This is a genomic window from Erwinia sp. V90_4 (assembly GCF_029967685.1).
GTDB lineage: Bacteria > Pseudomonadota > Gammaproteobacteria > Enterobacterales > Enterobacteriaceae > Erwinia > Erwinia aphidicola.
Genome location: NZ_JASCAQ010000042.1, coordinates 57,672 through 278,704, shown reverse-complemented (window position 1 = coordinate 278,704; position 221,033 = coordinate 57,672). Strand labels below are relative to the sequence as shown.

At 56.3% G+C, this 221,033-nt stretch carries 202 protein-coding genes, 1 other RNA gene and 1 pseudogene (1 of these 204 only partly in view); 72 read left to right on the top strand and 132 right to left on the bottom strand.

All coding sequences use genetic code 11. The features are described from left to right. Window positions 1-234 precede the first annotated feature (234 nt). Window positions 235-579: a FlxA-like family protein gene (locus tag QLG07_RS09925; protein ID WP_282469134.1), complete on the top strand. Its 345-nt coding sequence runs from the start codon at window positions 235-237 to the stop codon at window positions 577-579. On the opposite strand, the gene QLG07_RS09920 is transcribed toward QLG07_RS09925, so the two are convergent. Further along, window positions 576-1,496, bottom strand: a complete 921-nt coding sequence (locus QLG07_RS09920) for a LysR family transcriptional regulator (protein ID WP_048915277.1) — start codon at window positions 1,494-1,496, stop codon at window positions 576-578. The two genes, QLG07_RS09925 and QLG07_RS09920, sit on opposite strands and share 4 nt — an antisense overlap. A 93-nt stretch (window positions 1,497-1,589) precedes the next feature. Here QLG07_RS09920 and QLG07_RS09915 point away from each other — a divergent pair, with 93 nt between their 5' ends. Further along, window positions 1,590-2,612 carry a bile acid:sodium symporter family protein gene (locus tag QLG07_RS09915; protein ID WP_282469133.1) on the top strand — a complete coding sequence of 341 codons (1,023 nt, stop codon included), beginning with the start codon at window positions 1,590-1,592 and terminating at the stop codon, window positions 2,610-2,612. A 50-nt stretch (window positions 2,613-2,662) separates the two neighbouring features. On the opposite strand, the gene QLG07_RS09910 is transcribed toward QLG07_RS09915, so the two are convergent. From QLG07_RS09910 to zipA, 4 genes are all read right to left on the bottom strand, one after another. Then, window positions 2,663-4,132: a PhoPQ-activated protein PqaA family protein gene (locus QLG07_RS09910; RefSeq protein ID WP_282469132.1), complete on the bottom strand. Its 1,470-nt coding sequence runs from the start codon at window positions 4,130-4,132 to the stop codon at window positions 2,663-2,665. 107 nt (window positions 4,133-4,239) lie between these two features. Then, entirely contained in the window at window positions 4,240-4,452 is a 213-nt protein-coding gene (locus QLG07_RS09905; RefSeq protein ID WP_048915272.1) for a DUF3820 family protein, read from the bottom strand. A gap of 1 nt (window position 4,453) precedes the next feature. After that, a complete protein-coding gene (gene ligA, locus QLG07_RS09900) occupies window positions 4,454-6,466 on the bottom strand; it encodes an NAD-dependent DNA ligase LigA (protein WP_282469131.1) in 2,013 nt (670 codons plus the stop codon). Between the two features lie 70 nt (window positions 6,467-6,536). Further along, entirely contained in the window at window positions 6,537-7,496 is a 960-nt protein-coding gene (gene zipA / locus QLG07_RS09895; protein WP_133623119.1) for a cell division protein ZipA, read from the bottom strand. 220 nt (window positions 7,497-7,716) lie between these two features. Here zipA and cysZ point away from each other — a divergent pair, with 220 nt between their 5' ends. From cysZ to crr, 6 genes are all read left to right on the top strand, one after another. Continuing rightward, window positions 7,717-8,478: a sulfate transporter CysZ gene (gene cysZ / locus QLG07_RS09890; RefSeq protein ID WP_048915269.1), complete on the top strand. Its 762-nt coding sequence runs from the start codon at window positions 7,717-7,719 to the stop codon at window positions 8,476-8,478. A 297-nt stretch (window positions 8,479-8,775) separates the two neighbouring features. After that, the gene (gene cysK / locus QLG07_RS09885; RefSeq protein ID WP_048915268.1) at window positions 8,776-9,747 is read left to right on the top strand and encodes a cysteine synthase A; all 972 of its coding nucleotides are present in this window, start codon (window positions 8,776-8,778) and stop codon (window positions 9,745-9,747) included. A gap of 16 nt (window positions 9,748-9,763) precedes the next feature. Further along, on the top strand, window positions 9,764-10,009 hold the full coding sequence (locus QLG07_RS09880; protein WP_180276710.1) for a hypothetical protein: 246 nt from the start codon (window positions 9,764-9,766) through the stop codon (window positions 10,007-10,009). A gap of 129 nt (window positions 10,010-10,138) precedes the next feature. After that, window positions 10,139-10,396: a phosphocarrier protein Hpr gene (gene ptsH / locus QLG07_RS09875; protein WP_048915267.1), complete on the top strand. Its 258-nt coding sequence runs from the start codon at window positions 10,139-10,141 to the stop codon at window positions 10,394-10,396. A 213-nt stretch (window positions 10,397-10,609) separates the two neighbouring features. Next, window positions 10,610-12,337 (top strand): phosphoenolpyruvate-protein phosphotransferase PtsI, encoded by a 1,728-nt coding sequence (ptsI, locus tag QLG07_RS09870; protein WP_048915266.1) that lies wholly within the window; start codon window positions 10,610-10,612, stop codon window positions 12,335-12,337. 42 nt (window positions 12,338-12,379) lie between these two features. Further along, window positions 12,380-12,883 carry a PTS glucose transporter subunit IIA gene (gene crr / locus QLG07_RS09865; protein ID WP_012440843.1) on the top strand — a complete coding sequence of 168 codons (504 nt, stop codon included), beginning with the start codon at window positions 12,380-12,382 and terminating at the stop codon, window positions 12,881-12,883. A 71-nt stretch (window positions 12,884-12,954) separates the two neighbouring features. Here crr and QLG07_RS09860 read toward each other — a convergent pair whose 3' ends face one another. The 12 genes from QLG07_RS09860 to QLG07_RS09805 all read right to left on the bottom strand — a co-directional run bounded on the left by QLG07_RS09860 (window position 12,955) and on the right by QLG07_RS09805 (window position 23,430). After that, entirely contained in the window at window positions 12,955-13,650 is a 696-nt protein-coding gene (locus QLG07_RS09860) for a GntR family transcriptional regulator (RefSeq protein ID WP_282469130.1), read from the bottom strand. A gap of 20 nt (window positions 13,651-13,670) precedes the next feature. Then, a complete protein-coding gene (locus tag QLG07_RS09855; protein ID WP_282469129.1) occupies window positions 13,671-15,023 on the bottom strand; it encodes an ATP-binding protein in 1,353 nt (450 codons plus the stop codon). Continuing rightward, complete coding sequence (locus QLG07_RS09850; RefSeq protein ID WP_048915263.1) at window positions 15,020-15,700, bottom strand: response regulator transcription factor; 681 nt, start codon at window positions 15,698-15,700, stop codon at window positions 15,020-15,022. The genes QLG07_RS09855 and QLG07_RS09850 overlap by 4 nt, the downstream gene beginning before the upstream one ends. A 162-nt stretch (window positions 15,701-15,862) precedes the next feature. Then, complete coding sequence (gene cysM / locus QLG07_RS09845) at window positions 15,863-16,741, bottom strand: cysteine synthase CysM (protein ID WP_048915262.1); 879 nt, start codon at window positions 16,739-16,741, stop codon at window positions 15,863-15,865. A 76-nt stretch (window positions 16,742-16,817) separates the two neighbouring features. After that, entirely contained in the window at window positions 16,818-17,906 is a 1,089-nt protein-coding gene (gene cysA / locus QLG07_RS09840) for a sulfate/thiosulfate ABC transporter ATP-binding protein CysA (RefSeq protein WP_099753439.1), read from the bottom strand. After that, window positions 17,896-18,771, bottom strand: a complete 876-nt coding sequence (gene cysW, locus QLG07_RS09835) for a sulfate/thiosulfate ABC transporter permease CysW (RefSeq protein ID WP_048915260.1) — start codon at window positions 18,769-18,771, stop codon at window positions 17,896-17,898. Before cysW ends, cysA begins: the two co-directional genes overlap by 11 nt. Further along, window positions 18,771-19,604, bottom strand: coding sequence for a sulfate/thiosulfate ABC transporter permease CysT (gene cysT / locus QLG07_RS09830; RefSeq protein ID WP_048915259.1), 834 nt, complete (start codon window positions 19,602-19,604; stop codon window positions 18,771-18,773). The genes cysW and cysT overlap by 1 nt, the downstream gene beginning before the upstream one ends. Before the next feature lie 2 nt (window positions 19,605-19,606). Further along, entirely contained in the window at window positions 19,607-20,620 is a 1,014-nt protein-coding gene (locus QLG07_RS09825) for a sulfate ABC transporter substrate-binding protein (RefSeq protein ID WP_099753438.1), read from the bottom strand. Window positions 20,621-20,845: 225 nt separating this feature from the next. Next, entirely contained in the window at window positions 20,846-21,739 is an 894-nt protein-coding gene (locus tag QLG07_RS09820) for a Dyp-type peroxidase (protein ID WP_282469128.1), read from the bottom strand. Window positions 21,740-21,855: 116 nt separating this feature from the next. Then, the gene (locus tag QLG07_RS09815; RefSeq protein ID WP_282469127.1) at window positions 21,856-22,479 is read right to left on the bottom strand and encodes an RpoE-regulated lipoprotein; all 624 of its coding nucleotides are present in this window, start codon (window positions 22,477-22,479) and stop codon (window positions 21,856-21,858) included. 69 nt (window positions 22,480-22,548) lie between these two features. Continuing rightward, complete coding sequence (locus QLG07_RS09810) at window positions 22,549-22,995, bottom strand: DUF2919 domain-containing protein (RefSeq protein WP_099753437.1); 447 nt, start codon at window positions 22,993-22,995, stop codon at window positions 22,549-22,551. A 9-nt stretch (window positions 22,996-23,004) separates the two neighbouring features. Beyond that, window positions 23,005-23,430, bottom strand: coding sequence for a GNAT family acetyltransferase (locus QLG07_RS09805; protein WP_048915254.1), 426 nt, complete (start codon window positions 23,428-23,430; stop codon window positions 23,005-23,007). 207 nt (window positions 23,431-23,637) lie between these two features. Here QLG07_RS09805 and amiA point away from each other — a divergent pair, with 207 nt between their 5' ends. Both amiA and hemF read left to right on the top strand, forming a co-directional pair. Beyond that, window positions 23,638-24,516: an N-acetylmuramoyl-L-alanine amidase AmiA gene (gene amiA / locus QLG07_RS09800; protein ID WP_133623111.1), complete on the top strand. Its 879-nt coding sequence runs from the start codon at window positions 23,638-23,640 to the stop codon at window positions 24,514-24,516. A 47-nt stretch (window positions 24,517-24,563) separates the two neighbouring features. After that, window positions 24,564-25,472 (top strand): oxygen-dependent coproporphyrinogen oxidase, encoded by a 909-nt coding sequence (gene hemF / locus QLG07_RS09795; RefSeq protein WP_282469126.1) that lies wholly within the window; start codon window positions 24,564-24,566, stop codon window positions 25,470-25,472. Between the two features lie 38 nt (window positions 25,473-25,510). Here the strand turns inward: hemF and maeB are convergent, their stop codons facing one another. The 7 genes from maeB to QLG07_RS09760 all read right to left on the bottom strand — a co-directional run bounded on the left by maeB (window position 25,511) and on the right by QLG07_RS09760 (window position 33,929). Next, window positions 25,511-27,790 (bottom strand): NADP-dependent oxaloacetate-decarboxylating malate dehydrogenase, encoded by a 2,280-nt coding sequence (gene maeB, locus QLG07_RS09790; protein WP_099753434.1) that lies wholly within the window; start codon window positions 27,788-27,790, stop codon window positions 25,511-25,513. A gap of 174 nt (window positions 27,791-27,964) precedes the next feature. Next, on the bottom strand, window positions 27,965-28,927 hold the full coding sequence (locus QLG07_RS09785; RefSeq protein ID WP_048915250.1) for a sugar-binding transcriptional regulator: 963 nt from the start codon (window positions 28,925-28,927) through the stop codon (window positions 27,965-27,967). Window positions 28,928-29,043: 116 nt separating this feature from the next. Next, window positions 29,044-29,688, bottom strand: a complete 645-nt coding sequence (gene dhaL, locus QLG07_RS09780) for a dihydroxyacetone kinase subunit DhaL (RefSeq protein WP_282469125.1) — start codon at window positions 29,686-29,688, stop codon at window positions 29,044-29,046. Window positions 29,689-29,692: 4 nt separating this feature from the next. Next, the gene (locus QLG07_RS09775; protein ID WP_048915248.1) at window positions 29,693-30,694 is read right to left on the bottom strand and encodes a dihydroxyacetone kinase subunit DhaK; all 1,002 of its coding nucleotides are present in this window, start codon (window positions 30,692-30,694) and stop codon (window positions 29,693-29,695) included. A 34-nt stretch (window positions 30,695-30,728) separates the two neighbouring features. After that, window positions 30,729-31,472, bottom strand: a complete 744-nt coding sequence (locus QLG07_RS09770; RefSeq protein WP_282469124.1) for an SDR family oxidoreductase — start codon at window positions 31,470-31,472, stop codon at window positions 30,729-30,731. Beyond that, window positions 31,472-32,746, bottom strand: a complete 1,275-nt coding sequence (locus tag QLG07_RS09765; RefSeq protein ID WP_187498295.1) for an MFS transporter — start codon at window positions 32,744-32,746, stop codon at window positions 31,472-31,474. Before QLG07_RS09765 ends, QLG07_RS09770 begins: the two co-directional genes overlap by 1 nt. Before the next feature lie 70 nt (window positions 32,747-32,816). Then, the gene (locus tag QLG07_RS09760; protein WP_099753429.1) at window positions 32,817-33,929 is read right to left on the bottom strand and encodes an alcohol dehydrogenase catalytic domain-containing protein; all 1,113 of its coding nucleotides are present in this window, start codon (window positions 33,927-33,929) and stop codon (window positions 32,817-32,819) included. A gap of 312 nt (window positions 33,930-34,241) precedes the next feature. Between QLG07_RS09760 and rpiB the strand changes: the two genes are divergently transcribed. The 3 genes from rpiB to tkt all read left to right on the top strand — a co-directional run bounded on the left by rpiB (window position 34,242) and on the right by tkt (window position 37,950). Next, window positions 34,242-34,700, top strand: coding sequence for a ribose 5-phosphate isomerase B (rpiB, locus tag QLG07_RS09755; RefSeq protein ID WP_282469140.1), 459 nt, complete (start codon window positions 34,242-34,244; stop codon window positions 34,698-34,700). A 235-nt stretch (window positions 34,701-34,935) separates the two neighbouring features. Then, complete coding sequence (gene tal, locus QLG07_RS09750; RefSeq protein WP_048915243.1) at window positions 34,936-35,886, top strand: transaldolase; 951 nt, start codon at window positions 34,936-34,938, stop codon at window positions 35,884-35,886. Between the two features lie 63 nt (window positions 35,887-35,949). Then, window positions 35,950-37,950 (top strand): transketolase, encoded by a 2,001-nt coding sequence (gene tkt / locus QLG07_RS09745; protein ID WP_253536867.1) that lies wholly within the window; start codon window positions 35,950-35,952, stop codon window positions 37,948-37,950. A 241-nt stretch (window positions 37,951-38,191) separates the two neighbouring features. Here the strand turns inward: tkt and QLG07_RS09740 are convergent, their stop codons facing one another. From QLG07_RS09740 to ansP, 6 genes are all read right to left on the bottom strand, one after another. Continuing rightward, complete coding sequence (locus QLG07_RS09740; RefSeq protein ID WP_282469123.1) at window positions 38,192-38,470, bottom strand: hypothetical protein; 279 nt, start codon at window positions 38,468-38,470, stop codon at window positions 38,192-38,194. Further along, window positions 38,467-39,627 (bottom strand): S-type pyocin domain-containing protein, encoded by a 1,161-nt coding sequence (locus tag QLG07_RS09735; protein ID WP_282469122.1) that lies wholly within the window; start codon window positions 39,625-39,627, stop codon window positions 38,467-38,469. The genes QLG07_RS09740 and QLG07_RS09735 overlap by 4 nt, the downstream gene beginning before the upstream one ends. Before the next feature lie 74 nt (window positions 39,628-39,701). Continuing rightward, window positions 39,702-40,025: a hypothetical protein gene (locus QLG07_RS09730; RefSeq protein ID WP_282469121.1), complete on the bottom strand. Its 324-nt coding sequence runs from the start codon at window positions 40,023-40,025 to the stop codon at window positions 39,702-39,704. A gap of 211 nt (window positions 40,026-40,236) precedes the next feature. Continuing rightward, entirely contained in the window at window positions 40,237-41,328 is a 1,092-nt protein-coding gene (locus tag QLG07_RS09725; RefSeq protein WP_048915241.1) for a DUF1176 domain-containing protein, read from the bottom strand. Between the two features lie 126 nt (window positions 41,329-41,454). Continuing rightward, window positions 41,455-42,036, bottom strand: coding sequence for a GDP-mannose pyrophosphatase NudK (nudK, locus tag QLG07_RS09720; protein ID WP_282469120.1), 582 nt, complete (start codon window positions 42,034-42,036; stop codon window positions 41,455-41,457). Window positions 42,037-42,166: 130 nt separating this feature from the next. Next, the gene (gene ansP / locus QLG07_RS09715; protein WP_133623100.1) at window positions 42,167-43,615 is read right to left on the bottom strand and encodes an L-asparagine permease; all 1,449 of its coding nucleotides are present in this window, start codon (window positions 43,613-43,615) and stop codon (window positions 42,167-42,169) included. 641 nt (window positions 43,616-44,256) lie between these two features. Here ansP and QLG07_RS09710 point away from each other — a divergent pair. Continuing rightward, window positions 44,257-44,892, top strand: coding sequence for a LuxR C-terminal-related transcriptional regulator (locus QLG07_RS09710; RefSeq protein ID WP_282469119.1), 636 nt, complete (start codon window positions 44,257-44,259; stop codon window positions 44,890-44,892). A gap of 214 nt (window positions 44,893-45,106) precedes the next feature. Then, window positions 45,107-48,220, top strand: a complete 3,114-nt coding sequence (gene acrD / locus QLG07_RS09705; RefSeq protein ID WP_282469118.1) for a multidrug efflux RND transporter permease AcrD — start codon at window positions 45,107-45,109, stop codon at window positions 48,218-48,220. A gap of 123 nt (window positions 48,221-48,343) precedes the next feature. On the opposite strand, the gene ypfM is transcribed toward acrD, so the two are convergent. Beyond that, the gene (gene ypfM / locus QLG07_RS09700; protein WP_118665656.1) at window positions 48,344-48,403 is read right to left on the bottom strand and encodes a protein YpfM; all 60 of its coding nucleotides are present in this window, start codon (window positions 48,401-48,403) and stop codon (window positions 48,344-48,346) included. Between the two features lie 247 nt (window positions 48,404-48,650). Then, on the bottom strand, window positions 48,651-48,845 hold the full coding sequence (locus QLG07_RS09695) for a hypothetical protein (RefSeq protein WP_048915236.1): 195 nt from the start codon (window positions 48,843-48,845) through the stop codon (window positions 48,651-48,653). A gap of 197 nt (window positions 48,846-49,042) precedes the next feature. Here QLG07_RS09695 and treZ point away from each other — a divergent pair, with 197 nt between their 5' ends. From treZ to QLG07_RS09655, 8 genes are all read left to right on the top strand, one after another. Continuing rightward, the gene (treZ, locus tag QLG07_RS09690) at window positions 49,043-50,830 is read left to right on the top strand and encodes a malto-oligosyltrehalose trehalohydrolase (protein ID WP_282469117.1); all 1,788 of its coding nucleotides are present in this window, start codon (window positions 49,043-49,045) and stop codon (window positions 50,828-50,830) included. Then, window positions 50,827-53,352 carry a malto-oligosyltrehalose synthase gene (gene treY / locus QLG07_RS09685; RefSeq protein ID WP_282469116.1) on the top strand — a complete coding sequence of 842 codons (2,526 nt, stop codon included), beginning with the start codon at window positions 50,827-50,829 and terminating at the stop codon, window positions 53,350-53,352. Before treZ ends, treY begins: the two co-directional genes overlap by 4 nt. A 50-nt stretch (window positions 53,353-53,402) precedes the next feature. Then, complete coding sequence (gene glgX / locus QLG07_RS09680) at window positions 53,403-55,478, top strand: glycogen debranching protein GlgX (protein ID WP_282469115.1); 2,076 nt, start codon at window positions 53,403-53,405, stop codon at window positions 55,476-55,478. Window positions 55,479-55,604: 126 nt separating this feature from the next. Beyond that, window positions 55,605-55,988 (top strand): ArsC family reductase, encoded by a 384-nt coding sequence (locus QLG07_RS09675; RefSeq protein ID WP_282469114.1) that lies wholly within the window; start codon window positions 55,605-55,607, stop codon window positions 55,986-55,988. A gap of 2 nt (window positions 55,989-55,990) precedes the next feature. Next, window positions 55,991-57,118, top strand: a complete 1,128-nt coding sequence (gene dapE / locus QLG07_RS09670; RefSeq protein WP_048915231.1) for a succinyl-diaminopimelate desuccinylase — start codon at window positions 55,991-55,993, stop codon at window positions 57,116-57,118. A gap of 18 nt (window positions 57,119-57,136) precedes the next feature. After that, window positions 57,137-57,325 (top strand): YpfN family protein, encoded by a 189-nt coding sequence (locus QLG07_RS09665; RefSeq protein WP_048915230.1) that lies wholly within the window; start codon window positions 57,137-57,139, stop codon window positions 57,323-57,325. A gap of 130 nt (window positions 57,326-57,455) precedes the next feature. Continuing rightward, window positions 57,456-57,755 (top strand): BrnT family toxin, encoded by a 300-nt coding sequence (locus QLG07_RS09660; RefSeq protein WP_048915229.1) that lies wholly within the window; start codon window positions 57,456-57,458, stop codon window positions 57,753-57,755. Next, window positions 57,749-58,003: a BrnA antitoxin family protein gene (locus tag QLG07_RS09655; protein ID WP_048915228.1), complete on the top strand. Its 255-nt coding sequence runs from the start codon at window positions 57,749-57,751 to the stop codon at window positions 58,001-58,003. Before QLG07_RS09660 ends, QLG07_RS09655 begins: the two co-directional genes overlap by 7 nt. A 33-nt stretch (window positions 58,004-58,036) precedes the next feature. On the opposite strand, the gene QLG07_RS09650 is transcribed toward QLG07_RS09655, so the two are convergent. The 6 genes from QLG07_RS09650 to dapA all read right to left on the bottom strand — a co-directional run bounded on the left by QLG07_RS09650 (window position 58,037) and on the right by dapA (window position 64,137). Then, on the bottom strand, window positions 58,037-58,342 hold the full coding sequence (locus QLG07_RS09650; protein WP_282469113.1) for a hypothetical protein: 306 nt from the start codon (window positions 58,340-58,342) through the stop codon (window positions 58,037-58,039). Next, complete coding sequence (locus QLG07_RS09645; protein WP_282469112.1) at window positions 58,326-60,329, bottom strand: GNAT family N-acetyltransferase; 2,004 nt, start codon at window positions 60,327-60,329, stop codon at window positions 58,326-58,328. Before QLG07_RS09645 ends, QLG07_RS09650 begins: the two co-directional genes overlap by 17 nt. A 6-nt stretch (window positions 60,330-60,335) precedes the next feature. Further along, on the bottom strand, window positions 60,336-61,196 hold the full coding sequence (locus QLG07_RS09640) for a neutral zinc metallopeptidase (protein ID WP_048915226.1): 861 nt from the start codon (window positions 61,194-61,196) through the stop codon (window positions 60,336-60,338). 143 nt (window positions 61,197-61,339) lie between these two features. Next, window positions 61,340-62,053, bottom strand: a complete 714-nt coding sequence (purC, locus tag QLG07_RS09635) for a phosphoribosylaminoimidazolesuccinocarboxamide synthase (RefSeq protein ID WP_048915225.1) — start codon at window positions 62,051-62,053, stop codon at window positions 61,340-61,342. Window positions 62,054-62,214: 161 nt separating this feature from the next. Next, window positions 62,215-63,243, bottom strand: a complete 1,029-nt coding sequence (bamC, locus tag QLG07_RS09630) for an outer membrane protein assembly factor BamC (protein ID WP_282469111.1) — start codon at window positions 63,241-63,243, stop codon at window positions 62,215-62,217. A 15-nt stretch (window positions 63,244-63,258) separates the two neighbouring features. Beyond that, window positions 63,259-64,137: a 4-hydroxy-tetrahydrodipicolinate synthase gene (dapA, locus tag QLG07_RS09625; protein ID WP_048915223.1), complete on the bottom strand. Its 879-nt coding sequence runs from the start codon at window positions 64,135-64,137 to the stop codon at window positions 63,259-63,261. A 143-nt stretch (window positions 64,138-64,280) separates the two neighbouring features. Between dapA and QLG07_RS09620 the strand changes: the two genes are divergently transcribed. Together QLG07_RS09620 and bcp are read left to right on the top strand one after the other, a co-directional pair. Further along, window positions 64,281-64,832 carry a glycine cleavage system transcriptional repressor gene (locus QLG07_RS09620; protein ID WP_048915222.1) on the top strand — a complete coding sequence of 184 codons (552 nt, stop codon included), beginning with the start codon at window positions 64,281-64,283 and terminating at the stop codon, window positions 64,830-64,832. A 68-nt stretch (window positions 64,833-64,900) separates the two neighbouring features. Beyond that, entirely contained in the window at window positions 64,901-65,368 is a 468-nt protein-coding gene (gene bcp / locus QLG07_RS09615) for a thioredoxin-dependent thiol peroxidase (protein WP_048915221.1), read from the top strand. 69 nt (window positions 65,369-65,437) lie between these two features. On the opposite strand, the gene QLG07_RS09610 is transcribed toward bcp, so the two are convergent. From QLG07_RS09610 to QLG07_RS09600, 3 genes are all read right to left on the bottom strand, one after another. Continuing rightward, window positions 65,438-66,496, bottom strand: a complete 1,059-nt coding sequence (locus QLG07_RS09610; RefSeq protein WP_048915220.1) for an AI-2E family transporter — start codon at window positions 66,494-66,496, stop codon at window positions 65,438-65,440. An 89-nt stretch (window positions 66,497-66,585) separates the two neighbouring features. Continuing rightward, window positions 66,586-68,196, bottom strand: coding sequence for a sensor domain-containing diguanylate cyclase (locus QLG07_RS09605; protein WP_282469110.1), 1,611 nt, complete (start codon window positions 68,194-68,196; stop codon window positions 66,586-66,588). Between the two features lie 343 nt (window positions 68,197-68,539). Continuing rightward, the gene (locus QLG07_RS09600; RefSeq protein WP_048915218.1) at window positions 68,540-69,142 is read right to left on the bottom strand and encodes a DsrE family protein; all 603 of its coding nucleotides are present in this window, start codon (window positions 69,140-69,142) and stop codon (window positions 68,540-68,542) included. Window positions 69,143-69,847: 705 nt separating this feature from the next. On the opposite strand from QLG07_RS09600, the gene QLG07_RS09595 reads away from it, so the two are divergent. Together QLG07_RS09595 and arsC are read left to right on the top strand one after the other, a co-directional pair. Beyond that, a complete protein-coding gene (locus QLG07_RS09595) occupies window positions 69,848-71,311 on the top strand; it encodes a M48 family metallopeptidase (RefSeq protein ID WP_099754797.1) in 1,464 nt (487 codons plus the stop codon). Between the two features lie 11 nt (window positions 71,312-71,322). After that, a complete protein-coding gene (gene arsC, locus QLG07_RS09590; RefSeq protein WP_187498040.1) occupies window positions 71,323-71,691 on the top strand; it encodes an arsenate reductase (glutaredoxin) in 369 nt (122 codons plus the stop codon). Here the strand turns inward: arsC and hda are convergent. Further along, entirely contained in the window at window positions 71,681-72,388 is a 708-nt protein-coding gene (hda, locus tag QLG07_RS09585; protein WP_048915215.1) for a DnaA inactivator Hda, read from the bottom strand. The genes arsC and hda overlap by 11 nt on opposite strands. Window positions 72,389-72,587: 199 nt before the next feature. On the opposite strand from hda, the gene QLG07_RS09580 reads away from it, so the two are divergent. After that, window positions 72,588-73,649, top strand: coding sequence for an HAD family hydrolase (locus QLG07_RS09580; RefSeq protein WP_282469109.1), 1,062 nt, complete (start codon window positions 72,588-72,590; stop codon window positions 73,647-73,649). A gap of 43 nt (window positions 73,650-73,692) precedes the next feature. On the opposite strand, the gene uraA is transcribed toward QLG07_RS09580, so the two are convergent. Together uraA and upp are read right to left on the bottom strand one after the other, a co-directional pair. After that, on the bottom strand, window positions 73,693-74,982 hold the full coding sequence (gene uraA, locus QLG07_RS09575; protein WP_282469108.1) for a uracil permease: 1,290 nt from the start codon (window positions 74,980-74,982) through the stop codon (window positions 73,693-73,695). Between the two features lie 326 nt (window positions 74,983-75,308). After that, a complete protein-coding gene (upp, locus tag QLG07_RS09570; protein ID WP_048915212.1) occupies window positions 75,309-75,935 on the bottom strand; it encodes a uracil phosphoribosyltransferase in 627 nt (208 codons plus the stop codon). A gap of 243 nt (window positions 75,936-76,178) precedes the next feature. On the opposite strand from upp, the gene purM reads away from it, so the two are divergent. Together purM and purN are read left to right on the top strand one after the other, a co-directional pair. Beyond that, a complete protein-coding gene (gene purM / locus QLG07_RS09565; RefSeq protein ID WP_048915211.1) occupies window positions 76,179-77,219 on the top strand; it encodes a phosphoribosylformylglycinamidine cyclo-ligase in 1,041 nt (346 codons plus the stop codon). Next, complete coding sequence (gene purN / locus QLG07_RS09560; protein ID WP_048915210.1) at window positions 77,216-77,854, top strand: phosphoribosylglycinamide formyltransferase; 639 nt, start codon at window positions 77,216-77,218, stop codon at window positions 77,852-77,854. The genes purM and purN overlap by 4 nt, the downstream gene beginning before the upstream one ends. 27 nt (window positions 77,855-77,881) lie before the next feature. Here the strand turns inward: purN and pstB are convergent, their stop codons facing one another. The 3 genes from pstB to QLG07_RS09545 are packed head-to-tail and all read right to left on the bottom strand — an operon-like array spanning window position 77,882 to window position 82,477. Beyond that, window positions 77,882-78,661, bottom strand: coding sequence for a phosphate ABC transporter ATP-binding protein PstB (gene pstB, locus QLG07_RS09555; RefSeq protein WP_099754794.1), 780 nt, complete (start codon window positions 78,659-78,661; stop codon window positions 77,882-77,884). Between the two features lie 13 nt (window positions 78,662-78,674). Next, on the bottom strand, window positions 78,675-80,324 hold the full coding sequence (gene pstA, locus QLG07_RS09550) for a phosphate ABC transporter permease PstA (protein ID WP_048915208.1): 1,650 nt from the start codon (window positions 80,322-80,324) through the stop codon (window positions 78,675-78,677). After that, the gene (locus QLG07_RS09545; RefSeq protein ID WP_282469107.1) at window positions 80,321-82,477 is read right to left on the bottom strand and encodes an ABC transporter permease subunit; all 2,157 of its coding nucleotides are present in this window, start codon (window positions 82,475-82,477) and stop codon (window positions 80,321-80,323) included. Before QLG07_RS09545 ends, pstA begins: the two co-directional genes overlap by 4 nt. A gap of 143 nt (window positions 82,478-82,620) precedes the next feature. Between QLG07_RS09545 and ppk1 the strand changes: the two genes are divergently transcribed. From ppk1 to tehB, 3 genes are all read left to right on the top strand, one after another. After that, entirely contained in the window at window positions 82,621-84,681 is a 2,061-nt protein-coding gene (gene ppk1 / locus QLG07_RS09540) for a polyphosphate kinase 1 (protein WP_048915206.1), read from the top strand. Window positions 84,682-84,686: 5 nt separating this feature from the next. Beyond that, window positions 84,687-86,213 (top strand): exopolyphosphatase, encoded by a 1,527-nt coding sequence (gene ppx / locus QLG07_RS09535; protein ID WP_048915205.1) that lies wholly within the window; start codon window positions 84,687-84,689, stop codon window positions 86,211-86,213. Window positions 86,214-86,341: 128 nt separating this feature from the next. Continuing rightward, window positions 86,342-86,947: a tellurite resistance methyltransferase TehB gene (gene tehB, locus QLG07_RS09530; RefSeq protein ID WP_048915204.1), complete on the top strand. Its 606-nt coding sequence runs from the start codon at window positions 86,342-86,344 to the stop codon at window positions 86,945-86,947. Here the strand turns inward: tehB and QLG07_RS09525 are convergent, their stop codons facing one another. Further along, window positions 86,948-89,176 (bottom strand): EAL domain-containing protein, encoded by a 2,229-nt coding sequence (locus tag QLG07_RS09525; protein ID WP_191149765.1) that lies wholly within the window; start codon window positions 89,174-89,176, stop codon window positions 86,948-86,950. It lies immediately after the preceding gene. 309 nt (window positions 89,177-89,485) lie between these two features. Between QLG07_RS09525 and QLG07_RS09520 the strand changes: the two genes are divergently transcribed. The 4 genes from QLG07_RS09520 (at window position 89,486) to denD (ending at window position 93,813) form a co-directional block, all read left to right on the top strand. Further along, on the top strand, window positions 89,486-89,668 hold the full coding sequence (locus tag QLG07_RS09520; protein WP_048915202.1) for a YfgG family protein: 183 nt from the start codon (window positions 89,486-89,488) through the stop codon (window positions 89,666-89,668). Between the two features lie 179 nt (window positions 89,669-89,847). Further along, window positions 89,848-91,284 (top strand): magnesium transporter, encoded by a 1,437-nt coding sequence (gene mgtE, locus QLG07_RS09515; protein WP_133623081.1) that lies wholly within the window; start codon window positions 89,848-89,850, stop codon window positions 91,282-91,284. Between the two features lie 217 nt (window positions 91,285-91,501). Next, on the top strand, window positions 91,502-92,821 hold the full coding sequence (locus QLG07_RS09510; RefSeq protein WP_282469106.1) for an MFS transporter: 1,320 nt from the start codon (window positions 91,502-91,504) through the stop codon (window positions 92,819-92,821). Window positions 92,822-92,838: 17 nt separating this feature from the next. Further along, the gene (gene denD / locus QLG07_RS09505; RefSeq protein ID WP_282469105.1) at window positions 92,839-93,813 is read left to right on the top strand and encodes a D-erythronate dehydrogenase; all 975 of its coding nucleotides are present in this window, start codon (window positions 92,839-92,841) and stop codon (window positions 93,811-93,813) included. 66 nt (window positions 93,814-93,879) lie between these two features. Here denD and QLG07_RS09500 read toward each other — a convergent pair whose 3' ends face one another. The 5 genes from QLG07_RS09500 to QLG07_RS09480 form a co-directional block, all read right to left on the bottom strand. Then, on the bottom strand, window positions 93,880-94,656 hold the full coding sequence (locus tag QLG07_RS09500; RefSeq protein ID WP_282469139.1) for a DUF3750 domain-containing protein: 777 nt from the start codon (window positions 94,654-94,656) through the stop codon (window positions 93,880-93,882). A 156-nt stretch (window positions 94,657-94,812) separates the two neighbouring features. After that, window positions 94,813-96,285 carry an aspartate aminotransferase family protein gene (locus QLG07_RS09495; protein ID WP_282469104.1) on the bottom strand — a complete coding sequence of 491 codons (1,473 nt, stop codon included), beginning with the start codon at window positions 96,283-96,285 and terminating at the stop codon, window positions 94,813-94,815. Between the two features lie 13 nt (window positions 96,286-96,298). Continuing rightward, window positions 96,299-97,681 carry a diaminobutyrate--2-oxoglutarate transaminase gene (locus tag QLG07_RS09490; protein ID WP_062820909.1) on the bottom strand — a complete coding sequence of 461 codons (1,383 nt, stop codon included), beginning with the start codon at window positions 97,679-97,681 and terminating at the stop codon, window positions 96,299-96,301. Window positions 97,682-98,138: 457 nt separating this feature from the next. Further along, window positions 98,139-98,633: a cold shock domain-containing protein gene (locus tag QLG07_RS09485; protein WP_099754922.1), complete on the bottom strand. Its 495-nt coding sequence runs from the start codon at window positions 98,631-98,633 to the stop codon at window positions 98,139-98,141. Window positions 98,634-98,797: 164 nt separating this feature from the next. Beyond that, a complete protein-coding gene (locus tag QLG07_RS09480) occupies window positions 98,798-99,043 on the bottom strand; it encodes a YmjA family protein (protein ID WP_048915193.1) in 246 nt (81 codons plus the stop codon). A gap of 157 nt (window positions 99,044-99,200) precedes the next feature. Between QLG07_RS09480 and QLG07_RS09475 the strand changes: the two genes are divergently transcribed. Then, window positions 99,201-99,899, top strand: a complete 699-nt coding sequence (locus QLG07_RS09475) for an RluA family pseudouridine synthase (protein WP_282469103.1) — start codon at window positions 99,201-99,203, stop codon at window positions 99,897-99,899. 13 nt (window positions 99,900-99,912) lie between these two features. Here the strand turns inward: QLG07_RS09475 and QLG07_RS09470 are convergent, their stop codons facing one another. Continuing rightward, the gene (locus tag QLG07_RS09470) at window positions 99,913-100,452 is read right to left on the bottom strand and encodes a DUF2058 domain-containing protein (RefSeq protein ID WP_133623076.1); all 540 of its coding nucleotides are present in this window, start codon (window positions 100,450-100,452) and stop codon (window positions 99,913-99,915) included. Between the two features lie 389 nt (window positions 100,453-100,841). Between QLG07_RS09470 and QLG07_RS09465 the strand changes: the two genes are divergently transcribed. Both QLG07_RS09465 and QLG07_RS09460 read left to right on the top strand, forming a co-directional pair. Beyond that, window positions 100,842-102,137, top strand: a complete 1,296-nt coding sequence (locus QLG07_RS09465) for an MFS transporter (protein ID WP_048915190.1) — start codon at window positions 100,842-100,844, stop codon at window positions 102,135-102,137. Between the two features lie 15 nt (window positions 102,138-102,152). Then, window positions 102,153-102,959, top strand: coding sequence for a substrate-binding domain-containing protein (locus tag QLG07_RS09460; protein WP_282469102.1), 807 nt, complete (start codon window positions 102,153-102,155; stop codon window positions 102,957-102,959). Here the strand turns inward: QLG07_RS09460 and QLG07_RS09455 are convergent. From QLG07_RS09455 to guaB, 3 genes are all read right to left on the bottom strand, one after another. Beyond that, a complete protein-coding gene (locus tag QLG07_RS09455) occupies window positions 102,916-103,833 on the bottom strand; it encodes a LysR family transcriptional regulator (RefSeq protein ID WP_282469101.1) in 918 nt (305 codons plus the stop codon). The two genes, QLG07_RS09460 and QLG07_RS09455, sit on opposite strands and share 44 nt — an antisense overlap. Window positions 103,834-104,033: 200 nt before the next feature. Continuing rightward, entirely contained in the window at window positions 104,034-105,614 is a 1,581-nt protein-coding gene (gene guaA, locus QLG07_RS09450; RefSeq protein WP_048915187.1) for a glutamine-hydrolyzing GMP synthase, read from the bottom strand. Window positions 105,615-105,698: 84 nt separating this feature from the next. Next, window positions 105,699-107,165, bottom strand: a complete 1,467-nt coding sequence (guaB, locus tag QLG07_RS09445) for an IMP dehydrogenase (protein ID WP_048915186.1) — start codon at window positions 107,163-107,165, stop codon at window positions 105,699-105,701. 170 nt (window positions 107,166-107,335) lie between these two features. Here guaB and xseA point away from each other — a divergent pair, with 170 nt between their 5' ends. The 3 genes from xseA (at window position 107,336) to QLG07_RS09430 (ending at window position 110,145) form a co-directional block, all read left to right on the top strand. Continuing rightward, a complete protein-coding gene (xseA, locus tag QLG07_RS09440) occupies window positions 107,336-108,706 on the top strand; it encodes an exodeoxyribonuclease VII large subunit (RefSeq protein WP_282469100.1) in 1,371 nt (456 codons plus the stop codon). 99 nt (window positions 108,707-108,805) lie between these two features. Then, window positions 108,806-109,822: a M4 family metallopeptidase gene (locus QLG07_RS09435; RefSeq protein WP_048915184.1), complete on the top strand. Its 1,017-nt coding sequence runs from the start codon at window positions 108,806-108,808 to the stop codon at window positions 109,820-109,822. Beyond that, the gene (locus QLG07_RS09430; RefSeq protein ID WP_048915183.1) at window positions 109,819-110,145 is read left to right on the top strand and encodes a protealysin inhibitor emfourin; all 327 of its coding nucleotides are present in this window, start codon (window positions 109,819-109,821) and stop codon (window positions 110,143-110,145) included. Before QLG07_RS09435 ends, QLG07_RS09430 begins: the two co-directional genes overlap by 4 nt. Window positions 110,146-110,216: 71 nt before the next feature. Here QLG07_RS09430 and QLG07_RS09425 read toward each other — a convergent pair whose 3' ends face one another. The 13 genes from QLG07_RS09425 to QLG07_RS09365 all read right to left on the bottom strand — a co-directional run bounded on the left by QLG07_RS09425 (window position 110,217) and on the right by QLG07_RS09365 (window position 131,392). Then, on the bottom strand, window positions 110,217-112,652 hold the full coding sequence (locus QLG07_RS09425; protein ID WP_282469099.1) for a glucose/quinate/shikimate family membrane-bound PQQ-dependent dehydrogenase: 2,436 nt from the start codon (window positions 112,650-112,652) through the stop codon (window positions 110,217-110,219). 258 nt (window positions 112,653-112,910) lie between these two features. Next, complete coding sequence (locus tag QLG07_RS09420; protein ID WP_282469098.1) at window positions 112,911-113,135, bottom strand: zinc ribbon domain-containing protein; 225 nt, start codon at window positions 113,133-113,135, stop codon at window positions 112,911-112,913. A gap of 105 nt (window positions 113,136-113,240) precedes the next feature. Continuing rightward, a complete protein-coding gene (gene der / locus QLG07_RS09415; protein WP_282469097.1) occupies window positions 113,241-114,740 on the bottom strand; it encodes a ribosome biogenesis GTPase Der in 1,500 nt (499 codons plus the stop codon). Between the two features lie 182 nt (window positions 114,741-114,922). After that, entirely contained in the window at window positions 114,923-116,104 is a 1,182-nt protein-coding gene (gene bamB / locus QLG07_RS09410; protein ID WP_048915179.1) for an outer membrane protein assembly factor BamB, read from the bottom strand. A gap of 41 nt (window positions 116,105-116,145) precedes the next feature. After that, entirely contained in the window at window positions 116,146-116,766 is a 621-nt protein-coding gene (locus QLG07_RS09405; protein ID WP_133623065.1) for a YfgM family protein, read from the bottom strand. 34 nt (window positions 116,767-116,800) lie between these two features. Then, window positions 116,801-118,078: a histidine--tRNA ligase gene (hisS, locus tag QLG07_RS09400; RefSeq protein WP_282469096.1), complete on the bottom strand. Its 1,278-nt coding sequence runs from the start codon at window positions 118,076-118,078 to the stop codon at window positions 116,801-116,803. Window positions 118,079-118,141: 63 nt separating this feature from the next. After that, window positions 118,142-119,263 (bottom strand): flavodoxin-dependent (E)-4-hydroxy-3-methylbut-2-enyl-diphosphate synthase, encoded by a 1,122-nt coding sequence (gene ispG, locus QLG07_RS09395; protein ID WP_048915176.1) that lies wholly within the window; start codon window positions 119,261-119,263, stop codon window positions 118,142-118,144. Between the two features lie 40 nt (window positions 119,264-119,303). Next, window positions 119,304-120,317, bottom strand: a complete 1,014-nt coding sequence (gene rodZ / locus QLG07_RS09390; RefSeq protein ID WP_099753530.1) for a cytoskeleton protein RodZ — start codon at window positions 120,315-120,317, stop codon at window positions 119,304-119,306. Then, window positions 120,307-121,038 (bottom strand): type IV pilus biogenesis/stability protein PilW, encoded by a 732-nt coding sequence (pilW, locus tag QLG07_RS09385; RefSeq protein WP_099753529.1) that lies wholly within the window; start codon window positions 121,036-121,038, stop codon window positions 120,307-120,309. Before pilW ends, rodZ begins: the two co-directional genes overlap by 11 nt. An 87-nt stretch (window positions 121,039-121,125) precedes the next feature. Then, a complete protein-coding gene (locus QLG07_RS09380) occupies window positions 121,126-122,295 on the bottom strand; it encodes a bifunctional tRNA (adenosine(37)-C2)-methyltransferase TrmG/ribosomal RNA large subunit methyltransferase RlmN (RefSeq protein ID WP_048915173.1) in 1,170 nt (389 codons plus the stop codon). A 172-nt stretch (window positions 122,296-122,467) separates the two neighbouring features. Continuing rightward, a complete protein-coding gene (gene ndk, locus QLG07_RS09375) occupies window positions 122,468-122,899 on the bottom strand; it encodes a nucleoside-diphosphate kinase (protein ID WP_048915172.1) in 432 nt (143 codons plus the stop codon). A gap of 220 nt (window positions 122,900-123,119) precedes the next feature. Next, window positions 123,120-125,435 (bottom strand): penicillin-binding protein 1C, encoded by a 2,316-nt coding sequence (gene pbpC / locus QLG07_RS09370; protein WP_282469095.1) that lies wholly within the window; start codon window positions 125,433-125,435, stop codon window positions 123,120-123,122. Then, complete coding sequence (locus QLG07_RS09365; protein ID WP_282469094.1) at window positions 125,432-131,392, bottom strand: alpha-2-macroglobulin; 5,961 nt, start codon at window positions 131,390-131,392, stop codon at window positions 125,432-125,434. The genes pbpC and QLG07_RS09365 overlap by 4 nt, the downstream gene beginning before the upstream one ends. A 184-nt stretch (window positions 131,393-131,576) precedes the next feature. Here QLG07_RS09365 and sseA point away from each other — a divergent pair, with 184 nt between their 5' ends. Further along, window positions 131,577-132,431 (top strand): 3-mercaptopyruvate sulfurtransferase, encoded by an 855-nt coding sequence (sseA, locus tag QLG07_RS09360; RefSeq protein ID WP_230049415.1) that lies wholly within the window; start codon window positions 131,577-131,579, stop codon window positions 132,429-132,431. Between the two features lie 92 nt (window positions 132,432-132,523). On the opposite strand, the gene sseB is transcribed toward sseA, so the two are convergent. The 5 genes from sseB to trmJ all read right to left on the bottom strand — a co-directional run bounded on the left by sseB (window position 132,524) and on the right by trmJ (window position 137,635). Continuing rightward, window positions 132,524-133,303 carry an enhanced serine sensitivity protein SseB gene (gene sseB / locus QLG07_RS09355; protein ID WP_282469093.1) on the bottom strand — a complete coding sequence of 260 codons (780 nt, stop codon included), beginning with the start codon at window positions 133,301-133,303 and terminating at the stop codon, window positions 132,524-132,526. A gap of 108 nt (window positions 133,304-133,411) precedes the next feature. Continuing rightward, window positions 133,412-134,701, bottom strand: a complete 1,290-nt coding sequence (pepB, locus tag QLG07_RS09350; RefSeq protein WP_282469092.1) for an aminopeptidase PepB — start codon at window positions 134,699-134,701, stop codon at window positions 133,412-133,414. Between the two features lie 205 nt (window positions 134,702-134,906). After that, window positions 134,907-136,106, bottom strand: a complete 1,200-nt coding sequence (locus tag QLG07_RS09345) for an IscS subfamily cysteine desulfurase (protein WP_048915167.1) — start codon at window positions 136,104-136,106, stop codon at window positions 134,907-134,909. Between the two features lie 137 nt (window positions 136,107-136,243). Further along, entirely contained in the window at window positions 136,244-136,741 is a 498-nt protein-coding gene (gene iscR / locus QLG07_RS09340; protein WP_048915166.1) for a Fe-S cluster assembly transcriptional regulator IscR, read from the bottom strand. A 168-nt stretch (window positions 136,742-136,909) separates the two neighbouring features. After that, window positions 136,910-137,635, bottom strand: a complete 726-nt coding sequence (gene trmJ, locus QLG07_RS09335) for a tRNA (cytosine(32)/uridine(32)-2'-O)-methyltransferase TrmJ (protein ID WP_133625027.1) — start codon at window positions 137,633-137,635, stop codon at window positions 136,910-136,912. A 152-nt stretch (window positions 137,636-137,787) separates the two neighbouring features. Here trmJ and suhB point away from each other — a divergent pair, with 152 nt between their 5' ends. Beyond that, complete coding sequence (suhB, locus tag QLG07_RS09330) at window positions 137,788-138,591, top strand: inositol-1-monophosphatase (protein WP_048915164.1); 804 nt, start codon at window positions 137,788-137,790, stop codon at window positions 138,589-138,591. Window positions 138,592-138,719: 128 nt separating this feature from the next. Here suhB and QLG07_RS09325 read toward each other — a convergent pair whose 3' ends face one another. Together QLG07_RS09325 and QLG07_RS09320 are read right to left on the bottom strand one after the other, a co-directional pair. Continuing rightward, window positions 138,720-139,724, bottom strand: coding sequence for a nickel/cobalt transporter (locus QLG07_RS09325; RefSeq protein WP_282469091.1), 1,005 nt, complete (start codon window positions 139,722-139,724; stop codon window positions 138,720-138,722). Continuing rightward, window positions 139,715-140,359, bottom strand: a complete 645-nt coding sequence (locus tag QLG07_RS09320; RefSeq protein WP_282469090.1) for a DUF1007 family protein — start codon at window positions 140,357-140,359, stop codon at window positions 139,715-139,717. Before QLG07_RS09320 ends, QLG07_RS09325 begins: the two co-directional genes overlap by 10 nt. 135 nt (window positions 140,360-140,494) lie before the next feature. On the opposite strand from QLG07_RS09320, the gene csiE reads away from it, so the two are divergent. Next, a complete protein-coding gene (gene csiE / locus QLG07_RS09315; RefSeq protein WP_282469089.1) occupies window positions 140,495-141,760 on the top strand; it encodes a stationary phase inducible protein CsiE in 1,266 nt (421 codons plus the stop codon). Here csiE and QLG07_RS09310 read toward each other — a convergent pair whose 3' ends face one another. Together QLG07_RS09310 and glyA are read right to left on the bottom strand one after the other, a co-directional pair. Then, a complete protein-coding gene (locus tag QLG07_RS09310; RefSeq protein WP_048915162.1) occupies window positions 141,761-142,897 on the bottom strand; it encodes a 3-phenylpropionate MFS transporter in 1,137 nt (378 codons plus the stop codon). It abuts the gene before it with no gap. A gap of 110 nt (window positions 142,898-143,007) precedes the next feature. After that, complete coding sequence (gene glyA, locus QLG07_RS09305; protein WP_282469088.1) at window positions 143,008-144,261, bottom strand: serine hydroxymethyltransferase; 1,254 nt, start codon at window positions 144,259-144,261, stop codon at window positions 143,008-143,010. 314 nt (window positions 144,262-144,575) lie between these two features. Between glyA and hmpA the strand changes: the two genes are divergently transcribed. After that, complete coding sequence (gene hmpA, locus QLG07_RS09300; protein WP_282469087.1) at window positions 144,576-145,760, top strand: NO-inducible flavohemoprotein; 1,185 nt, start codon at window positions 144,576-144,578, stop codon at window positions 145,758-145,760. A 53-nt stretch (window positions 145,761-145,813) separates the two neighbouring features. On the opposite strand, the gene QLG07_RS09295 is transcribed toward hmpA, so the two are convergent. From QLG07_RS09295 to purL, 7 genes are all read right to left on the bottom strand, one after another. After that, entirely contained in the window at window positions 145,814-146,980 is a 1,167-nt protein-coding gene (locus tag QLG07_RS09295; RefSeq protein WP_282469086.1) for a cytochrome c, read from the bottom strand. Next, on the bottom strand, window positions 146,977-148,887 hold the full coding sequence (locus QLG07_RS09290; protein ID WP_282469085.1) for an NAD(P)-binding protein: 1,911 nt from the start codon (window positions 148,885-148,887) through the stop codon (window positions 146,977-146,979). The genes QLG07_RS09295 and QLG07_RS09290 overlap by 4 nt, the downstream gene beginning before the upstream one ends. Before the next feature lie 176 nt (window positions 148,888-149,063). Continuing rightward, on the bottom strand, window positions 149,064-149,402 hold the full coding sequence (gene glnB, locus QLG07_RS09285) for a nitrogen regulatory protein P-II (protein WP_048915157.1): 339 nt from the start codon (window positions 149,400-149,402) through the stop codon (window positions 149,064-149,066). Window positions 149,403-149,533: 131 nt separating this feature from the next. Next, window positions 149,534-150,868, bottom strand: a complete 1,335-nt coding sequence (gene glrR / locus QLG07_RS09280) for a two-component system response regulator GlrR (RefSeq protein ID WP_048915156.1) — start codon at window positions 150,866-150,868, stop codon at window positions 149,534-149,536. Beyond that, on the bottom strand, window positions 150,865-151,608 hold the full coding sequence (qseG, locus tag QLG07_RS09275) for a two-component system QseEF-associated lipoprotein QseG (protein WP_282469084.1): 744 nt from the start codon (window positions 151,606-151,608) through the stop codon (window positions 150,865-150,867). The genes glrR and qseG overlap by 4 nt, the downstream gene beginning before the upstream one ends. Beyond that, window positions 151,608-153,038: a HAMP domain-containing sensor histidine kinase gene (locus tag QLG07_RS09270; RefSeq protein ID WP_282469083.1), complete on the bottom strand. Its 1,431-nt coding sequence runs from the start codon at window positions 153,036-153,038 to the stop codon at window positions 151,608-151,610. The genes qseG and QLG07_RS09270 overlap by 1 nt, the downstream gene beginning before the upstream one ends. Window positions 153,039-153,623: 585 nt before the next feature. Next, the gene (gene purL, locus QLG07_RS09265) at window positions 153,624-157,508 is read right to left on the bottom strand and encodes a phosphoribosylformylglycinamidine synthase (protein WP_282469082.1); all 3,885 of its coding nucleotides are present in this window, start codon (window positions 157,506-157,508) and stop codon (window positions 153,624-153,626) included. Between the two features lie 269 nt (window positions 157,509-157,777). Here purL and mltF point away from each other — a divergent pair, with 269 nt between their 5' ends. Beyond that, complete coding sequence (gene mltF, locus QLG07_RS09260; protein WP_282469081.1) at window positions 157,778-159,235, top strand: membrane-bound lytic murein transglycosylase MltF; 1,458 nt, start codon at window positions 157,778-157,780, stop codon at window positions 159,233-159,235. Window positions 159,236-159,260: 25 nt separating this feature from the next. Here mltF and tadA read toward each other — a convergent pair whose 3' ends face one another. Genes tadA through murQ form a run of 4 tightly spaced genes read right to left on the bottom strand, consistent with a single transcriptional unit; the run spans window position 159,261 to window position 162,689 of the window. Beyond that, complete coding sequence (gene tadA, locus QLG07_RS09255) at window positions 159,261-159,755, bottom strand: tRNA adenosine(34) deaminase TadA (protein ID WP_048915151.1); 495 nt, start codon at window positions 159,753-159,755, stop codon at window positions 159,261-159,263. Between the two features lie 42 nt (window positions 159,756-159,797). Then, window positions 159,798-160,436, bottom strand: coding sequence for a phosphatidylglycerophosphatase C (gene yfhb / locus QLG07_RS09250; protein WP_048915150.1), 639 nt, complete (start codon window positions 160,434-160,436; stop codon window positions 159,798-159,800). A 3-nt stretch (window positions 160,437-160,439) separates the two neighbouring features. After that, the gene (locus tag QLG07_RS09245) at window positions 160,440-161,792 is read right to left on the bottom strand and encodes a PTS transporter subunit EIIC (protein ID WP_282469080.1); all 1,353 of its coding nucleotides are present in this window, start codon (window positions 161,790-161,792) and stop codon (window positions 160,440-160,442) included. 3 nt (window positions 161,793-161,795) lie between these two features. Continuing rightward, window positions 161,796-162,689 (bottom strand): N-acetylmuramic acid 6-phosphate etherase, encoded by an 894-nt coding sequence (gene murQ / locus QLG07_RS09240; RefSeq protein WP_062818115.1) that lies wholly within the window; start codon window positions 162,687-162,689, stop codon window positions 161,796-161,798. Between the two features lie 187 nt (window positions 162,690-162,876). Between murQ and QLG07_RS09235 the strand changes: the two genes are divergently transcribed. From QLG07_RS09235 to QLG07_RS09215, 5 genes are all read left to right on the top strand, one after another. After that, entirely contained in the window at window positions 162,877-163,716 is an 840-nt protein-coding gene (locus QLG07_RS09235; RefSeq protein WP_048915141.1) for a MurR/RpiR family transcriptional regulator, read from the top strand. A 148-nt stretch (window positions 163,717-163,864) separates the two neighbouring features. Beyond that, window positions 163,865-164,224 carry a GtrA family protein gene (locus tag QLG07_RS09230; RefSeq protein ID WP_282469079.1) on the top strand — a complete coding sequence of 120 codons (360 nt, stop codon included), beginning with the start codon at window positions 163,865-163,867 and terminating at the stop codon, window positions 164,222-164,224. Continuing rightward, a complete protein-coding gene (locus QLG07_RS09225) occupies window positions 164,221-165,126 on the top strand; it encodes a glycosyltransferase family 2 protein (RefSeq protein WP_282469078.1) in 906 nt (301 codons plus the stop codon). The genes QLG07_RS09230 and QLG07_RS09225 overlap by 4 nt, the downstream gene beginning before the upstream one ends. An 11-nt stretch (window positions 165,127-165,137) precedes the next feature. After that, window positions 165,138-166,586 carry a glucosyltransferase domain-containing protein gene (locus QLG07_RS09220; RefSeq protein WP_282469077.1) on the top strand — a complete coding sequence of 483 codons (1,449 nt, stop codon included), beginning with the start codon at window positions 165,138-165,140 and terminating at the stop codon, window positions 166,584-166,586. A gap of 113 nt (window positions 166,587-166,699) precedes the next feature. Then, window positions 166,700-166,954: a YfhL family 4Fe-4S dicluster ferredoxin gene (locus tag QLG07_RS09215; RefSeq protein WP_282469076.1), complete on the top strand. Its 255-nt coding sequence runs from the start codon at window positions 166,700-166,702 to the stop codon at window positions 166,952-166,954. Here the strand turns inward: QLG07_RS09215 and acpS are convergent. The 11 genes from acpS to rpoE form a co-directional block, all read right to left on the bottom strand. Then, window positions 166,951-167,331, bottom strand: a complete 381-nt coding sequence (acpS, locus tag QLG07_RS09210; protein WP_048915139.1) for a holo-ACP synthase — start codon at window positions 167,329-167,331, stop codon at window positions 166,951-166,953. The two genes, QLG07_RS09215 and acpS, sit on opposite strands and share 4 nt — an antisense overlap. Next, entirely contained in the window at window positions 167,331-168,062 is a 732-nt protein-coding gene (pdxJ, locus tag QLG07_RS09205; RefSeq protein WP_048915138.1) for a pyridoxine 5'-phosphate synthase, read from the bottom strand. The genes acpS and pdxJ overlap by 1 nt, the downstream gene beginning before the upstream one ends. 74 nt (window positions 168,063-168,136) lie before the next feature. Continuing rightward, window positions 168,137-168,874, bottom strand: a complete 738-nt coding sequence (recO, locus tag QLG07_RS09200) for a DNA repair protein RecO (RefSeq protein WP_230049430.1) — start codon at window positions 168,872-168,874, stop codon at window positions 168,137-168,139. Window positions 168,875-168,879: 5 nt separating this feature from the next. Continuing rightward, on the bottom strand, window positions 168,880-169,785 hold the full coding sequence (gene era / locus QLG07_RS09195; RefSeq protein ID WP_048915136.1) for a GTPase Era: 906 nt from the start codon (window positions 169,783-169,785) through the stop codon (window positions 168,880-168,882). Further along, window positions 169,782-170,462 (bottom strand): ribonuclease III, encoded by a 681-nt coding sequence (rnc, locus tag QLG07_RS09190; protein ID WP_048915135.1) that lies wholly within the window; start codon window positions 170,460-170,462, stop codon window positions 169,782-169,784. The genes era and rnc overlap by 4 nt, the downstream gene beginning before the upstream one ends. Window positions 170,463-170,601: 139 nt before the next feature. Next, window positions 170,602-171,558 carry a signal peptidase I gene (gene lepB / locus QLG07_RS09185; protein WP_048915134.1) on the bottom strand — a complete coding sequence of 319 codons (957 nt, stop codon included), beginning with the start codon at window positions 171,556-171,558 and terminating at the stop codon, window positions 170,602-170,604. 29 nt (window positions 171,559-171,587) lie between these two features. Further along, window positions 171,588-173,387 (bottom strand): translation elongation factor 4, encoded by a 1,800-nt coding sequence (gene lepA / locus QLG07_RS09180; RefSeq protein WP_048915133.1) that lies wholly within the window; start codon window positions 173,385-173,387, stop codon window positions 171,588-171,590. Between the two features lie 237 nt (window positions 173,388-173,624). Then, the gene (gene rseC, locus QLG07_RS09175) at window positions 173,625-174,089 is read right to left on the bottom strand and encodes a SoxR-reducing system protein RseC (RefSeq protein WP_048915069.1); all 465 of its coding nucleotides are present in this window, start codon (window positions 174,087-174,089) and stop codon (window positions 173,625-173,627) included. Continuing rightward, on the bottom strand, window positions 174,086-175,042 hold the full coding sequence (rseB, locus tag QLG07_RS09170) for a sigma-E factor regulatory protein RseB (RefSeq protein ID WP_048915068.1): 957 nt from the start codon (window positions 175,040-175,042) through the stop codon (window positions 174,086-174,088). Before rseB ends, rseC begins: the two co-directional genes overlap by 4 nt. Continuing rightward, window positions 175,042-175,695, bottom strand: a complete 654-nt coding sequence (rseA, locus tag QLG07_RS09165) for an anti-sigma-E factor RseA (RefSeq protein ID WP_099753517.1) — start codon at window positions 175,693-175,695, stop codon at window positions 175,042-175,044. Before rseA ends, rseB begins: the two co-directional genes overlap by 1 nt. Window positions 175,696-175,725: 30 nt before the next feature. Continuing rightward, window positions 175,726-176,301, bottom strand: coding sequence for an RNA polymerase sigma factor RpoE (gene rpoE / locus QLG07_RS09160; protein ID WP_048915066.1), 576 nt, complete (start codon window positions 176,299-176,301; stop codon window positions 175,726-175,728). A 472-nt stretch (window positions 176,302-176,773) separates the two neighbouring features. Here rpoE and nadB point away from each other — a divergent pair, with 472 nt between their 5' ends. Next, complete coding sequence (gene nadB / locus QLG07_RS09155; protein WP_282469075.1) at window positions 176,774-178,387, top strand: L-aspartate oxidase; 1,614 nt, start codon at window positions 176,774-176,776, stop codon at window positions 178,385-178,387. Here the strand turns inward: nadB and QLG07_RS09150 are convergent, their stop codons facing one another. Continuing rightward, complete coding sequence (locus QLG07_RS09150; protein WP_282469074.1) at window positions 178,388-179,125, bottom strand: tRNA1(Val) (adenine(37)-N6)-methyltransferase; 738 nt, start codon at window positions 179,123-179,125, stop codon at window positions 178,388-178,390. It abuts the gene before it with no gap. Between the two features lie 132 nt (window positions 179,126-179,257). On the opposite strand from QLG07_RS09150, the gene srmB reads away from it, so the two are divergent. Then, complete coding sequence (gene srmB / locus QLG07_RS09145; RefSeq protein ID WP_048915063.1) at window positions 179,258-180,586, top strand: ATP-dependent RNA helicase SrmB; 1,329 nt, start codon at window positions 179,258-179,260, stop codon at window positions 180,584-180,586. A 229-nt stretch (window positions 180,587-180,815) separates the two neighbouring features. Here the strand turns inward: srmB and grcA are convergent, their stop codons facing one another. Continuing rightward, a complete protein-coding gene (gene grcA, locus QLG07_RS09140; protein WP_048915062.1) occupies window positions 180,816-181,199 on the bottom strand; it encodes an autonomous glycyl radical cofactor GrcA in 384 nt (127 codons plus the stop codon). A gap of 287 nt (window positions 181,200-181,486) precedes the next feature. Between grcA and ung the strand changes: the two genes are divergently transcribed. Together ung and QLG07_RS09130 are read left to right on the top strand one after the other, a co-directional pair. Further along, the gene (ung, locus tag QLG07_RS09135) at window positions 181,487-182,170 is read left to right on the top strand and encodes a uracil-DNA glycosylase (RefSeq protein WP_282469073.1); all 684 of its coding nucleotides are present in this window, start codon (window positions 181,487-181,489) and stop codon (window positions 182,168-182,170) included. Window positions 182,171-182,361: 191 nt separating this feature from the next. Further along, window positions 182,362-183,927 (top strand): methyl-accepting chemotaxis protein, encoded by a 1,566-nt coding sequence (locus QLG07_RS09130; protein WP_282469072.1) that lies wholly within the window; start codon window positions 182,362-182,364, stop codon window positions 183,925-183,927. 80 nt (window positions 183,928-184,007) lie between these two features. Here QLG07_RS09130 and grpE read toward each other — a convergent pair whose 3' ends face one another. Beyond that, complete coding sequence (gene grpE / locus QLG07_RS09125; RefSeq protein ID WP_282469071.1) at window positions 184,008-184,589, bottom strand: nucleotide exchange factor GrpE; 582 nt, start codon at window positions 184,587-184,589, stop codon at window positions 184,008-184,010. Window positions 184,590-184,712: 123 nt separating this feature from the next. Between grpE and nadK the strand changes: the two genes are divergently transcribed. From nadK to bamE, 3 genes are all read left to right on the top strand, one after another. After that, entirely contained in the window at window positions 184,713-185,591 is an 879-nt protein-coding gene (gene nadK, locus QLG07_RS09120) for an NAD(+) kinase (RefSeq protein ID WP_048915058.1), read from the top strand. Between the two features lie 88 nt (window positions 185,592-185,679). Further along, a complete protein-coding gene (recN, locus tag QLG07_RS09115; protein WP_282469070.1) occupies window positions 185,680-187,341 on the top strand; it encodes a DNA repair protein RecN in 1,662 nt (553 codons plus the stop codon). 190 nt (window positions 187,342-187,531) lie between these two features. After that, the gene (bamE, locus tag QLG07_RS09110; RefSeq protein ID WP_048915057.1) at window positions 187,532-187,879 is read left to right on the top strand and encodes an outer membrane protein assembly factor BamE; all 348 of its coding nucleotides are present in this window, start codon (window positions 187,532-187,534) and stop codon (window positions 187,877-187,879) included. A 68-nt stretch (window positions 187,880-187,947) separates the two neighbouring features. On the opposite strand, the gene QLG07_RS09105 is transcribed toward bamE, so the two are convergent. Both QLG07_RS09105 and QLG07_RS09100 read right to left on the bottom strand, forming a co-directional pair. Further along, window positions 187,948-188,235, bottom strand: coding sequence for an RnfH family protein (locus QLG07_RS09105; RefSeq protein WP_099753938.1), 288 nt, complete (start codon window positions 188,233-188,235; stop codon window positions 187,948-187,950). Next, a complete protein-coding gene (locus QLG07_RS09100; RefSeq protein WP_048915054.1) occupies window positions 188,228-188,662 on the bottom strand; it encodes a type II toxin-antitoxin system RatA family toxin in 435 nt (144 codons plus the stop codon). The genes QLG07_RS09105 and QLG07_RS09100 overlap by 8 nt, the downstream gene beginning before the upstream one ends. Before the next feature lie 160 nt (window positions 188,663-188,822). Here QLG07_RS09100 and smpB point away from each other — a divergent pair, with 160 nt between their 5' ends. The 6 genes and pseudogenes from smpB (at window position 188,823) to QLG07_RS09070 (ending at window position 195,211) form a co-directional block, all read left to right on the top strand. Beyond that, window positions 188,823-189,305: an SsrA-binding protein SmpB gene (smpB, locus tag QLG07_RS09095; protein ID WP_048915053.1), complete on the top strand. Its 483-nt coding sequence runs from the start codon at window positions 188,823-188,825 to the stop codon at window positions 189,303-189,305. A gap of 49 nt (window positions 189,306-189,354) precedes the next feature. After that, window positions 189,355-189,717: a transfer-messenger RNA gene (gene ssrA, locus QLG07_RS09090) on the top strand. Window positions 189,718-189,908: 191 nt separating this feature from the next. Then, window positions 189,909-191,150 (top strand): annotated as a pseudogene (locus QLG07_RS09085) (integrase domain-containing protein). Between the two features lie 388 nt (window positions 191,151-191,538). Beyond that, a complete protein-coding gene (locus tag QLG07_RS09080; RefSeq protein ID WP_282469069.1) occupies window positions 191,539-192,744 on the top strand; it encodes an ABC-three component system protein in 1,206 nt (401 codons plus the stop codon). After that, window positions 192,741-193,247, top strand: coding sequence for an ABC-three component system middle component 4 (locus QLG07_RS09075; RefSeq protein ID WP_282469068.1), 507 nt, complete (start codon window positions 192,741-192,743; stop codon window positions 193,245-193,247). Before QLG07_RS09080 ends, QLG07_RS09075 begins: the two co-directional genes overlap by 4 nt. Then, window positions 193,244-195,211: an AAA family ATPase gene (locus QLG07_RS09070; RefSeq protein ID WP_282469067.1), complete on the top strand. Its 1,968-nt coding sequence runs from the start codon at window positions 193,244-193,246 to the stop codon at window positions 195,209-195,211. Before QLG07_RS09075 ends, QLG07_RS09070 begins: the two co-directional genes overlap by 4 nt. A 158-nt stretch (window positions 195,212-195,369) precedes the next feature. Here the strand turns inward: QLG07_RS09070 and QLG07_RS09065 are convergent, their stop codons facing one another. Further along, on the bottom strand, window positions 195,370-195,963 hold the full coding sequence (locus QLG07_RS09065; RefSeq protein ID WP_282469066.1) for a hypothetical protein: 594 nt from the start codon (window positions 195,961-195,963) through the stop codon (window positions 195,370-195,372). 229 nt (window positions 195,964-196,192) lie between these two features. Here QLG07_RS09065 and QLG07_RS09060 point away from each other — a divergent pair, with 229 nt between their 5' ends. The 3 genes from QLG07_RS09060 (at window position 196,193) to QLG07_RS09050 (ending at window position 197,981) form a co-directional block, all read left to right on the top strand. Beyond that, entirely contained in the window at window positions 196,193-196,456 is a 264-nt protein-coding gene (locus QLG07_RS09060; RefSeq protein ID WP_282469065.1) for a hypothetical protein, read from the top strand. Between the two features lie 714 nt (window positions 196,457-197,170). Beyond that, window positions 197,171-197,563 (top strand): polymorphic toxin type 44 domain-containing protein, encoded by a 393-nt coding sequence (locus QLG07_RS09055; RefSeq protein ID WP_282469064.1) that lies wholly within the window; start codon window positions 197,171-197,173, stop codon window positions 197,561-197,563. Next, on the top strand, window positions 197,541-197,981 hold the full coding sequence (locus QLG07_RS09050; protein WP_282469063.1) for a hypothetical protein: 441 nt from the start codon (window positions 197,541-197,543) through the stop codon (window positions 197,979-197,981). The genes QLG07_RS09055 and QLG07_RS09050 overlap by 23 nt, the downstream gene beginning before the upstream one ends. A 19-nt stretch (window positions 197,982-198,000) precedes the next feature. On the opposite strand, the gene QLG07_RS09045 is transcribed toward QLG07_RS09050, so the two are convergent. From QLG07_RS09045 to flgB, 22 genes are all read right to left on the bottom strand, one after another. Beyond that, window positions 198,001-198,333 (bottom strand): type II toxin-antitoxin system PemK/MazF family toxin, encoded by a 333-nt coding sequence (locus tag QLG07_RS09045; RefSeq protein WP_282469062.1) that lies wholly within the window; start codon window positions 198,331-198,333, stop codon window positions 198,001-198,003. Continuing rightward, window positions 198,333-198,590, bottom strand: coding sequence for an antitoxin (locus QLG07_RS09040; RefSeq protein ID WP_099755275.1), 258 nt, complete (start codon window positions 198,588-198,590; stop codon window positions 198,333-198,335). The genes QLG07_RS09045 and QLG07_RS09040 overlap by 1 nt, the downstream gene beginning before the upstream one ends. A 137-nt stretch (window positions 198,591-198,727) precedes the next feature. Further along, window positions 198,728-198,925 (bottom strand): hypothetical protein, encoded by a 198-nt coding sequence (locus tag QLG07_RS09035; protein WP_282469061.1) that lies wholly within the window; start codon window positions 198,923-198,925, stop codon window positions 198,728-198,730. 1,238 nt (window positions 198,926-200,163) lie between these two features. Continuing rightward, window positions 200,164-200,667 carry a chemotaxis protein CheW gene (locus QLG07_RS09030; RefSeq protein ID WP_099754293.1) on the bottom strand — a complete coding sequence of 168 codons (504 nt, stop codon included), beginning with the start codon at window positions 200,665-200,667 and terminating at the stop codon, window positions 200,164-200,166. Continuing rightward, entirely contained in the window at window positions 200,667-202,634 is a 1,968-nt protein-coding gene (gene cheA / locus QLG07_RS09025; RefSeq protein WP_282469060.1) for a chemotaxis protein CheA, read from the bottom strand. Before cheA ends, QLG07_RS09030 begins: the two co-directional genes overlap by 1 nt. Next, window positions 202,621-203,529, bottom strand: a complete 909-nt coding sequence (motB, locus tag QLG07_RS09020) for a flagellar motor protein MotB (protein ID WP_282469059.1) — start codon at window positions 203,527-203,529, stop codon at window positions 202,621-202,623. The genes cheA and motB overlap by 14 nt, the downstream gene beginning before the upstream one ends. Further along, on the bottom strand, window positions 203,526-204,422 hold the full coding sequence (motA, locus tag QLG07_RS09015) for a flagellar motor stator protein MotA (protein WP_282469058.1): 897 nt from the start codon (window positions 204,420-204,422) through the stop codon (window positions 203,526-203,528). The genes motB and motA overlap by 4 nt, the downstream gene beginning before the upstream one ends. Window positions 204,423-204,506: 84 nt before the next feature. Next, entirely contained in the window at window positions 204,507-205,085 is a 579-nt protein-coding gene (flhC, locus tag QLG07_RS09010) for a flagellar transcriptional regulator FlhC (protein ID WP_099754297.1), read from the bottom strand. Then, window positions 205,075-205,437 carry a flagellar transcriptional regulator FlhD gene (gene flhD, locus QLG07_RS09005; protein WP_099754298.1) on the bottom strand — a complete coding sequence of 121 codons (363 nt, stop codon included), beginning with the start codon at window positions 205,435-205,437 and terminating at the stop codon, window positions 205,075-205,077. The genes flhC and flhD overlap by 11 nt, the downstream gene beginning before the upstream one ends. A gap of 413 nt (window positions 205,438-205,850) precedes the next feature. Then, window positions 205,851-206,579 carry an RNA polymerase sigma factor FliA gene (gene fliA / locus QLG07_RS09000; RefSeq protein ID WP_282469057.1) on the bottom strand — a complete coding sequence of 243 codons (729 nt, stop codon included), beginning with the start codon at window positions 206,577-206,579 and terminating at the stop codon, window positions 205,851-205,853. Between the two features lie 170 nt (window positions 206,580-206,749). Next, window positions 206,750-208,390: a methyl-accepting chemotaxis protein gene (locus QLG07_RS08995; RefSeq protein ID WP_282469138.1), complete on the bottom strand. Its 1,641-nt coding sequence runs from the start codon at window positions 208,388-208,390 to the stop codon at window positions 206,750-206,752. Window positions 208,391-208,466: 76 nt separating this feature from the next. After that, window positions 208,467-209,375: a flagellar hook-associated protein FlgL gene (gene flgL / locus QLG07_RS08990; protein WP_282469056.1), complete on the bottom strand. Its 909-nt coding sequence runs from the start codon at window positions 209,373-209,375 to the stop codon at window positions 208,467-208,469. Window positions 209,376-209,400: 25 nt separating this feature from the next. After that, a complete protein-coding gene (gene flgK / locus QLG07_RS08985) occupies window positions 209,401-211,035 on the bottom strand; it encodes a flagellar hook-associated protein FlgK (protein WP_282469055.1) in 1,635 nt (544 codons plus the stop codon). 113 nt (window positions 211,036-211,148) lie between these two features. Next, the gene (gene flgJ, locus QLG07_RS08980; RefSeq protein WP_282469054.1) at window positions 211,149-212,096 is read right to left on the bottom strand and encodes a flagellar assembly peptidoglycan hydrolase FlgJ; all 948 of its coding nucleotides are present in this window, start codon (window positions 212,094-212,096) and stop codon (window positions 211,149-211,151) included. Then, window positions 212,096-213,217 (bottom strand): flagellar basal body P-ring protein FlgI, encoded by a 1,122-nt coding sequence (locus QLG07_RS08975; protein ID WP_099754304.1) that lies wholly within the window; start codon window positions 213,215-213,217, stop codon window positions 212,096-212,098. Before QLG07_RS08975 ends, flgJ begins: the two co-directional genes overlap by 1 nt. 1 nt (window position 213,218) lies before the next feature. Beyond that, window positions 213,219-213,932, bottom strand: a complete 714-nt coding sequence (locus QLG07_RS08970; protein WP_282469053.1) for a flagellar basal body L-ring protein FlgH — start codon at window positions 213,930-213,932, stop codon at window positions 213,219-213,221. A gap of 63 nt (window positions 213,933-213,995) precedes the next feature. Continuing rightward, complete coding sequence (gene flgG, locus QLG07_RS08965) at window positions 213,996-214,778, bottom strand: flagellar basal-body rod protein FlgG (protein ID WP_099754306.1); 783 nt, start codon at window positions 214,776-214,778, stop codon at window positions 213,996-213,998. 21 nt (window positions 214,779-214,799) lie between these two features. Continuing rightward, entirely contained in the window at window positions 214,800-215,537 is a 738-nt protein-coding gene (locus QLG07_RS08960) for a flagellar basal body rod protein FlgF (RefSeq protein ID WP_133622960.1), read from the bottom strand. A 12-nt stretch (window positions 215,538-215,549) separates the two neighbouring features. Beyond that, entirely contained in the window at window positions 215,550-216,761 is a 1,212-nt protein-coding gene (gene flgE, locus QLG07_RS08955) for a flagellar hook protein FlgE (RefSeq protein ID WP_282469052.1), read from the bottom strand. Window positions 216,762-216,790: 29 nt separating this feature from the next. Beyond that, a complete protein-coding gene (locus QLG07_RS08950; protein WP_282469051.1) occupies window positions 216,791-217,468 on the bottom strand; it encodes a flagellar hook capping FlgD N-terminal domain-containing protein in 678 nt (225 codons plus the stop codon). A 10-nt stretch (window positions 217,469-217,478) separates the two neighbouring features. Further along, window positions 217,479-217,883 (bottom strand): flagellar basal body rod protein FlgC, encoded by a 405-nt coding sequence (gene flgC, locus QLG07_RS08945; protein WP_282469050.1) that lies wholly within the window; start codon window positions 217,881-217,883, stop codon window positions 217,479-217,481. A 14-nt stretch (window positions 217,884-217,897) separates the two neighbouring features. After that, entirely contained in the window at window positions 217,898-218,305 is a 408-nt protein-coding gene (gene flgB, locus QLG07_RS08940; RefSeq protein WP_187497756.1) for a flagellar basal body rod protein FlgB, read from the bottom strand. Window positions 218,306-218,568: 263 nt separating this feature from the next. Between flgB and flgA the strand changes: the two genes are divergently transcribed. The 3 genes from flgA (at window position 218,569) to flgN (ending at window position 220,105) form a co-directional block, all read left to right on the top strand. Then, window positions 218,569-219,273 (top strand): flagellar basal body P-ring formation chaperone FlgA, encoded by a 705-nt coding sequence (gene flgA, locus QLG07_RS08935; RefSeq protein ID WP_282469049.1) that lies wholly within the window; start codon window positions 218,569-218,571, stop codon window positions 219,271-219,273. A gap of 75 nt (window positions 219,274-219,348) precedes the next feature. Continuing rightward, window positions 219,349-219,645, top strand: a complete 297-nt coding sequence (gene flgM, locus QLG07_RS08930) for a flagellar biosynthesis anti-sigma factor FlgM (protein WP_282469048.1) — start codon at window positions 219,349-219,351, stop codon at window positions 219,643-219,645. 19 nt (window positions 219,646-219,664) lie between these two features. Beyond that, window positions 219,665-220,105, top strand: coding sequence for a flagellar export chaperone FlgN (gene flgN, locus QLG07_RS08925; protein ID WP_282469047.1), 441 nt, complete (start codon window positions 219,665-219,667; stop codon window positions 220,103-220,105). A 130-nt stretch (window positions 220,106-220,235) separates the two neighbouring features. On the opposite strand, the gene QLG07_RS08920 is transcribed toward flgN, so the two are convergent. The 3 genes in view from QLG07_RS08920 to fliD are tightly spaced (at most 46 nt apart) and all read right to left on the bottom strand, a layout consistent with a single transcriptional unit that may run on beyond the window. After that, the gene (locus QLG07_RS08920; protein ID WP_099754314.1) at window positions 220,236-220,574 is read right to left on the bottom strand and encodes a flagellar protein FliT; all 339 of its coding nucleotides are present in this window, start codon (window positions 220,572-220,574) and stop codon (window positions 220,236-220,238) included. Beyond that, window positions 220,567-220,974 (bottom strand): flagellar export chaperone FliS, encoded by a 408-nt coding sequence (fliS, locus tag QLG07_RS08915; protein WP_282469046.1) that lies wholly within the window; start codon window positions 220,972-220,974, stop codon window positions 220,567-220,569. The genes QLG07_RS08920 and fliS overlap by 8 nt, the downstream gene beginning before the upstream one ends. 46 nt (window positions 220,975-221,020) lie before the next feature. After that, window positions 221,021-221,033, bottom strand: the 3' end of a protein-coding gene (gene fliD, locus QLG07_RS08910; protein WP_282469045.1) for a flagellar filament capping protein FliD. 1,457 nt of this gene lie beyond the right edge of the window; only the last 13 of its 1,470 coding nucleotides appear in the window; its start codon lies off the right edge, out of view; it ends in the stop codon at window positions 221,021-221,023.

The following is a 221,033-nucleotide window of genomic DNA, read 5'->3' as shown; positions in this document are numbered from 1 at the left end:
CTGACCGAAAAAGAGGGTCAGCCACTACGAGCCGGTAAGTCGCATATCGCGCCGGGTTTTGTAGGGGACGACCGCTTTTCTGGTCGTCCCGGATTTGGCGCGCAATTCCCCCAACTTTACTGGTCACCCTGCCCCTCTTTGCACTTTCTTATCACTCCTTTTACGCTTTAACGCCTCAAGTCTTATGCGATCCCGTCCGATAACCCGTATTGGTTAATGACAAAGGAGACAGAGATGAGCACTATCGGCAGCAGTAGCAGCGTCGCCAGCAGTTCAGGCAGCGCCAGCTCAGCTTCACAAACCACCAGCATCACCAAGCAAATCATCGCGCTGGAAAACCAGCTTAAAAGCCTGAGTGACGACCATGAGCTGACGGATGAGCAGAAGTCTGAGCAGCAGCAGATGATCGAAGGCCAGATCGCGATGCTGCAGGCCCAGCTGGCGCAAATCCAGCAGCAGCAGGCGGAAAAAGCGGCGGAAAAGCAGGAAGCGAGTAAGCAGCCTGATAGCGGCAGCAGTAAAGTTGCTGACGGCGTTAACCGCCCAACGGCAACCAATACGCTGAACGTTTATATCTAAAACGGCGGCGCACTGGCACGCTGTTGCGTCAGCAGTTCCGCCTGCTGACGCACTTCCTGCCAGATAGCTTCTGCCGCAGGCGTCAGCGAGCGGTTTTTACGCCGTATCAGCATAATGGTGCGATTTATTTCCGGCAGAATGCGCTTGACCATCAGCGGCCTGCCCTGCGGTAACGGCAGCGCCAGCGCAGGCAAAATGCTGATACCAATCCCTGCTTCCACCATCGGGTAAAGCGTGGCCGGATGGCCAATCTCCTGGGCGATTTCCGCCTGCACCTGCTGCACGCGCAGTGCCTCATCAATCAGCACCCGGCTACCGGACGCATAATCCTGTAATACCAGCGTGCGCTGATTCAGCATATGCCAGTGGATGGTCGCCTGCGCTGCCAGCGGGTCATCCTGACGGCACAGCAGCAGAAAGGGTTCATCGAGGATCGCCTCCGACTCCAGATCGTCGGCCTGCAGCGGCCCGACGACAATGCCAAAATCCACTTCCGCATTGCGAATGCTTTGCAGCACCCACTGCTGAGGGCGGTCGCGCAGCATCACTTTGATCTCCGGGTAATGCAGCTGCCCAGCCGCAAGGCACTGCGGCATCAGATGTGCGGAGATGGTCTGGCTGGCGGCCACACGCACCGTCCCGCTGCGCTGCTGCCCGTAGCTGCGCACATCCAGCAGCGTGTTGTTCAGCTCCTCTAACAGGCGTTCAAGGCGGCTGGCGAGCTGCTCACCTGCTTCGGTCAGCAGCACTTCACGGGTAGTGCGATCCAGCAGGCGAATACCCATTTCGTTTTCCAACTCTTTAATGCTATGGCTGACGGCAGACTGGCTCAGGCCAATCAGCTGCCCCGCCTGACTGAAACTGCCCTGCTGGGCCACGGCAACAAACACGCGCAGCTGACGAAGCGTATAATTCATCGATTTTGCTCATATATGAATTCAATAAATCAATTTTATTTCTAAACCTCGTCAGCGCACAATAGCCGCATGTTTTTTTAACCAGGCATTAACATGCGTATTTTTCGTATCGACCCACTGATGTTGAAACTGATTATCACCGTGCTGCTGGCCTCTTTCCTGCCTGCGCGCGGCCATTTTGTTGATTTCTTTGAGTGGCTGACTACCGCCGCGATCGCCCTGCTGTTCTTTATGCACGGCGCCAAGCTGTCGCGGGAGAAAATCATCGCCGGCGGCGGCCACTGGCGTCTGCACCTGTGGGTGATGTTCAGCACCTTCGTCATGTTCCCGGCGCTGGGCATGCTGTTTGTCTGGTGGCATCCGCTTAATCTCAGCACCGAGATTTATACCGGCTTTATGTATCTGTCGATCCTGCCGGCTACCGTACAGTCATCGATTGCCCTGACCTCTCTGGCCGGGGGGAACGTTGCGGCGGCGGTATGCAGCGCTTCGGCTTCCAGCCTGCTGGGGGTATTTATCTCTCCTCTGCTGGTTGGCCTGCTGATGAACGTCCACAGCGACGTCCCGGGCGGCAGCCTGGCGCAGATCGGTCGCATTATGCTGCAGCTGCTGGTGCCGTTCGTGATTGGTCATCTGTCGCGCCGCTGGATTGCCGGATGGGTTGAGCGCAACCGTGGCCTGATTGGTAAAACCGACCAGGCGTCGATTCTGCTAGTAGTTTACTCCGCCTTTAGTGAAGCGGTGGTCAACGGTATCTGGCACCGCGTGGGGGCGATGACCCTGGTATGGATTGTGGTCGGCAGCCTTGGCCTGCTGTTTGTGGTGCTGGCCGTTAACCTGGCCGCCGCGAAGCTGTTCGGCTTTAATCGGGCGGATGAGATCACCATTCTGTTCTGCGGCTCGAAAAAGAGCCTGGCAAACGGCGTACCGATGGCGAACATTCTGTTCCCGTCCGCGGCGGTGGGGATTATCGTTCTGCCGCTGATGATCTTCCACCAGGTGCAGCTGATGGTCTGTTCAATGCTGGCGCAGCGCTATAAGAGGGCGGGAGAGAAGCTGGCCACCGGGGAAAAAGCCACCACGAGTAGTAAAGCGGTGGTTGAATCGCAGAAGTAACGTGCCACACTTACCGTCGCAGACCGAGCGGCTGCGACGGTTACCCCTCTTTATTCCTGACTTTCCCCCAGGCCACGTCCCGGCAGCGTCTTACAGGCCGGGCCTTTCTCCGCTGGCGCAACCGTTGGATATTTATCATCCGGAGTAATATAGACCGGCGTTGTGGCAACAAAACCATCTGCGAAGGTGGCTTCAACGTAGGTTGCCTGCCAGCCTTTCTCCGGTGATGCTAATTTGATATTCAGCGATTCGCTAATCGGCAGCGCTTCTGCCTGGTATTCAATCTGACAGGAGTGGCGGAAATCACGCGCTTCCGGGTTTACTGCCTGCCAGAGCTTAAGCTCTTTGGGCGACTCGGAGAATGTTACTTTTAGCTGGCTCTCCTGCCATGCCGTTGTTACCACCGGCAGCGGCTGCGACTGCTGGATTCGATTCACAAAATGGGTTAGTGACTGCTCGGCGAAGTCACGGATACCTGCATGCCCGCTGTTGGGTGCCATACGCAGGGATTTTTGCCCCGGCAGCTGGCCAAAGTAGAAACGGCTATTATCAGGTACATAGAAGTCATCACCGCTGGCATTAATAATATATTTGGGGATCTCCAGACGCTGACCGTACGCGCTGTCTTTATATTCCAGCGGGTCTTCAATTTTCATTAACTCAGCAAACTGTGGCGTTTCCACGCTGGTATCCACCCCTTTTTGGAAATAGGGATAAAATGCCACTGGCCAGTTATTACCATAGCTGCGATACATATGCTTTAGCGCCGGGCGAATACCCAGTAAATCAATGGCGAACGGTGCAATAGCCTCAACGCGAGGATCGGCTATCGCCGCCAGCCATGTGGTCCAGCCGCGTTTTGAAATACCGGAAACAATGAATTTTTTCACCTGCCACTCATCAAGCTCGCGCTCTGCCAGATTCATCACCTGCGACACCGTGGCCGCCATCGGTACGTGCAGCGGGATCGTTGGCGTTGCCTGCGGATCTTGCATAAAAATAGACCAGCTGTGCGCCACGCTGTCATCTTCCGCTTTAGCCTGCGCATCGTTAGCGTAAGTGAGAAGCTGATTAGGGACATTGCTGACTGAGACAATAATCGAGCGGGTATTACGCGCCAGCGAGGCTAATTTCTCTCTGGTCATATCGGTTGAGGCTTTGGCCGGCTTACCCGGTTCGGGATTATTGGTGCCGTTATTAATAAATACCACCGCCCGGGCGGAAAGCGCATTCTGCGGAATATAGATATCAACATCGTGCTGCCATACTGCAGGCTGAACCAACCCTGCCGGTGACCAGGACTGAGAGTTGAGTGAATAGTGGCGCAGTTCCAGCTGCTCGAGATTTTCGCTGCCTAGCCAGTGGTAGTCCAGCGGTTCAGATGCCAGCGCTGCACGATAGCAGGGGATGACACTGCTGAAGCTGTCTTGCGGATTACCACAATCAGCCCAGGCAGCGGTAGAGCAAGCGGCGCCGGTGAGGCCAGCCAGAGTAAGAATATAAGCACTTAAACGCGGCATTAACGTTCCTTTTAGCTAAAATCATCATTAGCTGGCGATGATATCGCGTAAAAAGTGCCAGTTGCCGCATGGCTAAGGTTGTTTAAGGTGCAAATCAACTGTTTAAGCTAGCGCTTAAGCGGTTTCACCAGCCCTTCCAGACCTTCGATTTTAATCGCCAGCGCGATCTGCATCAGCTCCCCCAGATGCCCCTGCGGGAACTCATCTTTACGCGCAAACCACAGCAGATACTCTTCCGGCAGGTCGATCAGCACCCGCCCTTTGTATTTGCCGTAGGGCATGACGGTATTGGCGATCTCAATCAGGTGTTGTTTTTCCATGTCACTCGCCCAGTAAGCGGATCATTTCTGCTTCGTCGATCACCTCAATCCCCAGCTCCTGCGCTTTGACCAGCTTGGAGCCGGCGGCTTCCCCGGCAATCACCAGATCGGTTTTCTTCGACACGCTGCCGCTGACTTTCGCCCCCAGCGCCACCAGCCGGTCTTTCGCTTCGTCGCGTGAGAGAATGCTGAGCGAGCCGGTCAGCACCACGGTTTTCCCGGCGAACGGGCTGTCGATCTCTTCGGCTTTCACCACTACCACTTCCGGCCAGTGGATGCCGGCTTTCTCGACCAGCAGGCGGATCACCTCACGGTTGCTCTCTTCATCCATAAAGTTACGCACGTGGCTGGCGACCACCTTGCCCACGTCCGGTACGGCGATTAACGCCTCCAGATCGGCGGCCATTAACGCCTCCAGGGTACCGAAATGCGCGGCGAGGTTAGCAGCGGTGGCTTCACCAACTTCACTGATGCCCAGCGCATAGAGGAAGCGGGCAAAGGTGGTTTGTTTAGCTTTCGCCAGCGCGTCGACGATGTTCTGTGCCGACTTCGGCCCCATACGATCCAGCCCGGTCAGCTTGCCGGGGGTGAGATCGAACAGATCCGCCGGATTTTTCACGTACTCTTTATCCACCAGCTGGTCGATGATCTTCTCGCCCATGCCGTCGATATCCAGCGCCCGGCGCGACACAAAGTGTTTAAGCGCCCCTTTGCGCTGCGCGCCGCAGATCAGACCGCCGGTACAGCGGGCAACGACCTCTCCCTCAACGCGCTCTACGTCCGAGCCGCAGACCGGGCAGTGCGTGGGGAACTGCACTTCACGCGCCTGTTGCGCGCTCTTCACCACGCTGACCACCTGGGGAATCACATCACCCGCGCGACGGATCACCACGCGGTCACCAATCTTCAGGCCGAGGCGTTCAATTTCATCGGCGTTATGCAGCGTGGCGTTACTCACCATCACGCCCGCGACCAGCACCGGCTCCAGGCGCGCTACGGGAGTAATCGCGCCGGTGCGGCCCACCTGGAATTCAACGTCGCGCACCACGGTCATCTGCTCCTGCGCCGGGAATTTAAACGCCACCGCCCAGCGCGGTGCGCGTGCCACAAAGCCGAGCTGCTCCTGCAGATCGAGCGAATCGACTTTGATCACCACGCCATCGATATCAAAGCCGAGATTCGGGCGGTCGGCCTCCACCTGATGGTAAAACGCCAGCACTTCTTCCGCGGTGTGGCACAGGCGCACGCGTTCACTGACCGGTAATCCCCAGGCTTTAAACTGCTGCAAGCGCCCGATATGGCTACGCGGCATTTCACCGCCTTCCAGCAGACCAAGACCGTAGCAGAAGAAGGTCAGCGGGCGTTTGGCGGTGATACGCGGGTCAAGCTGGCGCAGCGACCCGGCGGCGGCGTTACGCGGGTTGGCGAACACCTTATTGCCGGTGCGGCGCGCTTCGTCGTTCATCTTTTCGAAGCCAGGCTGCGGCATAAACACTTCGCCGCGCACTTCGACGCGGGCTGGAATATTCTCCCCACGCAGGCGCAGTGGGATGGCGCGAATAGTGCGCACGTTAGCCGTGATATTTTCGCCAGTGGTGCCGTCGCCACGGGTGGCAGCGCGCACCAGTTCGCCGTTCTCATACAGCAGGCTGACGGCCAGTCCGTCGAGCTTCAGCTCGCAGCAGAAGGTGATCTCATCCACGCTTTTCAGCCGATCCTGCACGCGCTTGTTAAATGCCAGGTAGCTCTCTTCATCAAAGGCATTATCCAGCGACAGCATGGGCACTTCATGACGCACCTGCTCGAAGGCGCTTAATGGCGCAGCCCCGACGCGCTGGGTCGGGGAATCGCTGGTGATGAGCTCAGGATGCTCAGCTTCCAGCGCGCGCAGCTCCGCCATCAGACGGTCATATTCCGCATCGGGGACTTCGGGGGCATCAAGCACGTGGTACTGGTATTCGTGGTGGCGAAGCTGGGTTCGCAGATGGGTGAGTTGTTGTTGTACGGATTCCATAGCGGCACCATCAAAGATAAAAAACCCCCGAAGACGGGGGTTTGGGAAGAGTTCGATTATAGCGGGAAACTCAGAGGCTGTTAGCGTCAATAACGTCGCGGATGCGCGCCTTGTAAGTTTCCAGCTTTTGCGGCGTCATCATGCGGCGTTCATCATCCAGCACCACGCCACCAACATCGTCGGCGATGCGCTGTGCGGATTGCAGCATCAGCTTGAAATTCTGATGGGCATCACCGTACGACGGCACCATCATAAAGATAGAGACCCCCGGGGTGGAGAACTCGGACATGTTATCCGGGTTGAACGACCCTGGTTTTACCATATTCGCCAGGCTGAACAGGACCGGGCCGCTGCCCGCCGGGTTCAGATGACGATGGAAGATGTTCATTTCGCCAAACTGGAAGCCAGCCTGCAATACGCCCTGCAGCAGCGCTTCACCGTTGATCACGCCACCGGCGTGGGCCGAAACGTGCAGTACCAGAACGGTCTCTTTACGCCGCGCTTCTTCACGCTTCTGCTCGGCAATCTCTTCAACCGTCGGTTCCGTCACTGCTGGCTGCACTGGCGCAGCGGGCGGGCTGACAGGCTCACGCGTGACGGCCGGGCGAGCAGGCTCAGGCTGACGCACCGGCGCTGAAACTTCCGGTTCATCGTATTCAGGTTCCGGCGCGTGCGGCAACTCACCGCCAAACAGCGGATCCAGCTCTGGCTGCTCGTCAATTTGTGGCTGATGACGCACAGGTTCTGGCTGCTGACGTGGTTTGGGCTGACGCGGCGGCTCATCCCCGGCATTAAATCCACCCAGGGAGGTGTCCGTTGGCTCAGGCTGGTTACGCTGTACGCGCACTTCACCTACGCCCTCTTCGTCATCCTCGAACGCTTCTTCTCTGTCCTGCTTTAAACGCTTGTGCGGGCGATCGCGAAAAACGGATGAGCGCTCTTTACGGCTGGTCCACAGGCCGTGCAGTAAAAGCGCTATTATGGCGATCGCGCCAACAACGATTAATATCAGACGCAAATCCTGCATCATTGTATTCTCTGTTGTTCCAATACCTTGCCACCGCGGCAAACTTTATCCTCTAACTGTATTTGCCCGAGTACACAAGTGCAAGTCCGTGCAGTATTTTCTGACAAATATCACGTACCAGGTGTGCTTTTTTGCTGTTTTTTCGCGCAAAGGGCACCTGGTAAGTGGAAAAAGCTGGGTTATGATAGCCACAGCCTGCCCGAATAATGGAGAAAAGCAGTCCATGTCACATCACAATTCCGACCACGCTTACAACGGCGTGCACTATTTTGCCCAGGGATGGAAACTGATCCGCCTGCCTGGCATCCGTCGTTTTGTCATTCTTCCACTATTAGTGAATATCGTCCTGATGGGTGGCGCCTTTGTCTGGTTGTTCCACCGCATGGGCCAGTGGATACCAGAATTGATGGCACTGGTTCCCGGCTGGCTTCAGTGGCTGAGCTATCTGCTCTGGCCACTGGTGGTGTTGTCGATCATTTTAGTCTTTAGCTACTTTTTCTCCACTATTGCCAACTGGATTGCTGCACCGTTCTGCGGGCTACTGGCGGAACAGCTGGAAGGAAGGTTGACCGGTAAACCGCTGCCGGACAGCGGCTGGAGCGGGCTGGTGAAAGATCTGCCGCGCATAATGAAGCGCGAATGGCAGAAACTGGCTTACTATCTGCCGCGTGCGCTGGTCCTGCTGTTGCTCTATTTTGTCCCAGGTTTTGGTCAAACCGTTGCACCGGTGCTGTGGTTCCTGTTTAGCGCCTGGATGCTGTCGATTCAGTACTGCGACTATCCGTTTGATAACCACAAGGTCAGCTTCCGCCAGATGCGCTCTGCCCTGCGTCAAAATAAGACCGACAATATGCAGTTCGGCGCGCTGGTCAGCCTGTTTACCCTCATCCCTGTTCTGAATCTGGTGATCCTGCCCGTCGCCGTTTGCGGCGCTACCGCGATGTGGGTCGATCGTTACCGCGCGCAGCTGGCACTGCATCGCTAAACGTTCTCTACCCCCGCTGATTGCAGCAGGCTCACGGCCAGGGATGGCCGTGCGGAAAGCAGCCCTCCCTCCTGAAACCTGTCATCCCGCGATGATATTCAACCCAATATTCCTGGTAATACTTTCGTGTTCGCCCTCTGCGCACTGATTCCTCATGCTTACAGATGCCCCTTATGCCATTTCGGCAGGGCTTATTTCCAGCGAACATATCTATATACGATTTCTTCACTTCCTTGTGAAATTGAACAAGGTATGCTCTAAGCCAATCCCAAAATTTCAGACAGTTAAGGACAGGCTATGAGCAAGATCTATGAAGACAACTCTTTAACAATCGGCCATACGCCGCTGGTTCGACTGAACCGCATCGGTAATGGACGCATTCTGGCTAAAGTTGAATCGCGTAACCCTAGCTTTAGTATCAAATGCCGTATCGGTGCCAATATGATTTGGGACGCGGAAAAACGGGGAATTCTGAAACCGGGCATCGAACTGGTGGAGCCGACCAGCGGCAACACCGGTATTGCGCTGGCCTATGTTGCAGCAGCACGCGGTTATAAGCTGACGCTAACCATGCCGGAAACCATGAGCGTTGAGCGCCGTAAACTGCTGAAAGCACTCGGCGCTAACCTGGTGCTGACCGAAGGTGCGAAAGGCATGAAAGGGGCAATCAGCAAGGCAGAAGAGATTGTTGCCAGTGACCCGGATAAATTCGTGCTGCTACAGCAGTTCAGCAACCCGGCAAACCCGGAGATCCACGAAAAAACCACCGGCCCGGAAATCTGGGAAGATACCGATGGCGAAGTGGATGTCTTTATTGCCGGTGTTGGTACCGGTGGCACCCTGACCGGGGTGAGCCGCTACATCAAAAACACCAAAGGCAAAAAAGACCTGATCACCGTGGCAGTGGAACCGACTGACTCGCCGGTCATCGCTCAGGCGATTGCTGGTGAAGAGATCAAACCCGGCCCGCATAAAATTCAGGGTATCGGCGCTGGCTTCATTCCTGGCAACCTCGATCTCAACCTGGTTGACCGCGTGGTCGCCATCACCAATGAAGAGGCGATCTCCACCGCACGTCGTCTGATGGAAGAGGAAGGTATTCTTGCCGGTATCTCTTCCGGGGCAGCCGTTGCTGCCGCGCTGAAACTGCAGGAAGACGAGGCGTTCGCCAACAAAAATATCGTGGTAATCTTGCCCTCTTCCGGCGAGCGTTACCTGTCAACCGCCCTGTTTGCGGACCTGTTTACTGAGAAAGAATTGCAGCAGTAATGCCGGCTGGACGAAATTGTCTGAAAAAGCACCCGAACGGGTGCTTTTTTGTGGACTGCGTCAAACTTTTGTCACCCTGCAGATTGATTTTACCCTCGTGTGTCTGGTATTTAGACTGCCAATTATTTCGATCCGTAAAATTAATCGCGGCGTGAACTGGATCAAGCTGAATCGATTTACTGGTTTGGCGCTGAAAGGTAATCGCGGCATAATGGTAGGCGGAAAAGCGAGGCGAAAATCCCGGATTTTCACTCAATCTTAACTCCACCTTACCAGCGCATTTTTTGGCCAGTCTTCATACCATGCCAGCGCGACTCAATACAGGCTAAAGTCATGCCTCCAGGCTAGACTTTGGATCAACAACACCAAACCATGAAGTTGGGGAAACATAATGTTCCAGCAAGAAGTCACCATTACCGCACCAAACGGCCTGCACACTCGTCCAGCAGCTCAGTTCGTTAAAGAAGCGAAAGCCTTCTCTTCCGAAATCACCGTTACTTCTAACGGCAAATCTGCCAGCGCCAAAAGCCTGTTCAAGCTGCAGACGCTGGGTCTGACTCAGGGCACCGTTGTTACCTTGTCAGCAGAAGGCGAAGATGAGCAGAAAGCCGTTGAGCATCTGGTTAAACTGATGGCTGAACTCGAGTAATCAGCACACTTTCCAGCTGTCCAGCGCAGTGTTTCAGGACAGATGATTGCAATATTGATCGCGGACAGTACGTCCGCGATGTTGCTTTCGTAAAGTAGCCGAAAGTAGTCAACTCACATTGCATTCTGTTCCGGCTCGCTGAGTGGATCAACCGATGCAGTCATCTGGGCTACTTTGCTTCAGATGATTATCAGAGAAAGAAAAGGTAGGGTTATGATTTCAGGCATTTTAGCATCACCGGGTATCGCTTTTGGCAAGGCGCTTCTGCTGAAAGAAGATGAGATTATCATCAACCGGAAGAAGATTACTGCCGACCAGGTCGATCAGGAAGTTCAGCGTTTTCTTGATGGTCGTAAAAAGGCTGCCGTGCAGCTGGAAGCGATCAAAATCAAAGCCGGGGAAACCTTCGGTGAAGAGAAAGAAGCGATCTTCGAGGGGCATATCATGCTGCTGGAAGATGAAGAGCTTGAGCAGGAAATCATTGCCCTGATTAAAGACGAGCATGCCACAGCGGATGCCGCTGCCTTTTCCGTGATCGAAGGCCAGGCGAAAGCGCTGGAAGAGCTCGATGACGAATATCTGAAAGAGCGTGCCGCCGACGTCCGTGATATCGGTAAACGCCTGCTGCAAAATATCCTTGGTCTGCATATCGTTGACCTCAGCGCTATCAACGAAGAAGTTCTGCTGATCGCGAAAGATCTGACGCCGTCAGAAACCGCGCAGCTGAACCTGAACAAAGTGCTTGGCTTTATCACCGATATCGGTGGCCGCACCTCACACACCTCGATCATGGCCCGCTCACTTGAGCTGCCCGCTATCGTAGGTACCGGCGATGTGACCAACCAGGTAAAAAACGACGACTTCCTGATCCTCGATGGCGTTAACAACCAGGTGTACGTGAATCCAACGCCTGAGAAAATCGAAGAGCTGAAAGCGGTCGCTCACCAGTATCTCAGCGAGAAAAACGAGCTGGCGAAGCTGAAAGATCTGCCTGCCGTGACGCTTGACGGTCACCAGGTTGAAGTCTGCGCCAACATCGGTACCGTACGCGACGTGGCCGGTGCAGAGCGCAACGGCGCGGAAGGCGTAGGTCTGTACCGCACCGAGTTCCTGTTTATGGACCGTGACTCACTGCCAACCGAAGAAGAACAGTTCCAGGCGTATAAAGCCGTCGCGGAAGCTGTGGGTTCTCAGGCGGTTATCGTGCGTACTATGGATATCGGCGGTGACAAAGATCTGCCGTACATGAACCTGCCGAAAGAAGACAACCCGTTCCTCGGCTGGCGCGCAATCCGTATCTGTATGGACCGCAAAGAAATTCTGCATGCCCAGCTGCGCGCGATCCTGCGTGCCTCCTCCTTTGGCAAGCTGCGCATCATGTTCCCGATGGTGATTTCCGTTGAAGAAGTACGCTTCCTGAAAGCCGAACTTGAAACGCTGAAAGCTCAGCTGCGTGCTGAAAGCAAATCCTTCGATGAGAGCATTGAAGTCGGCATTATGGTGGAAACCCCTGCCTCGGCCGTTATCGCTCACCATCTGGCAAAAGAAGTTGATTTCTTTAGTATTGGGACAAACGACCTGACGCAGTATACTCTGGCCGTGGATCGTGGTAACGACCTGATTTCCCATCTCTACAACCCAATGTCTCCTTCCGTTCTGACGCTGATTAAGCAGGTTATTGATGCTTCTCATGCCGAAGGCAAGTGGACTGGTATGTGCGGTGAGCTGGCAGGCGACGAACGTGCTACACTACTGTTATTGGGAATGGGGCTGGACGAATTCAGCATGAGTGCCATTTCTATCCCACGCATCAAGAAAATTATTCGTAATACGAATTTTGAAGATGCGAAGGCATTGGCAGAGCAGGCTCTGGCTCAACCGACAGCGGACGAGTTGATGAACCTGGTCAACAAGTTCATTGAAGAAAAAACACTCTGCTGAAGCCTGAAACGCTGGCCCAATATTACTGCTTAGGAGAAGAACATGGGTTTGTTTTCAAAACTTTTTGGCGATAAGTCAGATTCCGCATCTGGTGCCATTGAGATCGTAGCACCGCTGTCTGGCGAAATCGTTAATATCGAAGATGTACCGGACGTCGTGTTTGCGGAGAAAATTGTTGGCGACGGTATCGCTATCAAACCTACTGGCAATAAAATGGTTGCGCCGGTCGATGGCACCATCGGAAAGATTTTCGAAACCAATCATGCTTTTTCCATCGAATCTGACAATGGCATTGAGCTGTTCGTCCACTTCGGTATCGATACCGTTGAGCTGAAAGGCGAAGGCTTCAAGCGCATCGCTGAAGAAGGCCAGAAAGTGAAAAAAGGCGACGTCGTGATTGAGTTCGATCTGGCTCTGCTGGAAGAGAAAGCAAAATCGACGCTGACGCCAGTGGTGATCTCCAATATGGATGAGATCAAAGAGCTGGTTAAGCTGACGGGTAGCGTTGTTGTGGGTGAAACTCCGGTTATCCGCATCAAGAAGTAACGCTATCGTTAACGTCAAAAGCCCCCCGCAGGCAGCTGCGGGGGGCTTTTTTTTATGCCGCTGATACCGGGTTAAGAGCTGGAGAGCAGCGCATCACGCAGGCTGAGGGAATTCAGCGGGGTGTCATCCAGATCCAGCTGGTGCTCAAGCTGAAGCAGGTGCTCGTTCATCATCGCCTGAGCATCTGCCACCTCCCCTGCTTTCAACGCGTTAATCACTGCACTGTGCTCCTGACACTGACAGGCGGGGCTGTCATTGCGCTGATACAAGGCTACGATTAACGAGCTGCGCACCATCAGATTTTCCAGCATCTCAATCAGTACCTGATTATCGCTGACCCTCGCCAGCAGCAGGTGGAATTGGCTCAGTTCACGCACGATATCACGGCGATCTTCACCGGCGATGGCGCGCTTCTCCGCCTGCATATGGGCATCGATTTCGGCCTGATGGCACGCCAGTTTTTCGGGGGTAATTGCGGCAATCATTGCGCCTTCAATCGCTCGACGGGCAATAAACACTTCTCTGGCCTCACGCGCCTGCGGCCGTGCAACCCGCGCGCCGCGATTTGGCGCGATCGTCACAATTTTCTGAAGCGCCAGCCGCTGCAGCGCGGCCTGGACGTGATTGCGGTTGGCCGATAACGCCTCCACAATTTGTGACTCAACCAGACGTACTCCCGGTTTTAACCGATGCTGTGCAATAGCCACTGATAACGCCTCGACTATGCGCTGCACTTCCTGTTGTCTGGCGCTGCTCACACCGCTCATGACGTTTCCTCTTTAAATACTTATACCACCCAGTGCGGCAGGCGAAGAGTGATTTCCAGTCCGCCGTCACGGGCATTCATTGCGCTGACGTCACCCCGGTGGGCGGCCACGACTTTACGCACGATGGATAACCCAAGGCCATAGCCTTTACCTGAAAGGGGCGAGTTTACGCGCACAAACGGGTCGAAAATGCTGGAAAGCTTATCCGCCTCCACCCCCGGCCCGCGATCGCGCACGCTGATAATCAGCCAGCCCTGCTCCTGGCGCAGGTTTATCTGCACCTGCTGGCCTTGCAGCGAGAAGCGCAGCGCATTACGCACCACATTCTCCACCGCCGAGCGGATCAGATTAGCATCCCCTTTGACGGTGTAATCCTGCTGCTCATCAGCGTACAACAGGATTTCAACGCCGGGAACCTGTGCTTCATAACGCGCATCGTTCGCCACCGCTTCCAGCAGCCCCAGCAGGTCGAAATACTGCTCATCCGGCAGCGCCTGATGCTCTGCTCGCGACAGCGTCAGCAATTCGCCGATCATTTTATCCAGGCGCCGGGCTTCTTCATCAATGCGGTCGAGCGAAGCACCAACCGATTCCGGCGTCTGGCGCGCCAGCCCGGTCGCCAGCTGCAAACGTGCCAGCGGTGAGCGCAGCTCGTGCGAGACATCGTGCAGCAGCTCCTCACGGGCGCTGACCAGCACCGACAGGCGCTCGACCATGGCATCAAAGTCCTGCGCCACCACCGACAGCTCATCGTGGCGGCGGCGCATCTGCGGGAACAGACGCACCGAAAGGTCACCTTTTGAAACGCGGGCAAAGCCGGCGCGCAGCTGGCGCATCGGGCGCGTCAGGTTCCAGGCGAGGAACAGGCTGAACAGCAGGCCACACACCATGCCGACGATAAACAGCGGTTCCGGCATGTTCAGGATGCTGTGAGGATGCCTGCCCATGGAGCTGTCAGCGCGCAGCCCCGCCACGTCGTAGCTCAGCTGATACTGGCGGCCATCGGCCCCTTTGACCCACTCCGTAACCTCTTTAGGAAACTCACCCGGCCCCAGATCGCGGTTGAGTTCATCGCGCGGCTGAAGCTGCGGCGGCGGTGACGCCACCACTTTGACCGAGAAGAAACGCCGGTCGTTAGGCGGCCAGTCGACCATCATATCGTTCAGCGCCTCCATCCCGCCGCGCTGCAGCACCGAGACGGCCGACGTCATCTGCAAATTAACGATGCGCTTAGTGGCCATGTTTTCTGGCGGCTCATGATGCTTGCCATATAAGCTAAAACCCAGCCAAAGCAGCTGGGTAATAGCGATATAGGTGAGCCAGAAGCCGATCAGGATCTTCCAAAACAGGAAGCCGCGGAAGCCGGTTTTCATCGGATACGGTAGCCGATACTGCGCACCGTCTCAATATTGATGGTGTCATGGGTCAGCGCGGCCAGCTTCTGGCGAATATTACTGATGTGCACGTCCACGCTGCGGTCGTAAGCTTCACGCGGGCGGCCTAACCCCTTTTCAGAGAGTTCATCTTTCGACACCACGCGGTCCGGCGAGCGCAGCAGCAGGTCCAGCAGGTTGAACTCCGATGCCGTCAGGTCAAAGGGCTTTTGCTGCCACTCGCTGATGCGCGTGGCCGGATTAAGCGTCAGCTCGCCCCAGGCGATAACATCTTTATTCTCAATAACCACGGGCTGCTCCTCCACGCGGCGCAGCACCGCCCGCAGGCGCGCCACCAGCTCACGCGGGTAGCATGGCTTCGGCATATAGTCATCCGCACCCATCTCAAGGCCGATCACGCGATCGATGTTGTCGCCCTTGGCGGTCAGCATAATCACCGGCAGGCGGCTGTTCTGTCGTACCTGGCGCAGCACGTCAATCCCGCTCATATCCGGCAGCATAATATCAAGGATCATCGCGTGGTACTGGCCAGATAGCGCCCCATCCACGCCCGCTTTGCCGGTCAGAACCAGCGAGGCGTCAAAACCTTCCGCAATCAGATACTGACTGAGCATGGTGCCCAATTCGAGGTCGTCATCGACCAGTAAAATTTTCATACAGGATCTCTCAATGATACAGCCGCCATTTTCGCCTTAAACCGACGAATTAGCAGCCGCTTTTACCCAATCCTTACAGTCTAACAAAGGCGGAAAAAAGGGGCGGAAGGATTTGATAGGCGCGGCGCCAGAAGGTTCTGCCGCCGTTGAGAAAAAGGGAGGCTAATAGACGCCGGTTGAGAGGTAGCGGTCGCCGCGATCGCAGATTATCGCCACGATGACGCTGCCGGGCTGTTCACGCGCAATACGCAGCGCCCCCGCCACCGCGCCGCCGGAGCTGACCCCGCAGAAGATGCCTTCGCGCTGTGCCAGCTGGCGCATCGTCTCTTCGGCTTCCTGCTGTGACATATCGATCACCCGATCCACCAGCTCAGGACGGAAGATGCCCGGCAGATAGGCGGCAGGCCAGCGGCGAATGCCGGGAATGCTGCTGCCTTCCGAGGGCTGCAGCCCGACAATCTCCACCGAACTACTCAGCTCTTTCAGATACCTGCCGACGCCGGTAATGGTCCCGGTGGTGCCCATGCTGGAGACAAAATGGGTCAGGCGGCCAGCGCTCTGCTGCCAGATTTCCGGCCCGGTAGTCTGATAATGCCCGAGCGGGTTATCCGGGTTGTTAAACTGATCCAGCACTTTGCCTTCCCCGCGTGCCGCCATCGCGGCGGCCAGGTCACGCGCGCCCTCCATGCCCTGCTCGCGGCTGACCAGAATCAGCTCGGCACCGTAGGCCTTCATCGCCGCCTGGCGCTCAATGCTCATATTCTCCGGCATCAGCAGCTTCAGCACATACCCTTTCATCGCGGCGATCATCGCCAGCGCAATACCGGTATTACCGCTGGTCGCTTCAATCAGCACGTCGCCAGGGTGAATTTCCCCGCGCAGCTCAGCCTGATGGATCATCGACAGCGCAGCACGGTCTTTCACCGAACCGGCGGGATTATTTCCCTCCAGCTTGAGCCAGATTTCGCTGCCGTTGTCCGGTGCCAGGCGCTGCAGCTTAATCAGCGGCGTCTTGCCGATGGTATTTTCGAGTGTGGTCAAGGTGTGATTCCCGGCATGAAATGAGAGAGGCCGGAATTACCCAGCCTCTCTCCAAAAGATGTCAGAACAAAAAATATCAGGCGCTATGTGCAAAGGCAACAGGGCGTAATGGCGTATCACCGTGATACAGGCGCGCGTGCTGCAGGCCAACGAACAGACGCTCACCGCGGATCGGGGCGACCTGGTCCCCCTCCATTACCACGGTAATTGGCTCACCGCTCCACTCTGCGGGCTGAACCACCAGCTGCCAGTAATGCCCACGCGGGCTGACTTCCAGAATCTGTACCGGCAGCGGCGTTTCCAGGCTGCTCTGGCGGCTGACGTTAATCTCCCACGGGCGCAGGAACAGCTCAACCGCCCCCTGATGTGCCGGCGCGTAGCCCAGCGGCCAGTGATGGGCACCAACATGGAACTGGGAGCCGTGCACTTCGCCGTCGAAGCGGTTCACTTCGCCGAGGAACTCCAGCACAAAACGGGTGGCCGGATCGCGCCAGACGTCGTCCGGCGTGCCCACCTGCTCAATGTTGCCCTGGCTCATCACCACCACGCGGTCGGCGACTTCCATCGCTTCTTCCTGGTCATGAGTCACGAAGACGCTGGTGAACTTGAGTTCTTCATGCAGCTGACGCAGCCAGCGGCGCAGCTCTTTGCGCACCTGCGCATCCAGCGCGCCAAATGGCTCATCCAGCAGCAAAATCTGTGGCTCAACGGCCAGCGCACGCGCCAGCGCCACACGCTGCTTCTGCCCGCCTGACAGCTGTGCCGGATAGCGGCTGGCAAGATGCCCCAGCTGCACCATCTCCAGCAGGCGGGTGACCTTCTGCTTAATTTCTGCTGCTGACGGGCGTTCGCGGCGTGGCAGCACCGACAGGCCAAAGGCGATATTGTCGAACACCGTCATATGGCGGAACAGCGCGTAGTGCTGGAACACAAAGCCGACCTGGCGATCGCGGGCATGCACGCGGCTGACATCCTTACCGTGGAAGCTCAGGCGCCCGCTGTTCTGGTTTTCCAGCCCGGCAATAATACGCAGCAGCGTGGTTTTGCCGGAGCCAGACGGCCCCAGCAGCGCCACCATTTGCCCGGAAGGGATATCCAGGGAAATATCGTTCAGGACTTTCGTCTTGCCGAAGGATTTATTGATGTTACCGATCTCAATGCTCATGGTTCCCCTCCCGTTGCAAGCGCTTCTGCTGGCTCTCTAACCGCCACTGCACCGCACTTTTCAGAAACAGCGTCACTATCGCCATCAGAGTCAACAAGCCCGCGGCGGTAAATGCGCCCACGCTGTTATAGTCCTGATGCAGTAATTCAACCTGTAATGGCAGCGTGTAGGTCTCGCCGCGAATCGATCCCGATACCACCGAGACCGCACCAAACTCACCAATCGCACGGGCGTTGGTTAACACCACGCCATAAAGCAGCGCCCAGCGGATGTTGGGCAGCGTCACGCGCCAGAACATTTTCCAGCCGGAGGCGCCCAGCAGCACCGCCGCTTCATCTTCGTGCGAGCCCTGGCTCAGCATCACCGGCACCAGTTCGCGCACCACAAACGGACAGGTGACAAATATGGTGACCATGGCCATGCCCTGCCAGGAGAACATCAGCTGGATGTTATGGGCATCCAGCCAGCCGCCTGCCGGGCCGTTCACGCCCCAGAACAGCAGATACATCAGCCCTGCCACCACCGGCGACACGGCGAAAGGAATATCAAACAGCGTCAGCAGCAGCTGGCGACCGGGGAAGCTAAAACGCGTCACCAGCCAGGCCAGCAGGGTACCGAACACCAGGTTGACCGGCACCGCGATCAGCGCAATCAGCACGGTCAGCCAGATCGAGTGCAGCATATCGGCATCGCCAAGATTGCTCAGCGTGGCCATCAGCCCCTCAGAAAATGCGGTAGTGAAAATTGCCACTAAAGGCACCACCAGCAGCAGCAGGGAGATCAGCATCCCCAGGCCAATCAGGATCCACTTACCCCACTGAAAGCGGGTCCGATCTGCCCCTTTAAAATCGGTAACGTCTGCCATTAGTGGCCTCCAATACGACGGCCAAAGCGGCTCTGCAGGGTGTTAATCGCAAACAGCAGCAGCAGCGAGGCGGCGAGGATAACTGAGGCAATCGCGCTGGCTGCCGGATAATCGAACTCCTGCAGGCGCACAAAAATCATCAGCGAGGTCACTTCAGTTTTCCACGCGATATTCCCGGCGATGAAGATCACTGCGCCAAACTCGCCGAGGCTGCGGGTGAACGACAGCGCGGTTCCGGCCAGCAGCGCCGGGCCAACTTCCGGCAGCACCACGCGGCGGAAGCTCTGCCACGGCGTCGCGCCTAAGGTTTCAGCCGCTTCTTCATACTCTGGTCCTAACTCTTCCAGCACCGGCTGCACGGTACGCACCACAAACGGGATACTGGTAAACGCCATCGCCACGGCAATACCGAGCCAGGTGTAAGAGACTTTAATATCGAACTGCGCCAGCCACTGACCGTACCAGCCGTTGACCGAGAACAGCCCGGCCAGCGTCAAACCCGCTACCGCGGTTGGCAGCGCAAACGGCAGGTCCATCAGGCCATCAAGCATGGCGCGGCCCGGGAAGCGGTAGCGCGTCAGGATCCATGCCATCAGCATGCCAAACAGCGCGTTGAAGAGGGATGCCACACCGGCAGCCAGCAGGGTCACTTCATACGCCGCAACCACCTGCGGGTTGGTGATCACTTCCCAGTACTGCGCCAGCGTCATCTGCGACAGCTGCATCAGCAGCGCGCTGATCGGCAGCAGCAGGATCAGACAGGTGAAAAACAGGCTGCTGCCAAGGCTGATGCCAAACCCGGGCAGTACGCGCTTACTACTGGTTGCAAACATCTTTAACGCCCCGCCGCTAACAGCTTATCCAGCTCGCCACCGCTGACGAAATGGGTTTTCATCACCTGATCCCAGCTTCCGAAAGACTCCTCAACCTTAAACAGGTTGGTCTGCGGGAAGCGATCTTTCTGTTCGGCCATCAGCTGCGGATTATTCACCCGGTAGTAAAACTGGGTCATTATCTGCTGTGCCTTCGGCGTGTAGAGATAGTTGAGATAGGCTTTGGCCGCGTCTTCGGTTTTGTTGTGTTCGACATTTTTATCGATCCACGCCACCGGGAACTCCGCCAGAATATTGGTTTTCGGTACGATCACTTCATAACCGTCTTTCGCGTACTGGTTGCGGATGGTGTTCACCTCCGACTCAAAGCTGATCAGCACATCGCCCAGCCCGCGCTCCACAAAGGTGGTGGTGGCCCCGCGTCCGCCGGTATCAAACACTTCGACGTTTTTCAGGAACTGAGTCATCGACTTTTCGGTTTTGGCTTTGTCCTGGCCATCGGACCGATCGAAAGCCCCCCACGCGGCCAGATAGGTATAGCGCGCATTACCGGAGGTTTTCGGATTCGGGAAAATCAGCTTCACATCGTCACGCACCAGGTCGTTCCAGTCGTGGATGTTCTTCGGGTTACCTTTACGCACCAGGAAGGCCATGGTGGAGTAAAACGGCGAGCTGTTATTCGGCAGGCGCTGCTTCCAGTCGGCCGGGATCAGGTTGCCTTTGTCATGCAGGATCTGCACGTCCGTGGTCTGATTGTAGGTTACCACGTCCGCCTTTAGCCCCTGCAGGATTGCCAGCGCCTGCTTGGAGGAACCGGCATGGGACTGTTTTATGGTCAGGGTGTCGCCCGGATGCTGCTGCGCCCACTGCTGCTCAAACGGTGCATTCAGGGCGGTAAACAGCTCGCGTGACACATCATACGAACTGTTGAGAAGTTCTGTGGCCTGCGCGCCTGTTGCCAGCAGTATAGAAAGTGCGGTAGCGCTCACTAATTTTTTAACCGTCGGTAACGTCATATTGCACCCTGAAAGATTGCCTGCCAGGCAGGCCATAAGAGCGTTCAGTTTATTTATAACCCGGGTGAAAGCTGTAGCGGTTTTATATACCGTTTGGTGCTTTGCAAGTAGAAAACGCTATAAGGGTGTGGAATTGGTTATGCAGGGGATGGGAAATGGACGTCGGGGCGGGTCATGACCCGCCCGGTCCAGGCATGCCTGGACCCTACGCGTGGCTAACTGACATTACAACGCCGCTAGCTGCTCCAGCGACGGCGCATAGAAGTAGCTGCCGCTTACCGGCTTGGTGAAGCGCAGCATCGCATCGAACTTGCCGTCGGTTTCGCCAAACATGCTCAGCAGCTGCTGCTCAATGTTATGTAGCGTACGGCAATAGGCGAGGAAAAACAGCCCGTTGGTGCCGCTGGCCGTGCCGTACGGCAGGCTCTGACGCAGGATCTTCAGCCCTGCCCCGTTTTCCTTAAGGTCAACGCGCGCCACGTGTGAGGTCGCCGGGCGGGCATCCCCTTCCAGCTCTTCATTACTGACTTTGGTACGGCCCATAATCTGCTCCTGCTTATCCACCGCCAGGCGGTTAAACATTTTCAGATTGTGCTGCCAGCGCTGGCTGAACACGTAGCTCCCCCCCGCATTAGCGCCCGCGGCAATAATCGCTACCTGCTGGCGCTTTTCACCCTGAGGGTTTTCAGTGCCGTCAACAAAGCCGCTCAGATCGCGGTCTTCCGTCCAGCGGAAGCCATGCGTCTCTTCGGCAATGCGCAGGGTGTCACCAAAGGCCGCGAGCGCAGCCTGGGCAAGGCTAAAGTTAACATCGTGACGCAGCGACTGAATATGGATCAGCAGGTCGCGCTGGGTGGCGGGGGCCATGCCCTTGCCCAGCGGCAGGAAATCTTTCAGCTCGCTGACCTGTGACGGATTGAGGTCGCTCCACAGGCCGTTGCCAAAAGCAATCACGGCACCGAGGCCGGCATCCGGGTACTGCTGCTGCAGTGCTGCTAACTGCTGTAAGAAGTTCGCCACGGCGCGGCGCAGATCGGCAATATCGCCCGCCACCATGGCTTCAAGGTAAATAGCAAAACGGCGATGTTCTAACAAAATGCCGCTCTGGAAATGGGACATACTGCTCTCCTGGCGTTCAGGTTATTTCTGGTCGATTTTGCGCCGTATCATACCTTAAATCGTACCGCCAGGAGACTATTTATACGCAGTATTATTGGGGTCTTTGTCGCCAGGCTTTAGCGGCGCCAGATAATTTTGCTCAGCTTCCAGCTTTTCAACGCATCGTCAGACGGCATCAATCCTTCCGGCCCGTGCCATTCGCCGCTGAACTGGTAGCTGATGTGCTGGCTGCCCGGCGCCTTACACTCCACGCTGGCGCTGTCGCCTGCGCTGGTCTGCTGGCAGGCGCCAAACGCTTTGCTGTAGAGATCGCTGAATGGCGTGCCGATCTTAACGCCGCTCTCAGTGGCCACATCGCTGTCGCTGACCTCAATCTGGTTAACGGTCGTCTGCCCCGTCAGCACCATCTTGACCTGTTTGTCGCTGTCCAGCGCCTGCCAGAAGTGCACGATATTACCGTTGGCAGTGCGCATCCCCTGGCGCAGCTGATAGTTGCCGCTCAGGCCATCCTCTATCGCCTCCTGCTGCATGGCGGTGCTGCCATTGACTTTACCCACGCCGTGCTCGCTCACCTGCAGCGAAGAACTAAACCAGTGCGTGGGGGACAGGCTGGACCACGACCAGGAAATCGGATTCCACCAGGTGGACGACGAGGCGCTTTGCGGCTGCGAAGAAGAGGAACCGGCGCAGCCAGCCAGCATGATGGTGGCGATTAACAGCGCCGGGCGAAAAGTTTTCATGACAACTCCAGTGAATAAACGGGGTCCTTAATTACCTGCTTGGAGTACCGGCAGGCAAAAAAGTTTTATTTAATGATTTTTTGCCGGGTCGAAGCAGTCGCGCAGCCGCGGGGAGAACAGCAGCGCCAGCAGCGCAAGGCCATCCAGCAGCGTCACCATCAGCAGCAGTTCGGAGAGCGGATCCTCTTCCTGCCACTGCATCAGCAGCGGCGCCAGCATCGTCACCGCCAGCGTGATAATCAGCACCCAGCGCCAGGCCTGCCACAGGCGCGGCAGGCGCTGACGATAACCGGTCAGCAGCAGGCCGATGGCGGCTGGAATGCCAAAACCCAGGCCGAGCCAAAACGAGTGAGTATCCGGGTAGAACAGCTCCAGCAGCTGCGTGCCCTGCTGGCGCGACGCACCGGCCATAACAAACATCACCCAGGTGCGGGCCTGCAGCAGTAAGATCGCCCAAAAGCTCAGCGGCAGTCGCAGCTGGCCTTTGGCGTCGTAATCATCAGGGGAATAATTCAAAATAATAAATTAATACTCGCGGTCTTCAATCAGACGCTTGCCAAGCAGCAGGCTGTCCTGAGTTTCATAATCCAGCTTTTCGTAAAAGCCCGCTACCGCATCGTTCTCTTCGCGCACCATCACATTGATTTTTGGGCAGCCGCGCGCAATCAGTTTTTTCTCCAGGCGATTAATCAGCGCGTTGGCAAAGCCACGGCCCTGATAATCAGGGTGCACGCCGAGATAATAGGCAGAGCCGCGATGTCCGTCGTAGCCGCCCATCAGCGTGCCAACGATCTCGCCCCCCACCACCGCCACCAGGAACAGGTCCGGGTCGTGATTGAGCTTACGCTCGATATCCATTTCCGGATCATTCCACGGACGTAACAAATCGCAACGCTCCCAAAGGGTGATCACTTCTTCAAAATCATCTTGTCGGAATGCGCGGATTTCCATGGGATATACCTGATGTTAAGGCTAATTTGCTGATTATCACGCTTTCTTCTGCGGGTGCAAGTCTGTTAACGCACCTGAAAGAAAAAAAACGGCCGTTGTGCAATTAGTCTGCTGAAATAACTGGTAAAAACCTGAAATAGTTCCCCCCTCGCTGTCGACGCATTGTTACGATATAACAATAAGCACTTAATGCTTCAGGATCTTCTTATGAAAAAGATTTCTCAGCTGACGCCGCTCACCAGCCGCCGTCAGCTTCTGCTCTCCGGCCTGGCGCTGGCGCTGCTGGCGAACAGACCGGCCCGCGCAAAACAAGAAGAGGCCACGCTGCGGGGCAGTTCAGTTCTGCCGAGGCCGGTTTCTCCACCGCCGCCGCGCGCGAAAAACGCTAAACGTATCGTGATGATTGACCCCGGCCACGGCGGGATTGACTCCGGCGCGGTCGGTCATGAAGGCTCGGAGGAGAAGCACGTGGTGCTGGAGATCGCCAACCATATTCGTCACCTGCTGGGTGACCATCCGCGTATTGAAGTGCGCCTGACGCGCGAAACCGATCGCTTTATTCCGCTCGGCGAGCGCGTGGAGATCGCCCATCAGCACGGTGCTGACCTGTTTATGTCGGTGCACGCCGACGGGTTTACCAGCCCGAGCGCTAACGGCGCCTCGGTCTTCGCCCTGTCAAATCGTGGCGCCAGCAGTACCATGGCACGCTATCTCTCCGAGCGTGAAAACGCGGCAGATGACGTCGGCGGCGTCAAAGTGGCGGCGAAAGATCACTATCTGCAGCAGGTGCTGTTTGACCTGGTGCAGACCGATACCATTAAAAATAGCCTGACCCTCGGCAAGCACGTGCTGAGCCAGATCCGCCCGGTACACCATCTGCACAGCCAGCACACCGAGCAGGCGGCGTTTGCGGTGCTGAAGTCGCCCTCCATCCCGTCAGTGCTGGTGGAAACCTCATTTATCACCAACCCTGATGAGGAGCGCCTGCTCGGCACCACCGCGTTTCGCCAGAAAATTGCCGGAGCGATCGCCGACGGCATCGTCAGCTTTTTTGACGAGTATGATGCGACCAGGCGCACAGGCTGAGCCAAATGGCGTATAATCCGCGCGTCTTTTTGCCACAGGATTTGCTCATGAACACTCCGGATATCGCCCAGGTTAAGCAATTTTTACTCCACCTGCAGGATGAAATTTGTCGCAAGCTGGCCGCCGCCGATGGCGCAGCCGGGTTTGCCGAAGACAGCTGGGATCGCCCTGGTGGCGGTGGCGGGCGCAGTCGCGTACTGCGTCAGGGCCGGGTGTTCGAGCAGGCTGGCGTGAATTTTTCTCACGTACACGGTGATGCAATGCCGGCTTCCGCCACCGCTCACCGCCCGGAGCTGGCGGGACGCAGCTTTGAGGCGATGGGCGTATCGCTGGTGATCCACCCTGAAAATCCCTATATCCCGACCAGCCACGCCAACGTGCGCTTCTTTATCGCCGAGAAACCGGGCGCCGACCCGGTGTGGTGGTTTGGTGGCGGTTTCGATCTGACGCCCTATTACGGCTTCGAAGAAGATGCGGTGCACTGGCACCAGACCGCTGCCGACCTGTGCCAGCCGTTCGGCGAAGATCTCTATCCACGCTATAAAAAGTGGTGCGATGATTACTTCTATCTCAAGCACCGTAACGAGCAGCGCGGCATCGGCGGGCTGTTCTTTGACGATCTGAACACGCCGGATTTCGACCAGAGCTTCGGCTTTATGCGGGCGGTAGGCAATGGCTTTACCGACGCCTATCTGCCGATTGTCGAGCGCCGCAAGGCGATGCCGTGGGGCGAACGCGAGCGCGATTTCCAGCTCTATCGCCGCGGGCGCTACGTCGAGTTTAACCTGGTATGGGATCGCGGCACGCTGTTTGGCCTGCAAACCGGGGGCCGCACTGAATCGATCCTGATGTCGATGCCGCCGCTGGTGCGCTGGGAATATGACTACCAGCCGCAGCCCGGCACGCCGGAAGCCGCGCTGTACAGCGATTTTATCGTCCCCCGCGAGTGGATCTAAATGCAGCGGCCGGGCATCTCACCCGGCCTTTTTGAGGATCAGAGCGGGGCGGTTTGCGCCTCCACCACCGCCAGCGCCACCATATTCACGATGCGCCGCACCGAAGAGATCGGTGTCAGCACGTGGACCGGTTTGGCAATCCCCATCAGTACCGGGCCAACCGTCACGCCGTCGGAGCAGGAGACGCGCAGCAGGTTGTAGCTGATACGCGCCGCCTCTACGTTCGGCATAATCAGAATGTTGGCCGAGCCTTTTAGCGGGCTGTCCGGCATCAGATCCTGGCGAATACTCTCCACCAGCGCGGCGTCGCCGTGCATCTCCCCGTCGATTTCCAGATCTGGCGCACGCGCCTTCACCAGCGCCAGCGTGTCACGCATCTTGCGGGCGGCGGGCGCATCGGAAGCGCCAAAGCTGGAGTGCGACAGCAGGGCGACTTTAGGCTCAATACCGAAGCGGCGCACGGTTTCTGCCGCCATCAGCGTCAACTCGGCCAGCTGTTCCGGGGTCGGGTTCTCGTTGACGTAGGTATCGGCAATAAAAGTATTGCCGCTCGGCAGCTCCAGCGCATTCATCGCTCCGGCGACTTTCACATCCGCACGGAAGCCAAACAGCTTCTCCACAATGTCGTAATGCTGCTTGTAGTCGCCGACGGTGCCGCAGATCAGCGCGTCGGCTTCACCGCGATGAACCATAATCGCGCCAATCAGCGTCGGATTACCAATCACCGCCCGCTGCGCCTGCTGCGGTGAAACGCCGCGTCGCTTCATGATCTGGTAATACTCGTTCCAGTACTCTTTGAAGCGCGGATCGGATTCGTTGTTCACCACCTCGAAGTCTTTGCCCGCCTCAATTTTCAGCCCCAGCTTCTGCAAGCGCATCTCGATCACGCTTGGGCGACCAATCAGGATCGGTTTTGCCAGGCCGAGCGTCACCAGCTCCTGCGTGGCGTGCAGCACGCGCGCCTCCTCCCCTTCGGCCAGCACCACCCGCTTCGGATCCTTACGCGCCTGCGAGAACACCGGTTTCATAAACAGGTTGGTTTTATAGACGAACTCCATCAGCTTTTCGCGATAGGCATCGAAGTCGGCAATCGGCCTGCGCGCCACGCCGGACTCCATCGCCGCTTTCGCTACCGCCGGGGCGATCTGCACAATCAGACGCGGGTCAAACGGTTTGGGGATCAGGTACTCCGGGCCAAACGACAGCTCCTGATCGCCGTAGGCCGAGGCAACCACGTCGCTCTGCTCCGCCAGCGCCAGTTCGGCAATAGCGTGCACCGCCGCCAGCTTCATCTCCTCGTTAATTGCCGTCGCGCCCACGTCGAGCGCCCCGCGGAAGATAAACGGGAAGCACAGCACGTTATTCACCTGATTGGGGAAGTCCGAGCGGCCGGTGCAGATAATGGCATCCGGGCGCACCTCTTTCGCCAGCGGCGGCAGGATCTCCGGCTCCGGGTTGGCCAGCGCGAGGATCAGCGGGTCACGCGCCATCCGTTTTACCATCTCCTGAGTCATCACTTTTGGCCCGGAGCAGCCGAGGAAGATATCGGCATCGGCAATCACCTCGAGCAGGCTGCGCTTGCCGCTGTCGGCTACCGCATAGGCTGCCTTGGTCTGTTCCATGTTGGCGTCACGGCCCTGGTAGATCACCCCTTTCGAATCGCACACCACGATGTTGTGCTTCTGCATACCCAGCGCCACCAGCAGGTTAAGGCAGGCAATGGCAGAAGCGCCGGCGCCGGAGACCACCAGCCGCACGTCGGAGATGTTTTTCTTCACCACGCGCAGGCCGTTAAGCACCGCGGCGGTACAGATGATCGCCGTGCCGTGCTGATCGTCGTGGAACACCGGGATATTCATGCGCTCGCGCAGTTTCTTTTCGATGTAGAAGCACTCTGGCGCTTTGATATCCTCCAGATTAATACCGCCAAAAGTCGGCTCCAGCGCCGCCACCACGTCGATCAGCCTGTCGGGATCCAGCTCGTCCACTTCGATATCAAACACGTCGATCCCGGCGAATTTCTTAAACAGTACGCCCTTCCCCTCCATCACCGGCTTACTCGCCAGCGCGCCGATATTGCCCAGCCCGAGCACTGCCGTACCGTTGGAGATCACCGCCACCAGGTTGGCACGGGCGGTGTATTTATCCGCCGCCAGCGGATCGGCGGCAATCTCCAGGCAAGGCGCAGCCACGCCAGGGGAGTAGGCCAGCGCAAGATCGCGCTGGGTGGCGAGCGGCTTAGTCGGGGAAACCTGAATTTTTCCCGGGACCGGGAACTGATGAAAATCGAGCGCACTCTGTTTTAACTGATCGTCCATTAGCAGGATCCTTTTCTTTTCTGAGGGTACAAACATCCCAGTATAGAAGGGGCGGACGGGGGAAAAACTTGAGGGAGTGCATAGAATTGGCAATCGCATGATAAGGGCCGATTGAAAAAGAGGATCGCCCCCTACAGTAGGGCTGACCCTCTTTTTCGCTCAGCCCGCGAAACATTATTTGGTCATATTCAATAACGTACGGATATTCTGTGCGGAAGTGGCAATGATATCGATCGCGCCAGTGCGCAATGCACCGAGAATCGCCATCGCTTTGGTGTTTTCGGAGGCGATGGCAATCACGCAGGGAATTTTACGCAGTTCATCAATGCTCAGGCCAATCACCCGATCGTTCATTACCGTATCCACATGCTGACCGTGCGCGTTGAAGAAGTCATAACCTGCAATGTCGCCGATCACGCCCTGATTAAGGCTGGCATCAATGATCTCATGCGGGGTGAACCAGCCGAGCTTTACCATATAGCTATTTTCGTTCATATCGCCGATACCGACCAGTGCCACATCCGCCTTGCGGGCGCGGTCCAGCGTCTCTTTAATAGTGCCGTTCTGCATAAAAGCCGCTTTCAACGCCCGGTTTTCCACATAGGCCGGGGCGTAAAGCGTTTCGCTGATCCCGCCAAATTTTTTCGCCAGGCGGCGGCTAATATGGTCGGCGTTAATGGCATCACCGGGACGGTGGGTGCCGCCAATGCCGCTGATAAAGTGGCAGCTGCGGGTGGGAACGCTGCCAGGGTGGTCCGCCACCGCCGCGATATTGCGCCCCTGCCCGACCGCCACCACCGCGTTATCTTTTAGCGACTGCGAGAGATGCATCGCCACCAGGGCTGCCACCTGACGGCGCTGCTCTTCTTCATCCTGATGGTCGAGGGCGATCAGCGCCCGCTGCAGCGGGAAGCGCTCCAGCAGCTGCTGCTCCAGCCGGGTACTGAACACCGGGTGATAACGCACGTTAATCTCAACGATGCCCTCTTCTTTCGCCCGCTTGAGCAGGCGCCCCACTTTAATACGGGAGATACCAAATTTACGCGCAATCTCTTCTTGGGTGATTTCATCCTGATAATATGCAACGGCAATTTCCGTCAGCAGTTCAGTGTCCTGAGATAGCGTGTTTTTTTCCATCCGGGCAGTCGTCTCTCTTGTCGGTTTGAGGTGCTGGCGCGGAAGAACTCACCGCGCCTCAGGCAACAATTTACACCATTTTTTACTTTGACCGGGCGGATTTCTCTCTCGTCAAATTAGGCTGTTTCCGTACTTAACGCGCGCTCGACGCAATCTGCCATCTGCGTCAACAGCAGACAGCAGGAGACTGCGCCAGCATCCAGCACGCCGCGAGAGCGTTCACCAAGACGGCTGGCGCGGCCGATTTTCGCCACCAGATCTTTGGTTGAGTCTCGCCCTTTAACCGCCGCCTGCGTCAGCGCGGCTAACATGGCAGGATAACCGTTTGCCGCCGTCGCCTCTGCCGCTTCCACCGCCGGGATCAGCGTATCCATCAGGCATTTGTCGCCAACGCCCGCCTCACTGATATCCTGCAGCTCGCTAAGCCCAGCCCGCAGCATGGCGGCAAACTCGGGGGCGCTCAGCGCGGACTTGTCGCGGATGCTGTCGGCCATTCCCATAAACAGGCTACCGTATAACGGCCCCATCGATCCGCCGATCCCCTCCATCAGCGCATCTGAAAGCTTGTCGAACGCCTGCGCCAGCGAATGCTGTGGCGAGAGTTTCTCCCCACACTGAGTGAATCCCTTAGCCATATTGATGCCGTGATCGCCATCGCCGATAGCCCCGTCAATCTCGCTCAGGTAATCACGATTTTGCCGAATAACGCTAACCAGATCGTTCACGAGGATGTCGCCGTGCTGCGTCGAAAATTGTGTCATGATCTCACTCCATGTGGGTTAAACCCGGCGCCTGCGTTGGCAGGTCCACCAGTTTCTTCAGTTCATCGTCCAGCGTCATCACCGTTAGCGTCACGCCCATCATCTCCAGCGAGGTAAAGTAGTTACCGACTAGCGCCCGGTGGACCCGAATGCCTTTTTCCGTCAGCAGCCTCTCTACTTCGGCGTAATAGATATAGAGTTCCATTACCGGCGTGGCCCCAAGACCGGACGCCAGCACCACCACCTCCGGATGTGGGCCGCTTACAGGCTCCTCCAGCACAAAGTTCAGCATGGTGGCCGCGATCTCACGTGCGCTCTGAGTCGGAACCACTTCGATCCCAGGTTCACCGTGATGGCCGATGCCAATCTCCATCGTGCCCGGCTCAATATGGAAATTCGGTTTCCCCACTGCAGGAATCGTGCAGGAACTCAAACCGACGCCGATGGAGCGACAGTTATCGATCGCCTTTTGCGCTACGCCGATCACGCCATCGAGGTCATATCCCAGAGCCGCCGCCGCCGCCCCGACTTTCCACATCAGAATTTCGCCGGCTACGCCGCGACGTCGTGCTTTTTCACTGGCCGGAGCGGAGGCGACATCATCGTTCGCCACCACGGTTTTTACCTCAATGCCCGCAGCGGTCGCTTTTTTGATCGCCATTTTGACGTTCATATTATCGCCCGCGTAGTTACCGTACAGACAGGCGACACCCGCACCGCCGTCCGCCGCTTTGCACGCGTCGAGGAAAGCACCTGCCGTTGGCGAGGAGAACACTTCACCAATCGCCACGGCATCGAGCATGTTCTCTCCCATGTAGCCGAGGAATGCGGGTTCATGCCCGGAACCTCCGCCGGTGATTACCCCGACTTTCCCCTTGATGGGGGCCTGCGGGCGCTTCAGTACGCGCGGATTTTCAGTCGCCTGATACACCGCTGGATGCGCTTTCAGATAGCCCTGGATGGCATCCTCTACAACATAATCGGGGTCGTTAATAATGCGATTCATTGTCACTCCTTATTATTGATGCGCCTGTGGCACCTCAGCAGATGGTGAAACCACCGTCGACCACCACATTGGCGCCGTTCATCATTGCCGCTCCAGGGCTGGCAAGGAACAGTGCGGTAGCGGCAATGTGCGCTGGCTCAGCAAAGCGACGCAGCGGGATCTGTTTTTTGTGGGCTTCCCCGGCTTCGCCTGCCCAGGCTTTCGCGCCCAGCTCGGTCAGCACCACGGTTGGAGAGATGGCGTTGACGTTGATATTGTGCGGTCCCCACTCCAGCGCCAGCACCTGGGTTAACCCCACCACCGCCGCTTTACTGGCGCAGTAGGCAATGTGCTGCGGCAGCGCCACCACGCTTGCCTGCGAGGCCATATTGATAATGTTGCCGCTTTGCTGACGCAGGAAATGCTGCCCCGCCGCCTGACACACTAAAAACGTGCCTTTAAGATTGATATCCAGCGTTCGGTCCCAGTCTGCTTCACTGAGCGCTTCCGCCGGCCCAAGCAGCGCCACGCCGGCACAGTTGACGGCGATATCCAGCGCACCAAAGTGGCTAATCACCTCTGCCACCGCCGCGTTAACCGCCGTGGGTACAGTCACATCCAGCGCAATACCCAGCGCGTGTTCAGCGTTTAATGCGGCGGCAATGTGCCCCACACGGTCGTCACGATCCAGCAGCGCCACTCGCGCTCCCTGCTGCAAAAATTCCTGGGCGATGGCATAACCAATGCCTGCCGCACCACCGGTAATTAGCGCAACTTTGCCGTCTAATGGCAGTTTCATCATGAAGCTCCTTTTTGTTTAATCAGCGGGCCGGAGGCCGAGGGTACCGGGTGCGATGAACCCGCAGGCAGCGTGACGAACTTCATCAGCAGCGCCGCCACCAGATAGAGACCGGTGTAAATCCAGATCACTCCGGTAGCGCCGAGCGAACCGATAAACAGCCCGACCACCGCCGGGCCGACAAAGGTACTCAGCCCTGCGCCCAGATTGAGAATCGACATCGCGGCACCTTTATTTTCAGGTGCCAGGGTGGGCATCAGGGCTGACAAGGGCACAAATGCCGCCAGGCAGGCGCCGAACAGCCCGGCCATGGTGACGGTAGCCCAGTAGTTGGGGCCAACCCACTGCGGCATATAGAAGAACAACAGGGTCGTCATCGCGCAGCCGATGCAGCCAAACCACATCACCACGTTGCGCCAGCCTAAACCGTCACTGACAATGCCGAACAGCAGGTTGAAGATGATATTGACGCCCCACAGCGCGGCGTACATGTGCAGCCAGTCGGTGCGGGTAAAGCCCAGGTCCATCATGTAGGTCGGCATAAACACCACGAAGCCATACGCCGCCGAGGTATTGATAGTGCGCACGATACCGCCAAGGCCAATCTTCGGATTTTCAAAGGCAATGGTGATGCCCTTCAATACATATGCCAGCGACGGTTTCTCGCGTTTTTCCTCTACCGTCTCACCGCCGCGGTTGAGGAACAGGGCGATCATCGCACCGAGCATGACAAAAATCAGTGCACTCCACAGCGTGTGGATCTCCCCGAGCCAGGGCAAGGCAATGCTGGAGTAAAGCACCCCGAGCACGCTCAGGCCGCCGCTGTAGACAAACCAGAAGATGCCCACCGCCGAGCCGAGGCGCTCTTTCGGTGCCTCATACGCGACCCACACCAGAAAACCGTAGGCAAACAGCGGATAACCCAGGCCACGCAACGCGTAAGTCGGGATCATGGTTGCCAGATGATGGCTGGGCAGACCGAAAGTGAGGAACAGTACAGAGCCGATCATAAACATCACCAGCCCGGCCAGCATCACCCGCCTGGCGGTGAAGATCTCTGCCAGCACGCCAGAGAACCACGCGGCAATCGCGGCGGCAAAACCGTAAACGCTAAACAGCAGCGCAGACTGCTGAACGGTCATGCCGTTCTCAATCAGATAAGGCGACAGCCAGCCCTGCTCCAGCCCCTCACCCATCATAAAGATCAGTACCCCGGCATAGCCCAACAGCAGCTTCGGCGACAGGCCAATGCGGTCAATCATTCGTTGCAACATACAACCCCCTGGAAAAAATGTCAGGAAGTGCGCCCGGATTAAGCGGGACGACCGCACCGTGAGATTTGGTTTAAAGATTGGGATTGAGCACCACTTTGATGGAATCAACACCGCGCTTCATCAGGTCAAATCCTTCAGCAAAACGTTCAAGCGGCAAGGTGTGTGTCACCACGCCACGGGTCGGCAGCGATCCGTCACGAATGCCCTCAATGACCAGCGGGTAACAGTAAGGACCAAGGTGGGAACCGAGCACGTCAAGCTCTTTGCGATCGCTGATAATACTCCAGTCGATACTGACCGGATCTTTGAATACCGAGAATTCGACGAACGTGCCGAGCTTGCGGATCATCGCCAGCCCCTGCTCAACAGATTTTCCTGCACCGGTCGCTTCGATATAGATGTCGCAGCCGTATCCTTCAGTCATCTCCTTAACGATTTTCTCCGCGTCCTGACGCGCGGGGTTAATGACCATATCGGCGCCGAAGCGCTTTGCCAGTTCCAGACGGTCGTCAGAGAGGTCCAGCACCACCAGTTTCGCCGGGCCGGATTTCTTGATTGCCCCGATCATTCCCAGGCCCAGCGTCCCCGCTCCTGCCAGCACCACCACATCGCCCAGCTTGATGTTGGCACGCTGCACGGCGTGGAACGAACAGGCGTAAGGCTCAATCAGAATGGCATCTTCAATTGGCAGCTCAGCGGGCACGTGGTAGTTGATCGCCTCTTTGGTGAACTTCATATACTGCGCCATACCGCCATTGACGTTGTTCTGGAAACCGTACAGATCGTGTTTTTCACACATCCAGTACTGACCGCGATTGCAGAAACGGCAGCCCCAGCACGGCACAATCTGCTCGGAGATCACCCGATCGCCCAGCGCAAACTGTTCAACATCGTCGGCCAGCGCCACGACATGACCAATAAATTCATGGCCGGGGATCATTGGCGCCTTAATATAGGCAGGCTGCTTGTCATCGCCCCAGAAGCTCGGCGCGCCCTCCCAGGCTTTGACATCGCCTGCGCATATCCCGCAAGCCTCAACCTTCACCAGAATTTCGCCCGGGCCAATGGACGGCACCTCCACTTCCTGCAGGCGGTAGTCTCCGGGCGCAAATGCCACAACAGCCTTCATCCGTGACGGAATTCCCTCTTTACGGCGGTTCTGCACTTCACACTGCTGGCACATAATCCTCTCCTCCACTTTTTGATCATTTACACATCCAAGTAACAATTGAACAGTACGCAGGGCTTATGGATAAGCCAACCGGAGAGAGCTTAAATTGTGATTTGGTGCATAAAACGCGTAATTAGTGGGTTAACACTCGTTTTCAGATCCTGAAAATGTGACAAGACCCTATTTTATTTTTGTGAACAGCCAAAAAACTAATAATCAAATGAACTTCTGTTGAACATTTGTTTTATTGCGATTAGGGTACTTCTGTGCCGGTGCGATCCCAGGGATCGCGCCGCTTCCGTCACGTTATTTTGGAGATCTGCTATGCTTTCTATTGCGATTGGCGCTGATGATGCCGCCATTGAGTTAAAAAACATCCTGGTCAACTACCTGCAGCAGGCGGGCTTTGCCACCACTGATTACAGTGCTGACATGCAGCAGGAGAGCGGTTGCGCTTACCCTGATATTGCCTGGACAGTGGCACAAGCCATCAAGACTGGCTGGCATCAACGTGGCATCCTGGTGTGCGGTACGGGCATAGGAATGAGTATCACGGCGAATAAAGTGCCCGGCATCCGCGCCGCTCAGTGTCATGACACTTACTCAGCTGAGCGCGCGCGTAAAAGCAATAACGCGCAAATCATCACGTTGGGCGCCCGCGTAATTGGGCTGGAGCTGGCAAAATCCATTGTGGCAGCCTGGCTCAAAGCCGAATTTGAAGGGGGCCGTTCGGCGCCTAAAATCGAAAGAATTGGTTACTACGAGCAGCTTACAGGCGGTTAAAGGTCAGCGCCGCGATGGCGTAAACTTCCGCTAAGAGTGATAAGGCATCACCCATTGGGCGGGCCCATTGCAACAATCAGAAAAAGCGCATTCCTATTCGACAGCGCCTGATGCACTGTGATCCGCCTGAGATATTTTTCTTATCATCGTTACACCCAAAATAGTTGGGGTTGCAGGCAGGCACTTAGCGCCTGTGCAGCCTGAAGTATCAAGGGTATTCAAGGAGCTTAAAGAGATGAACCAGCTAGACGCACTAAAACAATTCACCACCGTGGTGGCAGACAGTGGTGATATTGAATCGATTCGTAACTACCACCCGCAGGATGCTACCACTAACCCGTCTCTGATCCTGAAAGCCTCCGGCCTCGACTCTTATAAGCATCTGATTACTGACGCCATCGACTACGCCAAAAAACAGGGCGGCAGTAAAGAGACCCAGATCATTAACGCCAGCGACAAAGTCGCCATCAACCTCGGTATGGAAATTCTGAAAAGCGTTCCCGGCCGTGTTTCTACCGAGGTGGATGCGCGCCTCTCCTTTGACCGCGGTATGTGCGTGACCAAAGCCGAGAAGCTGGTAAGAATGTATGAAGAGAACGGCATTGACCGCTCGCGCATCCTGATCAAACTGGCTTCCACCTGGGAAGGCATCAAAGCGGCGGAAGAGCTGGAAAAGAACGGCATCCAGTGTAACCTGACGCTGCTGTTCTCCTTCGCCCAGGCCCGTGCCTGTGCCGAAGCGGGCGTGTTCCTGATCTCCCCGTTTGTTGGCCGTATCTACGACTGGTACAACAGCCGCAAACCTCTGGACCCGTATAACGTGGATGAAGATCCAGGCGTGCAGTCGGTACGTAAGATCTACGAATACTATAAGCAGCACCGCTACAACACCGTGATCATGGGTGCCAGCTTCCGTAAGACCGAGCAAATTGTTGCGCTGGCAGGCTGTGACCGCCTGACCATCTCCCCTAATCTGCTGGAAGAACTGCAGGCCAGCAACGCGCCGCTGGAGCGCAAGCTGACCCCATCAACCGAAGCTTTCCATCAGCCAGCCTCGCTGTCTGAATCTGAATTCCGCTGGGAACACAATCAGGACCCAATGGCAGTAGAAAAACTGGCGGAAGGTATTCGTCAGTTCGCCGTCGACCAGCAGAAGCTGGAAGATGTGCTCGCCGCTAAGCTGTAACCTCTTTATTACCTCTATTAAGGCGGGCCACTGGCCCGCCTCCACCACTTTCGGGAGAAAATTATGTCTCAACGTAGAGAACTGGCTAACGCAATCCGCGCACTCAGTATGGACGCCGTGCAAAAAGCCAATTCCGGCCACCCTGGCGCACCGATGGGCATGGCGGATATTGCGGAAGTGCTGTGGCGTGAATTCCTGCATCACAACCCGGCCAACCCAACATGGGCCGACCGCGACCGCTTTATCCTCTCCAACGGTCATGCCTCGATGCTGCTTTACAGCCTGCTGCACCTCAGCGGCTACGACCTGCCGATAGAAGAGCTGAAAAACTTCCGTCAGCTGCACTCCAAAACCCCCGGTCACCCGGAGATCGGCTATACGCCGGGCGTGGAAACCACCACCGGCCCGCTGGGCCAGGGTCTGGCCAATGCGGTGGGGATGGCGATCGCCGAACGCACGCTGGGCGCCCAGTTCAACCGCCCTGACCACGAAATTGTCGACCACTTCACCTACGTATTTATGGGCGATGGCTGCCTGATGGAAGGCATCTCCCATGAAGTCAGTTCTCTGGCGGGTACGCTCGGCCTTGGCAAGCTGATTGGTTTCTATGACCATAACGGCATCTCGATTGATGGTGAGACCGACGGCTGGTTTACTGACGACACGGCGAAACGCTTTGAAGCCTATCACTGGCATGTAATCCACGACATCGACGGCCATAACCCGGACGCCATTGCCGCGGCGATCAAAGAGGCGCAGAGCGTCACCGATAAACCGTCGCTGATCGTTTGTAAAACCATTATCGGCTTCGGTTCACCGAATAAAGCCGGTAAGGAAGAGTCGCACGGTGCTGCGCTGGGCGTGGAAGAAGTGGCGCTGGCGCGCAAAGAACTGGGCTGGAACTACCCGCCGTTTGAGATCCCGAAAGAGATTTATGCGCAGTGGGATGCGAAAGAAGCCGGTGCGAAACACGAGAAAAGCTGGAACGAAAAGTTCGCCGCCTATCAGGCTGCGCACCCGGAACTGGCGGCAGAGTTTACTCGTCGTATGGATGGCGGCATGCCGGATAACTGGCAGGCAGAGACCCAGAAATACATTGAACAGCTGCAGGCTAATCCACAGAAAATCGCCAGCCGTAAAGCCTCACAAAACGCGCTGGAAGCCTACGGTCCGCTGCTGAAAGAGTTCCTGGGCGGCTCCGCTGACCTGGCACCGAGCAACCTGACAATCTGGTCAGGCTCGAAGTCGATCAAAGAGGACTTTGCCGGTAACTATATCCACTACGGCGTGCGCGAGTTCGGGATGACGGCAATTGCCAATGGCCTGGCTCATCACGGCGGCTTTATTCCGTATACCGCCACCTTCCTGATGTTTGTGGAATATGCGCGTAACGCGGTGCGCATGGCGGCGCTGATGAAGGCGCGCCAGATTATGGTTTATACCCACGACTCCATCGGCCTGGGCGAAGATGGCCCAACCCACCAGCCGGTCGAGCAGCTGGCGAGCCTGCGCGTCACGCCGAATATGAGCGTCTGGCGCCCGTGCGACCAGGTAGAAACCGCCGTGGCGTGGAAGCATGCCGTCGAGCGTCATCACGGCCCAACCGCGCTGATCCTCTCGCGTCAGAACCTGGCGCAGCCGGAGCGTACTCCAGCGCAGCTAGAGAATATCTCACGCGGTGGCTATGTGCTGAAAGACAGCGACGGCACGCCGGAAGTGATCCTGATCGCCACCGGTTCCGAGGTAGAAATTACCCTGGGCGCAGCTGAAAAACTGACGGCCAGCGGCCATAAAGTTCGGGTAGTCTCCCTGCCCTCTACCGACCTGTTCGACGCGCAGGATGTCGCCTACCGTGAATCCGTACTGCCTTCCGGCGTGACGAAACGCGTCGCGGTGGAAGCCGGTATTGCTGACTACTGGTATAAATATGTCGGCCTGAACGGCGCTATTGTTGGCATGACCGGATTTGGTGAGTCGGCTCCCGCTGATAAGCTGTTCCCGGAATTTGGCTTTACGGTGGAAAACATCGTCAGCCATGCCGAAGCGCTGCTGAAACCACACTGATAGCGAAAGTAAGTGTGAAAATAAAACCGCCGCAAGGCGGTTTTTTTATGGTGTGAACAATCATGTTAGCAGACATTATTGTTCACATGTCCTGCAGGAAAAGACAGGCAGAGCAGCGGGAGGAAATATTTTCCTGTGCAGAGAGAAACACCAGACGCCTTGTGGAAAACGCAGCAAAACACCATTGGGCGGCTTTTCTGCTTAGCGCAGATTGAACAGTTCAAAATATCGCAGGAATTGATTACTCAAAGCCATATTTTTTATCCTTGCGACACTGCGGAATTTCCCAGTTGATTCCGCGAGAAAGGCCCATTTGAGGAGACATATCCAGAATTTGTTTATCAACCAATTGGCGAATAACATCACGAAATTCTCGAGTTTCATGCACCTTGGGATTATATTGCGAGTAAAGCCTATCCAAAAAAATGTAAGATACTGTACGTTCACTTCCAGTGCCTGCCAGACAACATGCTACATCAGCTATAGTTTCGTTCGTAATAAGAGATTTTACATCAATCATTTGTTTCTCTCCAACTCGTCCTTAAGATCTGCATCCAGGGATTCTTGTGTATAGAAATTCAAAACCTTATCAGCAAGCTTATAATCCTCCAGCGTTGCCGAATGAGTATTGTTCCAGGTCTCATCATCCGTTTCGCTATCCGCATAGCCCAGCGCACGATAACGTTCAAGCTCGCGGATTTCATGGGTGTAAAAACGTTTATCGGTATCCGTGGCAGCTAACTTGCCACCAGCAATACCCTCCAGACGCTGTACCATCACATCGTTTGCCACCGATGCACCAAACCGCTTCACGTGTATTTTGACCAACTCTATTCCGGCAGCATCAATATTTGCCGTGCGGCAGTCAAGATCGACAACAGGCCCGCCGCATTTTTGGCTATGGTAGTCACGATTACTGTATCTCCCTTTCGTATCGGACTCCCCATAGGGGCTATGCAACATGACATACAGCGGCTGAATGCCGGAACCGTCCGGGAACACCAGGATAAAGTCGCGCCAGCTTTTCACCGTTGGTAGCGGCAGTACCGTGGCGCTCAGCGCGGGCAGGCTGATGATATTGCCGCCGGTATGAATAAACGCGCTCGGTAACGGCGCCGGGCCGTCCAGCACAATCGGGCCGTTCACACCGGGGGCATTTGCCGGGCTGACCAGAATCTGCGGCCGACCGGCAGCCATATCCGCAGGCAGCGTGAACTGGTAATAGTCACTCTGCGGATCGAGGGTGGCTGACAGCACGCGCAGCGGCTGCGGCGTCTGCGTTCTGACCAGCTGCAGATACGCCGCCCCCGCGTAAACTGCCAGCTGCACGCGCAGAGACGTATTGACGCTTTTACCCACTGCGGCCCGCAGTGCGCCTGCGTTCGTCAGGCCAATCACCACCGGGGAAATCGCCGCCAGAAATACCTGACTGAAATCCGTGCTGTTGAGCTTGCCGGACTGCCATAACGCCTGGGTATCCAGCTCCAGCCCGGTGGTGGCGATGCTGATATCCCCGTGCGGCTGCGGTATTAGCCGTGCAGCCGCCGCCAGCAGGTTTTGCGCGTAGGCAGCGGACTGCGCCGCCGTCGGCCCGGCGTAACCATTTCCCAGATAGCTAAAGCCCGGCGGCGTGTTGCTGCCGTAGCCGCGCAGCGGGAAAACATTCGCGCCCGCCAACTGTTTGTTAGCGCTGTCGCGTAACTGTTGCAGCAGCAGCCCTAGCGTCTTATCGGCAGCGACTTTAGTCTGATTTAGTAACTCAAGCTTTGGTGCAATGACAGCCAGCTTAGCCTGGGCGAGGAAAATGTCTGCCGCTCTGGCTGGCTTTTCAGGTCATCTTCGGATGAAGATGTATGGCTACCGCCATTGCCACCCGCATTACCGGTATTATGTGAATTACCCCCTTTGCCGCCGGTATAATGATGGACCGTGTGACCACCGGGATCGGTGGTATTGCCCCACCCCGGACCATCATTAGAGGTAATAGCGGTAAGCCCGGCAGTAAAGGTAATTCCCCCATCCTGGGAATGAATACCTGCATGCCCGCAATAAAACTTTATTCTATTTCCTTTCATCTTTACTCCATGTCCCGCGTCTTTGCGGTGTAGTCGGTCCTTCCAGCTAATCTGGATAAATAAATAGTGAGAAAGTGAATAGCCAGGTGCTCAGTACTTCAGAGCGTTAATATCAACAGAGTTACAGGGCGGGGATAAGCAGGCGCGGGCCTGCAGCCCATGACACATCAATGGGCTGCAGGAAATTAAGCGGGGCGTAAAGAAAAGGAAATTAAGGCTGCATTTCCACGCTGGCGGTAGCCGGTGGCTGGGAATGATTACTGACCCACAGCGTCGGCCACTGGTCGCTGCTATGCCAGGCGTCACAGGTGCTCTCCTGGGCGTATTCCGCCAGCACAAACTCGCGGCCATTATACTGCCAGCGGGTCGCCACACCGCAGTCGCCCAGGCCGCGATCCTTACTGTAGGTCAGCAGCTCACCGCGTGCCGCATCAAAGTCGGCATTGACCAGCTCCAGCTGTTTACTGCTCTGCTCGGGCGGTGCGAACGGCAGCGTCAGCGTGACGCTTTTGGAGACATAAGGCTGGCTGCGCGTCACTTCAAACGCGAGATCGATGGTGTTATACGCCCCCATTTCACAGCTCACCAGCAGCAGTGCCTTCTCATCGTTCAAGGGAGAAACGCTGACCTCGCGCCGCTGCGGATTAAGCGAACAGCTATCGCTGTTAACCCGCCAGGTGCCGAAATCGATCAGCCCGCTGGTTTCATCGTGCGTCAGTGCCAGCGGCGGGCGCGGCGGCGGGGCAACCTGCGGCAGCGCCGGCACCGGCGGTACATCCCACGCGGCGCGGTCGCCACGCTTAATCCAGGCACTGGCACCGTTGACGCGCCCCTGCACCTCATCCATCAGCAGCAGCGCCGCCTTCAGGCCGTGCAGCGACACCGTGGCATCCGCCCGGTAGAGCAGCTGGATGGCATCGGCATCCATCACCTGAGCGAGGAATTCATCGATAGAGATAGCGTGATGGGTCAGCAGGTGGTGCGGCTCCACATCCCAGTGTTTAAGGTCGAGCTGCAGCCGTCGTCCATCCAGCAGCAGGTTGTCGCGCAGCGCGCCGCCCGTCAGTTCGCCACTGTAGCGGTTACCATAATCGATGCGCAGTTCGGCCTGAGCATTATTCCCCGCAGCACGCTCCAGCGTCATTGCCAGCCCGTTATCGCCAGGGAAACTGCGCGCTTCGCAGCTGTTGAGGTTGTTGCAGGTAATCTGCCAGTCAGAAAAAGTCTTCTGTAACGGCTGGGCCTGCAACGCTGCCGCAAACAAAAACAGGGGCAGCACTGACCATTTCGTCCAGTAAGGCATTGATCGAGGGGTCCCGGTGATGTGAGGCAAAGAAGAATATTAGCACAGACGATCTGTGCACTGATTCCATCATGCGTTGCTGCGCCCGGGGCCTCAATCGGATTTATCGGACAGTCGTGGTCAGATTCAAATCAGACGCAGCCAGCCTTCAATCAGGGCATGCTGTAACAGGGTTACCGTTTTACCATCTTTGATGCGGCCATCTTTGACCATCGCCCAGGCTTCCGGGAAGGTCACTTCCAGCACGTCGATATCCTCATCCTCTACCCCGCCCCCGGCGTTATCGCGCTGGGCATCGCTATACTCCGCGGCAAAAAAGTGGATCAGCTCGGTCACGCCGCCCGGCGACATGTAGAGCTCATACAGCTTTTCGACTTCGCCCACCGCGTAACCGGTCTCTTCAATGGCTTCTTTACGGATGCAGTCTTCTGGCGAATCATCATCAAGCAGCCCGGCACAGGCTTCAATCAGCATGCCGCTGGGATTGCCGTTAACCCAGGTGGCAATGCGGAACTGACGCGTCAGCACCACGCTGTTTTTATCGCGGTTGTACAGCAGGATAGTGGCGCCGTTGCCACGATCGTACACTTCGCGCTTGTGGCGGAGGGTGGAGCCGTCCTTCGCGGTGAGGTCGTAGGTAAAGTTGCGCAGGGTGAACCAGTTTTCTGACAGGATTTTATTTTTGATGACGTCGATCTTGGCTGACATACAGGCTCCGTTGAGATGAATCGGGAGTCTGCCATCTTAGAACGCAACGCGAGGGAAAACTATCTGAAAGACAAAGGGTCAGGCATGCCTGACCCTTACCGTGATGACCTGAGCACTTCGCCGATGGCGATTAGTGGTTATGTTCTTCCTGCGCCAGCGCATTCACACGCTTGCGGGCGCCAAACCAGCCCAGTACCAGCACCACGGCAATCAGCGGGATAGCCGCAATGGTGTAGGTGCCGTTCGGGTAGTCAAACGCCATCAGCACCAGCACGCTGGCCAGGAACAGCAGCGTCAGCCAGGAGGTAAACGGCGCCCACGGCATTTTAAAGCTCACATCTTCCGCCTTGCCCTCTTTGATGGCTTTACGCAGGCGCATCTGGCACACCACGATAAATGCCCAGGAGGAGATAATCCCCAGCGCCGCAACGTTCAGTACGATCTCAAACACGCGCGATGGCACCACGTAGTTCAGGTACACGCCGATGATGTATACGCCGATGGTGACCAGAATCCCCATATAAGGCACCTGCTGGCCGCTCATTTTCGACATAAACTTCGGCGCAGATCCGCCCATCGACATCGAGCGCAGGATACGCCCGGTTGAATAGAGGCCGGAGTTCAGGCTGGAAAGCGCTGCGCTCAGTACCACGATATTCATAATGCTGCCGACGTAAGGCACGCCCAGCTTGGTAAAGAAGGTCACGAACGGACTTTGACCGGCCTGATAGGCATTCCACGGCAGCAGCAGCACCAGCAGCACTACCGAGCCGACGTAGAACAGGCCAATACGCCAGATCACGCTGTTGATCGCTTTTGGCAGCATGGTTTTCGGGTCTTTACACTCGCCCGCGGCGGTGCCCACCAGCTCAATTGAGGCAAAGGCAAACACCACCCCCTGCACCAGCACCAGCGCCGGCATCAGACCATTGGGGAAGAAGCCGCCGTTGTCGCTGATCAGATGGAAGCCGGTCGCATTACCGTCCAGCGGCTTGCCGCTGCCGAGGAACACCACACCGACCACCAGGAAAATCACGATTGCCAGCACTTTAATCAGCGCAAACCAGAACTCCATTTCGGCGAACCACTTCACGCCGATCATATTCATCGTGCCGACAATGGCCAGCGCGCCAAGGGCAAACACCCACTGCGGCACATCGCCAAACGCGCCCCAGTAGTGCATGTAGAGCGCCACGGCGGTGATATCCACAATCCCGGTCATCGCCCAGTTGACGAAGTACATCCAGCCCGCCACGTAAGAGGCTTTTTCACCGAGGAACTCACGGGAGTAGGAGACGAAGCTGCCGCTTGACGGGCGGTGCAGTACCAGTTCGCCAAGCGCGCGCAGAATGAAGAAGGAGAAGATACCGCAGACTAAATAGACCAGCGCCAGCGCCGGCCCCGCTGCCTGCAGGCGGGCGCCTGCGCCGAGGAACAGACCCGTACCAATCGCGCCGCCGATGGCAATCATCTGAACGTGACGGTTGTCCATAGCTTTATGGTAGCCGGAATCATGAGAATTTAACCAACGTCTTCTTGCAGCGCGTTTGTCTGCGCCAGATTTTTTATCAGCTTTCATTTTCTATCCTAGTTGTCCTGTCCACAAAAGAGTGATGCGGCTACCTGTCCCGGGTATCCTGTTTTCTTATCTGTTTTCGAAGATGCCGACCAAACGATTGCGTACACTGTCGCATGTCTGAACAACTCCCCTGCCAGCTGTAGTTATATTCTTGACGCAGGCAGGGAAAATGCGGCGATGCATCCTAACCGTTCTGATTAACTGACGCAAAAAATCCACGACCGAAATCGTGAGCTTTTGTGATTTTTGTCGGAGAACGCATAAAAAAACCGACCACAATTTGCGGTCGGTCAGTGAAAACACTAAGTACTACACAGGGACATACAGGGATGAGGGTAATGCTGGGGTCTTGCGGTCAATCTCACTACTTAACGTGGTTGATGGGTTAATTATGGCCTGGTTCAATGAAAAGCAGGGTGAGGGTTAGGTAAAAGCGTGAAAGCATTGTCAACGAAAAACCAGCCAACTGGCGCCAAACGTCAAGAAGTATGTCAAAAGCCAACTGATGTAACAGGGCGTGAAAGTGCCCGCTTTTGCTACTTCTGCAAACTCCCTGCCGGCATTACACTACCCACTTGATTGAAAGGGTGATGAGAGTACGTTGCCCTTAATTCGCCGTCCGCAGGCAAGGAGTGAAGGTTATGGAAGATCACGATTTCAGCGTATTGATTATCGAAAGCCACCCGCTGGTACGTTACGGGCTGCACAGCCTGCTGGCACAAGACCCGCGTTTTAAGCTGATAGTGGAGGCAAAAAGCGGTACCGAAGGGGTGAGCAGAGCGCGCAGCCTGCGTCCCACCCTGATCCTGCTGGAGCGTGAAATCAGCGATATGCCCTACCCGGATGCGCTCAGTGCGCTGCGCGGCGCTTCGGCCGATTCGCAGATTGCGGTGTTAATAAACCAGCAGTGCGCTGACTTTTCGGCACTGATGACTTCCGGAGTTCAGGGAGTGATTCTAAAACGCACCGAGACGGAGCCACTGCTGGCAGAGATCGTCAAGGTTGCGCAGGGCGGTAAGGCCTGGAGCGCGGCTCTGCAGGGGGTTTACGGCGCCGCAGTACAGCAGGCCGATCGGCTGAGTATTCTCACCGGGCGCGAGCGTGAAGTCTTGCGTGAGGTGGCCAGCGGGTTGGCGAACCGTCAGATAGCCGACTGCCTGGCGATTTCAGAGCAGACCGTAAAGGTGCACATCCGCAATGTGCTGCGTAAGCTAAACGTGCACTCACGCGTGGCCGCCACCGTGCTCTGGTTATCCAGCCCGCACGCCAACCTGTAACTGGCCGGGGCCGCTTTCGTACGATAATTTACATATTCTCCTCATTTTCTCCACGATTACTGACACACGGGCAGGTAAAGTGATTAACTGCCGGAGCGTGTTGAATAAATTAAAAATTTTGCTCCGCGCTGGACGCAATATGCCTAACGCCGCAGGAAATACCGGCACTCTTTTCTTCTATTCTTTACTCAGATAACACGCTGCGGAGCTCGAGATGGCGAATTTCTTTATCGACCGCCCCATTTTTGCCTGGGTGCTGGCGATCCTGCTGTGCTTAACCGGCGGCCTGGCGATTGTCTCGCTGCCGATTGAACAGTATCCCGATCTGGCTCCCCCCAACGTACGCATTACGGCTAACTATCCGGGTGCTTCTGCCGAAACGCTGGAAAACACCGTGACTCAGGTGATTGAACAGAACATGACCGGCATCGACAATCTGATGTACATGTCGTCGCAGAGCAGTAACACCGGCCAGGCCACCATCACCCTCACCTTTACCGCCGGGACCAACCCGGATGAAGCGCGCCAGCAGGTGCAGAACCAGCTGCAGGCCGCCCTGCGTAAACTGCCGCAGGACGTGCAGTCGCAGGGGGTCACCGTCAATAAAACCGGCGACAGTAATATCCTGATGGTGGCATTTGTCTCCACCGACGGCAGCATGGACAAGCAGGATATCTCCGACTACGTTGCCAGTAATATCCAGGATCCCCTCAGCCGTATTGACGGCGTCGGTCAGGTGGATGCCTACGGCTCGCAGTATGCGATGCGTATCTGGCTCGACCCGGATAAGCTGATTAACTATGCGCTGACCACCGCCGATGTGGTCAGCGCCATCGAATCGCAGAACAGCCAGGTCGCCGTCGGCCAGCTCGGTGGCCTGCCCTCCGTTGATCGTCAGGCGCTGAACGCCACCATCAACTCCCAGTCGCTGCTGCAAACCCCGGAGCAGTTCCGCGAAATTACGCTAAAAGTGAATACCGACGGCTCGGTGGTCACCCTCGGCCAGGTGGCAAAAGTCGAACTGGGCGCCGAAAAATATGACTTCCTCAGCCGCTACAACGGCCTGCCCGCTTCTGGTCTCGGTATCAAGCTGGCATCCGGCGCCAACGAAATGGAAACCGACAAGCTGGTGCGCGCCCGCCTGGAAGAGCTGTCACACTATTTTCCGCACGGCCTGAAAACCGAAATCGCTTATGAGACCACGCCATTTGTTAAAGCCTCGATTGAGGACGTGGTGAAAACCCTGTTCGAAGCGGTGCTGCTGGTGTTCCTGGTGATGTACCTGTTCCTGCAAAATTTCCGCGCCACGCTGATCCCAACCATTGCCGTTCCCGTGGTGCTGCTGGGCACCTTTGGCGTGCTCTACACCTTTGGCTACAGCATCAACACTCTGACGATGTTCGCGATGGTGCTGGCGATAGGCCTGCTGGTGGACGATGCCATCGTGGTGGTGGAGAACGTTGAGCGCATCATGAGTGAGGAGGGTCTGTCACCGCGGGAAGCGACGCGCAAATCAATGGGCCAGATTCAGGGGGCGCTGGTGGGTATTGCGCTGGTGCTGTCGGCAGTCTTTGTGCCGATGGCCTTCTTCGGCGGCACCACCGGTGCGATTTACCGCCAGTTCTCCGTGACGATTGTTTCGGCCATGGTGCTGTCGGTACTGGTGGCGATGATCCTTACCCCTGCCCTGTGCTCCACCCTGCTGAAACCGCTGGCGCAGGGGCATCACCACGGTCGTCGCGGCTTCTTCGGCTGGTTTAACCGCGTGTTCAACAGTCAAGCGCAACGCTACCAGCGCGGCGTCGCCAGAATTCTCGCCAAAGGTGGCCGCTGGCTGCTGCTCTACCTGGCGCTGATCGCCATTATGGCCCTGCTGTTTGTGCGCCTGCCTACCTCCTTCCTGCCGCTGGAAGATCGCGGTATCTTCACCACGCAGATCCAGCTGCCGCCGGGTTCCACGCTGCAGCAAACCACCAAAGTGGTGGAGAAAGTTGAGAAGTATTACCTGACCGAAGAGAAGACAAACGTGCTGTCGGTGTTTGCCACTATCGGCTCGGGACCGGGCGGTAACGGGCAGAACGTCGCGCGTATGTTTGTGCGCCTGAAAGACTGGAAAGAACGGCAGGACAGCGAAAACTCCGCCTTTGCCATCATCGAACGCGCCACCAAAGCCTTGAGTAAAATCAAGGAGGCACGGGTGATTGCCAGCAGCCCGCCGGCCATTACCGGGCTGGGTAACTCCGCCGGCTTCGATATGGAGCTGCAGGACCACGCCGGGCTGGGGCACGACGCCCTGATGAGCGCACGCGATACGCTGCTGGAGATGGCGCAGAAAAACCCTGCGCTGACCCGCGTACGCCACAATGGTCTGGATGACAGCCCGCAGCTGCGCATTGATATCGACCAGCGCAAGGCGCAGGCGCTGGCCGTCTCGCTGGATGATATCAACGCCACCCTGCAAACCGGCTGGGGTTCGACCTACGTCAATGACTTCCTTGACCGTGGCCGCGTCAAGAAAGTTTACGTGCAGGCCGACGCGAAGTTCCGCATGCTGCCGGACGACATCAGTAAATGGTACGTGCGTAATACCAACGGGGAGATGGTGCCGTTTACCGCCTTCGCCAGCACCCACTGGGAAACCGGTTCGCCGCGCCTCGAGCGTTATAACGGCTACTCGGCGCTGGAAATTGTCGGTGAATCGGCCGCGGGCGTCAGTAACGGTGCCGCCATGGACGTAATGGAGAAGCTGGTGAGCCAGCTGCCAACCGGCATCGGCCTGCAGTGGACCGGGGCGTCACTGCAGGAGCGCATGACCGGCGCGCAGGCTCCTGCGCTGTACGCGCTGTCGCTGCTGGTGGTGTTCCTGTGCCTCGCCGCGCTGTATGAGAGCTGGTCGATTCCCTTCTCGGTGATGCTGGTGGTGCCGCTGGGGGTCATCGGTGCGCTGGTCGCCACCTGGCTGCGCGGGCTGGAAAACGATGTTTACTTCCAGGTGGGTCTGCTGACGGTGATCGGGCTGTCGGCGAAAAACGCCATTCTGATCGTAGAGTTCGCTAACGATCTCAACACCCGCGGAGGCGATCTGATTGAATCAACGCTGGAGGCATCACGCCAGCGCCTGCGACCGATTCTGATGACCTCGCTGGCGTTTATCTTCGGCGTGCTGCCGATGGCCATCAGCAACGGTGCCGGTTCCAGCAGTCAGCATGCGGTAGGGACGGGCGTGATGGGCGGGATGATTTCGGCGACGGTACTGGCGATCTTCTTTGTACCGCTGTTCTTCGTGGTGGTGCGCAGGCGCTTCCCGCTGAAAGAGAAGCCGCTGTAAGAGACAAACCCTGAAGATTGTCCGCAGCAAAAAGGCAGCCTGAAAGGGCTGCCTTTTATTTATTTGGGATACTGAAGATCAAGCCGGTTGACAGGCTCGCCGTGCTTTTCTTAATGAAACTCATTACTTACGTAACATGGTTTCAATAAAGTCTTTCCAGTTCCCTAGTTCTAAATCGATCATAATGCCCTCTCTTATTTTGTGGGGTCATTTTAGGACGATTCCTAGTCAATTGGAAGTGATTGCGGCCAGTTACTGCCATAGGTAAAAGCGTGATTAATCGGGTTTGGCTGAATTTGTGTGCTGGCGCACACTCCTCAGGTAATGATTTCTAAGGTAATTATCAGGCTGTCAATATATAGCCGGGTTTTGGAATTTTTCAAATCCGCAGAAAAGTGACCCGGCGCGCGAATGCCACCGGGTGGGCCAGTTATTTCAGAATGATCACTTTGTCATAGCCGCCGCTTTCACTGTCGATATGCGTCTTGGCATCAGGGTGCTCTCTCATCACCGCCTCGACGATCTGGGCAAACTCTTCACAGCGCGAATTTTTTTTGCGCGTCAGTACAATCGTTGACTGGGTCTCTTCGACCTTGTGCGCCGCCGACTCTTTAAGATAGTTCATCGCTCCCCCTCCTTTTATCATGGGTTTCTACCCCTCCGAATATAGATGAAGTCCACAAATAACAGAAGGGTACAGAAGTCTGACTTTTGATACAGGGCATCAAACGCCCCCTCTTACTTCAGCGTCGGCATATCTGGTCTATGATTGATTTTTAGCGCAGCGGCTGTTGGTGGCGTTCTCAATAACGAGGTGATTCAATGCAGTCGAGCACATTGGGTAAGGGTTGGGGTAGCGAATATCACGAAACGGGTCAGGTGAACTTTCGTCTCTGGGCCAGCGGACAGCAAAAAATCGCTCTGAAGCTGGATAACGTTGAGCACCCGATGCACACCGTCGGCGATGGCTGGTTTGAGCTGCAGCTTGCAGACGTAAAACCCGGTAGCGCCTATCAGTTTGTGCTGGCGGACGGCACAGCCGTGCCTGACCCGGCTTCGCGCGCGCAGCAAACGGACGTTAACGGCCCTTCGCTGGTCGTCGATCCGCACAGCTATCGCTGGCAAAACGCCGGATGGCAGGGGCGAGCGTGGGAAGAGAGCGTGTTCTATGAACTGCACGTCGGCACCTTTACCCCGCAGGGCACCTTGCAGGCCGCTATGGGTAAACTGCCGCAGCTGGCAGAACTCGGCATCACCGTGATTGAGCTGCTGCCACTGTCGCAGTTTGGCGGCGAGCGCGGCTGGGGCTATGACGGCGTGCTGCTGTATGCGCCGCATTCCGCCTACGGAACGCCGGACGACCTGAAAGCCTTTGTCGATGCGGCGCACGGCCTTGGGTTGTCGGTGGTGCTGGACATCGTGCTCAACCATTTTGGCCCGGAGGGCAACTATCTGCCGCTGCTGGCCCCGGACTTTTTTGATCAATCGCGTAACACACCGTGGGGACCCGGCATCGCCTATCACGTTGACGCGGTGCGGCGCTATATTGCCGATGCCCCGCTGTGGTGGCTGCAGGAGTACCAGCTGGATGGATTACGCTTCGACGCCATCGACCAGATTGTCGATAGCTCGCCAAAGCACGTGCTGATTGAGATTGCCGAACGCATCCGCGCTGAAATCACCACCCGCCCAATCCACCTCACCACCGAAGACTGCCGCAACGTCACGTTCCTGCATCGCCGGGCGCAGGATGGATCCACGCCGCTGTTCAGCGGGGAGTGGAACGATGATTTCCACAATGCCATGCACGTGCTGGCAACCGGCGAAACCCACGCTTATTACCAGGATTTTGCCCAACAGCCGGAGAAACTGCTCGCCCGCGTCCTGACCGAAGGGTTTGCTTATCAGGGCGAAGTGTCGCCGCAGAGCGGGGAGAAACGCGGTGTCGATAGCCGCAGCCAGCCGCCGGTGGCCTTTGTCGACTTTATTCAGAATCACGACCAAACCGGCAACCGCGCGCGCGGCGATCGGCTGATTAGCCTGGCCGGCAGCGAGCGTACTCAGGTTCTGTACGCTGCCCTGCTGCTGTCGCCGCATATTCCGCTGCTGTTTATGGGCGAGGAATACGGCGAAACTAACCCGTTTATGTTCTTCACCGATTTTCACGGCGAGCTGGCCAGAGCGGTGCGCGAAGGGCGCGCCAGAGAGTTCGCCGGCCACGAGGATCATATGGATGAGAGCGTGCCCGATCCGAACGCTGAATCAACCTTTATCAGCTCGAAGCTCGACTGGCAGAAGCCTGAGAGCAGTGCAGGAGCGCAGTGGCTGGCGCTGACGCGGCAGCTGCTGGCCATCCGCCACCAGCATCTGGTGCCGCTGCTGGCCCACGCCCCTGGCAATTGCGGCAGTGTGATTGAAACCGCGCCCGGCTTCCTCGCCGTCAGCTGGAAGTGGCCGCAGGGAACGCTGTCGATGGCGCTGAACACAGGAGAGCGCGCACACGCCCTGCCGGAACTGCCCGGCAGCACCCTGTTCGCCTGGCCTGAAGCCGCAGAGGAACTGTCACCGAATGCCATTATCGTCCGGCTGGCAAAGGAGGAAGCAGCATGACTATCCCGATCGCCACTTATCGCATCCAGTTTCGCAATGGTATGACCTTTGACCGCGCCGCCGCGCTGGTGCCCTATCTGCAGCGGCTCGGCATCAGCCATCTTTATGCCTCGCCGATCTTCACCGCCACGCACGACTCAACGCACGGCTACGACGTGACGGACGCCAACCAGATCGAACCGTCGATCGGCGGCCGCGCCGGATTTGATCGCATGGTTGAGGCGCTGCATCGCGCCGGGCTGGGGCTGATCCTCGATATCGTACCCAACCATATGGCCGCCTCGCTGGAAAACGCCTGGTGGTATGACGTGATCGAACACGGCGCTGACAGCCGTTATGCCCACCATTTTGATATTGACTGGTCAAGGCGGCTGACGCTGCCCTTCCTCGGCGACGACTTTGAACACGAGCTGGAAAATGGCCAGATTGCGGTCAAGCCAGACCCCACCACCGGTAAACCGGCCCTCGCCTGCTACGACAGCTTCTACCCGCTGTCACCCGCCAGCTGGCAGGGGCGCGAGGCCGAGGTGTTGCAGCTGACCGATCGGGCTGCCATCAGCGCACTGCATGACAGCCAGCCGTGGCGGCTGATGAACTGGCGCGAGGCGGCCAGCAACCTCTCTTACCGACGTTTCTTTGAGATTACCGGCCTGGTGGGCGTGCGGGTTGAAGATCCCCAGGTGTTTGCCGATACGCATCGCCTGATCCTCGAACTGGTTCACAGCGGCGCGGTCAACGGGCTGCGGGTCGATCACGTCGACGGCCTGGCCGATCCCCAGGGCTACCTTGAAACGCTGCGCCAGCAGGCCGGAGCAGACTGCTACATCACGGTGGAGAAAATCCTCGCGGAGGAGGAGCATATTCCCGCCGAGTGGCCGATTTCCGGCACCACCGGCTATGACTTTATGGCGTCGCTCTCCGATGCGCTGGTCGATAATGCGAAGCTGCCCGCATTACGCAAAATTTATCAGGAAGTGGTCGGCAAACCGGTCAATATGGCCGCCGAACTGCGGGCCGCCAAGCTGCTGATGGTCGAGAACAACTTTGCCGGAGAGTTCACCCGGCTGGCGGCGCTGCTCGGCAATATCGCTGCTGCCGACGGCCAGGCACCGGATGCGCAGGCCTTACGCCTGGCGCTGCGTGAGCTGCTGATTGCCTTCCCGGTGTACCGCACTTACGGCACCCCGAAGGGCATGCCTGGCGACAGCCGCGCACTGCTACAGCAGACTGCGCAAAAACTCAGCGCCAGCGCGTATGCGCCGGAGGCCAGCGCGCTGGCATTTCTGCTGCAGGTGCTGAACGGAGAAGTGGCAGAGGAACAGCGCGCCACGGCGGATGAGTTGCGCAGCCGTTTTCAGCAGCTCACCGGGCCGCTGATGGCAAAATCGGTGGAGGATACGCTGTTCTTTCGCCAGAACATGGCGCTGGCGCTGAATGAAGTGGGTGCTGAACCGCTGCCGCGCACCTTCTCAATCGACCGCTTCCACGCGGAGATGCAGACGCGGCTGGCGCGCCAGCCGGATGCGCTGTCCGGCACCACCACCCACGATACCAAGCGCGGCGAAGATGCCCGCGCGCGGCTCTACACCCTGACCGAAGCCCCGGACATTTGGGCAGCCTGCGTTATGCGCTGGCGCCAGATGAATCAGGCCCAGGTCACGCTGCTGGCCGACGGCCCGGCGCCAAAACCCGCCGGAGAGTGGATGCTGTACCAGGCGCTGGCCGGCGTCTGGCCCGCCACGCTGCAGCCGGATGACGAAGCGGGACTCAGGGCGCTGGATGAACGCTTCCAAGCCTACGTGGAGAAAGCGCTGCGCGAAGCCAAACTGCGCACCAGCTGGGTTGACAGCAATGATGCCTATGAAAAGGCGGTGCTCGACTACGCCCACCACCTGCTCTCCCCGGCTAACCTGACATTTTTGCAGGACTTTACCCGCTCGCTGCAGCCCTTTGTGCGCGCCGGGCTGGTCAACAGCCTGACGCAGACGGTGGTAAAACTGACGGCGCCGGGCGTGCCGGATATCTATCAGGGCAGCGAAACTCTGGACTTCAGCCTGATCGACCCCGATAACCGCCGCGAACCCGATTATCCCGCGCTGGAGCGCATGCTGGCCGGGCAGCAGTTCCCGATATCAACCGGGGAGGCAAGCTGGCTGAGCGGGCAGCTAAACCAGCACACGATCGCCAGCCTGCTGGCAATCCGCCAGCAGTTGCCGGCGCTGTTTCGCCGCGGTGACTATCTGCCGCTCGCGGCCGCCAATGCTGAGCAGGATCATCTCATCGCCTGGGCAAGAGTGGACGCCAGCGACGCGCTGATCGCCATCGCGCCGCGCCTGGTGTTCAGCGCCGTGCAAAACGGTTTTGCCGCTACGTCCCAGGTTAACGTCGATATCGCACTGCCTGCCGGGCTAACCCAGCGCCGCTACCGTAATATTTTCAACGGCGAGGAGATAACCAGCAGCGAACGTTTAGAAACCACCCTGACCGGACTTTTCCCGGCCATTTTCATCGCCATACGCTGACCTCTATCAGCGTCAACGTCGCTACATAACTTGCACGATGGGGAGAGAGCATGTCAGACAGTCAGCTTTATGAAATAACCGCGGGTTACAGCTATCGTCTGGGTGCCAACGTTGAGGAGAACGGGGTGAATTTCGCCCTGTTCTCCGCTCACGCCGAACGGGTAGAACTTTGCCTGTATGACGCCAGCGGCAAAAACGAAATTGCACGCCTGACGCTGCCGGAATACACCAATGAGGTGTGGCACGGCTTTGTGCCGGGCCTGCAGGCGGGAGCGCTGTATGGCTACCGCGTCTACGGTCCTTATGAGCCGGAAAACGGCCATCGCTTTAATCACCATAAGCTGCTGATTGACCCTTACGCGCGCGAGCTGGTGGGCGACATTGAATGGGATGCAGCCTGCTTTGCCTACGATCTTGAGCACGAAGATAAAGACCTGACCTTTGACACGCGCGACAGCGGGCCGTTTATGCCCAAGTGCAAAGTGATCGACCCGGAGGAGTTCAACTGGCACGACGAAAATCGCCCGGCAATTGCCTGGTCGGATGCGGTGATCTATGAGGCGCACGTCAAAGGCTTCACCCAGCTTAATCCGGCGCTGCCAGAAGCCCTGCGCGGCACCTATGAAGGCATGGGGCACCCGGCAACCGTCGACTACATCAAAAACCTCGGCATTACCTCGGTGGAGCTGCTGCCGGTGCACTGGTTCCCGGACGATCAGCACCTGCTGGATAAAGGGCTGAAAAACTTCTGGGGCTATAACACGCTGGCGTTCTTTGCCCCGGCCTCACGCTATTACGGGCCGGCGGGTATTCAGGGCTTCCGCGATATGGTGCGCGCCTTCCATGATGCGGGTGTCGAGGTGATCCTTGACGTGGTGTATAACCACACGGCGGAGGGCAACGAGCTTGGCCCGACGCTCTCTTTTAAGGGCATCGACAACTACTCCTACTACCGCACGCTGCCGGAAGAACATCGCTATTACATCAATGACACCGGCACCGGCAACACCGTGAATACCTCGCATCCGCGCGTGCTGCAGATGGTGCTGGACTCTCTGCGCTTCTGGGCGGAATCGATGCATATCGACGGATTCCGCTTCGACCTGGGGACGATTCTCGGGCGCGAACCGCAGGGCTTCGACCCGCGCGGCGGCTTCTTCGACGCCATTATGCAGGACCCGGTGCTGTCAAAACTGAAGCTGATTGGCGAGCCGTGGGACATTGGTCCCGGGGGTTATCAGGTTGGCGGCTTCCCGCCGGGCTGGGGCGAATGGAACGACAAGTATCGCGACACCGTGCGCGAATACTGGCACGGCGACAATGTCTCCAGCGATTTTGCCGCACGCCTGCTCGGCTCCGGCGATCTGTACGACCAGCGCGGGCGCCGCCCGTCGGCCAGCATCAACTTTATCACCGCCCATGATGGCTTTACTCTCAATGACCTTGTTTGCTGGAATGAGAAGCACAATGAAGCCAACGGCGAGGACAATAACGACGGCCACAACGACAACCGTTCATATAACTTCGGCGCCGAAGGGCCAACCGACGATGAGACCATCAACGCCCTGCGCGACCGGCAGAAACGCAACTTCCTCGCCACGCTGCTGTTCTCCCACGGCACGCCGATGCTGCTGGCGGGCGACGAGTTTGGCCGCAGCCAACAGGGCAACAACAACGGCTACTGTCAGGACAGCGAGATCTCGTGGGTCCACTGGGAAAATCGCCGCCCAGCTGACGATGAGTTACATGAATACACCCGCCATCTGCTGACGCTGCGCGCTGCGCAACCGCTGCTGCGGCGCGAGAGCTGGCGCGACGGCATGGAGATAAAATGGTTCAACGCCGGGGGCGGCTTCCAGCTGCCCGAGCACTGGGAGCATGGCACCACGCTGGGCGTTTATCTCTCACGCGCCGACCTACAGCAGGAGGAAGAGATCTGGCATGACGTGCTGATGCTGTTCAACCCGTTTGAAGGCAACGTTCCCTTCCGCATTCCGCAGTTTGGTGAAGGCGGCTGGGTGCTGGAGATCACCACCAGCTCCACGGCACAACCCGGCATGGTGATTACCCGCGAGAAGGATTTTGAGCTGGAGGGACGCAGCTTTGCGCTGTTCAGAAGGCCGTAACGCTGGCAGTCTGGATCGAAACCCCGTACTGAGGCATTATTTGCCAATTAACTGATTAGCAAGGTGCGGTGACCGTGGCCCCTTAAATACGCTCACCGCGCCGCCTCAAGTACAGGGACCCGCGTTATGACAGACAGCACCGCAAAAACCTCGCTGACGATGTACGGCATCAAAAACTGCGACACCATCAAGAAAGCCCGCAAATATCTGGAAGCACAGGGCGTGGACTATCAGTTCCACGACTACCGCGCCGACGGGCTGGATGCGGCCCTGTTGCAGTCCTTTATTGACACCCTGGGATGGGAAGCGCTGCTCAACACGCGCGGCACCACCTGGCGCAAGCTGGATGAGGCGGTGCGCAATGCGGTGAATAATCCCGCAGCCGCACGCGATCTAATGCTGGCACAGCCGGCAATCATCAAACGTCCGTTGCTCTGTGCGCCGGACGGCACTATGCTGCTGGGCTTCAGCGAAGCCACCTGGCAGCCGTTTATTCAGGAGAAGTCATAATCATGTACTGTCCGGTCATTGAGCTGACGCAGCAGCTTATTCGTCGCCCTTCCCTCAGCCCGGATGATGCCGGTTGTCAGGCTATTCTGATTGCCCGCCTGCAGGCGCTGGGCTTCACTATTGAGCCGATGAACATCGGCGATACCCTGAACTTCTGGGCATGGCGCGGTCAGGGTGAAACCCTGGCGTTTGCCGGCCACACCGACGTGGTGCCGACCGGCGATGCTAACCGCTGGATCAACCCGCCGTTTGAACCCACCATCCGCGACGGCATGCTGTTTGGCCGCGGCGCGGCTGATATGAAAGGTTCACTGGCAGCGATGACCGTGGCCGCCGAGCGCTTTGTCGCCGCGCATCCAAACCACAAAGGCCGACTGGCTTTCCTGATCACCTCTGATGAAGAGGCCAGCGCCACTAACGGCACGGTGAAGGTAGTGGAAGCGCTGATGGCGCGCAACGAACGCATGGATTACTGCCTGGTGGGCGAGCCGTCGAGCACCGAAGTGGTGGGCGATGTGGTGAAAAATGGCCGTCGCGGCTCCATGACCGCCAATCTGACCATTCACGGTGTGCAGGGCCATGTGGCTTATCCGCACCTCGCAGATAACCCGGTACACCGTGCCATGCCCGCGCTGAATGAGCTGGTGGCCACCGAGTGGGACCAGGGCAATGAATTCTTCCCACCGACCAGCATGCAGATTGCCAACGTGCAGGCCGGCACCGGTAGCAATAACGTCATCCCCGGTGACTGCTTTGTGCAGTTCAATTTCCGCTTTAGCACCGAACTGACCGACGAGCTGATCGTTCAGCGCGTGCAGGAACTGCTGGACCGCCATCAGCTGCGCTACAGCATTGAGTGGAAAGTGTCCGGTCAGCCGTTCCTGACCTCACGCGGTAAGCTGGTGGATGCGGTAGTTAACGCGGTTGAGCACTATAATGAGATCAGACCGCAGCTGCTCACCACCGGTGGCACCTCTGACGGGCGCTTTATTGCCCGCATGGGCGCACAGGTAGTAGAACTGGGTCCGGTGAACGCAACCATTCATAAGATCAATGAGTGTGTAAAAGCCGCCGATCTGCAGCTGTTAAGCCGCATGTATCAGCGGATTATGGAACAGCTGATCGCCTAAGCGATCTGGGGTGAAGATATGGAATTTTTGAAGCATTACTGGTGGATACTGGTGATCCTGCTGATGGTCGGCATTCTGATGAATGTCTACAAAGACCTGAAGCGAATCGACCATAAAAAGTTTCTCGATAACAAGCCTGAGCTGCCTCCGCATCGTGATTTCAACGATAAGTGGGATGATGAAGACGACTGGCCGAAAAAGAAGTAGCCTACTACCCGCATTTAATTTCAATTTGTGAAACTCCGCTCAGCCCCTTTTTTTTATCCGGGGCTGGCGTTGCTGCGCATAAAATTTGCTCTATTTTGTAGTGACAGGAATGTCACTACAGGGATAGGGAATGCCTTTGCTATACTTACACCATGGGTACACTTACGAGTGGGACTCAAAGAAAGCACAGCACAATTTAGATAAGCACAAAATAAGCTTTGAGCTTGCCTGTGAGGTCTTTGACGATCCCAACATTCTCTCTACCCGCGATCTGTCTGAAATTTATGGCGAAGAAAGATGGCAGCATTTGGGTGAAATTAAAGGCTGCGTGGTTTTGCTGGTTGTCAGCACCGATCGGAACGACAACATACGGATAATTTCCGCTCGTAAAGCGCTGCCAAAAGAGATCGGGAGATACAGACAATGGTAGGAAAGCTAGAGCAACTGAATGAGCTGGCAACGATTCAGGCCAAAGACATTGATACCAGCGATGCGCCAGAGTTAAAGGACAAAGCATGGTCAACGGCTGAACGCGGCAGGTTTTATCGGCCAAAAAAAGTACAAAAAACGGTGCGTATCGACGCAGATGTTCTTTACTGGCTTGAGAGCAAAGGGCCGGGCTATCAGACGCGTATCAATAACATTCTGCGTGAAGCCATGGGCAATGAAGGAAAATAGCGATGCCGGGTAGCTGTACTGCCCGGCATGAACCTACACTAACGCAATCACCTCATCCTCGCCCGGCGTTGCGCCGCCCAAGGCTTCGTCAAAATAGCGGCGCGGCACGGTAAACCGCAGGCGATCGAGCGCCAACTGCATCGCGCGGTCATCCACCGCATGCGGTAGATCGTCGACGATATCCAGGGTTACATCCCCTCCCAGCGCCGTTAAACGCGCTTCCGCCGCAACCGCGTGAGAGAGCGGCAGCGTCCTGTCATCGTCGCCGTAGATCAGGTGGAGCGCGGAAGAAAATGAACGGTTTTTGACGATGACGTTGAATTTATTGCAACGAGTCAAGCCACTGGCGCCACCGATCGGCCTGCTGAGCATCCAGCGCCATCAGCCCCTGCCGGGCTTCCTGGCGCTGTGCGGCCAGCAGCGCTTTACGCCCGGAGAGTTTCGCCCTGGCTATCACTTCAGCACTGCGTTGTTGCTGCAGAAGAGCGGCACTCAGCAGCGGCAGTGCGCAGGGCCGCTGGCTGACCAGCCTGCCCAGCGCGGCCAGGCTGGCTTCAAACGGCCGCTGTGCCCAGGCGAAACCGGCCAGCTCACGCCAGTCATCCTCATCAATATCTGCATAGCAGTGCGTCGCGAGCGGCAGCTCTTCTCCGGGCAGCTGACGACGTAACCACGCCCCTGCCCGCTCGAAGCGCTGCGCGGCACGCTGTGCCAGCTGCTGTCCTGCGGGGCTGAGCGGCAGAATCGCCATCGCGCTGAAGCAGCCGCTGCTGGCCTCGCGCACGCTGCCGATACGCACCAGCTGAAAACCGCAGCGCTGCCAGAACTGCCAGAGCGCTGAGGTGAAGCCAAAGCTGACTGACAGATAATCCAGCCCCTGCGCCTGCTGCTGACAGCCCGCCACCAGCTGCTGACCGATGCCCTGCCCGCGCAGCGCGGCGGCGACCGCAATCCGGCTGATGCGCCTGGAGCGCAGCTGCGGCGCGGCGACCTGCCCGGCATGCGCCGCCAGCGACTGCGCCACCAGATTGCCACGCGGGCGGCGGGTTCCGGCCCAGACGGCGCTGGACAGCGCCGCGCTCAGGCCGCCCTCATCCACCAGCCATAGCGCTCCCTGCACGCTGTCGCCCTGCAGCGCAGCGCTAAAATGCATGCCGGGCGCATCCATCATGCGCCGCAGATCGAGCGGCGAAGTGCGGTAGTGCGCGCTGGTCAGCAGCTGATATACCGCTGCCATTCGCGCAGGCTGCCGCCCCCAGTCGGGCTGTTCCAGCGCCACGTAATCCATGCTGCCATGCTGCGGCTCGACCTCCCGGTCATCAAACAGCAGCGCATCGCTGATAAAAGACTCCAGCGGATCGTTCTCCGCCCAGCGTAGTGGAGTATCGAGCTGATGCAGCGTCACATTGGGCAGCGCGGCGCAGAATTTCAGCAGGAAGCCACGCCCGGTGCCTTCATAACCCTGCACCGTGGTGGTCAGCAGCACGCGCGGAAACAGCGCAACCAGCTGGTGCAGCAGCGGCGTGGGAATCGCCGCCGCCTCGTCAATCAGCAGCCAGTCCACGCCGGGCTGATGCAGCGCCGCTTCGGCCAGCAGGCGGTCGGGCGCGATAAAATGAAAGGCATCACCGGCAAACTGCGCCAGTACCTCGGTGGACACCTTGCCCGGCGCGGTGACCAGGCAGCGCCCCGGCCAGCGCGCGGCCAGCATGCCCGCCAGCGCAGACTTGCCGCGCCCGCGCGCAGCGGTGATCGCCTGAACACCAGGAGACGCGTGCAGAAGTTTTGCCAGGATTTGCTGCTGCTGCAGGCTGCCATCGTCCGGCAGCCACTGCGGCACGGCTTCAGCGACGGGTAGTATCAGGGGGTGATTTTCTCGCCAGAGCACGGCCCGGGCATCGGCCTGTATCAGCTGCTGCAGACGCTGAATAAAACGCGGGGTGGCGCACGGCGCATCGCGCTCGCTCCAGCGCAGTGAATCCTCGTCAGGCTGCTGCGCCCAGTGGTCCCACTCCGGGACCAGCAGCAGCAGCCAGCTGCCCGCCTGTAGCGTTCCGGCCAGGGCGGCCAGCGCTTCGGCGTGAAAACCGCTGCGGGCGTCAAATACCGCGTGGTGGAACTCGCGCCCCAGCAGCGTGCGAATAGCAGATGGCGCGCAGCTTTGCACGCTATGCGACGGCTCGCCAACCCACAACCAGTCGCCGGGCAGCTGTTCCATCAAGCCTGCAGCCTGCTGTTCACTCCATTGCGCTGTCCCGCTGAGCACCAACAGTCGTCGCCAGCCCTGGCACTGCAGCCGGGCCGTGCCGTCGCGCCACTCACTCACCCGCGTTTAACCGGCAAAGGTATTACACTGGCCAGGATTTCCGCCATCGAAGCCTTTTTTAAACCAGGTGTAGCGCTGCTGTGAAGTGCCGTGGGTAAAGCTGTCCGGCACCACGCGCCCCTGGCCGCGCTGCTGCAGACGATCGTCACCGATCGCCTGGGCTGCATTCAGGGCCGATTCGAGGTCACCGGTTTCCAGCACGTTCTGCTGCTGCATATAGTGGCCCCAGACGCCGGCAAAACAGTCCGCCTGCAGTTCCATCTTCACCGACAGCTGATTCACCTGAGTCTGGCTGGCACCCTGCTGCATCTGGCGAACTTTCTGCTCAATGCCAAGCAGGTGCTGGACGTGGTGACCAACTTCATGGGCGATCACGTAGCCCTGGGCGAATTCTCCACCCGCACCGAGTTTATTTTTCATTTCGTCATAGAAAGAGAGGTCGATATAGACTTTGCTGTCGCCGGGGCAGTAGAACGGCCCCATCGCCGCCTGGCCGCCGCCGCAGGCGGTCTGCGTCTGATTGCGGTACATCACCAGCGTTGGGGCTTTCCACTGTTTCCCCATCTGCTGGAACAGCTGCTGCCAGGTATCTTCAGTCATGGCAAAGATGGTGCGGGTAAACTGCGCCGCTTCATCCTCTTTCGGGCTGGCCTTGCGCTGCTGCTGGGAAGTTTGTGTCATCTGCGTGCCGTCCCCGCCCAACAGCGGCGAGAGGTCGTAACCGTAATAGCTGGCCACCACCACCACGATAAGCAGAATAATTCCGCCTTTACCACGGGGAATACGCATACGCCCACCGCCGACGGTTCCGGACTCGTTACGGCGATCTTCTACATTGTCGCTTTCGCGACGCCCTTGCCAACGCATACAGTTATCCTCATGATCGCTCAAAACAGCGTATGTGGATTTTAGTCTGACGCAGCGGGGAAAACCAGAAAACGCGGAAACGGAAGAGGATTTTGCGCAAAAGGCTGAGGAAGGCCGGGCGCACCCGACCTCAAAATAGCGGGTTAGTCGAGCTTCACGCCCAGACGATTAGCCACTTCTTCATAGGCTTCAATCAGGCCACCGAGGCTCTGACGGTAGCGGTCTTTATCCATCTTGTTCAGCGTCTCTTTGTCCCACAGGCGTGCACCGTCCGGGGAGAACTCATCGCCCAGCACCACTTCGCCTTTGAACAGGCCAAACTCCAGCTTGAAGTCAACGAGGATCAGGCCCGCGTCAGAGAACAGCTTGCTCAGTACGTCGTTCGCTTTGTAGGTCAGCTCACGCATGCGCGCCAGGTTCTCTCTGTTTACCCAGCCGAAGGTTTCGCAGTAGGACTCATTCACCATCGGATCGTGTTTCGCATCGTCTTTCAGGAACAGGTCAAACAGCGGTGGGTTGAGGATCATCCCCTCTTCCACGCCCAGACGTTTTACCAGCGAGCCAGCCGCACGGTTACGGACCACACACTCAACCGGCACCATATCCAGCTTCTTCACCAGCGCTTCGTTGTCAGAGAGCAGGGCTTCCATCTGCGTTGGGATACCGGCTTCCTGCAGTTTGGTCATGATGAAATAATTGAACTTGTTGTTAATCATTCCCTTACGGTCAAACTGTTCGATGCGCTCACCGTCCAGCGCTGACGTATCGTTACGGAATTCGAGTACCAACAGATCCGGGTTTTCGGTGCTGTAAACGGTTTTCGCTTTGCCGCGATACAACTCAGCTTTTTTCTGCATCTTGTTTAACTCCAAACGATAATGAACTGTTACTGTCGGACCGGCTGAACCGGGCCGTTAATATTTTGCCTGGCGGAATTATATGTTCCGCGGGTAAAAAACCGAAGCAATCGTTTACGTCAGACGTAAATAAAAAGGCCGGAAGTTTCCGGCCTTGTGGCTTACTTGCTGAATGCGGCCTGGAACACCGCCACCAGCGCATCGTTCTGCGACTGGGTGAGCGGGTGACCTTTAGGGTCGAGGAACTGCAGGCTGCTACGGTTATCGAGGTCACCGACCTGAAGTTTGTAGTCGCCGTTTTTCAGTTCTGGATCCTTGGCACCCAGTTCGTCGAAGGTATTGCTGCCTGGCGCTTTATAAGTCACGTTCAGGCTACCCTGTGAGCGGTTGTTGTCGGTCACTTCCATACCAACGCGTTTCAGCGTTGCCGGCAGGCGCTGCCAGACCACGTTGAACGGTGCACGCAGGATCAGATTAGGCAGGCCGGTATCATCGGCACCGCTCTGCACGTCAATTTGCGTTGGGCTGCGGCTGGCAGCGGCATCTTCACGTGTGGTTTCAACCTTATCCATGGTGGCGCTGATTTCGTTCAGCATCTGGGCGGTGTAACGCTGGATCTGCACTGGCGAAGTCACTGCTTTATCCTGCTGCTGCAGCTCAAGCAGTTTCACCATCAGAACCTGCTGGCCTGCCTGCGGCTGCACGCTCAGCTGATAGCGGCCACGGTACTGATTATCTTCATCAGCACGGTTCCACTGTACCCAGTCGGTGGTCAGGGATTGACGCGCATCCTGACGGTCGGCAATCGGGAACTTCAGTAACTGCACCGCGTCAACAACCTGCGGCCAGATAGCGCTGCGGCTGTCGACCATCAGCGTACCGGTGTTACCGGCAAACTGGCTGCGGGTGCCGTTCATCAGTGCCAGCGTCTGCGCTGGCGGACGAATGTCCAGCTGCTTGCCTACCTGCCCATTAGGGTTGACCGACGGAATATCAAAGTCGCCATTTTGAATCGGCAGGATCATGCCAGCAGGCGCGCGCAGATCGCTAAGATCGGCTGCCTGCAGGTAGGATTCGTCACCGCTCACCTGACGCTTGTAACGCTGGTCGTTAGAACATGCTGCCAGCAGCATAACCAACGACAGTCCCACCACTTTCGCTACCGTGGACTTTTGTACTGAGTAAGCCATTAATTCTCCCTAAATTTAAAGCAGGCCAGCGTTTTTCAGTGCCTGCTCAACAACCGGACGACCGGCATCGGTCAGCGGCGTCATTGGCAGACGCAGCGTATCGGTTGCTATTAATCCTAATCGTTTCGCGGCCCATTTCACCGGGATAGGATTCGGTTCAGCAAACAGCTTGTGATGCAGATGCATCAGGCGCTGGTTCAGAATGCGCGCTTCGGCAAAGTTGCCCTGCTGCGCCAGAGCGCAAAGCTCGACCATTTCACGTGCGGCAATGTTTGCCGTAACGGAAATCACGCCGTGCCCGCCCAGGTGCATGAAGTCGAGCGAGGTGGCATCATCGCCGCTCACCAGAATAAAGTCTTCATTTACCCGCTCTTGGATCTGACTAACCCGCGATAAGTTCCCGGTGGCCTCTTTGATTCCGATAATATTTTTAATTTTGGCCAGGCGACCGACGGTTTCCGGCAGCAAATCCGTGCCGGTACGTGACGGTACGTTGTACAGCATCTGCGGCAGCTCGGTGCTTTCCGCGATGGTTTTGAAGTGCTGATACAACCCTTCCTGCGTCGGACGGTTGTAGTACGGCGTGACGGTCAGGCAGCCAACAACGCCAGAATTTTCGAAACGTTTGGTCAGAGAGACGCCTTCCGCAGTGGCGTTTGCACCGGTGCCGGCAATAACAGGGATACGGCCATCGGCCAGTTCCAGTGTCAACATCACCACGTCACCATGTTCATCATGGCTCAGGGTGGCGGACTCGCCGGTCGTTCCTACAGAAACAATTGCCGCGGTGCCGCTGGCAATATGGTAATCAATCAGTTTTTTCAGACTCGCACGGCAGACATTACCTTTGTCATCCATCGGCGTTACGAGTGCAACAATACTTCCCGTGAACATTAGCCATCCCCTCGACAAACAAGTGCTTCATGGTACGTTTGACCGTGCAGTAAAAGCAAGCGCGCAGCACGGCTCAAGCGCTTGTCAGCAGTTTTTTTTATGTTTACCTTATGGTTATTAGCATTTGCACAGGAAGATTGATTTTGTCGCAGTCATCGCAACACCATTTGGTTATCACTGCCCTTGGGGTTGACCGCCCGGGGATCGTCAATACTATCACCCGTCACGTCAGCAGCTGCGGGTGCAATATTGAAGATAGCCGGCTGGCTATGCTGGGTGACGAGTTTACCTTTATCATGCTGCTGTCCGGCAGCTGGAACGCCATCACCCTGATTGAATCGACGCTGCCGTTAAAGGGGGCAGAGCTGGAGCTGCTCATTGTGATGAAGCGCACCAGCGCCAGTACGCGACCGCCCCTGCCCGCCACGGTGTGGGTGCAGGTGGAGGTCATCGACTCCCCGCACATCATTGAGCGCTTTACCGATCTGTTTGATTCGCATCAGATGAATATTGCCGAGCTGGTGTCACGCACACAGCCTGCACAAGAAAACCAGCCGCCTTTGCTCTATATTCAGTTAACCGCCCATAGCCCGGCCAGCCAGGATGCGTCATTAATCGAGCAAGCGTTCAACCGGCTATGTACAGAACTCCATGCTCAAGGCACTATTAAGGCGGTTTCTCACCACGGCGCGTAATCCTTAACCTGCACGTGGGAAGCGCGTGAATTTTACCCCTAGCATGATGATAAAAATGGAGAGTAGTGATGAATCCACTGAAAGCCGGTGATACTGCACCGAAATTTAGCTTGCCCGACCAGGACGGCGAACAGGTAAATTTAACCGACTTCCAGGGACAGCGCGTTCTGGTATATTTCTACCCGAAAGCGATGACGCCAGGCTGTACCGTACAGGCATGCGGTCTGCGCGATAGCATGGACGAGCTGAAAAAATCCGGGGTTGAAGTATTAGGTATCAGCACCGATAAGCCGGAGAAGCTCTCACGCTTCGTCGAGAAAGAGCTGCTGAACTTCACTCTGCTGTCTGATGAAGACCATCAGGTCTGCGAGCAGTTTGGTATCTGGGGCGAAAAAACCTTTATGGGCAAGACCTATGACGGCATCCACCGCATCAGTTTCCTGATCGGCACTGATGGTAAAGTTGAGAAAGTTTTCGATGATTTCAAGACCAGTAACCACCACGATATCGTGATGGATTACCTGCAGTCGGCGTGATTTGAACCTGCGGGCCGACCCGCAAACGTCGGGGCCGATCGTCTTTTCGATCGGCCCTTGATAAACCTTCTACGATTTAGCCAGTTCATCCGGCCAGGCATGCACCACCGCTTTCACCAGTGTGGCGAGCGGTATGGCAAAGAACACCCCCCAGAATCCCCATAGCCCGCCGAAAATCACCACCGACAGAATGATCACCAGCGGATGCAGGTTTACCGCTTCTGAGAACAGTATCGGCACCAGTACATTGCCATCCAGCGCCTGAATCACCAGATAGACGATAATCATGGTCCAAAAATCTCCGGACAGCCCCCACTGACCCAGCCCCACGCCAATCACCGGAATGGTGACCGCCATTGCCCCGACGTAGGGGATCAGCACCGAGATACCGACCAGCACGCCCATCAGCAGCGCATAGTTCATACCGATAGCGAGGAAGCCAATCCAGCTGGCGATGCCGACCACCACCATCTCCAGCACCTTGCCGCGAATGTAGTTCGACACCTGCTGGTTCATCTCAACCCATACCTGCCCGGCAAGACCGCGATTGCGCGGCAGCACGCGACGAATGGCGTCCAGCATCTGATCTTTGTCCTTCAGCAGGAAGAACACCATCAGCGGCACCAGCACCAGATAGATAGCCAGCGTCATCAGCCCAACCAGCGAAGCCAGAGAATATTTCACCAGCTGGTCGCCCATGCCGCTCAGGCGGCTGCGCAGATTTTCCACCACAATATCGATAATGCCGACATCCATCAGCGTTGGGAAACGCTCCGGCAGACGGGTAGCGAACTGATACAGCCGCGTCAGCATGGTCGGCATCTCATGGGCGAGGTTGATGCCCTGCTGCCAGGCGACCGGCACCACCACCAGCAGCAATATCAGGATCAGGGTGGCAAAGACGATCAGTACCAGCGTCACCGCCCAGGTACGCGAGCAGCCAAGCCGCTCGAGCCTGACCGTGGGCCACTCCAGCAGGAAAGCCAATACGATTGCCACCAGCAGCGGCGCCAGCAGGCCATTAAAGAAAAACAGGATGCAGAAAGCAGCGATCAGGATCGCCAGCAGCGCAATGGCCTGGGGATCGCTAAAACGGCGGCGATACCACTGCATTATAAGTTCCAGCATGGTAAGTCCTTGCCTGAGAATGAGTGGGGGAAAGTGTACCTGAAACGCAGCGCCCCTGCAGTGTCGTCTGGGGCGCTGCGCGCGAACGCTTAATGCGGAAGGGGCTGTACAACAGCAGGCTGTTCGGTGCTGTTTTTTGCCACAATCACCTGATTGCGCCCGGCGTTTTTAGCGCGGTAAAGCGCATCATCCGCCTGCTTGAAGGTGTGCTCCATGGCGACGGCATTTTTCGCAGCCCAGAATGCCACTCCGACAGAAATGGTGATATGCCCGACCTGCTCCAGATCGAACCCTTCAATACGGCAGCGCACGCGCTCCGCGATCATCATGGCCACTTCGCGATCGGCGCCCGGCAGGATCATCAGAAACTCTTCGCCGCCGTTACGACAGATGACATCAGTCTGTCTGGCCCCCTGCTGCAGCTGGCGCGCCACGGTTTTAATCACCGTATCGCCCGCATCATGACCAAAGGTGTCATTAACGCGCTTAAAGTAGTCGATATCCAGCGCCAGTACCGCGAACGACTGGCTGGTGGCCTGGAAGTATTCCAGCACCGCATTCAGGCCACGGCGATTCAGCAGTTCGGTCATCGGGTCGGTCTGCACTTCGCTTTTCAGTCGGCCGATTTTGTCCTGCATCAGGGCGATCCCCGCCAGCATTGCCCGCTTAATCTGCGAGGCTTCGTAATACCAGGAGCGGATGCTGTTGATCTCTTTCGAAACGTTTTGCGTATCCATCTGGCTGGCTTTACGCGCCAGCTGCCACAGCGGTAGCGCAATGCGCTGGGCGAGGATCAGGGCCAGAATCAGCGTCAGCAGAGCAAACGGCACCGAATGTTTCAGCACCTGCAGCAGCAGGCTGTTGAGCGGCGCCAGCGTAGCCAGCGTCGGCTTGAGCGTGACGATGGTCCAGCCAGCGGTCGGGACGTTAGCGTAACCTGCCAGCATCGCCTCACCATTATCAGCGCTGACTTCCCTGTTGCCGTTGCTGGCTTTGCTGCGCTGGTCATTGCTGATTAACGGGTTGATGGTTTTGCCGACCATCTGGCGGTCCTGGTGATACAGCACCTGATTTTTACCGTCGATGACGTACAGCGTTGAGCCATCACGATAGAACTGCTCACCGAGCAGCACGTTCAGAATGCTTTTTTTCTTCAGATAGATAGAGCCGCCAACATAGCCGAGATACGTGCCGGTTTTTGACCAGATTGGCCAGGAGACAAACACCAGCAGATTATTGGCAGCAGACATGCTCGGCTGGCTGATCAGCGGTTTGCGCTCGGCCAGCGCCTGTTTTGCCGCAGCCGAACTGAGGTGCATGCCCTTCAGCATCAGTGATTCCGGCGAAATAGCGCGCACCCAGCCGTTAGCATCAACAATCACCACCGAGTTAAAGCTGTTGGTTTGCTCGCGCAGGCGATCCACTTCCTGCTGTAGCCTGTCGTCATCTTCCAGCCCGCTGCCCAACACTTTAGCGCTGTAAGAGAGCTGTGATTGCGCCAGCTGGAAAAACACCTCGGTGGTCGACGCCAGCTTGGTGGCGTAAACCCGGTTGGCTTCCAGCGTATTACCGATCAGCACATCGCGCTGCACACGCCAGCTGGCGTACAGAGAATTGGCGAGAGTGATCACAATGCTGGCGACCGCCAGCAAGGTTATAAGCGTGCGCAAGTCCGTTTTGGGGCGGGTAAGCCTCAGCATGGACTCACCTCGGTGAGAAGCATCATCATCAGCGCCTTATAATTTTTTATGCGCGTTGATACCCAATAAATTTCATGTTGCAGGAAGGCGGCAAGTGAGGAGATCCCCGGGAGCTTACTCCAGTCAGTGACCGGGGTGAGCGAGTGCAGCCAACACACCTGCAGCGTGCAAGATGGAGGGTATGTTTAAAAGTGCGAGTTATGCCCTGGTAAAGCACCTGCCAATTGTACACCTCTCAGCCGTTTTGGGAATAATCTGACGCTGTCAGGGCCAGGAAATATTTCACTTAAATCGAAAAAGGAATTTATCAGAAGAAGCGGGCCAGGTGGCCCGCAGCGCGGGGTTACATTGACAGGAAGGCGTAGCCCTGGTTTTCGAGGGTGGAAACGGTCGTCGGGCTGGAGAGCGCATGGGTAACGGATTTATCAATCCACTCGGGTTTATAGTGGTGGAAAGCCACCGACTGGTCGCACACCGATACGTCCACGCCCTTCTCGCGCAGCGCAGCAATCAGCTTCAGGTTCGGGTTATCCATACCGAACTGCTTATGATACTGCTCGTTGTTCAGCATTGCTGGCGTGCCGTCGCCGGTGACCGAAACCACAAACTTCAGTTTTTCTGCTGGAACGCCGGAAGCCACGTACAGATTGACCACGCGCGCCACGCGCTCCAAACCGAGGTTCGGATCGTTCGGGCCGTTCTCCGCTTTGGTTATCTGGAAGACGATTTTATTGCTGTCGTTGACGTTCGGCTTGTATGCCACGTTCGGCTCGTAGTGCATTTTGCCATAGCCTTCAATCGCTGGCGTCGACCAGAAACCCGCCGGGTCGCTGGCCGGATCGGCACGACTGGCAATTTTATCGATCAGTTCAGGCGCTTTAGAAAAGCTGGCGCCGACAAAACCAGCCACAGCCGCAATCAGGACATAAGAAACCACAGGACGCATAACCACTTCTCCGTAAGAGCACAGTAATGAGTGAGATATAACACAGGCTTTAGGGAAAGCTTTACCGGCTATTTTTCGCCTGGTGGCTTATTAGTTTCATATTGAAATAATATGTATTTACTACTGTATAGCTAAAATGACCAATGGGCATTGGGGTCCGATTTTGAACAAGCCCAGCGAAATCCGCAGGGTCAAGGCATGCATCTATCATCGTAATCCGCAGGGTTGCGGCATGTCTTAAGCGTTTAGAAAGCGTCACGCCCACCTGAGCCATTCCGGTATTTTTATCACTGGACCTGATTATTTATTCGCCTGTGATTTCAAGTGAAATTTAGCTTAAGTATCAGAAGATCTCGCGGCAACCGAATCGGGCAATTTTTCAGAGTAACTCCTATCAAACGGCATGCCACTATCAGTAAATTTGAATAAATTTACCTAACTTTAAACAAAGAGGGGCAATGCCCCGACAACTTCTCTAACGCCAGCAGTCGATTAGTGCTGCGGCTTGCTATACGCTGCGTTCAGTTTTTTACCGCAAAATCCCGCCCTGCGCGCCCCGGCAGGTGCAACAGCGGTAATTAAGGCATTTCATTCCCCACGGGCACTGGTTAAGATGGCTTCTTAGTGTGGCTATCTTATGCCCGCAGAAGAACATTTCGGCACTTTGCCGGTCAAAATCTGGACTTCCTTGTTAGGGATTGCGATATGTTAATCCGATTCAACCGAGGCCTGCTGGCTTCCCTGATAGTGACGCTGCTCGCAGCCCAGACGCTGCCAGCACGTGCGGACGTGAGCGATAATCTACCGGATATTGGCACCACCGCGGGCGGAACCCTGTCGATTAATCAGGAACTGGCAATGGGCGATTTCTACGTGCGCCAGCTGCGCGCCAGTGCGCCAATCATCAATGACCCGCTGTTAAATCAGTATATTAACGGCCTCGGCCAGCGCCTGGTGTCCCATGCCTGGTCGGTCAAAACCCCGTTCCATTTCTTCCTGATCCGTAATGATGAAATTAACGCCTTCGCCTTCTTCGGCGGCAATGTGGTGCTGCACTCCGCGCTGTTCCGCTACGCCGATAATGAAAGCCAGCTGGCTTCGGTAATGGCGCACGAAATCTCGCACGTGACCCAGCGCCATCTGGCGCGTGCGATGGAAGATCAGCAGCGCAACGCCCCGCTTACTTGGGTGGGTGCGCTGGGTTCAATTCTGCTGGCGATGGCCAGCCCGCAGGCCGGAATGGCGGCGCTGACCGGCACGCTGGCCGGAACTCAGCAGGGGATGATCAGCTTTACCCAGCAGAACGAACAGGAAGCCGACCGTATTGGCATTCAGGTGCTTCAGCGCTCCGGATTTGACCCGGAAGCCATGCCAAACTTTCTGCAAAAGCTGGCGGATGAGTCGCGCTTCGCCTCCAAACCACCGGAAATACTGCTGACGCACCCGCTGCCCGACAGCCGCCTCGCCGATGCGCGCAACCGTGCCAATCAGATGAAGCCGGTGGTGGTGCAATCCTCACAGGATTTCTATATGGCAAAAGTCAGGGCGCTGGGCATGTTCTCCACCGGGCAGAACCAGCTAAATGACGATCTGCTGACCCCACTGTCGCACGGCAACAGCCGTGAACAGGCCGCCGCGCACTATGGTAAAGCCGTGCTGTTGCTGGGCGAGAATAAATTTGCCGAAGCGCGCAATATCATCACCCCGCTGCTGGCAAAGCAGCCGGATAACGTCTGGTATCTCGATATCATGACCGACATTGATATCGGGCTGAAACAGCCGCAGCAGGCCATTAACCGCCTGCTGGCGGTGAAAGGCGTCAATACGATCCCGGTATTGCAGATCAACCTGGCGAACGCCTATGTCGAAGCGAAACAGCCTGCTAATGCCAGCAAAGTACTGTACCGCTACACCTGGGCAAATAAGGACGATCCTAACGGCTGGGACCTGCTGGCTCAGGCTTCTGCCGCGCAGGGTCTGAGCGATGAAGAGCAGGCCGCGCGCGCCGAGAGCCTGGCGCTGGCCGGCCAGCTCGACCAGGCGATCCGCAGCCTGAGCAGCGCCAGCGCCGCCGTGCCGCTTGGCAGCCTGAAACAGGCGCGTTACGACGCCCGTATCGATCAGCTGCGCCATTTACAGGAACGTTTCCGCCAGTATCAGAAATCATAAGGAGAGGATGAATGGCTGAAGTACAGATTTACCACAATCCACGCTGCTCCAAAAGCCGCGAAACCCTAGCGCTGCTGCAGGCGCACGGCATTGAACCCGAAGTGATCCTCTACCTGGAGACGCCACCGGATAGCGCCACGCTGCAAGCGCTCCTGCAGCAGCTGGGTTTCAGCAGCGCACGCCAGCTCATGCGTCATAAAGAGGAAGCTTACAAAGCGGCCGGACTCGGGGATACAAGCCTGAGCGAGCAGCAGCTGCTGGCGGCGATGGTGGCAGAACCGAAGCTGATTGAGCGGCCAATTGTGGTGGCTAACGGCCAGGCGCGCATCGGCCGCCCGCCTGAGCAGGTGCTGGAGATTTTATTGCGTTCTAAAGGCTGAGGGCTTCTTTAACAAACGGGATGGTCAGCTTGCGCTGAGCGCTGATTGATGCGCGATCCAGCTGGTCGAGCGTCAAAAACAGCGTGCGCATCTCACGATCGAGACGTTTAAGCAGGAAGCGGCCAACGTCTTCCGGCAGTTCGAATCCGCGCAGGCGGGCACGCAGCTGTAGCGCCTGCAGCTTATCTTCGTCGGAGAGCGGCTGCAGTTTATAGATCTGGCCCCAGTCGAGGCGCGAAGCCAGATCGGCCAGCTTGAGGTTAAGCTGGCGCGGTGGGCGATCCCCGGTGATCAGCAGCCGGGTTTTTCCGGTTTCCAGAATGCGGTTATACAGGTCGAAGATCGCCATCTCCCAGGGTTCATCCCCGGCAATGCACTCAATATTATCGATGCAGATCAGCGCCAGCTGCTCCATGCCGTCCAGCACTTCCGGCACAAACCAGGTGCGCTTATCCAGCGGCACATAGCCCACCGCTTCGCCTTTGGCCGACAGTTCCGCGCAGGCCGCGTGCAGCAGATGGCTGCGCCCGCCACCTTCACGTGACCAGAAATAGAAGTAGCTACCGTGTTCCTGATGCAGAGCGCCCTGCAGCGCAGCCAGCAGCGACGGATTTTCCCCCGGCCAGAAGCTGGCGAAGGTTTCGTCGTCGGGCAGGTAAAGTGGCAATGAAAGCTGTGCCGGCGTGTTCAGAATCACCTCAGGGTTTAGCAGGCAGAAATCGCCAAAAATTCTAACACAACTCGGTCAGGATCATGAAACGCTTAGCGGTAAGCGATCGTCGCGGATCGTCACAATACGCGGCAAAAAGTGCGATTAGCGCTTACTGGATAGCATAATGGTTTAAAAATCATTAGCCTTGGGCCAGTTTTTTTATTCAATAACATGGAGTCGTTATATGCCGGTCACCCGCAAAATTCGCCTGAGTATCCTCACTGCCGGCCTGTTAGCCTGTCTCGCAAGCCAGGCCACCGAGCTGCAGCACTGGCCGCAGCCGCAGGCGGAAAAACTGAATCAGCTGATCGAACAGCATCGTAACAAAGGCAACTATGCGGTGTTCGATATGGATAACACCACCTATAAGAACGATCTGGAAGAGGCGTTAATACCGTGGCTGGAGAATCAGAAACTGCTGACGCGGGAGACGCTCGATCCTGCGCTTAAGCTGATCCCTTTCAACGACCTGCCGGGCAAACCCGAGAGCCTTTACAGCTATTATCACCGCCTTTGTCACATTGATGAGCTGATTTGCTATCCCTGGGCAGCACAGATTTTTTCCGGTTTTACTTTGCAGCAGCTGAAGCAGCAGGTGGATGCCATGCTGGCGCAGCAGGAGGGTATCCCGGCCTCCCTGAATCAGGATGGTCAGCAGGTCATTACGGCGGTAGAGCCGCCTAGAATGCTGCGCGGAATGCAGGAGCTTTTTGCCAAACTGCAGGAGAACGGTATCCGCGTGTATATCATGAGCGCCGCACATGAGGAGCTGGCGCGCATGGTGGCCAGCGACCCTCACTATGGCTATAACGTCAAAGCGGAAAATGTATTAGGTATTAATACCCTGCTAAGAAATACCGTCACTGGCGAACTCACGACCGCACGCAAACAGATCCGCGAGGGCCGCTATCGGCCCGAACAGAATCAGCAGTTGCAGATGACCTCCTATCTGATGAACCCAATGACCTGGTATGAAGGTAAAGCGGGCAGCATGCTGGCGTACATCGATCAGTGGCGCAAACCGATTCTGGTTGGCGGAGACACCCTCTATTCGGATACTTACATGCTGCTCAACAGCACTGATGTGGCCAGCGGCGGGCAGCGACTGTGGATTAGCCGCAGTGACAATACGCGTAAAAAGCTTGATGGGCTGATTAAAAAGATGGTCAGTGAGCAACAGCAGGCAGGGGTAACCCCTGATGCCGATAAAAACTGGATAGTGGTGCAGCAGCAGCGGCTGGAATAGTCGTTACGTTAAGGGCGAGCATAATGCTCGCCCATACAATCCCTTACTTACCGTCCGTGCGTTCGTCCGGCTCGTCGATCACCTCTTCTTCGCGGCTGCACAGGCTGATAACTTTGAAGATCAGGCTAAGCCCAACGCCCACTACGGTCGCCAGCGCCATGCCTTTCAGCTCAGCCGCGCCAATATGCACCTTCGCCCCGCTTACGCCGATAATCAGGATCACCGAGGTGAGGATCAGGTTCTGCGCTTTGTTGTAATCCACTTTCGATTCAATCAGTACGCGAATACCGGAAGCGCCGATCACCCCATACAGCAGCAGCGAAACGCCGCCCATCACCGGCACCGGGATCGCCTGAATCGCCGCCGCCAGCTTGCCGACGCAGGAGAGCAGGATCGCCAGTATCGCCGCGCCGCCGATCACCCAGGTGCTGTATACGCGGGTGATCGCCATCACGCCAATATTCTCGCCGTAGGTGGTATTCGGCGTGGAGCCGAAGAAGCCGGAGAAAATGGTCGAGACGCCGTTGGCAAACATCGAACGATGCAGGCCCGGATCTTTCAGCAGATCTTTTTTCACGATGTTGGCCGTCACCACCAGATGACCGATATGCTCGGCAATCACCACCAGCGCCGCTGGCAGGATGGTAAAGATGGCATACCACTCAAAGCGCGGGGTGTAGAAAGTCGGCAGCGCAAACCAGTGGGCTTCGCGCACCGGCGTCCAGTCGACGATACCCATGCCCCAGGAGAGCGCGTAACCGACCAGCACGCCGATCAGAATCGGGATAATCGCCATAAAGCCGCGGAACATCACCGAACCGAAGATAGTCACGCCCAGCGTCACCATCGAAATAATCACGGTTTTACTGTCGGGTGAAGTGCCATCCGCCGGCAGCAGACCGGCCATATTTGCCGCCACGCCCGCCAGTTCCAGCCCGATAACCGCCACAATCGCCCCCATCGCTGCCGGCGGAAACATCACGTCCAGCCAGCCGGTACCGGCCTTTTTGACAATCAGCGCCACCAGGCAGAACAGCACGCCGCACATGATAAAACCGCCCAGCGCCACTTCATAACCCAGCGGCAGCAGCAGCAGCACCGGGGAGATAAAGGCGAAGCTGGAACCGAGGTAGGCCGGGATTTTGCCTTTACAGATAAACAGATACAGCAGCGTACCGATACCGTTGAACAACAGTACCGTGGCCGGATTGATGTGGAACAGGATCGGCACCAGCACGGTGGCACCGAACATGGCGAACAGGTGCTGGAAGCTGAGTGGAATGGTTTGCAGCAGCGGTGGCCGCTCGCTTACGCCAATTGCGCGACGCGTCATGATGTTGTTACCCCTTGAGTTTGCCTTTGCTATAAAAAAACCGACTCTGCGGTCGGTTTAACGCTTTCGGGCCGGGCGTGCCCGACCCCTACAAAACACACCCGATAAAATGCTGATTGAACCCGGTACATTTTGTCGTGGCTTTCGGGTCGGGCGTGCCCGACCCCTACAAACCACACCCGATAAAATGCTGATTGAACCCGGTACATTTTGTCGTAGCTTTCGGGTCGGGCGTGCCCGCCCCCTACAAAACACACCCGTTAAAATGCTGATTGAACCCGGTACATTCTGTCGTAGGGGCGAGGCATGCCTCGCCCGTAGCAAAATTATTTAGTACCAAAAATCTTATCGCCGGCATCGCCCAGGCCTGGGATGATATAGCCCTTCTCGTTCAGGCCCTGGTCGATAGACGCGGTGTACACTTCCACATCCGCGTGCGCTTTCTCCAGCGCCGCCAGCCCTTCCGGTGCCGCAACCAGCACCAGCACCTTGATGCTGGTACAGCCCGCTTTCTTCAGCAGGTCGATGGTGGCGATCATCGAACCACCGGTTGCCAGCATTGGGTCTACCACCAGCGCCATGCGCTCTTCAATGTTGGAGACCAGCTTCTGGAAATAGGGCACCGGCTCCAGCGTCTCTTCATCACGATAGACGCCAACCACGCTGATGCGCGCACTCGGTACGTGCTCCAGCACCCCTTCCATCATGCCGAGACCGGCACGCAGGATTGGCACCACGGTAATTTTCTTACCTTTGATCTGATCGATTTCTACCGGACCATTCCAGCCTTCGATAGTGACCTTTTCAGTTTCCAGATCGGCGGTGGCTTCATAAGTCAGCAGACTTCCCACTTCTGACGCGAGTTCACGGAAACGTTTGGTGCTTACGTCATGTTCACGCATCAGACCCAGTTTATGTTTGACCAGCGGGTGTTTGACTTCCACGATCTTCATTGTTGTACTCCCGGAGTGTTAAGCTGCAAAAAAAATCGCGAGATTATAGCGCCATTTAGGCGCGGCGCCATATGACTTAGTGCAATAGTTTGCACACCCACAGCATTATTCCTAAGGATTAGCTAAAATCCGGCTATCTGCAATGCGTGCAAGAAGGCACTCGCAAACGTTTGCCTGCACTGTTAGAATTGCGGCGCTTTATTTTTACCACCACACCAACCGCAAACCGCGTGGGGATTCGCAGTGACCGACAAAACCTCTCTCAGCTATAAAGACGCCGGCGTAGATATCGATGCGGGTAATGCTTTAGTCGACCGTATCAAAGGCGTAGTGAAAAAGACTCGTCGCCCGGAAGTGATGGGTGGACTGGGCGGTTTCGGTGCGCTTTGTGCGCTGCCGCAAAAATACCGCGAACCGATTCTGGTTTCCGGCACTGACGGCGTCGGCACCAAGCTGCGTCTGGCGATGGACCTGAAACGCCACGATACCATCGGTATCGACCTGGTCGCGATGTGCGTTAACGATCTGGTGGTTCAGGGTGCTGAGCCCCTGTTTTTCCTTGATTATTATGCCACCGGCAAACTGGATGTGGATACCGCAGCCAGCGTTATCACCGGCATCGCTGAAGGCTGTTCACAGTCTGGCTGTGCGCTGGTAGGCGGCGAAACCGCTGAAATGCCGGGCATGTACCACGGCGAAGATTACGACGTGGCCGGCTTCTGCGTCGGTGTGGTTGAGAAATCCGAAATCATCGACGGCAGCAAAGTGACCGATGGCGACGTGCTGATTGCCCTGGGTTCCAGCGGCCCGCACTCTAACGGCTACTCGCTGGTGCGTAAGATTCTGGAAGTCAGCAACACTGACCCGGAAACCACGACGCTTGCAGGCAAATCACTCTCTGACCACCTGCTGGCACCGACCCGCATCTACGTGAAAAACATCCTGAGCCTGATCGAACAGGTTGATGTTCACGCCATCGCCCACCTGACCGGCGGCGGCTTCTGGGAAAACATCCCGCGCGTCCTGCCGGATAACACCCAGGCCGTGCTCGAAGAGTCAAGCTGGGAGTGGCCAGCGGTGTTTGGCTGGATGCAGCAGGCGGGTAACGTTAGCAGCTTCGAAATGTACCGCACCTTCAACTGCGGCGTCGGCATGGTAATCGCGCTGAGCGCGGCTGAAGCCGATAAGGCCGTACAGCTGATGAATGATGCTGGCGAGAAAGCGTGGAAAATCGGCGTGATCAAAGCCTCTGACTCTGAAGAACGTGTGGTTATTAACGCATGAAGCGCATAGTCGTGCTGGTTTCCGGTAATGGAAGCAACTTACAGGCAATCCTGGACGCCTGCCAGCAGGGACGGATCAACGGCAGCGTCGCTGCCGTTTTCAGCAATAAAGCTGAGGCTTTTGGGCTGGAACGCGCGCGCGCAGCAGAAGTGCCGGCGCATGCGCTGGCGGCTGCGCAATTTGCTGACCGCGCCGCGTTTGATCGTCAGCTGATGCTGGAGATCGACGCCTATGCGCCCGATCTGGTGGTCTTAGCCGGCTATATGCGCATCCTCAGCGCCGAATTCGTCCAGCGCTACGCCGGACGGATGCTGAATATCCACCCTTCCCTGCTGCCCAAATATCCCGGTCTGCACACCCATCGCCAGGCGATTGAAAATGGCGATGAAGAGCATGGCACCTCGGTGCATTTTGTCACTGAAGAGCTGGACGGCGGTCCGGTGATTTTGCAGGCGAAAGTGCCGGTATTCAGCGACGACAGCGAAGAGGATGTCACGGCGCGCGTGCAGCATCAGGAACACGCGATCTACCCGTTGGTGGTGAGCTGGTTTGTTGATGGTCGCCTGGCGATGCGCGAGGGTGCGGCGTGGCTGGACGGCCAGCAACTGCCTGTTGAAGGGCATGCGTTCGAATAAGCGTTTGCGGGTCGGGCATGCCCGACCCTAGCCATATCTGCCGGTAATATAATCTTCCGTACGGCGCTGACGCGGCGCAGTAAACAGTTCGTCGGTCAGACCAAACTCCACCACACTTCCCTGATGCATAAACGCGGTATAGTCCGACACGCGGGCAGCCTGCTGCATGTTATGGGTGACCAGAATCAGCGTGAAGTGCTGCTTCAACGTGCTCATCAGCTCCTCAATCACCAGCGTGGAGATGGGATCGAGCGCCGACGTTGGCTCATCCAGCAGTAAGATTTCTGGCTCAATCGCTATCGCCCGGGCGATCACCAGCCGCTGCTGCTGCCCGCTGGAGAGCGTCAGCGCATTCTGCCACAGATTATCTTTCACTTCCGGCCACAGTGCCGCCGCACGCAGCGCCCGCTCCACCGCTTCATCCAGTACCCGTCGGTCACGCACGCCCTGCAGGCGCAGGCCATACACCACGTTGTCATAGATGGTTTTGGGGAACGGGTTAGGACGCTGGAACACCATCCCCACGCGGCGGCGCAGCGCAGAAAGATCCTGCTGCGGGGCGAGGATTGAGTGCTGCTGCAGCCGGATATCCCCTTCGATACGGCAGCCGTCAATCGTATCATTCATGCGGTTAAAGCAGCGCAGCAGGGTCGATTTGCCGCAGCCTGAGGGGCCGATTAACGCGGTGATGCGATTTTTCGGCACCCGCAGGCTGATGGCATTCAGGGCGGGTTTTTTCCCGTACCACAGGCTGAGTTTATCCAGCTCCAGCGCGGTATCCGCATCGTCAAAGGTGACATTGGTCATAAAGAATTCCGTGTTAATGCATCAGCGCACGGTAGCGCTCGCGCAGACGATGGCGCAGGACCATCGCCATTAAATTTAAGCCCAGAATCAGCAATACCAGCAGCAGCGCGGTGGCAAACACCAGCGGGCGGTCAGCTTCGGCATTGGGGCTTTGAAAAGCCAGATCGTAAATCTGAAAGCCGAGATGCATAAATTTACGATCGAGGTGTAAATAAGGGAACAGTGAGTCAATCGGCAGCTCGGGCACCATCTTCACCACGCCGACCAGCATCAGCGGCGCGGTCTCCCCGGCGGCGCGCGCGACGGCAAGAATCAGCCCGGTCAGCATCGCCGGTAACGCCAGCGGCAGCGTGACGTGCCACAGGGTCTCTGCCCGCGTTGCGCCGAGCGCGAGGGAGCCCTGGCGCAGCGAGGGCGGAATGCGCGACAGCCCCTCTTCGGTGGCAACAATCACCACCGGCAGGGTCAGCAGAGCCAGCGTCAGCGAAGCCCACAGCAGCCCCGGTGTACCAAAGGTCGGGTTCGGCAACGACGAGGCGAAGAACAGGCGGTCGAGGCTACCGCCCATCAGCCAGACAAAGAACCCGAGGCCAAACACGCCATAGACAATCGACGGCACGCCGGCAAGATTGACCACGGCAATGCGCACCAGCCGCGTCAGCAGGTTGCGCCCGGCGTACTCATGCAGCCAGACGGCGGCAATCACGCCGAGCGGCATCACCACCACCGACATCAGCAATACCATCAGCACGGTGCCAAAGATCGCCGGGAAGATGCCGCCGTCGCCCTGGCTGTCACCTTTAGCGTCGCTGACGAAGTGCCATAGCTGGCTGCCGAAATGCTGCCACTTCTGCGCCAGCGTCATGGCATTCGGCTGCCAGGCAGCGACAATCTGCGCCAGGGAGATCGGATGCTGCACGCCGCCTGCATCGCGCAACAGCAGCACGGTACTGTTACTTTCACGCTGCAGTGCCGACAGACGTGCGGCCTGGCGGCCAAACTGGCGCTGCAGTTCGGCACGGTCTGCCTCATACATCGACTGCGCCTCCGCCGTGTAGCGCTGCTCGTCGCGCTGCTTCTGCCGCTGGCGCTCCAGCTCTTCCATCTGCGCATTTAGCCGCGCCATATTCACCCGGCGCAGCTTTTCCGCTTCCTCGATACGCTGGCGCGTCTGCACTAAACGCTGCTGCAGCGCCTGGCCGAGATCCTGTGCCGTCAGCGGCTGGTTATCTTCCAGCAGGCCGTCAAACCAGCCGTAGGCGTTGCCGCCGCTGCGCCGCTGCAGCACGATCGCCTGGCCCGGCTTATCCTGCTGCACAATCTGGCTGGAGAGAAGAGTGTGAAAGTCCGGCGCGTTAAAATCGCGGTTGCCGGTTTTGATCAGATAGCGCGTAACCTGTTCCGGCGTCTCCCCTACCAGCGGCTGCCCGCTGGCCAGAAGCTGCTGGCGCGAGACCGTCTGCTGTTGCGCCACTTCGCCCAGCATCTGCACTTCACCGTGTGCCGTTTTCAGCGTGAACTGCACCAGCGGCTGCGGCCAGAAATAGCGCAGCCCCTGCCAGGCCAGCAGCGCAATCAACAGCAGGAAGGCCAGCAGGCTGAGCGCTACCGCGCCGCCGGTCAGCCAGCGCCAGCGGTGATTATTGCGTGCCGCGTTGATCATCCCTGAGTCTCCTGCTGGCTGTAACGCTGGCGCAGGCGCTGACGCACCATCTCCGCAAGGGTATTGACCACCAGGGTGAACACCAGCAGCACCAGCGCAGAGAGGAATAGAATACGATAGTGAGCGCTACCCGCCGCGGCTTCAGGCATCTCCACCGCCACGTTCGCTGCCAGCGAGCGCAGCCCCTCGAACAGGCCGCCGTGCGTCACCGGGGTATTGCCTGTCGCCATCAGCACGATCATGGTTTCTCCTATCGCGCGGCCAAAGCCAATCATTAATGCGGCAAAGATGCCGGAGGAAGCTCCCGGCAGCACCACGCGCGTCAGGGTTTGCCACTGCGTCGCCCCCAGCGCCAGCGAGCCTTGCCCGAGTTCCGCCGGAACGCTGAAGATGGCATCTTCCGCCAGGGTAAAGATCAGCGGCACCAGTGCAAAGCCCATCGCCACCCCGGCCACCAGCAGATTGCGCTGCTGATAACGGGTGCTGATGACGTCAGCCAACTGCTGCCCCCACAGCGCCTGGGTGAGCAGCGGCACCAGCCACAGGGTTGCCGCGGCGGTCAGCAGCAGGACAGGCAGCAGAATCAGCACTTCACGCCCTTCGGACAGCCAGCGCTTGCGCCAGTGCGCCGGTAATTTTTGCATTGCCCAGCCGCACAGCAGCAGCACGGCGGCCAGCGCCAGCGGCAGCAGCAGCACGCCCGGGAGCCTGTCGGCAATGCGCGGGGCCAGCCACAACCCGGCGATCAGGCCGATCACCACGCTGGGCAGCGCCCCCATCATCTCGATGGCCGGTTTGACCCAGCGCCGCAGTGCCGGCGTCATAAACCAGGCGGTGTACATCGCCGCTGCCAGCGCCAGCGGCGTGGCAAACAGCATCGCCAGCCCGGCGGCTTTCAGGGTTCCCACCACCATCGGCACCAGGCTGTATTTCCCCTGATAGTAGTCATTGGCAGAGGTCGACTGCCAGACATAGTCCGGGGAAGGATAGTGCTCGTACCAGACTTTCTGCCACAGGCTACGCCAGCTGATGTCCGGCCATGGATTGGTCAGCTGAAAGTGCTGCCAGCGCCCGTCCCGCTCCACCAGCAGGCCATCGCCTTCCGGAGAGAACTGCGCTCGGGTGATACCCGGTGTGAGCTGATGGCTGAGGATGGCTCCCTGCTGCTTGCTGGCAAACAGCTTAAGCTCGCCCTGCGGGCTAAGCGTGGCAAACACCCGGCGGTGTGCTTCAGTGACGATCAGCGGCTGCCACTCTGCCCCGGCAAAACGGCGGATCTGGCGCAGGTGCGGGCCGCTCGGGCTGGCGATATCAAACCACTGGCTGATACCGTCTTCATCGGCGATCAGTAGCGAACTGCCGCCGCTCAGCATCGCGATGCTTTTCACCGGCTGCGTCAGCGTCAGCACGTCGCGCAGTTGAGGCGCACCGCTGCCGATGTTCCAGACGCGCAGCTGTGAACCGGCCAGCGCAAACAGCAGGCGGCCATCCGGTGACAGCAGCAGCTGGCTGACGTCGCGGATGTCCAGACGATAATTTTGTGCAGGGAGCTGGGATTGCAGCTGCCATAGCGTGATATGGTCGGGGGTCGCCAGCGCCACCTGCCAGCGGTTTTCACCACTTTGCGCCAGGCTGAACTGGTTGATGGTCGTTTCACCGCTGGAGAGCGGCAGATCGCCCAGCGGGAACTTCCAGCGCGGCGCTTCACCGGGGATAAACTCAGGTTTTACCAGCACCATTGAGCCCTGTGCTGATAGCAGCAGCGTGCTGCCGTTATCGCTACTGCTGCTGGCTCTGACCGCGCTGCGCATTAGCGGGAACGGGCTCATCGGCGGCTCCGCATTCAGCGGAATAAAATAGCCGTTGCCCTGATTATCAATGCGCCAGCCCCATTGCTGCTGCCGGTCCATCCCCAGCGCAACCGCAGGCTGATGCTGCCACAGTTTGATTTCGTTCCCGGCGTGGATCGCGGGGGAGACGAACAGCGGAACGACGACCCAAATCAGCCAGAAAAACAGCAGCATCATTACCAGCAGAATGGCCACACCGCATGCCGTGACCACGCGCCGCGTCAGCCGATCGATAAAGCGGCGGCGCCCGGCGTTGTCGTGAACAGGGATTGGGCGGTCAGTCATATCAACGTGGGTTTCCATTGTGCTTCGAAGCCGCTATGTTGCCCGTATGTCGTTAATAAGACAATCAACATTCACCGGGCGTTGGACAATGCTGCCATACTCTCGCCATAATGTTGCAGAACAATGGATACCTTCATCCTGAATCAGCCAACGGAGTAAAAATGGGTCAGGAAAAGCTGTATATAGAGAAAGAGTTAAGTTGGTTATCCTTCAATGAACGCGTGTTGCAGGAAGCTGCCGATAAAACTAACCCGCTGATTGAGCGTATGCGCTTTCTGGGTATCTATTCCAATAATCTGGAAGAGTTTTATAAAGTCCGCTTTGCTGACCTGAAACGCCGCATTCTGATCGGCGAGGAGCAAGGCTCCCCGAATACGCCGCGCCACCTGCTAAAAAAAATCCAGGCGCGCGTACTGAAAGCCGATCAGGAGTTCGACAGCCTCTACAATGACCTGCTGCTGGAGATGGCGCGTAACCAAATCTTCCTGATTAATGAACGCCAGCTCTCCCCCAATCAGCAGAGCTGGCTGCGTCACTACTTTAAGCATCATCTGCGCCAGCACATTACTCCGATCCTGATTAACCACGACACTGACCTGATTGAGTTCCTGAAAGACGACTACACCTATCTGGCAGTGGAGATTATTCGCGGCGAAGATATTCGCTATGCGCTGCTGGAGATCCCCTCCGATAAAGTGCCGCGCTTCGTTAACCTGCCGCCGGAGACGCCGCGCCGCCGCAAGCCGATGATCCTGTTGGATAACATCCTGCGCTACTGCCTGGGCGATATTTTCCGTGGCTTCTTCGACTACGACGCGCTTAACGCCTACTCGATGAAGATGACGCGCGATGCGGAATATGATTTGGTCACCGAGATGGAGTCGAGCCTGCTGGAGCTGATGTCTTCCAGCCTGAAGCAGCGCCTGACGGCCGAACCCGTGCGCTTTGTTTATCAGCGCGATATGCCGGATGCCATGGTGCAAATGCTGGGTAAAAAGCTCAACATCACCAACTATGACTCGATTGTTCCCGGCGGCCGCTACCATAACTTTAAAGACTTTATTGGCTTCCCGAACGTGGGCAAAGCGAACCTGGTCAACAAACCGCTGCCGCAGCTGCGCCATATCTGGTTTGACCGCTTCCGCAATGGCTTTGACGCCATCCGTAATCGCGATGTGCTGCTCTACTACCCTTATCACACCTTTGAGCACGTGCTGGAGCTGCTGCGCCAGGCCTCCTTTGACCCAGCGGTGCTGGCGATCAAAATCAATATCTACCGCGTGGCGAAAGACTCACGCATTATCGATGCGATGATCCACGCCGCCTATAACGGCAAGAAAGTCACCGTGGTGGTGGAGCTTCAGGCGCGCTTCGATGAAGAGGCCAATATTCACTGGGCCAAGCGGCTGACCGAAGCCGGCGTGCATGTGATCTTCTCCGCGCCTGGCCTGAAGATTCACGCCAAGCTGTTCCTCATTTCGCGCCATGAAAACGGCGAGATTGCGCGCTATGCGCATATCGGCACCGGTAACTTTAACGAAAAAACCGCGCGTATTTATACCGACTACTCGCTGCTGACCGCCGATGCACGTATCACCAACGAAGTGCGCCGGGTGTTTAACTTTATCGAAAACCCGTATCGCCCGGTGACTTTCGAACATCTGATGGTCTCGCCGCAGAACTCGCGCAAGATGCTGTATCAGCTGATTGATAATGAGATCGCCAATGCGCAGAAAGGCATTCCTGCCGGTATCACGCTGAAGATTAACAACCTGGTCGACAAAGGCCTGGTGGACCGCCTTTATACCGCGTCCAGCGTCGGTGTGAAGGTCGAGCTGCTGGTGCGCGGCATGTGCTCGCTGATCCCGAATCTGGAAGGCATCAGCGAAAATATTCGCGTTATTAGTATTGTCGACCGCTACCTGGAACACGATCGCGTCTATATTTTTGATAACGGCGGCGATAAAAAAGTGTTCCTCTCGTCCGCTGACTGGATGACGCGCAACATCGATTATCGCATCGAAGTGGCCGTCGCCATCCTTGACCCTATTCTGAAACAGCGCATCCTGGATATTATCGCCATCCTGTTAAGTGATACGCTGAAGGCCCGTTTCGTCGATAAAGAGTTGAGCAACCGCTATGTTCCACGCGGTAACCGCCGCAAGGTGCGCGCCCAGCTGGCCATCTACGATTACATTAAATCACTTGAGCAACCTGATTAATCACTATGCCAATTTCCCATAAAAGTACGCCGAAACCGCAGGAATTTGCTGCCATCGACCTGGGTTCGAACAGTTTTCACATGGTGATTGCCCGCGTAGTGGACGGGGCGATGCAGGTGCTTGGCCGTCTGAAGCAGCGCGTGCACCTGGCTGACGGGCTGGACAGTAACAACGTGCTGAGCGAAGAAGCCATCGAGCGCGGACTGACCTGCCTGGCGCTGTTTGCCGAACGTTTGCAGGGCTTCAGCCCGGCCAATGTCACCATCGTCGGCACCCATACCCTGCGCCAGGCGGTTAACGCCGAAGATTTCCTGCAGCGTGCCGCCGACGTTATCCCCTACCCGATTGAGGTGATCTCCGGCCACGAAGAAGCGCGCCTGATCTTTATGGGTGTGGAACATACCCAGCCGGAAAAAGGCCGCAAGCTGGTGATCGATATCGGCGGCGGCTCAACCGAACTGGTGATTGGTGAAGACTTCGAGCCAAAACTGGTCGAAAGCCGCCGCATGGGCTGCGTCAGCTTTGCCAACCTCTACTTCCCGGGCGGCGCCATCAGCAAAGAGAACTTCCGCCGGGCGCGCCTGGCTGCGGTGCAGAAACTGGAAACGCTGGCATGGCAGTACCGTCTGATGGGCTGGCAGTATGCGCTCGGTGCCTCCGGCACCATTAAGGCCACCTGTGAAGTGCTGCAGGCAATGGGCGAGAAAGACAAGCTGATTACGCCGGAGCGGCTGGAAAAGCTGTATGACGAGGTGATCAAGCACAAATCGTTTGATGCCCTGAGCCTGCCGGGGCTGTCGGAAGAGCGTAAAGGGGTCTTTGTGCCGGGTCTCGCCATTCTTTGTGGCGTATTCGATGCGCTGGCGATCCGCGAACTGCGCCTGTCCGACGGTGCGCTGCGCGAAGGCGTGCTGTATGAAATGGAAGGCCGCTTCCGCCATCAGGATATCCGCAGCCGTACCGCACAGAGCCTGGCAAACCACTACGCCATCGACAGCGATCAGGCGCGCCGCGTGCTGGAAACCACTGAACTGCTCTACAACCAGTGGCGCGACCAGAACAGCAAGCAGGCCAATCCGCAGCTGGATGCGCTGCTGAAGTGGGCGGCGATGCTACACGAAGTGGGTCTGACGATTAACCACAGCGGCATGCAGCGCCACTCCGCCTATATCCTGCAAAACACCAATATGCCGGGGTTTAATCAGGATCAGCAGACGCTGCTGGCCACGCTGGTACGCTATCACCGTAAGGCGGTGAAAGTGGATGAGATGCCGCGCCTGACGCTGTTTAAACGTAAACAGTTTCTGCCGCTGGTGTTCCTGTTGCGCCTGGGTACGCTGCTGAATAACCAGCGCCAGGCGACCTCGAAACCTGAGGATCTGAAGCTGGAAACCGATGAGGGTCACTGGACCCTGACGTTCCCGCGTGACTACTTCAGCCAGAACAACCTGGTTCAGCTCGACCTTGAGCGCGAACAGACTTACTGGAATGACATCACCGGCTGGCAGCTGACCATTCAGGAAGAAGCGTAACCGTTGACGGGGCCGATCGGAACAGAAGATCGGCCCCGACAGAACCAGGGCCGATCGGAACAGAGGATCGGCCCCTACATGTAAACTTTTTTTCGCTCAGGCTTAAATGACCACGCAAAATTGATCCTATGACCTTACGTACAGACAGCTACTTTAGCGAAAAATACTCGCTCACCGCGCCGCATTCCGAAGTCGTCGCAGCCATGCCGTATCTGGATGGCGGCAAAGCCCTGGACGTCGGCTGCGGCAGCGGTCGCAACACGCTTTATCTCAACAATCGCGGCTTTGACGTCACGGCCTGGGACATTAACCCGGCTTCGCTGGCGCGGCTGGAGCAGATTATCAGCGCGGAGAACCTTAGCGGTATCCATCCCTCTATTCAGGATCTCAACCAGCATCGTTTTAACGGCGCCTATAATCTGGTGCTGTCGACGGTGGTGATGATGTTTCTACAGCCGGAAACGATCCCACAGCTGATTGCCGACATGCAGGCCAGCACGGTGCGCGACGGTTACAACCTGATCGTCGCCGCGATGGATACCCAGGACTACCCATGCGATCAGGGTTTCCCCTTTGCCTTTAAGTCCGGGGAACTGAGCCACTATTACCGCAAGTGGCACATTGTGAAATATAACGAGCATGTCGGGCAGCTGCACCGCAAGGATGAGAATGGCCAGCGCATCTCCCTGCGCTTTGCCACCCTGCTGGCGCAGAAGGCCAGCGTGAAAGCGTAATTACTTGCTCAGGGCGGACGTCGCCAGATCCTGCAACGGCAGCGCTTCACCGATGGCGACGCCCTGCAGATAATCCACGCCCAGCTTGCGCAGCGCGCTTGCGGTCTCCTCGTTTTCCACCGATTCGGCAACGATCTGCATGCGCTTGAGGCGGGCCACCATGCAGATTGACTCGATAATCTGGTAATCAAGGCTGTTATTTAGCATGTTGCGGATAAAACTGCCGTCGATCTTCAGCATGTCCACCTGCACCACTTTCAGGCTGGCGTAGCTGGCATAGCCAGTACCGAAATCATCAATCGCCACGCGGCAGCCTAACTGGCGCAGTTGAGCAATGGTTCGATTAACCCAGCTATGATCGCTGAGCATCGGCGATTCGGCGACTTCAATGATCAGCTGCCACGGTTCAATATCGCTGGCTTTCAGCCGGGCAGCCAGTTCAGTGGCCAGCTGAGGGCGACAAAGCGTGGCGGCAAACAGGTTAACGGCCAGACGGATCCCCGGCAGCACAGCGCGGTGACGGTCAATAAAGGTTAACGCCTGGTCCAGCACCATGCGATCCACTTCCCATGTCAGGCCAAATTCCTGCACGACGGGCATAAAACTCGCTGGCTTGATGTACTCGCCCTGCGCATTCACCATGCGCAGCAGAATTTCATAAAAGTCATCGCCGCGCACACCGTGGATTTTCTGCGCCACCAGGCAAAAACCGTCGCTCTGCAGCGCCAGTTGAACATCGCGCAGCATCTCCAACTTTTCACTAACGTGACGCTGGACCGGGACCTTCTCCGTCTGTTGCAGATTTTCCGCATGGCCGCTGCGCAAGGAGATCTCCGCCATCGCGCTCATTTCCCCCAGCAGTTCATACAGATGTGATACGGGCGGATAAACGCTGCAGTGGCTGATGCCGACCTGCGGATGGATCGGCAGGCCATCCCAGCTCAGACGATAATCTTTTAACCGCGCTTCTAACCCTTCAATGCGAGCCTGGTAGCCGATACTCCCCAGGCGCACCACCAGGTCAAACCCCGGCAGCTGATAGATCCCTTCACCTTTAAGGAGGAAGGGTTGCAGATGACTGGCCAGACTGCGTTTATACTGAATCCGCAGCTTCAGGCCATAGGTTCGGCTCAGGCGGTCAAGGTCGGGAATACGTAAAAAGCAGAGTGCCGAACCGGCATTTTTTGCCAGGTCCTGATTTAAGGCGCGCAGATTCGGCATGCCAATGACCGGATCGGTAAGCGCCATTTCGCGAGCTTTTGCCAGTAAACGACGCTGGCGGGTGCTGAGGGCCGACATCAATAAGATCGTCAGCGTAAACACCAGCAAATTGGCTGAGATCACGGCGAGGTTGTAGGGTTCAACCAACGGGTCCATAAAGCGGTCACGCAGCTGATAGAGCACCACCAGCAACGTCCCCCAGCACAAAGAGGTGAACAGATAGCCAAAGCGCAGCGCTGCCCACAGCATCAGCGGTAAAAGCAGGGGGATACCATACTCGGTCGTCAGCAGATTATTGGTCGTAGTGCGAAACTGCGTCAGCATAATCAGCGCAGCGAGCATCAGCGCCAGCCAGCTAAACCACTCGCGCAGCGTAACCCCGGCAGCAAATTGCTGCTGGCAGCGCCCGCTCAGAATACGTAGATAATAGGGGTTGCGAAAAATGCGCAGCATAAAGTAGAACAGCTGCACGGTAGCCAGGGAGGCCAGCAGCACCGATTGATAGTTCAGCAGCGTATGCAGAGAGTAGAAATCATGAGCGAATACTGAATTCGTCACGGGTAATATGCCTATCGGCATCGCCAGCTGCATCATTGCAATAAACATCGTCGGCATGGCAAAGGCCAGCCAGAACAGGCGTGCAGAGACCTGGCTCACCTCACCGAAGCTAATCCCCCAGCGCTTTTTGGTCTGTGCGCGATAGCCACTCCAGCCCAGCACCAGCGTAGTCATAATTAATAAAACAATCACCGTCGCCTGAGTGCCGGTGTAACGATGAAAATAGTGCCAGCATAGCGCGAGGACGATACCCGGTAGTGCTCCCCAGTCAAAAACCATCAGCAAGGCGATCATCAACGCCAGCGGCAAATAGATGAGATAGACGTAACCTTCAGGGAACCATAGCCGGACCGACATTGAGGAGGCCACAGGCATCAGCAGTAGGGCGAACAGGAGCGGTAGCCCCCACCAGCGGCGAGAGAGTGTTTGCAGCATTACCAATTTAGTCATGAGGGTATCGTAGAATTTAGTATTATTAGCAGGTTTTATTTATTCTAACCAACAATCATGTTGAGAATTGGTGAAAAGTATTATTAAATCCTGAGTATAGTAGAGCTAAAATCTCACTCTAATTTGATCTAAATCAGTTTATTTTATAATAAATGCTATTCCCACCATTTGATCAAACCACCATCGGCCAGAACAGATGTTATTCTTCAGCGGGCCAGTTGTTGATCGTGGCGCAGGATCGTTGACCTGCACGCGATGCTGTGCGTAAATTGTTCATCGCCCGCACGGGCACATTACAGGAAAAATTGCGTGAATAGCGCTATGTCATTTAAAAAACGTCAGAAAACCGGAAGCATGACGCGAGTTATCTTGCTGGTGAGTTTTATCATCTTGTTAGGACGCCTGATCTTCGTAGTACCCGGTGCTATCGAGCATCATCAGCAGAAAAAACTGCTACCTGCGAACCCAGTCAGCGTCGTTAACGACAAATAGCCACTGCCGGGTGGCCATGCTGCAAACGCTTTTCGGAGCTTTTGCTGACCCGCTGATGCCCAAAATCAGCTAAGCTATATGCGCTCCGCTTCCCTCTTTATACCTGAAAACCCTCAGGCTGCAGCTTACGGTTCTGCCGTCTGGAGTGGTTAAAGTTCAGTCTGACAAAAGGATGTTGTATGTCCGTAGCGCCTTCTCATGTTCAGCAGTTAGCTGAAGTTCGCAGCCGTATTCTGAACCTGCTGCTGAATGATAAAGACCTCGTCGATACCCTGCTGGAACGCCCGCTGCGCGAGTCCGAGGCTGAAGCTGAGGCGCATCGCGAGCAGGTTGAAGAGATTAAAGCCACGCTTCCGGTACTGCACGCCGCCGATATTGCTGACCTGCTGGAGGCCCTGCCCGAGGATGAACGCCTGGCGCTATGGCGGCTGATTGGCAACGATCGCCGCGGCCGGGTGCTGGTTGAAGCCTCAGAAAACGTCTGGGAAAGCCTGATTGAGGAGATGAGCGACCGCGATCTGCTGCGCGCCATCAAACCGCTGGATATCGACGAACAGGTTTATCTGGCTAAGTATCTGTCGCGCGACCTGACCGGGCGCCTGCTGACCTCGCTGGATCCGGAACTGCGTTCGCGCGTGCTCGACGTGGTGGATTTCGACCGCGACCGCGTTGGCCGCATCATGGATTTCAAGCTGGTCACGGTGCGCGCCGACGTGACGCTGGCGACCGTTCAGCGTTTTCTGCGCAGTAAGAAAACCATCCCCGACGGCACGGACAAGCTGTTTGTCACCGGAAAAAATAACAAGCTGCTGGGCGAACTGCCGCTGACGGAAATCCTGCTGAATACTCCGGAAAAGTTGGTGTCGGAGGTGATGAACGCCAAACCCACCACCTTTCTGATTGACGATAAAGCGGAAGACGCGGCCGGTGCCTTCGAACGTTATAACCTGATCTCCGCCGCCGTTATCGATGCCAAAGGCAAGCTGATGGGGCGCGTCACTATCGAAGATGTCGTCGACCTGGTCAACGAAACCAACGACAGCAGCATGCGTAAAATGGGTGGGGTTAATCCTGAAGAGGATGTGTTTGCCCCGGTGCGAAAAGCCGTGCGTACCCGCTGGGCCTGGCTGGCGGTCAACCTCTGCACTGCGTTTGTTGCCTCACGCGTGATTGGCCTGTTCGAGGCGACGATTTCCCAACTGGTGGCGCTGGCCGCATTAATGCCTATCGTCGCCGGGATTGGCGGCAACACCGGCAACCAGACTATCACCATGATTGTGCGCGCCCTCGCCCTGCATCAGGTGGAACCCGGAAACTTCTCGTTCCTGATAGGGCGCGAGCTTGGCGTGGCGCTGATTAATGGCCTGTTCTGGGGCGGCATCATGGGGGGCATTACCTGGGCAATGTACGGCAACCCGGCGCTGGGCGGCGTGATGATGCTGGCGATGGTGCTGAACCTGCTGCTGGCGGCCTTGATGGGGGTGCTGATCCCCCTGCTGATGACCAAATTCAAGCGCGACCCGGCGGTGGGTTCCAGCGTGCTGATTACCGCGCTAACCGACACCGGTGGCTTCTTTATCTTCCTCGGGCTGGCCACGATCTTCCTGCTGCCCTGATCGCAGAATGTAACGCACTTTGTTATAAAATGATAATTAATGGTTTAATCTGTGACTTATCGCGCAGAACAAATTCCCCGCAGCGCCTAACCTAACAAAAAATAACAAACCTGCACGTTAATTAACTTCCGAAGGTTGAGGATCCCCTCAGCGTTCGGAAGGCGGTTTGCTATTGCCTGAAAAAGGACATCACCCTACCCCAGCTAAAGGATGCTCTATGAACTCATCAGCCACGGTTCAACCGCAGATAACGGCCGCAGACGACAGGGAAGAAACTATCTGGCGCCGCGCCGTCTGGCGCATTCTGCCTATCCTCACCGTAAGCTACATTTTTGCCTATCTCGACCGCATCAATGTGGGTATTGCCAAACTTCAGATGTCCAGCGATCTGGCATTTTCTGAAACGGTCTATGGCCTGGGCGCCGGGATCTTCTTTATCGGTTTCTTCTTTTTTCAGATCCCCAGCAATATGGCGCTGCATCGCTTCGGCGCGCGCCGCCTGCTGGCCGCGCTGCTGATCTCATGGGCGGTGATCGCCCCGCTGACCGCGCTGGTGGCGACCCCGTTCCAGTTTTACGCCGTGCGCTTCCTGCTGGGGCTGACCGAATCGGGCTTTTATCCCGGCGTTATCCTTTACCTTTCGCTGTGGTTCCCCTCCTACCGCCGCGGCAAGATGTTTGCGCTGTTTGCCGCCGCCGTGCCGCTATCGGGACTGCTTGGCGGACCGATTTCGGGCTGGATCATGGAGTATTTCCATAATGTGCAGGGCATCGCCGGCTGGAAATGGCTGTTCATTATTCAGGGAACCCCTTCCCTGCTGATTGGCCTGCTGGTGTTCTGGCTGCTGCCGGACCGCATCGACACTGCCCACTGGCTCAATAGCGAGGAGAAAGCGCTCATCGCTGAACGCCTGCGTGAGGATGCGGTACAGGAGCCTGCCGGGGCGCAGGCCAGCCTCGGAGCCGTGCTGCGTAACGGCAAGCTGTGGCTACTGACCTTTATCTACTTCTGCCTGATTGCCGGGTTTTATACCGTCAGCTTCTGGCTGCCGACGCTGGTGCGCAATGCCGGCGTTGAGGATGTGTTTACCGTGGGTCTGTTAACCGCTATCCCTTACGCAGCGGCAATTGTCACGATGATTGTCGCCTCGCGCAGCGCGGATAAGCACCGCGAGCGCCGCTGGCATCTGGCGCTGATAGCGGTGATGAGCGGCGTGGGCATGGTGATCTCCGCGCTCTACAGCGACAACCTGTGGGTGGCGATGTTTGGCCTGACGCTCGGTGCCGCTGGCGGCCTCAGCACGCTGCCGCTGTTCTGGAGCCTGCCAACCGCGTTTCTCGGTGGCACCATGGCCGCCATCGGTATCGCGCTGATCAACTCATTTGGCAACCTGGCCGGTTTTGTCGCGCCTTATATGATGGGCATCCTGACCGACCTGACGCACTCCACGCTGACCGGCATGATGATTATTTCCTGCACGCTGTTTGTCGGTGCCGCTGCGATCTTCCTGATCCCCGGCCGCATTGTTAACCGCTAATTTAACGAGGTTGAGTTATGAATATCGTCATTACCGGCGCTGCCGGATTCCTGGGGAAAAAACTGGTTGAAGCCCTGCTGGCTAAAGGCTCGCTGCGTGATGCGCAGGGCAAGTTGCAGGCCATAGAACGTATTACCGCTATTGATATCGTGCCGCTCAACGGCATCGGGGATCCGCGCCTGAAAGTGCTGAGTGGGGATATCAGTAACGCCGCCGAGCTGGAAACGCTGATTGATGAGCGGACCGACAGCGTGTTCCATCTGGCGGCGGTGGTTTCTGGCCAGGCGGAGCAGGATTTCGATCTCGGGATGAAGATCAATGTCGATGCCGCTCGTCAGATCATGGAGCGCCTGCGCGCCCTGCCGCAGTGCGTCAGGCTGGTCACCACCAGTTCAGTGGCGGTATTTGGCGGCCAGCTGCCGGATAAAGTGGCGGATGACCAGGTCTGGATGCCGCAAAGCTCCTACGGCACGCAGAAAGCGATGAACGACCTGCTGCTGTCGGACTATAGCCGCAAAGGATTTCTTGATGGCCGCAGCCTGCGCATGCCGACCATTGTGGTGCGCCCGGGAAAACCCAATGCGGCCGCCTCCAGCTTTGCCAGCGGGATTATTCGTGAGCCGCTCAATGGCGAGGCCGCCAACTGCCCGGTCAGCCTGGATACCCGGCTGTGGCTGATGTCCCCGGCAAGGGCCGTCGCCGCATTGATCCTCGGGCACGAACTGGAGCGCGCGCAGCTCGACCAGGGCCGGGTCATTAACCTGTGCGGCCTGTCGGTAACGGTTGAAGAGATGCTCGGCTCGCTGCGCCGTATCAGCGGTGATGAGGTGCTGGCGCGTATCAACTACCAGCCAGACCAGGCGATTATCAATATCGTGAACTCCTGGCCCGGTGATTTCCATGCCGACTATGCCCGTCGCCTCGGCTTCCAGGCCAATGCCTCATTCGATGAGATGGTCAGGGAGTATCAGGCAGAGAGCGGTGGCGCTTAAGCTCTTTACTGAGGTTAAAGGTCAGTTCGGCGCCTTCATGTTGGCGGAAGCCCGGCAAATTTCACCTCAGGTCTGCGGATCTTCTTTCTGCAGATTGTTATCGCCGAGGCCGCCGATAAACGGCAGGCGCAGCTGGAACGGCGAGATGCCCACACCGAGGTTGAGGCCGAGCACGTTGATTTCAACGCCCTCTTCAGCGCCGACGGTGAGCCCGGCGACGCCGAGCAGGGAGAGCTGCACGCCGCGCCCGGACGGCGGCAAACCGATCGGGTTGCGCAGCGAGCGGTAGTCTTTACCGATGGCGTTCGCGGGCATATTCAGCTTCAGCTCGGGGACTTCGCGGCCAATGTGCGCGAGGAAAGTGTTGCTGTTTGGGCCGGGCCAGGCATGGTAAGTCTGCGGCCACGGGTAGGAGGCTATCGCCGCTTCGATTTTCGGGATCATCGCTGCGGCCAGCGGACCGCGGCGCTCCAGCAGCACACGCGGGCGAGCGCCGAACCAGTAGCCGTCGGGGATATTGCGGTTAAACCGCACTTTGTCGCCGCTCCCCCAGCCAATCACCTCAACGCGCTGATAATGCGTTTCCCCTTCGCGCTTGTAGATAATCCACGGATGCACCGCCACCACGCCTCTCCAGCCATAGGTTGGGGCCACGTAAACCTGAATAATGGCGCTGGCGGCATTACGCTGCGGGTCCGGGGCCTGGCCGGAAGAGTCGCGCCGCGCCGTTGCCCAGCTCTCATTGCCTGCGCTCTCCTGGCGGTTAGCCTGCGCGAGGCTGACGCCGAGCGACAGCAGCAGAATGCAGGCAAAGACCAGACTCAGGGCTTTCAGTGAGATCATCATGGGGGTTCCTGTACTTCGCGGGCGGGTTTGATTGCCATTATGTCGGGATATGGCGGGGCTGTGGAGAAATATTTATTCGCTAACGGTAATAAAAAAAGCCGGTAACATGGCAATGTTACCGGCTTTCATCTGCGAACGCGCTGCAGTCGAGCGTTATGCGCTCAGCAGCGGCTCTGCCGTTTTCTCAACCAGTGCCAGCAGCAGCTTGATGTCCTGCAGCGTCACGGTTGGGTTCAGCAACGTCATTTTCAGGCAGGTCACGCCATCCGACTCGGTCACCCCGACGTTGGCACGGCCGGAATCCAGCAGTGCATCACCAATTCTCTGGTTCAGCAGCGCGATATCGGCATCGCTGCTTTGTGCCAGTGACGCGGGACGATAGCGGAACAGAACGCTGGCCAGCTGCGGCTGCATCACCAATTCAAGCGCAGGCTGCTCGCTAACGTACTGCGCCACTTCCTGCGCCAGCGTAACGCCGTGATCGATAATCTCGGCATACTGCTTTTGCCCTAATGCCTCCAGGCCCATCCACAGTTTCAGCGCATCAAAACGACGCGTGGTTTGCAGTGATTTGGACACCAGGTTAGGCACGCCCTGCGCTTCGTCAAACTCAGAGTTCAGGTAAGCCGCCTGATAGCGCATCAGCTCATAGTGGCGCGCGTCCTTCAGCAGGAAGGCACCGCAGCTGATGGTCTGGAAGAACTGCTTGTGGAAGTCGAGAGTGATGGAGTCCACCAGCTCAATGCCGTCCAGATAGTCGCGGTACTTCTCAGACATCAGCAGCGCACCGCCCCAGGCCGCATCAACGTGCACCCAGATCTGGTGTTCTGCCGCCAGCGCGGCAATCTCACGCAGCGGGTCGATAGCGCCCGCATCGGTGGTGCCCGCCGTTGCCACGATAGCCAGAATCTGCTCGCCGTTAGCCTGCGCCTGCGCCACTTTGGCGCGTAAATCGTCGATGTCCATCCGCGCAAAGCGGTCGGTTTTCACCAGCGTGACCGAGCGGTAGCCCAGCCCCATCAGTGCCATATTCTTCTGCACCGAGAAGTGGGCGTTTTCAGAGCAAAACACTTTAATTTTGCTCAGATCGCCCGGCAGACCATCCTGCTGTACCGAGTGACCGATACGCGCAAAGAAGGCATCGCGTGCCAGCATCAGGCCCATCAGATTGCTCTGGGTTCCACCGCTGGTGAACACGCCCGCATCGCCAGGCTGATAGCCCACCTGGGAACGTAGCCACTCAATCAGCTTCACCTCAATAATGGTGGCTGACGGGCTTTGATCCCAGGAGTCCATGCTCTGGTTAGTGGCATTGATCAACACTTCAGCAGCCTGGCTGATCACCAGGCTCGGGCAGTGCAGGTGCGCCACGCACTGTGGGTGATGCACCGACAGGCTGTCCTTTAGGAAGTACTCAACCGCACGCTCAATCGCGGCCTGGTTGCCCAGGCCCTGAGGAGTATAGTCCAGCTGAATGCGTTCGCGCAGCTCAGCAACAGATTTCCCCTGATACATCTCAGGCTGCTGCAGCCACTGCACCACAGCCTTGCTGGTCTGTTCAATCACCTGCTGGTACGCTTCGGTACTTTGCGCAGAAGCGGCCAGAATTGGATTTAACCGGGACATCAACTTACTCCAATCAACACTGTTTTACGCCAGAGGACAGCAGGGCGTTTTCAAATTTATCCAGGAAGACGCTCAACTCTTCTTTGCTGATCAGCAGCGAAGGCAGCAGGCGCAGCACGCAACCGTTACGGCCGCCGCGCTCCAGGATCAGACCGTGACCGAAGCAATGCTTCTGGACCAGTGCAGCCAGCTCGCCGTCCGCCGGGTGGCAGCCCATCTGATCCGGTGCTTCGTCAGGTTTAACCAGCTCAATACCGATCATCAAACCGAGACCGCGCACGTTGCCGATGACCGGGTAGCGTTTCTGCAGCTCAGCCAGCTGGCCTTTCAGCCACTCGCCCTGCTCTGCCACTTTGGCCGCAACGTTGTTTTCCTTCAGGATCTTCAGCGTGGTCAGGCCGGTTGCCATCGCCAGCTGGTTACCGCGGAAGGTGCCGGTGTGATGGCCAGGCGACCAGGCGTCGAACTCTTTCTTGATACCCAGCACGGCCAGCGGCAGACCGCCACCCACAGCTTTGGACATCACGATGATGTCTGGCTCAATGCCTGCGTGCTCGAAGGCGAAGAATTTACCGGTACGGGCAAAGCCAGCCTGCACTTCATCCAGAATCAGCAGGATGCCGTGCTCTTTGGTCACTTTGCGGATGCGCTGCAGCCACTCAGCCGGAGCCGGGTTCACGCCGCCCTCACCCTGAACGGCTTCGAGGATCACCGCCGCAGGTTTGCGCACGCCGCTCTCAACGTCGTTGATCAGGTTTTCGAAGTAGTAAGTCAGCGCTTTAACGCCAGCATCACCGCCAATACCCAGCGGGCAGCGGTAAAGATGCGGGTAAGGCATAAACTGCACTTCTGGCATCATGCCATCAACCGCTTCTTTCGGAGACAGGTTGCCGGTTACGGAGAGCGCACCGTGGGTCATACCATGGTAGCCACCGGAGAAGCTGATCACGCCAGCACGGCCGGTCACTTTTTTCGCCAGTTTCAGCGCAGCTTCAACGGCATCGGCACCAGACGGGCCGGTAAACTGCAGGCAGTACTCTTTACCCTGGCCTGGCAGCAGTGACAGCAGGTACTCTGAGAACTGATCTTTCAACGGGGTTGTCAGGTCAAGCGTATGTAACGGCAAGCCGCTGGTAATGACATTCTGGATACTTTGCAACACATCAGGGTGGTTATGTCCAAGTGCCAGCGTTCCCGCACCGGCCAGGCAATCAAGATATTGATTATTCTCAACATCCGTGATCCAAACGCCCTGGGCTTTCGCAATTGCAAACGGCAATTTGCGTGGATAACTCCTAACATTCGATTCAAATTCAGCCTGACGAGCCAAATAGGTTTCATTGTTTGCGTTTAATGTAGTCGCACCTGAATTATCAATACGGACTTTATCCGTCATCATATCTCTCCTACAACCAGGGTCTCATTGGTACCGCGGTTGAATAAATGTAATAAGAAAAAGACTATGTAAAAAGCGCGGCCACAATATAGCTTTTTGCCCCACATCTCAATGATTTATTTTGTTTAGATTTGTAGGGTTTTTATCATGCTAATCAATAGCTTGCTTTAAGCCTAACCGATCGTGCTGTCTACAACACCTAAGAAAGTGATTAATAATGCAGCAAATTGAGGGTACGGGAGAGGGTAAGTGGCTCAGAGGAAAGAAGAAAGCGTCTACGGCGAAGATTAATTATAACAATTAAATAACCTATGAATTTTGTAAGGAAAAGCAAATTCCGCGCGGACTACACTGGGGCGTTACCCATGAGCCAGATGAAAGGTGAATAGTGTTAACTGAACCCTGCCGAAATCTGCTGAGGATCAAGCGCAGTATTTCGGCACGGAGTGCGTCCTGATTATTTCAGGCCTTGAGCATTAAGCATTTTCACCGTGGCATCCACGTCTATCTCATCTTCCGAGAAGATGAGCGTCGTTCCCTGGAAAGTGGTGATCGCCAGTTTTTTCAGCGAGCGCATCTCGCCCGGTTCTGCGGCGGCTTTTGGCCTGATGCTGTTCATCAACAGGCCGACGGACAGCACCGCATTTTCTTTATCAATACGGGTATCGGCCGGCACTTCTTCGCTGTAGACCAGCCAGGACTTGATTGAGGTAAGCTTAAGGCGCTCCCCCGCGATAAAGATGTGGTTACTTTCCGCGGCCACTTTCACCGCAAACGCCGATAAGCCCTTGGTATTAGTGGTCGGCTCGAAGGTGACGGCCGCATCTTTCTTGATCAGATCGGGATTGACGACCTTGATCACATGAAAATAACGGTTATCGCCGTTTTCATCTTTGATAAAGCCAAAGCCTTTATCTTTAAACCAGGTTGTGATCGTTCCATTCATCGCCATTACCGCCTACCTAATCGTTTATTCATACTCTAAATAATTCACGTCCCCGCGTGGGGCCTACTAACAAGTGTACTCAATTTTTTCAGCGCGCAGTGTAAAGCACAACGCCCGCGCAGACCACGCCTTTGCTGTCAGTCTGGGCGAAAAACTCCCCGTGCGCGAGACTACTCGTTACCCCATTGATTGAGGAAGTTGGCGATATCATCAATGCGCTGCGGGTCGATGTTGGCTTCAACAGCCATCTCTTTCTGCCCTTCCTCGCTGATCTCTTCATTATTCATCAGGCGGGTCAGCAGCAGCTGGAAGTAAAGCGCCAGCGAATCACGCTCTGCTTCACTCACCGGCTTAGCGCATTCGGTCGCATACTCATCGGCGATATCATAATATTTCAGCGGGACATCATTATGCATAACAGACTCCTGGGGTAAATTTACGCCCGACAATGGCCGGGTCGTCTGGCCGCGATTTTACCTTAACCAGCCAGGCTTGTCCTGCTGACGCGTTGGGATTCGCAACCCGGCTGAAAATTCTTTATCATCCGCTGCCACTTCTCCTGCAGGCAATTTAATGTCTACGATTATCGATACTTTTATTGCCCCGCCCTGTCATGAAGAGATCGCGATCCTCTGGCAGGACGATCATCTGCTGCTGATCAATAAGCCCAGCGGGCTGCTCAGCCTGTCGGGGAAGAATCCGCAGAATCTCGATTCGGTCCATTATCGGCTGGTGCAGACCTTTCCGGGCTGTACTTTGATCCACCGCCTGGATTTCGGCACTTCCGGGCTGATGGTGATTGCCCGCAATAAAGCGATCAATGCCGCACTCTGCCAGCAGTTCAGCCAGCGCAGCGTGACCAAAATATACAGCGCGCTGCTGTGCGGACATCTGGAAAACGATGAAGGGATCATTGACGCGCCGATCGCTAAAGATCCGGCGCTGTTCCCACTGATGTCGATTTGCGCCATCAGCGGCAAGCCTGCCCGCTCGCGCTATCGGGTGGTTGAGCGCACGGTGCACTTACTGGCAGAGGGGGCAAGAGTGCCGGTAACGCGGGTGCAGCTGATGCCGGAAACCGGGCGCACCCACCAGCTGCGTATTCACTGCCAGCAGCTGGGGCACCCTATTTTGGGCTGCGACCTGTATGGCGGCCTGTCACAGCCCGGCATTCAAAGCACGCCGCGGCTGATGCTGCACGCCAGCGAGCTGCACTTTGTTCATCCCGTGAGTGGAGAACGGATCGCAGCGCGCAATGAAAGCCCGTTTTAGCCAAGCTGGGTCATTACCACATCAGATCGTCGGGCACTTTGAAGTCCGCATACGGATCTTCTTCGTCCTGCTCTTCCTGGCTCAGCGCACTGTTCAATACGATACTGTTGGCATCGCGCTGGGCGATTTTATCGGCCACGCTGGCGGGGATGATGGCATACTGGCTCTCACCGCTGGTGTCGTTGACCAGACGAGCAATCGCCAGACGGCCGTTAATCAGCTGCGCCTGAGTGGCCTTGTCTACCGCGATTTTTTTAATCAGATTGTTATCGGTGAAGTTAAAATCAATATCGCCTCTTGAGACGGTGACTTTATTCATTTCAATCAGCTGCTTCACCTGCGCTTTGTACTCTTTCGATAGCGCCGCCTGCTTTTGCTGTTCGCTGAGCTGCTTGTCCCGCTCAATCTGCGCTTTTTTATTCTCTTCTACTGCCTCTCTGGCTTCACGCGCCTGAACGCGGGACTTTTTCGCCGTTCTCTCTACCTTGGCCAGTTTCTTACTGGACACCAAACCCGCTTTCAGCATCTGCTCTTGTAGAGTGAGTTTTGTCATTTCCGCTCTCGAATCCATTAAATAATAGCGGAGGATTATACCCGCAATTGCCCAGGCTGTACCAGGCAGTCGCCGATCATCCTCGGCTTTGTGACAGATTACGTGGCAAACCCGGCAGCCACGTTATCCCTGGCGCAAGGTTTTTAGCCTCTCAAGCGGTATGAACCCTGTCACAAAACGCGCATCAGGTTTTTTGCCCGAAACCGACACGCTAACCCAGAGGCGCTTTGTTAATGGCCCGTTAACGCTTAATGCAGCCAGTTGTTAACAGACATTGATGCGTCAAACGCATCAGTCTATGAGTTTATTGCGCTTATTTACTTTATTTCGCTGATTCAGTCTGCAGAAACAGGCGCGCTACAAGCGTCAATAACAAACTGGAGATAAAGATGCTTTCCTCTCACGCACCCATGACAAATCGGGCGAGATTTAGCGCGATCCTGCGCGTTACCTCTGGCAACTTTCTTGAGCAATTTGATTTCTTCCTGTTCGGATTTTATGCCACCTACATCGCCCATACTTTTTTCCCGGCCAGCAGTGAATTTGCCTCGCTGATGATGACCTTCGCGGTGTTTGGCGCTGGCTTCCTGATGCGCCCCATCGGGGCTGTGGTGCTGGGCGCCTATATTGATAAAGTCGGCAGACGTAAAGGGCTGATCGTCACCCTGTCGATCATGGCGGCCGGCACCTTCCTGATCGTGCTTATTCCGTCTTATCAGACCATCGGAATTTGGGCGCCGTTGCTGGTGCTGTGCGGTCGTTTATTGCAGGGGTTCTCGGCCGGCGCCGAGCTAGGTGGCGTCTCCGTGTACCTCGCCGAGATTGCCTCACCGGGGCGTAAAGGCTTTTACACCAGCTGGCAATCCGGCAGCCAGCAGGTCGCCATTATGGTGGCAGCCGCGATGGGCTTCGCGCTGAATGCCCTGATGGAGGAGAGCGCTATCCGCGACTGGGGCTGGCGCCTGCCCTTCCTGTTCGGCTGCCTGATTGTGCCGTTCATCTTTTTCCTGCGTCGCAAACTGGAAGAGACCGAAGAGTTCAGCGCCCGTCGTCGTCACCTGGCGATGCGCGAGGTGTTCACAACCCTGCTGACAAACTGGCAGGTGGTGATAGCCGGCATGCTGATGGTCGCCATGACCACCACGACGTTTTATTTGATCACCGTATATGCCCCGACCTTCGGCAAAAAAGTGCTGATGCTCAGCGCTTCTGACAGCCTGCTGGTTACCCTGCTGGTCGCGGTATCTAACTTTCTCTGGCTGCCGATCGGTGGCGCCCTCTCCGACCGCTTTGGCCGTAAGCCGGTGCTGATCGCCATGGCGCTGCTGGCGCTGGTAACAGCCTACCCTGCACTCAGCCTGCTGGCTGAAGAGCCCAGTTTCTCCATGATGCTTACGGTGCTGCTGTGGCTCTCATTTATTTATGGCCTTTACAACGGCGCGATGATCCCGGCCTTAACGGAGATTATGCCAGCGGAGGTTCGGGTCGCCGGTTTCTCGCTGGCCTACAGCCTGGCGACGGCCATATTTGGTGGATTTACCCCGGTTATCTCTACCGCACTGATTGAATACACCGGCGACAAGGCATCACCAGGCTACTGGATGGGCTTTGCTGCACTGTGCGCCTTGTTAGCGACGCTGTATCTGTATCGTCGCAGCACTTTATCACTGCAACCCACCGCCTGAATCAGGGAGTTCGTTATGCACAAAATAGTTCGTTCACTGTTCGCCATACTGCTGCTTTGCTGCGCCAGCTCCGCCGCGCTGGCCAAAGAAGTGACCGTGATGATTTCCGGCGGCTTTAAGGCCGCCCTGGAAAAACTCGCCCCGCAATTTGAAGCCAGCAGCGGTGATAAAATCACGCTGGTAGCCGGCCCCTCAATGGGTAAGACGCCGCAGGCGATCCCTTCGCGGCTGGCACGCGGAGAGAAGGCCGATGCGGTGATCATGGTCGGCGACGCGCTGGAAAATCTGGAAAAAGATCGCAGGATCCGCCCGCATTCACGCGTGGAGCTGGCCGACTCGCCGATTGGTATGGTGGTGAAACAGGGCGATGCGCCACCCGAGATTAAAACTGATGCGCAGCTGCGTCACACCCTGCTTAACGCCCGTTCTGTTGCTTACTCTGACAGTGCCAGCGGACGCTATGTCAGCAGCCAGCTGTTCAAAAAGCTGGGCATTGAGCAGGAGATGAAGGAGAAAGCCCATCAGATTGAACGCATTCCGGTGGCCTCAGAGGTGGCAAAAGGCCATTATGCGCTCGGTTTCCAGCAGGTGAGTGAACTCCTGCCGGTCGCGGGTATCACCTTTGTTGGCGAACTGCCTGACAATGTCCAGTACATCACGCGCTTTGCCGGGGCGGTCACCGCCAATGCGCAACATCCTCAGGAAGGTAAAGCGCTGCTGGAATTTCTCTCCTCCGCCGCGGCGCAAAAGGTCATTCACGCCAGCGGGATGCGATCCGTCAAGAGTGAGCAACGCTTGAGGGCGAGTGATACTGTTCAGTAATCAGGTTTTCCAGCTCGGTGGCTAACCAGGACTGCATGCGCCCGTTTCGCCTGATCAGGCCAACGGTGCGCTTCACCACCGGATCGGTGAGCGCCAGCTGAGTCAGCACTGAATGCCCGGAGCGCGGCATCGACATGGCGGGTACGGCGGCAATGCCGATCCCCGCCTCCACCATGCCCAGCATCGTGGTGACATGGCGGGTTTCACAGATGCTGGGGCGCTCAGGCGTGATGTGCTCCAGCTTCTGATCCAGCAGATTGCGGTTGCCGGAGGTCTTATCCAGACCGACATAATCCTGCTGATAAAACTCGCGCCAGGTCAGACTTTTGCTGCCTGCAAGCGGGTGATCGCGCCGGCAGGCAGCCACATAGACATCTGCAACCAGCGGCAAAAATTCGAGGTCGGGTTGCAGGCTGGTGGCAAAGCAGATACCAAAATCAGCCTGACCGCGGGTCACGGCTTCGATGACATTGCCTGCGCTGCTATCGATAAGCTTGACGCGCACGCGGGGAAAGCGGGCCTGGAAACGGCGGATGACGTCCGGCATAAAGTAATAGGCCGCGGAAGGCACCGTGGCCACGGTCACGACCCCCCTGCGTTCCTCGCTGACTTTATTGATATCCGCTAATACTGACTCCACGTTGATCAGCAGCTGCTCTGAACGCTCCGCAAAGGTCTGCCCGTAAAGGGTCAGGGTGACGCGACGGGTGGTTCTGTCGAACAGTTTAATGCCCAAAGCGGATTCGAGCTTCTCTATCCGGCGGCTCAATGCGGATTGGGAGAGGCAGATGGACTCCGCGGCAAGCCGAAAATTTCCATATTCAATCAGCGCGCGAAAGGCATAGAGATCGTTAAGATCAAAATTAACGGGCATAGCGGCAGACAATCCTTTCAGGGTCAGCAAGGCGTAGAGCAGAAATCATAGTCAGTTATGGCGCAACGGCAACCTTTATCCTTGCTCGGTGCCGGGTGATGCAGCGGATAGCTGAAAGGCGATAAATATTGGGCATAAAAAAGCCCGCAGTTACGCGGGCTTAGCGGTGATTCATGGCTTAATCATGCCGGGAGGTTAAATTATTCCCACTCGATCGTCGCCGGTGGCTTACCGGAGATATCGTAAACCACGCGCGAAATACCATCGACTTCATTGATGATGCGGTTGGAAACGCGGCCGAGGAAGTCGTACGGCAGGTGTGCCCAGTGCGCGGTCATAAAGTCGATAGTCTCGACCGCACGCAGGGAAACCACCCAGTCGTACTTACGGCCATCGCCCATCACGCCGACAGAGCGCACCGGCAGGAACACGGTGAACGCCTGGCTCACCTTGTTATACAGGTCAGCTTTATGCAGCTCTTCGATGAAGATAGCATCGGCGCGACGCAGCAGGTCGCAGTACTCTTTCTTCACTTCGCCCAGTACACGCACGCCGAGGCCCGGGCCCGGGAACGGGTGACGGAACAGCATCGCGTGCGGCAGGCCGAGTTCCAGACCGATTTTACGCACTTCGTCTTTGAACAGCTCACGCAGCGGCTCAACCAGGCCCATCTTCATCTCTTTCGGCAGGCCACCCACGTTGTGGTGTGATTTGATCACGTGCGCTTTGCCGGTGGCAGACGCGGCGGATTCAATCACGTCCGGGTAGATGGTGCCCTGCGCCAGCCACTTCACATCTTCCAGCTGCAGCGCCTGCTCGTCGAACACTTCAACGAACACGCGACCGATGATCTTACGTTTGGCTTCCGGCTCGGCTTCGCCCGCCAGCGCGTCGAGGAAGCGTTTTTCACCTTCCACATGGATAATGTTCAGACCGAAGTGGTCGCCAAACATCTCCATAACCTGCTCGGCTTCGTTCAGGCGCAGCAGGCCGTTATCGACAAATACGCAGGTCAGACGGTCGCCAATCGCGCGGTGCAGCAGCATCGCGGTCACGGAGGAGTCAACGCCGCCGGACAGGCCGAGGATCACTTTGTCGTTACCCACCTGCTCGCGCAGGCGTTCAACGGCATCTTCGATGATTTTCGCTGGGGTCCACAGCGCTTCACACTGGCAGATATCGCGCACGAAGCGCTCCAGCAGGCGCAGGCCCTGACGGGTGTGGGTCACTTCCGGGTGGAACTGCACGCCGTAGAAACGCTTCTCTTCGTTGGCCATAATGGCAAACGGGCAGCTGTCGGTGCTGGCAACGGTGACGAAGTCAGACGGGATCGCCGTCACTTTGTCGCCGTGGCTCATCCACACGTCCAGCAGCGGCTTACCGCCAGCGCTGATGGCGTCTTCAATGTCGCGGGTCAGCGCGCTCTGGGTTCTCACTTCCACCTGCGCGTAACCAAATTCGCGCTCGCTGGAACCTTCCACTTTACCGCCCAGCTGCTGCGCCATGGTCTGCATGCCGTAGCACACGCCCAGCACCGGCACACCGGCGTTAAACACGTAGTCTGGCGCACGCGGGCTGCCATGCTCGGTGGTACTTTCCGGGCCGCCGGAGAGGATGATGCCGTTCGGGTTGAACCCGCGGATCTGCTCTTCGGTGACGTCCCACGCCCACAGTTCACAGTACACGCCCAGTTCACGCACGCGGCGCGCAACCAGCTGAGTATACTGTGAACCGAAATCGAGGATCAGTATGCGATGCTTATGAATATTTTCCGTCGTCATTGGGCTATTCCAGGGCGATGTAGTACAAATTCGGGATTAGGTTTATAACGCCCGGCTCTGAGCCGGGCGGGCAATACCGGGTTGTTATGAACCCATACGGTAGTTCGGGGACTCTTTGGTGATGGTCACGTCGTGAACGTGGCTCTCCTGAATCCCGGCACCGCTGATGCGAACGAATTCCGCTTTGGTGCGCAGGTCGTCGATAGTAGCACAGCCGGTCAGACCCATACAGGAACGCAGGCCGCCCATTTGCTGATGCACGATAGCCTTCAGGAAGCCTTTGTAAGCCACGCGGCCTTCGATCCCTTCCGGCACCAGCTTGTCAGCGGCGTTATCGGTCTGGAAGTAGCGGTCTGAAGAGCCTTTAGACATGGCGCCCAGTGACCCCATGCCGCGATAGGACTTGAATGAACGGCCCTGATACAGCTCGATTTCGCCCGGAGATTCGTCAGTACCGGCCAGCATTGAGCCAACCATCACCGCAGAAGCGCCGGCGGCGATAGCTTTGGCAATGTCGCCCGAGAAGCGGATACCGCCATCGGCGATTACCGGAATACCGGTGCCTTCCAGCGCAGCGACCGCGTCAGATACGGCGGTGATCTGCGGCACACCCACGCCGGTCACGATGCGGGTGGTACAGATTGAGCCAGGGCCGATACCGACTTTCACCGCGCTCACGCCCGCTTCCACCAGCGCCAGTGCGCCAGCGCCGGTTGCCACGTTACCGCCGACGATCTGCAGGTCAGGATATTTTTCACGGGTAGCACGAATACGCTGCAGCACGCCTTCGGAGTGGCCGTGAGAGGAGTCGATCAGCAGCACGTCAACACCGGCTGCGACCAGCGCATCCACGCGCTCTTCGTTACCGGCACCGGCACCGACGGCGGCACCGACGCGCAGGCGTCCGTGTTCGTCTTTACAGGCGTTCGGTTTACGTTCGGCTTTCTGGAAGTCTTTAACGGTGATCATGCCCAGCAGATGGAAGCTGTCATCCACCACCAGCGCTTTCTCGACGCGTTTTTCGTGCATTTTGTGCAGCACCACTTCGCGCGCTTCGCCCTCTTTCACCGTGACCAGGCGCTCTTTCGGCGTCATCACGGCAGAAACGGGCAGGCTCAGGTCGGTCACAAAGCGCACGTCACGGCCGGTGATAATCCCCACCAGTTCGTTATTGCCGTTCACTACCGGGTAGCCGGCAAAGCCGTTACGTTCGGTCAGCGCTTTCACTTCGCTCAGGGCAGTGGTAGGCAACACGGTCTGCGGGTCGGTGACCACGCCGCTTTCGTGTTTCTTCACCTTGCGCACTTCTTCAGCCTGGCGCTCGATGGACATATTTTTGTGGATAAAGCCCAGACCACCTTCCTGCGCCAGTGCAATAGCCAGACCCGCTTCGGTCACGGTATCCATTGCAGCGGACAACATAGGAATGTTTAAACGGATAGTTTTGGTGAGCTGGGTGCTGAGGTCGGCCGTGTTTGGCAGTACAGTCGAGTGGGCAGGAACGAGCAGAACGTCGTCAAATGTCAGGGCTTCTTTAGCGATTCTTAGCATGGCAATATCTCAACCTCAGGGTGAATGAGAACTTGTAAAATATTGCCGCGGCATTATACAGGCCGTAATCGATTGCCTCCAGCATTATTTACCAAAAAGTCTTGATCCCCTCAGTGAGCCATGTAGTATCGGTTAATTAACCCTCTGATTTAAAGTTTGATCTTCATCACATGTCGCTACCGCCAACCGCCAATATTTTTACCGTCAGCCGTCTGAACAGTACAGTGCGCAAGCTGCTGGAGATGGAAATGGGCCAGGTCTGGCTGAGCGCGGAGATCTCGAATTTCTCCCAGCCCTCTTCCGGTCACTGGTACTTCACCCTGAAGGATGATGGTGCCCAGGTGCGCTGCGCGATGTTTCGCAACAGCAACCGCCGCGTCACCTTCCGCCCACAAAACGGCCAGCAGATTCTGGTGCGTGCCACTATCACGCTGTATGAACCGCGCGGCGATTACCAGCTGATTGCCGAGAGCATGCAGCCGGCCGGCGATGGTCTGTTACAGCAGCAGTTCGAGCAGCTGAAGCAGCGCCTGATGGCCGAAGGTCTGTTTGAGCAGGGCCATAAGCAGCCACTGCCGGACCCGGCGCGTCAGGTTGGGGTCATCACCTCCGCCAGCGGTGCCGCGCTACACGACGTCCTGCGCGTGCTACAGCGACGCGACCCGTCACTGCCGGTGGTCATCTACCCAACTCAGGTACAGGGCAGCGATGCCCCCTCAGGCATCGTCAGGGCGATTGAGCTGGCGAACGCGCGCAATGAGTGTGATGTATTAATTGTCGGGCGCGGCGGCGGCTCGCTGGAAGATCTGTGGAGCTTTAACGACGAATGCGTGGCGCGGGCGATTTTTGCCAGCCGCATTCCAGTCGTTAGCGCCGTCGGCCATGAAACCGACGTTACCATTGCCGATTTCGTCGCCGACCTGCGCGCGCCGACCCCTTCCGCCGCGGCGGAGCTGGTCAGCCGCAATCAGATTGAGCTGCTGCGCCAGCTGCAATCCCAGCAGCAGCGCATGGAAATGGCGATGGATTACTACCTTGCGCAGCAGCAGCGCACCTTCACGCGCCTGCAGCACCGCCTGCAGCAGCAGCACCCGCAGCTGCGCCTGGCACGCCAGCAGACGGCGCTGATGAAGCTGCAGCGCCGCCTCGATGACGCCGTGCAGCAGCAGCTGCGTCAGGCAACGCACCTGCAGGAGCGGATCGGCCAGCGCCTGAACGCCATCCGCCCGGAGATGCGCATTGAGCGCGCCAGCCAGCAATTGCAGCAGTGGCACTACCGCCTGCAGCAGGCGATGCAGCAGCAGCTTAACGGCAACAAACAGCGCTTCGGCAATCTTGCCGCCCAGCTGGAGGGCGTCAGCCCGTTAGCGACGCTGGCACGCGGTTTCAGCGTCACCACCGCGGCCGACGGCCAGGTGATCAAAAAAACCAAACAGCTGCACCCCGGCGACACGCTGAAAACCCGTCTTGACGACGGCTGGGTGGAGAGTGAAGTGACCGCGATTACCCCGGTGAAAAAAACGCGCAGGCGCAGCGCCTGAAGCCAGGAGGGTTCTGCCCTCCTCTTCCCCCCATTTCCCCCATTCGGCCCATGCGAAACTATACTTGTCTGACATTCCTCGTTAAGCAAGGAGCCTGTTATGCCTTATGGCGTGATCCCCCCGTATATCCTGCGCAAGATTATTGACCACGGTTCTTCCCGCCAGCAGAGCTGCGCGCGTCAGACGTTGACCCACGTACAAACCCTGATGAATGAGAGCTGGCAGACGCCGCACTCAGCCACCACCGCCACGCCGGGCAGCGTACAGCGTGAAATCTACGATGCCGGGCAGACTCAGAGCCTGCCGGGCACGCTGGTGCGCAGTGCCAGCCAGCCCGCCGCTGGCGATGTGGCGGTGAACGAAGCCTGGGACTACCTCGGTATTACCTATGATTTTTTCTGGCACGCCTACCAGCGCAACTCCCTGGATAACAAGGGCCTGACGCTGCTTGGCACGGTCCATTACGGTAAGGATTACCAGAATGCCTTCTGGAACGGGCAGCAGATGGTGTTTGGTGACGGCGATGGCGAAATCTTTAATCGCTTTACCATCGCACTCGATGTGGTGGGCCACGAGCTGGCGCACGGCGTGACGGAAACCGAGGCCGGGCTGATCTATTTCGAACAGGCCGGGGCGCTCAACGAGTCGCTGTCCGATGTGTTCGGCGTGCTGGTCAAGCAGTATCACCTGCAGCAGAGTGCCGACCAGGCCAACTGGCTGATTGGCGAGGGGCTGCTGGCGGAGGGGATCAAGGGGCGCGGCCTGCGCTCGATGTCCGAGCCGGGCACCGCCTACGACGATCCGCTGCTGGGTAAAGATCCCCAGCCCGGCCATATGCGCGATTACATTCAGACGCGTGACGATAACGGCGGCGTGCACCTTAATTCCGGCATCCCCAACCGCGCCTTCTACCTGGCCGCCGTGGCGCTGGGCGGCTTCGCGTGGGAGCTGGCGGGCTATGCCTGGTACGATACGGTCTGCGATAAAACGCTGCCGCAGAATGCCGATTTCAAAACCTTCGCGCAGTTCACTATTCGCCACGGCGAGAAACGCTTTAACCAGGCCACGGCGGCGGCGATTGAGGAGGCCTGGAAACAGGTGGGTGTGCTGACATGAAACAGCCAGAATTAAGCGATGACGCGATTATCGATGTGGCGCGTGAAGGGGGCTTTGCCCTGATACCTAAGCTGGCTGAGCCACGCCGTTTTGCGCTGTCGCAGCTGGCGGCAGCGCAGAAAGAGCGGGTGTGCGAGGTGATGCGCCAGGCGCTTCCGCTGGGCGAACCGGAAGACCACCAGGCCGCGCTGGGGCGCGGCGACCAGCGCTATTTTCGTATTCAGATTAGCTATAGCACGCAGCAGTCCGCAGGCGCTATCGTGATACTGATCCCCGAACAGCTAGCGCCGCCGGAGCTGGAATCGCTGTGGCGCGATGGCTAACAGGCAAAAAAATACCCCTTCATCGCTGAAGGGGTATGCGTGACATCAGTTGAGCGGCCAGGCCGCTGCCGTTAGTTGTCCAGTGCGTAAGCGATCACGTAATCACCACGGTCCGGCGACTGACGTGCGCCGCCTGCGGAGATCAGTATGTACTGCTTACCGGTTTTCGGTGATTTGTAGCTGATTGGGCCACCCTGGCTGCCCACTGGCAGACGGGCTTTCCACACTTCTTTACCGGTAGAGGTATCGAAGGCGCGCAGGTAGTAATCCTGAGTGCCTGCGATGAACACCAGGCCACCCTGGGTTGCCAGCGTGCCGCCCAGAGTTGGCATACCAACCGGCATTGGCGCACGCATTTTGATACCAAATGGACCGGTATCCTGCACGGTACCGACTGGCACCTGCCAGACGATTTTCTGCGTCTTCATGTCGATCGCCGACAGCGTACCGAACGGCGGCTTCTGGCAAGGAATGCCCAGCGGCGACATAAAGCGGTTTTTATTCACCGCGTACGGCGTGCCTTTCATCGGCACCAGGCCCATGCCGGTATTCACGGCTTCGCCACCGTTACTGACCGCACCATCTTTCGCTGGCGCTGCTGGCACCATCTGCTGCCAGAGGCCCAGGCGCATATCGTTGACGAAGATCAGGTTGTTGTTCGGGTCGGTCGACAGGCTGCCCCAGTTCATCCCGCCCAGAGAGCCAGGGAAGCTGAGTGACTTATCGGTACCCGGCGGCGTGTAGAGTCCGGAATAACGCATGGATTTGAAGCTGATACGGCAGGCCAGCTGATCAAACGGCGTGGCGCCCCACATATCCGACTCGGTCAGCGTTTCGTTGCCGATTTGCGGCATGCCTACTGAGCGCGGCTGGGTTTTAGCATACTGCTCGTTCGGGATGTTAGCCTGCGGAACCGGCTGTTCAACCACGTCAGTCAGCGGCTTGCCGGTTTGACGATCCAGCACGTAGATCTGACCAGACTTGGTGCCAATGACCACCGCTGGCGTGGTGCTGCCATCTTTATGCGGGAAGTTGATCAGGCTTGGCTGCATCGGCAGGTCGAAGTCCCACAGATCGTTATGCACGGTCTGATAAACCCACTTCTCTTTACCGGTAGTGGCGTCCACGGCCAGTACGGAGGCACCGTATTTGTGATCCAGCTTGGTGCGATTGACGCCCCACAGGTCAACAGACGAGCTGCCCATCGGAATGAACACGGTGTTCATATCGGGATCGTAAGACATGGGTGCCCAGGAGTTAGGCGTGCTGCGCGTGAAGTGCTCGCCCGGCATCAGGATCGCATTCGGGTCGTCTTTGCCTGGGTCGAACGCCCAGCGCATTTTACCGGTGATGACGTCAAAGCCACGCATCACGCCGCCAGGCATATCGGTGCTAACGTTGTCCGCCACGCGGCCACCGACCACAACGGTGGTGCCGGCCAGCGTCGGTGCCGACGTCAGTACATAGCTCGGATCTTTGGCTTCGCCCATACCTTCCAGCAGGTTAACGCTGCCGTTGTTACCGAAGTCTGCACAGAACTTACCGGTATCAGCGTCTAAGGCAATCAGACGGCTGTCGATGGTGTTCATCAGAATACGGCGCTGACAGGCCGCACCGGCAGGCAGGTCGATTGCCGCCGGAGGAACAGATCCCGGTACTTTAGGCTGCGTCAGTGGCTGGGTAGCATCAAAGTAAGCCAGGCCACGGCAGCGCATCCAGACCGAGGATTTCGCATTGATGTCCGCTTTCCAGATCTGCTTGCCGCTGTCGGCTTCCACTGCAATCACGTTGTTATGCGGAGTACAGAGGAATACGGTGTTGCCGACCTGCAGAGGTGTCTGCTGGTCTTCTGCGCCGTTACCATCCGGGCTGAGTGGCGTATCGCCAGTGTGGAAAGTCCAGGCCACTTTCAGATCTTTCACGTTATCACGGGTGATCTGGTCCAGCGCCACAAAGCGGCTGCCGCCCGGGGTGTTGCCGTAGTTATCCCAGTTTTTCTGCTCGGCGGATTTATCCACCGGAACCAGCGGCAGCTCCTGACCGTTTGCTGCCACGGTCGGATGCGGCTGGAACATGCCATACACTGTTGCCAGCAGGCCAACCACCATCACCACGCTCAGGCCATAGGCCACTTTCGCCGCGGGTGCTTTACCCTCACGCTTGCGCAGTGCCGGGAAGGTGACCAGCGCCAGCAGGAACATGCCAGCCGGGAACATCAGGCGCGAAACCAGCTGCCAGAAGTCGAGACCGGCATCCTGCACTGCCCAGATCAGGGTACCGATAAATACCAGCGCAAAAATCAGTACCGCAGAAGATTTGCGGCGGAAGAACTGAACGGCGGAAATCACGATGAGGATGCCGGCAATAACGAAATACCAGCTACCACCGAGTGAGGCTAATTTCCCACCACCAATGACAAAGTAGAGGCCCGTTGCCAGCAGGATTAAGCCCAGCAAGAAGCACCACAAGCCCAGCCATTTAGATGACCCGGCAGTTGATTGAGGCATAGCAGAAATACTCCTGGAGAATAAGGCGTAGCAATGTTCAACGTCTTATTTTTATTAACATGTTTCACGGGATGGCCCGTCCTGCGTTTGTTGCTGACGCTCGTAACTCACGGCAGGCGTGGCTGAGCACCCGTAACAAACGGCAGGATTGTACCACCAGGTTCATAATGTAATAAACAGAAAATTAACAAGCCGTCTAACTTTGATAACTATAGACCGAAATTCGCACAGAATGATAAAGGTGATAGTTGCCGGGGTTTACGGAGTGTCAGCGGGCAGCAGCAGCAGCCGTTGCTTTGAGATCAGCCCGTGACCGTGCTGGCAGAAATAGTCGACCGCGCCGCAGGCTTTAAGGACCTGTAACGGTTTCTGGCAGTCGGGGCAGCAGGCAATAGCAGGGATGGCGCGCTGGCAGCGGTCGCAGTGAAACTGCCCGGCCATGACGGTGAGTGGGTGCTGACAAACGGGGCAAGAAAGTGACATCGGCATCTCCTTTACTTCAGCGCGGCACCAAAAACAAAGGGTTGACCCCAAAAGCGGTCAACCCCTACTTTACACGCTGGCGAGGCCCTCAGACCCCCTTGCGGATCAACGTTTGTTCTTTTTGAGATGGCTCATTAAGCGTTGACGTTTACGCTGCTGGTTTGGCGTCAGCAGGTTGCGCTTGCCTTCGTACGGGTTATCACCCTCTTTGAACTGAATACGGATTGGCGTACCCATAATTTCCAGCGAGCGGCGGAAATAGTTCATCAGATAGCGCTTGTAGGAATCCGGCAGGTCTTTCACCTGGTTACCGTGGATCACCACAATCGGCGGGTTATAGCCCCCGGCGTGGGCATACTTCAGCTTCACGCGGCGGCTGCGCACCATAGGTGGCTGATGGTCGTCGGCCGCCATGTTCATGATGCGCGTCAGCATGGAGGTGTTCACGCGGCGGGTTGAACAGTCGTAGGCTTCGGTCACCGATTCAAACAGGTTACCGACGCCGCTGCCGTGCAGGGCGGAGATAAAGTGAATGCGTGCGAAGTCGATAAAGCCCAGACGGTAGTCCAGCTGCTCTTTCACTTCGTCACGGATCTCCTGTGACAGGCCATCCCACTTGTTAACCACGATAACCAGTGAGCGCCCACTATTCAGGATAAAGCCGAGCAGCGAGAGATCCTGATCGGAAATCCCCTCATGAGCATCAATCACCAGTAGCACGACGTTGGCATCTTCAATCGCTTTCAGGGTTTTGATGACCGAGAATTTTTCCACGGTTTCGGTAATTTTCCCGCGCTTACGCACCCCGGCAGTATCGATCAGGACATATTCACGCCCGTCACGCTCCATTGGAATATAGATACTGTCGCGGGTGGTGCCCGGCATGTCGTAAACCACCACGCGTTCTTCACCGAGAATACGGTTAGTTAGCGTTGACTTACCGACGTTTGGACGCCCGACGATAGCCAGCTTGATCGGCAGATCCAGCGGGTTAAAATCATCTTCTTCATTTTCCGGCGCTTCGCCGTTAGCTTTGGCTTCTTTCGCCGCAAACTCCGCCCAGTAGGCTTCGTTCTCTTGTTCTTCGGTCAGCTCCGCTTCGGGCGCAACTTCGTCCATCCACGGCAGCAGCACCAGCTCCAGCAGGCTGGTGACGCCGCGCCCGTGAGACGCGGCAATCGCGTGGATTTCACCCAGGCCGAGCGACCAAAAGTCGGTGACGGCGGAGTCCGCGTCCAGACCATCGGTTTTGTTCGCCACGATAAAGGTTGGCTTGTCGCGTGAGCGCAGGTGCTTGGCGATGGCGGTGTCAGCAGGCATCAGCCCGGCACGCGCATCGACCATAAACAGAACCACGTCGGCTTCTTCAATCGCCAGCAGCGACTGTTCCGCCATGCGTGTTTCCACGCCCTCTTCGTTACCGTCGATACCGCCGGTATCGATACAAATAAACTCACGCCCTTCAATTTCTGCGCGACCATATTTGCGGTCTCGAGTAAGCCCAGGAAAATCCGCCACCAGCGCATCTCGCGTGCGCGTTAAACGGTTAAACAGGGTGGATTTTCCCACATTGGGACGCCCGACAAGCGCGACCACAGGTACCATAGTGAAGCCTCATAACTAAAAAATAAGCGCCTGGCTGCGATTTTATTCGCGCTGCAGGCAGATAAACTGCCGCTCTACTCAGGCCGATGGCGCCTAGAATAACACGCCTTGGATAAAACAAAACGGCCCCTTGTGATCAAGGAGCCGTTTTACCCTGACTACGGGTAGCCGATCGCAGCTGATTAACGCGTAATCGCGTAAACCTCACCGTCTTTGGACTGGATCAGCAGCTTGTCGCTGGCCACCACCGGCTCAGTCTGGAAGCCGGAGCTGTCCAGTTTCTGCTGCGCCACAAAGCGGCCATCGTCGGTGTTAAGCCAGTGCAGGTAACCTTCCGCATCACCCACCACCAGGTAGCCGTTGTACAGCACCGGGGAGGTCAGGTTACGGTGCAGCAGATCGCTCTGGCGCCAGAGGGTTACGCCACCGTCGGTGTTCAGGGCAATCACGCGGTCATCCTGATCCACCAGATAGATGCGGCCACCGTCAACGATCATATCGTGGACCGAGCCGATTTCACGCTTCCACATGATCTGGCCGGAGCGCAGGTCCAGCGCCGTCAGGTTACCGTTGTAGGCCAGTGCATACACCACGCCATTGACGATTACCGGGGTCGTGTCGACATCCGCCAGGCGGTCGATTTCCGTCGCGCCGCTTGGCTGGGAAATACGCTGCTGCCAGATAATCTGGCCCTGGTTGAGGATCACGGCGCTCACGCGGCCGTTATCACCGCCCACTACGGCGGCGCCGAATGCGGTCGATGGCGCAGACTCACCGCGCAGGCTCAGGGCCGGCACGTCGAGGTTAACGGTCCATTTTACGCTGCCGCTGGTTTGATCAAGCCCCTGCAACATGCCGTTGCTGGTGTGAACCAGCACCAGGCCGTCGCTGACCACCGGGCGGGATAACACTTCACCGGCCGCTTTGGTCTGCCACGCAACGGAGCCATCGCTGGTGTTCAGGGCATAAACCTGCCCGCGCTCGCTGCCCACGTAGACGTGGCCGGCATCAACGGTCAGGCCGCCAGAGAGCAGCGCCGGGATATTGCTGGAGAAGAAACCGGTTTTTTCTGCCAGGTCCACTTTCCACTGTTCTTTGCCGTCGCCGGAGTTCAGCGCCTTGACGATGCCATGACGGTCAGCCGCATACACGGTATTTTCCGCCCAGGCCGGGTGCAGGTTAGAGTAGAAATCTCCAACTCCGTTGCCCACCGAGGTGCTCCAGACTTTCTCTGGCTCGAACTGATTCTGTACGGTTGGCAGTGGCGACATTTTAACCACGTCTTCTTCACCGCTAAACCATGAACATCCGCTAAGTAAGGTGACTGACATCAGTCCCGGCAGAAGTAACTTACGCAATTCCATGAAATCCCTCTTGTGCCTTGAAGGCCAAATATTAGAGCTTTTTAGCCCGGCAGATTATTCACTTTCATTTGCAGCATCTCTTTCAGCGTCGAAGAGGCGTCAGAATCAATGCCTTTAGTCCACGCATCGCGTGCACCCTTCGCGTCGCCTTTGCTGAGCAGCGCTTCACCGCGCACGTCAGCCACGATCGCTGTCCAGCCGTCGCCTTTCACGCTTTCCAGCGTTTTCAGCACCTCATCCGGCTGCTTTTGCTGCAGCTGAATGCGCGCCAGGCGCAGATTCAGTACCGCCTGCAGATTGGCGTCTTTGGTATCTTTCAGACCGCTCTGCAGCTGGGCTGCGGCTTTGTCCAGCTGGTTAGCATCAACATAGCGTTTCGCCAGGTCGAGAGAAGCCAGCGCGCCGTAAGTATTGCTGTTATCGCTGGCGAATTTCGCTGCGGCATCCAGCGTGGCGGGTTTGCTGGCATCCAGTGCCGAGGTCACCTGCTGATAGGCCGCAGAGGTTTCACGTGAACCGCTGTCCTGATGGCTGCTCCAGTAACGCCAGCCGACCAATGCGCCCACGCCCAGCACCACGCCAACTACCAGCGCTTTGCCGTTCTGTGCGAAGAAGTTCTTCAGCGCATCTACCTGCTCGTTTTCGTTGCTATATACTTCCACGCAATCCTACTCCTTTAAATCGTGCCGTCAGGGCTTAGCGCTGTAACATCGAGGCCAGCGTAGATGCAGCATCACACTGCGCCAGCGTCTGCTGCTCGCCGTTACGTAAATCTTTAATGACCAGCAGGCCGTTAGCCACTTCGTCCTCGCCGAGTACCAGTGCGATGCGGGCTCCCCACTTATCTGCACGGGCAAACTGCTTCTTGAAGTTACCACCGCCGAAGTTCGTCATCAGCTTCAGCTCTGGCAGCGCGTCACGCAGCTGTTCAGCCAGCAGCATCGCCGCACTCTGTACGCCCTGACCTGAAGCGATAACATAGACATCAACAATGCGCGTCGGTTCAAATTCCGGGTTAACTGCCTGTACCAGCAGAACCAGGCGCTCCAGCCCCATGGCAAAGCCCACGGCCGGCGTGGCACGACCACCCAGCTGTTCTACCAGACCATCGTAGCGGCCACCGGCACAGACCGTGCCCTGGGCGCCCAGGCTGCTGGTCACCCACTCAAACACGGTGCGGTTGTAGTAATCGAGGCCGCGCACCAGGCGCTGGTTCACGCTGTAAGCAATGCCCGCCGCATCCAGCAGGCTGCATAGCCCGGTGAAATGCTCGCGCGACTCGTCATCCAGATAATCGCCCAGCGTTGGCGCATCGTTCAGCAGCGCCTGCACGTCCGGGTTTTTGCTGTCCAGCACGCGCAGCGGATTGCTGTACATGCGGCGCTTGCAGTCTTCGTCCAGCACGTCCACGTGCTGCTCCAGGAAGGCCACCAGCGCATCGCGATAGTTGGCGCGGGCTTCCAGCGAGCCGATAGAGTTCAGCTCCAGGCGCACATGCTCAGAGATGCCCAGCGCTTTCCACCAGCGGGCAGTCATCATGATCAGCTCAGCGTCAATGTCCGGGCCTTGCAGGCCAAACACTTCGGCACCAATCTGGTGGAACTGGCGGTAGCGGCCTTTCTGCGGGCGCTCGTAGCGGAACATCGGGCCGATGTACCACAGACGCTGTTCCTGATTGTACAGCAGACCGTGTTCAATGCCGGCGCGCACGCAGCCTGCGGTCCCTTCCGGGCGCAGCGTCAGGCTTTCGCCGTTGCGGTCGTCAAAGGTATACATCTCTTTTTCAACCACGTCGGTCACTTCACCGATAGCGCGCTTGAATAACGGGGTCTGCTCTACAATCGGCAAGCGGATTTCGCTAAAGCCGTAGCTGCCCAGAACCTGCTTAAGGATCTGTTCAATACGCTGCCACACCACGGTGTCAGCCGGTAAATAGTCGTTCATGCCACGGATGGCCTGGATATTCTTCGCCACTGATTTCTCTCATCAATTTCATGCAGCAAGGGACGACCGGCACAGCAGGTCGCCCCCTACAGATTATTTTTCGACCTGCTGGATGGTGATCCGGCGCGATTCATCCAGCATGGTGGCTTTAGCACGAATGCGCGCTTCCAGCTGGTCAATCATATTGTCGTTGTCGAGACGCTCGCGCAGACGCACGCCATCTTCGTAGAAACCGCTCTTCTTGTTGCCGCCGGTGACGCCCATGGTCGATACCGTGGCTTCACCCGGGCCGTTAACCACGCAGCCGATAATCGAAATATCCATCGGCGTAATGATATCTTCCAGCCGCTCTTCCAGCGCATTCACCGTGCCGATCACGTCAAACTCCTGACGGGAACAGGTTGGGCAGGCGATGAAGTTAATGCCGCGGGAACGGATGCGCAGTGATTTCAGGATATCGAAACCGACTTTCACTTCTTCTACCGGGTCCGCCGCCAGCGAGATACGCAGCGTGTCACCAATGCCCTCAGAGAGCAGCAGGCCAAGGCCAATGGCGGACTTCACCGCACCGGCTCGGGCGCCACCGGCTTCGGTGATCCCGAGGTGCAGCGGCTGATCGATCTGCTTAGCCAGCAGGCGATACGACTCGACGGCAAGGAACACATCGGAAGCTTTCACGCTGACTTTGAACATGTCAAAGTTCAGGCGGTCGAGGATATCCACATGACGCATCGCCGATTCCAGCAGCGCTTGCGGATTCGGCTCACCGTATTTTTCCTGCAGATCCTTTTCCAGCGATCCGCCGTTCACCCCGATGCGGATCGGAATGTTGTAGTGGCGGGCGCAGTCGACCACCGAGCGGATGCGCTCCTCATTGCCGATATTGCCCGGGTTAATACGCAGGCAGTCGACGCCATATTCGGCGACTTTCAGGGCAATGCGGTAGTCGAAGTGGATATCAGCAACCAGCGGGACGTTAACCTGCTGTTTGATCAGGCGGAAGGCTTCGGCGGCATCCATGGTTGGCACGGAAACGCGCACGATATCAACGCCAACGCGCTCAAGTGCCTTGATCTGGGCGACCGTAGCAGCGACGTCAGTCGTTCGGGTATTGGTCATGGACTGAACGGCGATTGGGGCACCGTCGCCCACAGGCACCTTGCCGACGTAAATACGTTTAGATTTGCGACGGGTAATGGGTGCTTCGTTATGCATATTCTTTCTCCACAATTACTCGCGACCAGAAAAAGATGCGTTATTGCGCACCTAAAGTCAGGCGAGCAACCTGGTTAGTACGGATAAAACGACTCAGATCAACAGGCTTACCCTGATACTCGATCTGTACTGCAGCCGGGGCACCAATCTTCAGGCGATAAGGAGCCGTACCGGCGAGGCTCAGTTTACCACCGCTACGCTGAATGCCGCTGAACAGTTTTTTACCGGCAGCATCAGTCACTTCCAGCCAGCAATCGCTGGAGAAGTTCATGATAACCGCATTCGGATCGGCAGCAGGCTGGCTGACGCCGGCGCTGCTGGTAGGTAGCTGACCGTTGGCAGCGCTATCAACCGGTGCCTGCGCTGGAGATACCACCGCAGGCTGCGAGTTGGCAGCCTGGGTGTTTGCTGCCGGTGCCTGAGCACTGGCAGCCGGAGCGTTATCGGCCGGGGTAGCAGCAGGCGCGCTACTGGTATCCGCCGGAGCCTGGCTTGGTGCCATATCCATCGGCACCGACTGGCCGCTGGTATCCGCACTGCTGCTGGCATTACCGTCAGTCAACGGAATAGACTGCCCGTTGCCGCTCTCCCCTTCCGCAGGCGCATTCTGATCGGCCATCGAGACCAGATCGTCCTGAGCGGCTTTATGATTCTGCCACCACCAGGCGCCCGTCAGGCCCACCACCACAAACAGCACCAGCCAGGTGAAGATCATCAACCAGCCATCACGCTTTTTGCGGCGTTTGCCGAGGGAGAAACTTTGCATCGGTTCAACTTTTGCGGCTCTGACCGGGGCTTGTTTAGCCATCATCGGCAGCAGTTCTTCTTCCGGCACGCGAACCAGGCGTGCGTAAGAACGGATATAACCACGCAGGAAGGTCGATGCCAGATTGGCAGGCGACTTGTCCTCTTCAATATCGCGGACGGTGGAAAGTTTCAGGCAGAGGCGCTCAGCAACGTTCTGCTGAGTCAGGCCCATCTGTTCACGGGCGCTGCGCAGGCGCTCGCCTGTTGAATTTACGTTGGATTTGTCTTCAGTGGCTTCAGTATTCATTAGCTAAAAAATGCTGGTGCTGTATCGATTGTGGAAAAATTCGCGCAAGTTGCGCCCCATAACGCTGTACATCATCGGGCTGGTTGGCCTGCGCGGCGAAGCGAATCTCTAACCACAGACTTTCCGCAGAAACAGGAAAGTTGTGTTGATAAACATCTAACAGGAGGCGCGAGTCTGAGCATCTCCCCTTTCCAAATCGCCTTTCGGCTTCTGCCAGCATAGGCATTCCCTTAGCAGGATCGGTCTGCACCGCATCCGCCAGCGCATAACGCGCTTTCTCTTGCTGCCCGGCATTCAAAAAACAGTAGCCCGAGTTTTCCAGCGTATCGGCACGAAGTCCGTCTGCTGAATCTGCAATGGCCCTGCTGAACTGCCGTTGTGCCGCATCATACTGCCCTAAACCGCAGAGAAACGCACCGTAATTATTAAGCACATAGCCGTTTTGCGGTGCAAGTTTCAGCGCGCGGCGATAATGCTGCTGCGCCTGGCTCTGCTCCCCCATCTGCTGCTGATAACGCGCCATTGCCAGCTGGGTTCGGTAATCTTTTGGCGCCAATGCCAGCGCCCGCTGCAAATTGCGGCGAGCCGCTTGGTTATCACCCCGCAGCAGATAGGCCAGGCCTAGCTGTATGCGCGTCTCTACCAGTGCTTTACGCTGCGGTGAAGTTTGGCACCCCACCAGCAGCGACAGCGCTAAACCAACGATTAAACCTGCCCGCATCCCTGTTTCTCCCGGTATCCATTCGCGGCTTATGCTACGCCAATGTTTACAGAGTCAACACGCTGCAGGGCAGGAAAACACCGGGTTTCAGATCGCCTTCACAGAGATGGCTTCACCGGCCATTTTCTTTTTCAGCGTGCGCTTGGTGCGGTCGATCACTTCCCCGGCCAGCTGGCCGCAGGCGGCATCGATATCATCGCCGCGGGTCTTACGCACAATAGTAGTAAAACCGTAATCCATCAACACTTTAGAGAAGCGATCGATGCGACTGTTCGAACTACGACCATAGGGTGCGCTTGGGAAGGGGTTCCATGGGATCAGGTTGATCTTACAGGGTGTATTTTTCAGCAGCGCGGCCAGTTCATGGGCGTTATCCGTGCTGTCATTGATGTGGTCGAGCATCACGTACTCAATGGTCACACGCCCCTGGTTGGCATTTGACTTGCCGATGTAGCGGCTGACCGCGGCCAGGAAGGTCTCAATATTGTACTTTTTGTTGATTGGCACAATTTCGTCACGAATTGTGTCATTTGGCGCGTGCAGTGAAATCGCCAGCGCCACGTCAATCATATCGCCAAGTTTATCCAGCGCCGGAACCACACCGGAGGTGGACAGGGTTACGCGGCGTTTCGACAGGCCAAAGCCGAAGTCGTCCAGCATGATTTCCATCGCCGGAACCACGTTATTCAGGTTCAGCAGCGGCTCGCCCATCCCCATCATCACCACGTTGGTGATCGGGCGCTGGCCGGTGACTTTGGCCGCGCCGATAATTTTCGCCGCGCGCCACACCTGACCGATGATTTCCGACACGCGCAGGTTGCGGTTAAAGCCCTGCTGCGCGGTGGAACAGAATTTGCACTCCAGCGCACAGCCCACCTGGGAAGAGACACACAGGGTGGCGCGATCTTTTTCTGGAATATAGACAGTTTCGACCTGCTGGCCGCCGACCTGGATAGCCCACTTGATGGTGCCATCGGAGGAACGCTGCTCTTCAGCCACTTCCGGCGCGCGGATTTCCGCAACTTCCTTCAGCCTGTTACGGAAGACCTTGTTGATGTCGGTCATCTCGTCGAAGTCATCACAGCAGTAGTGGTAGATCCACTTCATCACCTGATCGGCACGAAACGGCTTTTCACCCATGCTGGCAAAAAACTCACGCATCTGCTGACGATTGAGATCGAGCAGGTTAATTTTCTCTTTTTTTGGCGTTACGACGGCAGGTGAAGCGGACGACGGAGTCACAATAAGTTCGGACATAATATTCTCTGGCCTCGTTGTTACACGTTATGGCGCTGGGTTTGAAGTGAATAAAATAGAAGCGCCCCGGAGAGCGAACTCCCGGGGCGCATTATTGTACTCATGACCTTCACAGGGTTAAAGCACTATAGCGAATTAATTTGTAAACCCTGCTGCAGGCCAGGCAGCCGAATTAACGGGTGCGCGGGCACACTTCGTTTTCGCCGAAGAAGTAAGCGATTTCACGAGCAGCAGATTCAGCAGAATCTGAACCGTGGGTCGCGTTCTCGGTGAAGCTGTCCGCGTAGTCTGCACGCAGGGTGCCAGCCAGCGCGTTAGCTGGGTTAGTTGCGCCCATCAGGTCACGGTGACGCTGTACGGCATTTTCGCCTTCCAGCACAGAAACCACTACCGGACCTGAGGTCATGAATTCAACCAGACCATCGAAGAATGGCTTACCCTGGTGCTCAGCGTAGAAACCTTCAGCCTGCTCTTTGCTCAGGTGCAGCATTTTGCTGCCAACGATTTTGAAGCCAGCGCTTTCAAAACGGTTGAAGATTGCGCCGATCACGTTTTTTGCCACAGCGTTAGGTTTTACGATGGAGAATGTACGCTCAATAGTCATGTTGACCCCTGTCTTATCTTTCGAATGTAGCCGCGAAAACGGTGTTCCCGGCCGGGAAAATGGCCGCAGATTATAGGGGGCATCGCGATGGATGCCTATCGAAGATTCAATAATTTATTGAAAAACTCGACCACCATCGCGGGAAATTTGCCCCAGCTGGCGCTATTTTACGCAGCGCGGCGAATGATGACCATCACTGCGGCCAGGGTTCTGTCTGAAATTAACGAATTAATTCGACATGAATCAGACGGCTGTCGGCACGCCCGCGATCGTCCACCGCACGGACTCTGTATTTACCCGGCCTTGTTGGCCGCCAGTCGAGCGGCACTTTACTGGCACTGCTGCCGAGGAAGATATCGTCGATAAACCAGTAGACGCTGCTGCTGTCGGCATCCGTCACCGCGCTAAAGCTGAGTTTGTCACGCCCCTGCTGCGACTGGCGCAGCGTATAGGTGATGTTTTTCTGCGGCGAGGTGATGCGCGGCGCGTCTCCCCCCACGGCGCCCTGCTGGCACTGCGTAGCGGGCGGCTGGCGTTTCGGTAACCCTGCCAGCGCGAAAACGTTCGCCAGGTCAGAGGGCCAGAACTCAAACACCTCAACGTGCGTCTGCTGCGGGTCCCACGGCGCACAGGCCACCTCACCGCTGTGGTTATCGATGCGCAGCGGGCGGTAAACCGTGTCGACTTTGATCGGCGATTTGCCGGGAATAAACCAGCTGCGCCCGCGCTGCTGACACCACTGCGTTGGCAGGTTGCCGCTCGGCAGACAGATCTCCACCCTTTTCAGCTGCGGCGGGAAACGGTGCTGCGGTTCTTTCAGCTGGGGGTAGCTCGCCACCACGCTGTCGATGATATTGAAAAACAGCGGTGCGGCCGCTTCCACCCCGACAAAGGCCTCATTGCCCTGCCCGGCAAAGTTACCCTGCCACACCACCAGCACGTACGGACCGAAAATCCCGACGCTCCACGCATCGCGGAATCCCCAGGAGGTGCCGGTCTTCCAGTACACCGGCAGTGACGCGGGCCGCTGCGCCAGAGTGTCACCCGGGCGACGATGCTGGCGCAGAATGTCCAGCGTCATAAAGCTGGCCTCCTCACTCAGCAGGCGAAAGGCCGGCGGCACAGGTGCCTGCTCGCGCATGCGCAGGTCGCGCAGTTCGCCACGGTTTGCCAGCATGGCGTACAGCTTAGCCAGCTCCTGCGCCGTCACTTCCCCGCCGCCGAGCACCAGCGAAAGACCATAATGTTTTTCACTCGCCATATTGCTGACGCCGGCCAGCTGCAGGAACTGATAGAAGCCGGGCTGGCGCAGCTGCGAGGCAATAGCCACCGCCGGAATATTGCGGCTGAAGTTCAGTGCATCGGTGGCGGTAACCGGGCCGAGAAAGCGGCGGTCAAAATTTTCCGGCGCATAGCTGCCAAATGATGAAGGCACGTCCTTCAGCACCGTCATCGGGTGCAGTACGCCCTGCTCCATGCCCAGCGCGTAGATAAACGGCTTGAGTGCTGAGCCCGGTGAACGTTTGGCGGTGGTGCCGTTAACCTGCCCCTGAATCTGCCGGTTGTAATAATCCGCCGAGCCGACCAGCGCGCGTACGCCCATGTCGCGCGTATCCACCAGCAGTACGGCGCTGTTATGAATGCCGCGACTCTGATTGCGCCGGATAAACGCCCGCACCTGCTGCTCCACCAGCCGCTGCAGCCCGGCATCAAGCGTGGTGTCAACGCGCGGCTGACGTTCTCCATTTTGCAGCTGCTCAATAAAATGCGGCGCGATAAACGGCAAATCCTGCGGCTGGCGCAGCGCCAGCGGCAGGCTGAACAGCGCTCGCTGGCTGGCATCCGTTGCATAATGCTGCTGCCAGCGCTGAAACAGGCGGTTTCGGGCCTGCATCAACGGCGGGCTGGCTTCGTCACTGCGCGGATTCATGCGCAGGCTCGGCGACTGCGGCAGTACCGCAAGAGTCAGGGCTTCGGCCAGCGTCAGCTGAGACGGCGGTTTAGCAAAATAGATCAGGCTGGCGGCGCCGATGCTTTCGATGTTGCGGCCATAGGGCGCGGCGTTGAGATACGCTTCGAGAATATCGTGTTTGGAGTAGCTCAGCTCGAGCTGCACGGCGCGCAGCACCTGCATCAGCTTGCCGCCGGGCGAACGGGTATTCAGCTGCCAGTGCATGCGCGCCAGCTGCATGGTGATGGTGGAGCCGCCCTGAAGCCGCCCACCCGCCACATAGCTGCGCCAGAAACCGCGCACCAGACTGAGGGGATTAAAACCGGGGTTGTACCAGAACCAGCGGTCCTCATGCAGCAGCAGCCCACGCACCGCCAGCGGAGAAACCTGCTCCAGCGGCGTCCACTGTCGATAGCGGTCGTCGCTGGCAAGCGAGAGGCGCAGCAGCGTACCGTGGCGGTCATACCAGGCGGTAGAGAGTGGGATGCCCTGCGAGAGCGGCGGGTGAGGCCACAGACGAAAACCGATTAGCAGCAGCGCCAGCAGCCCCAGCGCTACTGCCAGATTTTGCAGCAGGCGTTTCATCGTGACGCTGCAGACGGTGCTTCAGCCGCCACCACCTCGATTTTCCCCTGCGCCGCCGACATCGCCTGAATATCGCGATCGTACATCGCTTCACCATAGGCTGGCGGGATGGTGAAGCTGCCGGTGTTGGTGGCTTTGATCTGGTAGACAAACTCCTGCAGATCTTTCGTCGCGCTACCGTAAATAATGACCCGATCTTCGCGAATATCGCTGTAGTCCGGCGACCAGGTGGAGCCATTGGCCGCCAGCGGAGACTGCCAGGCGGAAGAGGTTTCGCCCGACGGCTCTTCAGCGTCGTTTTCCGGCGCGGGTAGCGTTTGCTGCACCACCTCAAAACCGCCCGGCAGCAGGTCGACTATCGCCAGGTTGCTCAGCGCCTGGTTTGCATTGGCGCGGATCTTGAGGCGCACGTTAATCGTCTGCCCCAGCGTCACCTTGCTGACCTCTTTGCCTGCGGCATCGGTATAATCCCGGCTAATCTCCAGCCCTTTCGCCACCGCCTGCTGCGGTGCAGCCCGATCGTACCCTGCCTGAGTGACCACATACCAGGCAGGTGCATCGCCCTGATTACTGAACTGCACGGCGCTGGCAGCCGCAGTGAACTGCCCCTGCGCGAAGCGGCCCTGCAGCGTGGAGATGAGCTGCGGCACTTTGCTGCCGCGTTCCTGCTGGCTAATGCTCAGCGCGGCCGGATCGTTCTGCTGCGCCACCTGTGCGGAGTAGCTCTCCAGCGCCAGAATGCTCATCCCGGCGGAGAAGGTGGTGTAGCGCTGTTCACGCAGCGCCTGCACCATATTCTCCAGTACCTGCGGCGGCACGGCGGAGACTCTCTCCGGGAAGTGGCGGGTAATCAGATACAGCCGCGTGGCGTCCGTCACCAGCGGATCGTAATAGTTATTGCTCCACCAGCTGTTATCCCAGGATTTGCTCAGCGCCTGCCAGGTCGGTTGCAGCAGGCGGTTGGCTTCATCATCGGCTTTCAGTAACTTCCACGACGAGGCCAGGTAGAGCGCGCTGAGATCGGAACTCCAGCTCTGCGGGAAGCGCTTTTGCAGCGTCTCCTGTACTGAAGCCAGCGCGCTGGTCGTGATTTCACCCTGGCGCGTCAGCAGATAGACCGCCCAGGCACGCAGACGCAGGTGATAGAGATCTTCATAACCGCTGGCCGCCAGGGTGCGCAGCGCCACGTTAGCCTCCTCCAACATCCCGCTGGGCAGCGGGTAGCCTGCGGCGCGTGCTTCCAGCAGATACTGCACCACGTAAGGAGTAACAAACGGGTCAACCTGCGGTGAAGCCACCCACAGGCCAATTCCGCCGTCAGCGTTCTGGCGCGAGCGCAGCACGTCGAGAATGCCCTTCAGCTGCTGACGCACTTTATCTGCATCCAGCGCGCCGCGCAGTTCCGGGTGCTCACTCTGCAACAGCAGCGGGATCGACTGGCTGACAATCTGTTCGGAGCAGTAGTACGGGTAGTCAGCCAGATAGCTGGCTAATCCACGGGTCAGCACCAGCGGCGAGTTCGACACTGCGGCCTGACGCTGAGCGTAAGCGCCAAACATCTGGCGCAGGTTGTCGACCTGCTGGCTGCTACCGTTCATGCGCCCCATCACCGTCTGGACGCGGAACGGCATCGCCGGGCGTACCGAGGTGCTGATGGTGCGCCGGCTGGTTTTGTCGCCGAAGCTGGCGCTGAACTGCAGCGGTGCATCGCCCAGTTCGGCTTTGGCCCGCAGGCGGAAACTCACCATGCCTTCATGTTTGGCGGCCAGGCTCAGCGACTGCTGCGCGCTGCCGACCACTTCCAGCTGCGGCGGTGGCGTAAGCTGCACCGCAATCGGCAGCGGCTCTGCACTCTGGCCGCTGAGGTTGTTGCTCACCCCAACGCTGACGTCAAACTCATCGCCCGGCGCCACCATCGACGGCACGTTCGGCGTCAGGATAAAGTCATCACGCACGGTAGTGGCGGTCTGCGCTTTACCGATTTTATCCGCCGTGACCGAAATCGCCATCACGCGGATTTTGCCATTGAAGTAGTCCGGCAGCGGATAAGTAAACTGCCTGATGCCGTTGACTTCGGTGATGCCGGACCAGTAAGCCACCGGTTTGTCACGCTTGCGCTTGAACGGATTGAGGTGGAGATCCATCCCTTCTGCCCCGTCACCGCCCGGTGCCGAGGTCAGCGACATCAGTTTGCTAAACTCCGGCAGGATCAGGTCGAGGATCTGTGAGCTTTCCACGCTCAGTTCGCGCTTGCGGAAGAAGTAGTCGAGCGGATCGGTCAGGCGATAGCGCGCCACCTGCAGGATCCCTTCATCTACCGCAAACACCGCCACCTGCTGTGGGCCATCGGTTTTGACATCAATGGTCAGGTTCTGCCCTGGCTTCAGCAACTCAGGGCTGGTCAGGCTAAGGCTGTTTTTGCGCGCCGCATTGCTGATTTTGAACGGCATTACGCCATAGCTCAGCGGGCTCATAAATATCTCGTCGGAGTTGATATCACGCACAAACTGCACGTTGATATAGGCGTTACCTTCCAGCTCTGACGGAATGCGGATCTTCTGCACTGAGTTAGTGGTGGTGGTATGGAACCATTGCCAGCTGTAGACGCGGTCTTTCTCTATGGTGATTAACCCGCTGCCGGTGTAGGGCGCGTTGATCGCCACTTCAATTTCATCACCTGGCAGATACTGGGCCCGATCCAGCTTCATTTTCAGCTCGGCATTGCGGTCGAGCGAGCGCGTCAGGTTCGCTTCCCCTGCCACGCTATAGGCGATGCGGTTGAGCACTGCCCCTTTCGCATCCTGCACCACCAGCACGTAATCGCCGGGCTTGTCGGTCGCCAGCGCCAGGCTATGGCCGCTGGCAGGCAGATCGAGCGCGACCTCAGAAACCGGGATCTCTTTCAGCTTCGACTGGTATTTATACACGCCGGATTCCTGTCGCGTCAGCACCGACAGATATTTCTGCTGCAGCAGCTGCAGCTTCAGGCCGCTGAGCGCAATGGTATCCAGCGCCGGATTAATGGCGATCAGGTTAACGTTGCGTAGCGCATTCTGACGGATATAACCCAGGTCGCCATCGGCCTTCGCGCCGATCAAATAATCATATGGCGAGACCAGCGTGCGGGCGGTCGCAGCCACCGAGCGACCGCTGCCCGCGACAAAGGCTTCGGACAGCAGCTGCAGCTGATAAGTTGACTCGCCCCATGCGCTGAGATCGAGCTTGATGGCCGCCTGGCCTTTGTCATCGGTGGTGCTCTCTTCCAGCTCGGTCTCATAGCCGTCGCTGGCGGATCGCGCTTCATAGAAGGCGTAATCGGCATAGCGATCGAAGGCCGGATAGACCGGGCGCAGAGTCAGTTTTGACGCCACGCGCAGCTTCTGCGCCGGGGTACCAAACAGATTCTGCACGTCGATACTGGCCTTCAGTTGGTCCGGCTTCACCCAGCCCTGCTGCTGGTCTGGCGTCAGCGTCAGCTTAACCTTCAGCGGGTCCGGCTCGAACTCTTTGACGTTGACCGAGGTGCTGCCAAGCAGGCGCGTAGAGTCTTCATCCTTGCCCGGCAGATAGAGGTAGATATTCCATTCGCCGGTCGGCGCGTTTTCTGCCGTGGTAAAGCTCAGCTCGTTGAAGCCGCTCGCCGTCAGCGTCAACGGCACGGTGCGCATCAGCTTGTCGCGTGGGTCATGAATTTCTGCCCGCACGGGCACCCCCGTCACCGGGACGGCCCAGTCGGCGGCACGGGTAATCAGGCCGATATTAAAGGTATCGCCAGGGCGGTAAACGCCGCGGTCTGAAAACAGATAGCTGCTGAGCGTGCGCTTATCGTCAGGCGTGGCATCACCGTAGACGTCAAAGCGGGAGAAATCGAGGCCGCGATCGTTGTCGCGCCCGGTCGGCAGGAAGGAGACATCCCCCTCTTTTTCCACCAGGAACATCACTGGCTGGCGCTCGTTGGTGTAAACCTCCAGCGACGGGAAGCTGACGTGACCATCACTGCCGGTGACGCGGCTCATTATCTTCTCACCGTTTTTCGCCACCACCGATACCTGAGCGCCCGCAACCGGCTCGCCGCTGCCTATCGACTGCACGAACAGATCGCGAGTCTTATCCTGCGAGCGCTTGGCAATAATGCCCAGATCGGTCACCACCACAAAGCGTGAATCACCCACACTCTCTGCGGCAGCGTCCTCCTCCTGGTACTCATCTTCTGCAGGTTGCTGATCCTTCTGACCCGGTGTCCACTGCGATAAGGTCAGCAGGAAAATGCCGCGATGCGATTTGGCGTCAGTCGAGAGGTAGCGCGACAGATCAACGCCCTGATAGCTCACCTCCCCCGGGTGACTATTATTGACCGCCGTCTGGTAGCGGAAGTGCTCGGTAAAGTATTCATCGTTCAGACGATTGAAATCGGCCGAAGCGAATTCACGACTTTTGAACGAAACAATGTGCTGTAGCTGGCTGGGGATCACGCGTTTGATATCAACCCGCAGGCCCGGCACGTTGCGCGCGGCCACGCTGATGCGCTTATCCCCCTTCACGGACAGCAGGGATCCCTCGGCGGCGAAGCGCAGCAGCTGCGGATAGTCCGGCACCTGCACCACGCGCCAGACTTTTTCCGGCATTTTATAGCCGCCGCTGGAGGTCATGGCGGCATTGACCTCCACCAGCAGCCAACGGCTGGCCGGGGCATCAAATTTAAAGCTGAACTGCGGCTGATAGCCCTCTTCCGCATCGTTCAGGCTGAGCGGCAGCGGTGCTGATTGGTTGATGACCGCTTGATCGACCTGCTGCCGATCCCAGTGAGTCTCTTGCTCATCAGGATGGCGCGGATCGTGCTGCGGCAGCAGCCAGACCCGAACCGCTTTATTAATATCGCTGTCGCGCACCGCATCGCTAAAGGAGAGGATCAGCGCGCGCTCGCCCTGGCTGCCCGCTTTATCGACCACCATCGCACTGATATCGCTGACGCTCAGGCTGTAGAGATTCGGCACCGTCACCCAGGCTTCGGCTTTGCGCCCGGCGTCATTGCCGGGGTGCGAGGACTTCACGCTGCCATTCACCTTAAGATGAACGAAGCCGCCATGATCCATCGGCTGCAGCGGCGCAGAGCGCACCCAGGCGTTCAGTTTCTTTTCATCCCAGGTGACGCTGAATTTTAGCGGCTGCTCAGATTGACCTTTGGCACTGGTCAGCCCGAGCGACAGCTGTTTCTCCACGCTCTGCACATCGGCAGGCGCGTTAAATTTAATATTGAAGATGGCGCTGTGCTGGCTGCTGTCCTGCGGATCCTGATAATACTCGGTAGAAGCCACCTGATAGTCGAAGACCGGGGTGCTGAAGTGGTAGTCCGTTTTATCGATGCGGATCTGGGGCGCCAGCAGGGTTTCCGGTTTGAGGGTGACATCGTAGCCCGCGCCCAGTGGCAGCGGCTGCTCTGGGGTAAAGGTCAGCGTCCAGGCATTCTGCCACTGCCAGCCGCCCTTCAGGGCCGGTTTCAGGGTTATGCCGTCAGTGACGGTTTTGCCCACCCGCGTGACCGGGGCCACCGACTGATTAAAGCGCAGCGTGAGGGTTTGCACTGCGGGTTTTGCCTGGCTGTAATCCACCGCAGAGGGGTCGACGGCGCTGACCTGGCTATGCTGGACGGCCAGCGGCGCAACCTCAATGGGTTTTGGCCGGTTCTGCCACTCGTGCCAGCCATAGAAGGCCGCAGCAGCCATCGCCAGCAGCAGCAGCAGGCTGGCGGTAATGGCTTTAGGATGGCGGTTCACGCCCTGCTCCAGCCGCTGGAAGCCGTTTTTCAGCGGGGCAACCCAGACGGGAGCGCGCCAGTTAACCTCGCCCAGCAGCGGGCGCAAAATTCGCCCCAGTAAACGCAGCAGCAGGCAGATCAGCCAGCACAGCGCGTTGACCAGGATAAAAGGCAGGCGGAGCAGAAACTTGAGCACATCCATCGGTGAGAACCTTCCGTGTAACAAAACTGGTCAAAGAGTAATTGTTTATCCGTGCAATATCTATCTGCGACAGCAACATTTTGCCGGATTTGAGCGCCTGCTCTGAATGCAGTGATTTACCCTTGTGATAGCGCATGAAATGGCTGAAACTCAGCTTCATATTTTGACTGACTGCGAGGCCGCTATGACGACTCTTTCTCTGTTTGTTTCCGCTGACTGGCTGGCGGAGCATCTCGATGATGACAATGTGCAGATTCTGGATGCGCGCATGCTGCCGCCAGGCCAGGAGAAAACCCGCGACCTCAGCGCTGAGTACCGGGCAGCACACCTGCCGGATGCGCCGCTTTTTGATATTGAAGCGCTGTCCGACCACACCAGCCCCTACCCACATATGATGCCGCGCGGTGAAACCTTCGCCGTGGCGATGCGTGAGCTGGGCGTGAACAGCGATAAACATCTGGTGGTCTACGATGAGGGCAATCTGTTTTCCGCCCCGCGCGCCTGGTGGATGCTGCGCTATTTCGGCGTCTCTCAGGTGTCGATTCTCGCCGGAGGCCTGGCAGGCTGGAAGCAGGCAGAGCTGCCGCTGGCCAGCGGTGCGGTTGAACTGCCGGAAGGCGAGTTTGAAGTGGCACCGGGTGAAGGCGAGATTAAGCGCATCACCGATGTTCTGCTGGTCAGCCATGAAGGTGGCGCGCAGATCGTTGACGCCCGCGCCGCCAATCGTTTCCACGGTGAAGTGGACGAGCCGCGCCCTGGCCTGCTGCGTGGCAGAATTCCGGGCAGCCTGAACGTACCCTGGAACTCACTGGTGAGCGAAGGTCGCTTAAAACCGGCGCAAGAGCTGGGTGAGATTTTCAGCCAGCAGGGGGTGGATCTGTCGCAGCCGGTGATAGCCAGCTGTGGTTCCGGGGTGACGGCGGTCGTGGTGATTCTGGCACTGACCAGCCTGGGCGTGAAAAACGTAGCGCTGTATGACGGTTCCTGGGGCGAATGGGGCACGCGCCAGGATCTGCCGCGGGTGAATGATTCAATTTAGGGCTGACCGCAGCGGGTCGATCGAAAAAGAGGATCGCCCCCTACGAGTAGGGGCGGACCCTTTTTTTGGTTCGCCCGCAACATCCCCGTATTTCAATCGATATTCTTCACTTTAAAATCACGCAGGAAACTGCCCCAGCGCCGCTCGTAGAACGGGGTGATATGGGCAATAAAGAAGTGGCTGATGCCCTTCTCCCCTTCTACAACGTGGCAGATATCAATCGGTTCATCTTCCAGCAGCGTATCCGTTGCCACGCTGCCCGCCGCCTGAATAATCGCCTCGACGTCACCATCGGCTTCAATACCAATCAGCAGGTTGGCCGGCTGGTCGGCACGCTCTTTGATATGCGCGAGGTAGGCGCGGCGCACTGACTTATATTTGGCAAACAGCTGGGTCAGAGAGTCCACCATCTGTGCAGGCGGCTCAGCGATCTCCGACAGCAGCAGCGCCGTACCGCCCTCCAGCACCGTCTGCTGGCTCAGGGCATTACTGTCATCACCCAGCAGATGGGCAATTTCACGCGGTGAAAACTCTTTGCCGTTCGGCAATTTCGGATTGAGCAACAGCGCCTCTCCGAGGGTCATTTCAAACAGGGTACGCACTGGCATCACCAGGTAAGCCTGTTCGCCACTGACGGCCTGCTCCAGCGCTTCTGCTGACGTAAAGAACGGGATAATGCTGGTGCCGTCCTCTTTTTCCCAGTGCTGTAAATCCACCGGCGTGCTGGCATCAATCGCCTGCCCGGATTGCGCACTTTCCCCCGGCACCACCACGCTGGCATCCAGCAGCAGCGAGAAAAACTCCGGGCGGTGTGCCGGCTCCGTAGCGGCCAGTTTCAGCACTTCTTCCAGGCGCGAATTAAGATCGTTCATTGAGATATTCCAGAATAAGAAGCGGGCGCACCGAAAAACAGGGTCCGCCCCTACGACATCATACGATACGTGTAGGGGGCGACCATTTTTTCCGGTCGCCCCGGGTACTTATCCGCGGCTTAATAGCAGGTTAGCGACGGTGCGCACGCCCAGCCCGGTAGCACCGGCGGACCACTGGTCCACTGCGCCTTTGCGGTAGGTCGCGGAGCAGTCGATGTGCAGCCAGCCCTGCTTATAGTCAGTGACAAAGTGCGACAGGAAAGCCGCCGCAGTGCTGGCACCGGCCGAGTGCGCGGGGCTGGCGATGTTATTCAGATCGGCGAAGTTCGACGGCAGATGGCTGCGGTGGAACTCAGCCAGCGGCAGGCGCCAGAACGGTTCGTTCTCACCTTTTGCACTGCTCATCAGCGAGTCAGACAGCGCATCGTCGAAGCTGAACAGCGCATGATAATCGTTACCCAGCGCCGTTTTCGCCGCGCCGGTCAGCGTAGCCGCATCAATGATCAGCTCAGGCGTTAAGGCGCTGGCGTCGATCAGACCATCGGCCAGTACCAGACGACCTTCGGCATCGGTGTTCATCACTTCAACGGTTTTGCCATTGCGGTAGTGAATGATATCGCCCAGCTTAAAAGCATTGCCGCTCACCATATTGTCCGCGCAGCACAGGATCAGCTTCACGCGCTTTTTCAGGCCGCGAGCGATCGCCAGCGCCAGAGCGCCGGTCAGGGTGGCGGCCCCACCCATGTCGGACTTCATTGAGTCCATAAAGGCGCTCTGCTTCAGGCTGTAGCCGCCGGTATCAAAGGTGATGCCTTTACCCACCAGGCAGGCATAAACCGGGGTGTCATCGCTGCCGCCCGGGTTGTAATCCAGCGTCAGCAGTACCGGGCTACGCGTGGAACCCCGGCCAACCGTATGCAAGCCCATGTATTTTTGCGCTTTGAGATCGTCGCCTTTAATAATGCGGTAGCTGACGTCATCGCAGGCAACGGCGCACAGCAGATCGATGGCACGCGTGGCCAGCTGCTCCGGGCCGAGCTCTTCAGCCGGCAGGTTAATGGTGTCGCGCACCCAGTCGATGGTCTGCAGGCGGCTGTTCAACTCTTTCTGGTCAGCCTCGCTCAGCGCAGGCCACTGCACTTCGCGCTCGCCTTTCGGGCTTTTATAGCCCTGCCAGAATGCCCAGCTGCTTTCCAGATCCCAGCCGTCGCCGCTCAGGCTAACGTGGCGAATGCCCTGGCCGTCAAGCTTACGCGCCGCGCGCTGGATGGTGACCAGCGGGTCGCTGCCGGTCAGGTGGATTGTCATACCCGCGTCATTGCTGCTGAGGGTGGCTTTTTCGCCCCAGCGTGGGTCGGCTGCTGCCGTGGACAGGGTAATGTTCATCGGGGTGGTCATCGCATGGCTCCTTACCATTTTTGTCTTGTGGACCGGGTCTGCCCGGCCTCTGCGATCTATTGCGCAGACGGATGCTATTCGAATTTGTTGAGTCAGACTAACAGAAATATGTCAGGGATGTTTTCGTCAGGTGCTCTGAGCGGTGGCACCAATGCAAAACGGGCCAGAAATTTCCGGCCCGTTCTCTGCGTCACAATAAGTCAGTTTAGCTGCTCTGAGCGACACCGTTGGTTTTAAAGGCTTTCCACTCCGGCGACAGCTCACGCAGGCGGGCGATAGACTTCTGCACCAGCGCAATAGCGTAATCCACTTCCTCTTCGGTGGTAAAGCGGCCAAGCGAGAAGCGGATAGAGCTGTGCGCGAGTTCATCGTCCAGGCCAATTGCGCGCAGCACGTAGGAGGGTTCCATGCTGGCAGAGGTGCAGGCCGAACCGGTCGAGACCGCCAGATCTTTCAGCGCCATGATCAGCGACTCGCCGTCAACATAGCGGAAGCCGACGTTAAGAATATTGGCTGCGCCGTGCTCCAGCGAGCCGTTAAGCTGCACCTGTTCAATGCTGTTCAGCCCGGCCCACAGGCGGCTGCGCAGTGCGCCGAGGCGCGCCATCTCAACGCTCATCTCTTCTCTGGCAATGCGATAGGCTTCGCCCATGCCAACAATCTGATGCACCGGCAGCGTGCCGGAACGCATGCCGCGCTCGTGCCCGCCACCGTGGATCTGTGCTTCGAGACGCACGCGCGGCTTGCGGCTAACGTACAGCGCGCCGATACCTTTTGGGCCATAGATTTTATGGGCGGAGAACGACATCAGATCGACGTTCAGCTGGCTGAGATCGATCGGCAGCTTACCGACGCTCTGGGTGGCATCAACGTGGAAGATAATCCCGCGCTCGCGGCACAGATCGCCAATGGTGGCGATATCCTGCACCACGCCGATCTCGTTATTCACGTGCATGATCGACACCAGCACGGTGTCATCGCGCAGGGCAGCCTGCAGCTGTTTGAGATCCAGAGTGCCATCGCCCTGCGGGTCGAGATAGGTCACGCTGAACCCTTCACGCTCCAGCTGTGCGCAGGTGTCGAGCACGGCTTTGTGTTCGGTGGTGCAGGTGACGATGTGGCGGCCTTTTTCCTGATGGAAGGTGGCAGCGCCTTTAATGGCCAGATTGTTGGCTTCGGTCGCGCCGGAGGTAAAGACGATTTCACGCGGGTCAGCGCCAACCAGCTCAGCAATCTGGTTACGGGCGATATCCACCGCCTCTTCTGACTGCCAGCCAAAACGGTGTGAACGGGAAGCCGGATTGCCAAAGGTGCCGTCCATTGTCAGGAACTGCATCATCTTGGCCGCCACGCGGGGATCGGCTGGCGTGGTGGCAGAATAATCCAGATAAATCGGTAATTTCATTGCTGATTAGGCTCCGGGAGGTTGTGGTCTCCGTCCTGCTGCGCCCTGAAATTCTGACGGCTGCAGAAATGAATAAAAGGCCCGGCAGGCCTTTTATTTATCTCCGGTGGCGAGGCAGAGCCTCACCCTGGCTGCGATCAGGCGCGCAGATTGACGTTTATTGTTTCCTGCATGCGGCCATTGGGCGCACGGCGGATTTCATTGCTGTTCTGGCGGTCAGCCACGTCCAGGATCTCCTGGTTGTTAACCAGTTCAGCCAGCGTGATGTTGTTGAGGAAGTCGCTGATGCGCTCGCTCAGGTCACGCCACAGGACGTGAGTCAGGCAGCGTTCGCCGCCCTGGCAGCCTTCTTTGCCCTGGCACTTGGTGGCATCAACCGATTCGTCAACGGCGGTGATCACCGCACCCACAGCGATAGCATCGGAGGCTTTACCCAGCAGATAACCACCGCCCGGACCACGTACGCTTGCCACCAGACCGTTCTTGCGCAGACGGGAGAACAGCTGCTCAAGATAAGAGAGGGAGATGCCCTGACGCTCTGAAATATCTGCTAAAGGCACCGGGCCTTCGTGAGAGTGCAGTGCAACGTCGAGCATAGCGGTAACAGCATAACGGCCTTTGGATGTCAGTCTCATGGCGTAAACGACCTCGGTTGTAACCCTGGATGGGCGTTAACAAAATATGGACGCAAGTCTGACATTCCTGACTAAATTGGTCAAGTATTTAACCTACTAAAACACTCAACTATTTAACCAAGTAATTCACTCAAGTATTATGCTGTTATTTTCATCGCCACTATCCCCTTACTCGCCCTGCTTCTTCTCGATGGATGAGAGCATTCCGCGCAGGATATTCAGCTCGTCACGCTCCGGGCGGGCGCGGGTAAACAGACGGCGCATTTTGCTCATCACCTGGCCCGGGCTGGCTTCGCGGATAAAGCCGCTGCCGATCATCATCTTTTCCATATGCTGATAGAAGCGCTCAAGGTCATCAACCAGCGGATAGGGCGACTCGACGGCTTCGGTCTGCTCCGTTTCCAGCGACTGCAGGTACGCCATGCGCACCTCATAGGTGATAACCTGCACGGCCATCGCCAGATTGAGCGAGCTGTAGTCCGGGTTCGCGGCAATCGCGACGTGGTAGTGACACTTCTGCAGCTCTTCATTGGTCAGCCCAACGCGCTCGCGGCCAAACACCAGCGCTACCGGCGCCTGCTGGCCCTCTGCGACGCTTTTCAGCCCGCATTCACGCGGGTCCAGCATCGGCCACGGCAGCGAACGCGAACGGGCGCTGGTGCCGACGACCAGGCTACAGCCGGCAATAGCTTCATCAAAAGTATCAACAATTTTGGCATCGCCAATCACATCGCTGGCACCGGCGGCTAGCGCAATGGCCTGCGAGTCCGGTTTTACCAGCGGGTTGACCAGATAAAGGTTGGTTAAGCCCATGGTTTTCATGGCACGGGCCACGGAGCCCATGTTGCCAGTGTGAGAGGTTTCAACCAGCACAATTCGGATATTTTGCAGCATAAGGATTGGGGTCTGCTCGCGGTCTGAGAGATAATTTGAAGATGCTAACATATTTTCAGGACATTTGCCGTTATGCCCTGCTATACTACGCGCCGTTTTATATCAGATTAAATGATATACCGTTCTTTAACATCCAGTGAGACGAAACTTATATGCATCCAATGCTCAACATTGCCGTGCGCGCTGCGCGCAAGGCCGGAAACGTAATTGCTAAGCACTATGAAACCCCGGACTCCGTCGAAGCCACCCAGAAGGGCAGCAACGACTTCGTGACCAATGTTGACCGTGAAGCGGAACGCCAGATTATTGAAGTGATCCGCAAATCTTACCCACAGCACACCATCATCTCAGAAGAGAGCGGTGAACTGCCGGGCGAAGACCAGGATGTACAATGGGTTATCGATCCACTGGATGGCACCACCAACTACATCAAACGCCTGCCACACTTCTGTGTTTCTATCGCCGTGCGCATCAAAGGCCGCACCGAAGTCGCCGTGGTTTACGACCCAATGCGTAATGAACTGTTCAGCGCCGTACGCGGTCAGGGCGCTCAGCTCAACGGCTACCGTCTGCGCGGCGGCAGCGCTCGCGATCTGGATGGCACCATCCTGGCGACCGGTTTCCCGTTCAAGCTGAAGCAGCACGCCACTCCTTACATCAACATCGTTGGCAAACTGTTCACCCAGTGTGCAGACTTCCGTCGCACCGGTTCTGCCGCGCTGGATCTCGCCTACGTTGCCGCGGGTCGCGTAGATGGTTACTTCGAGATTGGCCTGAAGCCGTGGGATTTCGCTGCCGGTGAACTGCTGGTGCGTGAAGCGGGTAGCCTGGTGACTGACTTCACCGGCGGGCACGGCTATATGCTGTCTGGCAACATCGTGGCGGGCAATCCGCGCGTGGTGAAAGCGATGCTGGCGAATATGCGTGACGAACTGAGCGAAGCGCTGAAGCGTTAATTGCTATCGTTGCCCTGGCATTCCTGAACGGGCCGATCGAACTGATTGACCCTCGGGCCGATCGAAAAAAATGATCGGCCCCTACAGGGGTTGACCGCTTTTCTGGTCAACCCTTTTTTAATACCGGATCAGCGTAAAAACATCGGGCGAATCCCGCCGGATATCGCAGGCTGCGCACTCAGCCACAGCATGACCCCCGCCATGACCAGCAACACGCCCCCCAGCAGCGCCAGTGAATTGACCGCCACCGTCTGCCATCCCTCCGCGGAAGCGCCTTTGCTCAGACGCAGCGCCAGCGCGCGTGACATCTGCACCACCAGCGCCATCGCCGACACCGTCAGCGCCGTTCCCAGCGCCATCACAATGGCGGATAACACCCCCCAGGCATAAACCCCAATCACTTTGGCAAACAGCAGCATCATGATCGCCCCGGAACACGGGCGCAGCCCCATCGACAGCACCACCGCCGCTTTGGTTTTCCAGCCCACCGCCTGCGCCAGCATCGCGCTATCCGGCACGTGCTGATGGCCGCAGCCACACTGCTCACTGTGCTGATGATCCGCCGTGACAATACGCCTGATGCTCAGCCCTCGCCTTGCTGGTTTTAGTGCAGCCCATAACTTTTTACCTGCGCGCCAGCACAGCCATAAGCCCAGCCCGCTCACCAGCAGATAGCTGCCCTTCTCCAGCCAGTAGCTGCTGAGATGCAGCTGGCGCGAGGAGAGTTGCAGCACCACCAGCATCACCGTGACCAGCAGGATCGCCACCGCTCCCTGTACCACCGCGGCCGCCAGCGTCAGCTGCAGGCTGGTTTTCAGTTTAGTGGGATGGGTAGCAAGAAAGGTGGCAATCACCACTTTGCCGTGCCCGGGGCCGAGCGCGTGCAGCACGCCGTACAGCAGGCTGAAGCCCATCAGCGCCAGCCCTGCCTGATGAGGATGGCTGGCAACCTGCTGCAGCAGCGCGGTCATCTGTTGATGCAGGCTTTTCTGCCACAGAATGCTCTGCAACAGGATCTGCGGCCAGAAGTGCCACACCAGCACGCCCGCCGCGATGACGATTAGCGTCAGCAGATACAGCGGCCAGGCCCGCCAGCCGCCGTGTGTTTGCGCCCTGAGCATGTTTACTGGCATATCAAAGTCACCGTCTGGGCAAACTGGCGGCCAAGATCCCTCTCTTCCGGCGGGGCATCGGCTTTATCCAGCGACAGTGCGTAAGCCTGCATGGAGGCATCCGGCTGCGGGGTTTGCAGCTGGAACCTGCACTGGGCAGCCAGCTCGGGCGGGACGGTCAGTGATTTTTCGGAGTCGTAATACATATCTACAAAGTACGTTGGGTCAAAAGTCGAAAAGAGATAGCGCTGGCCTTTCAGCGGCTGCGGGTGCGCCAGCGGCAGGATAAACTCCAGCACCGCTTTATGCCCCTGGCGTGACAGATGGTATTCCGGCGGCAGATTATCAAACTTTACCGGCTGTTTCTGGTGCCAGAACTCGCTGAAATAGTGCTGGCCAAGCACGTTCGCCATCACTTCCGCCGCCAGCTTTTTCCACACCACCGAGTCGGGCTTTGCCTCGCCCGCGTCATACAGCAGGTCGGCCGAGGTAATTTCATCCATCACCCAGCGCATTTTCAGCCCGGTGAGCTGGTCACCCTGATGGACCAGCGTGGTCTGCATAGCGATAAAGCTGTGCGGATGCGCCAAAACAGCGGGCGAAAATCCTGCAGCCAGCCACAGCAGGCCAGCTTTCAAATTGTTATAATGTAACAAATCAAACTCCACGTCACCTATTGTCGATTAATTTTGTGACCTGTCTTAAAAGCTCTGAATAAAAGCGCGCGGATTTGTCACAAACCGCGCGGCGCGGGCTATTCTTAGCGCAATCAATTGTCACTGGGATCGCAGATGATGAGTGCATACTCACCAGAAATTTCTGTCCTCTCCAGTCCGCAGCGCCGCTGTCACCTGCTTTTGATGCTCTGCCTTCCTGAACCCATTGTCACGCTGGAGTCGGTTTGTCAGCTGAACGCAGTTGATCCTGCCATTGCCCGGCAAGATATAGCGGAGGTCGCGCTGGAAATCCAGCGTTATCACCGTCTTGCCATTGAGCAGGACGGCCAAAGGTTGCGCATCCAGGGGACGCAGCTCGACCAGCGGCTGTGCCTGCTGCATAGCCTGCGCCGCACGCTGCGGCTGTCACCCGACTTCGCCCGCAGCTATTTTGCCAGCGCGCTGCGCCGCCAGCTGCAGGCCATAACGGTCGATAAAGCCCTGTACGACGAACATAATCTCAGCGCGCTGGTTCAGCACTGTGCGCTCTACCTCGCGCGCGATTTCAGCGGGCGCGACGGCTATTTTTTACAGCTGGTTTTTCAGTATTCACTCGCACACCGCTGCCCGACAGACTTTACCCCCCAGCAGCAGCGGTGGCTGCGCGAAAAGGGAGAGTACCCGCTGGCCGAAAATATTGTCCACTGCTGGCAGAAGCGCGGTTATCAGCCCATGTCCGGCGACCCGGCGCTGCTGGCCTTGATGTTCAGCCAGCTGCATATTCCGCTGCCTGAGCACTGCCAGCGGGAAAACGAGTGGCAGCTGCTGCAGGCGGTTGAACAGCTTATTCAGCGCTTCCAGGCGCTTTCCGGCATGCACTTCAGCAACGAGGCCGGGCTCAGCGCGCAGCTCTACACCCATCTGGCCCAGGCGGTGGAACGCACGCATTTTGCTATCGGCATCGATCACGCGCTGGTGGAGGATGTGGCGCAGCAGTATCCACGCCTGTTGCGCACCACGCGTGAAGCGATAGCCGACTTTGAGCAGCACTACGGGCTGCAGTTTTCCGATGAGGAGATGGGGCTGATTGCGATTATCTTTGGCGCATGGCTGATGCAGGAGAGCGCGCTGCAGGAGAAACAGGTGCTGCTGCTCACCGGCCATGACCGGGATTTGGAGCGCCAGGTAGAACAGCAGCTGCGCGAGCTGACGCTGCTGCCGCTTAATATCAAATATCAGGATGTCGCCGACTTCCAGCGCCACAGCGCGCCAAAAGGCATTGCGCTGGTGATCACCCCTTATGCCACGCCGCTGCCGCTCTACTCACCGCCGCTGATCCACGCCGAGCTGCCGTTGGGCGAACACCAGCAGCACAGTATCCGCGCGCTGCTGGAGTCATAATCAGGCCACTTTCGGCCGCAGGAACAGCGCCGGCACCACCAGCAGCGCCATCACCCAGAACACCCCGCCCTGCAGATGCTGGAACAGCACGCCGCACACCATCGTCATCAGTGCAATTCCGCCGCCCATCGCCAGCGCCGAGTACACCGACTGCAGGCGGATCACCTCGCCCCCTTCCCGCGCCGCGATAAAGCGCATTGCCGCCAGGTGGCAGACGGTGAAGCTGCCGCAGTGCAGGATCTGTGCGAGGATCAGCCAGCCCAGTTCGGTGGAGGAAGCCAGCAAACTCCAGCGCACAATGGCGCAAATGCCCGAGAGCAGCAGCAGGTCGCGCGCGCGCCAGCGGCGGAACAGACGGTTGCTGGAGGCGAACACCACCACCTCAGCCACCACCCCCAGCGACCACAGATAGCCAATCACGCTCGACGAGTAGCCCGCTTCCTGCCAGTAGATCGCGCTGAAGCCATAATAGGCGGCATGCGCCCCCTGCATCAGCGTCACGCACAGCAGGAAGCGCCAGACGGCATTTTCACTCAGCATCTGCTTCCACTGCGCCCAGCCCGCATGGCTTAGCGGCTTCTGCGCACCCAGTGGCATGACCGCCGGGCGCAGCATCATGCCGCCGAGCATCGCGATACAGCCCGCGCACAGCAGCAGCAGAATGGCGTGATAAGAGAAGATATTGACCAGCACGCCGGTTAGCGCGGAGCTGATGACAAACGCCAGCGATCCCCACAGCCTGACCGGGCCATAAGGCAGCGCGATCTGCCGCTGCCAGGTGGCGGCCAGCGCATCGCTCAGCGGCACCAGCGGCGAGAAGAACAGGTTAAAGCCGACCATCACCAGCAGCAGCCACAGCCACTCGGCACCCAGCCAGAAGCCCAGCGCAAACAGCAGCGTCAGTGACGCCAGCAGACGTAGCGCACTGACCAGGCGGGAAGGATTGGTGACGCGGGAAGCAATCAGCAGGCTACCAGCAAAGCGCGCAATCATGCCGCAGCCGAGCAGCAGACCGATTTTTTCGGGTGCCAGGCCACTCTCTTTCAGCCATACGCCCCAGAAAGGCAGGTAGACGCCATAGGCGAAAAAGTAGGTGAAGTAGCTTAATCCAAGCCAGTAGGTGGAGCGTATCGTCATTTTCCCTCCGACAAAGTGGAGGCTAATGTACACCGTTGCTGCGGACAAAAAAATAACGGGACACTTGCGTGTCCCGTTATTGTCATAACGCTCTCAGAATCGAGAAATTATCAGGCGTAAACCGGGAAGCGTGCGCAGATTTCCAGCACCTGCTTCTTCACGCGCTCGCTCACGCCTTCATCATTGATATTATCGAGAATATCGCTGATCCAGCCGGCCAGCTCGCGCACTTCCGCTTCTTTGAAGCCGCGGCGCGTCACAGCCGGGGAGCCGATGCGGATACCGGAGGTGACGAACGGGCTTTTCGGGTCGTTCGGCACGCTGTTTTTGTTAACGGTGATGTTGGCACGGCCCAGCGCGGCATCCGCTTCTTTACCGGTCAGGTTCTTGTCAACCAGGTCCAGCAGGAACAGGTGGTTGTGCGTACCGCCGGAAACCACGTTGTAACCGCGTGCCAGGAACACTTCTACCATCGCTTTGGCGTTTTTCGCGACCTGCTGCTGATAGGTTTTAAACTCAGGTTCCATCGCTTCTTTGAACGCGACGGCCTTACCGGCAATCACATGCATCAGCGGGCCGCCCTGGCCGCCAGGGAAGACAGCAGAGTTCAGCTTCTTATACAGATCTTCGTCACCGCCCTGCGCCAGGATCAGGCCACCGCGTGGACCCGCCAGGGTTTTGTGGGTGGTGGAAGTCACGATATGCGCATGAGGAACCGGGTTAGGGTAAACGTCCGCAGCAATCAGACCGGCAACGTGCGCCATATCAACAAACAGGTAAGCGCCAACGGTGTCAGCGATTTCACGCATTTTTGCCCAGTCGCACACGCCAGAGTAAGCAGAGAAACCGCCCACGATCATTTTCGGCTTATGCTTCTGCGCCAGTTCGGCCAGCTCGTTGTAGTCAATTTTGCCAGTTTCGTCGATGCCGTAAGGGATCACGTTGTACAGTTTGCCAGACAGGTTAACCGGGGAACCGTGAGTCAGGTGACCACCGTGTGCCAGGTTCATCCCCAGAATGGTGTCGCCCGGCTGCAGCAGCGCGGTGTAAACCGCGAAGTTAGCCTGGGAACCGGAGTGCGGCTGCACGTTGGCATAGTCAGCACCGAACAGCGCTTTGGCACGATCAATAGCCAGCTGCTCAACGATATCGACGTACTCGCAGCCACCGTAGTAGCGCTTGCCCGGATAGCCTTCAGCGTATTTGTTGGTCAGCTGCGATCCCTGAGCCTGCATCACGCGTGGGCTGGTGTAGTTTTCTGAAGCAATCAGCTCAATGTGCTCTTCCTGACGCACTTTCTCCTGCTCCATCGCCTGCCACAACTCGGCATCGTAATCGGCAATGTTCATTTCACGCTTTAACATCTGCATCTCCTGACTCGACTGACTATCAACAATAAATGATGGGCAACAGTTTAAACTGTTTAGCACCCTGTTGAATAGCTTCACGGCCGCCTTTTTACGCAAACGATTGGCTCCGCGGCTGGCAAGGGTTTTTTACGCTTTTTTTCATTCCCTGACAGCGGAGTTTTCCTCATCTGCCTGTTGCAGATTTTTCACCACCACCACCAGCGCCCTGTGGATAAATACCCCTCAGCAATAAAGGTGTATTTACAATACACCTTTCAAACTATAAGATGTATTTAAAATACATGTTATGGATAAATCAGGAGCCCACCATGCTTGATAGCCACACTATTGCCACCGTGAAATCCACTATCCCCGCCGTCGCTGCGTTGGGTCCGCGTTTGACCGCGCACTTCTATCAGCGCATGTTCAGCCACAATCCCGAGCTGAAAGATATCTTCAACATGAGCAACCAGAGCAGTGGCAATCAGCCTGAAGCGCTGTTTAACGCGGTCTGTGCCTACGCCAGTAACCTCGATAAGCTGGCCGCGCTCGGCCCGGCAGTGGAGAAAATTGCGCAGAAGCACACCAGCTTTGCCATTCGGCCGGAGCAGTACGCCATTGTCGGTGAACACCTGCTGGCGAGTATTGATGAGCTGCTGCATCCGGGTGAGGAGATCCTCGCCGCCTGGGGTAAAGCCTATGGCGTACTGGCCGGAATTTTTGTGCAGCGTGAAGAGCAAATCTATGAAGAGGTTGAGCAGAAAGTCGGCGGCTGGCGCGGTGGTCAACGTGAGTTTGTTATCAGCGAAATTATCTCGCGCAGCGCAAAAATTAAGAGCTTTACTCTGACCCCGGTTGACGGTCAGCCCGTCGCGGATTACCAGCCCGGTCAGTACATTACGCTGTGGGTGCGTGACCCGTCATTTGCTAATCAGGAGATCCGCCAGTATTCACTGACGCGGATGCCGAACGGTCGTGACTACCGCATTGCCGTGCGCCATGAAGAGGGCGGCACGCTCTCCAGCTGGCTGCATCAGCAGCAGCCCGGCGTGCGTCTGCACCTGGCGCCACCGGCCGGCGACTTCTTTATCGATATTGCGGCGCAAACCCCGGTAACGCTGATCTCTGGCGGCGTCGGTCTGACCCCGATGCTGGCCATGCTGCACAAGCTGGCACAGGAACAACATCAGGCAACGGTACAGTGGTTCCACGCGACGGAAGACGGCGCAATGCATGCTTTCGCAGAGGAAGTCGGCGAACTGGGTCAGCAGCTGCCGAAGTTCTCGCAGGAGATCTGGTATAACCAGCCGCGGCCGGAAGATGAAGGCAAGTATCAGCACCGTGGACTCATGAACCTGCTGCCGCTGGAAGCGAAACTCAGCGATCCGGCGATGCACTACTATCTGTGCGGCCCGCTGGCGTTTATGGCGATGGTGGAAAAGAGCCTTCTGCAGTCAGGCGTGGGGAAAGAGCGAATTCACTACGAAGTATTTGGCCCGCATAAAGCGCTGTGATGCTGTCGGGCAGAGGGGGGATCTCTCCCGCCGCTGCCCGATCGTCCCGCTGGCTACTTAAGCTTGCGCGCCTCAGCAACCTGCTCTGCGCTGACGGCAGGGGCCTGATTGCTCCAGCTGCTGCGCAGGTAGTTCATCAACTCGCTCATCTGCACATCATCCAGCGTCCAGCCGTAACCGGGCATCGCCTGCGCCATGCCGTGCCGGGTCACTGGCGTCTGCGCACCTTCCAGCACCACGCGCAGTGCGCTCAGCGGGTTTGCTGCCGTCAGCGTTGCGTTACCGTCCAGCGCCGGGATGACATGCGCATCGCCTTTACCCTCGCTGCCGTGACAGGTTGAGCAGTACATGGCATAGGTTTTCGCGCCCGCGGCGGAAGGAGCGGCAGCGGGCAGCGGGGATGCTGGAGCCGGCGGCAGGCTGCGCAGGTAGACGCCGATACTGTTGAGGTCCGCATCGCTGAGATACTGAGTGCTGTGCATCACCACCTCCGCCATGGGTCCGACTACCGCCCCCTGCTTACTGCGCCCCGTTTTCAGCAGCGCCACCAGTTCATCCTGCGCCATGCCGCGCAGCGACGGCGCAAACCAGCCGTCAAGCTCGGCACCGCTGAGATAGGCGATGCGGCTCTGATCCAGTGCCTGCTCCTGCAGTGCCCAGCCGCGCGGGGTGTGGCAACTGCCGCAGTGCCCTGCGCCCTGCACCAGGTAAGCCCCGCGATTCCATTGCGCACTCTGCTGCGCATCAGGCTGATAACGATCGTCATTGTGGAACAGGGCATTCCAGATCCCCAAAGGCCAGCGCATTGACAGCGGCCAGGAGATATCGCTGTCGCGATTTGGCTGGCTGCTGGCCGGGACTTCATGCAGCAGATAGTCATAAAGCGCGCGCATATCCTTATCGCTCATTTTGGCATAGGCGGTATAAGGCATTGCCGGATAAAGGTGATGGCCATCGCGGGCGATACCCTGGCGCATGGCGCGGTCAAATTCGGCAAACGTATAGCGGCCAATGCCCTGCTGTTTATCCGGGGTAATATTGGTGCTGTAGATATCACCGGGCGGCGTAGGGAAACGCAGCCCGCCCGCCAGCGCTGCGCCGCCGGGTGCGGTGTGACAGGCAGTACAGTCCGCCGCTTTGGCAACATATTCGCCCGGCGACATGGCATTAGCCGCACTGCTTACCAGCAGCAGAACCATCCCTGAAAGCAACGTTTTCATACCCCCTCCCCCGGTGCGTTTTTTCCGTGCACCAGCTCGTTCACTGCCCGCCATGCCTGATCGACCGCCGAATGGGCATAAGGGCTCCAGTCCGAGTCGGAGTTAGCAATCACGATATTACCGACGGGGGCACGGGCGCGCTCAATAATCTTCTGCGCCTCATCCTCATCATCAAATAAGCCATTGATGGCGTAAGAGTAACCGTGCGACCAGCGGTTAACGGTAATCGCCTGAATATCGCGCTGATGGTCGAAGCCTGCCGGCCCAAGCATCGCCTGGAGCTGTTCGCGGATCATCTGTTCATGAGCATCGAACGAGGTGCCCAGCAGCATCGCGCGCCCTTTACGCGACTGCTCGCGGGCGCTGAGGCCGCTGCCGGGCAGAGTCGGCACATACACCATATGCAGCCCGATCGGCTGATTGGGATCGTGGGGGTGCTGGTAGCCGCCGAGGCTGACCGGATAGTCAAGCTTGACCCGTGAATAAGGTGCGCCAGGGGCATAAACCTCATGCACGCCCAGTTTGATAAAGGCGCGCCAGTTAGCGATGGCGACCTTGCTGTAGACAAGCGGAGCTTTAACATTCTGCTTCAGCGCTTCCTGCTGCGCCTGCGACATCTGCGGCACCAGATACGGGATCATCATATTGTATCCGGCCATGACCACCTTCCCGGCGCGGACTTTCGTCAACTTTTCACCCGTCATATAGCTGACTTCCACGCCACCGTCGACGTTCACCACCTGCATGCCGGTACTGTTAAGGCGTAGCTTGACGTCAGAGTCCGCCCTGTCCAGCTGGCTGTAGTCAAATTTCGCCCGCACGATATCATTCATATCGTGTCCGGCGGGGTCAACGGCCGGGATCAGCTTGCGCACCAGCAGCCGGGCCAGGGTGGCATTGCCATCCGGGAAGTGGAAAACATAAGGATCGTCGAGGTCAGCCTGCGATTCAGCGTCCAGCGGCGGCAGCCCCATGCCGTCAAGGCCCGGCAGGTCGCAGATACGCGCATCGCTACAGGCGGTAGCATCAATACCCACCGCCTGGAAATCGTTCGTGGTTTGCTGGAAGTAGCGCATTGCCAGCTCGCTCAGGCCCACTTTATCGCGCAGGAAGGTGGCGTAACTGTGAGTGTCCAGCCAGGCGACTTTTTCCTGCTGGCTGAGTCCTGGCAGATAATCTTTCGCCACCGTATGCAGCTCAATCAGCGCGGCGCGATCGCTCTGCGGCAGCGGGAAGTCATTGATAAACGCCTGCCATGAACGTCCGTTCAGGCGATCGCGTGGGATATCATCCGCCACCACTTTGCCCGGGTCGCCGCTGACGACTTTATCCACGCCGAAGTTTTTCTTATCAAAGTAGACGCCGCGACTGAGGCCAAGGTCAGGATAGAAGGTTTTATCGAAGCCCCGCTCCATGGCATCCAGGCTGATCCCCAGCGTTTTTATCAGGCCCATCATCACCGGGCTGAAGTTGGAGTGCGGGGACTGGAAAGATTCGCTGCCGCCATAGCCAAGGATTGTGCCGTTGCTGCTGCTGAGTTCATTACGCTTGGCGTGGCCACCGAAGTCGTCGTGGTTGTCGATCAGCAAAATCCGCTGCGGTTTATCCTGCAGCTGCTGCCAGAAACAGGCGGCGGCCAGGCCGCTAATTCCGGCGCCGACCACCACCAGATCAAACTCCTCGCTGACCGGCAGAGAAGCAAAGTCGAAACTGACGCCATCACGGCCGAGCCGGTGGGCATTTTCAAAGGAGCCCGGATGGTTGCCGCGCAGCCCGCTCAGCGCCGGTGGGTAATAGAGCGTTTTGTTGGCCTGCAGCGGCGAAGCGCGCAATATCTGCAGGGGGGTCAGCCCGGCGGCGACCGTAATCGCGACGCCGTTAAGAAAATCGCGGCGGGTAATAGCCATAAAAAAGTCCTTCTTGATAGTCTGCTCAGCCCTTATGGCTCAAGCGGGCTATTGTCAGCATCAGAAGATCATTGTCAAACCGGGGAGAGGGAACAGCAGCAGAAATAAGGAATTAATAATTTTAAGGGCCTGAATGCTCAGACCCTCAACGACTTCAGCGTAGAAAAAGGCAGCGCTTAGATCGCCTCTTCGTCTTCTTCGCCGGTGCGGATACGCACCACGCGCGACACGTCATAAACGAAAATCTTGCCGTCGCCAATCTTACCGGTCTGCGCGGTACGCATGATGGTATCCACGCAGGTATCGACGATATCGTCGGCAATCACGATCTCAATTTTGACCTTCGGTAAAAAATCGACCATATATTCAGCGCCACGATACAGTTCGGTGTGGCCCTTCTGACGACCAAAGCCTTTCACTTCGGTCACGGTCATTCCGGTGATGCCGACTTCCGCCAGCGCTTCACGCACGTCGTCCAGTTTGAACGGCTTGATAATTGCATCAATCTTTTTCATGGCAGACCCTTTTCTCCCCCTCCATCAGGGAAGGGGAACAGTTAACATTGCCGGACAGGTCACGCTGCGCGGTCCGTCTCTCTTTTCAGGCAGCTAAACTACCATAACTGGGCAGCGGAGCGGCACTGAAATTACTCTTTAAAATCGGCAGCATCCAGCTCGTGACGCGACAACAGCTTGTAAAACTCGGTGCGGTTGCGCCCGGCCAGGCGTGCTGCGTTGGTGACATTCCCTTTGGTCATCTGTAACAGCTTACGCAAATAATTCAGTTCAAACTGGTTGCGCGCTTCCACAAATGTCGGCAGCGCGGTGTTTTCTCCGGCCAGCGCCTGCTCGACCAGCGCTTCGCTAATCACCGGGGCGGAGGTCAGCGCCACGCACTGCTCAATCACATTCACCAGCTGCCTGACGTTGCCCGGCCAGCTGGCGGCAATCAACCGGCGCATTGCGTCGGTAGAGAAGCTGCGCACGAACGGTTTATGCCGCTCCGCCGACTGCTTCAGCAAATGGTTTGCCAGCAGCGGGATATCCTCCGCGCGCTCATGCAGCGCCGGAATTTTTAAATTCACCACGTTAAGACGATAGAACAGATCTTCGCGAAACTCCTTCTTCTCCATCGCTTTTGGCAGGTCACGGTGGGTAGCGGAGATGATGCGCACGTTGATATCGAGATCGCGGTTGCTGCCGAGCGGGCGCACCTTGCGCTCCTGCAGTACGCGCAGCAGCTTAACCTGCAGCGCCTGCGGCATATCGCCGATCTCATCGAGGAACAGCGTGCCGCCCTCGGCGGCCTGGAACAGCCCCTCGCGGCTGCTTACCGCACCGGTAAAGGCCCCTTTGGCATGACCAAACAGCTCTGACTCCAGCAGCTGCTCCGGCAGTGCGCCGCAGTTGATGGCAATAAATTCCTTGCCCGCGCGCGGACTGGCGGCGTGGATGGCCTGCGCCAGCACTTCCTTGCCCGTGCCACTCTGCCCGTTAATCAACACGCTGACGTCAGACTGCGCCACCATGCGTGCCTGCTCCAGCAGGCGCAGCATCAGTGGGCTACGGGTAACGATGGTTTCGCGCCAGGCTTCATCACTGCCCGGGGCGCGATGTGCCAGCGCCTCATCAATGGCTTTATACAGCGCATCGCGATCGACGGGCTTGGTCAGGAAGCTGAAAACGCCCTGCTGGGTCGCGGCGACCGCATCCGGGATCGAACCGTGCGCGGTGAGGATGATCACCGGCATGCCCGGCTGCAGCTTCTGGATCTCAACAAACAGCGCCATGCCGTCCATCTCATCCATACGCAGGTCGCTTATCACCAGATCGATGTTTTCGCGGTTGAGCACCCGCAGCGCTTCTGGCCCGCTTTCCGCGGTGGTCACGCTAAAGCCTTCGCTGCTGAGGCGCATCCCCAACAGCTTCAGCAGGCTGGGGTCGTCATCCACCAGCAGCAGGCGGGCCGATTTTTTTATCATGGGTTGGCATCATCCTCTGATTTGATATCCGCCGGCGTGTTGTCGTCCGGTGCGCTTTTATCCGCGCCGTGGCTGCTGCTGTCGGCCGCATCCGGCGAACGGCGGGCTGAGAGCTTACGCTCGATGTCGGTCAGCGTGTCCAGCTTGCGTCGCGTCACTGCCAGCTCTTTATTGACGGCCATCTGCTGCTGGCGCAGCGCGTCCAGCTGGGCATCGCTGCTCTCCTGCAGGCTGGCATAGCGCGAGCGCTCCTGCGACAGCTGCAGTAATGAACCCTGCCCTTCGCGCCACAGCATCAGCAGCGGACGGACCGCAGAGGGATAATCGTAGCTGTAGCTGTCCAGCCGCTGCAGATAGGCGCGGCGCTCGAGCGGCGTAATATTGCCATTGCTCAGCAAAACGGCCTGTTTGAAGGCGCCGTGCCAGCTGTCGTCCGGCCAGCGTTTAGCCTGCGCGCGGGCATCGGCCGGAGACAGCCGCACCGCGCAGTCCACCGCGCGCAGCCAGTACAGCGGATTATTGACCGCCGTGACATCGACCCAGGACCAGATGTGCTCACAGTCCACGCGTTGGAAATCGACAAATTTGCTCTCAGGTTCGCTGAGATGGCTGGGCAGGCCCTTCACCACGGTTGGCGGCGCGGTCTGGCTACAGCCAGTCAGGCTCAGCCCAAGCAGTGCTGCCAGCAACATTCTGCCCAGGCTTTGTTGAACGCTGGCAGAAAAAAGTGTTAAGCGCATCAGTGTTTCTTCCCGGCGGTGGTATTCAATTCAATGCGGAAGCAGACATCAGCCTCATCGCTGTCGACCAGCTGTAGATCGCCCTCCAGCTGACGCACGCAGTCCTTAGCGATACTCAGCCCCAGCCCGCTGCCTTTTACTGCGCCTTTGCGCTGCAGGTTGCCCTGGAAGAACGGCTCAAAAATCATCGCCCGTTCTGCCTGCGGGATCGCGCTGCCGGTGTTCGCCACCTCAATGGTGACGCGGTTGCCCTGCTGGCGGCTGCGGATCCAGATTTTCCCTGATTCTGCGCCGTAGTGTAACGCATTGGAGTAGAGATTATCGATGGCCCGCAGTAACAATGTCGGCTCTGCGCGGCAGCTCGCCGCCTGCAGATCAATCGCCGTATCAATCAGCTTAGCTCGCGCCGTCAGACTGTGGGTGGAAACCAGTTGATCGATGAGCGGTCGCAGCATGACGTCGCTCATCTCAACCGGGCCGTCTGCCAGCTTGCGGTTGTAGTCCAGCAGCTGTTCAATCAGGGTTTGCAGGTGGCGGCTGCTGTCGTTAAGAATGCTAACCACCTCTTTCTGGTCAGCGGTCAACGGGCCGGCCACCTCATCGGCCAGCAGTTCCGTGCCTTCACGCATGCTGGCCAGCGGGGTTTTCAGCTCGTGGGAGATATGGCGCAGGAACTCATGGCGCTGTGACTCCAGCCAAGCCAGCCGCTCGCTCAGCCAGAGAATGCGCTGGGCCAGAGAGCGAATTTCACGCGGGCCTTTAAACGCCAGGCTCTGCCCGAGCGAGCGCCCCTCTCCCAGGCGGTTAATCATGCGCTCGACCGCTTTCACCGGGCCGATAATCATGCGGGTAAACAGCAGGACCAGGCCGAGGCTGAGCAGGAACAGGATTAATGCCTGCCAGCCGAAATACTGGCCGCGATCGGCAATTTCGCGCTGCAGCTGCAGACCACGGGAGAACACCACCTCCCGCGTGGTTCTCACCAGCTGGCTGTTAGCGGCGGAGAATGACTCCAGCACATCGCCTGCGGCTTTTACCGGGCTGCTGTTATGGCATTTGATCTGGCTGAGCTGGGTAAGATTCTGCCGCAGGTTCTGGTAAGTGCGCATATCCGGCAGTACCGGCGCATGGGCGTCCAGCATCTGGGAATAGCGGCTGCGCTGCGTCTGATACAGGCGGGCTAACATCGGGTCATCAAGCACGCAGTACTGACGATAGCTGCGCTCCAGCTCCAGCGCGGTGCGCGCCATCGCCTCGCTGCGACGAACGTCGGTTAGCGTCGTGCGGTTAGTGTCCGCCGCACGCTCGCTGAGCGCCGACAGGCTTTCCCAGGCCTGCCAGGCCAGCACCAGCAGCGGCAGCAGCACCAGCAGGAAAGCCATCAGCACCAGCTGGCGCAGAGAGCGGGGAAACAGACGCCATCTCTTCACGGAAGATTCTCTTTGCATAAGGTAGCGTGATGCTAACGGAGAGTGCGATGGGATGAAAGTGCTACGCCACAAATGACGATGGCCGGTTCAAAGAACCGGCCATCTGAAGAGGTGGTGCCTAACTCAACGTTACGTCCGATGCTTGATAACGTCACAGGGTGAACGATTATCGGTGGGGTGGACGGCAGGCACCGTATTGTGCGTCATTCTGGATGTTATGAGCTCGCCGCTTGCGCAGGGCTTTCATAACCAAGTGAATGAGCCACTGCACAGAGTATAGCAATTGCCGTGCCAACATTGCAATAAGCACGTTAACCCCCTCTAAAACGGCACTTTTTAAGGTTATCGCCAGCCTTATAAGCGCACTTCCTGACCAACTGGTCTGAAAAACTGTCTGCATTTAACGACACCAATCAGACAAAACGCAGGCGCATAGGTAAATCAATGGGTTACGTGTCACCTATTCACGACACTTCAACAGTGGGTTTGTCGTGAAATTGCAACAGGGCCGACGATGGGCCAGACAGGGGCGAAAAAAAACCGGTCTGCCAGAGACCGGTTGTTATTTAACGCTCCCGCGCAGGCTTAGCCCAGCTGCTTACGCGCATTGCGGAAGATACGCATCCACGGGCTGTCCTCGCCCCACTCTGCCGGGTGCCAGGAGTTGCTGACGGTGCGGAAGACGCGCTCCGGGTGCGGCATCATGATGGTCACACGGCCGCTTTCGTTGGTCACCGCCGTAATGCCGTTAGGTGAGCCGTTCGGGTTCGCCGGATACTGCTGGGTCACCTTGCCGAAGTTATCCACGAAGCGCAGCGCCACCAGGCCTTTATGCTCCAGCTGGCCGAGGTGCGCTTCATCGCGCACTTCCACGAAGCCTTCGCCGTGCGAGACCGCGATTGGCATACGCGAGCCAACCATACCGTCGAGCAGCAGTGACGGGCTGGCAGCCACTTCGACCAGGCTGAAGCGCGCTTCAAAGCGCTCGGACTGGTTACGCACAAAGCGCGGCCACTCTTCGCTACCCGGGATCAGTTCGCGCAGGTTGGACATCATCTGGCAACCGTTACACACGCCCAGCGCCAGGGTCTGCGGACGATGGAAGAAGGTTTCGAACTCGTCACGCACGCGGGCGTTAAACAGAATCGACTTCGCCCAGCCTTCCCCCGCGCCCAGCACGTCGCCGTAGGAGAAGCCGCCACAAGCAACCAGCGCCTGCACGTCATCCAGACCACGACGACCGGCCAGCAGGTCGCTCATATGCACGTCAACCGCATCAAAGCCCGCGCGGTGGAAGGCGGCAGCCATCTCAACGTGGGAGTTAACGCCCTGCTCGCGCAGCACCGCAACTTTCGGGCGCGCGCCGGTAGCAATGTACGGTGCAGCGATATCTTCCTGTGGCTTGAAGGTCAGCGCCACGTTCAGGCCGGGATCGCGGTCGTCTTTCTTCGCCTCGTGTTCCTGATCGGCACAGCTCGGGTTATCACGCAGGCGCTGCATCTGCCAGGTGGTTTCTGCCCACCAGGTACGCAGCGTGGTACGGCTTTCGCTGTAGACCACAGAGTCACCGGAAGTAATGGTGAAGCGGTCGCCTTCTACCGCCTTGCCCAGCACGTGGACGCACTCCGCCAGGCCGTGCGCCGCAAATACCTGCTCAACCGCGGCGCGATCGGCGGCGGCTACCTGAATCACGGCACCCAGCTCTTCGTTAAACAGCGCGGCCAGGCTGTCGCTGCCCAGCGCGGCAATATCGGCTGCCACGCCGCAGTGACCGGTAAAGGCCATCTCTGCCAGCGTCACCAGCAGACCACCATCGGAACGGTCGTGGTAGGCAAGCAGTTTGCCGTCGGCCACCAGCGCCTGGATGGCATTATAAAAGCCAGCCAGCTGCTGCGCGTCACGCACGTCGGCAGGCTTATCGCCCAGCTGACGGTAAACCTGTGACAGCGCGGTAGCACCCAGCGCGTTCACACCTTTGCCGAGGTCAACCAGCAGCAGGGCGTTATCCACGGTTTGCAGCTGCGGCGTGACGGTTTTACGCACGTCTTCCACGCGGGCAAAGGCGGTGATCACCAGCGACAGCGGCGAGGTCATCTCACGCTGCTCGGTGCCCTGCTGCCAGCGAGTTTTCATCGACATCGAGTCTTTACCGACCGGGATAGTAATCCCCAGCGCCGGACACAGCTCTTCACCGACCGCTTTCACCGCCTCATACAAACCGGCATCTTCACCCGGGTGACCGGCTGCGGCCATCCAGTTTGCCGACAGCTTGATGCGCGTCAGCGGACCAATCTGCGTCGCGGCGATGTTGGTCAGCGCTTCGCCAACGGCCAGACGACCGGAGGCGGCGAAGTCGAGCAGCGCAACCGGAGCGCGTTCGCCCAGCGCCATCGCTTCACCGTAATAGCTGTCGAGGCTGGCGGTGGTCACCGCGCAGTTGGCGACCGGGATCTGCCACGGACCCACCATCTGGTCACGCGCCACCATGCCGGTAACCGAGCGGTCGCCGATGGTGATCAGGAAGGTTTTTTCCGCCACGGTTGGCAGGTGCAGCACGCGATTTACCGCGTCGGCAATGCTGATATCATCACGCACCAGCGCCTCGCCTTTGGCTTTCAGCGTGGTGACATCGCGGGTCATTTTCGGGGTTTTACCCAGCAGCACGTCGAGCGGCATATCAATCGGCGTGTTGTCGAAATGGCTATCCGCCAGCGAAAGGTGCATCTCTTCGGTGGCTTCACCGATCACCGCGTAGGGCGCGCGCTCGCGTTTGCACAGCGCATCAAACAGCGCCAGGCTCTGCGGCGCCACGGCAAGAACGTAGCGCTCCTGCGACTCGTTACACCACACTTCCAGCGGGCTCATGCCCGGCTCATCATTGAGGATGTCACGCAGGTTGAAACGCCCGCCGCGCTCGCCATCGCTGACCAGCTCAGGCATGGCGTTGGAGAGGCCGCCCGCGCCGACGTCGTGGATAAACAGGATTGGGTTCTCTTCGCCCAGCTGCCAGCAGCGGTCAATCACTTCCTGGCAACGACGCTCCATTTCCGGGTTATCGCGCTGAACGGAGGCGAAATCGAGGTCGGCATCCGACTGGCCGGAGGCCATAGATGAAGCGGCACCGCCGCCCAGACCGATATTCATCGCCGGGCCACCCAGCACAATCAGCTTGGCGCCCACGGTGATTTCGCCTTTCTGCACGTGGTCAGCACGGATGTTACCAATGCCGCCCGCCAGCATGATCGGCTTGTGGTAGCCGCGCAGCTCTTCGCCGTTGTGGCTGTTGACGCGCTCTTCATAGGTACGGAAGTAGCCGTTCAACGCCGGGCGACCGAATTCGTTATTGAATGCCGCGCCGCCCAGTGGGCCTTCGGTCATGATATCCAGCGCGGTAACAATACGGTCCGGCTTGCCGAAGTCCTCTTCCCACGGCTGCTCAAAGCCCGGAATGCGCAGGTTAGAGACCGAGAAGCCCACCAGACCGGCTTTCGGCTTGGCGCCGCGCCCCGTTGCACCTTCGTCACGAATTTCGCCACCGGAACCGGTCGCGGCACCCGGCCACGGGGAGATCGCCGTCGGGTGGTTATGGGTTTCCACCTTCATCAGGATATGCGCCTCTTCCTGATGGAAGTCGTAGTTGCCCTGCTGGTCGGCGTAGAAGCGCCCAACCTGAGAACCTTCCATTACCGCGGCATTATCTTTATAAGCTGACAGCACGTGGTCCGGGGTTTTCTCAAAGGTGTTTTTGATCATCTTGAACAGCGACTTCGGCTGCGCCGCACCATCAATCACCCAGTCGGCGTTGAAGATTTTATGGCGGCAGTGCTCAGAGTTAGCCTGAGCAAACATATACAGCTCGATATCGTTCGGGTTGCGCCCCAGCTTTTCAAACGCCGCCAGCAGATAGTCGATCTCGTCATCGGCCAGCGCCAGGCCCAGCTTGATGTTGGCCTGTACCAGCGCGTTACGGCCTTCACCCAGCACATCGACGCTTTGCAGCGGCGCAGGCTGATGATGGGCGAACAGGGCTTCGGCCTGGGCGGTGTCGCTAAACACGCACTCCATCATGCGGTCGTGCAGCAGCGATGCCAGCTGGCCCCACTGTGCTTCCGTCAGCTGAGGTGCCTGCACATAGAAGGCCAGGCCGCGCTCAAGGCGCAGCACCTGCGGCAGATCGCAGTTGTGGGCAATGTCAGTCGCTTTTGAAGACCACGGCGAAATCGTGCCGGGACGCGGGGTCACCAGCAGCAGACGGCCTTCCGGGGTATGCTCAGCGAGAGAGGGACCGTATTTCAGCAGACGCTGCAGGCGGGACTTTTCATCCTCGCTCAGCGGCGCGCTGACATCGGCGAAATGGACGTACTCGGCGTAAATATCACTCACTGGCAGGTGAGCGTCCTGAAAGCGGGTCAGCAGTTTGTTAATACGAAATGCCGACAGAGCGGGCGAACCACGCAGAATTTCCATCATTAAAGATCTCTCGTCTCGAAGCGCCGGGCGACGCTTCATTGGGCGCAACAGGGAAAACGGGCGCTATTATAGAGAATCCCCACCCGTTACGAAACCGTTTGCGCAGAATTAATCGCCGTGCAGAATTGGCTGAAAAACACGCAAATCAGGTTGAATTCAGTTGCGGAGCAGCGCGGAGTTGCGCAAAATGCCCCACGCTCAGGACCAATTATAGACAATAAATACTGCCATAAAAGACAGATACCTGAGAGCCACCGAGAGATAACTATTTGAAACGCCTTAAATTAAACTATCTGCTGATCGGGCTGATCACAGTGCTGCTTGCGCTTGCACTGTGGCCCTCGATCCCCTGGTACGGCGGTTCTACCGACCGTATTGCGCAGATAAAATCGCGGGGAGTGCTGCGCGTCAGCACCATAAATTCCCCGCTGACTTACTACACAGTAAATAAATCACCGGCCGGTATGGACTACGAGCTGGCGAAACGCTTTGCCGATTATTTAGGGGTGAAGCTGCAGGTCACCGTCCGCCCGAACCTGAGCGATCTGTTTGACGATCTCGAAGATGACAAAGCAGACGTGCTGGCGGCCGGTCTGATCTATAACAATGAGCGGCTGGCGCGTTTTCGCACCGGTCCTTCCTACTATTCAGTTTCCCAGCAGCTGGTGTATCGCATCGGTGCGCCGCGCCCGAAAAACCTTGGCGATCTGAAAGGACGCCTGACGGTAGCGTCAGGGTCGGCTTACCTCTCAACGCTGCGCGCGGTGAAGGAGCATCAGTATCCCGATCTTGACTGGGCGATCGCCACCGACCAGACACCGCAGGCGCAGCTGGAAGCGGTGGCCGACGGCAAACTCGACTATACGGTGGGCGACTCGGTCACTATTGCCCTGATGCAGCGTATCCATCCTCAGCTGGCCGTGGCGTTTGATATCACCGATGAGGAGCCGGTCACCTGGTATATGCAGCACGAGGCGGATGACAGCCTGAACGCCGCCCTGCTCGACTTCTTCAATCAAATGGGCGAGGAAGGCGCGATGGCGCGCCTCGACGAGAAGTATTTAGGTCACGTTGGCACCTTTGATTACGTCGATACCCGCACCTTCCTGCGCGCCATTGATGAGACACTGCCGGATATCCAGCCGCTGTTTGAGAAGTACGCGCAGGAGATAGACTGGAAGCTGCTGGCCGCGATCTCCTACCAGGAGTCGCACTGGAACCCGCAGGCCACCTCACCTACCGGGGTGCGCGGCATGATGATGCTGACGCGTAACACCGCCGACAGCCTGAACGTCACCGATCGTACCGATCCGGAACAGAGTATTCGCGGCGGCAGTGAGTATCTGGTACGCATGATGGAAAAGGTGCCGCCGACCATCCCGGAGGATGAGCGCATCTGGTTCGCACTGGCCGCCTATAACATGGGTTATGCGCATATGCTTGATGCGCGCAAGCTGACGGAGAAGCAGAAAGGCAATCCTGACAGCTGGGCAGATGTGAAGATGCGCTTGCCGATGCTCAGCCAGAAGCGCTATTACAGCCAGACTAACTACGGCTATGCGCGTGGCCACGAAGCCTATGCTTATGTAGAGAATATTCGTAAGTATCAGATAAGCCTGGTAGGATATTTGCAGGATCAGGAGCGTAAGCTGGCACAGCAGGCGGCGATGGAAGCCGAACTGGGCCAGGGTTATCCGGCGGTCGAGCCGAAGATTGCGATGAATTAAATAACGGTTCGGGCATGCCCGGACCCTACGATTCTGAACGTCGCTGCCGCTCGATTTTTTTCTGCGCCCGGCGCTGACGGAAGAAATCACTGAGCAGCGCCGCACACTCTTCGGCCAAAATCCCCTGTTCAATCTTCACCTGATGATTCATGCCCGGGTGGCCCAGTACATCCATCAGTGAACCGGCCGCGCCCGTTTTGGCATCGCGGGCGCCAAACACCAGCCGCCCGACGCGGCCATGCACCATCGCGCCGGCACACATCACGCACGGCTCCAGCGTCACGTACAGCGTGGTATCAATCAGGCGGTAGTTCTCGATCACTTTGCCGCCCTGGCGGATCGCCATGATCTCCGCGTGTGCGGTCGGATCGTGGTGGCCAATCGGCCGATTCCAGCCCTCGCCAATCACCTGCCCGTGGTGAACCAGCACCGCGCCAACCGGCACTTCCCCTTCATCCCAGGCGCGTTGGGCCAGCGTCAGCGCATGGCGCATCCAGAATTCGTCGTTATTGTCGCTCACCTGAGTCTCCGGCAGAAAAAAAGCGCGACATTATATACCAGTTCAGTCCAGTTGCTGTAGCTCACCCGCAGGCGTCACGCGAAAACGATGCTGGCAGAAAAACAGCAGCGGATTGTCCTGCTTGCTGTCGCTGTAGCCGCTCCATAACTGCAGTGGGGTGCCGATCTGCTCTTCCAGCTGCGCCACCTTTTCATGGCCAAGACAGCGCATCGCCAGTACGCGTCCGCCGTGGGCGCGCGCCATCTGGCTGGCAATCAGTTTGACGTGCGGCAGAAATGCCGAATCAAAGTAGACCTGCTCCACCAGCGGCTGCGGGGAGCCGGTGATCAGCCAGACATCGGCATCTTCGCTGCGCAGGTAATCCGTCAGCCGCTGCTGCACCACCGGAAACGCGGTGACGCGCTGGCGAAACCAGCGGGCAAACTGCTGCTCGCGCGCTTGCAGGCGCGCTTCACTGTGGCCGAAGGTGATCGACCACAGCAGCAGGCTCATCGGCCAGCGCGCTGCCCGGCCCTTAATCAGCAGCCCGGCACCTATCACCGGCAGCAGCGGCACCACCAGCAGCAGATTAAGCGGCTGGCGCCAGAGCAGCCAGCGCATAAAGGTGCCGAACATATCCTGCTGGTGCAGGGTGCCATCAAGGTCGAAAAATACCACGCGTCGTTGGCGACTGGATGTCAAACCTTACTCCTCAGGATCGTTAAAGCCCATAAACCAGGCAAACAGGAAACCGCATACAGCAGCTGTCAGCCAGCCTGCCAGATACATCATCACTTTTCCAGCCACAATGGTCAGCGCCAGCGGCAAGCCGGAGAGACCAAAGGTGATCAGGGTAGCGACCTTAGCATAGCTGATTACTGCACCGCCCACCGCTCCGCCAAGACAGGCGGCGATAAACGGGCGGCCAAGCGGCAGGGTGACGCCGAAGATCAGCGGCTCCCCCACGCCCAGAATGCCAACCGGCAGCGCCCCTTTCACCAGCTTTTTCAGCCGTGCGTTACGGGTTTTCAGCAGCACCGCCACGGATGCGCCAATTTGCCCGACGCCAGCCATTGCCAAAATGGGCAGCAGCGCGTTAGAACCGTGTGCCTGCACCAGCTCCACGTGGATTGGCACCATCCCCTGGTGCAGCCCGGTGAGCACCAGCGGCAGAAACGTTCCTGCCAGCAACGCCCCGACCAGCACGCCACCGCGATCGATAGCCAGCGTGGCACCGTGCGCGATGGCATCGGAGATCGTGCCGCCGAACGGTTGCAGTAGCACAATCGCCAGCGTGGCAGTAATCAGTGTCGTCAGCAGCGGATTGAGGATCAGCTCCAGCGACTCCGGCAGGCGCGCGCGCAGCCGTTTTTCAATCCAGCACATCAGCGCGACCACCAGCAGCACCGCGATCACCCCGCCGCGCCCGGGCACCAGCGGTTCCCCAAACAGCGTGATATTTGCCAGCGCCGGGCTGGAGAGTATCCCGGCCATCACGCCGCCCAGCGCGGTCGAGCCGCCAAATACGCGGGCGGTGTTCACGCCGACCAGAATATTCATAATGGTGAAAATCGCGCTGCCGAAGATCGCCGCCAGTCCAAGAAGATTAGGATACTGCGTTGCGATATCGCCGACGATATCCGGGCGCTTAATGATGTTAATCACCCCGGTGATCAGCCCGGACGCGATAAATGCCGGGATCAGCGGGATAAATACGTTCGCCAGCTGGCGCAGTGCGTCACTGAGCGGAGCATGATATTTCGCCTTAGCCCGCGCTCTGTTTTCACGCACGCTGTCGATCGCCGCAGGGCTCATCAGGCTGCGCATCGCCTCCACCACTTTGGCTGCCGCGCCGGGACCGACGATAAACTGGTGCTGGCTCCCCTGCTTGACGTAGCCTTTTACGCCCTCCAGCTGGCGCAAATCGTTGAGCTGCAGCTGCCCTTCATCGCTGACTTCAACGCGCACCCGCGTCATGCAGTTTTCCAGCTTAATGATATTGGCCGCGCCGCCAATGCCCTGCAGCAGCGCCTGCGCCAGTCGGGTAGACTTTTCCATGCCTTATCCTTTCAGTGCCGCACGCAGGAAGCCATGATGCTGTAGCAGGCGCTGTTTAGCCTCAGGGGCTGGGATGTCCGCCAGGATCATCAGAATCGCCGTTTTCACCTCGTGATGAACCTGTTGTAACGCCGCATCGGCCTGCTCGGGCTGGCAGCCGGTGGCCTCACACACCATGCGGCGTGCGCGATCGACCAGCTTGATATTAGTGGCCTGCATATCGACCATCAGGTTTTGATACACCTTGCCGATTTTGACCATCGCACCGGTCGAGATCATATTCAGTACCAGCTTCTGAGCGGTGCCGGATTTCAGCCGTGTGGATCCGGTCAGCGCTTCCGGGCCAACCACCGGGGAGATAGCGATTTCCGCCTCATGGGCAATTGGCGAGTCGGGATTACAGGAGATTGCTGCTGTACGGCAGCCCTGCTGGCGGGCATAGCGCAGCGCGCCGATCACGTAAGGCGTGCGCCCCGATGCTGCCAGCCCGACCACCATATCGTTAGCGGTCAGATCCAGCGCCTGTAAGTCGCTGACGCCGAGCTGTTCATCATCTTCCGCCCCTTCCACCGCCTTCAGCAATGCGCCTGGCCCCCCGGCGATTAGCCCCACCACTACGCCGTGCGGCACGCCAAAGGTTGGCGGGCATTCGGAAGCATCCAGCACGCCAAGCCGGCCGCTGGTGCCAGCGCCCATGTAGATCAGACGTCCACCTGCTGCCAGAGAAGCGGCTGCGGCATCGACGGCTGCGGCCACCTGCGGCAGCGTCAGGCTGACCGCCGTAGCAACGGTGGCATCCTGCTGATTAAATTTGGTGACCATCGCCAGCGTCGACAGATTATCGAGGTCGAGCGTGTCCGGGTTGCGCGTTTCTGAGACCAGTGAGCCAAGGTTCATTATTCCCCCTACTGAATTTTTAATTCTAAAGATAAAAACTATAATGGAATATTTAATTCTTTGCGACGACGCATTTTCCTGTTTTTAATCATCGCGGCAATAAAATGAAACGCTAGACTTAACGCTCTGCCTGTTATCATTGCAGATAATTCAATATGATGGATCTGAATTCGTAAGAGGAAAAGAGATGAGCTCACTGCTGCGTATCCGTCAGCTGTATCCCAGCCTGGCACTGAATGAGCGCCGTCTGGCGGATTTCCTGCTGTCGCAGCCGGACCGTGCGCGCCACCTGAGTTCACAAAAGCTGGCTGACGAGTCAGGGGTGAGCCAGTCAAGCGTGGTGAAATTTGCCCAGAAGCTGGGTTACAAAGGCTTTCCGGCGCTGAAGCTGGCACTGAGCGAGTCGCTGGCTGGCAAAGATGCCATCACCGTGCACAATCACATTCTGAGCGACGATGCGTTAAAGGTGGTCGGTGAGAAGCTGTTTACCGAAAAGCAGTCGGCAATCCGCGCCACGCTGGACATCAACAGCGAGGAGATGCTGCTGGAAACGCTGCGCCTGCTGAAAAATGCCAAGCGCATCGTACTGGTCGGTATTGGGGCTTCCGGCCTGGTAGCGAAAGATTTTTCCTGGAAGCTAATGAAGATTGGCATCAGCGCCGTCGCCGAGCAGGATATGCATGCGCTGCTGGCCAGCGTGCAGGCGCTCAGCCCCGGCGATGTGCTCCTGGCGATCTCCTACACCGGCGAGCGCCGCGAGATCAATCTGGCGGCGCAGGAAGCGCAGCGCATCGGTGCGACCGTGCTGGCCTTCACCGGCTTTACGCCTAACACCCTGCAGCAGTCCGCCAGCCACTGTCTGTACACCGTAGCAGAAGAGCAGACCACGCGCAGCGCGGCAATCTCCTCAACCACTGCCCAGCTGGCGCTGACCGACCTGCTGTTTATGGCGCTGATTCAGCGCGACCCGGAACGCGCCTCCAGCCATATCCGCCACAGTGAAGCGCTGGTGAAAAAACTGGTGTGAACAGTCTGGCAAAAACTTATGCTTAAACCCTCTGCGACTTTCAGCGGCGGGTAAACGGTATCTGAGCCTAAACGATGCAAATTTTAGACATTTCTTGCCATAAAACTTTCAGATGGTAGGATCCGCGAATTAAAAAACAGATAATCAAATGCTGATACTCTTTAAACGTTATGCCTCGATCGGCGTCATCAATACCCTCTTGCATTGGGCCATCTTTTTTGTGGTTCATTCATTTGGTGTGAGCCAGGCTCAGTCAAACATGGTGGCGTTCTTAGTGTCAGTAACTTTCTCATATTTTGCTAATGCTCGCTTTACCTTTAAAAAGCAAGCAACATCTTATAGCTATATGATATTTATAGCATTTATGGGAGTAATGGCCGGCATAACCGGGAAAGCGAGTGATTGCATGCAGTTGCCATCAATAGTTACCCTCGTTGTTTTTTCGGCACTTAGTTTGGTGATAGGTTTCTTCTATTCAAAGAACATTGTGTTCAGAGCGAGAAAATGAAAATTTCTTTAGTCGTTCCCGTCTTCAATGAAGAAGACACTATTCCCATCTTCTATCAAAGCATTAGAAGGGAGCTCACACAGTATGAAGTGCAAATCGTATTTATCAACGATGGCAGTACAGATAATAGCGAAGCAATTATCAATGCATTAGCCGTTGCAGATCAGAACGTTATGGCGTTATCCTTCACCCGCAACTTTGGTAAAGAACCCGCACTTATTGCCGGTTTGGAGCATGCTACCGGTGAAGTGGTTATCCCAATGGATGTTGATTTACAGGATCCGATATCAGTCATTCCATTAATGATGGAGAAGTGGCGCGCCGGCGCTGATATGGTATTAGCCAAACGAATCGACAGGCAAGTTGACAGCCATCTAAAGCGTAAAACTGCTCAGTGGTTCTACAGAATTCATAACAAAATCAGCTCACCGCGCATTGAAGAGAATGTAGGGGATTTCCGGCTGATGTCTCGTAAGATCGTTGAAGATATTAAACGTATGCCTGAGCGCAACCTCTTCATGAAGGGGGTTCTGAGCTGGGTGGGGGGTAATGTCGATATCGTTGAGTATGTCCGTGCTGAACGTGTAGCTGGGGCCTCAAAGTTCAATGGCTGGAAACTTTGGAATCTGGCGATCGAAGGTATTACCAGCTTTTCCACTTTTCCACTTCGTATCTGGGCTTATATTGGCCTGACAGTTGCCGCAATGTCGTTTCTTTATGGCTCGTGGCTGGCCATAATAACCATTTTCTTTGGAAATCCTGTACATGGATATACATCACTTATTGTCTCAATTCTATTCCTGGGTGGAATACAACTAATAGGCATAGGTGTTTTAGGCGAATACATTGGCCGTATTTACATCGAAACGAAACAACGTCCAAGATACATTTTAAAAAAATGATTGATACTCAAATGATTAACGATAAAGACAAAAAGAACCTGGTAGTTTATTGCCTTCTCTCATTATTATTTATCTATCCACTTATCCAGGCGGGTATATATTATAGAGACGACCTGGATCGTTCGATCACTGGGCAGTACGGTTGGAAATCCTTAGGGAGGCCTGTTGCCGACCTTTTAATGCGCTTACTGTCAGCGAGTGGGAAAGACAATCTAGACTTATTTCCTTATACAATGATAGCATCATGCTTATTTTTATCACTTGCGGCAATTCTACTCAAAAAGAGCCTGGAAAATAAAAAAATACAGCATGCAACCTTCATTGCCTGCCTTATAATATTTAATCCGTTTATGCTGCAGAACATTGCCTATCGATACGATTCACTCGGCATGGCATTGGCTTTTTTACTTGCTGTTATATCTTATACTTACCGCAGTGAAACCGCATCTAATAAAAACAGACTAATCAGAATTGCTGCTGGTATTCTTTCGCTCTCAATATACCAACCATGCGCTAACATTTTTATCGGTCTTCTCGCTATTGACCTCGCAATTTATTGCACACTCAATGAAAAAAAACCCCGTGAAAAACTCCACTATTTTATAAAAAAAATCACTGACTTCCTGGCATTCTATATACTCTATATTTTATTTGTCGCAAAATTCTGGAAGCATACTAACCAGCGCGCTGAAACGGTCCCCATTGATATTAGCGGCCTGCAAATAATTAGCCATACATTTAAAGAATTATTGGCTATGGTGTTGTCATTTTTTCACGGCCCGGTTGCGATGTATTTTATCATCCCTTCAGCCATTGCTTTTACTATTACCATTTACAGAATATGTAAAAACAATAAAGACATCATCTTAAACTTAGCTTTGTTGGCACTTTCTTTCATTACCTTAATTGTCTCACTGCTTGGCCCTAACATTATATTAATGACCCCACCCGTATTTCCCCGTACGCTGGTGTCATTTTCCTGCTACTTAGTTATTTTAGCGATAATGCTGGGGAATCTAAAGGGCAAGATTATTTACATTTCCATAATACCCGTTATTACCGTATTTTCCTTTAGCGCACAATTAAGTAACGCTTTGAAAACACAGCGTGACCATGAGAACATGGTTTTTAATATGATTACTCGTGACTTATTAAACACAAATAAAATAGATAAAATAACCGTCATTGGCCAAGTGAATATTAGTGAAAGAACTAAGATACTTTTGAAAAACAAGCCGACTATAAACTATTTCATAAGCCCCGCCTCTGGTTTTACTGCAGATTTCCAGCTACTTAGTAAAGGATTTGCGCAAACGACTTATGGCTATGATGACAAAAAAAATACTGATACCCTTCAAGCTATTAATATAAAAAATAAAACCACACCATGGATTAGCAATCAAGAGTATAAAATTTACATTAGCGGAAATAATGCTGTTGTACAACTTGGTACGCCATAAACCCAGACATATAACATTTAGCCCTTAAACTGAAGGGCTTGTTATTATTTGCCTTACTTTAGGATAAATGTATAATACCCACACACTTTATCCTGTTAATGACTGAGAGAACCATGGCGCTGCTGATCACCAAAAAATGTATCAATTGCGATATGTGTGAGCCGGAGTGCCCGAACCAGGCGATTGCGATGGGGGATGAGTTCTACGAAATTGACGGCGAGCGCTGTACCGAATGCATCGGACACTACGACGCCCCTACCTGTCAGCAGGTCTGCCCGATTGATAACACCATTATTGTTGACCCACAGCGCATTGAGAGCAATGAGCAGCTGTGGGACAAGTTTTTAGAACTGCATACGACAGGTTAATTTTCGATAATCACCGTAGCACAGGCATAATGGCGCTCGTCGGCCAGCGTGACGTGGACGTGTGCCACGCCGAGCTTATTCGCCACTTCCTGCGCGTGCTGGAAAAAGCGCAGGCCGGGTTTGCCCAGCTCATCGTTGTAAACTTCAAACTGATTAAACGCCAGCCCACCGCGGATCCCGGTGCCGAAGGCTTTCGCCGCCGCTTCTTTTACCGCAAAACGTTTAGCCAGAAAGCGCACCGGCTGCTGATGGGCCTGATACTGCCGCCATTCATTATCACTCAACACCCGCTTTGCCAGCCGATCGCCGGAGCGGGAGATCACCCCTTCAATACGGGCGATCTCCACGATGTCGGTGCCGAGGCCGAGAATAGCCATTAGCGACGGGCTTCCCGCATCAGCTGCTTCATCTCTTTCACTGCGTCAGCCAGCCCGCTGAAGAGCGCCCGGCCAATAATTGCATGGCCGATGTTCAGCTCGTGCATCTCCGGCAGAACCGCAATCGGCTGGACGTTATGGTAGGTGAGGCCATGGCCCGCATTGACCTTCAGGCCTTGGCCTGCAGCGTAGGTGGCCGCCTCGGCAATACGTGCCAGCTCGGCGTCACGCTCCGGACCTTCTGCGGCTTCAGCGTAGGCACCGGTGTGGATTTCGATGTAGGGAGCGCCCGCCGCCACGGCGGCGTCAATCTGGCGATGGTCGGCATCAATAAACAGGGAGACCAGAATACCAGCCGCATTAAGGCGCTGTACTGCCGCCGTCACTTTATCCTGCTGGCCGGCAACATCCAACCCCCCTTCGGTGGTCACTTCTTCACGCTTTTCCGGCACCAGACAGCAGAAATGCGGCACGACCTCGCAGGCGATATCGACCATCTCATCGGTGACGGCCATTTCCAGGTTCATGCGCGTCTGAATGGTCTGACGCAGAATGCGCACATCGCGGTCGGTGATATGACGGCGATCTTCGCGCAGGTGTACGGTAATGCCATCGGCACCGGCCTGTTCGGAGACAAACGCCGCCTGTACCGGGTCGGGATATTGCGTGCCGCGCGCATTACGCACGGTGGCCACGTGATCGATATTAACGCCTAACAACAACTCAGCCATGACAGTCCTCAGATTATCGCGAAGGGTTTTGTCGAGTGTACAACGTTCAGCAGCCCGAAGGGTATGACCTGTGGCTATTCGTCCGCGGCTGGCGCTGCGTCCGCTGGTTTTCTCGGCAAAAACTGACGAAAAAGCTCGGTGCTCTTGAGAGGTTTACCGCCAAGATAAGGCTTCAGCGCTATGCGCGTGAAGCGTTTGGCGGCGCGCAGGGTATCGGCATCGGGAAATTCACGCTGGTACAGCGCGCGCAGGTGGCGTCCGGTAAAGCTGCGGTTATTCACCACCAGGCTGGCGATAAAACCCTTCTCTTCACGATAGCTGTAGGTCATATCATCGCTGACCTCTTCGCCGCTGCCGGCACAGTGCAGGAAATCAACGCCGTAGCCAAGATGGCCGAGCATCGCCAGCTCAAAGCGCCTCAGCGTGGGTTCCGGCGATCCGGTCACGCCTGCCAGCCCCTGAATGCAGTGCAGATAATCAAAAAACAGCTCGCTGAAAGCCGTTTCGTGTTCCAGCACGCGGGAAAGCAGTTCGTTGACGTAGAGACCACAGTAGAGAGTAATACCGGAGAGAGGCAGCGCCAGAGAGACAGGTTCAGCCCCGCGCAGCGTTTTCACTTCGCCGCGACCGCCCCAACGCACCAGCAGCGGGGTGAAAGGCTGTAATGCGCCCTTCAGGCTGGAGCGTTTAGAACGGGCACCTTTGGCCAGTACCCGTACCCTGCCGTGCTGTTCGGAGAACAGGTCAAGCAGCAGGCTGGTTTCGCTCCAGGGGCGTCCATGCAGGACAAACGCGCGTTGCCAGCCTTCCATCAGGTTCAGAGATCGTCGGTATAGCCCAGGCTGCGTAAGGCGCGTTCGTCATCCGCCCAGCCGGACTTCACTTTCACCCACAGCTCGAGGTGAACTTTCGACTCGAACATATCTTCCATATCACGGCGCGCTTCAGTGCCGATCACTTTGATCTTGGCGCCTTTATTACCGATGACCATTTTCTTCTGACCTTCGCGCTCCACGAGGATCAAACCATTAATGGTCAGCCCGCCGCGCTCGTTGGTCACAAACTGTTCGATTTCTACGGTCACCGAGTAGGGCAGTTCCGCGCCGAGGAAACGCATCAGCTTTTCGCGGATGATTTCGGAGGCCATAAAACGCTGCGAACGGTCGGTAATATAATCTTCCGGGAAGTGGTGCTCAGCCTCCGGCAGACGCTTACGCACGATGCTGGCGATGGTATCCACGTTGTCGCCCTTTTCGGCAGAAATGGGCACCACGTCCATAAAGCTCATCTGCTGCCCCAGGAACTGCAGGTGCGGCAGCAGAATGCTTTTGTCCGTGAGGTTGTCAATCTTGTTGATCGCCAGCAGCACCGGCACGCGGCCATCTTTCAGCTTGTTCAGCACCATCTCGTCATCGGCGGTCCATTTGGTGCCTTCAACCACGAAGATCACCATTTCAACATCGCCGATTGAGCTGCTGGCAGCGCGGTTCATCAGGCGGTTGATCGCCCTTTTCTCTTCCATATGCAGGCCGGGGGTATCGACGTAGATCGCCTGATAATCCCCTTCAGTATGGATGCCCATAATACGGTGGCGCGTGGTTTGTGGCTTACGCGAGGTGATGGAAATCTTCTGCCCCAGTAACTGGTTCAGTAGTGTAGATTTACCAACGTTCGGGCGGCCTACAATAGCAATAAAGCCGCAATGGGTAGTTTGTTCGCTCATTCAATTCCCAGCTTAATCAGCGCCTGTTCGGCCGCTGCCTGCTCAGCTTTGCGTCGGCTGGAGCCGGTTCCCACAACCGGTTCTGCCATGCCGCTTACCTGGCAGTGAATAGTAAATTCCTGATCGTGCGCTTCGCCACGCACCTGTACCACCAGATAAGATGGTAACGGCAGATGACGACCCTGCAAGAACTCCTGCAGACGCGTTTTTGGATCCTTTTGTTTATCGCCCGGGCTGATCTGATCGAGACGACTGGCGTACCAGTTGAGGATCAGCTGCTCCACCGTCTGGATATCGCTGTCGAGGAAAACCCCGCCAATCAGCGCTTCCACGGTATCCGCAAGAATCGATTCACGACGGTAGCCGCCGCTTTTCAGTTCACCCGGCCCCAGGCGTAAACATTCGCCCAGGTCAAATTCCCGTGCCATTTCAGCCAGCGTGTTGCCACGCACCAACGTGGCGCGCATGCGGCTCATGTCGCCTTCATCCACGCGCGGGAAGCGCTGATAAAGGGCGTTAGCAATGACGTAACTCAGAATTGAGTCGCCCAGGAATTCCAGTCGTTCGTTGTGTTTACTGCTGGCGCTGCGGTGAGTGAGCGCCTGCTGTAACAATTCCTGATGGGTAAAAGTGTAGCCCAGCTTTCGTTGAAGCTTGTTAATTACGATGGGGTTCATGCGTTACCAATTTCTGAATGCGTCAATTATGCTGCACACGGAACAGGGCTGAGCCTGTACACCAACACGATCTGTTTCGTGTGCAGTGGCCTGGTATACGACCAGGCCACCCGTAGTTAATGTTGCCCGCTGGCAAACATTAGTGAATACCGCCAATCCTGCTGAGACGAACGCCCGTTGGCCATTCCCCTTCCTGCTTGTCAAAGCTCATCCAGATGGCGGTGGCTTTGCCTACCAGATTACGCTCCGGGACAAAGCCCCAGTAACGGCTATCTGCGCTGTTGTCGCGGTTATCACCCATCATAAAGTACATGCCTTGCGGCACGACCCAGCTTGACTGCGGCTGGCCCGGCTGCTGGTAATATGAACCCGGCTGACTCTGCGCCTGGGTTACCAGCAGAATACGGTGGGTGACATCGCCCAGCGTCTCGTTGCGGGTGGCTAAACGCAGGCCGCCCTGCATCGATTCGCCCTGTGGTACCTGATAGAAACCGTTGCCAACTTCGTTACCGCTGAAGCCGCTAAAGGTCTGAATAAAGTCGCTTGGCTGCACGTCTGAATAGGTCACTGCCAGCGCTTTATCGCACGGCGTGCCGCCATCACAGGCGGGCTGAATTGAGACCGTTTTGCTCAACGGATCGTACACCACGCGGTCACCCGGCAGGCCAACAACGCGCTTAATGTAATCCAGGCTCGGATCTTTCGGGTATTTAAATACCGCGATATCCCCGCGCTTCGGATGGCCAGTTTCGATCAGCGTGGTCTGAGTAATCGGATCTTTAATCCCGTAGGCGTATTTCTCTACCAGGATAAAGTCACCAATCAGCAGCGTTGGCATCATTGAACCGGAAGGGATCTGGAACGGCTCATAGATAAATGAGCGCACCACAAACACCACGAACAGCACCGGGAATACCGATGCCGTGGTTTCCACCCAACCCGGCTGCTTGTCAGCCTTGGTTTCCGCAATGCCTTCGGCCTGCGCCGCCGCGCGTTTGGCGCGACGGGCCGGCGCCCATTTGAACTTATCGATGCACCAGACAATACCGGTGACGAGCGTTGCTATCGCCAAAATCAGGGCGAACATATTAGCCATTCCAGTTCCCTCAAAGCCCGAATTCGGGCTTATTTGCTGTCTTTACCTACGTGCAGAATGGCCAGGAACGCTTCCTGCGGCAACTCAACGTTACCCACCTGCTTCATACGTTTCTTACCGTCTTTCTGTTTCTGCAGCAGCTTTTTCTTACGGCTGACGTCACCGCCATAGCACTTAGCCAGCACGTTTTTACGCAGCTGTTTCACCGTTGAACGGGCAATAATGTGGTTGCCAATGGCCGCCTGAATCGCGATGTCGAACTGCTGACGCGGGATCAGGTCTTTCATTTTCTCGACCAGCTCGCGGCCGCGGTACGGCGCGTTGTCGTTGTGGGTGATCAGCGCCAGCGCATCGACGCGCTCGGAGTTAATCAGCACATCGACGCGCACCATGTTGGACGCCTGGAAGCGTTTGAAGTTGTAGTCCAGCGACGCGTAGCCACGGGACGTTGACTTCAGACGGTCGAAGAAGTCGAGTACCACTTCCGCCATCGGGATTTCATAGGTCAGCGCAACCTGGTTACCGTGGTAAACCATGTTGGTCTGCACGCCGCGCTTCTCGATACAGAGCGTGATGACGTTGCCGAGGAACTCCTGCGGCAGCAGCATGTGACACTCGGCGATGGGCTCGCGCAGCTCTTCAATGTTGTTCAGCGGCGGCAGTTTACCCGGGCTGTCCACATAGATGATCTGGTTGTCGGTGGTCACCACTTCGTAAACCACGGTAGGTGCCGTGGTGATCAGCTCGAGATCGTACTCACGCTCCAGACGTTCCTGGATGATCTCCATGTGCAACAGACCCAGGAAGCCACAGCGGAAGCCAAAGCCCAGCGCGGTAGAGCTTTCCGGCTCATAGAACAGGGAAGCATCGTTCAGGCTCAGCTTGCCAAGCGCATCACGGAAGGCTTCATAGTCGTCAGAGCTGATGGGGAACAGACCGGCGTAAACCTGCGGCTTCACTTTTTTAAAGCCTGGCAATGCTTTGTCAGCGGGGTTACGTGACTGGGTCAGGGTATCCCCGACCGGAGCGCCAAGAATGTCCTTGATAGCACAAACCAGCCAGCCTACTTCACCACAGTTCAGCACGTCGGTATCAACGCGCTTCGGCGTGAAGATACCCAGACGGTCAGCGTTATAAACCTGACCGGTGCTCATCACCTTAATTTTGTCGCCTTTACGCATGGTGCCGTTTTTGATACGCACCAGCGAGACGACGCCAAGGTAGTTGTCGAACCAGGAGTCGATGATCAGCGCCTGCAGCGGGGCTTCCGGGTCACCTTCCGGCGGTGGAATGTCGCGCACCAGGCGCTCGAGCACGTCAGGCACGCCGATACCGGTTTTCGCTGAACAGCGCACCGCATCAGTGGCATCAATGCCGACAATATCTTCAATCTCCTGCGCCACGCGATCCGGATCGGCCGCCGGCAGGTCAATTTTGTTCAGTACAGGTACGACTTCCAGATCCATTTCCATCGCGGTATAGCAGTTTGCCAGGGTCTGAGCTTCTACGCCCTGCCCGGCATCCACCACCAGCAATGCACCTTCACAGGCTGCCAGCGAGCGCGAAACTTCATAGGAGAAGTCAACGTGTCCCGGAGTGTCGATAAAATTGAGCTGGTAAGTTTTACCATCGGGTGAATGGTAATCGAGCGTCACGCTCTGCGCTTTAATGGTGATGCCGCGCTCACGCTCTAAATCCATGGAATCCAGAACCTGCGCAGCCATTTCGCGTTCGGTTAACCCGCCGCAAATCTGGATCAGACGGTCAGAGAGCGTGGATTTACCGTGGTCGATGTGGGCGATGATAGAAAAGTTTCTTATGTGCTTCATTATTGAGATTTTTCTGCCTTACAAATTCTGGAACTCTCGCGATGCGAAGCAGGAGAGCGTGATATCACAGGCGGACACTGGCCCGAAAGGCAGCATTCTACACTACATATCAAAGGGGTGGAATCTTCGCAGGCAGGCAATAGTGCACGCAAAGGCATATCGACGAGGAAATAAGATTTGAACCAGCGTGGAACGGGGCTGACGGCAGGACAAACCCGCCGCCAGATTCGAGGCCAGTCAGGCATCGGTAGTCACGTGCAGCGCGTCAGGAGGCAGTGCAACGCTGAGGATCACCGGCTGGAAAGAGGCTGAACGGCCCAGAATGCTGGAGATACCTTTTGCAATAATAAAACCGCCCACGCCGCCAAGCAGCGCGCCGCTGGCCGCAGCCAGATCGCTGTGGAACAGCATCTGGAAAACGCCGGCCAGGACGAATAAACCGATAAGCGGCGTCATATAAACAAGGAATGCCGAACTTAGCAGGCTGGTTTCGGCAATGCCTAATTCAATACGCTGGCCCGGCTGCAGCGGCTCGACGCTGGTGATTTTCATCACGTGTGCATTTTTTGGCCCCAGCTTATTCAGCATATGGCTGCCACACCCCTTACGGGCAGAGCAGCTGCTGCAGGAAGTTTTCATTTCGGAGTGCAGTGTGGCAATACCATTCTGCCACGAGACCACCGTCGCCCATTCTCTCATCATGGTGTTTTACCCATCGTCACGCTGTCAGCAATACGTTTAGCGGTGGCAGGAGGCAGTTCGCCCACTACCGTAATTTCCGCATTATTACGCACTTCAGTCTGCACCGTACGACGCCCAGTGCGCAACTGCTGTGGCGAACTGCTTTTATCCGCCATCGTCACGTTGATGGAAAAACTGAACAGACCATCGGAGTAGAGCCGGGATTCCACCGGGCGATCAAGCGAAGGTAGCTGGCGGCGGCTCTGGGCGATCTCTTTCATTCCGGCGGGCAGCCAGCCAGCTTTCCAGTTGAAGGTCACCGCACCGCTGGTAGGTACTGAAAGCACCGGCGGCAGCTTAGCGGTTTCCAGGCCCTGCATAATCTTACGTACGCCATCATCCACCGCGAAGCTAACCACGCGGTACTGTTCCAGCGTCTCGCCGTCGCGGTCCATCAGGTCAACCCGCAGCGGCAGCTTAGTGTCGCTATCCAGCCAGACAATGTAACCGTAGCGCGTACCATCACGCGGCACGATGCGGATCACTTCGCACAGCTGGTCGGCAATGCGCGTGCGGCCAACGGAGACAAAATCATAGGTCGCGGCAAGCTGCTGAAAATCGGCGTACACCAGCGCCGGCAGCGAATCAACAATGTGATCCCCGGTCATGGTGAACGGTTCCAGCCCCGCTTCAAAATAGCTGACCTCATTGCCGCGCTGGATAATCTCACGGCGCGGCCCATCCATCTGCAACAGCTGGGCAAAGACTTTGTTGTCGATAACGGTATGACGGTAGCGAAGCGATTCAATGCCCATGCGGGAGACATTGATATAGGCAAGTTCGTAACTGAGAGACTGGCTGGCCTGCTCCATCTGTTGCAATAGTGCCCCGGAAGGCGTTTGCGCGGCCGGGGCGACAGAGGAGTACATCAGGCTGCCAGCCATAAGGCTGACTGCACACCAAAGCTGCTTCATTACTGCGATTGCATTCCTAACGACTGGTTACCTGGAACCTGAGCAGCAGCCTGCTGATCGGGGCTTTGCTCAAACTGCAGCTGTTCAGCATGCAGACGGCGTTGCAGTTCATAGTCCTGCAGCAGCGCGTTCACGCGGCGGCGCTGGTCCTGAACCTGCTGGTTAGCGTTGCTATTGTTAGTGTTCGCGTTGTCCGCGGGCACACCCAGGCTAACCGGGGAAGCCTGCCCCATCATCGGCAGCGTGTTAAACACCGGGGCGTCGGAAGACTGACCGACCACCGGTTTATTGTACTGCTGCACGCCGACAATCACGGCCAGAGAAACGCAAGCGGCGACGCCAACCTGAGTAATCTGAGCTGCCCACGGGCGCACTTTTGCCCAGAACGGCATCACGGCAGCCTGTTCAGGTTTAGGCTGTGCTTCAACAATCAGAGGAGTGACTTTCTGCGCTGGCTCGTTCTCAATCGCCGCCATGACGCGCGCGGAGATATCAAAATCGAGCAGCTGAGGAACATCACCGCGCAATGTGTCGCGAATCAGGTGATAGCTTTCCCAGTTTTTCTGCAGCACAACGTCTTTAGACAACGCGGAAATGGCTTCATTATCCAGCGTTTCACCGTCCATCAGAGCGGAAAGTTGTTCTTTCTGCATACCTCAATACCCTTCCTGTGTCCGCTATCGCTAGCGTTGGATAAGCGGTTGAATTTTATTATCGATAGCTTCACGGGCGCGGAAAATACGGGAGCGAACAGTCCCTACCGGGCAATCCATGATCACGGCTATCTCTTCATAGCTCAGGCCATCGAGTTCACGCAGGGTGATAGCCATGCGCAAGTCTTCGGGTAACGTCTCGATGGTACGAAAAACGATTTGTCGCAACTCTTCTGACAACATTAAGTTCTCAGGGTTCGATATTTCTTTCAGAGCTCCCGCACTTTCGAAATTTTCTGCATCGATCGCGTCCACATCGGTAGACGGCGGGCGGCGCCCCTGAGCAACCAGGTAATTTTTGGCCGTATTGACGGCAATACGATAGAGCCAGGTATAGAAAGCACTGTCGCCCCGGAAAGATTCCAGCGCACGATAGGCCTTAATAAACGACTCCTGCACTACGTCAGGCACGTCTCCGGAGGGCACATAGCGGGAAACCAGGCTCGCCACTTTATGCTGATAGCGAACTACCAGTAAGTTGAATGACTTCTGGTCTCCTTTCTGTACACGCTCTACGAGAACCTGATCCGTTAACTGCTCGCTCATCCGAGGTAAATTCTCCCCAAATCTGTCTTCACGCGTAATCGCACTTCCAGCAATAACTCAATCTTTCTGAGCAAGCATGCGGTTTGAGTCGTCATCATCAGGAAAGTTCCATTACGCCATTATTTTTGTGTTGCCGCCGGGGGACAGGACAAATCAGCACGCTTTTTTATGCATTCTTACGGATTTGTCGGCCACTGCCTCTCTTTGTTCCTGAAACAGTGACGCTCAGGAGCCCAACAGCCGTCGCAGAGTACCGCAAGGAGCCTCAGTTTTCACCCTATAATCACGACAATAAGTGAACGTTCGTAATATTAAACGCCCTCTTACGCGAATTTTTCAAAAAGATGTCGTATTTGTGACGAGCACTATTTGATTTGGCTCCCACTCTCGAGCGTGGTCGATAAAAAGCCTTTTTGCCTGGTTAATTTGAGTGCTATGCTCAGCAAACAACCTGTTTAGTAAATTAAACACCATGACTCTCTCTTCCGATTATAGCTGTGACGTGTTGATTATTGGCAGCGGCGCAGCGGGCCTTTCGCTGGCGTTACGGCTGGCCGAAAAACATCAGGTCACCGTGCTGAGCAAAGGCCCGGTCAGTGAAGGCTCCACGTTTTATGCTCAGGGCGGTATTGCCGCGGTGTTTGATGAAACTGACAGCATCGAATCACACGTGGAAGACACCCTGATTGCCGGCGGCGGCCTGTGCGAACGTGAGGCCGTCTCCTTTATCGCCAGCAACGCCCGTCACTGCGTGCAGTGGCTGATCGACAACGGCGTGCTGTTTGATAAAGACACCCCGGCCAACCATGAACAGCCCTACCACCTGACGCGTGAAGGCGGCCACAGCCACCGCCGTATCCTGCACAGCGCCGACGCCACCGGCAAAGCCGTGGAAACGACGCTGGTCAGCCAGGCGCTGAGCCATCCGAATATTAAGCTGATTGAACGCAGTAACGCCGTTGACCTGATTGTTTCCGATAAAATCGGGCTACCGGGCGAGCGCCGCGTGGTTGGCGCCTATATCTGGAACCGCAAGCGTGAAGCGGTGGAAACCTGCCGCGCCCGCGCCGTGGTGCTGGCAACCGGCGGCGCGGCGAAAGTCTATCAATACACCACCAACCCGGACGTCGCCTCCGGTGATGGTATCGCCATGGCCTGGCGTGCAGGCTGTCGCGTCGCCAACCTTGAGTTTAATCAGTTCCACCCAACCTGCCTGTTCCACCCGGATGCACGCAACTTTCTGCTGACCGAAGCGCTGCGCGGTGAAGGGGCCGAACTGAAGCGCCCTGACGGCACGCGCTTTATGCCTGACTTCGATCCGCGCGGCGAGCTGGCCCCGCGTGATATCGTGGCGCGGGCGATTGACCATGAGATGAAGCGGCTCGGCGCTGACTGCATGTATCTGGACATCAGCCACCAGCCGCCGGAATTTATCCGTGCCCATTTTCCAACCATTTATGAAAAGCTGCTGACGCTCGGCTTTGACCTGACGAAGCAGCCGATCCCGATTGTGCCTGCGGCGCACTACACCTGCGGCGGCGTGATGGTCGATCAGCAGGGGCGCACCGACCTCAGCGGCCTGTATGCTATTGGCGAGGTCAGCTACACCGGCCTGCACGGTGCTAACCGCCTGGCGTCAAACTCGCTGCTGGAGTGCCTGGTGTATGGCTGGTCAGCCGCCGAGGATATCCATCGTCGCCTGCCGGACCTGCCGATGGTGGCGGGATTACCTGCATGGGATGAAAGCCGGGTCGATGATTCGGACGAGCGCGTGGTGATCCAGCATAACTGGCACGAGCTGCGGCTGTTTATGTGGGACTACGTCGGTATTGTGCGCACCACTAAACGCCTTGAGCGCGCCCTGCGCCGCATCAACACGCTGCAGCAGGAGATTGACGAATATTACGCCAATTTCCGCATCTCCAATAATCTGCTGGAGCTGCGTAACCTGGTTCAGGTCTCCGAACTGATGGTGCGCTGCGCGATGGCGCGCAAGGAGAGCCGCGGACTGCACTACACGCTGGATTACCCGGAAGCGCTGGAAGAAGCGCTGCCGACCATTCTGCAGCCGCAGCTGAACGATTAATTAGCGGAACAGATAGAAATCGCGGGTCAGGCTACAGTGCGCTTCAGAGTACTGCTGGTCAGGCCCGCGAATCGTCATCCGGTCCAGCAGTTGTTCACCGGCTTTCGGGGAGAGCGCCAGCAGCACGCGGTTAGGTGGCCGCGTCTCGTTATCAGACACGTCGGTGCGAAAACGCAGATGCCAGCCGCGCTGCAGCGCCAGTTCCACCAGCTTACTTCCGGCCGCTTCCGGCAGGACCACGCAGAAAAAGCCCTCTTCAGCGATCAGATCCTCAGCACACTTCAGCAATACATCGTGCGTCAGGCTGGCGGTGTAGCGCGCGGATGCCCGCTGCGGGCTGGCGCACTCCGATCCCGGCGCAAAATAGGGAGGATTGCTGACAATCAGCGAATAGCGCTGCAAACAGCGTTCGCTCCAGCTAACAATATCCGCCTGATGCACATGCACTCTGCCGGGCCACGGCGATGCTGCGACATTTTCTTTGGCCTGCCCGGCTGCCGCTTCATCCAGTTCCACCGCATCAATTTCGACGTTCTCAGCGGTTCTCTGCGCCAGCATCAGGGCAATTAAACCACTGCCGCAGCCGATATCCAGCGCACGCGTAACGTTCGCCACCGGCGCCCAGGCGCCCAGCAGCACGCCATCGGTGCCGACCTTCATCGCACAGCGATCGTGAGCAACAAAAAACTGCTTGAAGGTAAATCCGTTGGCGCGAAGAATGGCTTTCTGTTGTGACATTTGACTGACCTGAAAGGGAAACGGCGCTAGCATAGGACAATCCGCGATGAAGGAAAAGTCATTAACTCGACACAAACAGATGAAGATCGCGCTCAATCTGTCTATAATCAGCGCCCCAAACTGAGGTAGACCATGACTGTAACCACTTTTTCCGAACTCGAACTTGACGAGAGCCTACTGCAAGCCCTGCAGGAGAAAGGCTACACGCGCCCTACTGCCATTCAGGCAGAAGCTATTCCGGCAGCACTGGAGGGTCGCGACGTTCTGGGTTCGGCACCAACCGGTACAGGCAAGACTGCGGCCTACCTGCTGCCCGCGCTTCAACATTTGCTCGACTTCCCACGTAAGAAGTCCGGCCCGCCGCGCATTTTGATCCTGACCCCGACCCGTGAACTGGCGATGCAGGTTGCAGACCAGGCGCGTGAAATGGCGAAACATACCCACCTTGATATCGCCACCATCACCGGCGGCGTGGCGTTTATGAACCACGCCGAAGTTTTCAGTGAAAACCAGGATATCGTGGTCGCCACCACCGGCCGCCTGCTGCAGTACATTAAAGAAGAAAACTTCGACTGCCGCGCGGTGGAAACGCTGGTGCTGGATGAAGCCGACCGCATGCTGGACATGGGCTTCGCTCAGGATATCGAAACCATCGCCGCCGAAACCCGCTGGCGCAAACAGACGTTACTGTTCTCCGCCACGCTGGAAGGCGAAGCTATTAAAGACTTCGCAGAACGCATTCTGAACGAGCCGATCGAGATTGAAGCCGATCCGGCACGCCGCGAGCGCAAAAAAATCCAGCAGTGGTACTACCGCGCGGACCATATCAAACACAAAACCGCACTGCTGATCCACCTGATGAAGCAGCCGGAAGTGACCCGTGCCGTGGTGTTCGTGCGCAAGCGCGAGCGTGTGCACGAGCTGTGCGGCTGGCTGCGCGAAGCGGGCATCAACACCAGCTACCTGGAGGGTGAACTGGTGCAGGCCAAGCGTAACGAAGCGATCAAACGCGTAGTTGAAGGCCGCGTTAACGTACTGGTGGCCACCGATATCGCCGCGCGCGGCATCGACATCGACGATGTCAGCCACGTGTTCAACTTCGATATGCCGGTCACCGCAGATACCTACCTGCACCGTATTGGCCGTACCGGCCGTGCAGGCAAAAAAGGCATCGCCATCTCCCTGGTAGAAGCCCACGACAACATGCTGCTGGGACGCATCAGCCGCTACATCAAAGAGCCGTTGAAAGCGCGTACCATTGATGAGCTGCGCCCGACCACCCGCGCGCCAAATGAGAAGCTGAAAGGCAAACCGTCGAAGAAAGTGCTGGAAAAGCGTAAGCAGCAGAAAGAAAAAGAGAAGGCCGAAGAGAAACCGCGCGTGAAAGAGCGCCATCGCGACACCAAAAATATCGGTAAGCGCCGCAAGCCAAGCGCGGCGAAAACTGACAGTGCGGAATAATCACACTGCATAACAAAAAACCGCCTCCAGGGGCGGTTTTTTATTGGCTGATGATGAGCAGAAATGGACCATAGCGTTTAGGATATCGTCCAGCCAGCAAAAAGTCTCAACCTCAGCAGTCTCTCAGCAAAAAACCAGGCCTAAAAACCGCAGATTATCAGTTGAGTAGACAACAAAAGCGCATGGCGCGATATTCGCCATCCGCTTATTTATCGCCCCTTTTTAATGCTTAAAGGCTTTCAGTAAAGGTACGCGTAATCACGTCACGCTGCTGTTCTGGCGTCAAAGAGTTAAAACGCACGGCATAACCGGAAACGCGAATGGTCAGCTGCGGATATTTCTCCGGGTGCTTCACCGCCTCTTCCAGCGTTTCACGGCTCAGGACGTTGACGTTCAAATGCTGACCGCCCTCCACGCGCACCTGCGGTTTCACCTCCAGCGGGATTTCACGATATTCGATTTCACCGAGATCGCTGACCGGTACCACCTGATCTTCGCTGTAGCCGGCTTTAGCACAAACGCAGCGTGCTTCCGCTTTGTCGCTGTCCAGCAGCCAGAAAGAGTTCAGCAGGGCATTATTGGTTGCTTGAGTAATTTGAATTCCGGTAATCATGTTGTTGCCTCCCAGGCAATGGGCGCTGAAGAGAAGCTCAGCGCCAGGTTGATGGATAAACCCGTAATTGACTGGGATCTGTATACCAGCCTGTGAATATGGCCTCTTTGATGCAAATCAAGCCATCGCTGGCCACTCGCTGGGTGCCTGAGCAACTTTCTGTTTTATATCAATTTTAGCCGGATAATAATTTCTTCAATTCGTGTAAAAATTCAATTATTTTTTAAGTGTCACCCCGTGGGAAAGCGCGATAAGCTACGCCCTTTGATGACGTTAAGGAGGCGGTAATGGTCAATACCATGACCTGGCACGATGTGCTGGCTGAGGAAAAAGAGAAACCTTACTTTAAGGAGACGCTGGCCCGGGTAGCGGCAGAGCGTGCGGCTGGCAAAACCGTCTATCCCCCGCAGAAAGATGTTTTTAACGCTTTTCGCCTCACCGAACTGGGCGCGGTAAAAGTGGTTATACTGGGTCAGGACCCTTATCACGGCCCCAACCAGGCGCATGGACTGGCCTTCTCCGTACTGCCGGGGGTCGCAGTGCCCCCTTCGCTGGTCAATATGTATAAAGAGCTGGTGACGGATATTCCCGGCTTCCAGCGCCCGAATCACGGCTTCCTTGAAAGTTGGGCACGCCAGGGAGTGATGCTGCTGAACACCGTGCTGACGGTGGAAGCCAGCCAGGCGCATTCGCACGCCAAATTCGGCTGGGAAACCTTTACCGATAACGTTATTGCCGCCATTAACCGGCATCGCGAAGGCGTGGTCTTTCTGCTGTGGGGCTCGCACGCGCAGAAGAAAGGCAGCATATTTGACCGCCAGCGCCACCATGTCCTGCAGGCGCCGCACCCTTCCCCGCTCTCCGCGCATCGCGGCTTTTTTGGCAGCGCGCACTTTTCCAAAACTAATCAGTGGCTGAGCGAGCACGGCGAAACGCCGATTGACTGGACGCCGCAGCTACCGGCTGAATAGCCTGTAAAATCAGGGGGTAGCCGCCCCCTGAAAAATAATTCCCCTGCTGAATTACTTACATTTCCACACGCTTAACTGCGAAGTCCGTCACAATTTCTTATCAAGTTTTCCCCTCTGCTGCCGATGGGTTCGAACTCGAGGAGCATAAAAATGCTCCCTTTCTGGCTCGAACTAACTTAGGGGTAAATTCAATGTCATCGCTAAAGAATATGAGAGTGGGCGTGCGGCTTGGTGCCGCATTTGGCCTGGTGATCCTGCTTTTGATCATCGTCAGCGCTACCGCAATTATCAAGACCAGCAACATTAATCATTCCATCGACAGCATCATCAGCGATCGCTACACCAAAGTCCGCCTGTCGTTTGATGTGCGCGACGGCGTTAATGACCAGATCAAGTTCTTGCGCGGAATGGTGCTGGATGCCGCCAACCCGGGAGCCAATGATAAGCGTTTTACTCAGCTGGAAGCAGCAACCGCCAAAACCGATGCGGCGATTGACAAAATTGCCAGGCTGCAAACCACGCCAGTCGGTATACAGAAGATCAAGGATGTGAAAGCGGCAGCAGCCCTGTTCGAGCAGGATAAGCGGGATCTGCTGGATCTGGTGCGCGCGCGGGATATCACCAATGCCACCGAAGTGGTGCTGCGTAAAATCACTACCACGCAGAATGCCTTCCTCGATATCGTGGTGGCCTTTGCCGACTCGCAGTCTGGCCAACTTCAGTCCGAAGGCGTTAAGGCGGTGAAGGATGGCTCAACGGCGATTAAGATCACGCTGATCTTCTCCGCGTTGGCGATGATTGCGGCGGTGCTGCTGGGTTATTTCCTCACCCGCTCTATCGTACGTCCGCTGCGTGAAGCGGTGAAAATTGCCGAAAATGTCGCAGCGGGCGATCTGCGCAGCGCCATTCATGTCACCTCAACGGATGAAACCGGCCAGCTGATGCAGGCACTGAAGAACATGAATGAAAACCTGCTGAAAATTGTCTATGAAGTGCGGTCCGGCACCGACCTGATTGCCAATGCCTCCAGCGAAATTTCGGCGGGCAATATGGACCTCTCCGCCCGTACCGAGCAGCAGGCCAGCTCGCTGGAAGAGACAGCTTCGGCAATGGAACAGATCACCTCAACGGTGAAGCAGAACGCCGACAACGCACGCCAGGCCAACCAGCTGGCCGCACAGGCTTCACAGGTTGCCTTGCAGAGCGGCGATGCGGTGAAACAGGTGGTCAGCACTATGGAGATGATTAACGGATCGTCGAAAAAAATCGTCGATATCATCAGCGTGATTGACGGCATTGCCTTCCAGACCAATATTCTGGCGCTGAACGCCGCCGTTGAAGCCGCACGCGCGGGCGAGCAGGGGCGCGGTTTTGCCGTGGTTGCCTCAGAAGTACGCAGCCTGGCGCAGCGCTCGGCTTCCGCCGCGAAAGAGATCGCGCAGCTGATTCAGGACTCGGTGAGTAAAGTCGATGAGGGCGGCAAACAGGTGGCGAAAGCAGGTTCCACCATGGATGAAGTGCTCTCCAGCGTGAAAAGCGTGACGCAGATTATTGGCGAAATCTCGATTGCCAGCGCCGAACAGAGCAGCGGTATTGATGAGATCAACATGGCGATCACCCAGATGGACCAGGTGACCCAGCAGAACGCCGCGCTGGTCAACGAGTCAGCCGCGGCCGCGCAGTCGATGCAGGAGCAGGCAGATCAGCTGTCGGTCGCGATCCGCGCATTTAAGGTTAACGAACCTGCTTTCCAGTAAGCGCGCATAAAAATAGCCGCACAAGGCGGCTATTTGGATACTGCAGGAGCGACCGGGGAAAAGGTCGCCCCGTGCAGGCATTAAGCTTTGGCTTTGGCGACGGCAACCATCGCCGGGCGCAGCAGGCGACCGTTAAGGGTATAACCGCGCTGCATCACCATCAGCACGTGGTTTGGTGCGACCTCTTCAGACTCCATCATCGACATCGCCTGGTGCACTTCCGGGTTGAACGGCACATTGGTGTCGCCAACCACTTCCACGCCAAACTTACGTACCGCACCCATCAGTGACTTCATGGTCAGGTCGATGCCTTCAATCATCGAAGCCAGTTCCGGGTTCTCTTTATCGGCCACTTCCAGCGCGCGCTCCAGGCTGTCGATCACTGGCAGCAGCTCGTTGGCGAATTTTTCCAGCGCAAATTTGTGCGCTTTTTCCACATCCAGTTCGGCACGGCGACGGATGTTTTCGATCTCTGCCTGAGCACGCAGCTGCGCATCGCGCACGCCACCCAGAGAATCGGCCAGCTGTGCTTCCAGTTCAGCAATACGCTCATCACGCGGATCCACCACTTCTGCTGTTTCCGCGTCCTGGTTTTGTGCCTGCTCCATCTCGATTTCGTCTGAAACTTGCTCGTTTGGTGTGTTCTGTTCTTTACTACTCATGAATTTCTCCGCGTTTGTGCATATTCATCTCGCTGGTTCGCTTATTATGGGGATCAGAATCGCGGTTTCAAGGGAACCAGTCACATTGTCGGGGCAGTTTACCTCGTAAGGAATGCCAGTAACATGAATACCCACTTCAACTGCATCGGGATCGTCGGCCATCCACGCCACCCTACCGCACTCAGCACCCATGAAATGCTGTATCGCTGGCTGACCGGTAAAGGCTATCAGGTCATTATTGAGCAGCAGATCGCGCGCGAGTTGAAACTGGATGGCGTCCTGACCGGAACGCTGGCGGAGATTGGCCGCAAGGCCGATCTGGCCGTCGTGGTCGGCGGTGATGGCAATATGCTGGGTGCGGCGAGAGTGCTGGCGCGCTATGACATCAAAGTGATCGGAATTAACCGCGGCAACCTGGGTTTTCTCACCGACCTTGACCCGGACAATGCGCAGCAGCAGCTGGCCGACGTGCTGGAAGGCGAATACTTCGTTGAGAGCCGCTTCCTGCTGGAAGCGCAGGTTTGCCGCCAGTCCGGCACGCCGCGCATTGGCACGGCGATAAACGAAGTGGTGCTGCACCCGGGCAAAGTGGCGCATATGATCGAGTTCGAGGTCTATATTGACGAGAACTTTGCGTTTTCGCAGCGGTCGGATGGCCTGATCATCTCCACGCCGACCGGTTCCACCGCCTATTCCCTCTCGGCCGGCGGGCCAATCCTCACCCCGTCGCTGGATGCCATTGTGCTGGTGCCGATGTTCCCGCATACCCTGTCGGCCCGCCCATTAGTGATCAACAGCAGCAGCACCATCCGCCTGCGTTTTTCCCATATGCGCGGCGACCTGGAGATCAGCTGCGACAGCCAGATAGCACTGCCTATCCAGCAGGGAGAAGATGTATTAATCCGCCGCAGCGATTATCACCTGAACCTGATCCACCCGAAAAATTATAATTATTTCAACACGCTAAGCTCAAAGCTCGGCTGGTCAAAAAAATTATTCTAAAAAGCGTGCTGCCTGAGTTTACTGTTTATAAAACCAGTATATACTGTATGAAAAACCATATCTGTGTTTTCATACAGGAAAGACAATTATGCTGGCACAACTGACCATCAGTAACTTCGCGATTGTTCGCGAGCTTGAGATCGACTTTCAGCGCGGAATGACGGCTATCACCGGGGAAACCGGTGCGGGTAAATCCATCGCCATTGACGCGCTGGGTTTGTGTCTGGGTGGTCGTGCCGAGGCTGATATGGTGCGCCAGGGGGCAGCACGGGCCGATATCTGCGCGCGCTTCTCCCTCAAAGATACCCCTTCCGCGCAGCGCTGGCTGACGGACAACCAGCTGGATGACGGTAATGAATGCCTGCTGCGCCGTGTGATCAGCAGCGATGGTCGCTCACGCGGCTTTATCAACGGCACTGCGGTGCCGCTCTCCCAGCTGCGTGACCTCGGCCAGGCGCTTATCCAGATCCACGGCCAGCACGCCCATCAGCTGCTGCTCAAACCTGAACACCAGAAAACACTGCTGGATGCTTACGCCGGTGAACCTCTGCTGATGCAAAACATGGCGCAGCACTATCGTCAGTGGCACCAGAGCTGCCGCGCGCTGGCGCAGCATCAGCAGCTGGCGCAGGAGCGTGAAGCGCGCCGTGAACTGTTGCAGTATCAGCTAAAAGAGCTGAACGAGTTTGCGCCGGTCAGCGGCGAATATGAGCAGATTGATGAAGAGTATAAGCGCCTGGCGAACAGCGGGCAGCTGCTCTCGACCAGCCAGCAAGCCCTGCTGATGCTGGCCGATGGCGAAGATAACAACCTGCAAAGCCAGCTGTATACCGCACGCCAGCTGATGACCGAGCTGATTGAGATGGACGACAAGCTGAGCGGTGTGTTTGGCATGTTGGAAGAGGCCGCTATCCAAATCAGTGAGGCCAGCGATGAGCTGCGCCACTACTGTGACCGCCTCGACCTTGATCCTAACCGCTTGCACGAGCTGGAGCAGCGCCTGTCGCGCCAGATTAGCCTGGCACGCAAGCATCACCTTGCCCCGGAAGAGCTGCCCGTATTTCATCAGCAGCTGCTGGCAGAACAGCAGCTGCTTGACCAGCAGGAGAGCGACCAGGACGAGCTGAGCGCAGCCGTCAGCCTGCACTATGCTGCGGCCCTGAGCTGCGCACAGCAGCTGCACGAGCGCCGCACTCATTTCGCCAACGAGCTGAGCGGGCTGATCACCGACAGCATGCATACGCTGTCAATGCCGCACGGCCGCTTCAGCATTGAAATTCAGTTTAACCCGGACCATCTGACGGCTGAAGGCGCGGACCGTATCGATTTCCGCGTCAGTACCAACCCTGGCCAGCCGGTTCAGCCGCTGGGCAAAGTGGCATCGGGCGGTGAGCTGTCGCGTATTGCGCTGGCAATTCAGGTGATTACCGCACGTAAAATGGATACGCCGGCGCTGATTTTCGATGAGGTGGACGTGGGTATCAGCGGGCCAACCGCCGCGGTGGTCGGTAAAATGCTGCGCCAGCTGGGTGAATCTACTCAGGTGATGTGCGTGACGCACCTGCCGCAGGTTGCAGGCTGTGGCCATCAGCATTTCTACGTCAGTAAAGAGACCGACGGTGCGATGACCGAAACGCATATGCAGCCGCTGGACAAGCGCGCCCGCCTGCAGGAACTGGCACGTTTACTGGGCGGCAGCGAGGTCACGCGCAACACGCTGGCGAACGCCAAAGAGCTTTTAGCCGCCTGAGCATTGCACTTTTTTACCGGATTGTGGTCATATCGTTGCTTCGCAGAGGTTTTAAACTGCGGAAAGGTTTATTATCATCGGCAGCTTACACTGGTATCGTAGTTGCACACTGATAGACCCATGTCCTGGAGCGGCTTGTTTCAGGGAGTCCGGGGATACGAATATAGCCACAAAGGAATAAACATTGATTATGCGCTGTAAAACGCTGACTGCTGCCGCGGTGGTTCTTCTGATGATGACCGCTGGATGTTCCACTCTGGAGCGAGTGGTTTACCGCCCGGATATCAACCAGGGCAACTACCTGGTCGCCAATGACGTCGCCAAAATCCATACTGGCATGACCCAACAGCAGGTTGCTTACACGCTGGGCACGCCGATGATGCACGACCCGTTTGGTAAAAACGTGTGGTATTACGTATTCCGTCAGGAGCCAGGCCACGAGCCGGTGAAACAGCAGACGCTGACCCTGACGTTTGATCAGAACGGTACGCTGACCAACATTGATAACAAACCTGCACTGAGCAAAAACGAAGGTTAATCCTCTGTTCAGCCAGAGGCCGCCCTTTTTCCGGTTGGCCTATAAAAAAATAAGGCGCTCAATGCGCCTTATTTTTTTGCTGCCCGTTCCGCCCGCTGGCGGCGCAGATCTTTCGGGTCGGCAATCAGCGGCCGATAGATTTCGATGCGGTCACCGCTCTGCACTTCATCCTGCAGCTTCACCGGGCGGCTGAAAATCCCCACCTTGTTCTGCTGCAAACTGATGTCGCTGCGTATCTCCAGCAGGCCGGAAGCGATGATCGCCTGCTCTACGCTGCTGCCTTCCGGCACTTTGACGCTGTAAAGATACTGCTTATCCGGCAGTGCATACGCCACTTCCACCACGATATCAGGCACTGTAGACCTCTTTCGCCCGCTGGGTAAACGCCTGCACCATGCTGCTGGCCAGCTCTTTAAAGATGCGGCCAAACGCCAGCTCAACCAGCATGTTGGTGAACTCAAAGTCCAGATTCAGCTCAACCTTGCAGGCTTCTTCGCTCAGCGCAGTAAAACGCCAGCCGCCGTTTAGCTTGCGGAACGGACCATCAACCAGCTGCATATGGATGCTTTGATTATCGGTCAGCGTATTACGGGTCACGAAGGTTTTACTGATGCCGGCTTTGGAGACGTCAACTGAAGCGGTCATCTGGTCATCGCTGGCGTCCAGCACCCGGCTACCGGTGCAGCCCGGTAAAAACTGCGGATAGCTGTCGACATCGTTAACTAAGCGGTACATCTGCTCAGCACTGTACGGCACCAGCGCGGAACGACTAATCTGGGACATAACGATTCCTGTCAATTTCTAGAACTTATAAATAATACCATTGCCAGCAATCAAACAAAAATTCTCTCCGGCCGGGCATCTGCTAGAATATCCGTTTCCCCCGTCAGCGGCTTTACAGGGGATGCCATTAATCACTGCTTCATGTACACTAAGTAGCACTATGACAAAGAAAAAAGCACATAAACCCGGTTCCGCTACCATTGCCATGAACAAGCGCGCCCGCCACGAATACTTCATCGAAGAAGAGTTCGAAGCCGGGCTTTCGCTCCAGGGATGGGAAGTCAAAACTCTCCGCGCCGGTAAGGCCAACATCAGCGACAGCTACATCATGCTGCGCGATGGCGAAGCCTACCTGTTTGGGTCAACTTTCCAGCCTTTGAGCGTCGCCTCTACGCATTATGTCTGCGACCCGACGCGCAGCCGCAAGCTGCTGCTGAAAAAACGCGAGCTCGACACGCTGATTGGTAAAGTTAACCGTGATGGTTACACCATTATCGCGCTGTCGATGTACTGGAAAAACGCCTGGGCTAAGCTGAAAATCGGCCTGGCAAAAGGTAAGCGTGAGCACGACAAGCGCGATGACATCAAAGATCGTGAGTGGAAATTAGACAAAGCACGTATTATGAAACACGCTAATCGCTAACCTACTGGTACAGCGACAGGTTTTTCTGATATACTGCGAAACAGTACTTGGGGCTGATTCTGGATTCGACAGGATTTGCGTAGCCCTAGGAGCATGCCGAGGGGCGGTTTGCCTCGTTAAAAGCCGCAAAAAAATAGTCGCAAACGACGAAAACTACGCACTAGCAGCTTAATACCCTGCTTAGAGCCTTCTCTCCCTAGCTTCCGTTCTTAAGACGGGGATCAAGAGAAGTCAAACCCAAAAGAACTCGTGTGGATACCCGGCCTGGGGTTGAAGCACTAAAACTAATCAGGCTAGTTTGTCAGTGGCGTGTCTGTCCGCAGCTGGCCGGCGAATGTAAAGACTGACTAAGCATGTAGTGCCGACGGTGTAGTAATTCTGGACGCGGGTTCAACTCCCGCCAGCTCCACCAAATCTTTTCGCGGCGGTTCCAGAGCCGACCGCAGAAGTCCTGAAAGCCCACAAGGTTAACGCCGAGTGGGCTTTTTTGTGCCTTCAATGTGCCCCGCGAAGTCTGATGTCAACTAATCAAATTCGAACCTTTTAGGCACCTTGTTAGGCACCTCATAAAGCTTTATTGTTTTTGAGGTGCCTAGCCCAGCAATGGCAAGCCAGGCCAAACCTTTATCCGTCAAGGAAATCGAATCCGCCAGACCGAAGGAAGCGGACTACGTTCTCTATGATGGCGATGGACTTGAGCTACTGATCAAATCCAGCGGGAGTAAAATCTGGCAGTTTCGCTACATTCGCCCTCTCACCAAGAAACGTGCGAAGAAGAGTATAGGCCCCTACCCGTCAATTACGCTTGCCGATGCCAGAAACTATCGAGCAGAATCTCGCTCTCTCCTGGCGAAACAAATCGATCCTCAGGAGCATCAGCAAGAACAACTGCGCAGTTCGCTTGAAGCCAAAACAATTACTTTCCAGCTCGTAGCTGAACGATGGTGGAATGTGAAGAAAGCCAGCGTGACAGAGGACTATGCCGACGATATCTGGCGCTCGCTTGAGAGAGATGTTTTTCCTGCGATTGGCGACGTCAGCGTTACAGATATTAAAGCTCATACCCTGGTTCAGGCCGTGCAACCAGTCCAGGCCAGAGGAGCACTGGAAACCGTTCGTCGCCTGTGCCAGCGCATTAATGAGGTCATGATCTATGCCCAAAATACAGGTCTGATTGATGCAGTGCCCAGTGTCAACATTGGCAAGGCCTTTGAGAAGCCGCAGAAGAAGAACATGCCAAGCATTCGACCGGATCAGCTACCTCAACTGATGCAGACGATGCGAACAGCCAGCATTAGCCTTCCCACACGCTGCCTCTTAATGTGGCAACTTCTAACTATTACCCGCCCTGCCGAAGCGGCTGAGGCTCGTTGGGATGAGGTAGACCAGGAGGCACGAGAATGGAAGATCCCTGCATCGCGCATGAAGATGAACCGTGACCGTACTGTGCCATTGTCTGATGAAGCCATCGTTGTTCTGTAAATGATGAAGCCGTTAAGTGGCAATCGGGAATTTATCTTTCCCAGCCGCATCAAGCCAAACCAGCCTATGAACAGTCAGACCGTAAACGCATCGCTAAAACGCGCAGGTTTTGGTGGAGTACTCGTTTCACACGGTCTGCGATCTATTGCCAATACGCCCCTTGATGAGCAAGGCGTCCCACCTGATGTCATTGAGGCAGCACTTGCCCATGTAGACAAGAATGAAGTACGTCGCGCTTATAACCGCAGTGACTATCTTGAACAACGACGACCAATGATGCAGTAGTGGGCTGACTTCGTTATGGCTGCTGATCGCGGAAGTATTATTGATGGTGGGACAAAAAGTATGCGGCTCGTTGGGTAGAAAATATAAGCGGTATTGATGCAACTTGAAATCTCATAATGCAGCCCGGCATATGTTGCTAATTAAATTGATCGCTGCAACGCATATCCGAACAATGTTAACGTTGCTTTAACATTGAGAGGAGTCTCCTGAGAGATTGGGCTGTTGCTCTACCCTATACCTTTATTATTAAGATCATCCCCCTCTCCTAACGAGCAGTTACTGCTTCCCCGGATTCATCCACCGTACTTCTGGTAGATACAAAGACGGTTCTACTTGCTAGTAACAAACCTATCCTTCTGATTTGTAGTAATATTTTAGTCTTTTATATTTCATTGTTTTAGACTATCATTTATGTTGAACAACAATCATAGCCTTATGATTTTTAGCGTTTTTTAGGATAAAAACAATGACAATGCTAAAATGGATTCGACAGGAAAAAGCCTCTAATTTAGTACTCTTCATTCATGGACTGAATGGAGGTGGTAATACTTGGAATTACAGCGATGAAGTTTCCTTTCCAAAGTTATTAAAATCGGATGAAGATTTAGCAAGTTTTGATATTTCATATTTTGAATATTTTACAAACTTCACAAGTAAATTCAATGTAGCGAAAGGCTTCTTGAGGAAGCTTTTTAACTCTACAAATAAAATACAAATGAACCTGCCGGTTGACGAATTATCTGAGCTCTTAGTTACAGAAATTGATGTTAACCTTTCAGAATATAAAAACATCATATTTGTAGCTCACAGCATGGGGGGGTTAGTCGCTAAATCATGTATTTTAAAAATGATAAAATATGGTCGCAATGATAATATTAAAGGTTTTATTTCCCTTGCCGTTCCTCATGCTGGCTCTGAGCTTGCGTCCTACTCATCAATGATATCATCAAGTGCCCAGATAAAAGATTTGAAAGTATTTAGTGATGAGACCGATTCTTTAAATAGGGAATGGCTTGCGTCAAATCAAACGCCAAGTGCAAAGTTCATTTATGGCACAAATGATTTAATAGTAAATAAAAAAAGCGCATTACCAATTCAAATCCTAGCAAAAGACTCAATAGCAGTTCATGAAGATCACGGTACAATCTGTAAGCCTTCAGATACTGATAACAATGTATATAAATTAGTAAAAAGATTTATATTAGAAATTGATCGAGACAATCGAGAGCCATTAGTTACAAATGATTTCGTCGATGAAAATCAATATGATAATGAATACTTTGTATTAAAGATGATTGTAGCTGATGTACATGATGACATTTCTAATCATGCAAAGGAATATTATTATAATGCGGAATTAGCGAGAAATTTCTTTACAAGCGATCGTGACAGAGCGATATTAGATGGATTGTATCGTAAAATTAAAGGGTTATATCAAACCCAGTTTCAATCAGCCATAGCTAACCATCTTACTTCTGATCAGTTATTATCAGCGATCCACAAAAAAATTGAAGATGAAGATCGTATTGCATTAAATGTTTTACTCTCTGATTTCGATAATTTGCATAAAAAAGGTATGCTTCATCAGCTAGCCAACAAATCAAATAGAGATGTAATTTGGTCTGCTGATACTACACTTGAATCGCTGAATCAGCTCAGGAGTAGTCAGTGAGCATTTTACCTTATATTCCGTTAGATGAAGAGTTTAGTCTCAATCTATGCATGTTAATAATTATCACAGAGGGTTTAGGAGAGAATAAAAACTCTGACGCTGTGATGGATATTAATAAAGCGCAGATATTTATGTACTTGATAAAAAATCCATCTAAAATTGAGCGGGCGATGTTTTTAGCTGGTAAAAAAATACCAATAATTGATAGAGAGGAAACTTATACGATAAAAGGTCTCTCTCTAAATGTTGACATTTTATTTAATAGTAGAAAAATAAAAGAATTAATAAAATACCTATCTTGCAAAGGGCTTATTGAGGCTTTAAGGAATGATGGTGTTACATTAATTAGACTATCAGAGAATGGAAAGCTCTTTTTCAATAATTTAGATTCTGATTTTTTCAATCAGGTTAAACAGCATGTAAAATCAATTTCTGCTTTAAAATCCTGCACAACACCCAAGCTCAATAAATTGATAAATGACCTAGTAAGGATATCAGAATGAAATCATATTTAAGGATTGAAAAATTAATTCTGGCAGGATTAAGAAAAGATTATATTGTCTCTTTTACGAATGGGTTAAATATTATTCATGGTGATTCTGACACAGGTAAATCCAGCATATTAGAATTTATAAATTATTTACTTGGGTCAAGTAGAATTGAATTGGCTGATGAGATTATATCTTCTGTTAAGTTCGCTGCCATGGAGGTTTTTATAAATGACTCGCCTTTTACTATAATAAGGGACATCTATAAACCATCTGAATTCATTGAAGTTTACCCAAGTTTGTATGAAGAGAAAGATTCTTTCTTACCCGGGAAATATGCACCTAACTTCAAAATAACAAATGCTCCGGACGGTTTTTTTTCTGATTTTTTAATGGATAAACTTAATTTTCCTAAACTGAAGCTAAAAGTGTCTCCAACTCAGGAGGTATCTAAGTTTCAAAGACTAAGCTTCAGGAACATTATGAAATTCGCCTATGTTAATCAGGATGACATGGGAAGTAAGTCACTATTAAACTTAACTGAATGGGGACGTTATACTCAAACAAAAGAAGTATTTAAGTACATTTACAATTTGTTCGACGCAGATATAGCCGATATTGAATCTCAAATTTCAGAGAAAAAAACTGAACATGCTAGGTTGGTAAAGAAATATGATAACGTTGCTGAGTTCCTAAGAGAAACTGGCTATGAAAGCATATCATCTTTAGACGACGCAATAACCGAATGTGATACCCTCATAGAAGACATTGAAGAGTCTCTTGATGAAATTAATGCTACTATGACAGCTGATTCTGAAAATTATAATGAATTAAAGTCACTCCATAATGAATTCAATTTAAAAATAAAAGGTTTAAATAAAAAATCTATCGAGCTTAGCCACAAGAAAGATCAATACATTAGACTTAAAAATGACTATTTAAATGACGTTAAAAAGATCAAAGCAATTCACGTTGCTAATGAAAGAATTGGCTCGCTAGCAGATGTAAAATGCAACTGTCCAATCTGTGACAATATAATGTCAATCAATACCACAGATGGCGGATTCATTAATTCAAAATCAGAACAATTAGATGAAGAACTTAAGTCATTAATCAAAAGAACGAAGTCAATTGAAGAATTGATAATAGGTATTACAGCTCAACAGCATGATATGCTAGTTAGTAAAAATATATTAGAAAAAGATCTTATAAAAGTGAGTGAAATGATCGATTCTGAATCTAGGGAAATGATCACTCCATTTTTAACACAGCGAGATACTTTAATCAAAGAGATTGTTAGCACAAAAAAACAGCGAGAAAACCTTGTATCAAACTTACGAGTAAGAAACCATCAAGAAGAAATTCTAGTTAGACAAAATACATTAATTGATAATTTAGAAAAATTAAATGAAGAATTGGATCGACTCAGATCTAATGCTCCAAGTATAGATGGTGTACTATCAGATTTAGCTGATAACTTAAACGATTTTCTTGCTAAAATTAATATAAAAAACAGAACCGGGATAGATATTAATAAGAGCCACTTTTCGGCAATTGTTAGAGGAAAAGACTACTTCAATATTACCTCAGGTGGATTGAGAACAATAGTCTCCATTGGCTACATGTCTTCCATACTCAAAAGCTCAATTAAAAATGATATTAATCACCCACGTCTTTTAATGCTCGACACAGTTGGTAAATATTTAGGGAAAAATTTAAAAGAAAAATATGTCGAGTTTACTGATAAAAAGGAAGATGTAATTGAGGGTGCCTCTGACCCCTTAAAATATGAAAAAATATACTTCAACCTTATTGATATCTGCAATTATGCAAAAAAAAATAAAACCCCAATTCAAATCATAGTAGTTGATAATGATGTGCCCGAAAATTTGGCCGAAAAGTTGAGGGAGATTACTGTCGCACAATACAGTTCAACCGGTGAAAATGGTTTACCTATTGGTCTTATTGATGATATTTAGTTACAATGCCGCCTTCTATCAAGGCGGCATTAATTCCATATCCAACCGCGAGTAGCATATAGACGCATGTTTACCGGTTTCGGCTGTTTAAATGTACTTCTTCACTAGCACGCACCTCCATATGTCCATAAAGAAAAATCAATCCACGCGGTTATTTTTCATGTTCTATTTAAAGAACTCTCCAATACGTCTCGTAAATCATCATATCTCTTACACCATGTTAATATGGCATTATCAAGATTATCAGTTTTAAATTTTATTTTGTTTTTTGTAACAAAAGCCTCAAGTTGATCTACAACGGCACCGATTGCTGCAGTTTTAGTTTTCCATCCTTCTGCCGGGCAGTTTATTTTAAGCAACCGCTTTAACTCATCTCGTGCGGGTGCTAAAGCCGTGGCTGTAGCCTCTCCACCCTTCTTTCCATGATCTTGCTTTTTCTTTAACGCCAATTCAGAAGTCTCTACACGGTCAGCGTATAGCCCAGCCCCCTGCCAGACTCCACCACAACCAGCTGCTCTTGCCATAAATAGCAATCCTTCACGCCGGTGCCCAGAAGAATAACAATACTGCCCCCAGTGGTAAAAGAAGAATGCAATGGCAAGATACGTTCCAAACTTTCCATTCCATTGTGCAGAAAAATTAGCATCGTAAAGCATGCATTCAAAATTATCATCCATGATATGGCCGCCTTCCTCCCTTGAATTTATTAATTTTTTCTTTTGTTTTACTCTCGCACCGGCCACGGAGTTCATTGTAACTACTGATATCATCATCACTACCGCTGTAGCACGATATAAAACGCTCAGCTTCGCTCTTTACTGAAAAAAAATACCATCCAGAACACTATCGTCTTTCATGCCAACCTCTCTTAAAACGTCACATTCCACAGCTTTTTTTTCTTTAGGTACATATATGGATCCCATTTTTCCCTCTAGGTAAAGTTAGCCCCATCCATACAGGGCCAACAAGTAACAAATCAGTATGAACACTCAACCTGAAGTGCTGATTGGCGGCAAATCAACTGGAATTATCATTCCAGGGAAAGTGCTTGAAGTCGCGATAAAAATTGATTCACGTCGCTATCTTTTATTCGTGACGGATGACATCATCTTTGAAGAAATGCTGACGATCCTGCTATTAAATTCCTCTCAAGGCATAGTAGAGAAAATGACTATCGGTGGTGCTTATTCTTCAGGTCACTTTGAGGGTTTCGACCCGCTCAGCAAGCTTTCGCTTTATCGGTGATACCGCATGGACAGTAAAAGTATCGCCATCACCCACGTTTAAACTGCCCTTTTCCGATCCTCGCGGTGTAAGCCGTGCAATGGGATTGAGAAAATATATTGATATCTCCGCTACCCTTGCTCCGGCCAGTTTCCGAAGTAGCCGATAATCCAAGCGGCATCATCCTGTCCATGTCGCAAAAAAGATGACAGAGCAGCAAAACTACATGGCATTGGTATAGGCTTCATAAACCATACGTTTTAATTGCTAAAGCTAATTATGTCTCAGAATAGCATTAAGCCGTAATTTATAAAATTAACCCTCTATTAATCGGCTTGTTATCTAACCACTCAGTATCATCGGCCGTAACTTAAGCTTTGCCATGACATTCAGCAAGTAATTGCTCGAACGTATAATCCGTGTATATCTTCAATTCGACAAGCACTGGCTTATCATTAGATTTGTTATTGTTACCGCTATACATTAAACTTCCAATTTACTAAAGACACTCTCTTATAAAAGCACCAATTAACATCATTGCATTTAGCACAGCCCTATAAACTTTTATAGGCATTTTCTGGGTAAATTATTGAAAAGATCTTTCATTCTTCACGTGTCTAATTCCGCATCATTTATCAAGCTCCTCTAGTCTATTTAAGACAAATTATGCATTCTTCGGCTATCACTACGTACCCACTGTATCATCACATTTTTGTCAGGAAGACAGGAGTTTACATGGCAGTTATACCAATTACCCCAGATGGGGGCACCTCTGTTATTTGGAAAAACATGCGCGAAGCACGCATTCATGGAATGCCGCGAGACATGGCCACTATTCGTGTATATTATTGGTTTTACCAAAAAGTAAGAAATCACGGCCCCTGGGATTACAAGCAACAAAGTTATCAGCTACAGAATTTTGGAAATTTTAATTTTGGTGCAACAGGTACAGCTGCAGGCATCCCAGCTGATATACTTTTGATGGGTGCAGGATGGGCGCAGTCCCGTGCTGGGACCAGTCAGTCGAACTGGGGGCACTGGTACAGCAAGCCACCTTATGGTGATGATCCCCGTGACCAGTTCTGGATAAGACAGGGAATTGATTATGCTAAGCAACACGGTTTTTAAGCGTCTGCATTACATTTTGACGTCCATATTACTTATTATTGTTGCTGTTGGCGGAGTCGTCTTCTACGCTGAGCATTCATCACCGGACGATATTCTCTTCAGTAAGAAACAACTTAGCCCCAATACATGGCTCTACATCACAAAATACCAGGGTGGCGGTGCTACCGTTGGCGCAGTCTATCGCTACTATCTCAACAAGCCACTGAACAAGCCATTGCCTGTACTCCGCGATAGCGGACCATTCTTAGTCAGCGATAAGAGTAATGCCGTGTTTACCACCGTCGGTGACCGCATCCTGGTCAGGATAACCGGGAAGATCTACAGCTTCTCAAACTCTGCATCTTTCTATTATGGCAATATGCCGATTATGCTACTGATTGATTTGAATTCAACCGCAACAGGACGCTATGGCTCATAAACCGTCGTGCCATAGTTACTTATTCGAAAATCGTCGCCAGTCGAGCCATCACATCATCAACTATTTCTGCTGGAGCATCCTCCAGCTTCCTGCCGTGTCGTGAAGCCATATCCAAAGCGCGCGGTTGATCGCAGCGAACCACGCCGACGGTGCGCATACCGGCGCCATCGAGCGGCACTGCAAATCCCGCTGTACGGGCAAAGTTGCCGCCGTTAGTGACAGGCAACACAACTGGTGTTCCCGTCAATCGGTTAAAAGCACCAGGCGAAACTATCAAAACTGGCCGCGTTCCCTGCTGCTCATGTCCCAAAGTTGGGTCAAGTGAGACTAGCCATATCTCCCCTCTTTCCATCAGATCAACTCTCCTCCGACTGGTTTATTATTCAGCCATTCACGGTCATCAGACGAAACTTCAGCTTGGCTGTCACATTGAGCAAGCAACTGCTCAAGCGTATAGCGGGGGCGAGATTGTGCTTCCACAATCAGTCGGCCAGCATCAACAGCCATACCCACTTTCGCTCCAGCATTTAGCTGCAAAACATCCAGCAGCGCAGGTGGCACAGCCAGCATGACAGAGCCCCCCACTTTTCGCAGATTTGTAATGTACATAACCCCTCCAGCTTTATTATATAAAAATATAATATCACAACTAAACGCTTTCCACGTAAGCTGTAGAGAAAATTATGAGCCTTGCAAAACATCAACAGGCACCGCCAAAGCAATGCCTGCAATTTTACTAACCGTCATCAGTTCTCAGTTAGTAAGTGGTCTTCGCTCTCCAGCCGCAAACTCAGCATCTCAATGCGTTCCACCAGCACCCACAGCAAGATATCGCGGGCTGTTGGGTGAGTGAGTTCGGTGATGGTAAAGGCCAGAGTGCGGCACTGGTCACATAACTCGGTGGTTTCTAGCGGGGTGTAATCATAAATTCCGTCATTCATCATGGTTATCTCGAAGCAATCATTTAGTTATATGCGCAATTTATGGCGCATATTGCCGAGATACAGTGTCAGGACGCCAATCCTGTCGCCGGATTTTGCCGACGCATGGCTACCATAATCCTCGCTGACGCACTTATTCAAGCACACACGTTAGGTTGCAGCCGATTCTGGAAGGCGGCGCATAAAACGTGAAAACTACGCGTGCTTAAACAAACAAATCGCGACTCGCTAACCGGATTTATAAGCGCTGCGTGACGAGGATCGGGGAATTAAAGGCGGTAAAGAACGTGTATATCTCCAGGTTAACCCGCCTTCATACACCGGGTCGTTGGGAAAAGACGGTCGCCACCACAGTATATGAAGCCCACTTATCTTCCTGCCATCGTCGCGGCTTAACACTCGCAGCGGGCACGCTGTTAACAGGGATGAGGCCTGCCGGAGGTAAGCCGGACGTCACGCGGCAGGGATGCCGCGTGCCGAGGCCCGCAGGGAGCGTCTTTTGCCGTTCCGGCGTGCTCTGGCTGGCCTCAGGCCGGGTTGCTGATCGTATCGCGATGGAAGTCATGTTGGTGCGGGTTTGCAGGAGGTACCCTGCGGCACACGAAAGCCCCGGACTTCTGCCGGAGCCTCTGCGGGTCGACCGGAAAAGATGGTCGACCCCTACGGTATATGAAGGATCGGAGGTCGAACGAAAAAAATGGTCGCCCCCTACGGTATATGAAGCCCACGTATCTTCCTGCCATCGCCGCGGCTTAACACTCGCAGCGGGCACGCTGTTAGCAGGGATGAGGCCTGCCGGAGGTAAGCCGGACGTCACGCGGCAGGGATGCCGCGTGCCGAGGCCCGCAGGGAGCGTCTTTTGCCGTTCCGGCGTGCTCTGGCTGGCATCAGGCCGGGTTGCCGATCGTATCGCGATGGAAGTCATGTTGGTGCGGGTTTACAGGATATTCCCTGCGACATTTGAGGCCACTGAATTCTGCCTGAGCCTCTGCGGGTCGATCGAAAAAGATGATCGACCCCTACGGTATATGAAGGATCGGAGAACGACCGGAGACCGACCGGAAAAGAGGATCGCCCCTACGGCATCATTCCATTTCTCAATATTTGCAGGTGTGTAATCCATACAGCGCGAGCTGCAGTAATGTCCTCAGAGGCAGTGAAAATAAGTGGGGGTTTACTCTTAGCGGTAAACTACCCAGGCGCACTGCTTGTGCCATGCGCCTGTTTTCTTCAGGAGGGGGTTATTCTGCGAGCGCATCAACCATCGAGCCGACCACCTGCATCTCTTCGCGGCTCAGCAGCATTTCGATATTCACCAGTATCACCATGCGCTTATCCAGCACGCCCAGTCCCGCAAGATAGCGGCTGGTCATCACCGAAGAGACGTCCGGGGTGGGCTTGATCTGGCTGTCGTTTAGCGACAGCACATCCGCGACGCCATCGACCACAATGCCCATCACCCGCTCTTTCAGGTTCAGCACAATCACCACCGCGCTGTCGTCTTCCGCCACCACCGGCAGCTCGAAGCGCGTGCGTAAATCGACGATAGGGACAATGACGCCGCGCAGGTTGGTGACGCCGGTAATAAAGTCCGGCACGTTGGGGATGCGCGTTACGCGGTCGCAGCCGCGGATCTCCTGTACCTTTAAAATATCGATACCGTACTCTTCATTTCCCAGGCGGAAGACCAGATACTTTTGTACTGCAGCGTCGGCCGCAGCAGAATGACTGTCGGTTGATAACATTATTGATTTATCCCTTTCTGCGCGGCGGGCAGGTCACGCAGCCCCGCCAGCTCAATAACATCGAGGATCAACGCTACGCTGCCATCGCCGAGGATGGTGGCGGCGGAGATACCCGGAACTTTGCGATAGTTGTGCTCAAGATTTTTCACCACCACCTGGTGCTGACCAATCAGCTGGTCAACCCACAGGGCGTAACGGCAGCCGCCGCTCTGCACGATCACGATAATGCCGTCATCGCCGCTGGCTTCGCCCGGTACGGCAAAAGCCCGGCGCAGCTCGATTAACGGCAGATATTCACCGCGCACGTGGACCAGCCGTGAATCGCCGACAAACGGGTACAGCATATCGTCGCTCGGCTTGAGCGACTCCATCACCACGTTGAGCGGCAGCACGTAAATCTCGTCGCCGACCTTCACCGACATACCGTCGAGGATCGCCAAAGTGAGCGGCAGCAGAATGCGGATAGTCGTGCCCTTGTCGCGTACCGAGTGCACCTCGACGTGGCCGCCCATGGCCAGGATATTGCGCCGCACCACGTCCATGCCAACGCCGCGCCCGGAAACGTCGGTAACGTTCTCCGCAGTGGAGAATCCCGCGGCGAAGATCAGCATCCACACCTCTTCATCCGGCGCGGAATCAGCGATATGCGTGCCGCGCGCGCGTGCCTTCGCCAGCAGCTTGTCGCGCGGCAGCCCCGCCCCGTCGTCGGTCACTTCAATCACGATATTGCCGCCGTGATGCTCTGCCGACAGCGTCAGATTGCCGGTTGCGCTTTTACCTTTACGCAGGCGCTCCTCTCTCTCTTCAATACCGTGATCGAGGCTGTTGCGTACCAGATGCGTCAGCGGATCGATAATGCGTTCGATCAGGCTCTTATCCAGCTCGGCCGAACCGCCTTTCAGCGTCAGCGCCACGTCTTTATTCAGGCGGCTGCCGAGGTCATGCACCAGGCGCGGGAAGCGGCTAAATACGTAATCCATCGGCATCATGCGGATCGACATTACCGACTGCTGCAGCTCGCGCGCGTTGCGTTCCAGCTGGGCCACGCTGCTGAGCAGCATGCCGTATTTGGCCGGGTCGAGCTGCGCCGTCAGCTGTGAGAAGATCGCCTGCGTGATAATCAGCTCGCCGACCTGATTAATAATCTGGTCCACCTTTTCCACCGCCACGCGGATGCTGCCGGATTCGGTATTGGCCGGGCGTTTAGGGGCAGCAGATTTTACTGCGGCTTCTGTCACCGGCGGTGTAACGGGCGCGGGCGGCTCAGGGGGAGTGGGTGGCGCAGGGGGAGTGGGTGGCACAGCGGCGGCGGCGATCGGCTGGATCGCAATCTGTGATTCATCGAGCACAAAGCACAGCACCGCGCTGATATCATCAGCCGCAACGCTGGTCTCCAGCTCCACCGTCATCCCGGCTTCCGCTGGCTGATAGCTGATAATTTCACCGAGGTTCGCCAGCTCATCGCGCAGCAGCGTCCGATCATCTTCACCCAGCCGCGACAGCGTAATCATCAGGCGGTCATGGCGGGCAGGAGCGTCTGCTGCCGGGGCAGCGGCGGCAACATCCGCAGTCGCGCAGCCCTTCTCCAGCTGCGCGATTTGCTGAAGCGCTTCGCAGATATAGCGGAAGCTCTCTTCATCCGGTTCCTGCGACGACTGGTAGGCTTCCAGCTGCGCTTGCATAATGTCCTTACTTTCCAGAAAAAGGTTAATCATCTCGCGGCTCAGCTGCATTTCGCCGCAGCGCGCTTTATCCAGCAGGTTCTCCAGAATGTGCGTGGTCTCCTGCAGCACATCAAAACCAAAGGTCCCTGCCCCGCCCTTCAGCGAGTGGGCCACGCGGAAGATGCCGTTAAGCTGTTCGATATCCGGATTAACGATATCCAGCTGCAGCAGCTGCTGCTCCATCTCGGTGAGCAGCTCCTCCGCCTCGGCGAAGAACACCTGGGAAAACTCATTCACGTCCATCGTTATCACCCTGCACTGCGGTCACGGTTGTTCCCTGCGGCAGCGGCGCGTCCGGCTGCTGCAGGACGGTATTCTCTTGCAGCACCTGGCGCTCTTTTAGCTTGCTCAGGACCAGAATGCTGATGCGGCGGTTCATCGGATTGTCCGGGCTGATGTTCGCCAGCCCCATGCGGCTGCCGGTGCCGATCACGCGCAGGAAGCGCCCGTCATCCAGCCCGGCCCTGACCAGCACGCGGCGCGCAGCATTCGCGCGGCCCGCAGAGAGTTCCCAGTTGCTGTAGCCGCCGTTACCCCCGGCGTAAGGCAGGGAATCGGTGTGCCCGGTCAGGCTGATCGGGTTGGGCAACTGGTTCAGTAGCGGTACCAGTGCATGCAGGATACCGTTCATATAGGGCGCGGGCGTCTCGCTGCCGGTGCGGAACATCGGCCGCTCCTGGCTGTCGGTGATCTGAATCATCAGGCCATCGTCGGTGAGCGTCAGCAGCAGGTTGGATTTGAAGTCGCTGAGGCGCGGGTCGGTTTCAATCATTGCCTCCAGCAGCGCTTTGGCACTTTTCAGGCTCTGCACGTTCTTAAAGCGGTCCAGATTATCGACCTTGTGCTTGAACACTTCGCCATCCTGCTTCATCGGGTCGTCGCCGCCCCCCGGAATAATGCTGTCGCTGTAGCTGGTTTTGTTACCGTTGGCCATGGTGGGCTTAAGCGGCATGCGGAAGTAGTCGGCGATCAGCTCGCGCTGCATCGGGGTCGAGGCTGAAAGCAGCCACATCACCAGGAAGAAGGCCATCATGGCGGTCATAAAATCGGCGTAGGCTATTTTCCAGGTACCGCCATGATGCGCATGTTTTTTGTGCTTGCGCTTGCGCGAGCGGATGATGGTCGTGGTGCCTTTCATTCCGTCGCTTCCGCCGTTTTACCACTGGTGCTGGCGTTACTTTTGACCTCTCGCACGTGGTTTTCCAGCTCTTCAAACGATGGGCGTTCGCTGGTGTACAGCGTTTTGCGACCAAATTCGACGGCAATCTGCGGCGCATAGCCGTTCAGGCTGGAGAGCAGCGTCACCTTAATGCACTGCATCATTTTGAGCTGGTCGCTGCTCTTCTGGCGCAGCAGCGTGGCCAACGGCAGCACGAAGCCGTAAGCGAGAAGAATACCGAGGAAGGTCCCTACCATCGCGTGGGCGATCAGCATACCCAGTTCGGCCGCGGGGCGGTCGGCGGCGGCCAGCGCATTCACCACGCCCATCACCGCGGCAACAATACCGAATGCCGGAAAAGCATCGCCGACGGTATTCAGGCTGTTGGCCGGGACTTCCAGCTCCTCCTGGCGGGTTTCGATCTCTTCGTCCATCAGATCTTCGATCTCATGGGAGTTCATGCTGCCGCTGATCATCAGACGGAAGTAGTCGAGCACAAAATTGATTAGGATAGGGTCGTTAAGCAGTCGGGGGTAGGCAGCAAAGATGTCACTACTGGCGGGTTCTTCAATATCTTTTTCCAGCGACATCAGCCCATTAATGCGGCTCTTCGACAGCAGCAGAAACAGCAGCGCCATCAGGTCCATATAGACCGCTTTATTATAGCTGCGCCCGATAAACAGGCGCCCCAGCGCTTTACCCGTTGCTTTAAGTGATTTAGCGTTATTACCGACAATGAATGCGCCAACGCCTGCACCGCCGATGATCAACAGCTCAATCGGCTGAAACAGTGAGGCCAGGTTGCCGCCAGACATCATGAACCCACCAAATACCGTAACAATTACAACAAGATAGCCAATAATAACTAACACAACGACTCCTATCTACTCTTCAAGTCCGATGTCGGCATCTCGGCCACCATCGTGTAACAGCCATCTCGTAAACTGCCGGGTCGGTTAAGCGGATGCCGCCAGCTGCTGCTGGTTGAATGCGTTAACATAATCCTGGCTACTGGCCTGTGAGCGTTTCAGCGCACGCGAAGGCGGGCTGCACAGGCTGCAGGTAAAGGGATTTTTGATGTATTCAGTCGACACCACAAACCCGCCTTTGCACACGCTGCAAGGCTTTTGAGAAATAATGCCGCAGCTTACGAAGCGTAATAAGGTCCATGCTCGGGTTAATCCCAGCACGGGTTTTTCTGCGGAACGCGGATAGCACTGTTCCAGATAAAGACGGTAAGCCTTCATCAGCGTTTCAATCGGACGACCATTTTCCGTCTTTTGCAGATACAGGCAGATGTTATAAAACATCGACGAATGAATATTCTGCTCCCAGGACATAAACCAGTCTTCGGAGAATGGCAGCATGCCTTTCGGAGGGGGACAGCCACGCAGTTCTTTATATAAGCGCAATAAACGACGGCGGCTTAATGAGGTTTCTGATTCCAGTACCTGCATTCTGGCCCCCAGGGTAATCAGTTCCATGGCAATATTGACCTCATGAATCTCTTCGAGCAGGCTTTTGTTATCGCACATTTTTCTCACCCTCGTTGACAGCGTTATGGTGCAGGCACAGATTGTTCAGTAAATCAGTCGATAAAATAATACCGGTGTGAATCTGCTGGAGCGCTTCAATACGCGAATCTTTAGTCAGGTTTTCAATCACCACTTCATCGTCCACGCGCAGACGGCAAATAAGCTGATTTGTCGATGCCAGCTTCATCAACTGTGGCAGCGACAGTTCCTTCAGATTATCAATCGTCCCTTCGGATAAACCGAGGCGGAAACCAGCGGCAAATTTATCCTTGCGAATAAGTTGCTGTGCCAGAAGCAGGTAGGACAGGTTAATATCATGGATACTTTGCAGGCTTTCATCAAAATTTGGCATTTGAAGTTTCTCAACTTTACGCAGTTGATAATGGACATGTGATTATGTGAAGTAGCCAATCACACCCTGATTACTTAAGCTGACGCAGAGAACGTTTTGGTATTTCCCCCCTGTTTAGCCACGCGAATATCATCCAGCATGGAAAACCAAAGAGAATACGTTCAACACCAAACGGCGGCTGCATCAAAATGTGCGAGCATCCTAACCAGCTTAGTTTCAGACCACAACACACCCAAAGATTGTTTCATGCAAAGCACCAACCTATCTTATTGATATTGATCAATATTAATAAAAATTAATCATTATTAATTTTAAGGGAATTAATATAATAAGAACCTTCTTAAGAAGAAAAACACACATATAGGACAAAAAATGGACAGTGCAATTATTATTTTCTCTGCCAGACAGAATTATCAGGATGGTCGAGAAGCATCCATTCTTGCTCTTATTCTTTTTATCGCCAGGCTGTGGAGCTGGCTGACTCGCGTTTCAGTAAGACCAAACACCAGCCCAATTTCCTTCATGTTTAAATCCTGCTGATAATAGAGCTGCAAAATCCTCTGCTCTCTCTCCGGGATCATACTGATATGTTCGCTTATTTTACCGATCAGGTTATCCTGCATCGCCTGGTTAAGCGGATTTAACGACTCATGTTCTTCATCGACGCGTTCGTAAGCGTCTGCAAACTGCTCTTGTAATTCATCCAGCGAATAGACCTGGCTGCTATTGGTATCCGCCAGCATCTGCTGCAGTTCCTGAACGCTGACATCCATTCTTTCAGCGATATCAGCTTCGCTGGCTTCCCCGCCCTTTTCCTGCTCTATTTGCTGGATCATCACGGTCATTTCGCGCGCGTGTTTGCGCACTCGTCTGGGTACCCAGTCGCGCTCGCGCAATTCATCCATTAATGACCAGCGAATTTTTTGTGAAAGGTAAGCACTTAACGTCACACCTTTCTTCGGATCAAAACTATCGATGGCAGATAAAAACCCCAGTGATGCGGCCTGAATCAAATCGTCAAGCTCAACGCTGGCAGGTAAACGCTTCTGTAAGCGAAGGGCTTCCTGGCGGGCGATATGCTTATATTTCGCCCACAACGCCGTTTTATCTTCAATGCCACCTGAAGTATATATTCCTTCCACGCTACCATTCCCAGCTGATAATACCAGTAAGAATTATCAGGTGAAACACCGTATTTAAATAGTGCGAAAAGACTTTATAAAAACGGCTAATCTTTCCCTTTGAATACAGAATGATAATTAAGATGATTAACAGCGATAATAATCAACACTATTGGTGCTCATTCTCAGAATTAAAACGTTTCCCAATTATCATTGTCATTATCCGTCACTGGCGGTTTAAAAGTACGCCCCGGGGCTACCCGTGAAGTTGCCACAGTCTGCGGCTGCGGCGCGTCACTGAGGACAAACTGCGACACCAGATTTTCCAGCGCGTCAGACTGCATTTCCAGCTCGCCCGAGGCCATCGCCGCCTCTTCCACCATTGCCGCATTCTGCTGAGTGACCAGATCCATCTCATTCACCGCCTGAGAAATCTGGTTGATACCGGCACTCTGCTCATCAGAAGCTGAGGTGATTTCACCCATAATTTCGGTCACCTGAGTCACGGAAGAGACAATCTCCTGCATCACGGCGCTGGCCTGTACCACCTGACGCGAACCGGTGTCCATGGTCGCCACACAGGTATTAATCAGCTGATTAATCTCTTTTGCCGCTTCCGCGCTGCGCTTCGCCAGGTTACGCACCTCTTCCGCCACCACCGCAAAACCGCGGCCCTGCTCACCGGCACGCGCCGCTTCAACGGCGGCATTCAGCGCCAGGATATTGGTTTGATTGGCAATACTGTCAATCACGCCGTTGATGTCGGCTATCTGACGTGAACTGCTGGTGATCTGCTGCATAATCTGCTCAAGATTGTGCATCGCCTCACCGCCGTTGCGCGCATTGCCGCTGGCGCTTTCTGCCAGCTGGCGCGCCGTGTGCGCGTTGTCTGCATTCTGGCGCACGGTGGTTTTAATCTGTTCCATGCTCGCAGCGGTTTGCTGCAGTGCAGATGCCTGCTCTTCGGTACGTGATGAGAGATCGCTGTTACCGGTAGAGATTTCACGCGCGTTTTTATGAATACCCAGCACGCTTTCACGAATGCCCGAGATGGTCGCGGTCAGCGAGGTACGCATCTGCTCCAGCGCCTTCAGCATCAGACCGATTTCGTTACTGGCACCGCTCTCTACCACTTTGCTGAGATCGCCCGCTGCGATGGTTTCCAGCGAGTAGATCGTCAGTTCCAGACGGTTAGCGAGGGTACGTTTCAACCAGATCCGCACAATAAACAGCATCAGCAGTGCGCCAATCAATACGGTCACGCCCAGCGCGATCATCTGCTGGTAATCTTTCTCCGCTTCATCCAGATATTCCCGATCGTTACTGTCTGAGTATCCCGCATAGGTCGCCATTTTTTCCCGCAGCAGATTACGATTCTGCACTTCATCTTCCAGTGAGCCCGTGTAGGCGGCAGGGTTAGCGATGTAATTCTTTTTCAGCATCGCCGTTTTATACAGCGCTTCAAACACCGCCTTAACCTCATTTGCCGCGTTAGCCTCCTCAGCGGTATTAAACGGTGAGGACATAAACAGATCCATGCGCTCGCGGGCGTTTTTCAGGATCCTGTCAGCCGTCTGCACCATCTCAGGTGATGCCGGATTGCCCAGCTGCTGTTGCAGCATCAGTCCGTTAATGTGGCCAAAGCTGGAACTGATGTTATAGGCAGCATCCCTGAGCGAGCGGTCATTCACCGATGAAACAACAATGCGCTGGAGGTTTTTGTTATTTCCCGTGGCGTTATAGACGGAAAAAACAGTGGTGAGTAACAGCACCAGGGCAAACAGCCCGATGATCAGGCTGATTGCGCTTTGTATTTTTAGATTCTTAAACATAGTGTCCATACGCTATCCCGCCGGTAGAGTGAGCCCCCCGGTGGGATACGCCTATACAAATAAGGAGGAAAGAGGGTTATGACCTGAACAGCGTCATTTTTTGCATCGCCTGGAATACCAGCATCGAGGACTCCATGGCGTACTGCGACATTTTTGCGTCACCGGACAGGCGGGCCATGGTGCCAATATCCGCGCCGAGCACGTTGGTCAGTTTTTCCATCATTGCGTCGCGGTCGGCATCACCCTGCATATTGAGTCGTTCAATCTGCTGCATATGAGTACCCAGCTCGGACTGAACCTTACCAATGCTGCTGATACCGGCATCAACCGCGCGGTTGGCATCGCCCAGCGCCAGTTTCACCGCATCCGGATCGATCGGATCGGCCGTCAGTGCCGCCGCCGCCGCCTGCAGATTTTTAAACAGATCGTCCGGCTCACCACTGTTAAAGATATCCTTGCCCAGGTGCCCGGTCTGGATTTCGGTCCCTTCGTCGATGGTCTGCCGCTGTGCCGTATCGCCGCCCATGTAGTTGCCCAGATCGTCATAAGGTGCGATGTCAGTTTTGAAACCGGAGAACAGGTAACGCCCGCTGCCATCGCGGGAGTTGGCTAAATCCGTCAGGCTGCTGGTGATGCCGCTAATCTCTTTCCCTAGCGCGGCGAGATCTTCCTTCGATGCCGTCCCGTTCATCGCCGCAAGGATCTTGCTGTTCAGCTCTTTTGATACCAGCTGGCTCATCGACTGCAGCACGGAATCGGCCTGTTGCATGTTCCCCATGACGGTTGAGCGCGTGTTGCTGTACAGCTCCATTTTTGCCAGCGCATTCTGATACTTCACCGCATCTGCCGCGCCCTGCGGGTCATCCGAGGCGGCCATCAGGGTTTTACCTGCGGATAAACGTGAGTAAACGCTGTAAGTTTCATTAATGCGCGCCGACATGGTTTTGACGCTCTGGTTAAACATATGTTGCGTACTAAGGCGCATACTCTTTCCTCAATTATCTGGGCCGTTATCGAATGGCCAGTAGAGCATCAAACATGTCGGTAGCGGTTTGCAGGATCTGCGCGTTGGCATTGTAATACTGAGAAAACATGCGCAGCTTCATCCCTTCTTCGTCAATATTTACCCCGACCACCGACTGCCACTTTTCACCCAGTTCGGTCAGTACGCTTTGCGCCGTTTTCAGGTCGGCCTTAAGTGAGCTGGCTGACGAACCAATGGCGCTGACCAGGCTGGCATAGGCTTCGCTCAGCGTGGCTTTACCAATCAGTTTTTCATCCTGGATACCTAGCAGTTTTTCCAGGTTGGTATTATCGGATTCACCGCCATCAAAGGTGCCCGCCGCGGCAATCTGATTGCCGCTGGTAATGGCCACGTCCAGACCTTCCGCCACGCCCTCAGCCGGATTGAGCATAAAGCTATCGCCTTCAAGCGGCGCACCGCTGACGCCGATGGACAAACCGTCAAACTCAAGCTCGCCCATTGGGTTAGTGGTGTGGGGAACCACCCGGCCGTCCGCGCCCTTCACTTCCCAACCGCTGGCGGTGCGGGTGATGGTGTAATCCTCCGCATTCACGCTGCCGGCAGGGCCATTGAAACGCGGCATCAGGCGGGCATCACCGCCATTATTGCGGTTGGCGTAAGCGCTCGGGTCCGGGATCTTGAACAGATCGCCGCCTTGTGTTCCGTCAGCATCAAAGCCGTCACGGTTGACCTCGTTAAAGCGTGCTGCCATCTGCAACGCCATCTGGTTCAGCTCGTTACGTGCCTGGCTCAGATCGTCGTTACGGAATTTAAACAGTCCGCCCAGCTTGCCAGCGGTGAAACGTTCCTCATTCAGCTCCCTGGCATTGCCGCTGCCATCAACATACGACACCACGGTTTTATTAGGGTTGGCATCAGAGACAGAGGTTTCCAGCTCGAACGAGCGGTTGCCGGACACCAGCGGGCGGCCATCCGGCATCGCGACATCCACGCGGCCAGTCTGTTTATTTTCCGCGATCTGAATGCCCATCTGCCCGCTGAGTGAATCCAGCAGGTTATCGCGCGCATCCAGCAGATCGCCCGGTGGAGTACCGTGCTGCGCGGTGATTTTCTCGATCTCTTCATTCAGCTTCGCCAGCTGGGTGGTGGCATCGTTAATCTCTTTAACGCTCTGCTCTATCTGGCTATTGGTACTTTTTTCCAGGCCGCTAAGACGTTTGCTGGTGGTATTAAACTGGTAGCTGACTGAACCCATGGTGTTAAATGCCGACTGACGCGCAGCTGGCGAATCCGGTTCACTACTGAGGGTTTTCAGCGATTTAAAGAAATTATCCAGCGATACTGAGGGGTTAGCATCGCTGTTGCCCATCATGTCGTCGATTTCCGCCAGCTGCTCATAGCGGCCAACCAGCGCGCCAACGTTGCTGTTTGCCCCCCGCAGCTGGCCGTTCAGGAAACTGTCATTATTACGATAGACGCCGTTAACCTGGGCACCGTAACCGTAAAAGCCATTGCCGGTGCTCAACCCGCCCGCTTCGCCAATAATAATATCGCGGCGGCTGTAACCGGCGTTTGTCGCATTATTGATGTTGTTACCGATGACATATATTGCGGAATTCGCGGTACTGAGACCACTTTTGGCTAGATTAAATAGATTCATATTTTATCCACGAAATTCATCGTGCGCGGCCCGAATCAGGGTTCAGACGGCGCCTGTTTTTTACTGTCCTTATTACTTCATCGGTGATTCACAAATTTACTAAAACGTCTTTACTAAAAAAGTTGTGACAGGTCGGTTTTATACGCCTGCAAGCCCTGGGTAATATTGCCTTTGACCTGTTGGATAATATTGATCAGCTTGCTGGCATAAGCCGGATCGGTGGCGTAGCCCCCCGCCTGCAGCGCGCGTGCGCCCTGCTCGGCAGAAGGTGACTGCACCACTTTCTGATAGCGCGGGTTGTTCTTCAGCAGCCGCGCATAGTCACTTAATGCCTCGCCGTAGGAGTCATAAACGCGAAACGCCGCCTGGATTTTCTGCGGCGTGCCGTTGATATATTCGGTGGTGGTAATTTCGGTGGTTTTGCCCTGCCAGTCCCCGCTGGCCTTAATGCCGAACAGGTTGTGGCTTGGCTTGCCCTCCCCGGTGAGAATTTCGCGTTTTCCCCATCCGGACTCCAGCGCCGCCTGAGCCAGAATCAGATGCGGATGGATGCCGCTGCTCTGCGCGGCCTGCAGTGCCGGGCGCAGCAGGCGGGAGATAAACGGCTGTGAGCTGCTGCTCTGGGCAGTCATCGCGCTGACCGGCGTGGCCCGTGTGCTTGCCGCCACGGAGGTGGCGTTCAATGGCGCATGAGGGAGTGAATAAGGCCCCGGGGCCGGCGCGGCAATGTGCTGCGCCTGCCCGGCCGGATCCTTCACCTCTCCCCCCATCTGGCGCACGATCATATCGGCAAAGCCGAGCGGGCTTTTTTGCGCCAGATCCTGCGCCAGCTGCTGATCGTGCATCGAGGTGTACATCTCCGAGGCCTGGCTATGCATCAGGCCATCCTTAAACCCGGCATCACGCATGCTTTTCAGCATGATCTGTACGAAGATCCCTTCCATCTGTTTCGCGGCGGCGCGCAGCGCCTGCGGTGACTCGCTGCTCCCCGCCTTCAGCTTCAGCGGGTCCAGCGAGCGCAAATCCCAGGAGGCCGTATTAAACTGGTCGATCTCACTCATCAGTTGGTCTCCAGCCTGGCATGCAGGCAGCCCGCGCTTTTCATCGCTTCGAGGATCGACATCAGCTCGTTTGGCGTTGCCCCCAGGCCGTTGAGCGCCCGCACCACATTGTTGAGATCGGTGCTGCTGCTGACGTGCTGTAGAGCGCCGCCGCTATCGCGCACCGAGATATCAGTCTTTGGCACCACCACGGTTTCGCCACCGCCAAACGGCGTATCCGGCTGGCTGACCTGGTTATTCTGCGACACTTCCACCGTCAGGCCGCCGTAAGCCACCGCGCAGGAATCCAGCGTCACGTGGCGGTTCATCACTACCGCCCCGGTACGCGAGTTGACGATCACTTTGGCATCCTGGATCCCCACGCGCAGCGGGATATCCTGAATATTGGCGAGAAAGCGCACGCGCGAGGGGCCATCAGCCGGGGCAAACAGGCGTACGGTACGCGCATCTTCCGGCATCGCCGCACCGCTAAAACGGCGGTTAATCTCATCGCTGATCAGCTGTGCCAGCGAAAAATCGGTGTCGTTGAGCTGCAGACGCAGCGCGCTCTGGCTGGCAAAATCGTTCGGCACCGCACGTTCAACGCTGGCACCGCCGCTAATGCGCCCGCCGTTGAGCTGGTTAACCTGTACCCGGCTGCCGCCCGCCTGCGCACCGCTGCCGGAGATCAGCACGTTGCCCTGCGCCAGCGCATAGATCTGCGCATCTGCCCCCTTTAGTGGCGTCATCAGCAGCGTGCCGCCGCGCAGGCTTTTGGCATTGCCGAGTGACGAAACCACAATATCGATGCGGTCACCGGGACGGGCAAAAGCGGGCATCTCCGCCGTCACCATCACCGCCGCAATATTTTTCAGCTGCATATTAGTGCCAGCCGGTACAGTGATGCCCAACTGGGACAGCATGTTATTCAGGCTCTGCCCGGTAAAGGGCGCCTGCATGGTCTGATCGCCGGTGCCGTCCAGCCCGACCACCAGGCCGTAGCCCATCAGCGAGTTAGATCGCACGCCCTGCACCGTCACCAGGTCGCGGATGCGCTCGGCGTGAACGCAGGTTGGCGCCAGCATCGCCATCGCGCTTAACAGCATGGTGCAGAGTAAAAAAGTTTGTTTTTTCATCGTCATATCAGAATGGTGAGAGGTTCAATAACACGCGCTGCAGCCAGCCCATGTTCTGCGCTTCATTGATGTAGCCATTGCCCACGTATTCGATACGCGCATCAGCCACCTGGATGGAGGACACGGTGTTATTGCCGCTGATGGTGCGCGGATTCACCACCCCGGAGAAGCGGATAAACTCGGTGCCCTGGTTAATGGCAATCTGCTTTTCACCCACCACCTGCAGATTGCCGTTGGGGAGCAGGTTCATCACCGTCACGGTGAGGGTGCCGGTGAAGGTGTTGCGCGCCGCAGCGCCGCCCTTACCGGCAAAATCCGACTTGCCGCTGGCTGCGAAATCTAACTTGCCATTACCCAGAAAACCGCCTACCGAATCCGGCACGGCAGTCAACCCGGCCCCGGCCGAGCCATTACGGTTGGCGCTGGCGCTGGAGCTTTTGCTGGCGCTGACGTTCTCCTGCAGCAGGATAGTCAGCGTGTCGCCGACGTTACGCGGCCGCCTGTCTTCAAACATCGGCTGATAGCCATAGTTCATCCCCTGCCCACTCTGAAACAGCGAGCCGTTTGCACGGGTCGCAGCCATCGCTAACGGTGCTGCGCTGGTCGGGCCCTGGACTAAAGGCTGCTGCAAAATATGCGCGCAGCCACTGAGGAACATCACCACGCTCAGGGCGGCGCTGGCGGCACGACCACGGCGATAAAACGCACTGAATTTATTCATTTTATTGGCAACTTAACGGTCCGAAACCCGCCAGGCTTGCGCACTGACGGGTACAGGTGAGGATTACAGCTGCGCAAGGCGCTGGAGCATCTGATCAGAAGCCGAAACCGCCTTACTGTTGATCTCATAGGCGCGCTGAACCTGGATCATGGTGACCAGCTCTTCCGCGACATTGACGTTGGAGGTTTCCACATACTGATGCTTGAGGCGGCCTGCGCCATCCATGCCCGGCGTGGCTTCATTCGGTGCGCCGGAGGCCTGGGTTTCCACATACAGGTTGCCGCCGATGCTCTCCAGACCGGCATCGTTGATAAAGGTGCTGAGCGTCAGCTGCCCGACCTGCTGCGCCGCCGCCTGGCCTGGTAGGGTCACGGTGACAATCCCGTCTTCACCGACGGTCAGCTTCTGCGCGTCCAGCGGCACGGTAATATCCGGCTGCACCGGGTTTCCCTCGGCGGTGACCATCTGGCCGTTTTCATTGCGCTTGAACGACCCGTCGCGGGTATACGCGGTGGTGCCATCCGGCATCTGTACCTGGAAGAAGCCTTTACCCTGAATGGCGATGTCGTAGTCGCTGCTGGTCTGCGTCAGGGAACCCTGGGTGTGCAGACGCTCGGTCGCCACCGGCGCCACGCCCGTACCCAGCTGCATGCCGGTTGGCAGCGTGGTCTGCTCGGAAGCCTGTGCCCCCGGCTGGCGCATGGTCTGGTACAGCAGGTCCTGGAATACCGCGCGCTGGCGCTTAAAGCCGTTGGTGCCGACGTTGGCGAGGTTATTAGAGATAACATCCATATTGGTCTGCTGGGCTTCCAGACCGGTTTTTGCAATCCATAAAGAACGGATCATGTTAAGACTCCTGCGCGGGCATTAGCTCACGCTTAAAAGCTGGTTAGCCTGTTTGGCATTTTCATCGGCGGTACGAATAGTTTTCATGTTCATGTCGAAGCTGCGTGCGGTGGCGATCATTTCGGTCATCGATTTGACCGGGCTGACGTTGCTGCCTTCCAGTGCTTCGGGGCTGAGGCGCATCGCTTCATCGGCGGCCAGCGCACCGCCGCCAGCCGGGTGGAACAGCCCATCATCGCCGTGCAGCAGGCTCTGCATCTCCGCCTGCGCCAGCTTGATACGCCCGACCGGCGTCACTGCCGTTGGGTCATCCCCGGCGCCGAGCGCCGTCAGCGTGCCGTCCGGCGCAATGGTCACGGCGGACTGCGGTGGCACGGTCAGCGGTGCGCCGTCGCCCATCAGCGGAAAACCGTTAATGCTCAGCGCCCCTTCGCTATCCACCTGAATCGCCCCGTTGCGGGTGTAAGCTTCCTGCCCGTCGGCCATCGCCACGGCCAGCCAGCCGCCCTGCGGCAGAGCGACATCGAGGCTGCGCCCGGTGTGATTAATCGGCCCCATGCTGTTGTCGTGGTATGGCGTGCTCTCGGCCACCAGCGCACGGGTGGCGTGCGTTTCACCCTCGATCGGCACCGAGCGGAAAGCCGCCAGCTGGGCACGAAAGCCGGTAGTGGAGCTGTTAGCCAGATTATTGGCGGTGACGGCCTGACGGTTCAGCGCCGCATTGGCGGCGCTCATGGCGGTATATATCGCGCGATCCATTATCTGCCGCCGTTATCGCAGGTTAACCAGGGTCTGCAACAGCTCAGACTGGGTTTTGATGGTCTGAGAGTTGGACTGGTAGTTGCGCTGATAGACGATCATGTTGACCATTTCAGCGCCGAGATCGACGTTGGAGCTTTCCAGTGCCCCACCGGTCAGCTTACCGAAGCTGCCAGTGCCGGCGATGCCGACCACGGAAGGGCCGGACTGCGGTGATTCGACCCAGGTGTTATTGCCGTTCTGCTGCAGCCCGCCCGGGTTGGTGAAGTTTGCCAGTACCACCTGGGCAATCAGCTGTTTTTCACCATTGTCATAGTTGGCAACGATTTCGCCGTTATCGCCGATCTGGAAGTTGACGTATTTGCCCGGCGCGTGGCCATCGATGGTGGCAGGATCCATCGCATTCTCACCCGAGTTCTGCGTCAGTCCTGAAAGGTCGAGGGTCATATCGATTGGCGCTGCGCCGTTGAAAGCCGCACCTTTCACCGCCAGGCTGGCAGGGTCGGTGACCATTTTTCCGTTGCTATCAAATTCGATATCCAGCTTTTCATAGGGAGCACCGCCACCCACAGGGGCTGAAGAGTCATTGCTGTATGCCGTCCACTGGTTATCGGCGGTTTTGACATAGTAGATATCAACAGTGTGGCGGTTACCCTGGCTATCATAGGCTTCAACCTGGCTGGAGTAGCTGTAGGTATCGCCATCTTTCGGATCGAAAGGGGTTTTCGTGACAATCTCTTCACCTGACTTCAGGTTGCCGGTCAGTTTGCCGCTGGTGGATGCCACTGGCGGCATACCGGTCTTATTAATCTGAATCGGCCCCACGCCCGCGCCCGGTTGAATCGCCGGTGGCGTGCCGGTGGCCTGATAGCCGGTAAGGCGCAGGCCATTACTCATGTTAGTGATGTAGCCATTAACATCGGTATCGAACTGGCCGTTACGGCTGTAGTACGCCTGCCCTGCTTCATCCATCAGGCGGAAAAAACCGTTGCCGCTGATGCCGAGATCGAGATTACGCCCGGTGCCGGTTAAACCGCCATCGTTGAAGTTCTGGCTGGTACCGGCTACCTGCACGCCCATGCCCTGCGCACCGGCGAAGATATCGGCGAAGGAGACTGAACCCGCTTTAAACCCATAGGTTTGTGAGTTGGCAATGTTGTTACCCACCGAGTCCAGCGCGCGCGATGCCGCATTGAGGCCGCTCAGGCCTTGTGAAAAGCTCATAGTAAAATTCCAGAAAGTGAAGTGAGTAGTTAACGAATAACGAAGATCTCGCTTAACGTCGTGGTTTTGCCCTTAGCCAGATGCAACACCGCGCCCTGTGCTCCGAAGGAGACCGCTTCAATCTTCTCGGCAACCAAACCAACGATCTCAGGCGCCTGGCCCTCGGCCGCGCTGGCGCTATAGGTCACGGTGTATTCCATGTCTGCTTCTGGCTCAGACGGTTTGAAGTTCTCCAGGTCGTCGAGGCTGAACTCGTTAATACCCGCTTTCGTCTTCGACCCTTTCAGCTCGGCGGTATAGGCCTTACCTGCTGCATCGGTCAGCGTCACGGTGACCTTCTCTGCTTCCCCCCCGAGGGCAAAGCTCAGCGGTTTTTCGTCACGGGCGGTATCCACTCCCCCCCAGGTCACTTTCTGATCGCCCTCAACCATGACTTCGCGGCCAACCCAGGATGCCGAGCTCATTTGCTGCATATTGACCAGCAGCCCGCCCACGGTATTCAGCGATTTATTCAGGCTCTCAACCCCGGCAGCGGTGTTGAACTGTGCCAGCTGGGAAGTCAGCTGGTTATTGTCCATCGGGTTAGTCGGGTCCTGGTTCTGCATCTGTGCCACCAGCAGCGTCATAAAGCTGTTGGTGAGGTCGGCAGCGCTGCTGCCGGTGCCAACACCGTTATTGCTGTTGTTGTTTACGGAAGAAACTGCCATAAAGTTATCCTTACTGGCCGAGTGATAATGTTTTCAACATCAATGACTTTGCTGAGTTCATCACTTCGACATTGGCCTGATAGCTGCGGGAGGCGGAAAGCGTGTTGACCATCTCGTTCACCACATTGACGTTGGGCATGCGCACGTAGCCCTGCCGATCCGCCAGCGGATTGCCCGGCTCATACACCAGCCGGTCCGGCGCGGTGCTTTCCACCACCTCACCGATTTTTACCCCACCGATATCGCCTCCGGCGTGAGTATCCACCTCAAAAGTGACCTGACGGGCGCGATACGGCTGCCCGTCCGGACCGGCCACGCTGTCGGCGTTGGCCATATTGCTGGCGCTGACGTTCAGTCGTTTTGACTGGGCGGTCATTGCCGATCCTGAAATATCAAAAACGCTAAATAACGACATTTTTATGATTCTCCCTAAGCGAGGACGCTCATCATTTTTTTAATATCCGCACCGAGGAAGGTCAGGCTCGACTGATATTTCACGCTGTTATCGGCAAAGCTGATACGCTCACGATCCATATCAACGGTATTGCCGTCAGCGCTGGGTTGATCCGGAATGCGGTACAGCAAACTGGCATCGTCAAAAACCTTGCCCTGCCCCTCAATATGGCGGTTAGAGGTTAATGAGAGTGACACCGGTGATTTCGCCATTGACTGATTCGCCAGCGAGTTTTGTAACTGCTGAGAAAAATCGATATCGCGCGCCATATAGCCGGGCGTATCGGCATTAGCAATATTTGATGCCAGCACTTCCTGCCGACGCGAGAGCAAACTCAACGCCTCCTGCTGAAAGCGAAACGCATCATCAAGTTTATTAATCATCGAAGTTAGGCCTCGCGCCTGAAAATTTAACCGTCATATTTTAGCCAGCGCAGTTCAAATATTACACTGCAAAGAACTGACAGAAATAAGCGCTTTTAGCGGGTTAAAATTTCCGGCGAGATATATCAAATAACGACACGATTAATTGGCGACAGAAGTGTCTGCATTTAGCGCAATAACATCCGCAACAGTTAGTTTATAATTTAATCATCAATCACCGAGTTGGCATGATTTATACCCGGCAACCAGAGCACTTTATTATTATGTTTTTTCGTTCCTCTTTTCTGCTGCTGACGCTGTCTCTTAGCACCTCGCTGTATGCCAGCACCCAGGCACTTTCTGCCAGCGAGCAGCGCCTGTTGACAACCATTAACGGCCTGCTTAATAAAGGTCGGCCAACAGGTGAGAACCGCAATCTGGTGCAGGTCGCGACGCTGATAAGCCCGGCGAGGCAGCTGTCTGCACTCTGTGCCGAACCGGTGCTGACCCTGGCGGGGAATGAGCGCCGTCTGGTCGGGCGGCGCAGCGTGGTGGCAACGTGTGGCGCGCGGCGCCACTACCTGACCATTCAGGTGCGGGCGCAGGGAACCTGGTGGCTGGCGAAAAACCGCCTGGCAGCGGGCAGCCGGGTTTCCGCAGGCGATATTGAACCGTTCACCGGCAGCCTTGAGCACCAGCCCGATGGGATTATTTTTGATGCCGCAGAGATCATCGGTCAGATAACCACGCGCGCCATTGCGGCAGGCAGCCCGCTGCGACAAAACCAGCTGCGCCAGCACTGGCGGCTGCGCAATGGTCAGACGGTGGAGATTGTGACGCTGGGAAAAGGCTTTCGTATTCGCAGCGCGGGCAAGGCGCTGGCCAACGCCGCGGTTGACGATATGCTGAAAGTGCAGACCCGGGGTGGTCAGACCGTGAGCGGTAAAGTGAACGCTGACGGCCAGGTGGTGATTTTTCTGCAAGAATAATTTTAGTTTCTCGCGCAATCACCGATGAGAAGGTTATAAGCAGTCACTTTTACCCTTTACCAGGCGAGATCCACCATGAGCATTGACCGTACTACTCCCGCTACCGCTGTTAACGCCATTGCTGCCGCCCAGGATATGCGCATTCGTCATCCTCAGCAGGAAGCAGAAACCGCGCGCGTGCAGGCGACCTTCGATGAGCAAACCGACGTAACGCTGAGCGCACTGACGCAGCAGATGAAAGCGGATACCCACGGTGACATCAACTATACGCGTGTTGCTGCGGTGCGTGCTGCACTGGAAGCCGGCGAGCTGCCCATTGATCCGGAAAACATTGCCCGTTCGCTGGTAATGGATATCTTTCAATTTAATTAAACACTGAGCCCATTAAGCCATGGACAAGCTGTACTCGATATTGTCACAAATGAAAACGTCGCTGAGCGAGCTGGAGGCGATCATGATTGAGGAAGTCAATCAGCTGAATCGCCCACAGATTAATCCTGTGTCTTTACAGGTATTAACGGACAATAAAAGCCAGCTGTTGTCGACCATTCAGTATTACGACGAGCTTCGTCGTCAGGAAGAAGCCGAGCGTAGAATGGCTGCGCCCTATCGTCAGAAGGGTAAATTGTTTAGCTGCTGGCAGCAGGTCACCGGGCAGATCCAGGCAACCAAAGATCTGAACGGTAAAGTCGAAGAGCTGCTGAATATCCATATGAAAAAAAATCAGCAGCTGAAGAAAGTGGTGGATGGCGTAAACGGCAATAATATTTACGGCTCTGCCGGTGAAGCCCACCGTGCGCCAACCGCACGCGCCTATAACATCAGCGTCTGAACATCCCTTTAGCGTTTACCTTGTAACGATTTGCCAGCACACCGCTGGCATTTTTTTGTCAGAAAAATGGAATCAAATAGACGCACTGCTACAACAATAAAATCGCTGCAGCAGTGGTGACAGCCGGGAATTAACGGGTAAGAGAGGTGAAAGGCGCGGCGTACGCATTGCTGGCCGCTTTACCTTTATTTAACGTGGTCATTTCACTACGCAGGGTGTCGAGACGTGTGCGCATGCGTTGCATCATCAGTTCTTCATTGGCCATCAGTTCGGCAATAATCTGGCGAACGTGGGTCTGCTCATCTTCACTCAGATCGTCACGATCGCAGGCGATGGCCTCACTCAGCAGCGTGGCATATTCGGTCATCGAATCAATAAACTCGTCCCACTTCCCTTCACGGGTAAGCTCCATCAGATTGCTGTTCAACAGCGCCGCTTTCTGCAGCCCGCAGGTCAATGTCTTATCCATAAGTCACCTGCTTTTTCGCCGGCTCAATCTCTTTCCAGGTGGTTGAGATGTTGCTCATAATCTCAATCAGGTGCGGTAACTCCTCCGGCGTCTGATTAAGATTGATCAGCAGCAAATTGCGCGAAACATATTCGTACAGGCTCTCCAGCTCTTCGCTGATTTTGCCGCCAACCTCATGGTTCAGCGCGCTGCGTAATCCGTTGTCGATAATATTAATCGCCCGTGAAATCATTTCGCCTCTCCTTGCGATATTTCCCTGGTCAAAATAGATTTTCGCCCGCAGCATGGCATTCACCGCGCCTTCCAGCAGCATGGTGATCAGCTGATGTGGCGTGGCGCCTGCCAGCTGGCTTTCGAGCGATACCTGCGCGTAGGCGCTCTGGCCTGTCCTGCTATACATAGTGAGTTTTCCTGCCGGATATCAGTGATACCCAGCGTTAAAAAAGTTAAAGCCCGGCC

Excerpts from the sequence above, each read along its gene's own strand:
- QLG07_RS09925 (WP_282469134.1), top strand. The coding sequence starts at position 235 with ATGAGCACTATCGGCAGCAGTAGCAGCGTCGCCAGCAGTTCAGGCAGC.
- QLG07_RS09920 (WP_048915277.1), bottom strand. The coding sequence starts at position 1,496 with ATGAATTATACGCTTCGTCAGCTGCGCGTGTTTGTTGCCGTGGCCCAG.
- QLG07_RS09915 (WP_282469133.1), top strand. The coding sequence starts at position 1,590 with ATGCGTATTTTTCGTATCGACCCACTGATGTTGAAACTGATTATCACC.
- QLG07_RS09910 (WP_282469132.1), bottom strand. The coding sequence starts at position 4,132 with ATGCCGCGTTTAAGTGCTTATATTCTTACTCTGGCTGGCCTCACCGGC.
- QLG07_RS09905 (WP_048915272.1), bottom strand. The coding sequence starts at position 4,452 with ATGGAAAAACAACACCTGATTGAGATCGCCAATACCGTCATGCCCTAC.
- ligA (WP_282469131.1), bottom strand. The coding sequence starts at position 6,466 with ATGGAATCCGTACAACAACAACTCACCCATCTGCGAACCCAGCTTCGC.
- zipA (WP_133623119.1), bottom strand. The coding sequence starts at position 7,496 with ATGATGCAGGATTTGCGTCTGATATTAATCGTTGTTGGCGCGATCGCC.
- cysZ (WP_048915269.1), top strand. The coding sequence starts at position 7,717 with ATGTCACATCACAATTCCGACCACGCTTACAACGGCGTGCACTATTTT.
- cysK (WP_048915268.1), top strand. The coding sequence starts at position 8,776 with ATGAGCAAGATCTATGAAGACAACTCTTTAACAATCGGCCATACGCCG.
- ptsH (WP_048915267.1), top strand. The coding sequence starts at position 10,139 with ATGTTCCAGCAAGAAGTCACCATTACCGCACCAAACGGCCTGCACACT.
- ptsI (WP_048915266.1), top strand. The coding sequence starts at position 10,610 with ATGATTTCAGGCATTTTAGCATCACCGGGTATCGCTTTTGGCAAGGCG.
- crr (WP_012440843.1), top strand. The coding sequence starts at position 12,380 with ATGGGTTTGTTTTCAAAACTTTTTGGCGATAAGTCAGATTCCGCATCT.
- QLG07_RS09860 (WP_282469130.1), bottom strand. The coding sequence starts at position 13,650 with ATGAGCGGTGTGAGCAGCGCCAGACAACAGGAAGTGCAGCGCATAGTC.
- QLG07_RS09855 (WP_282469129.1), bottom strand. The coding sequence starts at position 15,023 with ATGAAAACCGGCTTCCGCGGCTTCCTGTTTTGGAAGATCCTGATCGGC.
- QLG07_RS09850 (WP_048915263.1), bottom strand. The coding sequence starts at position 15,700 with ATGAAAATTTTACTGGTCGATGACGACCTCGAATTGGGCACCATGCTC.
- cysA (WP_099753439.1), bottom strand. The coding sequence starts at position 17,906 with ATGAGCATTGAGATCGGTAACATCAATAAATCCTTCGGCAAGACGAAA.
- cysW (WP_048915260.1), bottom strand. The coding sequence starts at position 18,771 with ATGGCAGACGTTACCGATTTTAAAGGGGCAGATCGGACCCGCTTTCAG.
- cysT (WP_048915259.1), bottom strand. The coding sequence starts at position 19,604 with ATGTTTGCAACCAGTAGTAAGCGCGTACTGCCCGGGTTTGGCATCAGC.
- QLG07_RS09825 (WP_099753438.1), bottom strand. The coding sequence starts at position 20,620 with ATGACGTTACCGACGGTTAAAAAATTAGTGAGCGCTACCGCACTTTCT.
- QLG07_RS09820 (WP_282469128.1), bottom strand. The coding sequence starts at position 21,739 with ATGTCCCATTTCCAGAGCGGCATTTTGTTAGAACATCGCCGTTTTGCT.
- QLG07_RS09815 (WP_282469127.1), bottom strand. The coding sequence starts at position 22,479 with ATGAAAACTTTTCGCCCGGCGCTGTTAATCGCCACCATCATGCTGGCT.
- QLG07_RS09805 (WP_048915254.1), bottom strand. The coding sequence starts at position 23,430 with ATGGAAATCCGCGCATTCCGACAAGATGATTTTGAAGAAGTGATCACC.
- amiA (WP_133623111.1), top strand. The coding sequence starts at position 23,638 with ATGAAAAAGATTTCTCAGCTGACGCCGCTCACCAGCCGCCGTCAGCTT.
- hemF (WP_282469126.1), top strand. The coding sequence starts at position 24,564 with ATGAACACTCCGGATATCGCCCAGGTTAAGCAATTTTTACTCCACCTG.
- maeB (WP_099753434.1), bottom strand. The coding sequence starts at position 27,790 with ATGGACGATCAGTTAAAACAGAGTGCGCTCGATTTTCATCAGTTCCCG.
- QLG07_RS09785 (WP_048915250.1), bottom strand. The coding sequence starts at position 28,927 with ATGGAAAAAAACACGCTATCTCAGGACACTGAACTGCTGACGGAAATT.
- dhaL (WP_282469125.1), bottom strand. The coding sequence starts at position 29,688 with ATGACACAATTTTCGACGCAGCACGGCGACATCCTCGTGAACGATCTG.
- QLG07_RS09775 (WP_048915248.1), bottom strand. The coding sequence starts at position 30,694 with ATGAATCGCATTATTAACGACCCCGATTATGTTGTAGAGGATGCCATC.
- QLG07_RS09770 (WP_282469124.1), bottom strand. The coding sequence starts at position 31,472 with ATGAAACTGCCATTAGACGGCAAAGTTGCGCTAATTACCGGTGGTGCG.
- QLG07_RS09765 (WP_187498295.1), bottom strand. The coding sequence starts at position 32,746 with ATGTTGCAACGAATGATTGACCGCATTGGCCTGTCGCCGAAGCTGCTG.
- QLG07_RS09760 (WP_099753429.1), bottom strand. The coding sequence starts at position 33,929 with ATGTGCCAGCAGTGTGAAGTGCAGAACCGCCGTAAAGAGGGAATTCCG.
- rpiB (WP_282469140.1), top strand. The coding sequence starts at position 34,242 with ATGCTTTCTATTGCGATTGGCGCTGATGATGCCGCCATTGAGTTAAAA.
- tal (WP_048915243.1), top strand. The coding sequence starts at position 34,936 with ATGAACCAGCTAGACGCACTAAAACAATTCACCACCGTGGTGGCAGAC.
- tkt (WP_253536867.1), top strand. The coding sequence starts at position 35,950 with ATGTCTCAACGTAGAGAACTGGCTAACGCAATCCGCGCACTCAGTATG.
- QLG07_RS09740 (WP_282469123.1), bottom strand. The coding sequence starts at position 38,470 with ATGATTGATGTAAAATCTCTTATTACGAACGAAACTATAGCTGATGTA.
- QLG07_RS09730 (WP_282469121.1), bottom strand. The coding sequence starts at position 40,025 with ATGAAAGGAAATAGAATAAAGTTTTATTGCGGGCATGCAGGTATTCAT.
- QLG07_RS09725 (WP_048915241.1), bottom strand. The coding sequence starts at position 41,328 with ATGCCTTACTGGACGAAATGGTCAGTGCTGCCCCTGTTTTTGTTTGCG.
- nudK (WP_282469120.1), bottom strand. The coding sequence starts at position 42,036 with ATGTCAGCCAAGATCGACGTCATCAAAAATAAAATCCTGTCAGAAAAC.
- ansP (WP_133623100.1), bottom strand. The coding sequence starts at position 43,615 with ATGAAAGCTGATAAAAAATCTGGCGCAGACAAACGCGCTGCAAGAAGA.
- QLG07_RS09710 (WP_282469119.1), top strand. The coding sequence starts at position 44,257 with ATGGAAGATCACGATTTCAGCGTATTGATTATCGAAAGCCACCCGCTG.
- acrD (WP_282469118.1), top strand. The coding sequence starts at position 45,107 with ATGGCGAATTTCTTTATCGACCGCCCCATTTTTGCCTGGGTGCTGGCG.
- QLG07_RS09695 (WP_048915236.1), bottom strand. The coding sequence starts at position 48,845 with ATGAACTATCTTAAAGAGTCGGCGGCGCACAAGGTCGAAGAGACCCAG.
- treZ (WP_282469117.1), top strand. The coding sequence starts at position 49,043 with ATGCAGTCGAGCACATTGGGTAAGGGTTGGGGTAGCGAATATCACGAA.
- treY (WP_282469116.1), top strand. The coding sequence starts at position 50,827 with ATGACTATCCCGATCGCCACTTATCGCATCCAGTTTCGCAATGGTATG.
- glgX (WP_282469115.1), top strand. The coding sequence starts at position 53,403 with ATGTCAGACAGTCAGCTTTATGAAATAACCGCGGGTTACAGCTATCGT.
- QLG07_RS09675 (WP_282469114.1), top strand. The coding sequence starts at position 55,605 with ATGACAGACAGCACCGCAAAAACCTCGCTGACGATGTACGGCATCAAA.
- dapE (WP_048915231.1), top strand. The coding sequence starts at position 55,991 with ATGTACTGTCCGGTCATTGAGCTGACGCAGCAGCTTATTCGTCGCCCT.
- QLG07_RS09665 (WP_048915230.1), top strand. The coding sequence starts at position 57,137 with ATGGAATTTTTGAAGCATTACTGGTGGATACTGGTGATCCTGCTGATG.
- QLG07_RS09660 (WP_048915229.1), top strand. The coding sequence starts at position 57,456 with ATGCCTTTGCTATACTTACACCATGGGTACACTTACGAGTGGGACTCA.
- QLG07_RS09655 (WP_048915228.1), top strand. The coding sequence starts at position 57,749 with ATGGTAGGAAAGCTAGAGCAACTGAATGAGCTGGCAACGATTCAGGCC.
- QLG07_RS09640 (WP_048915226.1), bottom strand. The coding sequence starts at position 61,196 with ATGCGTTGGCAAGGGCGTCGCGAAAGCGACAATGTAGAAGATCGCCGT.
- purC (WP_048915225.1), bottom strand. The coding sequence starts at position 62,053 with ATGCAGAAAAAAGCTGAGTTGTATCGCGGCAAAGCGAAAACCGTTTAC.
- bamC (WP_282469111.1), bottom strand. The coding sequence starts at position 63,243 with ATGGCTTACTCAGTACAAAAGTCCACGGTAGCGAAAGTGGTGGGACTG.
- dapA (WP_048915223.1), bottom strand. The coding sequence starts at position 64,137 with ATGTTCACGGGAAGTATTGTTGCACTCGTAACGCCGATGGATGACAAA.
- bcp (WP_048915221.1), top strand. The coding sequence starts at position 64,901 with ATGAATCCACTGAAAGCCGGTGATACTGCACCGAAATTTAGCTTGCCC.
- QLG07_RS09610 (WP_048915220.1), bottom strand. The coding sequence starts at position 66,496 with ATGCTGGAACTTATAATGCAGTGGTATCGCCGCCGTTTTAGCGATCCC.
- QLG07_RS09605 (WP_282469110.1), bottom strand. The coding sequence starts at position 68,196 with ATGCTGAGGCTTACCCGCCCCAAAACGGACTTGCGCACGCTTATAACC.
- QLG07_RS09600 (WP_048915218.1), bottom strand. The coding sequence starts at position 69,142 with ATGCGTCCTGTGGTTTCTTATGTCCTGATTGCGGCTGTGGCTGGTTTT.
- QLG07_RS09595 (WP_099754797.1), top strand. The coding sequence starts at position 69,848 with ATGTTAATCCGATTCAACCGAGGCCTGCTGGCTTCCCTGATAGTGACG.
- arsC (WP_187498040.1), top strand. The coding sequence starts at position 71,323 with ATGGCTGAAGTACAGATTTACCACAATCCACGCTGCTCCAAAAGCCGC.
- QLG07_RS09580 (WP_282469109.1), top strand. The coding sequence starts at position 72,588 with ATGCCGGTCACCCGCAAAATTCGCCTGAGTATCCTCACTGCCGGCCTG.
- uraA (WP_282469108.1), bottom strand. The coding sequence starts at position 74,982 with ATGACGCGTCGCGCAATTGGCGTAAGCGAGCGGCCACCGCTGCTGCAA.
- upp (WP_048915212.1), bottom strand. The coding sequence starts at position 75,935 with ATGAAGATCGTGGAAGTCAAACACCCGCTGGTCAAACATAAACTGGGT.
- purN (WP_048915210.1), top strand. The coding sequence starts at position 77,216 with ATGAAGCGCATAGTCGTGCTGGTTTCCGGTAATGGAAGCAACTTACAG.
- pstB (WP_099754794.1), bottom strand. The coding sequence starts at position 78,661 with ATGACCAATGTCACCTTTGACGATGCGGATACCGCGCTGGAGCTGGAT.
- pstA (WP_048915208.1), bottom strand. The coding sequence starts at position 80,324 with ATGATCAACGCGGCACGCAATAATCACCGCTGGCGCTGGCTGACCGGC.
- QLG07_RS09545 (WP_282469107.1), bottom strand. The coding sequence starts at position 82,477 with ATGGAAACCCACGTTGATATGACTGACCGCCCAATCCCTGTTCACGAC.
- ppk1 (WP_048915206.1), top strand. The coding sequence starts at position 82,621 with ATGGGTCAGGAAAAGCTGTATATAGAGAAAGAGTTAAGTTGGTTATCC.
- ppx (WP_048915205.1), top strand. The coding sequence starts at position 84,687 with ATGCCAATTTCCCATAAAAGTACGCCGAAACCGCAGGAATTTGCTGCC.
- tehB (WP_048915204.1), top strand. The coding sequence starts at position 86,342 with ATGACCTTACGTACAGACAGCTACTTTAGCGAAAAATACTCGCTCACC.
- QLG07_RS09525 (WP_191149765.1), bottom strand. The coding sequence starts at position 89,176 with ATGACTAAATTGGTAATGCTGCAAACACTCTCTCGCCGCTGGTGGGGG.
- mgtE (WP_133623081.1), top strand. The coding sequence starts at position 89,848 with ATGTCCGTAGCGCCTTCTCATGTTCAGCAGTTAGCTGAAGTTCGCAGC.
- QLG07_RS09510 (WP_282469106.1), top strand. The coding sequence starts at position 91,502 with ATGAACTCATCAGCCACGGTTCAACCGCAGATAACGGCCGCAGACGAC.
- denD (WP_282469105.1), top strand. The coding sequence starts at position 92,839 with ATGAATATCGTCATTACCGGCGCTGCCGGATTCCTGGGGAAAAAACTG.
- QLG07_RS09500 (WP_282469139.1), bottom strand. The coding sequence starts at position 94,656 with ATGATCTCACTGAAAGCCCTGAGTCTGGTCTTTGCCTGCATTCTGCTG.
- QLG07_RS09495 (WP_282469104.1), bottom strand. The coding sequence starts at position 96,285 with ATGTCCCGGTTAAATCCAATTCTGGCCGCTTCTGCGCAAAGTACCGAA.
- QLG07_RS09490 (WP_062820909.1), bottom strand. The coding sequence starts at position 97,681 with ATGACGGATAAAGTCCGTATTGATAATTCAGGTGCGACTACATTAAAC.
- QLG07_RS09485 (WP_099754922.1), bottom strand. The coding sequence starts at position 98,633 with ATGGCGATGAATGGAACGATCACAACCTGGTTTAAAGATAAAGGCTTT.
- QLG07_RS09480 (WP_048915193.1), bottom strand. The coding sequence starts at position 99,043 with ATGCATAATGATGTCCCGCTGAAATATTATGATATCGCCGATGAGTAT.
- QLG07_RS09475 (WP_282469103.1), top strand. The coding sequence starts at position 99,201 with ATGTCTACGATTATCGATACTTTTATTGCCCCGCCCTGTCATGAAGAG.
- QLG07_RS09470 (WP_133623076.1), bottom strand. The coding sequence starts at position 100,452 with ATGACAAAACTCACTCTACAAGAGCAGATGCTGAAAGCGGGTTTGGTG.
- QLG07_RS09465 (WP_048915190.1), top strand. The coding sequence starts at position 100,842 with ATGCTTTCCTCTCACGCACCCATGACAAATCGGGCGAGATTTAGCGCG.
- QLG07_RS09460 (WP_282469102.1), top strand. The coding sequence starts at position 102,153 with ATGCACAAAATAGTTCGTTCACTGTTCGCCATACTGCTGCTTTGCTGC.
- QLG07_RS09455 (WP_282469101.1), bottom strand. The coding sequence starts at position 103,833 with ATGCCCGTTAATTTTGATCTTAACGATCTCTATGCCTTTCGCGCGCTG.
- guaA (WP_048915187.1), bottom strand. The coding sequence starts at position 105,614 with ATGACGACGGAAAATATTCATAAGCATCGCATACTGATCCTCGATTTC.
- guaB (WP_048915186.1), bottom strand. The coding sequence starts at position 107,165 with ATGCTAAGAATCGCTAAAGAAGCCCTGACATTTGACGACGTTCTGCTC.
- xseA (WP_282469100.1), top strand. The coding sequence starts at position 107,336 with ATGTCGCTACCGCCAACCGCCAATATTTTTACCGTCAGCCGTCTGAAC.
- QLG07_RS09435 (WP_048915184.1), top strand. The coding sequence starts at position 108,806 with ATGCCTTATGGCGTGATCCCCCCGTATATCCTGCGCAAGATTATTGAC.
- QLG07_RS09430 (WP_048915183.1), top strand. The coding sequence starts at position 109,819 with ATGAAACAGCCAGAATTAAGCGATGACGCGATTATCGATGTGGCGCGT.
- QLG07_RS09425 (WP_282469099.1), bottom strand. The coding sequence starts at position 112,652 with ATGCCTCAATCAACTGCCGGGTCATCTAAATGGCTGGGCTTGTGGTGC.
- QLG07_RS09420 (WP_282469098.1), bottom strand. The coding sequence starts at position 113,135 with ATGTCACTTTCTTGCCCCGTTTGTCAGCACCCACTCACCGTCATGGCC.
- der (WP_282469097.1), bottom strand. The coding sequence starts at position 114,740 with ATGGTACCTGTGGTCGCGCTTGTCGGGCGTCCCAATGTGGGAAAATCC.
- bamB (WP_048915179.1), bottom strand. The coding sequence starts at position 116,104 with ATGGAATTGCGTAAGTTACTTCTGCCGGGACTGATGTCAGTCACCTTA.
- ispG (WP_048915176.1), bottom strand. The coding sequence starts at position 119,263 with ATGCATAACGAAGCACCCATTACCCGTCGCAAATCTAAACGTATTTAC.
- rodZ (WP_099753530.1), bottom strand. The coding sequence starts at position 120,317 with ATGAATACTGAAGCCACTGAAGACAAATCCAACGTAAATTCAACAGGC.
- pilW (WP_099753529.1), bottom strand. The coding sequence starts at position 121,038 with ATGCGGGCAGGTTTAATCGTTGGTTTAGCGCTGTCGCTGCTGGTGGGG.
- QLG07_RS09380 (WP_048915173.1), bottom strand. The coding sequence starts at position 122,295 with ATGTCCGAACTTATTGTGACTCCGTCGTCCGCTTCACCTGCCGTCGTA.
- ndk (WP_048915172.1), bottom strand. The coding sequence starts at position 122,899 with ATGACTATTGAGCGTACATTCTCCATCGTAAAACCTAACGCTGTGGCA.
- pbpC (WP_282469095.1), bottom strand. The coding sequence starts at position 125,435 with ATGAAACGCCTGCTGCAAAATCTGGCAGTAGCGCTGGGGCTGCTGGCG.
- QLG07_RS09365 (WP_282469094.1), bottom strand. The coding sequence starts at position 131,392 with ATGGATGTGCTCAAGTTTCTGCTCCGCCTGCCTTTTATCCTGGTCAAC.
- sseA (WP_230049415.1), top strand. The coding sequence starts at position 131,577 with ATGACGACTCTTTCTCTGTTTGTTTCCGCTGACTGGCTGGCGGAGCAT.
- sseB (WP_282469093.1), bottom strand. The coding sequence starts at position 133,303 with ATGAACGATCTTAATTCGCGCCTGGAAGAAGTGCTGAAACTGGCCGCT.
- pepB (WP_282469092.1), bottom strand. The coding sequence starts at position 134,701 with ATGACCACCCCGATGAACATTACCCTGTCCACGGCAGCAGCCGACCCA.
- QLG07_RS09345 (WP_048915167.1), bottom strand. The coding sequence starts at position 136,106 with ATGAAATTACCGATTTATCTGGATTATTCTGCCACCACGCCAGCCGAT.
- iscR (WP_048915166.1), bottom strand. The coding sequence starts at position 136,741 with ATGAGACTGACATCCAAAGGCCGTTATGCTGTTACCGCTATGCTCGAC.
- trmJ (WP_133625027.1), bottom strand. The coding sequence starts at position 137,635 with ATGCTGCAAAATATCCGAATTGTGCTGGTTGAAACCTCTCACACTGGC.
- suhB (WP_048915164.1), top strand. The coding sequence starts at position 137,788 with ATGCATCCAATGCTCAACATTGCCGTGCGCGCTGCGCGCAAGGCCGGA.
- QLG07_RS09325 (WP_282469091.1), bottom strand. The coding sequence starts at position 139,724 with ATGCCAGTAAACATGCTCAGGGCGCAAACACACGGCGGCTGGCGGGCC.
- csiE (WP_282469089.1), top strand. The coding sequence starts at position 140,495 with ATGATGAGTGCATACTCACCAGAAATTTCTGTCCTCTCCAGTCCGCAG.
- QLG07_RS09310 (WP_048915162.1), bottom strand. The coding sequence starts at position 142,897 with ATGACGATACGCTCCACCTACTGGCTTGGATTAAGCTACTTCACCTAC.
- glyA (WP_282469088.1), bottom strand. The coding sequence starts at position 144,261 with ATGTTAAAGCGTGAAATGAACATTGCCGATTACGATGCCGAGTTGTGG.
- hmpA (WP_282469087.1), top strand. The coding sequence starts at position 144,576 with ATGCTTGATAGCCACACTATTGCCACCGTGAAATCCACTATCCCCGCC.
- QLG07_RS09295 (WP_282469086.1), bottom strand. The coding sequence starts at position 146,980 with ATGAAAACGTTGCTTTCAGGGATGGTTCTGCTGCTGGTAAGCAGTGCG.
- QLG07_RS09290 (WP_282469085.1), bottom strand. The coding sequence starts at position 148,887 with ATGGCTATTACCCGCCGCGATTTTCTTAACGGCGTCGCGATTACGGTC.
- glnB (WP_048915157.1), bottom strand. The coding sequence starts at position 149,402 with ATGAAAAAGATTGATGCAATTATCAAGCCGTTCAAACTGGACGACGTG.
- glrR (WP_048915156.1), bottom strand. The coding sequence starts at position 150,868 with ATGATAAAAAAATCGGCCCGCCTGCTGCTGGTGGATGACGACCCCAGC.
- qseG (WP_282469084.1), bottom strand. The coding sequence starts at position 151,608 with ATGCGCTTAACACTTTTTTCTGCCAGCGTTCAACAAAGCCTGGGCAGA.
- purL (WP_282469082.1), bottom strand. The coding sequence starts at position 157,508 with ATGATGGAAATTCTGCGTGGTTCGCCCGCTCTGTCGGCATTTCGTATT.
- QLG07_RS09245 (WP_282469080.1), bottom strand. The coding sequence starts at position 161,792 with ATGGAAAAGTCTACCCGACTGGCGCAGGCGCTGCTGCAGGGCATTGGC.
- murQ (WP_062818115.1), bottom strand. The coding sequence starts at position 162,689 with ATGAACCTTGGCTCACTGGTCTCAGAAACGCGCAACCCGGACACGCTC.
- QLG07_RS09235 (WP_048915141.1), top strand. The coding sequence starts at position 162,877 with ATGAGCTCACTGCTGCGTATCCGTCAGCTGTATCCCAGCCTGGCACTG.
- QLG07_RS09230 (WP_282469079.1), top strand. The coding sequence starts at position 163,865 with ATGCTGATACTCTTTAAACGTTATGCCTCGATCGGCGTCATCAATACC.
- QLG07_RS09225 (WP_282469078.1), top strand. The coding sequence starts at position 164,221 with ATGAAAATTTCTTTAGTCGTTCCCGTCTTCAATGAAGAAGACACTATT.
- QLG07_RS09220 (WP_282469077.1), top strand. The coding sequence starts at position 165,138 with ATGATTAACGATAAAGACAAAAAGAACCTGGTAGTTTATTGCCTTCTC.
- QLG07_RS09215 (WP_282469076.1), top strand. The coding sequence starts at position 166,700 with ATGGCGCTGCTGATCACCAAAAAATGTATCAATTGCGATATGTGTGAG.
- acpS (WP_048915139.1), bottom strand. The coding sequence starts at position 167,331 with ATGGCTATTCTCGGCCTCGGCACCGACATCGTGGAGATCGCCCGTATT.
- pdxJ (WP_048915138.1), bottom strand. The coding sequence starts at position 168,062 with ATGGCTGAGTTGTTGTTAGGCGTTAATATCGATCACGTGGCCACCGTG.
- recO (WP_230049430.1), bottom strand. The coding sequence starts at position 168,874 with ATGGAAGGCTGGCAACGCGCGTTTGTCCTGCATGGACGCCCCTGGAGC.
- era (WP_048915136.1), bottom strand. The coding sequence starts at position 169,785 with ATGAGCGAACAAACTACCCATTGCGGCTTTATTGCTATTGTAGGCCGC.
- rnc (WP_048915135.1), bottom strand. The coding sequence starts at position 170,462 with ATGAACCCCATCGTAATTAACAAGCTTCAACGAAAGCTGGGCTACACT.
- lepB (WP_048915134.1), bottom strand. The coding sequence starts at position 171,558 with ATGGCTAATATGTTCGCCCTGATTTTGGCGATAGCAACGCTCGTCACC.
- lepA (WP_048915133.1), bottom strand. The coding sequence starts at position 173,387 with ATGAAGCACATAAGAAACTTTTCTATCATCGCCCACATCGACCACGGT.
- rseC (WP_048915069.1), bottom strand. The coding sequence starts at position 174,089 with ATGATGAGAGAATGGGCGACGGTGGTCTCGTGGCAGAATGGTATTGCC.
- rseB (WP_048915068.1), bottom strand. The coding sequence starts at position 175,042 with ATGAAGCAGCTTTGGTGTGCAGTCAGCCTTATGGCTGGCAGCCTGATG.
- rseA (WP_099753517.1), bottom strand. The coding sequence starts at position 175,695 with ATGCAGAAAGAACAACTTTCCGCTCTGATGGACGGTGAAACGCTGGAT.
- rpoE (WP_048915066.1), bottom strand. The coding sequence starts at position 176,301 with ATGAGCGAGCAGTTAACGGATCAGGTTCTCGTAGAGCGTGTACAGAAA.
- nadB (WP_282469075.1), top strand. The coding sequence starts at position 176,774 with ATGACTCTCTCTTCCGATTATAGCTGTGACGTGTTGATTATTGGCAGC.
- QLG07_RS09150 (WP_282469074.1), bottom strand. The coding sequence starts at position 179,125 with ATGTCACAACAGAAAGCCATTCTTCGCGCCAACGGATTTACCTTCAAG.
- srmB (WP_048915063.1), top strand. The coding sequence starts at position 179,258 with ATGACTGTAACCACTTTTTCCGAACTCGAACTTGACGAGAGCCTACTG.
- grcA (WP_048915062.1), bottom strand. The coding sequence starts at position 181,199 with ATGATTACCGGAATTCAAATTACTCAAGCAACCAATAATGCCCTGCTG.
- ung (WP_282469073.1), top strand. The coding sequence starts at position 181,487 with ATGGTCAATACCATGACCTGGCACGATGTGCTGGCTGAGGAAAAAGAG.
- QLG07_RS09130 (WP_282469072.1), top strand. The coding sequence starts at position 182,362 with ATGTCATCGCTAAAGAATATGAGAGTGGGCGTGCGGCTTGGTGCCGCA.
- grpE (WP_282469071.1), bottom strand. The coding sequence starts at position 184,589 with ATGAGTAGTAAAGAACAGAACACACCAAACGAGCAAGTTTCAGACGAA.
- nadK (WP_048915058.1), top strand. The coding sequence starts at position 184,713 with ATGAATACCCACTTCAACTGCATCGGGATCGTCGGCCATCCACGCCAC.
- recN (WP_282469070.1), top strand. The coding sequence starts at position 185,680 with ATGCTGGCACAACTGACCATCAGTAACTTCGCGATTGTTCGCGAGCTT.
- bamE (WP_048915057.1), top strand. The coding sequence starts at position 187,532 with ATGCGCTGTAAAACGCTGACTGCTGCCGCGGTGGTTCTTCTGATGATG.
- QLG07_RS09100 (WP_048915054.1), bottom strand. The coding sequence starts at position 188,662 with ATGTCCCAGATTAGTCGTTCCGCGCTGGTGCCGTACAGTGCTGAGCAG.
- smpB (WP_048915053.1), top strand. The coding sequence starts at position 188,823 with ATGACAAAGAAAAAAGCACATAAACCCGGTTCCGCTACCATTGCCATG.
- QLG07_RS09080 (WP_282469069.1), top strand. The coding sequence starts at position 191,539 with ATGACAATGCTAAAATGGATTCGACAGGAAAAAGCCTCTAATTTAGTA.
- QLG07_RS09070 (WP_282469067.1), top strand. The coding sequence starts at position 193,244 with ATGAAATCATATTTAAGGATTGAAAAATTAATTCTGGCAGGATTAAGA.
- QLG07_RS09065 (WP_282469066.1), bottom strand. The coding sequence starts at position 195,963 with ATGAACTCCGTGGCCGGTGCGAGAGTAAAACAAAAGAAAAAATTAATA.
- QLG07_RS09060 (WP_282469065.1), top strand. The coding sequence starts at position 196,193 with ATGAACACTCAACCTGAAGTGCTGATTGGCGGCAAATCAACTGGAATT.
- QLG07_RS09055 (WP_282469064.1), top strand. The coding sequence starts at position 197,171 with ATGGCAGTTATACCAATTACCCCAGATGGGGGCACCTCTGTTATTTGG.
- QLG07_RS09050 (WP_282469063.1), top strand. The coding sequence starts at position 197,541 with ATGCTAAGCAACACGGTTTTTAAGCGTCTGCATTACATTTTGACGTCC.
- QLG07_RS09045 (WP_282469062.1), bottom strand. The coding sequence starts at position 198,333 with ATGGAAAGAGGGGAGATATGGCTAGTCTCACTTGACCCAACTTTGGGA.
- QLG07_RS09040 (WP_099755275.1), bottom strand. The coding sequence starts at position 198,590 with ATGTACATTACAAATCTGCGAAAAGTGGGGGGCTCTGTCATGCTGGCT.
- QLG07_RS09035 (WP_282469061.1), bottom strand. The coding sequence starts at position 198,925 with ATGATGAATGACGGAATTTATGATTACACCCCGCTAGAAACCACCGAG.
- QLG07_RS09030 (WP_099754293.1), bottom strand. The coding sequence starts at position 200,667 with ATGTTATCAACCGACAGTCATTCTGCTGCGGCCGACGCTGCAGTACAA.
- cheA (WP_282469060.1), bottom strand. The coding sequence starts at position 202,634 with ATGGACGTGAATGAGTTTTCCCAGGTGTTCTTCGCCGAGGCGGAGGAG.
- motB (WP_282469059.1), bottom strand. The coding sequence starts at position 203,529 with ATGAAAGGCACCACGACCATCATCCGCTCGCGCAAGCGCAAGCACAAA.
- flhC (WP_099754297.1), bottom strand. The coding sequence starts at position 205,085 with ATGTGCGATAACAAAAGCCTGCTCGAAGAGATTCATGAGGTCAATATT.
- flhD (WP_099754298.1), bottom strand. The coding sequence starts at position 205,437 with ATGCCAAATTTTGATGAAAGCCTGCAAAGTATCCATGATATTAACCTG.
- QLG07_RS08995 (WP_282469138.1), bottom strand. The coding sequence starts at position 208,390 with ATGTTTAAGAATCTAAAAATACAAAGCGCAATCAGCCTGATCATCGGG.
- flgL (WP_282469056.1), bottom strand. The coding sequence starts at position 209,375 with ATGCGCCTTAGTACGCAACATATGTTTAACCAGAGCGTCAAAACCATG.
- flgK (WP_282469055.1), bottom strand. The coding sequence starts at position 211,035 with ATGAATCTATTTAATCTAGCCAAAAGTGGTCTCAGTACCGCGAATTCC.
- flgJ (WP_282469054.1), bottom strand. The coding sequence starts at position 212,096 with ATGAGTGAGATCGACCAGTTTAATACGGCCTCCTGGGATTTGCGCTCG.
- QLG07_RS08975 (WP_099754304.1), bottom strand. The coding sequence starts at position 213,217 with ATGACGATGAAAAAACAAACTTTTTTACTCTGCACCATGCTGTTAAGC.
- QLG07_RS08970 (WP_282469053.1), bottom strand. The coding sequence starts at position 213,932 with ATGAATAAATTCAGTGCGTTTTATCGCCGTGGTCGTGCCGCCAGCGCC.
- flgG (WP_099754306.1), bottom strand. The coding sequence starts at position 214,778 with ATGATCCGTTCTTTATGGATTGCAAAAACCGGTCTGGAAGCCCAGCAG.
- QLG07_RS08960 (WP_133622960.1), bottom strand. The coding sequence starts at position 215,537 with ATGGATCGCGCGATATATACCGCCATGAGCGCCGCCAATGCGGCGCTG.
- flgE (WP_282469052.1), bottom strand. The coding sequence starts at position 216,761 with ATGAGCTTTTCACAAGGCCTGAGCGGCCTCAATGCGGCATCGCGCGCG.
- QLG07_RS08950 (WP_282469051.1), bottom strand. The coding sequence starts at position 217,468 with ATGGCAGTTTCTTCCGTAAACAACAACAGCAATAACGGTGTTGGCACC.
- flgC (WP_282469050.1), bottom strand. The coding sequence starts at position 217,883 with ATGTCGTTATTTAGCGTTTTTGATATTTCAGGATCGGCAATGACCGCC.
- flgB (WP_187497756.1), bottom strand. The coding sequence starts at position 218,305 with ATGATTAATAAACTTGATGATGCGTTTCGCTTTCAGCAGGAGGCGTTG.
- flgA (WP_282469049.1), top strand. The coding sequence starts at position 218,569 with ATGTTTTTTCGTTCCTCTTTTCTGCTGCTGACGCTGTCTCTTAGCACC.
- flgM (WP_282469048.1), top strand. The coding sequence starts at position 219,349 with ATGAGCATTGACCGTACTACTCCCGCTACCGCTGTTAACGCCATTGCT.
- flgN (WP_282469047.1), top strand. The coding sequence starts at position 219,665 with ATGGACAAGCTGTACTCGATATTGTCACAAATGAAAACGTCGCTGAGC.
- QLG07_RS08920 (WP_099754314.1), bottom strand. The coding sequence starts at position 220,574 with ATGGATAAGACATTGACCTGCGGGCTGCAGAAAGCGGCGCTGTTGAAC.
- fliS (WP_282469046.1), bottom strand. The coding sequence starts at position 220,974 with ATGTATAGCAGGACAGGCCAGAGCGCCTACGCGCAGGTATCGCTCGAA.